At 66.0% G+C, this 225153-nt stretch carries 207 protein-coding genes, 5 tRNA genes and 2 pseudogenes (1 of these 214 only partly in view); 122 read left to right on the top strand and 92 right to left on the bottom strand.

Annotation, left to right across the window (positions count from 1 at the left end):
* The 3 genes in view from EP380_RS13270 to EP380_RS13260 are tightly spaced (at most 9 nt apart) and all read right to left on the bottom strand, a layout consistent with a single transcriptional unit that may run on beyond the window.
* Positions 1-832, bottom strand: the start of a protein-coding gene (locus EP380_RS13270) for a sarcosine oxidase subunit alpha family protein (RefSeq protein ID WP_127598954.1). Its footprint begins 2168 nt before the window's first position; 832 of the gene's 3000 nt are visible here — the first part of the coding sequence; it begins with the start codon at positions 830-832; its stop codon lies off the left edge, out of view.
* On the bottom strand, positions 829-1161 hold the full coding sequence (locus tag EP380_RS13265; protein ID WP_106571644.1) for a sarcosine oxidase subunit delta: 333 nt from the start codon (positions 1159-1161) through the stop codon (positions 829-831). Before EP380_RS13265 ends, EP380_RS13270 begins: the two co-directional genes overlap by 4 nt.
* Positions 1162-1170: 9 nt before the next feature.
* Positions 1171-2430 (bottom strand): sarcosine oxidase subunit beta family protein, encoded by a 1260-nt coding sequence (locus tag EP380_RS13260; protein ID WP_127598953.1) that lies wholly within the window; start codon positions 2428-2430, stop codon positions 1171-1173.
* Positions 2431-2622: 192 nt separating this feature from the next.
* Between EP380_RS13260 and EP380_RS13255 the strand changes: the two genes are divergently transcribed.
* From EP380_RS13255 to EP380_RS13195, 13 genes are all read left to right on the top strand, one after another.
* A complete protein-coding gene (locus tag EP380_RS13255) occupies positions 2623-5166 on the top strand; it encodes a mechanosensitive ion channel family protein (protein WP_238719857.1) in 2544 nt (847 codons plus the stop codon).
* A gap of 159 nt (positions 5167-5325) precedes the next feature.
* Positions 5326-5589, top strand: a complete 264-nt coding sequence (locus EP380_RS13250; protein ID WP_127598951.1) for a hypothetical protein — start codon at positions 5326-5328, stop codon at positions 5587-5589.
* A 212-nt stretch (positions 5590-5801) separates the two neighbouring features.
* Complete coding sequence (locus EP380_RS13245; protein WP_127598950.1) at positions 5802-7235, top strand: UbiA family prenyltransferase; 1434 nt, start codon at positions 5802-5804, stop codon at positions 7233-7235.
* Positions 7232-8581 carry an FAD-binding oxidoreductase gene (locus EP380_RS13240; RefSeq protein ID WP_127598949.1) on the top strand — a complete coding sequence of 450 codons (1350 nt, stop codon included), beginning with the start codon at positions 7232-7234 and terminating at the stop codon, positions 8579-8581. Before EP380_RS13245 ends, EP380_RS13240 begins: the two co-directional genes overlap by 4 nt.
* Before the next feature lie 120 nt (positions 8582-8701).
* Positions 8702-9133, top strand: a complete 432-nt coding sequence (locus EP380_RS13235) for a DMT family transporter (protein WP_106571649.1) — start codon at positions 8702-8704, stop codon at positions 9131-9133.
* Entirely contained in the window at positions 9130-10137 is a 1008-nt protein-coding gene (locus EP380_RS13230) for an NAD-dependent epimerase/dehydratase family protein (protein WP_106571650.1), read from the top strand. The genes EP380_RS13235 and EP380_RS13230 overlap by 4 nt, the downstream gene beginning before the upstream one ends.
* Before the next feature lie 11 nt (positions 10138-10148).
* The gene (locus tag EP380_RS13225) at positions 10149-11621 is read left to right on the top strand and encodes an aspartate aminotransferase family protein (protein WP_106571651.1); all 1473 of its coding nucleotides are present in this window, start codon (positions 10149-10151) and stop codon (positions 11619-11621) included.
* 29 nt (positions 11622-11650) lie between these two features.
* On the top strand, positions 11651-12847 hold the full coding sequence (locus EP380_RS13220) for a hypothetical protein (RefSeq protein WP_106571652.1): 1197 nt from the start codon (positions 11651-11653) through the stop codon (positions 12845-12847).
* A 182-nt stretch (positions 12848-13029) separates the two neighbouring features.
* Positions 13030-13779 carry a F0F1 ATP synthase subunit A gene (locus EP380_RS13215; RefSeq protein WP_127598948.1) on the top strand — a complete coding sequence of 250 codons (750 nt, stop codon included), beginning with the start codon at positions 13030-13032 and terminating at the stop codon, positions 13777-13779.
* A gap of 139 nt (positions 13780-13918) precedes the next feature.
* Positions 13919-14977: a hypothetical protein gene (locus tag EP380_RS13210; protein ID WP_127598947.1), complete on the top strand. Its 1059-nt coding sequence runs from the start codon at positions 13919-13921 to the stop codon at positions 14975-14977.
* Between the two features lie 167 nt (positions 14978-15144).
* Positions 15145-17706, top strand: a complete 2562-nt coding sequence (locus EP380_RS13205) for a GcvT family protein (protein ID WP_127598946.1) — start codon at positions 15145-15147, stop codon at positions 17704-17706.
* 125 nt (positions 17707-17831) lie between these two features.
* A complete protein-coding gene (locus EP380_RS13200) occupies positions 17832-18656 on the top strand; it encodes a DUF1194 domain-containing protein (RefSeq protein WP_127598945.1) in 825 nt (274 codons plus the stop codon).
* Positions 18656-19567 (top strand): DUF1194 domain-containing protein, encoded by a 912-nt coding sequence (locus tag EP380_RS13195; protein ID WP_238719856.1) that lies wholly within the window; start codon positions 18656-18658, stop codon positions 19565-19567. Before EP380_RS13200 ends, EP380_RS13195 begins: the two co-directional genes overlap by 1 nt.
* Positions 19568-19660: 93 nt before the next feature.
* On the opposite strand, the gene EP380_RS13190 is transcribed toward EP380_RS13195, so the two are convergent.
* The 5 genes from EP380_RS13190 to EP380_RS23575 form a co-directional block, all read right to left on the bottom strand.
* Positions 19661-20671, bottom strand: coding sequence for a GlxA family transcriptional regulator (locus tag EP380_RS13190; RefSeq protein ID WP_106571838.1), 1011 nt, complete (start codon positions 20669-20671; stop codon positions 19661-19663).
* Positions 20672-20923: 252 nt separating this feature from the next.
* Positions 20924-21064 carry a hypothetical protein gene (locus EP380_RS23580; RefSeq protein WP_164749847.1) on the bottom strand — a complete coding sequence of 47 codons (141 nt, stop codon included), beginning with the start codon at positions 21062-21064 and terminating at the stop codon, positions 20924-20926.
* Between the two features lie 217 nt (positions 21065-21281).
* Positions 21282-21416, bottom strand: a complete 135-nt coding sequence (locus EP380_RS23880) for a hypothetical protein (RefSeq protein WP_275069004.1) — start codon at positions 21414-21416, stop codon at positions 21282-21284.
* Positions 21417-21496: 80 nt separating this feature from the next.
* Positions 21497-21685, bottom strand: a complete 189-nt coding sequence (locus EP380_RS13185; RefSeq protein ID WP_127598944.1) for a hypothetical protein — start codon at positions 21683-21685, stop codon at positions 21497-21499.
* Between the two features lie 64 nt (positions 21686-21749).
* Positions 21750-21905 (bottom strand): hypothetical protein, encoded by a 156-nt coding sequence (locus tag EP380_RS23575; RefSeq protein WP_158264361.1) that lies wholly within the window; start codon positions 21903-21905, stop codon positions 21750-21752.
* 118 nt (positions 21906-22023) lie between these two features.
* On the opposite strand from EP380_RS23575, the gene EP380_RS13180 reads away from it, so the two are divergent.
* Positions 22024-22923 (top strand): LysR substrate-binding domain-containing protein, encoded by a 900-nt coding sequence (locus tag EP380_RS13180; RefSeq protein ID WP_106571658.1) that lies wholly within the window; start codon positions 22024-22026, stop codon positions 22921-22923.
* On the opposite strand, the gene EP380_RS13175 is transcribed toward EP380_RS13180, so the two are convergent.
* From EP380_RS13175 to EP380_RS13135, 9 genes are all read right to left on the bottom strand, one after another.
* A complete protein-coding gene (locus EP380_RS13175) occupies positions 22901-23845 on the bottom strand; it encodes an alpha/beta hydrolase (RefSeq protein ID WP_127598943.1) in 945 nt (314 codons plus the stop codon). The two genes, EP380_RS13180 and EP380_RS13175, sit on opposite strands and share 23 nt — an antisense overlap.
* Positions 23846-23927: 82 nt before the next feature.
* Positions 23928-25997 carry an ASKHA domain-containing protein gene (locus EP380_RS13170; RefSeq protein WP_164749846.1) on the bottom strand — a complete coding sequence of 690 codons (2070 nt, stop codon included), beginning with the start codon at positions 25995-25997 and terminating at the stop codon, positions 23928-23930.
* Positions 25998-26166: 169 nt separating this feature from the next.
* Positions 26167-27135 carry a methyltetrahydrofolate cobalamin methyltransferase gene (locus tag EP380_RS13165; RefSeq protein ID WP_106571661.1) on the bottom strand — a complete coding sequence of 323 codons (969 nt, stop codon included), beginning with the start codon at positions 27133-27135 and terminating at the stop codon, positions 26167-26169.
* Between the two features lie 61 nt (positions 27136-27196).
* The gene (locus EP380_RS13160) at positions 27197-28300 is read right to left on the bottom strand and encodes a methylenetetrahydrofolate reductase (protein ID WP_106571662.1); all 1104 of its coding nucleotides are present in this window, start codon (positions 28298-28300) and stop codon (positions 27197-27199) included.
* On the bottom strand, positions 28297-28884 hold the full coding sequence (locus EP380_RS13155; RefSeq protein WP_106571663.1) for a methylenetetrahydrofolate reductase C-terminal domain-containing protein: 588 nt from the start codon (positions 28882-28884) through the stop codon (positions 28297-28299). Before EP380_RS13155 ends, EP380_RS13160 begins: the two co-directional genes overlap by 4 nt.
* Complete coding sequence (locus EP380_RS13150) at positions 28877-29179, bottom strand: virulence factor (protein ID WP_106571664.1); 303 nt, start codon at positions 29177-29179, stop codon at positions 28877-28879. The genes EP380_RS13155 and EP380_RS13150 overlap by 8 nt, the downstream gene beginning before the upstream one ends.
* Positions 29180-29344: 165 nt before the next feature.
* Positions 29345-30010, bottom strand: coding sequence for an exopolysaccharide biosynthesis protein (locus tag EP380_RS13145; RefSeq protein ID WP_127598941.1), 666 nt, complete (start codon positions 30008-30010; stop codon positions 29345-29347).
* Between the two features lie 440 nt (positions 30011-30450).
* Positions 30451-31080 (bottom strand): DUF1638 domain-containing protein, encoded by a 630-nt coding sequence (locus tag EP380_RS13140; RefSeq protein WP_106571666.1) that lies wholly within the window; start codon positions 31078-31080, stop codon positions 30451-30453.
* A gap of 191 nt (positions 31081-31271) precedes the next feature.
* Complete coding sequence (locus EP380_RS13135) at positions 31272-31970, bottom strand: corrinoid protein (RefSeq protein WP_106571839.1); 699 nt, start codon at positions 31968-31970, stop codon at positions 31272-31274.
* A gap of 272 nt (positions 31971-32242) precedes the next feature.
* On the opposite strand from EP380_RS13135, the gene EP380_RS13130 reads away from it, so the two are divergent.
* The 3 genes from EP380_RS13130 (at position 32243) to EP380_RS13120 (ending at position 36103) form a co-directional block, all read left to right on the top strand.
* Positions 32243-33817: a trimethylamine methyltransferase family protein gene (locus EP380_RS13130; RefSeq protein ID WP_127598940.1), complete on the top strand. Its 1575-nt coding sequence runs from the start codon at positions 32243-32245 to the stop codon at positions 33815-33817.
* A gap of 151 nt (positions 33818-33968) precedes the next feature.
* The gene (locus tag EP380_RS13125) at positions 33969-34667 is read left to right on the top strand and encodes a 4Fe-4S dicluster domain-containing protein (RefSeq protein ID WP_127598939.1); all 699 of its coding nucleotides are present in this window, start codon (positions 33969-33971) and stop codon (positions 34665-34667) included.
* Between the two features lie 53 nt (positions 34668-34720).
* Positions 34721-36103: an APC family permease gene (locus tag EP380_RS13120; RefSeq protein ID WP_238719854.1), complete on the top strand. Its 1383-nt coding sequence runs from the start codon at positions 34721-34723 to the stop codon at positions 36101-36103.
* Positions 36104-36149: 46 nt separating this feature from the next.
* Here the strand turns inward: EP380_RS13120 and EP380_RS13115 are convergent, their stop codons facing one another.
* Entirely contained in the window at positions 36150-37916 is a 1767-nt protein-coding gene (locus EP380_RS13115) for an adenylate/guanylate cyclase domain-containing protein (protein WP_275069003.1), read from the bottom strand.
* 196 nt (positions 37917-38112) lie between these two features.
* Between EP380_RS13115 and EP380_RS13110 the strand changes: the two genes are divergently transcribed.
* Positions 38113-38661 (top strand): sugar O-acetyltransferase, encoded by a 549-nt coding sequence (locus tag EP380_RS13110; protein ID WP_106571841.1) that lies wholly within the window; start codon positions 38113-38115, stop codon positions 38659-38661.
* A gap of 19 nt (positions 38662-38680) precedes the next feature.
* Here EP380_RS13110 and EP380_RS13105 read toward each other — a convergent pair whose 3' ends face one another.
* Together EP380_RS13105 and EP380_RS13100 are read right to left on the bottom strand one after the other, a co-directional pair.
* On the bottom strand, positions 38681-39214 hold the full coding sequence (locus tag EP380_RS13105) for an anthrone oxygenase family protein (protein WP_164749845.1): 534 nt from the start codon (positions 39212-39214) through the stop codon (positions 38681-38683).
* On the bottom strand, positions 39211-39597 hold the full coding sequence (locus EP380_RS13100) for a hypothetical protein (protein ID WP_127598937.1): 387 nt from the start codon (positions 39595-39597) through the stop codon (positions 39211-39213). Before EP380_RS13100 ends, EP380_RS13105 begins: the two co-directional genes overlap by 4 nt.
* 99 nt (positions 39598-39696) lie before the next feature.
* Here EP380_RS13100 and EP380_RS13095 point away from each other — a divergent pair, with 99 nt between their 5' ends.
* The 6 genes and pseudogenes from EP380_RS13095 (at position 39697) to EP380_RS13075 (ending at position 44238) form a co-directional block, all read left to right on the top strand.
* The gene (locus EP380_RS13095; RefSeq protein ID WP_158264363.1) at positions 39697-40314 is read left to right on the top strand and encodes a TetR/AcrR family transcriptional regulator; all 618 of its coding nucleotides are present in this window, start codon (positions 39697-39699) and stop codon (positions 40312-40314) included.
* A 241-nt stretch (positions 40315-40555) separates the two neighbouring features.
* Entirely contained in the window at positions 40556-40984 is a 429-nt protein-coding gene (locus EP380_RS13090; RefSeq protein WP_127598936.1) for a hypothetical protein, read from the top strand.
* A gap of 190 nt (positions 40985-41174) precedes the next feature.
* Positions 41175-41282, top strand: a pseudogene (locus tag EP380_RS24000) (IS5/IS1182 family transposase); the annotation flags it as partial.
* A gap of 143 nt (positions 41283-41425) precedes the next feature.
* Positions 41426-41545 (top strand): annotated as a pseudogene (locus EP380_RS23745) (IS5/IS1182 family transposase); the annotation flags it as partial.
* A gap of 111 nt (positions 41546-41656) precedes the next feature.
* Complete coding sequence (locus EP380_RS13080; RefSeq protein ID WP_164749857.1) at positions 41657-42220, top strand: RNA polymerase sigma factor; 564 nt, start codon at positions 41657-41659, stop codon at positions 42218-42220.
* Between the two features lie 185 nt (positions 42221-42405).
* Positions 42406-44238, top strand: a complete 1833-nt coding sequence (locus EP380_RS13075) for a vWA domain-containing protein (protein ID WP_420845861.1) — start codon at positions 42406-42408, stop codon at positions 44236-44238.
* Positions 44239-44384: 146 nt separating this feature from the next.
* Here the strand turns inward: EP380_RS13075 and bmt are convergent, their stop codons facing one another.
* A complete protein-coding gene (gene bmt, locus EP380_RS13070) occupies positions 44385-45404 on the bottom strand; it encodes a betaine--homocysteine S-methyltransferase (protein ID WP_127598934.1) in 1020 nt (339 codons plus the stop codon).
* A gap of 60 nt (positions 45405-45464) precedes the next feature.
* Positions 45465-46316: a helix-turn-helix domain-containing protein gene (locus EP380_RS13065; protein WP_127598933.1), complete on the bottom strand. Its 852-nt coding sequence runs from the start codon at positions 46314-46316 to the stop codon at positions 45465-45467.
* Between the two features lie 184 nt (positions 46317-46500).
* Here EP380_RS13065 and EP380_RS13060 point away from each other — a divergent pair, with 184 nt between their 5' ends.
* Together EP380_RS13060 and EP380_RS13055 are read left to right on the top strand one after the other, a co-directional pair.
* Positions 46501-47511 carry a fatty acid desaturase gene (locus tag EP380_RS13060; protein WP_127598932.1) on the top strand — a complete coding sequence of 337 codons (1011 nt, stop codon included), beginning with the start codon at positions 46501-46503 and terminating at the stop codon, positions 47509-47511.
* A gap of 49 nt (positions 47512-47560) precedes the next feature.
* Positions 47561-48394: a phosphate/phosphite/phosphonate ABC transporter substrate-binding protein gene (locus EP380_RS13055; protein ID WP_127598931.1), complete on the top strand. Its 834-nt coding sequence runs from the start codon at positions 47561-47563 to the stop codon at positions 48392-48394.
* Here the strand turns inward: EP380_RS13055 and EP380_RS13050 are convergent.
* The 5 genes from EP380_RS13050 to EP380_RS13030 form a co-directional block, all read right to left on the bottom strand.
* Positions 48364-49743: a M24 family metallopeptidase gene (locus EP380_RS13050; protein ID WP_106571679.1), complete on the bottom strand. Its 1380-nt coding sequence runs from the start codon at positions 49741-49743 to the stop codon at positions 48364-48366. The two genes, EP380_RS13055 and EP380_RS13050, sit on opposite strands and share 31 nt — an antisense overlap.
* 132 nt (positions 49744-49875) lie before the next feature.
* Entirely contained in the window at positions 49876-50634 is a 759-nt protein-coding gene (locus EP380_RS13045; protein ID WP_106571680.1) for an NYN domain-containing protein, read from the bottom strand.
* 63 nt (positions 50635-50697) lie between these two features.
* A complete protein-coding gene (locus EP380_RS13040; RefSeq protein WP_127598930.1) occupies positions 50698-53274 on the bottom strand; it encodes a GcvT family protein in 2577 nt (858 codons plus the stop codon).
* A gap of 63 nt (positions 53275-53337) precedes the next feature.
* Complete coding sequence (locus EP380_RS13035; RefSeq protein WP_127598929.1) at positions 53338-54594, bottom strand: M24 family metallopeptidase; 1257 nt, start codon at positions 54592-54594, stop codon at positions 53338-53340.
* 17 nt (positions 54595-54611) lie between these two features.
* The gene (locus EP380_RS13030) at positions 54612-56192 is read right to left on the bottom strand and encodes a trimethylamine methyltransferase family protein (RefSeq protein WP_106571842.1); all 1581 of its coding nucleotides are present in this window, start codon (positions 56190-56192) and stop codon (positions 54612-54614) included.
* A 386-nt stretch (positions 56193-56578) separates the two neighbouring features.
* Between EP380_RS13030 and EP380_RS13020 the strand changes: the two genes are divergently transcribed.
* Both EP380_RS13020 and EP380_RS13015 read left to right on the top strand, forming a co-directional pair.
* Entirely contained in the window at positions 56579-57958 is a 1380-nt protein-coding gene (locus EP380_RS13020; protein WP_127598928.1) for an aspartate aminotransferase family protein, read from the top strand.
* Positions 57959-58056: 98 nt separating this feature from the next.
* On the top strand, positions 58057-58467 hold the full coding sequence (locus EP380_RS13015) for a carboxymuconolactone decarboxylase family protein (protein WP_106571844.1): 411 nt from the start codon (positions 58057-58059) through the stop codon (positions 58465-58467).
* Between the two features lie 374 nt (positions 58468-58841).
* Here the strand turns inward: EP380_RS13015 and mmsB are convergent, their stop codons facing one another.
* From mmsB to EP380_RS12990, 5 genes are all read right to left on the bottom strand, one after another.
* Positions 58842-59726 carry a 3-hydroxyisobutyrate dehydrogenase gene (mmsB, locus tag EP380_RS13010; protein WP_127598927.1) on the bottom strand — a complete coding sequence of 295 codons (885 nt, stop codon included), beginning with the start codon at positions 59724-59726 and terminating at the stop codon, positions 58842-58844.
* Between the two features lie 113 nt (positions 59727-59839).
* Positions 59840-61015, bottom strand: a complete 1176-nt coding sequence (locus EP380_RS13005; protein ID WP_127598926.1) for an isobutyryl-CoA dehydrogenase — start codon at positions 61013-61015, stop codon at positions 59840-59842.
* 188 nt (positions 61016-61203) lie between these two features.
* Positions 61204-61611, bottom strand: a complete 408-nt coding sequence (locus EP380_RS13000; protein WP_106571686.1) for a cupin domain-containing protein — start codon at positions 61609-61611, stop codon at positions 61204-61206.
* Positions 61612-61615: 4 nt separating this feature from the next.
* On the bottom strand, positions 61616-62044 hold the full coding sequence (locus tag EP380_RS12995) for a VOC family protein (protein ID WP_127598925.1): 429 nt from the start codon (positions 62042-62044) through the stop codon (positions 61616-61618).
* 121 nt (positions 62045-62165) lie between these two features.
* Positions 62166-62597 (bottom strand): L,D-transpeptidase, encoded by a 432-nt coding sequence (locus tag EP380_RS12990; protein ID WP_106571845.1) that lies wholly within the window; start codon positions 62595-62597, stop codon positions 62166-62168.
* A 259-nt stretch (positions 62598-62856) separates the two neighbouring features.
* Between EP380_RS12990 and EP380_RS12985 the strand changes: the two genes are divergently transcribed.
* Complete coding sequence (locus EP380_RS12985) at positions 62857-63288, top strand: L,D-transpeptidase (RefSeq protein WP_127598924.1); 432 nt, start codon at positions 62857-62859, stop codon at positions 63286-63288.
* Here EP380_RS12985 and EP380_RS23875 read toward each other — a convergent pair.
* The gene (locus tag EP380_RS23875; protein WP_275069002.1) at positions 63281-63409 is read right to left on the bottom strand and encodes a hypothetical protein; all 129 of its coding nucleotides are present in this window, start codon (positions 63407-63409) and stop codon (positions 63281-63283) included. The genes EP380_RS12985 and EP380_RS23875 overlap by 8 nt on opposite strands.
* Positions 63410-63457: 48 nt before the next feature.
* Here EP380_RS23875 and EP380_RS12980 point away from each other — a divergent pair, with 48 nt between their 5' ends.
* Genes EP380_RS12980 through EP380_RS12970 form a run of 3 tightly spaced genes read left to right on the top strand, consistent with a single transcriptional unit; the run spans position 63458 to position 67992 of the window.
* Positions 63458-66298 carry a molybdopterin oxidoreductase family protein gene (locus EP380_RS12980; protein WP_127598923.1) on the top strand — a complete coding sequence of 947 codons (2841 nt, stop codon included), beginning with the start codon at positions 63458-63460 and terminating at the stop codon, positions 66296-66298.
* Positions 66295-67065, top strand: a complete 771-nt coding sequence (locus tag EP380_RS12975) for a 4Fe-4S dicluster domain-containing protein (RefSeq protein ID WP_127598922.1) — start codon at positions 66295-66297, stop codon at positions 67063-67065. The genes EP380_RS12980 and EP380_RS12975 overlap by 4 nt, the downstream gene beginning before the upstream one ends.
* On the top strand, positions 67066-67992 hold the full coding sequence (locus EP380_RS12970) for a dimethyl sulfoxide reductase anchor subunit family protein (protein ID WP_106571691.1): 927 nt from the start codon (positions 67066-67068) through the stop codon (positions 67990-67992).
* A 20-nt stretch (positions 67993-68012) separates the two neighbouring features.
* On the opposite strand, the gene EP380_RS12965 is transcribed toward EP380_RS12970, so the two are convergent.
* The 3 genes from EP380_RS12965 to EP380_RS12955 form a co-directional block, all read right to left on the bottom strand.
* Positions 68013-69281: a M23 family metallopeptidase gene (locus EP380_RS12965; RefSeq protein WP_127598921.1), complete on the bottom strand. Its 1269-nt coding sequence runs from the start codon at positions 69279-69281 to the stop codon at positions 68013-68015.
* A gap of 131 nt (positions 69282-69412) precedes the next feature.
* Positions 69413-70249, bottom strand: coding sequence for a ferritin-like domain-containing protein (locus EP380_RS12960; protein WP_127599105.1), 837 nt, complete (start codon positions 70247-70249; stop codon positions 69413-69415).
* Between the two features lie 14 nt (positions 70250-70263).
* Positions 70264-70731, bottom strand: coding sequence for a peroxiredoxin (locus EP380_RS12955; protein ID WP_127598920.1), 468 nt, complete (start codon positions 70729-70731; stop codon positions 70264-70266).
* Between the two features lie 97 nt (positions 70732-70828).
* Here EP380_RS12955 and EP380_RS12950 point away from each other — a divergent pair, with 97 nt between their 5' ends.
* Positions 70829-74221: a YhdP family protein gene (locus EP380_RS12950; protein WP_127598919.1), complete on the top strand. Its 3393-nt coding sequence runs from the start codon at positions 70829-70831 to the stop codon at positions 74219-74221.
* Between the two features lie 27 nt (positions 74222-74248).
* Here the strand turns inward: EP380_RS12950 and tyrS are convergent, their stop codons facing one another.
* Complete coding sequence (tyrS, locus tag EP380_RS12945; RefSeq protein ID WP_127598918.1) at positions 74249-75499, bottom strand: tyrosine--tRNA ligase; 1251 nt, start codon at positions 75497-75499, stop codon at positions 74249-74251.
* Between the two features lie 127 nt (positions 75500-75626).
* Here tyrS and EP380_RS12940 point away from each other — a divergent pair, with 127 nt between their 5' ends.
* Entirely contained in the window at positions 75627-76754 is a 1128-nt protein-coding gene (locus EP380_RS12940) for an anhydro-N-acetylmuramic acid kinase (protein WP_127598917.1), read from the top strand.
* A gap of 212 nt (positions 76755-76966) precedes the next feature.
* On the opposite strand, the gene EP380_RS12935 is transcribed toward EP380_RS12940, so the two are convergent.
* Complete coding sequence (locus EP380_RS12935; protein WP_106571696.1) at positions 76967-77641, bottom strand: alpha/beta hydrolase; 675 nt, start codon at positions 77639-77641, stop codon at positions 76967-76969.
* A gap of 216 nt (positions 77642-77857) precedes the next feature.
* On the opposite strand from EP380_RS12935, the gene EP380_RS12930 reads away from it, so the two are divergent.
* From EP380_RS12930 to sufA, 7 genes are all read left to right on the top strand, one after another.
* Positions 77858-79021, top strand: a complete 1164-nt coding sequence (locus EP380_RS12930; protein ID WP_127598916.1) for a cysteine desulfurase family protein — start codon at positions 77858-77860, stop codon at positions 79019-79021.
* Between the two features lie 171 nt (positions 79022-79192).
* Positions 79193-80707 carry a Fe-S cluster assembly protein SufB gene (sufB, locus tag EP380_RS12925; protein ID WP_127598915.1) on the top strand — a complete coding sequence of 505 codons (1515 nt, stop codon included), beginning with the start codon at positions 79193-79195 and terminating at the stop codon, positions 80705-80707.
* A 72-nt stretch (positions 80708-80779) separates the two neighbouring features.
* Positions 80780-81535: a Fe-S cluster assembly ATPase SufC gene (gene sufC, locus EP380_RS12920; RefSeq protein WP_106571699.1), complete on the top strand. Its 756-nt coding sequence runs from the start codon at positions 80780-80782 to the stop codon at positions 81533-81535.
* Positions 81536-81544: 9 nt separating this feature from the next.
* Positions 81545-82810, top strand: coding sequence for a Fe-S cluster assembly protein SufD (gene sufD, locus EP380_RS12915; protein WP_127598914.1), 1266 nt, complete (start codon positions 81545-81547; stop codon positions 82808-82810).
* 101 nt (positions 82811-82911) lie between these two features.
* Positions 82912-84153: a cysteine desulfurase gene (locus tag EP380_RS12910; RefSeq protein WP_106571701.1), complete on the top strand. Its 1242-nt coding sequence runs from the start codon at positions 82912-82914 to the stop codon at positions 84151-84153.
* Positions 84150-84536: an SUF system Fe-S cluster assembly protein gene (locus EP380_RS12905; RefSeq protein ID WP_127598913.1), complete on the top strand. Its 387-nt coding sequence runs from the start codon at positions 84150-84152 to the stop codon at positions 84534-84536. The genes EP380_RS12910 and EP380_RS12905 overlap by 4 nt, the downstream gene beginning before the upstream one ends.
* A gap of 93 nt (positions 84537-84629) precedes the next feature.
* On the top strand, positions 84630-85010 hold the full coding sequence (sufA, locus tag EP380_RS12900) for a Fe-S cluster assembly scaffold SufA (RefSeq protein ID WP_127598912.1): 381 nt from the start codon (positions 84630-84632) through the stop codon (positions 85008-85010).
* A gap of 222 nt (positions 85011-85232) precedes the next feature.
* On the opposite strand, the gene EP380_RS12895 is transcribed toward sufA, so the two are convergent.
* Complete coding sequence (locus EP380_RS12895; RefSeq protein ID WP_127598911.1) at positions 85233-86753, bottom strand: DEAD/DEAH box helicase; 1521 nt, start codon at positions 86751-86753, stop codon at positions 85233-85235.
* A 225-nt stretch (positions 86754-86978) separates the two neighbouring features.
* Positions 86979-87752, bottom strand: coding sequence for an NAD kinase (locus EP380_RS12890; RefSeq protein ID WP_164749844.1), 774 nt, complete (start codon positions 87750-87752; stop codon positions 86979-86981).
* A gap of 147 nt (positions 87753-87899) precedes the next feature.
* Here EP380_RS12890 and EP380_RS12885 point away from each other — a divergent pair.
* Positions 87900-87975 (top strand) — tRNA-Thr (locus tag EP380_RS12885).
* Positions 87976-88037: 62 nt separating this feature from the next.
* On the opposite strand, the gene EP380_RS12880 is transcribed toward EP380_RS12885, so the two are convergent.
* The 3 genes from EP380_RS12880 to wrbA form a co-directional block, all read right to left on the bottom strand.
* On the bottom strand, positions 88038-89000 hold the full coding sequence (locus EP380_RS12880) for an alpha/beta fold hydrolase (RefSeq protein ID WP_238719852.1): 963 nt from the start codon (positions 88998-89000) through the stop codon (positions 88038-88040).
* Between the two features lie 121 nt (positions 89001-89121).
* The gene (locus EP380_RS12875) at positions 89122-89487 is read right to left on the bottom strand and encodes a TraR/DksA family transcriptional regulator (RefSeq protein WP_127598908.1); all 366 of its coding nucleotides are present in this window, start codon (positions 89485-89487) and stop codon (positions 89122-89124) included.
* A gap of 115 nt (positions 89488-89602) precedes the next feature.
* The gene (gene wrbA, locus EP380_RS12870) at positions 89603-90202 is read right to left on the bottom strand and encodes an NAD(P)H:quinone oxidoreductase (RefSeq protein ID WP_106571707.1); all 600 of its coding nucleotides are present in this window, start codon (positions 90200-90202) and stop codon (positions 89603-89605) included.
* Positions 90203-90390: 188 nt separating this feature from the next.
* Between wrbA and EP380_RS12865 the strand changes: the two genes are divergently transcribed.
* The gene (locus tag EP380_RS12865; protein ID WP_106571708.1) at positions 90391-91140 is read left to right on the top strand and encodes a competence/damage-inducible protein A; all 750 of its coding nucleotides are present in this window, start codon (positions 90391-90393) and stop codon (positions 91138-91140) included.
* A 101-nt stretch (positions 91141-91241) separates the two neighbouring features.
* Positions 91242-92081 carry a universal stress protein gene (locus tag EP380_RS12860; protein WP_106571709.1) on the top strand — a complete coding sequence of 280 codons (840 nt, stop codon included), beginning with the start codon at positions 91242-91244 and terminating at the stop codon, positions 92079-92081.
* 73 nt (positions 92082-92154) lie between these two features.
* On the opposite strand, the gene EP380_RS12855 is transcribed toward EP380_RS12860, so the two are convergent.
* Genes EP380_RS12855 through EP380_RS12835 form a run of 5 tightly spaced genes read right to left on the bottom strand, consistent with a single transcriptional unit; the run spans position 92155 to position 97027 of the window.
* Positions 92155-93123: a lipid A biosynthesis lauroyl acyltransferase gene (locus tag EP380_RS12855; protein ID WP_106571710.1), complete on the bottom strand. Its 969-nt coding sequence runs from the start codon at positions 93121-93123 to the stop codon at positions 92155-92157.
* 38 nt (positions 93124-93161) lie between these two features.
* On the bottom strand, positions 93162-94190 hold the full coding sequence (locus EP380_RS12850; protein WP_127598907.1) for a zinc-binding dehydrogenase: 1029 nt from the start codon (positions 94188-94190) through the stop codon (positions 93162-93164).
* A gap of 31 nt (positions 94191-94221) precedes the next feature.
* On the bottom strand, positions 94222-95490 hold the full coding sequence (locus EP380_RS12845) for a beta-ketoacyl-ACP synthase (RefSeq protein ID WP_127598906.1): 1269 nt from the start codon (positions 95488-95490) through the stop codon (positions 94222-94224).
* A 34-nt stretch (positions 95491-95524) separates the two neighbouring features.
* Entirely contained in the window at positions 95525-96700 is a 1176-nt protein-coding gene (locus EP380_RS12840; protein WP_127598905.1) for a beta-ketoacyl-ACP synthase, read from the bottom strand.
* A gap of 48 nt (positions 96701-96748) precedes the next feature.
* Positions 96749-97027, bottom strand: a complete 279-nt coding sequence (locus tag EP380_RS12835) for an acyl carrier protein (protein ID WP_106571714.1) — start codon at positions 97025-97027, stop codon at positions 96749-96751.
* 265 nt (positions 97028-97292) lie between these two features.
* On the opposite strand from EP380_RS12835, the gene EP380_RS12830 reads away from it, so the two are divergent.
* Both EP380_RS12830 and EP380_RS12825 read left to right on the top strand, forming a co-directional pair.
* Positions 97293-98189 carry a PfkB family carbohydrate kinase gene (locus EP380_RS12830; protein ID WP_127598904.1) on the top strand — a complete coding sequence of 299 codons (897 nt, stop codon included), beginning with the start codon at positions 97293-97295 and terminating at the stop codon, positions 98187-98189.
* Complete coding sequence (locus EP380_RS12825) at positions 98186-99232, top strand: tagatose 1,6-diphosphate aldolase (protein WP_127598903.1); 1047 nt, start codon at positions 98186-98188, stop codon at positions 99230-99232. The genes EP380_RS12830 and EP380_RS12825 overlap by 4 nt, the downstream gene beginning before the upstream one ends.
* Before the next feature lie 14 nt (positions 99233-99246).
* Here EP380_RS12825 and EP380_RS12820 read toward each other — a convergent pair whose 3' ends face one another.
* Positions 99247-99801, bottom strand: a complete 555-nt coding sequence (locus EP380_RS12820; RefSeq protein WP_127598902.1) for a histidine phosphatase family protein — start codon at positions 99799-99801, stop codon at positions 99247-99249.
* Between the two features lie 45 nt (positions 99802-99846).
* On the opposite strand from EP380_RS12820, the gene EP380_RS12815 reads away from it, so the two are divergent.
* The 3 genes from EP380_RS12815 to EP380_RS12805 are packed head-to-tail and all read left to right on the top strand — an operon-like array spanning position 99847 to position 103366.
* Entirely contained in the window at positions 99847-101262 is a 1416-nt protein-coding gene (locus EP380_RS12815) for an L-fucose/L-arabinose isomerase family protein (protein WP_127598901.1), read from the top strand.
* A 1-nt stretch (position 101263) separates the two neighbouring features.
* On the top strand, positions 101264-102355 hold the full coding sequence (locus tag EP380_RS12810; RefSeq protein ID WP_238719851.1) for a Gfo/Idh/MocA family protein: 1092 nt from the start codon (positions 101264-101266) through the stop codon (positions 102353-102355).
* Positions 102356-102415: 60 nt separating this feature from the next.
* The gene (locus tag EP380_RS12805) at positions 102416-103366 is read left to right on the top strand and encodes an AEC family transporter (RefSeq protein ID WP_127598900.1); all 951 of its coding nucleotides are present in this window, start codon (positions 102416-102418) and stop codon (positions 103364-103366) included.
* Between the two features lie 13 nt (positions 103367-103379).
* On the opposite strand, the gene EP380_RS12800 is transcribed toward EP380_RS12805, so the two are convergent.
* On the bottom strand, positions 103380-104114 hold the full coding sequence (locus EP380_RS12800; protein ID WP_106571720.1) for a GntR family transcriptional regulator: 735 nt from the start codon (positions 104112-104114) through the stop codon (positions 103380-103382).
* A 119-nt stretch (positions 104115-104233) separates the two neighbouring features.
* On the opposite strand from EP380_RS12800, the gene EP380_RS12795 reads away from it, so the two are divergent.
* The 6 genes from EP380_RS12795 to EP380_RS12770 all read left to right on the top strand — a co-directional run bounded on the left by EP380_RS12795 (position 104234) and on the right by EP380_RS12770 (position 110514).
* Positions 104234-104521, top strand: coding sequence for a UxaA family hydrolase (locus tag EP380_RS12795; RefSeq protein ID WP_106571721.1), 288 nt, complete (start codon positions 104234-104236; stop codon positions 104519-104521).
* Between the two features lie 57 nt (positions 104522-104578).
* Positions 104579-105760 (top strand): UxaA family hydrolase, encoded by a 1182-nt coding sequence (locus tag EP380_RS12790; protein ID WP_127598899.1) that lies wholly within the window; start codon positions 104579-104581, stop codon positions 105758-105760.
* Positions 105761-106017: 257 nt separating this feature from the next.
* On the top strand, positions 106018-106947 hold the full coding sequence (locus EP380_RS12785; protein ID WP_127598898.1) for an NAD(P)-dependent oxidoreductase: 930 nt from the start codon (positions 106018-106020) through the stop codon (positions 106945-106947).
* Positions 106947-107954 (top strand): Ldh family oxidoreductase, encoded by a 1008-nt coding sequence (locus tag EP380_RS12780; RefSeq protein WP_127598897.1) that lies wholly within the window; start codon positions 106947-106949, stop codon positions 107952-107954. The genes EP380_RS12785 and EP380_RS12780 overlap by 1 nt, the downstream gene beginning before the upstream one ends.
* 19 nt (positions 107955-107973) lie before the next feature.
* Positions 107974-109431: an NAD-dependent succinate-semialdehyde dehydrogenase gene (locus EP380_RS12775; protein ID WP_106571725.1), complete on the top strand. Its 1458-nt coding sequence runs from the start codon at positions 107974-107976 to the stop codon at positions 109429-109431.
* Between the two features lie 60 nt (positions 109432-109491).
* Complete coding sequence (locus EP380_RS12770) at positions 109492-110514, top strand: aldose epimerase family protein (RefSeq protein ID WP_420845869.1); 1023 nt, start codon at positions 109492-109494, stop codon at positions 110512-110514.
* On the opposite strand, the gene EP380_RS12765 is transcribed toward EP380_RS12770, so the two are convergent.
* A complete protein-coding gene (locus tag EP380_RS12765) occupies positions 110507-111436 on the bottom strand; it encodes a sugar kinase (protein WP_127598895.1) in 930 nt (309 codons plus the stop codon). The two genes, EP380_RS12770 and EP380_RS12765, sit on opposite strands and share 8 nt — an antisense overlap.
* Before the next feature lie 158 nt (positions 111437-111594).
* Here EP380_RS12765 and EP380_RS12760 point away from each other — a divergent pair, with 158 nt between their 5' ends.
* Together EP380_RS12760 and EP380_RS12755 are read left to right on the top strand one after the other, a co-directional pair.
* On the top strand, positions 111595-112026 hold the full coding sequence (locus tag EP380_RS12760; RefSeq protein ID WP_127598894.1) for a FixH family protein: 432 nt from the start codon (positions 111595-111597) through the stop codon (positions 112024-112026).
* Positions 112027-112036: 10 nt separating this feature from the next.
* Positions 112037-113242, top strand: coding sequence for a cytochrome-c peroxidase (locus EP380_RS12755; RefSeq protein WP_127598893.1), 1206 nt, complete (start codon positions 112037-112039; stop codon positions 113240-113242).
* Positions 113243-113265: 23 nt separating this feature from the next.
* Here the strand turns inward: EP380_RS12755 and EP380_RS12750 are convergent, their stop codons facing one another.
* The gene (locus tag EP380_RS12750; protein WP_106571730.1) at positions 113266-113715 is read right to left on the bottom strand and encodes an Lrp/AsnC ligand binding domain-containing protein; all 450 of its coding nucleotides are present in this window, start codon (positions 113713-113715) and stop codon (positions 113266-113268) included.
* A 178-nt stretch (positions 113716-113893) separates the two neighbouring features.
* On the opposite strand from EP380_RS12750, the gene putA reads away from it, so the two are divergent.
* Complete coding sequence (gene putA / locus EP380_RS12745) at positions 113894-117505, top strand: bifunctional proline dehydrogenase/L-glutamate gamma-semialdehyde dehydrogenase PutA (RefSeq protein ID WP_127598892.1); 3612 nt, start codon at positions 113894-113896, stop codon at positions 117503-117505.
* Between the two features lie 126 nt (positions 117506-117631).
* Here putA and EP380_RS12740 read toward each other — a convergent pair whose 3' ends face one another.
* Genes EP380_RS12740 through EP380_RS12700 form a run of 9 tightly spaced genes read right to left on the bottom strand, consistent with a single transcriptional unit; the run spans position 117632 to position 123818 of the window.
* Positions 117632-118006: a VOC family protein gene (locus EP380_RS12740; protein ID WP_127598891.1), complete on the bottom strand. Its 375-nt coding sequence runs from the start codon at positions 118004-118006 to the stop codon at positions 117632-117634.
* A gap of 3 nt (positions 118007-118009) precedes the next feature.
* The gene (gene hmuQ / locus EP380_RS12735; RefSeq protein ID WP_127598890.1) at positions 118010-118324 is read right to left on the bottom strand and encodes a heme-degrading protein HmuQ; all 315 of its coding nucleotides are present in this window, start codon (positions 118322-118324) and stop codon (positions 118010-118012) included.
* Between the two features lie 12 nt (positions 118325-118336).
* On the bottom strand, positions 118337-118597 hold the full coding sequence (locus tag EP380_RS12730) for a hypothetical protein (protein WP_127598889.1): 261 nt from the start codon (positions 118595-118597) through the stop codon (positions 118337-118339).
* A 32-nt stretch (positions 118598-118629) separates the two neighbouring features.
* Entirely contained in the window at positions 118630-119712 is a 1083-nt protein-coding gene (locus EP380_RS12725) for an energy transducer TonB (RefSeq protein ID WP_127598888.1), read from the bottom strand.
* On the bottom strand, positions 119709-120113 hold the full coding sequence (locus tag EP380_RS12720; protein ID WP_127598887.1) for an ExbD/TolR family protein: 405 nt from the start codon (positions 120111-120113) through the stop codon (positions 119709-119711). The genes EP380_RS12725 and EP380_RS12720 overlap by 4 nt, the downstream gene beginning before the upstream one ends.
* 5 nt (positions 120114-120118) lie before the next feature.
* Positions 120119-120502 (bottom strand): biopolymer transporter ExbD, encoded by a 384-nt coding sequence (locus EP380_RS12715; protein ID WP_127598886.1) that lies wholly within the window; start codon positions 120500-120502, stop codon positions 120119-120121.
* Complete coding sequence (locus EP380_RS12710) at positions 120492-121205, bottom strand: MotA/TolQ/ExbB proton channel family protein (protein ID WP_127598885.1); 714 nt, start codon at positions 121203-121205, stop codon at positions 120492-120494. The genes EP380_RS12715 and EP380_RS12710 overlap by 11 nt, the downstream gene beginning before the upstream one ends.
* Positions 121206-121209: 4 nt before the next feature.
* Positions 121210-121659 (bottom strand): hypothetical protein, encoded by a 450-nt coding sequence (locus EP380_RS12705; protein WP_127598884.1) that lies wholly within the window; start codon positions 121657-121659, stop codon positions 121210-121212.
* 2 nt (positions 121660-121661) lie between these two features.
* On the bottom strand, positions 121662-123818 hold the full coding sequence (locus EP380_RS12700; RefSeq protein ID WP_127598883.1) for a TonB-dependent receptor domain-containing protein: 2157 nt from the start codon (positions 123816-123818) through the stop codon (positions 121662-121664).
* 230 nt (positions 123819-124048) lie between these two features.
* Here EP380_RS12700 and hemP point away from each other — a divergent pair, with 230 nt between their 5' ends.
* The 5 genes from hemP to EP380_RS12675 are packed head-to-tail and all read left to right on the top strand — an operon-like array spanning position 124049 to position 128194.
* On the top strand, positions 124049-124240 hold the full coding sequence (hemP, locus tag EP380_RS12695) for a hemin uptake protein HemP (protein ID WP_164749856.1): 192 nt from the start codon (positions 124049-124051) through the stop codon (positions 124238-124240).
* Between the two features lie 27 nt (positions 124241-124267).
* A complete protein-coding gene (locus EP380_RS12690) occupies positions 124268-125329 on the top strand; it encodes a hemin-degrading factor (RefSeq protein WP_127599103.1) in 1062 nt (353 codons plus the stop codon).
* Between the two features lie 10 nt (positions 125330-125339).
* Complete coding sequence (locus EP380_RS12685) at positions 125340-126263, top strand: heme/hemin ABC transporter substrate-binding protein (RefSeq protein ID WP_127598882.1); 924 nt, start codon at positions 125340-125342, stop codon at positions 126261-126263.
* 4 nt (positions 126264-126267) lie between these two features.
* Positions 126268-127377 (top strand): FecCD family ABC transporter permease, encoded by a 1110-nt coding sequence (locus EP380_RS12680; RefSeq protein WP_127598881.1) that lies wholly within the window; start codon positions 126268-126270, stop codon positions 127375-127377.
* Positions 127378-127402: 25 nt separating this feature from the next.
* Positions 127403-128194, top strand: coding sequence for a heme ABC transporter ATP-binding protein (locus tag EP380_RS12675; protein WP_127598880.1), 792 nt, complete (start codon positions 127403-127405; stop codon positions 128192-128194).
* A 93-nt stretch (positions 128195-128287) separates the two neighbouring features.
* Here the strand turns inward: EP380_RS12675 and rirA are convergent, their stop codons facing one another.
* From rirA to EP380_RS12655, 4 genes are all read right to left on the bottom strand, one after another.
* Positions 128288-128749, bottom strand: a complete 462-nt coding sequence (gene rirA, locus EP380_RS12670; RefSeq protein ID WP_106571742.1) for an iron-responsive transcriptional regulator RirA — start codon at positions 128747-128749, stop codon at positions 128288-128290.
* Between the two features lie 133 nt (positions 128750-128882).
* Complete coding sequence (locus tag EP380_RS12665; protein ID WP_127598879.1) at positions 128883-129332, bottom strand: SRPBCC family protein; 450 nt, start codon at positions 129330-129332, stop codon at positions 128883-128885.
* Positions 129333-129355: 23 nt separating this feature from the next.
* A complete protein-coding gene (locus EP380_RS12660; RefSeq protein WP_127599102.1) occupies positions 129356-130192 on the bottom strand; it encodes a phosphoenolpyruvate hydrolase family protein in 837 nt (278 codons plus the stop codon).
* The gene (locus tag EP380_RS12655) at positions 130192-131415 is read right to left on the bottom strand and encodes a Tm-1-like ATP-binding domain-containing protein (RefSeq protein ID WP_106571745.1); all 1224 of its coding nucleotides are present in this window, start codon (positions 131413-131415) and stop codon (positions 130192-130194) included. The genes EP380_RS12660 and EP380_RS12655 overlap by 1 nt, the downstream gene beginning before the upstream one ends.
* A 76-nt stretch (positions 131416-131491) precedes the next feature.
* Here EP380_RS12655 and EP380_RS12650 point away from each other — a divergent pair, with 76 nt between their 5' ends.
* From EP380_RS12650 to EP380_RS12620, 7 genes are all read left to right on the top strand, one after another.
* Entirely contained in the window at positions 131492-132151 is a 660-nt protein-coding gene (locus EP380_RS12650; RefSeq protein ID WP_127598878.1) for a TetR family transcriptional regulator, read from the top strand.
* 350 nt (positions 132152-132501) lie between these two features.
* Positions 132502-133812 carry an ABC transporter substrate-binding protein gene (locus EP380_RS12645; protein WP_106571747.1) on the top strand — a complete coding sequence of 437 codons (1311 nt, stop codon included), beginning with the start codon at positions 132502-132504 and terminating at the stop codon, positions 133810-133812.
* Between the two features lie 219 nt (positions 133813-134031).
* Positions 134032-134937: a carbohydrate ABC transporter permease gene (locus tag EP380_RS12640; RefSeq protein WP_106571748.1), complete on the top strand. Its 906-nt coding sequence runs from the start codon at positions 134032-134034 to the stop codon at positions 134935-134937.
* A 1-nt stretch (position 134938) separates the two neighbouring features.
* Positions 134939-135898 (top strand): carbohydrate ABC transporter permease, encoded by a 960-nt coding sequence (locus EP380_RS12635; protein WP_127598877.1) that lies wholly within the window; start codon positions 134939-134941, stop codon positions 135896-135898.
* Complete coding sequence (locus EP380_RS12630) at positions 135895-136140, top strand: hypothetical protein (protein WP_106571750.1); 246 nt, start codon at positions 135895-135897, stop codon at positions 136138-136140. Before EP380_RS12635 ends, EP380_RS12630 begins: the two co-directional genes overlap by 4 nt.
* Positions 136137-137246 (top strand): ABC transporter ATP-binding protein, encoded by a 1110-nt coding sequence (locus tag EP380_RS12625; protein ID WP_127598876.1) that lies wholly within the window; start codon positions 136137-136139, stop codon positions 137244-137246. Before EP380_RS12630 ends, EP380_RS12625 begins: the two co-directional genes overlap by 4 nt.
* A 64-nt stretch (positions 137247-137310) precedes the next feature.
* Complete coding sequence (locus tag EP380_RS12620) at positions 137311-138390, top strand: ABC transporter ATP-binding protein (protein ID WP_127598875.1); 1080 nt, start codon at positions 137311-137313, stop codon at positions 138388-138390.
* Positions 138391-138451: 61 nt separating this feature from the next.
* On the opposite strand, the gene EP380_RS12615 is transcribed toward EP380_RS12620, so the two are convergent.
* The 4 genes from EP380_RS12615 to EP380_RS12600 are packed head-to-tail and all read right to left on the bottom strand — an operon-like array spanning position 138452 to position 142285.
* Positions 138452-139441 carry an NAD(P)-dependent oxidoreductase gene (locus EP380_RS12615; RefSeq protein ID WP_127598874.1) on the bottom strand — a complete coding sequence of 330 codons (990 nt, stop codon included), beginning with the start codon at positions 139439-139441 and terminating at the stop codon, positions 138452-138454.
* Positions 139434-140168 carry a FadR/GntR family transcriptional regulator gene (locus EP380_RS12610; protein WP_106571754.1) on the bottom strand — a complete coding sequence of 245 codons (735 nt, stop codon included), beginning with the start codon at positions 140166-140168 and terminating at the stop codon, positions 139434-139436. Before EP380_RS12610 ends, EP380_RS12615 begins: the two co-directional genes overlap by 8 nt.
* A 5-nt stretch (positions 140169-140173) precedes the next feature.
* Positions 140174-141340: a mandelate racemase/muconate lactonizing enzyme family protein gene (locus tag EP380_RS12605; RefSeq protein WP_106571755.1), complete on the bottom strand. Its 1167-nt coding sequence runs from the start codon at positions 141338-141340 to the stop codon at positions 140174-140176.
* Between the two features lie 57 nt (positions 141341-141397).
* Positions 141398-142285, bottom strand: a complete 888-nt coding sequence (locus EP380_RS12600; protein ID WP_106571756.1) for a sugar phosphate isomerase/epimerase family protein — start codon at positions 142283-142285, stop codon at positions 141398-141400.
* A 458-nt stretch (positions 142286-142743) separates the two neighbouring features.
* Here EP380_RS12600 and EP380_RS12595 point away from each other — a divergent pair, with 458 nt between their 5' ends.
* Positions 142744-143802, top strand: a complete 1059-nt coding sequence (locus EP380_RS12595; protein WP_127598873.1) for a sugar phosphate isomerase/epimerase family protein — start codon at positions 142744-142746, stop codon at positions 143800-143802.
* An 11-nt stretch (positions 143803-143813) separates the two neighbouring features.
* Positions 143814-144986 (top strand): Gfo/Idh/MocA family protein, encoded by a 1173-nt coding sequence (locus EP380_RS12590; RefSeq protein ID WP_127598872.1) that lies wholly within the window; start codon positions 143814-143816, stop codon positions 144984-144986.
* Positions 144987-145110: 124 nt separating this feature from the next.
* Here the strand turns inward: EP380_RS12590 and EP380_RS12585 are convergent, their stop codons facing one another.
* Positions 145111-145665: a TetR/AcrR family transcriptional regulator gene (locus EP380_RS12585; protein ID WP_106571854.1), complete on the bottom strand. Its 555-nt coding sequence runs from the start codon at positions 145663-145665 to the stop codon at positions 145111-145113.
* A 148-nt stretch (positions 145666-145813) separates the two neighbouring features.
* On the opposite strand from EP380_RS12585, the gene EP380_RS12580 reads away from it, so the two are divergent.
* Together EP380_RS12580 and EP380_RS12575 are read left to right on the top strand one after the other, a co-directional pair.
* Positions 145814-146965, top strand: a complete 1152-nt coding sequence (locus tag EP380_RS12580; RefSeq protein WP_106571759.1) for an efflux RND transporter periplasmic adaptor subunit — start codon at positions 145814-145816, stop codon at positions 146963-146965.
* The gene (locus EP380_RS12575; RefSeq protein WP_106571760.1) at positions 146962-150033 is read left to right on the top strand and encodes an efflux RND transporter permease subunit; all 3072 of its coding nucleotides are present in this window, start codon (positions 146962-146964) and stop codon (positions 150031-150033) included. Before EP380_RS12580 ends, EP380_RS12575 begins: the two co-directional genes overlap by 4 nt.
* A 14-nt stretch (positions 150034-150047) precedes the next feature.
* Here EP380_RS12575 and EP380_RS12570 read toward each other — a convergent pair whose 3' ends face one another.
* A complete protein-coding gene (locus EP380_RS12570) occupies positions 150048-150938 on the bottom strand; it encodes an alpha/beta hydrolase family protein (protein ID WP_127598871.1) in 891 nt (296 codons plus the stop codon).
* 127 nt (positions 150939-151065) lie between these two features.
* Between EP380_RS12570 and EP380_RS12565 the strand changes: the two genes are divergently transcribed.
* The 11 genes from EP380_RS12565 to EP380_RS12515 all read left to right on the top strand — a co-directional run bounded on the left by EP380_RS12565 (position 151066) and on the right by EP380_RS12515 (position 165230).
* Positions 151066-152007 carry a bifunctional helix-turn-helix transcriptional regulator/GNAT family N-acetyltransferase gene (locus tag EP380_RS12565; protein ID WP_127598870.1) on the top strand — a complete coding sequence of 314 codons (942 nt, stop codon included), beginning with the start codon at positions 151066-151068 and terminating at the stop codon, positions 152005-152007.
* Positions 152008-152210: 203 nt separating this feature from the next.
* Complete coding sequence (gene pyrC, locus EP380_RS12560; protein WP_127598869.1) at positions 152211-153260, top strand: dihydroorotase; 1050 nt, start codon at positions 152211-152213, stop codon at positions 153258-153260.
* Positions 153261-153305: 45 nt separating this feature from the next.
* Complete coding sequence (locus EP380_RS12555) at positions 153306-154001, top strand: orotate phosphoribosyltransferase (RefSeq protein ID WP_106571763.1); 696 nt, start codon at positions 153306-153308, stop codon at positions 153999-154001.
* Positions 154002-154085: 84 nt separating this feature from the next.
* Complete coding sequence (locus EP380_RS12550) at positions 154086-156080, top strand: helix-turn-helix transcriptional regulator (RefSeq protein WP_127598868.1); 1995 nt, start codon at positions 154086-154088, stop codon at positions 156078-156080.
* Positions 156081-156232: 152 nt separating this feature from the next.
* A complete protein-coding gene (locus tag EP380_RS12545; RefSeq protein WP_106571765.1) occupies positions 156233-157261 on the top strand; it encodes an ABC transporter permease in 1029 nt (342 codons plus the stop codon).
* Positions 157261-158136, top strand: coding sequence for an ABC transporter permease (locus EP380_RS12540; RefSeq protein WP_106571766.1), 876 nt, complete (start codon positions 157261-157263; stop codon positions 158134-158136). Before EP380_RS12545 ends, EP380_RS12540 begins: the two co-directional genes overlap by 1 nt.
* A gap of 2 nt (positions 158137-158138) precedes the next feature.
* Positions 158139-159818 carry a nickel ABC transporter ATP-binding protein NikE gene (gene nikE, locus EP380_RS12535; RefSeq protein ID WP_127598867.1) on the top strand — a complete coding sequence of 560 codons (1680 nt, stop codon included), beginning with the start codon at positions 158139-158141 and terminating at the stop codon, positions 159816-159818.
* 33 nt (positions 159819-159851) lie between these two features.
* Entirely contained in the window at positions 159852-161420 is a 1569-nt protein-coding gene (locus tag EP380_RS12530) for a hydantoinase/oxoprolinase N-terminal domain-containing protein (RefSeq protein WP_127598866.1), read from the top strand.
* Positions 161404-162528 carry a DUF917 domain-containing protein gene (locus EP380_RS12525; RefSeq protein WP_127598865.1) on the top strand — a complete coding sequence of 375 codons (1125 nt, stop codon included), beginning with the start codon at positions 161404-161406 and terminating at the stop codon, positions 162526-162528. Before EP380_RS12530 ends, EP380_RS12525 begins: the two co-directional genes overlap by 17 nt.
* Positions 162525-163619 carry a DUF917 domain-containing protein gene (locus EP380_RS12520; protein ID WP_127598864.1) on the top strand — a complete coding sequence of 365 codons (1095 nt, stop codon included), beginning with the start codon at positions 162525-162527 and terminating at the stop codon, positions 163617-163619. The genes EP380_RS12525 and EP380_RS12520 overlap by 4 nt, the downstream gene beginning before the upstream one ends.
* A gap of 39 nt (positions 163620-163658) precedes the next feature.
* Positions 163659-165230: an ABC transporter substrate-binding protein gene (locus EP380_RS12515; RefSeq protein ID WP_106571771.1), complete on the top strand. Its 1572-nt coding sequence runs from the start codon at positions 163659-163661 to the stop codon at positions 165228-165230.
* A 152-nt stretch (positions 165231-165382) separates the two neighbouring features.
* On the opposite strand, the gene EP380_RS12510 is transcribed toward EP380_RS12515, so the two are convergent.
* Positions 165383-166087 (bottom strand): GntR family transcriptional regulator, encoded by a 705-nt coding sequence (locus EP380_RS12510; protein ID WP_106571772.1) that lies wholly within the window; start codon positions 166085-166087, stop codon positions 165383-165385.
* A gap of 272 nt (positions 166088-166359) precedes the next feature.
* On the opposite strand from EP380_RS12510, the gene trpB reads away from it, so the two are divergent.
* Genes trpB through trpA form a run of 4 tightly spaced genes read left to right on the top strand, consistent with a single transcriptional unit; the run spans position 166360 to position 169021 of the window.
* Positions 166360-167586 carry a tryptophan synthase subunit beta gene (trpB, locus tag EP380_RS12505; RefSeq protein WP_127598863.1) on the top strand — a complete coding sequence of 409 codons (1227 nt, stop codon included), beginning with the start codon at positions 166360-166362 and terminating at the stop codon, positions 167584-167586.
* Positions 167587-167617: 31 nt separating this feature from the next.
* Positions 167618-167857: a hypothetical protein gene (locus EP380_RS12500; RefSeq protein WP_127598862.1), complete on the top strand. Its 240-nt coding sequence runs from the start codon at positions 167618-167620 to the stop codon at positions 167855-167857.
* On the top strand, positions 167847-168194 hold the full coding sequence (gene cutA / locus EP380_RS12495) for a divalent-cation tolerance protein CutA (protein ID WP_127598861.1): 348 nt from the start codon (positions 167847-167849) through the stop codon (positions 168192-168194). The genes EP380_RS12500 and cutA overlap by 11 nt, the downstream gene beginning before the upstream one ends.
* On the top strand, positions 168191-169021 hold the full coding sequence (gene trpA / locus EP380_RS12490; RefSeq protein WP_127598860.1) for a tryptophan synthase subunit alpha: 831 nt from the start codon (positions 168191-168193) through the stop codon (positions 169019-169021). The genes cutA and trpA overlap by 4 nt, the downstream gene beginning before the upstream one ends.
* Before the next feature lie 124 nt (positions 169022-169145).
* On the opposite strand, the gene hemN is transcribed toward trpA, so the two are convergent.
* The gene (hemN, locus tag EP380_RS12485; protein ID WP_127598859.1) at positions 169146-170495 is read right to left on the bottom strand and encodes an oxygen-independent coproporphyrinogen III oxidase; all 1350 of its coding nucleotides are present in this window, start codon (positions 170493-170495) and stop codon (positions 169146-169148) included.
* A 179-nt stretch (positions 170496-170674) separates the two neighbouring features.
* Between hemN and EP380_RS12480 the strand changes: the two genes are divergently transcribed.
* On the top strand, positions 170675-171403 hold the full coding sequence (locus EP380_RS12480) for a Crp/Fnr family transcriptional regulator (protein WP_106571778.1): 729 nt from the start codon (positions 170675-170677) through the stop codon (positions 171401-171403).
* Positions 171404-171443: 40 nt separating this feature from the next.
* On the opposite strand, the gene EP380_RS12475 is transcribed toward EP380_RS12480, so the two are convergent.
* Entirely contained in the window at positions 171444-171872 is a 429-nt protein-coding gene (locus EP380_RS12475) for a hemerythrin domain-containing protein (protein WP_238719848.1), read from the bottom strand.
* A 227-nt stretch (positions 171873-172099) separates the two neighbouring features.
* Here EP380_RS12475 and ccoN point away from each other — a divergent pair, with 227 nt between their 5' ends.
* From ccoN to ccoS, 8 genes are all read left to right on the top strand, one after another.
* Positions 172100-173716: a cytochrome-c oxidase, cbb3-type subunit I gene (gene ccoN / locus EP380_RS12470; RefSeq protein ID WP_106571779.1), complete on the top strand. Its 1617-nt coding sequence runs from the start codon at positions 172100-172102 to the stop codon at positions 173714-173716.
* A gap of 13 nt (positions 173717-173729) precedes the next feature.
* Entirely contained in the window at positions 173730-174461 is a 732-nt protein-coding gene (gene ccoO / locus EP380_RS12465; RefSeq protein ID WP_106571780.1) for a cytochrome-c oxidase, cbb3-type subunit II, read from the top strand.
* The gene (locus tag EP380_RS12460; RefSeq protein ID WP_106571781.1) at positions 174461-174622 is read left to right on the top strand and encodes a cbb3-type cytochrome oxidase subunit 3; all 162 of its coding nucleotides are present in this window, start codon (positions 174461-174463) and stop codon (positions 174620-174622) included. Before ccoO ends, EP380_RS12460 begins: the two co-directional genes overlap by 1 nt.
* Before the next feature lie 3 nt (positions 174623-174625).
* Positions 174626-175486, top strand: coding sequence for a cytochrome-c oxidase, cbb3-type subunit III (gene ccoP / locus EP380_RS12455; protein ID WP_106571782.1), 861 nt, complete (start codon positions 174626-174628; stop codon positions 175484-175486).
* Positions 175487-175708: 222 nt separating this feature from the next.
* Complete coding sequence (gene ccoG, locus EP380_RS12450) at positions 175709-177265, top strand: cytochrome c oxidase accessory protein CcoG (RefSeq protein ID WP_127598858.1); 1557 nt, start codon at positions 175709-175711, stop codon at positions 177263-177265.
* Positions 177265-177762 (top strand): FixH family protein, encoded by a 498-nt coding sequence (locus EP380_RS12445; RefSeq protein WP_127599101.1) that lies wholly within the window; start codon positions 177265-177267, stop codon positions 177760-177762. The genes ccoG and EP380_RS12445 overlap by 1 nt, the downstream gene beginning before the upstream one ends.
* The gene (locus EP380_RS12440) at positions 177759-180047 is read left to right on the top strand and encodes a heavy metal translocating P-type ATPase (RefSeq protein ID WP_127598857.1); all 2289 of its coding nucleotides are present in this window, start codon (positions 177759-177761) and stop codon (positions 180045-180047) included. Before EP380_RS12445 ends, EP380_RS12440 begins: the two co-directional genes overlap by 4 nt.
* Entirely contained in the window at positions 180044-180232 is a 189-nt protein-coding gene (gene ccoS / locus EP380_RS12435) for a cbb3-type cytochrome oxidase assembly protein CcoS (protein ID WP_106571786.1), read from the top strand. The genes EP380_RS12440 and ccoS overlap by 4 nt, the downstream gene beginning before the upstream one ends.
* Positions 180233-180380: 148 nt before the next feature.
* Here the strand turns inward: ccoS and EP380_RS12430 are convergent, their stop codons facing one another.
* The 3 genes from EP380_RS12430 to EP380_RS12420 all read right to left on the bottom strand — a co-directional run bounded on the left by EP380_RS12430 (position 180381) and on the right by EP380_RS12420 (position 182918).
* Positions 180381-181352, bottom strand: a complete 972-nt coding sequence (locus EP380_RS12430; protein ID WP_127598856.1) for an alpha/beta hydrolase — start codon at positions 181350-181352, stop codon at positions 180381-180383.
* An 83-nt stretch (positions 181353-181435) separates the two neighbouring features.
* Positions 181436-182236, bottom strand: coding sequence for an SDR family NAD(P)-dependent oxidoreductase (locus EP380_RS12425; RefSeq protein ID WP_127598855.1), 801 nt, complete (start codon positions 182234-182236; stop codon positions 181436-181438).
* A 40-nt stretch (positions 182237-182276) separates the two neighbouring features.
* The gene (locus EP380_RS12420; protein WP_106571787.1) at positions 182277-182918 is read right to left on the bottom strand and encodes a ChrR family anti-sigma-E factor; all 642 of its coding nucleotides are present in this window, start codon (positions 182916-182918) and stop codon (positions 182277-182279) included.
* Between the two features lie 275 nt (positions 182919-183193).
* On the opposite strand from EP380_RS12420, the gene EP380_RS12415 reads away from it, so the two are divergent.
* From EP380_RS12415 to EP380_RS12395, 5 genes are all read left to right on the top strand, one after another.
* Positions 183194-184228, top strand: a complete 1035-nt coding sequence (locus EP380_RS12415; RefSeq protein WP_127598854.1) for a cysteine synthase A — start codon at positions 183194-183196, stop codon at positions 184226-184228.
* A complete protein-coding gene (locus tag EP380_RS12410) occupies positions 184228-184968 on the top strand; it encodes an alanyl-tRNA editing protein (protein ID WP_127598853.1) in 741 nt (246 codons plus the stop codon). Before EP380_RS12415 ends, EP380_RS12410 begins: the two co-directional genes overlap by 1 nt.
* A 215-nt stretch (positions 184969-185183) precedes the next feature.
* On the top strand, positions 185184-186035 hold the full coding sequence (sseA, locus tag EP380_RS12405; RefSeq protein ID WP_127598852.1) for a 3-mercaptopyruvate sulfurtransferase: 852 nt from the start codon (positions 185184-185186) through the stop codon (positions 186033-186035).
* A gap of 2 nt (positions 186036-186037) precedes the next feature.
* Positions 186038-186568, top strand: coding sequence for a GNAT family N-acetyltransferase (locus tag EP380_RS12400; RefSeq protein ID WP_106571790.1), 531 nt, complete (start codon positions 186038-186040; stop codon positions 186566-186568).
* Positions 186569-186649: 81 nt separating this feature from the next.
* Positions 186650-187120, top strand: a complete 471-nt coding sequence (locus EP380_RS12395; protein WP_127598851.1) for a DUF1203 domain-containing protein — start codon at positions 186650-186652, stop codon at positions 187118-187120.
* Positions 187121-187205: 85 nt separating this feature from the next.
* Here EP380_RS12395 and ald read toward each other — a convergent pair whose 3' ends face one another.
* Positions 187206-188321, bottom strand: a complete 1116-nt coding sequence (ald, locus tag EP380_RS12390) for an alanine dehydrogenase (protein ID WP_106571792.1) — start codon at positions 188319-188321, stop codon at positions 187206-187208.
* A 155-nt stretch (positions 188322-188476) separates the two neighbouring features.
* Between ald and EP380_RS12385 the strand changes: the two genes are divergently transcribed.
* The 4 genes from EP380_RS12385 (at position 188477) to EP380_RS12370 (ending at position 193266) form a co-directional block, all read left to right on the top strand.
* Complete coding sequence (locus tag EP380_RS12385; protein WP_127598850.1) at positions 188477-188950, top strand: Lrp/AsnC family transcriptional regulator; 474 nt, start codon at positions 188477-188479, stop codon at positions 188948-188950.
* A gap of 197 nt (positions 188951-189147) precedes the next feature.
* Positions 189148-189900 carry an SDR family oxidoreductase gene (locus tag EP380_RS12380; RefSeq protein ID WP_127598849.1) on the top strand — a complete coding sequence of 251 codons (753 nt, stop codon included), beginning with the start codon at positions 189148-189150 and terminating at the stop codon, positions 189898-189900.
* A 262-nt stretch (positions 189901-190162) separates the two neighbouring features.
* Positions 190163-191824 carry an amidohydrolase gene (locus EP380_RS12375; RefSeq protein ID WP_238719847.1) on the top strand — a complete coding sequence of 554 codons (1662 nt, stop codon included), beginning with the start codon at positions 190163-190165 and terminating at the stop codon, positions 191822-191824.
* 86 nt (positions 191825-191910) lie between these two features.
* Positions 191911-193266 carry an alginate export family protein gene (locus tag EP380_RS12370; protein ID WP_238719846.1) on the top strand — a complete coding sequence of 452 codons (1356 nt, stop codon included), beginning with the start codon at positions 191911-191913 and terminating at the stop codon, positions 193264-193266.
* Between the two features lie 71 nt (positions 193267-193337).
* On the opposite strand, the gene EP380_RS12365 is transcribed toward EP380_RS12370, so the two are convergent.
* Entirely contained in the window at positions 193338-194666 is a 1329-nt protein-coding gene (locus EP380_RS12365; RefSeq protein ID WP_127598847.1) for a mechanosensitive ion channel family protein, read from the bottom strand.
* A 223-nt stretch (positions 194667-194889) separates the two neighbouring features.
* On the opposite strand from EP380_RS12365, the gene EP380_RS12360 reads away from it, so the two are divergent.
* Together EP380_RS12360 and EP380_RS12355 are read left to right on the top strand one after the other, a co-directional pair.
* Positions 194890-197295, top strand: a complete 2406-nt coding sequence (locus EP380_RS12360) for a putative bifunctional diguanylate cyclase/phosphodiesterase (protein ID WP_164749843.1) — start codon at positions 194890-194892, stop codon at positions 197293-197295.
* A 251-nt stretch (positions 197296-197546) separates the two neighbouring features.
* Positions 197547-199523, top strand: coding sequence for a bifunctional 2',3'-cyclic-nucleotide 2'-phosphodiesterase/3'-nucleotidase (locus tag EP380_RS12355; RefSeq protein WP_127598845.1), 1977 nt, complete (start codon positions 197547-197549; stop codon positions 199521-199523).
* 132 nt (positions 199524-199655) lie between these two features.
* On the opposite strand, the gene EP380_RS12350 is transcribed toward EP380_RS12355, so the two are convergent.
* The 6 genes from EP380_RS12350 to EP380_RS12325 form a co-directional block, all read right to left on the bottom strand.
* The gene (locus EP380_RS12350) at positions 199656-199952 is read right to left on the bottom strand and encodes a hypothetical protein (protein ID WP_127598844.1); all 297 of its coding nucleotides are present in this window, start codon (positions 199950-199952) and stop codon (positions 199656-199658) included.
* A gap of 120 nt (positions 199953-200072) precedes the next feature.
* Positions 200073-201320 (bottom strand): SAM-dependent methyltransferase, encoded by a 1248-nt coding sequence (locus EP380_RS12345; RefSeq protein WP_127598843.1) that lies wholly within the window; start codon positions 201318-201320, stop codon positions 200073-200075.
* Positions 201321-201366: 46 nt separating this feature from the next.
* Entirely contained in the window at positions 201367-202209 is an 843-nt protein-coding gene (locus EP380_RS12340) for a DUF1365 domain-containing protein (protein ID WP_127598842.1), read from the bottom strand.
* Positions 202210-202217: 8 nt separating this feature from the next.
* Positions 202218-203561, bottom strand: coding sequence for an NAD(P)/FAD-dependent oxidoreductase (locus tag EP380_RS12335; RefSeq protein WP_127598841.1), 1344 nt, complete (start codon positions 203559-203561; stop codon positions 202218-202220).
* Positions 203558-205024: a cryptochrome/photolyase family protein gene (locus tag EP380_RS12330; RefSeq protein ID WP_127598840.1), complete on the bottom strand. Its 1467-nt coding sequence runs from the start codon at positions 205022-205024 to the stop codon at positions 203558-203560. Before EP380_RS12330 ends, EP380_RS12335 begins: the two co-directional genes overlap by 4 nt.
* A 392-nt stretch (positions 205025-205416) precedes the next feature.
* A tRNA-Asn gene (locus tag EP380_RS12325) sits at positions 205417-205491 on the bottom strand.
* Positions 205492-205702: 211 nt separating this feature from the next.
* Here EP380_RS12325 and EP380_RS12320 point away from each other — a divergent pair.
* The 8 genes from EP380_RS12320 (at position 205703) to EP380_RS12285 (ending at position 214582) form a co-directional block, all read left to right on the top strand.
* Positions 205703-205984, top strand: coding sequence for a hypothetical protein (locus tag EP380_RS12320; RefSeq protein WP_106571861.1), 282 nt, complete (start codon positions 205703-205705; stop codon positions 205982-205984).
* 91 nt (positions 205985-206075) lie between these two features.
* Positions 206076-206149 (top strand) — tRNA-Cys (locus tag EP380_RS12315).
* An 84-nt stretch (positions 206150-206233) separates the two neighbouring features.
* Entirely contained in the window at positions 206234-206905 is a 672-nt protein-coding gene (locus tag EP380_RS12310; RefSeq protein WP_106571802.1) for a protein-L-isoaspartate O-methyltransferase family protein, read from the top strand.
* Between the two features lie 252 nt (positions 206906-207157).
* Complete coding sequence (locus tag EP380_RS12305) at positions 207158-208468, top strand: TolC family outer membrane protein (RefSeq protein WP_127599099.1); 1311 nt, start codon at positions 207158-207160, stop codon at positions 208466-208468.
* 196 nt (positions 208469-208664) lie between these two features.
* A complete protein-coding gene (locus tag EP380_RS12300; RefSeq protein ID WP_420845867.1) occupies positions 208665-209315 on the top strand; it encodes a PopZ family protein in 651 nt (216 codons plus the stop codon).
* Positions 209316-209532: 217 nt separating this feature from the next.
* Positions 209533-212316 (top strand): valine--tRNA ligase, encoded by a 2784-nt coding sequence (locus EP380_RS12295; protein WP_127598838.1) that lies wholly within the window; start codon positions 209533-209535, stop codon positions 212314-212316.
* 200 nt (positions 212317-212516) lie between these two features.
* Positions 212517-213449 (top strand): TerC family protein, encoded by a 933-nt coding sequence (locus EP380_RS12290; RefSeq protein ID WP_106571806.1) that lies wholly within the window; start codon positions 212517-212519, stop codon positions 213447-213449.
* Between the two features lie 335 nt (positions 213450-213784).
* Positions 213785-214582, top strand: coding sequence for a tetratricopeptide repeat protein (locus EP380_RS12285; protein WP_106571807.1), 798 nt, complete (start codon positions 213785-213787; stop codon positions 214580-214582).
* Positions 214583-214648: 66 nt separating this feature from the next.
* Here the strand turns inward: EP380_RS12285 and EP380_RS12280 are convergent, their stop codons facing one another.
* Together EP380_RS12280 and EP380_RS12275 are read right to left on the bottom strand one after the other, a co-directional pair.
* Positions 214649-214939: a hypothetical protein gene (locus EP380_RS12280; protein WP_127598837.1), complete on the bottom strand. Its 291-nt coding sequence runs from the start codon at positions 214937-214939 to the stop codon at positions 214649-214651.
* A gap of 129 nt (positions 214940-215068) precedes the next feature.
* Entirely contained in the window at positions 215069-217003 is a 1935-nt protein-coding gene (locus EP380_RS12275; protein ID WP_420845860.1) for a sensor histidine kinase, read from the bottom strand.
* Between EP380_RS12275 and EP380_RS23995 the strand changes: the two genes are divergently transcribed.
* Positions 216890-217693, top strand: coding sequence for a LuxR C-terminal-related transcriptional regulator (locus EP380_RS23995; RefSeq protein WP_127598835.1), 804 nt, complete (start codon positions 216890-216892; stop codon positions 217691-217693). The genes EP380_RS12275 and EP380_RS23995 overlap by 114 nt on opposite strands.
* Positions 217694-217914: 221 nt before the next feature.
* On the opposite strand, the gene EP380_RS12265 is transcribed toward EP380_RS23995, so the two are convergent.
* Both EP380_RS12265 and EP380_RS12260 read right to left on the bottom strand, forming a co-directional pair.
* Positions 217915-218331, bottom strand: a complete 417-nt coding sequence (locus tag EP380_RS12265; protein WP_127598834.1) for a hypothetical protein — start codon at positions 218329-218331, stop codon at positions 217915-217917.
* Between the two features lie 264 nt (positions 218332-218595).
* The gene (locus EP380_RS12260) at positions 218596-218784 is read right to left on the bottom strand and encodes a hypothetical protein (protein ID WP_127598833.1); all 189 of its coding nucleotides are present in this window, start codon (positions 218782-218784) and stop codon (positions 218596-218598) included.
* A gap of 212 nt (positions 218785-218996) precedes the next feature.
* On the opposite strand from EP380_RS12260, the gene EP380_RS12255 reads away from it, so the two are divergent.
* Complete coding sequence (locus EP380_RS12255; protein ID WP_127598832.1) at positions 218997-219770, top strand: GGDEF domain-containing protein; 774 nt, start codon at positions 218997-218999, stop codon at positions 219768-219770.
* Between the two features lie 57 nt (positions 219771-219827).
* Here EP380_RS12255 and EP380_RS12250 read toward each other — a convergent pair whose 3' ends face one another.
* From EP380_RS12250 to EP380_RS12240, 3 genes are all read right to left on the bottom strand, one after another.
* Complete coding sequence (locus tag EP380_RS12250) at positions 219828-221873, bottom strand: LamG domain-containing protein (protein ID WP_127598831.1); 2046 nt, start codon at positions 221871-221873, stop codon at positions 219828-219830.
* Between the two features lie 146 nt (positions 221874-222019).
* The gene (locus EP380_RS12245; RefSeq protein WP_127598830.1) at positions 222020-223033 is read right to left on the bottom strand and encodes a hypothetical protein; all 1014 of its coding nucleotides are present in this window, start codon (positions 223031-223033) and stop codon (positions 222020-222022) included.
* Between the two features lie 290 nt (positions 223034-223323).
* Entirely contained in the window at positions 223324-224178 is an 855-nt protein-coding gene (locus EP380_RS12240; RefSeq protein ID WP_127598829.1) for a TrmH family RNA methyltransferase, read from the bottom strand.
* A gap of 238 nt (positions 224179-224416) precedes the next feature.
* Between EP380_RS12240 and EP380_RS12235 the strand changes: the two genes are divergently transcribed.
* The 3 genes from EP380_RS12235 (at position 224417) to EP380_RS12225 (ending at position 224994) form a co-directional block, all read left to right on the top strand.
* Positions 224417-224501, top strand: a tRNA-Tyr gene (locus EP380_RS12235).
* A gap of 24 nt (positions 224502-224525) precedes the next feature.
* A tRNA-Gly gene (locus tag EP380_RS12230) sits at positions 224526-224599 on the top strand.
* A gap of 110 nt (positions 224600-224709) precedes the next feature.
* On the top strand, positions 224710-224994 hold the full coding sequence (locus EP380_RS12225; protein WP_106571816.1) for a hypothetical protein: 285 nt from the start codon (positions 224710-224712) through the stop codon (positions 224992-224994).
* Positions 224995-225153 lie beyond the last annotated feature (159 nt).

Below are 225153 nucleotides of genomic sequence, written 5' to 3'. Positions count from 1 at the left end.
GCGGCTCGCCCTTGTCGGGCGCCGGCTTGTGATCGGCGACGCGTTCCAGCGCGGCCAGCGTGTTGCCGTCGTAATAGCCCCAGACCGTCGTGCGCGGCAAAAGCCGCACCGTGTCCAGGGTGCCGAGCGCCTCGATTGTCCTTTGCGCCCATGCGGCGGCCGGCAGGCCGTCGATCGTGTCGCCGGACCATTTTGCCGACCCGCCCGGCACCGGGTCGAGATCGGCCAGGATGACGCGCTTGCCCGCTTCAGCGGCGGCTTTGGCGGCCATCAGCCCGGCCGGTCCGGCACCGGCGACGAGCACATCGCAAAACGCGTTCATGCGTTCGTAGCGGTCGGGATCGGCGTCGCGGCCGGCCCGGCCGAGGCCGGCGGCGCGGCGGATGAAATGTTCGCACGCCATCCAGACCCGCGTGCCCTTGAGCGGCCCGACGACCGGGCCCATGAAGGTCTTGTAGTAAAAGCCGGCCGACAGCAGCCCGCCGGCGAGCTGGTTGACCGCGCCGGCGTCGACATCGAGCGAGGGAAAGCGGTTTTGGCTTTCCACCGTCAGGCCTTCGTGGATCTCAATCTGCGTGGCGGCGATATTGGGTTCGCGCACCGTGCCCTTGAGCACGGTGACCAGCGCGTTGGGCTCGTCGACGCCGGCGGCCAGCAGGCCACGCGGGCGATGATATTTGAACGAGCGTCCGAAAAGCCTCACGCCGTTGGCCATTAGGGCGGAGGCGAGCGTGTCGCCGGGATGGCCCTGATAGGCCTTGCCGTCGAAACTGAAGCGGATCGTGCGGCCGCGGTCGATCCGGCCGCCCTCGGCGCTGCGGCGCGGGCTCATGGTTTTTTCCCTTTGGCCGGTCCGGTCTTCGTGCGGCCCTTGGCCGCCCGCCGAGGCGCTTGCGGCGTTGCGCCTGGGGCGCCTGCGAAGGCGACGCTTTCAATGGCGTGCGTCAGGGTCGAGCGCACGATCAGCAGATGTTTGCGACAGCCGCCGGCATGTTGCCAATATTCGCGATGCGGGCCTGCCGGATTGGCGCGGTCGTAGACATAGGCGTTCCAGCGCGCCTGATCGGTGTCGTGCTGGTCGGGGCGCGGCCGGTTGGCGTCGCCCTGGTAGGAGAACTCGGCGAGGTCGCGCGGACCGCAATAGGGGCAGGTGATCAGCATCGGGCGATCCTAGTGAAGCTTGGGCGTGGCGCCCTGGCCTTTTTCGTCGATCAGCGCGCCGCGATGGAAGCGCTCGAGCGTGAACGGGGCGTTGATGGCGTGCGGGGCGTCCTTGGCGATCGTCCAGGCAAAGGTCCAGCCCGAGGCCGGGGTCGCCTTGAACCCGCCGTAACACCAGCCCGAATTCAGATACATGCCCGGAAGCGGGCCGGTGGTGATGATCGGCGAGCCGTCCATCGACATGTCCATCACGCCGCCCCACGAGCGCAAGAGCCGTACCCGGGCAAGTCCGGGAAACAGCGCCACCATCTCGCTCATCACCTCTTCCACCACCGGCAGGTTGCCGCGCTGGGCGTAGGAATTGTAGCCGTCGATGTCGCCGCCGAAAACGAGGCTGCCTTTGTCGGACTGCGACATATAAAGATGCCCGCCGCCGAACGTGACCACCGTGTCGACGAAGGGTTTTAGCGATTCGGTGACGAAGGCCTGAAGGACATGGCTTTCGATCGGCAGCGTGTCGATGCCGGCCAGTTTCATGACGCGGCCGGTCGAGCCGGCGACGGCCACGGCGATCTTCTTGGCCCGGATTTCGCCGCGCGTGCTTTTCACGCCGACGACGCGCTCGCCCTCGCGCAGGAACCCGGTGACCTCGCAATTCTCGACGATGTCGACGCCGCGCCGGTCGGCGCCGCGCGCATACCCCCAGGCGACGGCGTCGTGGCGTGCCGTGCCGGCACGCGGCTGCAACAGGCCGCCGACGACGGGAAAGCGGGCGGTCCTGCTCAGGTCGACGCCCGGCACTTTTTTGGCGATCTCGGCCGGGGTGAGCCATTCGGCATCGCCACCGCCATGCAGCATGGCGTTGCCGCGGCGGATATAGTCGTCGGCCTGGGCCGGCGAATGGGCGAGATTGAGGATGCCGCGCTGCGAGAACATCACATTGTAGTTGAGGTCGTGCGCCAGCTCCTCCCACAATTTCACGGAGAAATCATAAAGGCGGATCGATTCGGGCAGCAGATAGTTGGAGCGCACGATGGTGGTGTTGCGGCCGATATTGCCGGAGCCGAGCCAGCCCTTTTCCAGCACCGCGACATTGGTGATGCCGTGCTCCTTGGCCAGATAATAGGCCGTGGCCAGCCCGTGACCGCCGCCGCCGACGATGACGACGTCGTAATCGGACTTCGGCTCGGCCTTGCGCCAAGCCGGTTTCCAGTCGCGATTGCCGTGCCACGCATGCTTGAGAAGAGAGAGGAGGGAATATTCGGCCATGATGCCTGTCCGGTCGCAGTTGGCGCGACACTATAGGCACGCCGGCCGGTCGAAAAGCCAGGAATACGCCGTCGCCTTTCGCTGGACCGACCAGGCCTTCCCCGTCCCGACGGGAGCGGACCGGCTTGCCCCATCGCGGCCGCCTTACTAATGATGGAGCCGAAGCCGATGGCCCGTGGGCGGAAGCAGCGCGTGAATTTATCCTTTTTTCGACTTGTCCGACTTTTTCTCGTTGTGGCGGGGCTGGCGCTTGCGGCTGCCAGCGTGGCGCTCGCCCCCGCGCGCGCCCAGACCGAGACGTCCACCAGGGCAGCCGGCGACAGCCTGCTCGACCGGCAACGTGCCGCGATCGAAGCGCTGATGGAGCGGGGCGAAAACCTGCAGCGGCTGGTCGACCAGAACGCGACCGACGATGCCCGGCTGGTCGAATTGCGGCTCGAGCTGGAGGACCTGGCGGCCGCGTTTCTGGAGGCGGGCGTCGAGTTCCGCCCGCGCCTCAACGAGATCAATCTGCGTCTGGACACGCTGGGGCCGGTGCCGGGTGAGGATCAGCCGCCGGAGCCGGAGATCGTCGCCGAGGAGCGGGCGGCGCTGGTACAGGAAAAGGCCGAGATCAACGCGCTGCTCGGGCGCGCGGAGAGCGAATCGCTCAGGGTCAACCGGCTGATCGACCAGATCAGCGCCATGCGCCGCGACCTGTTCACCGACACGCTGTCGAAACGCTACGACATCGTTTCCGCATTGAGCCCCGGCACGCTCGACGATCTGGTTGCCGAGGCCCACGACCTCTATCGGGCATTCGCGTCCTGGCTGCGTTTCGTCACCACCTTCAAATGGCAGTCGGTGCTGATCGCGACCCTTCTGGCCATGGCGGCGGCAGGGCTGATCCTGTTCGTCGGCAACCGGTTCTTTTCGGGTATGGTGGAGGTCGACGAGGATCATCCCGCGCCAACCTATCTGTCGCGAATTTCCATCGCCTTCTGGTCGACGCTTCTGCCGTCGGCCTCGCTGGCGGTGTTTTTCGGCGCCAGCTACTTCTTCTTCGATTATTTCAACGTGTTGCGCTCGGACATCGCCGCGATGCTGTCGACCTTCGCCCAGGTCGCGGTGATCGTGTTCTTCGTCAACCGGCTGGCGCGCGCGGCGTTGTCGCCGGGCCGACCCGACTGGCGGCTGCTTCCGGTCGATTCGAAATCCGCCTTCCGCCTGTTCTGGCTCGCCTGGATGACGGCGGTGACCAACGGCCTCGACGTGGCGATGAACAAGATCAACCAGGTGATGGGTTCGCCGCTGTCGCTGACGATCGCCAAAAGCCTGATCGCCACGGTGATCGTCGGCGTGCTGGTGACGCTGATCGGGCTCGTGCGCCCGGCGCGCGGCGAGGAGGATACGCAGGGCCGGCCGCGGCTGACGCTGCTCAACTATTTCTTTCTCGCGCTCGGCATCGGCACCACGGTGGCGGCGATACTGGGTTATATCGGTTTTGCGCGTTTCCTGTCGAAGCAGATCGTCATCACCGGCGCGATCGGGGCGACGATGTATATCGGCTTCCTGTCGGCGAGCGCGATTTCGCGCGAGGGCGCCTTCATCGATACCGCCCTCGGGCGTTTCGTGCGCCGGCGTTTCCTGCTCGAGGACGGCTCGCTCGACCAGCTCGGTCTCGTCGCCAGCGTGTGCACGAATATCCTGATCGTGGCCGTCGGCGTGCCGCTGATCCTGCTGCAATGGGGATTCCAGTGGGGCGACATCACCAGCTGGGCCTACAGGCTCGCCAACGAGATCACGATCGGCTCGGTCTCGTTCTCGCTGATCGGCATCCTGACCGGCGTCCTGGTGTTCGCGCTCGGCTATTTCCTGACACGCGGCTTTCAGGGCTGGCTCGACGGCTCGGTGCTGACGCGCGGGCGCGTGGACGCCGGCGTGCGCAACTCCATCCGCACGGCGGTCGGCTATGCCGGCATCGCGATCGCGGCGCTGATCGGCGTTTCTGCGGCCGGCATCAATCTGTCCAATCTCGCACTGGTCGCCGGCGCCTTGTCGCTGGGGATCGGCTTCGGACTGCAGAACATCGTGTCGAATTTCGTCTCCGGCCTGATCCTGCTCGCCGAACGCCCGTTCAAGGCGGGCGACTGGATCGAGGCCGGCGCGGTGACCGGCACCGTCAAGCGCATCAGCGTGCGCGCGACCGAGATCGAGACGTTTCAGCGCCAGACGGTGATCCTGCCCAATTCCGACCTGATCAACGCCGCCGTCGGCAACTGGACCCACCGCAACAAGCTCGGCCGCGTCGAAATCCGCATCGGTGTCGCCTACGGCTCCGACGTCAAGCGCGTCCACGACATCCTGCTGGAGATCGGCCGCGGCCATCCGCTGGTTCTGAAAAATCCGGAACCGTTCGTGTTTTTCGCAGATTTCGGCGCGTCGTCGCTGGATTTCGAACTCCGGCTCTATTTGTCCGACATTTTGAGCGGGCTTTCGGTGCAAAACGAAATCCGGTTCCAGATCGTGGAGGCCTTCGAGCGCGAAGGCATCGAAATTCCGTTTCCGCAGCGCGACATCCACATCAAGAGCGGGCCGGGCGCTTTGGGAAACGCCGCGCCGCCGGCCGAGGCGCCCAGGACCGCGCCGGCGGCAAAAGAGGTGCCGGAGGCGCCGGCCGCCGAGGCCGAACCGGCCGCTAAGGAGACCACGCCGAGGCGCCGCCGCCGCCGGCGCGCCGTCGATCCCGACAGTTGAGGCCGGGCCCGGGTGGCGATTACGCGGGTTCCAGCGGCAATCGGGCCTAATCGCGACGTTCAGTTGCCGTTCAGCATGGAAGCCCTATACACTGGGTCAAAAGCCGAGCTTCGGCTCGTCGAACCCCACAAGAGGCGGTGGAAACACCGGATCCGACAGATGAAACGACCCATCATGATCCTCGCAGCCCTGCTTGTCGCGGGCGGACCGGCCTTCGCCGCCAGCATCGTCAACCGCGATTCGGAACCGCGTACGGTGATCGTCACCGAAGGCGGCACACAGAGCGAGCTCGTTCTGGCGGGCGGCGAAACGGTGCAGTTCTGCCCCAATGGCTGTTTCGTCACCATGCCGAACGGCGACCGCGAGGCGCTGACCGGCACCGAGGCGGTCGAGATAAGCGGCGGGCGCGGGCGTATCCGCTAGCCGCCTGCGCCATCATCGCAGCCAGAGGCCGGGCCTTTGTCCGGCCTTTTATCTTTCCGGCTAACCGCCTGTTAAGCCTGGGTTTCGAAAAGCCGCCCGGCGCGGGCGACTTCGCGGCCCGGATTCAGCTTTTTGTAGGGCAACTGCGGCTAGACCTTCGCCAGACGGCGCACCTGAAGATTGGTGTGCCCTGCTTGTGAAGGTTGCTCGATATGGATGCTCGCGCCGACCGAACCGCCATCCCGCTTGCCGTCGATCTCGACGGCACGCTGATCGCGACGGACCTGTTGTGGGAAGGGCTTTTCCTGCTGCTGCGCCAGCACCCGCTCGCCTTCCTCCTGGTGCCGTTCTGGCTGCTGGGCGGTCCCGCGCGGCTCAAGAACGAGATCGCGGCGCGCGTCGACATCGATCCGGCGAGCCTGCCTTACCGCGCGGCGGTGACGGCGCGGCTGGCGGAGGAAAAGGCGGCCGGGCGCCGCATCATCCTGGCGACCGGCACGCCGCGCAAATTCGCCGCCGCGATCGCCGCGCATCTGGGCCTGTTCGACGACGTTCTGGCGACCGAGGGCGGGGTCAATTTGACCTCGTCGCGCAAGCGGGCGCGGCTTGTCGAGACTTTCGGCGATGGCGGGTTCGACTATGTCGGCAACAGCCGTCATGACCTGCAGGTGTTCGGTGCCGCCCGCGAATCGATCGTGGTCGCGCCCGATCGCGCGGCCGCGCGCTGGCAGGCCGCCCATGGTTGCGAGCTCGTGCCCGGCGAGCGGCCGGACCTGCGCGCCGTCGTCAAGATGCTGCGCGTGCATCAATGGCTGAAGAACACGCTGATCGCGGTGCCGATGGTGCTGTCGCACGAATATCTCAACATCGAGATGGTCGTGGCCTGCCTGATCGCCTTCTTCTCCTTCAGCACCGCCGCCTCGGCGATCTACATCATCAACGATTTCTTCGATCTGGCGCTGGACCGCAAACATCCCACCAAGCGCAACCGGCCGTTCGCGTCCGGGCGACTGTCGATCCCGTTCGGCCTTGCCAGCATCGTCGTCCTGCTGGCGACCAGCGCGGTGCTGGCGGCGCTGCTGGATCCGCAGTTCTGGCTGGTTCTGGCGGGGTATCTGGTCGCCACAACCGCCTATTCGGTGTCGCTCAAGCGCATGCTCCTGATCGACGTGCTGACGCTCGCCGGCCTCTACACCATGCGCATCCTCGGCGGCGCGGCGGCCACGGGAACCGACGTCTCGTTCTGGCTGCTCGCCTTCTCGATCTTCTTCTTCCTGTCGCTGGCGCTGGTCAAACGCTTCGTCGAACTCGACGATGGCGAGCTGGAGCGGGGCGTGCGCCTGGCCGGACGCGGCTATCGGGCCGAGGATATCGACATTATCGGCCAGTCCGGTGTCGCCTCGGGGTTCGCGGCGGTGCTGGTGCTTGCGCTCTACATCGATTCCGGCAGCGTGCGCGAACTCTACGGCGAGCCGTGGATGGTGTGGCCGCTGGCGCCGATCGTGCTTTACATCATCATGCGCATCTGGGTTCTGGCGCGCCGCGGCGAGATGCACGAGGACCCGGTGGTGTTCATCATCCGCGACTGGCGCAGCCAGCTCGTCGCCGGTTTCGGGGCGATGCTGCTGGTGGCGGCCAGCCTATGATGGAAAACGGCCTGCAGAGTTTCGGCCGGCCGAACGCCGCCCGGCAATCGGCGCTGCCGTTCGATGAAGCGGCCGGGCTTCTGGCGTCCGGAAAGGCGGCGGCGGAAAGCCTGCTCGCCTTCGGCAACGGCCGCAGCTACGGCGACACCTGCCTCAACAGTCATGGCCGGCTGGTCGACATGCGCCCGGCCGCGCGCATCCTCGCGTTCGATCCCGAAACCGGCATTCTGGAGGCCGAAGCCGGCGTGCTCCTGGCCGACATCATCGCCCATGCCGCCCCGCACGGTTTTCTGCCGCCGGTTCTGCCGGGCACGCAGTGGGTGACGCTGGGCGGCGCGATCGCCAACGACATTCACGGCAAGAACCACCATCGCCGCGGCACGTTCGGCAGCCATGTCGAGGCGCTTAGCCTGCTGCGCTCCGACGGACGCGCGCTCACATGCCGCGCCGACGCGAATGCCGATCTTTTTCGCGCCACGATTGGCGGAATGGGCATGACCGGGCTGATCACCGGGGCCTCGATCCGACTGATGCGGGTTGGCGCGCTCGACATCGAGCAGAAGGTGCGCCCCTTCGACCGGCTCGACGACTATTTCGCGCTGGCCGAGGCGGCCGACGCGGCCAACGAATACGCGGTTGCCTGGATCGATCAGCTCGCCGCCGGCGCCAAGGCGGGGCGGGGGCTTTTGTTGACCGGCAATCACGCCGACAGCGGGACGCTGCGCTACGAGGTGCGCCGGGCGCGGCTGAAAGTGCCGTTCCAGCCGCCGCTCAATCTGCTCAACCGGCCGGCGCTTAAGCTGTTCAACGCGGCCTACCGGGCCAAGACGGCGCGCGGCAGCGGGCGGGTCGGCGCGCGCGGTTTCTTCTTTCCGCTCGACGGCGTGGCCGACTGGAACCGGCTTTATGGGCCGCGCGGACTGCACCAGCACCAAAGCGCCATTCCCACCGATACGGCGCGCGAGGCGGTTCCGGCCCTGCTGGCGGCGGCGCGCCGGGCCGGCCAGGGCTCGTTCCTGACCGTGCTCAAGCGGTTCGGCGATCAGCCGTCGCCGGGGCTGATGTCGTTCCCGCGCCCCGGCTACACGCTGACGCTCGACTTTCCCGATCTCGGCGCGCGCACCCTGTCCTTGCTCGCAGAGCTCGACCGCATCACCGTTTCGGCCGGTGGCGCGGTCAATCCCTACAAACACGCCTTGATGACGCCGGAGGTCTTTTCGGCCTCGTTTCCGGCCTGGCGGCAGGTCGAGGCGCTGCGCGACCCCGCTTTCATGTCGGATTTCTGGCGGCGCACGGTGACCGACGGCCTGGCTGCCGCCGAACCGGCTCGAACGGCTGCGGAATAGATAAAATTGGAAATAAATATGGTTATCAATAAGTATATTTGTTTTTCATTCAGAAAAATAAATGAGATTCACGATTATTTCTTATTTTGATATTATGTCGAGCGTGAATGTGGTGGTGACATGAAATATATCGGCTTCATACTGTTTACGGTGATGACCAATGCTGCGGCCCAGCTCATGCTGAAACACGGCATGATGACGCTGGGGCCGCTCTCCTTCGCCGGCGTCAATCCGATCCTGAAGATCCTGCAGATCGTGTTCAGCCCGTGGGTGTTTTTCGGGCTGCTGACCTTCGTGATCTCGATGGCGTCGCATCTGTTCGTGCTGTCGAAGGTGGAGCTGTCCTTCGCCTATCCCTTCCTGAGCCTGGCTTACGTCGCGGTGGCGGTGTTTGCCTATTTCGTCTTCCGCGAGGATTTGAACGCGCTCAGGATCGCCGGCATCGCCTTCATCTGCGTCGGCACCGTGCTGATCGCCCAGAGCGGGCGCACGCACGACGCGCCGGCCGCCGCTTCTTCCCCGACCGTTCAGACCAGCGAGTTGACCCGATGAGACATGTGATTTTCGGCGGCGACGGATTCGTCGGCCGCCATCTTGCCCCGAAACTTCTGGCCGAGGGCCAGGAGGTGATCGTCGCCGATATCGTGCGCAGCGAGCTGCCCCATTACGGCCAGGCGCAGTTCGTGCATTGCGACGTCACCGACAAGGCCTCGGTCGCCGCGGTCGGGCTGAAGGCCGACGACATGGTCTACAACCTGTCGGCCAAGATGCTGTCGCCGATCCAGGTGCGGGCCAAGCGGCACGATTTCTTCTGGCCGGTCAATTACCACGGCACGGAAAACATCATCCAGGAAATGGATGTGAAGGGGTGCGGGCGGCTGGTGCATTTCACCACCGACATGATCTACGGCCATACATTCGTGTGGCCGCAGACCGAGGACCATCCGGCCAACCCGCTCGGCGAATACGGGCTGTCGAAGCTCAAGACCGAGGAACTCGCCGCCGAATGGCGCGCGCGCGGCATGAGGATATCGCTGTTCAGGCCGCGGCTGATCATCGGGCCGGGCCGGCTCGGTATTCTGGAAAAACTGTTCAAGCTGGTCGACCTCAACCTGCCGGTGCCGATGATCGGCTCGGGCAGGAACCCGTACCAGTTCATCTCGGTGTTCGATTGCGCCGAGGCGGCCAGGCTCGGCTGGAAGGCGGGCGTGCCCAACGAGGCCTATAATCTCGGCTCGCTCAACCCGCCGCCGGTGCGCAAGCTGCTCGGCGACCTGGTTCGCCACGCCGGATCGAAATCCTTTCTGCTGCCGACGCCCGGCTGGGCGGTCAAGCGCACGCTCGACTTTCTCGACCTGATCAATCTGCCGCTGATGGATCCCGAGCAATATCTGATCGCCGACGAGATGTGCGTGCTCGACGTGTCGAAGGGCGAGCGCGAGCTGGGCTGGGTGCCCGCATACAACGATGGCGACATGCTGATCGCCGCCTATGACGAATATCGCGCCAAGCGCGAGGGACGCGCCGTGCCCGCAACCCTGCAGCCGGCGGAATGAGGGATAGACAGATGACCGTGATGGCAAAGCCCGAAATTAAGACCGCGCGCGCCGTGGTGGACGCGCCCGAACTCGCCCCGGCAAAACTGCCCAAGCCGGACCTTTTGTCGGTCGAGGACGCCAAGGCGCTCGACGTGCCGCGCATGACGGAATTGTTCAAGGCGCACCTCAATCCCGGCCAGCTTCATTTCATGAAGCTGCTCGGATTCCACAAGGTGAAGATCGAGCGCGCCGAGGGCATGTATTATGTCGACCAGAACGGTCGTAAGATCCTCGACTTCTTCGGCGGGTTCGGATCGCTCGCCTTCGGCCACAACCATCCGCGCCTGCTCGAGGCGCGCAAGAAATTCCAGGACGAGAAGCGCCACGAGATCGCGATCGCCTTCATGTCGCAATACGCTGCCGCGTTCGCGCACAATCTCGCGCAGTGCTCGCCCGGCGATCTCGACATGGTGTTTTTGGGCTCGTCCGGATCGGAGGCGATGGAAGCCGCTGTCAAGCTCGCCGAGCGCGCGGCCGGTCCCAAGCGACCGAAGATGGTCTATGCGGAAAATTCCTTCCACGGCAAGACCAAGGGCGTTCTGGCGATCACCGACGGCCAGCTCTACCGCGCCGACTTCCGCCTGCCGGGCGATAATGTGCGCGTCCCGTTCGGCGATATCGACGCGATCGAGCGCGCCTTCCGGTCCGATCCGGAGATCGGCACCATCGTGCTCGAGACGGTCCAGGGCGGCGGCGGCATCGTTCAGGCGCCGGCCGAATTCTGGGTCAAGCTCAGGGCGCTGTGCGATCAGTACGGGGTGATCTGGGTCGCCGACGAGGTGCAGTGCGGCTTCGGGCGCACCGGCCGCTTCTACGCCTTCGAGCATTACGGCGTCGTGCCCGACATCACCGCGCTTGCCAAGTCGCTCGGCGGCGGCAAGACGGCGATGGCGGCGATGATCGCCCGCCGCGAAATCTACATGAAGGCCTACGGCACGCCGAAGACGGCGATGATCCACGCCGCGGCCACCTTCGGCGGCATCGGCGAGGCGTCGATCACCGCGATCGAGGCGATGAACATCCTTTACGACGAGGGCCTGATCGACAATGCCGCCGACACCGGCGCCTATCTGCTCGAAAGGCTGAACGCGCTGAAGGACAAATATCCCAAGATCATCAAGGATGTGCGGGGCAGGGGCTTCATGGTCGGCCTGGAATTCCAGGATTTTTCGCAGACCCTGCCGATGGTGCTGCGGCCGCTGGTCGGCGTGCTCGACGACAAGCTCAAGGGCTCTCTGTCGGGCTTCGTCGGCGCGCTGCTTTTGCGCGACCACGACGTTCTGGTCGCCTTCACCGAATATAACCGCAACGTCATCCGGCTCGAGCCGCCGCTGATTTGCGGCCGCGAGCATGTCGATGCCTTCGTCGACGCGCTCGACAGCCTGCTCGGGCGCGGCATCGTCGCGATCGTGAAGGATTTCGTGAAAAGCCAGATGTCCTGAGGACGCTGAAAGGGGCGGGGAGTTTCGAGATGAACACAGCGCAACGGGCCGAGCGCAGCAGCCTGATCGGCTGGGCGCTCACCACGCCGGTCGTAGGGGCGCTGCTCGGCCGGATCGCGACCAAGACGATCTTCGACAGGCTGGCGGCCGTCTTCATGGTGGCCGTCATCCTGGGGACGGCGCTTTATGCCTGGGTGCGGCCCGACTACAATTGGGACATGGTCGCCTATGTCGCCTCCGCGCTCGAAAACCGGCATACGGAGGCGGCGGAGCTGCATCGCGAAACCTGGGCGGTGATCGAGCCCGGCGCGCGCGAATCGCAGCTCTACCACCTGAAATTCAGCAATCCGTACAATTTGAACCAGTGGGAAAATCCCGAGGACTTCCAGTCGCAACTGTCGATGTACCGGGTCAAGGTCGCCTATGTGGCGCTGCTGCGCTGGCTCGAACCGCTCACCGGGCTGGCGACGGGCTCGATCCTGTTGTCGATCCTGCCGTCGATCGGGGTCGGATTGTTGTGCCTGTGGTGGCTGGGGCGCAACGACGCCTGGCAGGCGGCGCTGTTTGCGATGCCGTTTTTGCTGGTGGCCGACTACACCCATATGACCACCGCTGTCACGCCCGACATGCTTCTGGCGCTGGTCTCGCTGGCGGCGATCCTGCTTCTGGCCTCGGGGCGCGATCTGCCCGCCTACGGGCTGCTGTTCGCGTCGGTGCTGATCCGGCCGGACAATATCGTTCTGGTGTTCGCGCTGTTGATCGCGGCGGTGCTGTTTCGCTGGCGCGCCCTGCCGATGCTGGCCACCTTCGCGGTCTCGCTTTTGACCGTCATCCTGGTCCAAAAACAGGGCGGCCATCCGGGCTGGTGGGCGCATTTCTATTTTTCCTGCGTCCAGATCCAGAATTCGATGGCCGGCTTCGCGCCCGACTTCTCGATCGTCGATTTCGTTCGCGGTTATGTGCGCGGCGTGCTCGTGGCGCTGATGCACAATGACTGGCCGGGCCTGTTGCTGGTGCTTGTGGCGGCCTGGGCGCTGCTGGCGCGCGCCGGGCGTATGACGCCGCGCACCAACATGCTCATGTTCGCGCTGGCGATCGGCACGCTGGGCAAGTTCGCCAGTTTCCCGCTGCCCGACGACCGGTTCTATTTCGTCTTCACCGGCGGCATGGTCGTGCTTCTGGCGGCGTGCTGGCGGCCGCGCTTCGACCTGTCGCCGGACCGGTAGTTTCGCCGGCCGGCCGACGGACCCCGCAAACCGATCGAAGGCCGCGCCCGTTGCGGCCTTTTTTCCTTGCGGCGAAAGACGGTTGACAGGCGCGGCCTGCCGGTTATGAAGCGAACCGCGCGGGACGACCCGCGCCTTCGACGATCAATACGGGACGGCCCGCAGCTCTCAAGGAGGGTCCCGTGGCTGGTCCCATCGAGCAATTCGACATCGGCCCGATCGTCAGCTTCGGCGCGATCGGCGGTTATGAGATAGCCTTCACCAATTCCGCCGCCTACATGATCCTGGCGGCCGTCCTGGCCGGCGGCTTCGTGCTGCTTGGCACGCGCAAGCGGGGCATGGTGCCCGATCGCTGGCAATCCTCCGTCGAGCTGGTCCACGACTTCGTTTCCAAGACGCTCCGCGACAATGCGGGCGAAGAGGGCATGCGGTTCTTTCCGCTGGTGTTTTGCCTGTTCCTGTTCATTCTGACGGCCAATCTCGTCGGCATGGTTCCTTACGCCTTTACCGTGACCAGCCATATCGTGGTGACGTTTGCGCTGGCGATGCTGGTGTTTGCAACCGTGACCGTCTACGGCCTGTGGCGCCACGGGTTCGGCTTTTTCCGCCTGTTCCTGCCTTCCGGCGTTCCCTTGGCCCTGGCGCCGATCGTGGTGCCGATCGAAATCATCTCCTATGTTTCGCGTCCCGTCAGCCACGCGGTGCGGCTGTTCGCGGTGATGCTGGCCGGCCATATCACATTGAAGGTGTTTGCCGGCTTCGTGGTCGGTCTTGCCGGGTTGGGCACGGTCGGCGCGGTGGCGGCGCTGTTGCCGCTGCTGATGACGGTGGCGTTGACCGCCCTGGAACTGCTGATGTCGGTGATCCAGGCTTATGTCTTCACGATGCTGACCTGCATGTATCTCAACGACGCGCTGCACCCCGGTCACTAGCGAGGTGGTGCCGGTTCCTGAGACAGCGCCGGCCTGTACCAGCACATCTGTTAAAGCGGGCCCTTTCCTTGCGCGCCGGCGCGGTTAATCTGCGCCGTGGCAGATAACGATGCGCAGATGGGGAGTGGGGAAATTGACTTTGAATGCGGGTGTTGTGCGGCTTTGCGTGGCGATCTTGATGGCGATGTCGCTTTCGGTCGGGCATGCCGCCTCGAAGACGGACAAGCTCGTCGCGCAGTTCAAGCAATATATGCGCGACAAGGATTACGAGTCGGCCGAGCTTCTCGTAAAAGCCGGCGTGATGGCCGATCCGCAGGTGATCGAGACCTTCAAGGCGAGCTGTTTTTTCGCCGAGCTTCTGGTGCGCAACAGCGAGCTGGCCGTCGATGTGGAGGAAGCGCGCAGGATCGCCGGAATTCTCGGCCGGATCGAACCTCTGTCGATGGTGAGAACGCACGATTCGGGCTGTACCGGCGCGGCCGAGGTTATTTTGAGCGGACTGTTCCAATCCTCGCGCGCGACCGTGGACGGCGACAACGGGTTCGTGCGCTTCCTGACCGAGGCGGGCTTCGATTTCGACCCGCCGCCGGTCCTGGCGAGCGCGCTGCTTTACGAACTGGTACGCCTGGCGCCGAATGATCTGGGAAGCGATATCGAACGGATTTTGCTCGACATCGCCGAGGAACGCGGGATCAAGGTGACGCCCGGCAATGCCGGCAGCCTCGGCAATCTGGTGATCGCCGCTCTCAACAGGATGGTGGAAAACCGCCAGGCGACGGTCGATTATTTCTTCGGCGAGACACCGCTCGGACGCTATGCCGAAAGCGGCATCAAAAACGAACGCGGGGAAATCCTGTTCGATTCCTTTGCCAATTTCGTCGGCGGATTGGGAGCCGCCGAGCATGCTTATCAAAGTGCGCGGGTTCAGGATGCGCGGGTGTTCACGATCCCGGCAGGCTATTATTGCGCCAACGCGGGCAAATATTACCCGAACCGGTTGGAGGACGGGAGCTGGGATCCGCTGGTTTTTGTGCTTGGCCTCTACAATCCGGCCAATGCCGAGCTGGCGGTGGAAAGCTGCCAGGCGTTGCTGGGGCAGCTTGTTGCGGACCATCCCAACCTCGAAGACGCCGTCAAGAGCCTGGCGGCCGAGGGTAAGCTGGAAGAAATGCAATGGGTGCTCCAGCAGGCGCGCTGAGCAAGCTTCGGCCGGCGAGGCGGTGCCGGGCGCGCGCATGACGCAGGCGTTCCCGCGCCGGCGGAATGCGGCGTCGCGGGCCGTTTGGCTTGTGTCGCAAACAGGCTGCAATCGCGCCCGTACGGCGACTTATAGTCCGCCTCCGAAGCTTCCGGAGGCGTGGGCAGATGACAGAATTTCCGCAACGGGCCAAGGTCGTGATCGTCGGACTGGGCGGCATTGTCGGTGCCTCGGTCGCCCATCATCTGATCGAGCGCGGATGGGACGACATCGTCGGCATCGACATGTCCGGCATCCCCACCGACATCGGCTCGACGGCGCATGCGTCGGATTTCTGCTATGCGACCAGCCACGATTTCCTGTCGTGCTGGACCACGCTCTACTCGATCGATTTCTACGATCGGATGGGCCATTACGCCCGCGTCGGCGGGCTTGAGGTCGCGCGCACCGGCGACGACGCGCGCATGGACGAGATCCGGCGTAAGGTCGCCTCGGCCAAGGCTTTCGGCACACGCGCCCATCTGGTCGACCCCGCGGAGATCAAGCGGAAATTCCCGTTGATCGAGGAGGAGATGGTACAGGGCGGCCTTTGGGATCCCGACGCCGGTCTCGTCATCCCGCGCTCGCAGACGGTGGCCGGCAAGCTGGTCGACCAGGGGGTGGCGGCCGGCAAGCTCAAGGCGTTCGCCAACACGCCGGCAACCGGGCTCGTGGTCGAGGACGGCCGCATCCGGGGCGTGGAAACCGCGCGCGGCACCATCCTGGCCGACCATGTGGTGGTGTGCGCGGGGTTGTGGGGGCGGCTGGTGGCGGAGATGGTGGGCGAGGACCTGCCGGTGATGCCGATCGACCATCCGCTGACCTTCTTCGGCCCGTATCGGGAGTTCGCCGGTACCGGCAAGGAGATCGGCTGGCCGCTGATGCGCGACCAGGGCAATTCGGCCTATATGCGCGATACCGGCGACCCGACGAGCTCGGAAGGCGGCATGATCGAGTGGGGCTATTACGAAGAAAAGACGCCGCGCCTGTGCCATCCGCGCGAGCTTCAGTCGAAGGAACAGGCGCGGCTGTCGCCCTCGCAGCGCGATCTCGATATCGAGCAGATCATGGAGCCGCTCGAGCGCGCGATCGAACTGACGCCGATCCTGGGCGAACTCGGTTACGAGGAAAAGCGCTCCTTCAACGGCCTGTTGCAGGTCACCAGCGACGGCGGCCCCTCGATCGGCGAGAGCCAGAAGGCGAGGGGGCTGTGGTACGCCGTCGCCATCTGGGTGAAGGACGGGCCGGGCATGGGCAAGCTGATTGCCGACTGGATGACGGACGGGCGCACCCATATCGACTATCACGCCATCGATTACGCGCGGTTTTATCCGCACCAGATGGAAGAAGGCTTTATTGTCGAGCGCTGCACCGAGACAGCGATGAAGGTCTATAATCCGGCCGTGCATCCGCGCGAGCCGTTTTCCAAGGCGCGCAATCTACGCCGGTCGCCGTTCCACGTGCGCGAGGTCGAACTCGGCGGCCATTTCATGGAGCTGGGCGGCTGGGAACGCGCGCACGGTTACGCCGCCAACGCACATCTTGTGGAAAAATACGCCGACCGCGTGCCGGTGCGCGAAAACGAATGGGACAATCGCCATTTCTGGCGCGTCTCCAACGCCGAACATCTGGAAATGAGCGAGAATTGCGGCATCGTGAACCTGTCGCATTTCGCCATTTACGATGTCGAGGGGCCGGACCATGTCGCGCTGATGGAGTGGCTGTGCGCGGCCAGGATCGGCGGCGACGCCAATGTCGGCAAGGGCATCTACACCCATTTCCTCGACGAGGAAGGCATGGTGCGCGCCGATTTGACGGTGATCCGCATGGCCGACCGGTGCCGGGTGGTGGACGGGGCCGATGCCGGGCCGCGCGACTTCCACTATATGCGGCGGACGGCGCAGGAGCGCGGGCTCGACGTCACCATCACCGACGTGACGGAACGCTACGTCACGATCGGCATCTGGGGACCGAACGCGCGCGTTACGCTGCAAAAGGCGGTCGAGGATCCCGACGCGCTCAGCCCGCAGAATTTTCCCTTCGCCGCCATTCGGTCGGTGCGGATCGCCGGCAAGGACGTCACCGCGTTCCGGCTCTCTTATGTCGGCGAGCAGGGCTGGGAACTGCATATGGCCTACGAGGACGGGCTCGCGGTCTGGGACGCGCTCAGGGTGACCGGGGTGATGGCGTTCGGCGTGGAAACCTATGCCAATTCGCGGCGCATGGAAAAAAGCCTGCGGCTGCAGAATGCCGATCTCCTGACCGAGTACAATCTCTACGAGGCCGACCTTGCCCGCCCGAAGGTCAAGGAGGCCGATTTCTGCGGCAAGGCGAAACATCTCGACTATCGCGCCCGCGACCATCAGCCGGCGATGCTGTGCACGCTGGTTATGACCGACAATGTCGATCCGACCGGCGTCGCGCGCTATCCGGTCGGCATCATGCCGGTGATCGATCCCGAGACCGGCGAGACGCTGGTCGACGCGCTCGGACGGCGCTCCTTCACGACCTCGGTCGCCTACGGCCCGACGATCGGCAAGAACATCGCGCTTGCCTATCTGCCGTGGGCCTATTGCCAGGAGGGACGACGGCTGGCGGTGGAGTATTTTGGCGAAACCTACCCGGTCGAGGTCGCCGCCGTCGGCTACAAGCCGCTCTACGACCCGGAAAACCTCAAGCCGCGCAGTTAGGGCATCCGTTTCGGTCAAGGCAGGGCAGGCGCCCGGCCGGCGCGGTCGCGCAAAAGTGAAAGCCCGGCCCCGCTATCGCCGGGCCGCTCGCTTTCCTGTCGCCGCGATTGCCCTATCATGGCGACATGTCGGTTGTCTGGACCCCGTTGGCCGGACTGGTGTTGGCGGCGCTGGTGCTTGGCGCGCCGGGGAAGGGCGCGTTCGCCGGCCAAGACGTTGCGGTCGTCGATGTCGAGCTGGTGCTGGCCGTCGACGTGTCGAGCTCGATGACGGCCGACGAACTCGCGCTGCAACGGCAAGGCTATATCGCCGCGCTACGCTCGCCGGAGGTGGTGCGGGCGATCGAAAACGGTCGGTACGGTCGCGTGGCGCTGACCTATGTGGAGTGGGGCGCATCGAATTCGCGCCGTGTCGTGGTGCCGTGGACCCTGGTCGACGGTGCCGCCCGGGCCGAGCATGTCGCGACGCTGCTGGAGCAGGCGCCGGTGCGCAATCTGTTCCAAACCTCGATATCCGGCGCGATCCGCCATTCCATGCGCGCCTTCGCCACGAGCGGCTTTCGCGGCCTGCGCCGCATCATCGACATTTCCGGCGACGGCCCCAACAATCAGGGCGGCATGGTCGCGGCATGGCGCGACATCGCGGTCGAAAACGGCATCACCATCAACGGCTTGCCGATCATTCTCGAAGGCCGCGCCTTCGGCGACGAGACGATCGCGCTTTTGGAAGACTATTATTCGCACTGCGTCATCGGCGGGCCACGCGCGTTTTTGTTGCCGGTGCGCAGTTGGGACCATTTCGCCGAAGCGGTGCGCTGGAAGCTGGTGCTTGAATTGTCGCATTTCGCCGTTGCGGTTCAAACGGTCGCCGGCCGGACCGGCATGGCCGACGCGGCCGGCGTGGATTGCCTGATCGGCGAGAAGATCTGGAGCGGGATGGAGCAGGATTGATGGTCTGGACGAGGCGCAGATCGCAGCGGGCCGCCATGCCGGCGCTGGGCGTGGTGCTGGCATTGATCGGGGCGGCCGCCTTCGCCCTGGCCGGTCCGGTGGGCGCCTGGGCGGGCAGCGGCGGCGAGGGCGACGAGGTGGTCGATGTCGAACTGGTGCTGGCCGTCGACGTGTCGCTGTCGATGTCGCCGAGCGAACTCGATATCCAGCGCGAGGGCTATGTGGCCGCGCTCGTGCACGAGCAGGTCTTGGCCGCGATCCGCAGCGGCCTGCACGGCAAGATCGCGGTGACCTATTTCGAATGGGCCGGCGAGACCAGCCAGCGTCTCGTCGTGCCGTGGACACGCATCGCCTCGCGGGCGGACGCGGAAGCCTTCGTGGCGCTGTTGACGGCGACGCCGGCCAGGAGCGCGCGCCGCACCTCGATCTCCAGCGGGTTGCTCTTTGCCGAAAGCCTGTTTGAAAACAATGGTTTCAGGGGAATGAAACGAGTTATCGACGTGTCGGGCGACGGTCCCAACAATCAGGGGCCGCCGGTCGATGAAGCCCGCGACGGGCTGGTGGCGCGCGGCATCGTCGTCAACGGATTGCCGCTGATGACCAATAGCGGCATGACCACCCGCTTCGACCTGCCCGATCTCGATCGCTATTACGCGCATTGTGTGATCGGCGGGCCGGGGTCGTTCGTCATCCCGGTGACCGAATGGTCGCATTTTCCCGAAACGATCCGACGCAAGCTGGTGCTGGAACTGGCCGGCCGGCCGCCGAACCGGACGCGGCCGTCTTCCGATCGCGACGCGCGGGTGGTCACGGTCGCCGTGCGCCCGGCGCAGGCGCCGGCCGGCGGCTATGATTGCCTGATCGGCGAAAAAATGTGGCAGGATCGGCAAAGGTTCTGGAACGAGAACTGACGCCGCCGGGCGTCATGGCGCCCGTGCCAATTGCCGCCCGGGGAGCGACCTGCCGCAGTCAAATCGCGTCCGGCCTTGCCGCCGCGTGCGGGGTCAGGCGGCAAGCAGGCTCTTGCGGTCGTTGCGCTCCTGCTGCGGCGAGCGGGCGTAAAGTTCGCGATAGCATTTGGAGAAATGCGAGGCCGACACGAAACCGCAGGCCACCGCCACCTCGACCACCGGCATGGAGGACTGGATCAGCAGGTGACGGGCCCGGTCGAGGCGGATTTCGAGATAATAGCGCGCCGGCGAACGGCCCATCTCCTGGCGGAACAGCCGCTCGATCTGGCGTCGCGACAGGTCGACGCCGTCGGCGATCTCGACCAGCGACAGCGGCTCGGACAGATTGGCTTCCATCAGTTCGATGATCGACAGAACCTTGGCGTTCTGCACGCCGAGTCGCGCGCGCAGCGGCAGGCGCTGGCGGTCGGTGGGGCTGCGCACCCGGTCGGTCAGCACCTGCTCGCAGATGCGGTTGACGAGCCCGTCATCGAAATCGTCGCCGACCAGCTTGAGCATCATGTCGAGCGCGGCCGTGCCGCCGGCGCAGGTATGCAGGTTCTGGTCGATTTCGAACAGGTCGGCGATCACGTTAGCCTTGGGGAAACGCTCGGAGAAACCGGGCAGATTTTCCCAGTGAATGGCGCAGCGGCGGTTGGACAGCAGTCCCGCGGCCGCCAGGATATAGGCGCCGGTGCACAGGCCGCCGATCGCCACGCCGCGATTGGCTTCCTCGCGCAACCAGGCGAAGGTCGACTTGTTGGTGTAGTTCTCGACATTGACGCCGCTGCACACGACGACCATGGACGGCCGCTCCGGGCCCGACATCTTGCGCCGCTCGTCGTCGAGCGAGGTGTCGACGGCGCATTCGATCTGACACGAGGCCTTGACCGGCCTGCCGTCCACGCTGGCCAGGCGCCAGCGATAGGCCTCGTAGCCGAGCATGCGGTTGGCCGCGCGCAACGGCTCGACCGCCGTCGCGAAGGCGAGCATCGTGAAATCGGGGACCAGGAAGAAGACGATGGACCTTTTGACGGTGCCCCTGATGCTCACATCGGCCCCCATGACAATCCTGTGTTCCATCGGCGCGGCTGCGTCGCCGTCATCAAACTGTCGTCTCGAAATGTAGGGCCTGTCAACGGCTTCGAACGGCTCGACCATGAATATTTTGGTGGCCTCGATTCCATCCCGACCCAAAGCGGCCGATGCGCCGCCGCCGCCTGTCCGTGTTTTACGAAAAACGCCCGTCCGGAAATTGCCGGAGCGGGCGTGTTTTCGATCATGGTACGGGCGGCTGCGCCCGCAGGAATTTCGGCGTCAGTTGACGATGTAACCGAGGCGCGACGCAGCCAGGGCGCCGGTCTGGCCGGGCATGGTCTTGCTCAGACGCTGGCGTTCGAAAACGGTGGTGAGGTTGCCGTTGCGGTGACCGGCGAACATGCGGGCGAAAAGCTTCATGACAGTTCTCCATACATTAGAGGTCGTACGGGTTTGCCTTCGCGCATTGGAGTGGGGCACCTCGCTATGGCCGACATATAGGTATGGCCAGTCCGGCCCGCTACTGAAAATGCGAAGCGGACCATGCGAAATGCGACATCGGTCCATGGAAAAGCTGTTTTCGAAAATATAATGAAAACAATCTGTTAAAAGTATAGGCCGCCGCCATGCGCGTTTATCATGCGTGCCATGTCGTTTTTGCGCGGCTTGTGCCCTTCGCCGGGCGCCGGCGCGGGTCGCGCCCGGTGCGGGCGTGGTCCCAGATGGCGTCGAATTCGGCGAGGAAATCGCGCAGAACGGTCAGGGCACGCATCGTCTTGTCCTTGAAGAAACCGGGCGGAGGGGGCGGCCGGTGCCCGGTCGGCGAAGCCGGCCGCCATTTTGGCGCCAATCTCACGAGCGCGGCAATTGCAAGAACCGCGGATCCTGGCGATTTTGGGCGGGATGCCCTCCGAGGTCGGGCCAGCCGATATCCTTCTGGATCTCGGGCGGCAGGGCGGCAACGATGCGCTCGTTGCGGTTCAACCTGCGCATTTGCATATAGGCGTGGACCATACGGCCGACGGTGCCGAACATGGACATGTCGATCTCCTTTTTTGAAACGGGTCGGGTCGATCGGGCGATCGCTCGCGCCGGGGTCGGGGCGTCAAGAACGCCGCCGCGCCAGGCGATGCGTAAACCGGTGATGCCAGCGAATCGGCTGCGGCGACGCCGCGCCGGGGCGCCGATCGGTCGTGTCGGTGTAGGCGCGGGCGATGGACAGACCTTCGACCAAATGCACGAATGCGGTTTGCGGCAACATTGTTCGTCTCCTTCGTTCCGGCGGCTCCTGCCGGTTTCGAACTTGACTATGGGAACGTTTTTCGCTTCACTCAAACGAAATGAAGTGAGGCATTGGTTCAATAAAACTGAAAGATGTCATGACCGCTCCCCTCAATCATCCCCTTCCGCTGCTCGAGCTGGACGTGCTGCGCACCTTCGTGGCGATCGCCGAGACGGGCAGCTTCACGATGGCGGCAAGCGCGGTATTCCGCACGCCATCGGCCGTGTCCATGCAGATCAAGAAGCTCGAGGAGACGCTCGGCCGCGCGGTCTTCACGCGGGATGCGCGCTCGGTGACCCTGACCAATGATGGCGAGTTGCTGCTCGGCTATGCGCGCCGGCTTCTGGCGATCAATCGCGAGGCGGTTTCCAAATTCATCGTCCCCGACATTACCGGCGTGGTACGTCTCGGCTCGCCGGACGACTATGGCGAGCGGGTGCTGCCTGCGGTGCTGCGGCGGTTTGCCGAAACCCATCCGGCGATCGCCGTCGACGTCACGATCGACCAGAGCGTGAATCTGAAACGGCGCATGGCCGAGCGCCAGCTCGACATCATCATCATCACCTGTTGCGCGAAGACGGCGCCGGAAGAGGCGGAAATTCTTCTGACCGAGCCGGTGGTATGGGGCGGTGCGCGCGGCGGTTCGGCGCATCTGCGCGAGCCGCTGCCGGTGTCGCTGTGGGAGGAAGGTTGCATCTGGCGGGCCAATGCGCTCGACGCGCTCAGCACGCAGGGCCGCAATTACCGCGTTGCCTATATGAGCGCGCATACGGCCGGCCAACGCGCCGCGATCCTGGCCGACCTTGCCGTGGCGCCTCTGCCCCGGTCCTTCATCGGGGGCGACCTGGTGGCGCTCGGCCCCAAGGACGGCATGCCCGAGCTCAACGCCTACAATCTCGCCATGATGATCGCGCCGGAGGCGAGCGCGCCGGTGCGCGCGGCCGCCGACCATATTCGCGCGACCTTCGAGGCGTTCAAGACGACGGGGCGGTTTTGACCAGCGCCGGTTCCGCCTGGTGCGCCGCAAGCTGGTTGGACAGGAAGGCGACCATGCGATCGCGGGCCCGGCGCGCTTCCGGCATGTCGATCAGCGGCCAGACATGGAACATCTTTTCGCCGGTGACGAGGTCGATGTCGACGCCGGCGCGACGGGCCTTGTCGACGAAAACCCGCGTGTCGGGATAAAGCAGGTCGCGCGTGCCGGAAAAGACGAGACTTGGCGGCAGGACCGACAGATCGCCGTAAAGCGGGCTGATGCGCCAGTCGGCAAAGTCGAGGCCGGCCGCATAAAGGCGTACCGCCTCCAGCCCGCCTGCGATGTCGAGCCAGGGATCGTGCCGGGCGGCCGCCTCGACCTGCGGATTGGTCATGGTCATGTCGAGGCCGGGCGAAATCAGAAGATGCGCGGCGGGCAGGGGCAGGCCCTCCCGCGCGGCCATCATGGTCAGCACCAGCGCCATGTTGCCGCCGGCCGAATCGCCGGCAAACAGGATCGTGCGCGCCGGAACTTGCTGCAGCATTTGCCGATAGAGGCTCATTGCCATGCCGAACATGGCGTGAATGTCGTGCTCGGGGGCGAGCGGATAGATCGGCACGGTGATCCGGATCGCGAGCCGCTCGGCCAGTTCGGCGATCAGGTTCCAGTGAAACGGCGTGATCTCGAAACAATAGGCGCCGCCGTGGAAATAGACCAGCCGGCCTTCGCCGCGCGGTGCTGGCGGGGCGACCTCGTAGACGGGAAAGCCGTCGACCTGTCGCGTCTCGATCGCAAGCCTCTGGCGGATCGCCTGGGGCGGGCGGTGATCCTCCGTTTCGCGTGCGGCGGCGATGCGCTTGTGCAGCGCCGCGGCCGAGCGGAACGATTTCTTGCGGGTATGTTTGAGAACCAGCGCGACGAGGCGGCTTTTCAGGCTGGGCATATTGTTCTCCGCTCATATGTGCGGAAGTGAATGACGCCTGGGCGTCGCCGTCAAGCGCGGCGGCGATCGCTATAGAGGGCGCTCAGCCGCGCACACGGCGCGCGGCGCGCTCCTCGCGCGAACGCCGGCGCGGCGTAACCTGGCCGGGCTCGGCGTCGGAGGCGGGCTCCGCTTTCGGCGGCAGCGCGACCTGCGCGGCGAGTTTGGGGAAGGGGTCGACCTTGTTGGGCAGGGCCATGGCATGGATGAAGTGGTTCTGGAACCGCGGCTCGAGTGCGGTTTCGATCTTTTCGATGCGCCGCACCACCTCCTCGATCTCGCGGCGATAGTCGCGGTTGAGCAGCGCCATCAGCGCGCCGGTGCCGGCGGCGTTGCCGACCGCCTTGACCTCGGAAAGCTCGCAATCGGGGATCAGGCCAAGCACCATCGCGTATTTGGGGTCGATGAAGGAGCCGAAGGCGCCGGCGAAGCGGATCGTGTCGACATGGTCGATGCCGAGCTTTTCCATCAACAGGCGGATGCCGGCGTAGAGAGCGGCCTTGGCGAGCTGGACGGCGCGCACGTCGGTCTGGGTGATGAGAATGCGCTGCTTGCCCTCGTGCAGCACGTAGGACCAGGTTCGCCCGTCAGCGACGATGCGCGGGCTCTTTGCCGCCAGAGCGCCGTTGATGACGCCGTCCTCGGACATGATGCCGGCAAGATACATTTCGGCCACCACCTCGATGATGGCGGAGCCGCAGATCCCGGTGATGCCGAGCCGGGCTGCGTCGGCCTCGAAACCCGCGTCGTCGGACCACAGATCCGAGCCGATAATGGTGAAACGCGGCTCCAGCGTATCCTTGTCGATGCGCACGCGCTCGATGGCGCCGGGGGCGGCGCGCTGCCCGGAGGTGATTTCGGCCCCTTCGAAGGCGGGACCGGTCGGGGAGGAGGCGGCGACCACCCTCTGGCTGTTGCCGAGAACGATCTCGGCATTGGTTCCGACATCCACCATCAGCATCATGCGGTCCTGATGGTGCGGCTGTTCGGACAAGACGGCGCCGGCCGCGTCCGCCCCGACATGGCCTGCGATACACGGCAGCACGTAGACGCGCGCGCCGAAATTGATCGCCAGGCCGAGCTCGCTGCCCCAGCTGTGGACGGCGCCCGACACGGCGAGCGCGAACGGGGCCTGGCCCAGTTCGGTCGGGTCGATGCCCAAGAACAGATGGTGCATGATCGGATTGCCGACGAACACCGCATCGAGAATGTCGTCCTGGTCGACGCCGCCCTCCCGGCAGACCTTCTCGATCAACGCGTTGACGGCGCCGCGCACCGCCTTGGTCATGGCCACGCGCCCGTCCGGGTTCATCATCACGTAGGAGACCCGGCTCATCAGGTCCTCGCCGAAGCGGATCTGCGGGTTCGACGTGCCCGAGGAGGCGGCGATGCGGCCCGACAGGAGCGACACCAGATGCATGGCGATGGTGGTCGAGCCGATGTCGCAGGCGATGCCGTAGGCCTCGTTGTGAAGACCGGGCCACAGCGCGATGATGGTGGGACGCGAGGACTCCAGGTCCTGGTGGATGGCGGCCGTCACGCCCCAATTGCCCTTGCGCAGGGTCGCCTGCACGGTCGGAATGATATGCTGGGAGACCAAGAGGTCCTCCCAGCCCCAGTCGCGCTCCAGCACCGCCTTCAAGCGGTCGAGATCGCCGAGCGGCTTGTGCATGTCCGGTTCGTCGACCTCGACGTAGCAAAGCTGCACCGCCGGGTTTCGCTCGATGGTGCGCTCGATCGGCGACTTGCGCACCACCTGGGCGTTGATGACCGTATCCTGGGGCACGTCGACGACCAGGTCGCCCTCGATGGTGGCCGAGCATGACAGGCGGCGGCCGTCGGCCAGGCCGCGTTTTTCCGCGTAGCGGCGCTCCTTGCCGCCCATGGCGGATATGTTGTCGAGCGAGGAGACGATCTTGTGCTTGGCGAACTGACCTTCCTGCACCTCGATCTGGCAGCGGCCGCAGGTGGCGCGACCGCCGCACACGCTCTCGACATAGACGCCGAGCTCGCGTGCGGCGTCGAGGATCGGCGTGCCCTTGGGGAACCGCCCGCGCTTGCCGGACGGCATGAACAGCACCAGCGGATCCGTGAGGTTTGGCGGCGGGTTCATGAGCATCGATCCGTGTTCAAGGCGCGACTCGGGATCACCGGTTCACACCGTATGCCATGCCCGCCGCCGCGCTCCGACAGCGCGATCATTTCCGTCGGGCCGAAGGCGAAGCCTGCGTGACGTTGCGCATGCGATATTGCGGGGTGTGCGGTCATGCGACTGCGCCTTCCTATCCCCGCGCACCCATGCGCGCCTCGCGCCCGCCGCGGCGCCGGCCGCCCGAAGCGGCGCCTTCGCCGCCGCCGGCCGGTGCGGCGGCCGCGTTGCCGCCCTCGGCGGGTTTGTAGTCCTTGTAGGTCCTGATCCAGGTGGCGCAGTCCCTGTCGGTGCCGGCCAGCACGTTGGCGCCGCGCACGGCCTCCATCTCCTGCGGCCGGCAGGGGTTCATGATCGCCGAGGTCATGCCGGCGCCGATCACCATGGGGATGAAGGCGGCGTTGATGCCGTGACGATGCGGCAGGCCGAAGGAGATGTTGGACAGGCCGCAGGTGGTGTTGACCTTCAGTTCCTCGCGCAGCCGGCGCAGCAAGGCGAAAACCTGCCGGCCGGCGTCGCCGAGCGCCCCGATCGGCATGACCAGCGGGTCGACGACGACGTCCTCGGCCTTGATGCCGTGATCCATGGCGCGCTCGACGATTTTCTTGGCGACGGCGAAACGCACGTCGGGATCCATGGAAATGCCGGTTTCGTCATTGGAGATCGCCACCACCGGCACGTCGTATTTCTTGACCAGCGGCAGGATCGCCTCGAGCTTTTCCTCCTCGCCGGTAACGGAATTGACCAGCGGCCGGCCCTTGGCGACCTGGAGCGCGGCCTCGATCGCGGCGGTCACGGAACTGTCGATCGACAGCGGCACGTCGACGAGATCCTGGACGATCTCAAGGGTCTGGACCAGCAGCGCCGGCTCGGTGGCGTTGGGGTCGACGGCGGTGACGCCGGCATTGACGTCGAGCATGGTCGCGCCGGCGGCGACCTGGGCGCGGGCGTCGCTGCGCACCGTGTCGAAATTGCCCTCGACCATCTCGGCCGCCAGTTTCTTGCGTCCGGTCGGATTGATGCGCTCGCCGATAACGCAGAACGGCTGGTCGAAGCCGATGACGATTTCCTTGCGTGCCGAAGCGACGATGGTGCGGGTCATGCTTGTCTCCGGGGGTACGGCCGGGGCCGTGCCGATTGGGTTGCTGGTTGAGTCGGCGCCATCAGTTGGCAGCCTCTTTCACGATTTGTTGCGGGGTTTCGCCGCCTTCGTCATGCAGGAGATGCTCAAGCCGCTCGGCCACAATCACATCGTCGGCGCGGGCTTCGCGCTTCCACGGCTTGCGGCTCTTGAGAACGCCCGATTCGTGCACGATTTCGGCCACGAACTCTTCCTGCCGGTACGCCATGACGTGGATCCCGGACACGCCCTTGATCTCCTTGACCTCGTTGATGATGTCGATGCACAGCCGCTTGCCTTCCGCCTTCTGGTCGGCGGCGCCTTCCAGACGCGCGATGATGTGATCGGGAATGTGCACGCCCGGTACGTTGGCGCGCATCCAGCGCGCAGTGCGCGCGGACGCCAGCGGGCCGACGCCGCACAGCACGAACACCTCGTCGAGAAGGCCGAGATCGCCGACCTTTTGCATGTAGTCGCGAAACATCGGGACGTCGTAGCAATATTGGCTCTGCACGAACTGGGCGCCGGCGGCGACCTTCTTGGCGAGCCGGTGCGCGCGAAAATCGTGCGGTGGGGCGAAGGGGTTGATTGCCGCGCCCAAAAACATGGCCGGCGGCGCGGTCAGCTTGCGACCGGAGAGGAATTTCGCCTTGTCGCGCATGATGCGCACGGTCTCCAAGAGCGACATGCAGTCGAGGTCGAAGACCGGCTTGGCGCCCGGCTGGTCGCCGGCCTGCACCCCGTCGCCGGTCAGGCACAGAACGTTGCACACCCCCATTGCGGCCGCACCCAGCACATCGCCCTGGATGGCGATGCGGTTCCGGTCCCGGCACGAAATCTGCAAGATGGTCGTGTAACCCATACGGGTCAAAAGCGCGCAGATGCCGACCGAGGACATATGGCAGTTGGCGCCGGACGCATCGACGGCATTGATGCCGTCGACCCAGCCGTCGAAAATCGCCGCGCGCTCGTAGACCTCGTACGGGTTGGCGCTGTCGGGCGGGTTGAGCTCGGCGGTAACGGCGAATTCGCCGCGCCTGAGGACGCGTTCGAGCCGGCCGAGCGAGGAATGGCCGGGCAGCGGGTCGAGCGGCAGGTCGATGCCGGCCGGATTCTCGTCGGGTTGGACGGGGCGGTGCGTGCTCATGCCGCTTCTCCCGCGCGGTCCCGCGCGCGCTCGGCAGCGGTTTCGGCGGTGACCCGCAGCCAGGCCGAGGTTTCGCGCAGGGACTGGTCGACGGGTTTCTGGACGGTCAGGATGGCATCGCCGCCGGCCATGGCGCGCGAGCCTTCCCACGCCTTGACCCACACGCAGGGCATGTCGGGCTCGACCTCGCAATGGCCGTTGGCGCGCACGCCGCCGCAGGGGCCGTTGCGCAATTGCTTGGGGCAGTTCATCGGGCACGACATGCCGGTCGACGACAGCACGCACTGGCCGCACATGCGGCAGTCGAACAACAGGCCCTTGACCCGCTTCTCGACGAACTTCACCGGCGCTTCCGCGCGGGCGTAGCCGACCGCTTTCCAGAACGGGTGCAGCAGCAGGAAGGCGCCGGCGAAAACATCGTAGAGCCGCTCGAGAAAGCGGGCATGGCGCACCGACCACAGCCGCATGGAATAGCGCCGCTGCACCCGGCGCTGCGGCGACACATCGGCGGGACGATAGTCCTTGCGGGCGGCGGCCTTGCGGATGCGGGTGGCGAGCGTGACCTTTGCCGTGTGTTCAGCCATCGGCGCGCCCTCCCTGCTTGGCGAGCGCGACGAGGCGCGGCTTGTCGTAATCGGCCTCGAGGGCGGCGGCTGCCTTGTCGGCCTCGGCCTCCAGATCGTCGCCGACGCTGACGGGGTCGGCCTTGCGCCATTCGGCGAGATAGGCGTCGGTGTCGGCCGCGCCCGAGCGCATGGCGGCCATGTCGATGGCTTCGGTGAAGCGGGTCGGCAATTCTCGCTTGGCATTGGCCCGGCCCTTCCGGACAATCACCTGAGCCGGAATATCCCGCCAGTAAACGACGATCAGGTCAGCCATCGGCCCGACTCCGCAATGGTACTGGCGGAGCATTGCCGCAACGCTTCGGGCGCCGCTTGTTATGAGACGACGCCTGGCCATTCAAATGCGACGTCGCTGCAGGGCGGGGGCGTGGTCGGGGCGGTGCGGGCCCGGCGCTCCGTGCCAGGCGCCGGGGCGGCTAACTCACCACCAGCCCGCCGACCCGGCCTGGGCGAAGACCAGGTGCAAAACGGCGCCGGCCGAGGCGATGACCAGCGCGATCACGATCAAAGAGGCGATGCCGACAATGACGGCGATCGCGAACAGAATGCCGTCGCGCTCCGACATGGCCAGCCCGACGAGCGCGGTGGCGAAGGCGGGCAGCCAGTTGCCGAGCGGCACCGGCAACACGACGGCGATCGCCAGGATCAGCGCGATCACGCCGATCACGCGGTCGCCCCGACGGCGCCAGAACGGCCAGTAACGCGGCCGGATCAGGGTCTCGAGTCGCACCATGCGCGGTATCAGTCGCTCCGACAGGGCCCGAAACTGCGCCTGGCTCAGCGATTTGCGCATCAAAAAACGCGGCAGCCAGGCGGTGCTGCTGCCGGCCACCATCTGCGCCGACACGATGATCAGCGGCGCGCCCAGGAACACCGAGGCGCCAGGCGGCAGCGGCAGCAGGTTGAAGGCGGCGAAGAAAACCAGCAGGGCGGCAAAGGAACGGTCGCCGAGCGCGTCGCGTATCTGGCCGATGGTGACGGGGCCGTCGGCTTCCGCCGCGAGCCGGGCAAAGACCTCCGACAGCCGGCGCGGGCGTCTGCGGCGCACGGGCCGCGGTTCCACCGCCATGTCGCTAAAGGTGTCCATGTTCCGTTTTTGTCCGTGTCGCCTTCACCGTCGTCCCAGTCCAGGCCTCGCCGGCCAGTATAGGCCGCGAGCGGTTAACCCATTGTGACGCTGCCGCAAATCGCGGCCGTGCAAACCAGTCAACAGCCTGTCCTTAACGGCTCGATCCGAAAAAGTCGCGTCGCGCGCCGTGGCGCGGGAAAATCCCCCGCAGCTCGCCGCCGTGCCGCAAACCGCGACCGACGCCGGCGCGCCTGCCCCAACACCCGTTGCGGGCGGGTGGACGGCCACCGACACAAACGCAAGACGCCGGCTGCGACCGATCGGATAGATGTGGAATCCGGCGCTTTCGAGACCAGCGCGATCGTGTCGCGCCGCTTGAGCGGGTGGTCCGTTGGTCGGGGGTATGATCTCGCGCGCCAGGCCGGCGCGGTTTCGGCCGGGCGTTTTCCGGTCCGGCGCTAACCTGCCGGGCTGTAGGCGGTGGCGAGCGCCTGGGGCAGTTCGCCATAGCCGGTCGCGCGGCGTTCATAGGCCAGACCGAGCATCTGCGCGGCCCGTTCGGCGACCCGGTCGAGAGCGGGATCGTCGGTCTGGGCGAGATAGACCACCTTTTCGTAATTGCCGAAAAAGTCCTTGATCAGCTCGGGGTGACGGTCGAGGCCGAGCGGCTTGAGGAAGAAGGTCTCGAAATGGCGGCACAGAAAGTCCGTCATGTAAAAGGCCATCATGTCGTCTTCGGCAACCGTGTCGAACGCGGCGAGTCCCTGATAAAGGGCGAAGCAGTGCGGCCCGGCCAGCCGCTCGACGCCGTGCTTTGCGCAAATCTTGTCCAAAAGCCCGCCGGTGCCGCAATCGGCATACCCGACGAAAATGTCCTGATAGCCGTCGGCCCTGGCTTTTTCGATCGCCTTGTCCATCGCGGCGGGAATGCGGTCGGGATAATAATGGAGTTCGGCCGGCAGGCAGGTGAGGTCGAGATGGTCGAGGCCGAGCTGTTGTTTGACCGCGAGGATTTCGCGGGCGATCATGCCGCACCCGATCACCAGCATCCTGTGCGCGTGCGGGGAAGGGGGATGCGGGTATGTCATGTTACGATCCCGTTGCGGTTCGTTCCACCTTCTCGAAAGGCAGTGCCATGGCCAAATTGATCGCCTCGCTTACCGTTGTGCTGACGCTTGCCGGTGGCCTGACGGTTTCCGGCTGCGCTTCGCCCGACCAGTATGCCGACGGCGGCGGCGACTGAGCCCGGCCGGGCGCCAGGTGGGCGCAGGGCGGGCGATCAGGCCGACGCGCGGATATTGTGCTTGCGCTTGATCATGTCCTTGGCCGTTTCGACCGTCACCGCGGCGTCGCGGCAATAGGCGTCGGCGCCGACCGCCTTGCCGAAATCCTCGTTCAAAGGCGCGCCGCCCACCAACACGATGAAATCGTCGCGGATGCCCTTTTCCTTCATCGCGTCGATAACGACCTTCATATAGGGCATGGTCGTGGTCAAAAGCGCCGACATGCCGAGAATGTCGGGCTTTTCGGTTTCCAGCGCCTCGAGATATTTTTCCACCGGATTGTTGATGCCGAGATCGACCACGTCGAAGCCGGCGCCCTCCATCATCATGCCGACGAGGTTCTTGCCGATGTCGTGGATGTCGCCCTTGACGGTGCCGATCACCATCTTGCCCTGTTTGGGGGCGCCGGTGGCGGCCAGTAGCGGGCGCAGGATCGCCATGCCCGCCTTCATCGCGTTGGCCGAAAGCAGGACCTCCGGCACGAACAGGATCCCGTCGCGGAAATCCTCGCCGACGATGCGCATACCCTCCACGAGCGCCTCGGTGAGCACCTTGTAGGGCAGCCAGCCGCGATCGAGGAGGATGCGGGTTCCTTCCTCGATTTCCTCCTTCAACCCGTCATAAAGATCGTCGTGCATCTGCTGCACGAGTTCTTCGTCGTCGAGTTCGGAGAGGATGATTTCATCATCGGACATCGGCGCCTCCCAAGCATGCGAACCGGTCATCACAGATACCGGCACGCTCACCATGTGTATTCGTCATGGCGGGTTGACGCATAGCCGAATTGCGACGTTCGCCAATACGAAAGCGACTGAATTTTTTCGCGCTTTTCTGTCGATTTTGCGACAGCACTTGGCGTTTGCGGGACGGTTTGGCCAAGGGCGATGAATACGATCCGCTCAAAGGGCCGGCGCGGTCGCGCAGAGCCGCGGCGACCGGCCCGCAACCACTTTCGGGAAGTCAGTCGATGGTCGAGAATCTGGCAGTCGAGCAGGAGGCCGGCGCATCACGGCGCGCGCGCGGCGATCGTGGCGGCGCGGCGGCGCGGCGGGCGGCGCGGTCGGGAGGCGGGCCCGGTGCCCAACAGGCCTTCATCCACCGCAAGATCCGGCCCTATGAGGTGCTGGACGAGGAAGGCTTGGCGCTGATCGAGGCCAATGCCGACCGGGTGCTGGAGGAGATCGGCATCGAGTTCCGCGACGACGCCGAGGCCTTGCAGCTTTGGCGCGACGCTGGCGCCGAGGTGAAAGGCGAGCGGGTGCATTTCCCCAAGGGCCTGTGCCGGGCGCTGTTGAAGAGCGCGCCCTCCGTCTTCACCCAGCACGCCCGCAATCCGGCGCGTTCGGTCGAGATCGGCGGCGACGCGACGGTTTTCGCGCCGGTTTACGGGCCGCCCTTCGTGCGCGACCTCGACGGCAAGCGCCGTTACGCCACCATCGAGGATTTTCGCAATTTCGTGAAACTCGCCTATCTCGCGCCCTCGATCCACCATTCCGGCGGCACGGTGTGCGAGCCGGTCGATGTGCCGGTCAACAAGCGCCATCTCGACATGGTGCTGGCGCACATGACCTTGTCCGACAAGCCGTTCATGGGCTCGGTGACCGCGCCCGAGCGGGCGCAGGACACGGTCGAGATGTGCAAGATCCTGTTCGGGGCGGAATTCGTCGAGCACAACACGGTCGTCATCAACCTGATCAACGCCAATTCGCCGATGGTGTTCGACGAGACCATGCTGGGCGCGGCCAAGGTCTATGCCCGCAACAATCAGGCCACGATCGTCACGCCCTTTATCCTGGCCGGAGCGATGAGCCCGGTGACGGTCGCCGGAACCCTGACCCAGGTGCTGGCGGAAGTGATGGCGGGGGCGGCGTTTACCCAGCTCGTGCGGCCGGGCGCGCCAGTCCTGTTCGGCACCTTCGCCTCCTCGATTTCCATGCAGTCGGGCGCGCCGACCTTCGGCACGCCGGAGCCGGCGCTGGTCTCCTACGGCGCGGCGCAGCTTGCCCGGCGCCTCGGCCTGCCGTTCCGAACCGGCGGCTCGTTGTGCGCTTCCAAGGTGCCGGACGCGCAGGCGGCCTATGAAAGCGCCAACACGCTCAACGCGACCCTGCTTGCCGGCACCAATTTCGTGCTGCATTCGGCCGGTTGGCTGGAGGGGGGGCTGGCCTCCTGCTACGAAAAATTCGTGATGGACGTCGACCAGCTCGGCATGGCGCAAAAGCTCGCGGCCGGCGTCGACCTGTCGGAGAACGGCCAGGCCATGGACGCCATCCGCGAGGTCGGGCCGGGCAGCCACTATCTCGGCTGCGCGCACACCCAGGCCAATTTCCAGACCGCTTTCTATCGCTCCTCGATCGCCGACAACAATTCCTTCGAGCAATGGCAGGCCGAGGGCGAGAAGACCGCGCCGCAGCGTGCCAACGGGCTTGCACGGCGCTGGCTCGAAGGCTACGAGGCACCGGCTCTCGACCAGGGCATCGCCGAGGCGCTGAACGCGTTCGTGGCCCAGAAGAAGGAGTCGATGCCCGACGCCTTCACGTGAAAGAAGCCCGAGGACGGCCGGGCTAAAGTGGCCGACATCATCCACAAGGAGGTCTGGCGCTCCGCCATCAAGGGGCCGGACGGAGGGTAGGCATGCGCGCGAGGCGGCCGGTGCGGAAGCTGTTGCCGGGCATTATTGAGCGTGTGCGGTGATGGTTGCCGGGTCGGCGGGCGAAAGCCTGGCGGGGGCGCTCGCCGCGCATGGGCTGATGGCGCGCGGCGGCTTCGTGTTCGACGATGACGAGGCGGCGCCGGCCGGTCCTTCGGGGGCGGAGGCCACAGCGGTGGTGCTGGTCGGCCATGCCGGGTCGGCCATCTGGCAGCATATTTCGCGCTGGCGCGCCGCACAGCCGGCGGCTCTGGCCGACCCGCTCGATTGCTGGTCGCGCGCAACGATCGGCACGATCGCCAAAAGATTTTCGGCACGGGCGGTGTTTCCGTTCGAAAAACCGTTTTTGCCGTTCCAGCGCTGGGCGATGCGCGCGGAGGGGCTGAAGCCGTCGCCGCTCGGCATCCTGATCCATCCCGAATACGGCCTGTGGCACGCCTATCGCGGGGCGCTGCTGTTCGAGACACGAGTGGCGGAGGCCCGTCCTCAGGCGATGATTCACGCCTGTGACGCATGTGTCGAAAAACCTTGTCTTTTTGCTTGCCCGGCCGATGCGGTCTCGGCGAGCCGTCACGACCCCGACGCCTGTCTTGCCCATCTGCGCTCCGGCCGTGGCGGTGCCTGTCTCGGCCGTGGCTGCCTGGCGCGGCTTGCCTGCCCGGTCGGCGCCGGCTGGCGTTACGACGACGCCCAGCAGGCTTTCCACATGCGCGCATTTGCCGGCGCTCCAGTCGATCGATAAACCGGCCGGGCGCGCATCGAGCGCCCTGCGCGCCGGACATGGAGAGATCGAGCATGGAGACGCATTCGGCCCCCTTGACCGGTGACGGCGCCGAGGGACCGGGCCTTCGCCGCGTGATGGGGCCCTGGCTCTTGCTGCTGTTCATCGTCGGCGACATTCTCGGCACCGGCATTTACGCCTTGACCGGCAAGGTGGCGAACCAGGTCGGCGGCGCCGTGTGGCTGCCCTTTCTGGTGGCGTTCGCGGTCGCGCTGGTAACGGCGTTCTCCTATCTGGAACTCGTCACCAAATATCCGAGGGCCGCCGGGGCCGCGCTCTATACGCACAAGGCGTTCGGCATCCACTTCCTGACCTTCATCGTCGCTTTCGCGGTGATGAGTTCGGGCATCACGTCGGCGTCGACCGCCTCGCGCGCCTTCGCGGCCAATCTGTCGGAAGCGTTCGACCTCGGGCTGCGGGACGGTGCCGGCCTGACGCTGGCCGGGCTCGTCTTCATGGCGATTATCGCGCTGGTCAATTTTCGCGGGGTCAGCGAAAGCGTGAAACTGAACGTCGTGCTGACCATGGTCGAGCTCAGCGGCTTGCTGATCATCGTCGTGATCGGGTTCTGGGCGATCGGCGCCGGGCAAGGCGATCTCGGCCGGGTGCTGGAGTTCAAGACCGTGCCCGGACAGGGCGTCGTCTGGTCGGTGGTCGGGGCAACCACGCTCGCCTTCTTCGCCATGGTCGGCTTCGAGGACTCCGTCAACATGGCCGAGGAGTGCCGGGACCCGAGCCGTATTTTTCCCAAGGTGCTTTTGGCCGGCCTGCTGATCACCGGGCTGGTCTACATGCTGGTCTCGATCTCGGCTGTCGTGCTGGTGCCGCCGGACGAACTGGGCGAGGGCGAGGCGCCGTTGCTGAAGGTGGTGCAGGCGGGCGCGCCGTCCTTTCCAGTCGGCCTGTTCGGCTTCATCACCATGTTCGCCGTGGCCAATTCGGCGTTGATCAACATGTTGATGGCAAGCCGGCTGCTTTATGGCATGAGCCGCGAGCGGGTGCTGCCGGCGCTGCTCGGGCGGGTGCATGCCGGCCGGCGCACGCCGCATGTGGCAATCGGGTTCACCACGCTGTTGGCATTCGGTCTGCTCGGGTTCGGCGGCGGCGTGCCGGCGCTCGGGGGAACCACGGCGCTGCTGCTTCTGGGCGTGTTCACGGTGGTCAATGTCGCGGTGCTGGTGCTGCGGCGCGATCCCGTGGCGCACAGCCATTTCAAGGCGCCGACGGCGCTGCCGGTCCTTGGCGCGGCCTCGTGTGCCTTTCTCGCCGGGCCGTGGACGGGGCGCGACCCGGTCCAGTATAAAATCGCGGCGGTGCTGATCTCGATCGGGATCGGGCTGTGGCTGATGACGGTGCTTGTCGAGCGCGGAACGGGCCGGGCGCGGGAGCGCGGCTGAGGCGGGGCTGCCGCTGGGCGGTGGCGGCGCCTGAACGGCGCCGGCGTCAGCGCGGCAGCCCGGCTTTTTTTAAGCCGTCGACGAAGCGGTTCCAGTCCGACGGATCCTTGTAGGGCAGGACCCGCTCCTTCTGTTCCAGCGAATAGTGCGGATTGACCTCGAACACCTCGTTCCACAGTCGGCGCGCCTCGTCGACGCGGCCGAGATGGCCGTAGGCGGAGGCGAGCATGGTACGGGAGAGGTCGGTGTCGGGCTGCCTGAGAATGCGCTCGCGCAGATAGCGCGCCGCCGTTTCGTAATCGCCCTTCATGAAATAGGCGTGGCCCAGGAAATGCAGCCACATGTCGGGATAGAGCGGGTCGAGGCGGATCGCCTTTTCCAGGCTTTCCACCGCCGCGTCGGGCTCATGCATATAGACCAGCATGTTGCCGCGCGTGGCCAGGAGCTCGGAGTCGTTGGGCGCCAGCGCCGTTGCCCGGCCCAATTCCCCGCAGGCCTCGTCGAGACGGCGCTTCCACAACAGCGCGACCGCATAGGCGCGGCTGGCCAGGGGGTCGTTGGCGTCGAGGTCGATCGCCTTGTGCGCCAGGTCGAGGGCGTGGTCGAGCGAGGCGTCCGGGTCGGGCGGCCAGGCGTTGGTGTAGCTCATGAGGTGAGCGAAGGCGAGGCCGACATAGGGGGCGACGAAATCGGGATCGAGCGCGCGCGCCCGTTCGAACATGGCGATCGCCTCGTCCTTGCTGGCCGGGCTGACGCTGGCCATGAGCTTCTCGCGGCCGTGCAGGGCCATGTCGTAGGCCTCGACATTGGCCGAGGGCTTGGTGCCGAGCCGATCCTTCTCGCCGAGGTCGAGCCTGACCTTCAATTCGTCGACGATCGCCAGGGTGATCTCGTCCTGGATGGCGAAAATATCCTCCAGCACACGGTCGTAGCGCTCGGCCCAGACATGGCCGCCGGTCGCGCCGTCGATCAGCTGCGCCGTCACCCGGACGCGGTTGCCGGCCTTGCGCACCGAGCCTTCCAGGACGTGGCGCACGCCGAGTTCGCGCGCCACCTGCTTCACGTCGACGGCGCGGCCTTTGTAGGTGAAGGAAGAGTTGCGGGCGATCACCATCAGCCGCGAGACCTTCGACAGATCGGTGATGATGTCCTCGGTGATGCCGTCGGAGAAATAATCCTGTTCGGCATCGCCGCTCATATTGTCGAACGGCAGCACCGCGATCGACGGTGCGTCGGCGATCACCAGGCGCTCGTCGTCGGCGGCGGCGCCGGCGTTGCGGGCGAGGCTTTTCGGATTGACCGCGTAGGTGCGCACCGGTTCGGCGATGTTCTTGACCTCGCGCAGGCCGCGATCCTCGAAATCGAGATCGAGCTTGTGGCGGACCTGGTCGTAGACCGAGGCGGAGATGCAGATGCCGCCCGGCCGGGCGATGCTTTCGATCCTGGCCGCGACATTGACGCCGTCGCCCAGCAGGTCGTCGCCCTCGACCACCACGTCGCCGAGATTGATGCCGATGCGCAGGCGCATCGGGTCGCCGTCCGAACCCGGATCCGCCGCCGCGATCGCGTCCTGGACGTCGACGGCATACTGGACCGCGTCCACGGCGCTGGGGAACTCGGCGAGCAGTCCGTCTCCGGTCGACTTGACCAGTCGGCCGCCATATTCGGTGATCCTGGGGTCGAGCAAATCGCCGCGCAACCGCTTCAGCCGCGACAGCGTCGCCGCCTCGTCGGCGCGCATCATGCGGCTGTAGCCGACGATGTCGGCAACCAGAATGGCGGCTAGCCGACGCTGCACGCGGTGCTGGCTCACGGGGCGGGCCTTTCCATGGCTGTCGAGTCTGTCCAAAATTATCGGGCGCTCCGGGCAAAGTCCATTGGCCGAACGGGCGGGCGGGGCGATGATGCCAGTCCGGTCGCGGGGCCGCGCTGGCGCTGGGAATCGGCCGCGGCGATGTCGCCTATGTGGTCGCGGCGGAGGGATTTCACAAGGGCAGGGGAGCGAGCTGGTGACATCACGTGAACGCGAGCGCATGCAAGCCGGCGATTGGTATCGCTGCATCGATGACGAATTGGACGGCCTGCGCGCGGCGGCCCGGGCGGCCGTGCATGCGCACAACAGCGCCCATCCCGCCGTGCGCGGGGCGCTGGCGCCGGCACTCGGCGCGCTTTTCGGGCGACTGGGCGACGATGTGTTCATCGAAGCGCCGTTTCACTGCGCCTACGGGTTCAATCTGTTCGTCGGCGACCGGGTCTATTTCAACACCGGCTGCGTTATCCTCGACACGGCGCCGGTTACGATCGGCGCCGGCACCATGTTCGGCCCATCGGTCCATATTTATTGCGCCGACCACCACCGCGATCCGGTTCTGCGCGGGCAGGGCCTTGAACGGGCGCTGCCGGTCGCGATCGGCAGCGACGTGTGGGTCGGCGGCGGGGCGATCATCCTGCCCGGCCTGACCATTGGCGACGGCGCGATCGTCGGCGCGGGCGCGGTGGTCACGCGCGACGTCGCGGCGGGGGCAACCGTCGCCGGCAATCCGGCGCGGCCGTGCTGAGCTCGGCCGGCGCGCGCCGTCACGGACGGGTTTTATGCGCGCTCGTCTCGCGCGTGTGCGCGGCAGGGGTGGCAAGGGCGAACAGTGCGAAGGCCATGGCGATGATAGAAAAGCCGCCGCGGGCCGTGTTCCAGCCGGTCCAGGCGGGGGAATAGGCGCGCCACATGTCGGCCGCCGGCAGGCCGTTGCCACCGTCGCCATAGGCGGCGAGCGCCTGGTTGAGCGGCACGTTGACGACAATGGTCGGCGCCATCGCGCCGGCCAGATAGGTTAGCGTCGCGAGGCCGGCGGCATAGGCTGCCCGCCTTCTGCCGGCCTGCCAGCACAGGAGGGCGGCGCCGGCGGCCACGGCGGGCGTTACAAAGAAGCTGGTAAAAAACACCGGATTGCGGACGGCGCGGTTGATCTCCTGCATCGCCTCGATCGCGGCGGCGGGACGCGCGGCGTCGAGCCCCGGCATCACGCAGACGGAAAAGGCATAGAAAAAACCGGCCATCGTGCCCAGCATCAAGGCGGCGAGGAGGAGGGCGATGCTTGCGCCTTTGTCGGTCATCGCCGTTCGCTCCGCGTGCCGCTGAGGGCCTTGCCCAGCCGGACAGCGATGACGACGACGGCGATCTCGGCGGCGATGACGGCGGGCCAGATCTTGGCGATCGCCGGATCGAACCATTTTTGCGGGCCGAAGGAAACCAGCGCCAGCAGGGCCGCCAGGAGAGCGAAAGCCGAGCCGGGCCGGCTTTGTTCGTCGTCAAGCAGCAGCGCGGTCAGCGCCGCCGAAATCGCCACGGCGAGAAACGGCGCCATGCCGAACGGAACGATTTCGGCCGGTGGGTGCGGCGGCGTGCGGGTGAACAAGGCCCACAGCATCACCGCCTGCAGGACGATCAGTACCGCGAGCGCGGCGCGCGTCGGCGTGGCGGAGGCGGCAATCGGCATGGGAGGCTCCTTATATCCGTAAAGATGTGTACGATTTGACAAATACGTATTCGCATGTACGGGTGTTGTCAAGCAGCGTATCGACATGGGGAGTGGCGCGTGCGGGCAGAACGACAGCGGGCGCGGCAGCGCGAGATCGAGGCGGCCGCCTACGCGGTGCTGGCCGAGAAGGGCTACAAGGCGACCTCGATGCTCGCGGTGGCCAAACGGGCGTCGGCCTCGAACGAGACTCTGTACCGCTGGTACGGCAGCAAGCAGGCGCTGTTTGCCGCTCTCGTGAAGGCGAATGCGCGCGCCGTGCGCGAGCAACTCGACCGCAGCCTCGAGCACGACGGCGACGCGCTTGGCGCGCTCGGGCAGATCGGGCCGCTGCTTGTCCAACTGGTCGCCGGCGACAGGGCGGTGGCGCTCAACCGCGCCGCTGTCGGCGATGTCGACGAGACCGCCACGCTCGGGGCCACGATTGCTGAAAGCGGCCGCGCGGCGGTGGTGCCGCTGCTCCAAAAACTGATGCAAAAGGCGATCGATGCGCGCCAACTTGTGGAGACGGACGCGGCCGAGGCGGCCGAGACCTATATCCGCCTGCTGATCGGCGACCTTCAGATCCGCCGCGCGATCGGCGTGCTGCCGGCGCCGTCGGCCAAGGAGGCGCAGGAGCGCGCCGAAGCTGCCCTGCGCTTGTTTGTGAGGCTTTTTGGCCGACCGCAATCGCCCTGAAGCAGGCTGGGGCGTTTACTTTTGAATGGGCGAAAGCCGTGTTCGGCTTCAGCAGACCCCTGACACCAATCAATCGACGGCGTGGGTCAGCAATGCGGATAGTCCGGACAAAAGGTGTAGGCAGCAGGCTGCATTTCGTAATGGTATACCTGTGCTCCGGAGTGGCTATGACATGGTATTCTGGAAGCCAAATGACCGGTTTTGATCGTGATGATGAAACGCCAGCCTTGGAGATATAGCCGTGTCTGCACTCGACCGCGTACTTCCCAAACTTCTTCTCGTACTCTCGGCGTTCCTTCTGCTTTGGGGAGTTCTGGGGTTATTGGAATATTTTCTCCCCGTCTTGAGCCTCGGTTTGCAAAATAGAAAATTTCCAGATGGTTTACAGTTCGCCCATTTCTTTGCGATTATGCTCACGGGGATAGTTTTTGTTTTTGGCTATCTTAGGAAATGGCCGCATACGCCCTACGTGACGATCACCATGTATGCCGTATTGGCGACGCTCTGTTTTGTTGAAGTAATGGATTTTGGGGCATTTGGAGGTGGAACAACCGGTGTTCTGACAATGCTCTTGGAATATGCCACATATGTCGGACTTTCGATTTATTTGCTTCGGTCCACGGCGATGCGCGATCATTTTGGGCATGCTATGCATACGAGCAAAAAATAGGCTGTTGTGGACGTCTTGGACGGGCTCTGAGCGGCCGGGCAACCCTGCGGGCCAGATCGCCATCTCGGGAGGCAAGGCAGGCAGTGAAGTTTGACATGCCGGTGTGATTCAAGCTCCTAAAAGGAGTTGTGAACATGAGGCACGCGCGCTCCGTCGCCGAATGGCGGCCGATTTGCCCATCCGTCCTTGCAGGCCGCGAGCAGTTTCGTGTGGGGATGACGGGCGCGTCCTCAACGGTGTTTTCTGGGTCTTGCGGTCGGGAGCGCCACGGCGTGACCTGCCCGAGCGTTATGGTCCCTCAACCGGTTCGTTCGACGGCGTCATGCTGGGGGCTGGAATCGAAACCTTTCCGCAATCTCGCATCGGGACGAGGCTGCGCAAACACCCCGCCCGCCGGCAGTATCGTGATGCGGTCTGCTTTAGCCGGTACCTTTATGCCACCGAAACCACGTCGAGCGGTTCTTTGACCGGATCAAGCACTGTCGTCGCATCGCGACGCGTTATGAGAAACACGCCGCCAACGTCCCGGCCCTCGTCAATCGTGCGGCCATTCGGCTCTGGCGGCGCGTTTATCAATCCACGACCTCGTTTCGCTTTTGTCGGGAAATTTGCCCGGATTTTTCGCAACACCACCCAAGGAATGGCTGGATTGCATCGTCTAACGGACAAATGATGGCACTGATGCTTGCCGGCAACGATAGTGAGGACGACACACTGGTCGCGCAGGCGTGCGCTGGCGACCGGGCGGCGTTCGCGCGGCTCGTCGAGCGCCATTACGACTTCATCTACCGGGTCGCCTACCGCCGCATCGGGCGGTCGGCCGATGCCGAGGACATCGCCCAGGACGTGTGCGTGCGGCTCGGCAAGGCGATTGCCGGCTTTCGCGGCGAGGGCCGGCTTACCACCTGGCTTTACACGCTTACCCTGAATGCAGCACGCGACCATGCCCGCAAGGCCGCGCGCGAACAGGTCAAGGCGTCCGCCTATGCCGTTCACGCCCTGAGCGAGGCGGCTGCCGCCGAGAGCGCCGACGACGGGGCCGAAGCGTTGTGGGAGGCGGTGCGGCGCCTGCCGGCCAAGCAGTGCGAGGCGGTGCTTCTGGTCTACGGCGAGGGCCTGTCGCACGAGCGGGCCTCCGATGTGATGGGCTGTGCGGAGGCGACCGTCTCCTGGCACATCCACGAAGCGAAAAAGCGGCTCAAGGTCCTGATGGCGGACCGGGCCGGGGAAGGCTGATCATGGCCAAGGACGAACTGGACATCTTGCGCACGGCGCCCGTTCCCGAACCCGACGCGACGGCGCGCGACAGGGCGCTTTCGGCGGCGTTGACGTCGTTCGACGAAAATTTTGCCACTACACCCCAAGGATCGGCCGATACGCGGCGTCAAAGCTTCGGAACACAAAAAATTTGGAGCCGCCTCATGGACCGCAAATTCCTTTCCACGCCCGTCATCGCCAGCCTGTTGGCGCTGCCGGCCGCCGGCTACGCCACCTATTATCTAATGAATGACGGTCCGTTCGCGTTGCGCCAGGACAGGGCGGTGCAGGAAACGGGCGGCGGCCTGCTCGATCTCAACGGCGGCAAGGCCGGCGAGGACGATCGTTCGCTCGCCTTCGAGCCGGCGCCGGCCAGCCCGCGCGAGGAGGCCGAAATCGCGCTCGATTCGACCATGTCCGCGCCGCCGGTCGGCACGTTGCAGACGCTCGGCGGCGGAACGCGCGACCTGCGCGGCGGTGCGAACGCGCTGGCCAAGAAGCGTTATGCCGCGCCGCCGTCGCCCTCGGTGGCACCGCCCGACGCCATGCTGCTTCCCGTGGAAGACCGCGACCGGCTCGAAGCCTTCGACACCAACCCGGTCAGGTCGGCTTTGGAAAATCCGGTCTCGACGTTTTCGATCGACGTCGACACCGCGTCCTACGCCTTCACCCGCGCGACCTTGAAAAACGGCGCGCTGCCGCAGGCCGACACGGTGCGGGTCGAGGAGATGATCAACTATTTCAACTATGACTGGCCAGGGCCGCAGAATGCGGAAACGCCGTTCAATTCGACCGTCACGGTGATGCCGACACCCTGGAACGACCACACCAAGCTGATGCATGTGGCGATCAAGGGCTACGACGTGGCGCCGGCGGCGGAGCCGAAATCGAACCTGGTGTTTCTGATCGACACGTCGGGCTCGATGAACGCGCCCGACAAGCTGCCGCTTTTGAAATCGGCCTTCCGGCTTCTGGTCGAGCGCATGGATGGCGACGACACGATCTCGATCGTGACCTATGCCGGCAGTGCGGGAACCGTGCTCGAACCGACCAAGGGATCGGAGAAGGCCAAGATCCTGGGCGCGCTCGACCGGCTGGGCGCCGGCGGCTCGACCGCCGGGGAGGCGGGGCTGCGCGAGGCCTATCGCCTGGCCCAGGAGAGTTTCGTCGAGGGTGGCGTCAACCGGGTGATGCTGGCGACCGACGGCGATTTCAATGTCGGCCAGAGCTCGGACGAGGATCTCAAGCGGCTGATCGAAGACAAGCGCCGGTCGGGCGTGTTCCTGTCGGTGTTCGGCTTCGGCCGCGGCAATTACAACGACCAGATGATGCAGACCATCGCCCAGAACGGCAACGGCACCGCCGCCTATATCGATACGCTGGCCGAGGCGGAAAAGACGCTGGTGCAGGAGGCGACCTCGACGCTGTTTTCGATCGCCAAGGACGTCAAGATCCAGGTCGAGTTCAACCCCGAGGCGGTCGCCGAATACCGGCTGATCGGCTACGAGACCCGGGCGCTGAAGCGCGAGGATTTCAACAATGACCGGGTCGACGCCGGCGATATCGGCTCCGGCCATGCCGTGACCGCGATCTACGAGATCACCCCGAAGGGCAGCCCGGCGCAGATGATCGACGATCTGCGTTACGGCGAGGCCAAGGCCGACAACGATGCCGGCATCGCCCATGCGGACGAATATGCCTTCGTCAAGATCCGCTACAAGCTGCCGGACGAGGACGTCTCCAAATTGATCGAAACGCCGGTGACGGCTGCCAACGAGGTTGCCCGGTTCGGCGCGGCCAGCGACGACCAGCGGTTTTCGGTCGCCGTCGCCGCCTTCGGCCAGAAACTGCGCGATGCGGACCAGACCGCCGATTTCGGCTACGACCGCATTCTCGAAATCGCCACCGCCGCGCGCGGCGCCGACCCGTTCGGCTACCGCGCGGAGTTCCTCCAGCTCGTGCGCCTGGCCTCGGCGCTCGATGCCTCCAAGCGGTGAGGGCGATCGGGACGTCGCTTGCATGCTGCAATGGCTTGGGGCAGCAATCCGGCGTTCCTTTGGGCGGGTGAGGCAGGCCGGCGGGATTTTGGTCCCGCCGGCCTTTTTGCCAGCAAGAGGTCGTCTTTGGCCTGCAGACCGGTTTATCAGCCGCGCACGCGGCGGCGTTCCCGGCGGCTTTCGCCGCCTGCCGCCTGACCGCTCTGGTCGGCCGTCTTGTTGCGCAGCGGGCCGATGCGCGCCACCACCGCATCCACGCTCGGGCGCTCACCACGCTGATGCGCGTCGAGCGCGGTGCGCATGGCGGCCAGATGCTCGAACGAGGTGCCGCAGCAGCCGCCGATGATCTTCGCGCCGCCGTCGACGGCGAGCCGCACATAGTCGGCCATCAGCTCCGGCGTCCCGGAATAATGAATCTCGGAACCGCGGAATTCGGGGATGCCGCAATTGCCCTTGACGATCACGGTGGCGGCCGGATCGGCTTCGGTGATGTCGAACAGCGACGCCAGGATGTCGGAGGCGCCGACGCCGCAATTGGCGCCGACCCCGAGCGGGGCCTCCGCGAGATCCGCCACCACGCCGTGAATGTCGCAGGGCGCAAGCCCCATCATGGTGCGGCCGGCCGTGTCGAAGGAAGCGGTGAAGCTGTACGGCAGGCCGACGCGGATCGCGGCCTCGGCGGCGGCGCGGATTTCTTCGGGCGAGGACATGGTCTCGATCCAGGCGACCTCGGCGCCGCCCGCCTTCAGCCCCTCGATCTGCTCGGCGAAGGCCTCGACGGCTTCGGCATAGGTCATCGCGCCGAGCGGCTGCAATAGCTCGCCGGTCGGCCCGACCGAGCCGGCGACGATCACCCGCCGGCCGGCCGCGTCGGCGACGGCGCGGGCCAGTTCGGCCGCGCGCCGGTTCAGTTCGAAGACGCGGTCCTCGGCCTGGTGCAGTTTCAGCCGGTGGCGGGTGCCGCCGAAGGAATTGGTCAGGATGATGTCGGAACCGGCCTCGACGAAACCGCGATGCAGGGCGGCGATCTTGTCGGGCTCGGTTTCGTTCCAGAGCTCCGGTGCCTCGCCCGATAAAAGCCCCATCGCGAACAGGTTGGTGCCGGTGGCGCCGTCGGCGAGGAGCACGCCCTTTTCGGCCAGAAGGGCCTCGATCGGATTGGGCATCGGTCGTCTCTCAAAGCGATGGGAATTTACATAACGATATAAAGAAATCCTTATATCGCGTCAATCGCGCCGTGGAGGCAGGCTGGCGAGCGAGGCGGCATAGGCGGCGGCCTCGTGCGGGTTGATAATGGCGGCGCGGATCAGATTGTCGAAATGGCGCGTCAGCGTCTGGATGGCCGAGGTCGCGTTCAAGACCAGATACATGTCGCCGGCGAAGATCGCGGCGCGGTAGGGGCCGAAGATCGTGTAGGGGATCGAATAACGCGCCAGCCCGTCATACAGGAATAGCCGGAAGGCGGGGTAGAGCTCGTCGAGCAGGCGCGCCATATGCTCGAGCTGGGCGCGGCGCAGGCGTTCGGGAAATTCGTTCCACACCCCCATGCCGGCGGCGAAGATGTCGAGCATGTGGCGCGGCATGCACACTTCCATGTCGGTCTCCGGGCGGCGCGTATAGTCGATCCGGTACTGGGTTTCGTCGTACTGGCTTTCGCGGCTGCGGCTGGTGATGTTGGCCTCGTACTCGATCAGCGCGTCGGTGCGCAGAAGGTCGGGCAGGCCGGCCGGCACGTAGCGGATCTTGGTGCCCGCCGCCTCGGCGTGCCATTTCGCCAAAAGCGTGCGGTCGAAGGCGCCGCCGCCTTCCTCGATCTCGAAGGTTTCGCGGATTTCGCCGGTCAAGCCCTCGTCTTGGCTCAGCCCCAAAAGCCAGTCGAGCGACACGCGGTGGCGCTCGGCGATGTTCATCAGGGTCTCGGCGCGCGGCAGCCGGGTCGTGGCGCCGGACAGGAGCTGCGACAAGGCCGAGCGGTCGATGCCGACACCGGCGGCGAAAGCGGACTGATTGGCGCCGGAGCGCTGAACCAGCGCCTTCAGCCGCTCGCGGAATTGTCCGGAAAGATCGCGCTTGTCCATGGTCGTTTGCCTCCCCCGGCTGCCCCACGTCTTGGAACCGGTATTGTTTACAACAGTAAACATTAGATGGGCAATATGCGCAAAATAAACAATTCGTGCGCGTTCTCGCGTTGTCGGAAACAATATCTGCTGACATCTTCCTGTCAGGAATCGGTCGATTCCACAGCAAAGGCAATTGACAGGAATGAACCGAACATATTCTCGCGGCGGTCTTGGCGCCGTCGAATGGCCGACCGTGGCCTTGATCGTGGTCTGCTACGGCGCCTGGATCGGCATCGGCCTTTTCGTCTGGCCGCACTGGCCGTTGGCCGCGATCGTCTTGCTCGGCATCGTGCTGGCGCTGCAGGCGTCTTTGATGCACGAGGTCTGCCACGGCCACCCCACACGCAACGCGCGGATCAACGAGGCGCTGGTCTTTGTGCCACTCGGGCTGGTGTGGCCCTATCGGCGCTTTCGCTCGATCCATCTGCGCCATCACGCCGACGAGCGGCTGACCGACCCGTTCGACGATCCCGAAAGCTACTACCAGGCCCTGTGGCGCTACGAGGCGATGCCGGCGGCGATGAAGTTTTTGCTGCGCGTCAACAACACCATGGCCGGGCGCATGCTGCTCAACCCCTGGCTCGGCAGTCTCGGTTTTTTTATCACCGATGCCGGGCTGATGCTGCGCGGGGCCGGCGCGGTGCGCCGGGCCTGGCTGTTGCACGCGGCGGGGCTGGTGATCGTGGCGCCGGTGATCGTGTTCGTCTTCCACATGCCGCTCTGGCTTTACATCGTCGGCCCGGTGTGGATCGGACAGGCTTTGATCTCGGTTAGAACCTATGCCGAGCACCAATGGTCGGAACGGCCCGACGGGCGCACCATCATCGTCGAGCGCTCGCCGCTGGCGCTGCTTTTTCTCAACAACAATCTGCATCTCGTCCACCACACGCTGCCGCAGGCGCCGTGGTACCGGCTGCCGAGACTGTTTGCCGAACGGCGCCGGGAATGGATCGCCCGCAACGAGGGCTATGTGTTCGCCAATTATTTCGCACTCTTCCGCAGCTTCGCCTTTCGGGCGAAGGAACCGGTCGTCCACCCGGCGCTGCGTCGGGCGCCCGAGCCGGGCCGCGCTTTTCGCCCGCGTCAGCGCAGCCGCAGCGTCGACGGTGTCGCCGGAACGTCGCTGGTGCCCGCCAGGCCGCCGAAGGAGTGAGTCTTTTCCAAGTCTTGCGCGCCGGCCTTCGCCTTGCGCATAAGGGACGATGAGCGCCTTTATCGCCGCCTTGCCGATGTATGACTGGCCCGAATGCCGGGCCGAGACAGACGCCCAGTGGGCGGCGATGGCCGGGCGGCTGCGCGCGGCCGGCGTGGATGCGCCGGCGCAACTCGTGCGGCGCAACGCCGACATGCCGGCCGTGCCGGGCGGCATCCGCGACGCGGCCGGGGCGCTGATCGCGCCCGATCCGGCAACCCTGCCGCCGGACGGGCTCGATTTCGCCACGCTGTGGCGCCATCCGCGCCTGCTTGTCGCCCAGACCTGCTGGGGCCCGATGGAGGTGACCGGGCTCGCCGCCCATGTCGGCGTCGTCGGCCAGCCGGACTATTCCGCCTTCGAGGGCGGGGCCGGGCCGTTTTATTCGAGTGCGATCCTGATGCGCCGGGGCCAGGCCGATCCCGTCGCCGCGCCGGCCGAGGGCGGTGCCGTGCTGCCGCTCGAGCGGCTGCGGGGCGGGCGGCTTGCCTTCAACGAAACCGCGTCGATGTCCGGCCTGATCGCGCTTTCCCGCGACCTCGCCGCCGCCGGCGAAGGCTTCGATATCTTTGGCGACCGCATCGAAACCGGCGGCCACCGCGCCTCGATCGAGGCCGTCGCGGCGGGCCGGGCGGATATTTGCGCCGTCGACTGCCGGAGCTGGCGTTTGGGGAAACGGTTCGAGCCGGCCGCCGCCGACCTCGTGCCGGTTGGCTGGACCGCCCGGCGTCCGGGCCTGCCCTATATTTCGGCCGCCGCCCTGGCGCCCCTGCACGCGCGCATAGCCGGCGCGCTCGCCGCCGGCGGGCCGGATCAGCCGCTCAGCCGCGCGTCGAGCGGGTAGGCGGAGAGTTTTTCGAACCCGGTCTCGGTGATCAGCACCTGCTCCTCCAGTTTCACGCCCTCATGGCCGCCGAGCCGGCCGGTATAGCTTTCAACGCACAACACCATGCCCGGCACCAATATCTCGTCGGCCGGAATGTCGGGCTCGACGTCGTCGCGATAGGGAATGGTCGGGTATTCGTCGCACAGTCCGACCCCGTGATAGAGGCAGCCATAGCGGTTGGGCAGGCAGTCGGCCGGCAGGGATTTCGCCGTCTCCCACAAGTCGCGAAACGACAGGCCGGGCCGCAACAAGTCCATATTGTGGGCGACCTGGTCGGCGGCGATGCGGTAGAGCGCGCGCTGCTCGTCGCTGGGGCTGCCGTCGCCAGCGAGCCAGGTGCGCGACAGGTCGGCGCAGAACCCGTAGGGACCGATCAGATCGGTGTCGAAGGCGACGAGATCGCCGGCTTCGATGATACGCGCGGAGGATTCTTGGAACCAGGGATTGGTGCGCGGGCCCGAGGCCAGCAGCCGGGTCTCGATCCATTCGCCGCCGCGCACGATATTGCCGTGGTGAAGCAGCGCCCATAGGTCGTTTTCGCTCATGCCCGGGCGCAGGCCGGCCTCCATCTCGGCCATGGCGCGCTCGCAGGCCACGACCGCGCGGCGCATGCACACGATCTCGTCGGCGGACTTGACCGCGCGGGCGCGCTCGATCACCTGCTGGCCGTCATGCACCTTGATGCCGCGCGCGATCAGCGCCGCATGGGCGCCGGGCTGCAGGCAGTCGACGGCGATACGGCGATTGCCGCCGCAGGTCTCGGCGACGAGGGCGGCGACCTCGTCGGCCCAGCGGCCGATCCGCTCCTCGATCAGGTCGCCGCCATACATGAAGATCGTCGACAGGCAGGGCCGGACCTCGTCGACCACGCCGGCATGGTCCGACAAATGTTCGCTGTGGTGATAATCATAGAGGATCACCGGGCCGTCGGTCGCCACGAAGCAGAAGCGGGTGGCGTTGTGCGTCACCCAAAGCTGCATATTGGTGGAATCGGTGGCGTAGCGGATGTTGACGGGATCGTAGACGATCAGTCCCGCATAGTCGCGGCGCGCGAGTTCGGCACGCAGGCGCTCGAGCCGGTAGGTCCGCATGGCCGCCAGATCGGGTGCCGGAATGCCGGCGGCCGCCCATTCGGCCTCGGCGAGCGCGCCGTAGCCGAGCACATGTTGGTTAAGCGCGGCGGCCTTGTCGCGGGCGGCGCGCAACAATGCCGCATCGGGCTGGCCGGCGATCGCCGCATCGTCCGGCGAAAACGGCATAATCTTGCGATGCCGGCCGAAAAGGCCTTTGGGATCAGAAGTTTCCATGTCTCCTCCTCACAAGGAGACTGGCGCCGATCGTGGCCGTCGACAAGGCGCAAAGCCGACATGAACTGCCCGGATTCGGACCTTTGAGCGCGCCGGCGTGCGATCGCGCGGGCGCTGCCGGGTGCCGCCGCTTCAGGCCCTTTTTGCCCGCCCGCCGCCGGCCTTGCCTTCCGGCTTGAGGCGGATGCGCAGCGCGCCGCCCTCGGGATGGTCGATCTCGAAGGCGTTGGTCTTGCGCACCAGGTCGGACAGTTTGCGAAACCCGTAGGTGCGGGGATCGAAATCGGACGCCAGATTGGCCAGATGCGTGCCCACCGCCCCCAGCGGCACCCAGCCGTCGTCGCTGTCCATCTGCTCGATCACCTTGGTGATGATCGGGGTCGCGGCGCTCGGCGGCTGCAGCGGCTTGGCCTTTTCGGCGTCGGGCTCCTGATTGGCGGCCGCGCCCGGCAAGAGGTTTTCGGTGTAGATGAAGCGGCGGCAGGCCTGGCGGAAGCTTTCCGGCGTCTTGCGCTCGCCGAAGCCGTAGACGTCCACGCCCTGTTCGCGGATGCGGGCTGCGAGCCGGGTGAAGTCGCTGTCGGACGAGACCAGGCAGAACCCGTCGAACCGGCCGCTGTGCAACAAATCCATGGCGTCGATCACCAGCGTGATGTCGGAGGCGTTCTTGCCGGTCGTGTAGGCGAATTGCTGGTGCGGAATGATGGCGTGACGGGCCAGGATGTCGGCCCATCCCTTGGAGCGTGTGCCGGAAAAATCGCCATAGATGCGCCGCACGCTGGCCTCGCCGATCTTGGCGATTTCGTCGAAAAGGCCGTCGGCGATGCGCGCCGAGGCGTTGTCGGCGTCGATCAGTACGGCGAGGCGGGGCGAGCGGGTGTCGTTGGTCATGCTGGTATCCGTCGAGTCGGGGCCGGTTTGAAGGCGCAACAGACACCAGATGCGTCCGCCTCGCTACCCCCTCATCTTGTCGCCGCCGGGATCGAACGGCGCCTCGACCGTGATGCGCGCCGGCCGCCTCTCGCCCAAAATCTCGATCTCGAACAGGTTTTCGCTCTCCTGGTCGGCGAGTGCCGCCGGTACGTAGGCCTGCGCCATCGACAGCCCGACATGATGGGCGTAGCCGCCCGACGTCACCCAGCCGACCACGCTCCAGTCGCCGTCGCGGAGGCCACGCACCGACGAGGCGCCGTGATCGGCTTTGGAGAGCCGGGTCTCGGTCCCGCTGGCGTCGAAACGCGGCGCCCCGTAGCCGTGCGGCGGCTCGACCGTGCCGAAATCCTTTCCTTGAACGCGCGCCCAGACCGGCTCGTCGCCCATCACGTCGGCGTCGAGCGCATCGATGATCATCGAGACCCGCCGCAGCCCGGGGCCGTCCTTCGCCTCCTTCGCGGCCGCGTCGCGGCCGATGAAGTCGTTCTTTTCCAGCTTGACGAAGCGCTCCATCGCGCCCTCGAATGGTCCGTAGATCGGCCGGAGCTCGCGGAACCAGGTCGGAAAGTTCTTTTCAAGCCGCATCGACAGCAGCGCGCGCATGCCGAAATCGGTGATGCCGTGCTGTGCGCCGGCGTCCTTGATCGCCTGATAGACCAGGCGCTCATAAGCCGGCGGCATCCAGATCTCGTAGCCGAGGTCGCCGGTATAGGTGACGCGGTTGACCATGCAGGGCGCGCCGGCGACCGCCATCTCGCGGAAATCCATGAAGCGGAAGGCGGCGTTGGAGACATCCTCGTCGACCAGTTCCTGCAGCACGTCGCGGGCACGCGGCCCGGCGATCGATAGGCCGACCAGGGTCTGGTCGAAGCGGTGGATGCGCACCGACCCGTCCTTGGGCAGATGCTTTTCGAACCAGCGCATGTGATAGATGGCGGCGGCCGATGAGCCCCAGATCATGAAACGCTCGTCGCCGGCCTTGGCGATGGTGAAATCGCCGATCAGCTTGCCGAATTCGTTGAGCATCGGGGTCAGCACCAGGCGTCCCGGCTTCGGCATGCGATTGGTCATCAGCCGGTTGAGAAAGTCTTCCGCGCCGGGACCGGTGACCTGGTATTTGGCGAAATTGGCGATCTCGGTCACGCCGACGCGCTCGCGCACGGCACGCACCTCGCGACCGACATGCTCGAAATCGTTGGAGCGGTGGAAGGAGACGATATCTTTCGCTTCCGTGCCCTCGGGCGCGAACCAGAGCGGCGTTTCCAGTCCCCAGGAATCGCCCATGACGGCGTTGTTGTCGCGCACCATCACGTCGTAGAGCGGCGTCGTCTGGGCGGGCCGGGCGGCCGGCAGTTCCTCGTTGGGAAAGCGGATCGAAAAGCGCCTGGAATAGTTTTCGCGCACCTTGGCGTTGGTGTAGCGCAGGCTCGCCCACTCGCCGAAGCGGGCGACGTCCATGCCCCATACGTCGAAGCCCGGATCGCCGTTTACCATCCAGTTCGACAGCGCCAGACCGACGCCGCCGCCCTGCGAAAACCCGGCCATGACCGCGCACGCCACCCAGAAATTGGTCAGCCCCTGAACCGGGCCGACCAGTGGGTTGCCGTCGGGGGCGAAGGTGAAGGGGCCGTTGATGACCTGCTTGATGCCGGCCTTTTCGATGCCGGGGAAATGCTTGAAGCCGATTTCCAGCGACGGTGCGATGCGGTCGAGGTCGGGCTGCAGGAGCTCGTGGCCGAACTCCCACGGCGTGGTTTGCGGCGACCAGGGCTTGCAGGCCTTTTCGTAGGTGCCGAGCAGGATGCCGTTGCGTTCCTGGCGGGTATAGATCTCGCCCTTGAAGTCGAGCACGCCGACCATTTCGCGCCCGGTGGCTCGGTTGAACGCCTCCACCTCCGGCATGGGCTCGGTCAGCAGATACATGTGTTCCATGGCCAGCAGCGGCAGTTCGAGCCCGACCATGCGGCCGACCTCGCGCGCCCACAGCCCGCCGCAATTGACCACGTGCTCGGCCTTCACCGTGCCCTGTTCGGTGACCACGTTCCAGGTGCCGTCCGCTTCCTGGGTCAGCTCGGTGACGCGGTTCCTGAGCACGATCTCGGCGCCGAGTTTTTTGGCCGCCTTGGCGTAGGCGTGGGTGGTGCCGGAAGGATCGAGATGGCCCTCGACCGGATCCCACATCGCGCCGACGAAATTCGTCTCGTCCATCAGCGGAAACATCGCCTTGGCTTCCGACGGCGTGATCAGCTCGGTGTCCATGCCGAGATAACGGCCCTTGGCGTGGGCGAGCCGCAGGAAATCCATCCGTTCGGGACTGTCGGCCATCATCACGCCGCCGGTCAGATGCAGCGAGCAGGACTGGCCGGATAACTCTTCCAGCTCCTTGTAGAGCTGGACCGTATAGGCCTGGAGACGGGCTACGTTGGGGTCGCCGTTGAGCGTGTGGAAGCCGCCTGCGGCATGCCAGGACGAGCCGGAAGTCAGTTCGGAACGCTCGATCAGCATCACGTCGGTCCAGCCGGCCCGTGCCAGATGGTAGAGCACCGAGCAGCCGACGACCCCGCCGCCGATCACAACCGCTTTGACGTGTGATTTCATGCCTTTGTGTCCGCTTTCTTCAAACAATGAATCATGGTCTTCACATCGCGATTCAGGTGCTGGTCACGCCATCAGCGCATCCTCGAAGGGAAATTCCGACAACAGCTCCGTGCCGGTTTCGGTCACCAGGATCTGCTGTTCGAGCTTGACGCCCTCGTGTCCGCCGTCCTCGCCGATATAGCTTTCCACGCACAGCGTCATGCCGGGTTCGATCACGCCGTCATAACCGGCGTCGGCGAAGTCGGCGCGGTGGTAGAGATAGGGGTATTCGCCGGTCATGCCGCAGCCATGCGCCGACAGGTAGTAGCGATTGGCGTGGTAGCGTTCGGGAATGTCCCAGGCGCGTTCGGCGTAGTCGCGGAAGCTGAGTCCGGGCCGGATGATCGCCATGTTGTGCTCGACCTGCTCGCGGGCGGTCTTGTAGAGCGTGCGCTGCGCCGGGCTCGGTTTTGCGGGGCCGGAATGAAAGCTGCGCGAGAAATCGGAATAATAGCCGTGGCAGCCGACGACGTCTGTGTCGAGCGCGATCAACTCGTTCGCGCCGATGATCCGCGGCCCGCTCTCCTGAAACCAGGGATTGGTGCGCGCGCCCGACGACAGCAGCCGGGTCTCGCAATAGTCGCCGTCTTGGGCGATCACGGCCTGGTGCAGCACCGACCAGAGCTGGTTTTCGGAGATGCCGGGGCGGAGCGCGGCGCGCATGAGCGCAACCGCGGTTTCGGTGGCGCGCAGCGAGGCGCGCACGCATTTCATCTCCTCCGCCGACTTGATCGCGCGCGCCATCTCCACCGGCGCCTGCGCATCGACCAGCCTGACCCCGTGCGCGCCGAGCGCCAGGGCCGCGCCGGCGTTCATGCGCTCCAATCCGACCGTGGCGCGCGCGCCCACCAGCTCTTTCAGTGTCAGCGCCATCTCCTTGGCCCAGGCGCGTTCGCGCGCGGCGATGCGCGGCCCAGCGGCGACGAAGCTGGCGGTGAGCGCCGGCCGCACCTCGTCGACCGTCTCGAAACCGGCCGCCAGATGCATGCAGCCGGTGAACTCGTAGAGGATGGTGCGATCGCCGGTAACGAGCAGGTAGCGCGAGGGCGCGTTGCGGGCCGAAAAGACCTGCATGTTGCGCGTGCCGGTCGCATAGCGGATGTTGACCGGGTCAGACAGGATCAGGGCGGCGATGTCGCGTCGCGCCATTTCGGCGCGCAGGCGCGCCAGCCGGTAGCCGCGTACCGCGACCAGGTCGATCTCTTCGGTCTGCGGCGCGCGGTCGAGCGTGGCGATCTCGGCAAGGTCGCTGCGGCCCGCATGCCAGTCGAGCATGGTCATGGCGTCGCGGTTCCGCTTCAAAAATCCGTCGGGGCGCCGCCCTCGGCGATGCGGCGGTCGACGAAATCGTTGAGTTCCTCCTCGATCGCCGGGTCTATCGGCGGTTTTTCGTAGGCCGCCAGCCGTTCCTTCCACAGCGTGTTGGCGCGTTCGATGGCGGTCGGGCTGCCGGCGAGCTGCCAGTTCTCGTAATTGCGCCAGTCGGAGATGATCGGCGCGTAGAAGGCGGTCTTGTAGCGCGACTGGGTGTGGGGGGTGCCGAAAAAATGCCCGCCGGGACCGACCTGGCGCATGGCCTCGATGCCGAGCGCGTCCTGCGACAGGTCGAGCGGGCTCATGAATTCGGCCACCATCTGCAGAAGCTCGATGTCGAGCATGAGCTTTTCGTAGGAACATTGCAGCCCGCCCTCGAGCCAGCCGGCGCCGTGCATGAGAAGATTGCCGCCGCCCTGGATCGCGCCCCATAGCGAAAACACGCTTTCATAGGCGGCCTGGGCGTCGACTGTGTTGGCCGCGCAGACATTGGAGGTGCGGTAGGGAACCTTGTAGCGGCGGGCGAGCTGGCCGCCGACGAGCTGGGCCTTCATATATTCGGGCGTGCCGAAGGCGGGCGCGCCCGACTTCATGTCGACATTGGAGGTGAAGCCGCCATACCCGACCGGCGTTCCCCTTCTGACCATCTGCGCGAAGGCGAGGCCGGCCAGCGCCTCGGCGTTCTGTTCCACCAGCGCGCCGGCGACCGTGACCGGCGCCATCGCGCCGGCCAGCGTGAACGGGGTGACGATGACGGCCTGTCCGGCGCCGGCCATCTGGATGATGCCTTCCATCATCGGGATGTCGAGCTTGAGCGGCGAGTTGGTGTTGATGATGGTGAAGGTCGAAGGCTCGTTTGCAAGCTGTTCGCGGGAGATGCCGCGCGCGATGCGGGCGATCTCGATGCCGTCGAGATTGCGCTCCTTGCCGAGCGAATAGATGTGGAAGGCCTTGTCGGTCAAAAGCGCCAGGTCGCGGATGCATTCCAGGTGCCGTATCGAGGGATGGACGTCGATCGGCTCGACCGGATAGCCGCCCGTGCACTGGATGATGTTGTGCTGCTGACCGAGCTTGAGCAGGTTGCGGTAGTCGAGCTGGTTGCCGGGCCGGCGGCCGGAATCGGTGTCGCAGCAATTGGGCGCCGAGGCCATCAGCGAAAAAATGACATTGTTGCCGCCGAAGCGGACATTGTGTGCGGGGTTGCGGGCGTGCAGCGTGAATTCAGGCGGACAATGCGCCATCTGCTCCATGATCATATCGGCATCGAAACGCACCCGCACCGACCCGGGGGCGACGTCGGCGCCGGCCTTTTTCATCAGCGCGCGCGCCTCGTCGTGCAGCACGTCGATGCCGATCTCCTTGAGCACGCGCAGCGAGGCGAGATGGATGGATTCCAGTTCGTCGTCCGACATTAGCGCCGTCGGCTGGAACGGCAGGGCGTGCTGGCGGAAGGGGGGCTGGTCTATGCCGGCCGCCGCATGTCCCGCGCGCTTGCCCGCGCGTCCGCCGCGCCGTCCGCGCTCGCCGGTCGCTGCGGGAGGGGGCGGCGGGGTTTCAAGGCTCATGCGAGGCTCCGGCGTTGTTTCGAGGCGGGGGGGCATTGTCGCCGATCCCGGTCGTGCCGATAGGGGAGGCGGCGACCATAAGGGCAAGCAATGCGACATGGCGGCCGGTTGCCGCCAAGACAAATGCGACATCGCCGCTCCGGCCGGGCCAAGGGGCGCCGCGGCGCGTGCTTGAAGGCGCGCGCGATCTCGGGCATCCTGGCGCGATCATGCAGGCTTCGCCTTTCAAATCGCACACTGCGGGCGCGGCGATCACACCGTCGCCCAGAACGCGCCATGCCGAGCTTCTGCGGCTGTGCGCGCGTATCGGCTATTCTCCGCCCGGCCATGCCTGAATTCGCCACCGGCCTTGGCGCCGGATCGATTCACGCAAGGACGACACCATCATGACCTATCAGAACTATTCGCTTGCGCAGCTTCGCCAGGCCGACGCCGCGCATCATCTGCATCCGTTCACCGATCACAAGGACCTGCGCGCCGCCGGCAGCCGCATCATTGCCCGCGCCGACGGGCCGTTCGTCTATGACATGGACGGCAACGAGATCCTGGACGGCATGGCCGGGCTTTGGTGTGTGAATGTCGGTTACGGCCGGGACGAACTCGCCGAGGTGGCTTATGAGCAGATGAAGGAGCTGCCTTACTACAACGCCTTCTTCCGCTGTTCCACGCCGACGCCGGTTCTGCTGGCCAAGAAGCTGGCCGAACTCGCTCCCGACGGCATCAACCAGGTGTTTTACGGCTCGTCGGGCTCGGAAGCCAACGACACCGCGCTGCGGCTGGTGCGCCATTACTGGGCGCTGGAAGGCAAGCCGGAGAAGAACCGGGTGATCTCGCGCGACTGGGCCTATCACGGCTCGACGATCGCCGGCGCGTCGCTGGGCGGGATGGCGGCCATGCACGACCAGTTGCACGGCGCGGTGCCCAACATCGTCCATGTCATGCCGCCTTATGCCTACGAACTGGCCGAGGCGGGCGAAAGCGACGAAGATTTCGGCCTGCGCGCGGCGCGCGCGCTCGAAGACGCGATCCTGGAGGCTGGGCCGGACACAGTCGCCGCCTTCATCGGCGAGCCGGTGATGGGGGCGGGCGGGGTCAAGATCCCGCCGGCGAGCTACTGGCCCGAGATCCAGCGTATCTGCCGCAAATACGATGTCTTGCTGATGCTCGACGAGGTGATCACCGGTTACGGCCGCACCGGCGCCTGGTTTGCGGCACAGTCGATGGGCATCGAGCCCGACACGATCACCACCGCCAAGGCGCTCACCTCGGGCTACCAGCCGCTGTCGGCGCTCCTGGTCGGCGACCGCATCGCCACCACCCTGGTCGAGAAGGGCGGCGAGTTCTTTCACGGCTACACCTATTCCGGCCATCCGGTCGCCTGCGCGGTGGCGCTGAAGAACCTCGAGATCATCGAACGCGAGGGGCTGGTCGCGCGGGTGGCCGAGGATACCGGACCGTATCTGGGCGAGGCCTTGAGGCAAAAGCTCGGCGATCACGCGCTCGTCGGCGAAATCCGCAGTTTCGGCCTGCTGGCGGCGATCGAGATCGTCAAGGACAAAGAGACCAAGACGCGGTTCGATCCGGTCGGGCGCGCCGCCTCCCTGGTGCGCGACCACGCGATCGCCAACGGGCTGATGATGCGGGCCGTCAACGACACCATGATCCTGTCGCCGCCGCTGATCTGGACCAGGGAGACGATCGACATGGCCTGCAAGCGGATCGCAAGGGCGCTCGACCTGGCCGCGCGCGACCTGCGCGGCAGATAGGAAGAGGTCCCCGTGCGCCCCGCCTTTTTCTCCCGGCACCCAAGGGGCGGGCGCGGGGCGCACGGAAAAACGAGCCTTGCATGGAAGGGAGCGTGTTCATGGCCAACCCGCCGATCGTGAAACCCATCGACTACGCGGACGCCTCGCCCGAGGTCCGCGCCGTCTATGACGACATCATGGCGACCCGCAAAACCGACTGGATCAACAATTTCTGGAAGGTGCTGGCGCACGATCCGGCTCAGTTGAAGCGCGTGTGGGAAAGCCTGAAGGCTGTGATGGCGCCCGGCGCGCTCGACCCGCTGACCAAGGAACTGATCTATGTTGCGGTGTCGGCGACCAATGGCTGCGAATATTGCAGCTACTCGCACACGGCCGCCGCCCGCGCCAAGGGCATGAGCGAGGCGATGCTGATGGAACTGCTGGCGGTGGTCGGCATGGCCAACGAGACCAACCGGCTCGCCAACGGGCTGCGCCCGCAGGTCGACGCGGCCTTCTTGCCGAAGGGCTGACAAGGGCCGGCCGGCAAAGCGTGGAGCGCGCATGCGAAAACCGCGTTCTTCCGGGCGGGAGGAACGCGGTTTTGCAAGATACGCAGGCGTTTCGCGACAACTGATACGCTTGCGAAACGTACGACTCCGGTACGCGAGACCTGATCCGGAGCGGCGGGCGGCCTTGCGCAACCGCCTCGTGAACCGTTCTAGCCCGACATCGTTACCGCGCGGTTAGCAAGCGCTTAAGCAAGTCTAAATTCGGCGTTTTTTCCGGTTAAGGCGCCTGGAAAATTTCCGTCGCCGGGTCGCGGCGGCCATCGCGCAGGCGTGGGCGGGCGATCGCGCCGGTCGGCGCGCGTCGCCTTTGCCCCGATCGTAGCCCTTGGCGCTTCTCAGTCGGTATCGCCGCGCAAGAAATTGATGATGCCGGAAAAATCGTCGCCGCCATGGCCCCGGGCATTGAACAGGGCGTAAAGCTGGGCGGCTTCCGCGCCCATCGGCGTGACGGCGCCGGCGGATGCGGCGGCCTCCTGGGCAAGGCGTAGATCCTTCAGCATCAGCGCCGCGGCGAAGCCGGGCTTGTAGTCCTTGTTGGCCGGCGAGGCCGGCACCGGGCCGGGCACGGGGCAATAGGAGGTGATCGACCAGCATTGTCCCGACGAGGTCGAGGCGACGTCGAACAGGGCCTGGTGCGACAGGCCGAGCTTTTCGGCGAGCACGAAGGCCTCCGACACGCCGATCATCGAAATGCCGAGGATCATGTTGTTGCAAATCTTGGCCGCCTGGCCGGCGCCCGGCCCGCCGCAATGCACGACGCGACCGGCCATCGGCTCCAGGATCGGTTCGGCGCCGGCGAAGGCGGCGTCGGCACCGCCGGCCATGAAGGTCAGGGAGCCGGCGGCCGCGCCCGCCGTGCCGCCCGACACCGGCGCGTCGACCGACAGCATGCCGTGTTCCTCGGCGATCGCGTGCGCCTTGCGGGCGGACTCCACGTCGATGGTGGAGGAATCGATGAACAGCGTGCCGGCGCGCGCGCCGGGCACCACGTCCTGGTAGACCGCGATCACATGTTTGCCGGCCGGCAGCATGGTGACGACCACGTCGGCGTCCTTCACCGCGGCCGCCGCGTTGGCCATGATCGTGACGCCGTTTTCCTTGGCCACCACCAGATTGTCGGTCACGAGGTCGTAGCCGCGGACCTGATGACCGGCCTTGACGAGGTTGGCGGCCATCGGGTTGCCCATATTGCCGAGGCCGATGAAGGCGATGGTGGTCATGTCGGGGTCTCCTTCGGAAATGCGACGTGCGGATAGTCGGTCGATGATGAAACGCGCACAAGGGCGCGCCCGGCAAGCAGGCTATGGGCCTACCCGGTGCGGCTGCCCGGCGGCTATCGGCCGACCAGGTGCCGGGCGATGATGACGCGCATGATCTCGTTGGTGCCTTCGAGGATCTGGTGAACCCGCAGGTCGCGCACCAGCTTCTCGACGCCGTATTCGTGCAGATAGCCGTAGCCGCCATGGATCTGCAGCGCGTCGTTGGCGATCTCGAAGCCGGCATCGGTGACGAAACGCTTGGCCATGGCCGACCATTTCGAGGCGTCGTGGGTCTTGCGGTCGAGCCGCGAGGCGGCGGCGTAAAGCATGAGCCGGGCCGCGCTCAGCTCGGTCTCCATGTCGGCGAGCTTGAACTGCAGCGCCTGGAACTGGTCGAGCGTCTTGCCGAACGCCTTGCGCTCGCCGGCATAGGCAAGCGCCTTATCGTGCGCGGCCTGCGCGCCGCCCAGCGAGCAGGCGGCGATGTTGAGGCGGCCGCCGTCGAGCCCGGCCATGGCGATCTTGAAGCCGGCGCCTTCGTCGGAGAGCAGGTTTTCGGCAGGCACCTTGCAGTCCTCGAACACGACCTGGCGCGTCTCCTGCATATGCCAGCCCATCTTGCGCTCGTCATTGCCGAAGGAAAGGCCCGGCGTGTCCTTTTCGACCACGAAGGTCGACACGCCTTTCGGCCCGTCCTCGCCGGTGCGTGCCATCACCACGTAAAGATCGTTGCCGCCGGCGCCGGAGATGAACTGCTTGGTGCCGTTCAGCACATAGTCGCTGCCATTGCCGCCGGCGCGCGCGGCCCGGGTCTTGAGCGCGGCCGCGTCGGAGCCCGAGCCCGGCTCGGTCAGGCAATAGCTCGCCAGCAATTCCATCGAGCACAGGCGCGGCAGGAATTTTTGCCGCTGCGCGTCGTTGCCGAACATGTCGATCATCCACGCGGCCATGTTGTGGATGGAGATGAAGGAAGAAAAGCCGGGACAGGCGTACGCCAGCGCCTCGAAAATCAGCACCGCGTCGAGGCGGCCGAGCGCGGAGCCGCCGACATCGTCGCTGACATAGATGCCGCCGAAGCCGAGCGGGCCGGTCTCGCGGATCACGTCGGCGGGAAAATGCGCGTCGCGGTCCCAGTCGAGCGCGTGCGGGGCGACCTTGTCGGCGGCGAAGCTTTGCGCCATCTCCTGGATCGCGCGCTGATCCTCGTTGAGTTCGAACTGGCCTGCGGCGGCCTCCACGATGGCGTCCATCTTGTCCTCCCGGAAACGGTGTTCACCCGTCCTGAGAGGCCAATCTAGACCAATGAGGAGCCCGCGCAACTCGACGGTCGACAATCCGATGTGCGAATTCGCGCATCCGGGGTGCGGATTCTGGCCAAGCCGGCAACAGCGCGGTCAACGCAGCGACCGGCGGCCGGATGTCGACCGGGCTATGGGCTTTAGGCGCGGGCGTACCAGGCGAGAATGGCCGGCATGTTGTGCTCGAAACCGCCCGGCAGGAACAGGTTGAACAGCCCCGCGCGTCGATCGCCGCGGTTTTCGAAATCATGCGTGATGCCGGCCGGGACAAGGACGAAAGCGCCCTTGTCGGCCTCGATCCAGTTGTCGCCGACCCGGATCGAGGCGGTTCCTTCGACGACGTAGAAAATTTCGTCATTGTCGGCATGGCTGTGCGGGCCGGGTCCCGCGCTTCGCGGGGCGAGCCACCATTCCGAAGCGCAGAAGCGGCCGCCGCTCTCCACGCCGTCGGCCTTGAAGACGGCGTGCATTGTCGGCATGTCGTAGCTGCGGCCCTCGCCAGGGCCAAGTACGATCGCGCCGGCCGGCAGGGCAGTGGTGTCCTCCATCGCCTCACTCCGCCGGTTGGTGCGCTTTCGGCCAGTAGGTGCCGAAAGACCAGATATTGCCTTCCGGATCGCGGCAGATGACTTCACGGCTGCCATAATCGCGCTCGACCGGCCCCTCGACGATCTCGGCGCCGGCCTTGGCCGCACGCGCCGACAAGGCGTCGACGTCGTCGACGGCGATATAGAGCGATCTGCCGCCGGCGCCGTCCGGCGCGCCGACCAGATCGCCATAAGCATTGTCGCGCATGTCGCCGCACATGATCATCGCCGAGCCGAAGGAAAGCTGGGCGTGGGCGACCGTGTCGCCGTCCATATATTTGGCGTGTAGGGTGAAGCCGAACGCCTCGCACAGCCAATCGATCATTCTGGCGGCGTTGCGAAAGCGCATGGCGGGAAAGATGCGCGGGGCCTCGATGGCGGTAGGGGTTTGCATGGCCGTCTCCTGGCGTTGCGATGGACGCATTGATCGCAAATGCCGGCCGGCCGGTCTTGAACAAATGTTACCGCCGGCTCCTTATGGAACCGGCGGCGCACTCAAACGAGTGGGACCGCGATCAGCGGCGCACCACCACGCGCATGTTCTTCAACCCCTCGCGCTGGGTCAGCCGGAACAGGATCGCGGCGTTGGAGGGATGCAGCCGGATGCAGCCCGCCGAGGCCGGACGGCCAAGGCGTTTCACCGCATTGGTGCCGTGAATGGCGTAGTTGCCGTTGTAAAAGATCGAATAGGGCATCGGCGCATTGTTGTAACGGCTCGAACGATGGTGCCGCGACAGCCATTTTGCGCGCCACGTGCCGACCGGCGTCACCTTGCCGCGCCGCGCGGTCGAGACCTTCCAGCGATATTTCACCACGCCGCGATGCACGACGGTCATCGTCTGGGACGACAGGTCCACCCGCGCCTCCAGCCGAACCGCATGTGCGTCCGCCGGTGTGGCAAGCACGAGGAAACCGAGAAAACCCAAGGAAAGAAGATAGCGCAACATGAACTTCACCCCGCCCATACTGGAACAATTTCAACAGCCTATAACGAGCTGGCGTTTCCTTCCCGTTATCGGCGCTTCAATTTTTTGTTAGACCTCGCCGCCGGCCTGTCCACAGCTTGTCCACAGGGTTGCCGTAACGTCAAGGTGCCGAGCCTATCCTGGGGTCTCAGGCCGGCGGCCTCTGTAAAACTGTTCACTTACCGTTCACGAAGGTCGCCTTACGCTGGGTGATAGGGCAAAGTGGCTTGGGGTTGAGCGCATGAAGAAGCTGGTAGTCACTGTCTTTTCGGCCGTGGCGGTCGTGCTGGCGGCGAGCGGAAGCGGCTGGGCCGCCAGCCTGGTGGCGACGGTCGACGTCTCGGCGCAGACCATGACGATCAAGAAGCATGGCCGTGTGATCCATCGCTGGAAGGTGTCGACGGCGCGCAGCGGCTATATCACGCCGCGCGGCCAGTATCGGCCGATCCGCATGCACAGAATGTGGTATTCGCGCAAATACGACATGTCGCCGATGCCCTATTCGATCTTCTTTCACGGCGGGTATGCCATTCACGGCACCAACGCCGTGAAACGTCTCGGCCAGCCGGCCTCGCATGGCTGCGTGCGCCTGCGTACCGACAATGCGGCCGAGCTTTATGCGCTGGTCAAGCAGGTCGGGCCCGGCAATACGCGTATCCACGTGGTCAACTGACGATCCATCCTCCCGGATCGCGTGCCGCATCGCCTTCGGGCGATGCGGCGCTTTTGCCTGGAATTGCGCCGGCGCGCGGCGGATCGTCGGATTTGTCGTGAAAAGTGGCGGTGTCGTCCATTCCCTTGCGGTTGAGTCTTGTATAAGACTTTCGCGAAAGGGAGTGCTCATGAGTCCGCAACCACGCCTTGCGCTGTCCAATCCCGTCGGCGACGAAACGCGCAAGACCACTTGCTATATGTGCGCCTGCCGATGCGGCATTGACGTCCATCTCAAGGATGGCAGGATCCGCTATATCGAAGGCAATCGCGCCCATCCGGTCAATCGCGGCGTGCTGTGCGCCAAGGGATCGGCCGGCATCATGCAGCATTACGCGCCGGCGCGGCTGGAGGGGCCGCTCTTGAGGAGCGGGCCGCGCGGCTCGGGCCGGTTCCGGCGCATCTCCTGGGAGGAGGCGCTCGGGCTCGCCACCGAGTGGATGGGGTCGGTGCGCCGCACGGATCCGAAAAAACTCGCCTTCTTCACCGGCCGTGACCAGAGCCAGGCCCTGACCAGTTTCTGGGCGCAGCAGTTCGGCACGCCCAACTATGCCGCCCATGGCGGGTTCTGCTCGGTCAACATGGCCGCGGCAGGCATCATGACCATCGGCGGCGCGTTCTGGGAATTCGGTGCGCCCGACTGGGACCGTACCAAGCTTTTCGTGCTGTTCGGGGTGGCGGAGGACCACGATTCCAACCCGCTCAAGCTCGGCATTTCCAAGCTGAAGAGCCGCGGCGCGCGGTTCGTGTCGGTCAACCCGGTGCGCACCGGCTATTCGGCCGTCGCCGACAACTGGATCGGCATCCGCCCCGGCACGGACGGGCTGTTGATCCTGGCCCTGGTCCACGAATTGTTGCGCACGCGCCGGATCGATGTCGACTATCTGGTGCGCTACACCAATGCGCCCTGGCTGGTGATCGATGCGCCGGGCACCGCCGAGCACGGGCTTTTCGCGCGCGATCGCGAGGGCCGGGCGCTGATCTGGGAGACCGTCACCGAGCAGGCCGTCCATCACGATCTCAAGGGTGCGCGCCCGGCGCTTTCGGGGCGCTATCAGCTTGGCGACGGCCGGTTCGCGCGGCCGTCCTTCGAGCTTCTGGCCGAAAAATATCTCGACGCGCGTTATGCACCCGAGGCGGTGGCGGCCGAGACCGGGATTGCGGCCGAGACGATATGCGGGCTTGCCGCCGAGATCGCGCGGGTCGCCTTCGAGGAGGAGATTTTCGTCGACCAGCCGTGGACGGACATGCATGGCGCGCGCCATGACGGTTTCGTCGGCCGGCCGGTTTCCTTTCATGCCATGCGCGGAATTTCTGCCCATTCGAACGGGTTTCAGACCGCGCGCGCGCTGCATCTCTTGCAGGTGCTGATCGGGGCGATCGACTGTCCGGGCGGGTTCCGATACGAGCCGCCATATCCCAAACCGGTCGAGGCGCATCCGCGCCCGCACGGGCGGGCCGAGCATTTCGGCTCGGAACAGCCCCTTGCCGGGCCGCATCTCGGCTTTCCGCGCGGGCCCGAGGACCTTCTGATCGACGAAGACGGGCGCCCGGCGCGCATCGACAAGGCATTTTCCTGGGATGCGCCGATCTCGGCGCACGGTCTGATGCATATGGTGATCGCCAATGCCCATGCCGGCGATCCCTATCCGATCGACACGCTGTTTCTCTACATGGCCAACATGGCCTGGAACTCGTCGATGAACACCGCCGGCGTGATAAAAATGCTGGAGGACAAGGACGGCGAGACGGGCGAATACCGCATTCCGCGCATCATCGTCGCCGATGCCTATGCCTCCGAGATGACGGCCTATGCCGATCTGGTCCTGCCCGACACGACCTATCTGGAGCGGCACGACTGCATTTCGATGCTCGACCGGCCGATCTCGGAACCGGACGCGGTTCAGGACGCCATCCGCTGGCCGGTGGTCGAACCCGACCGGGACGTGCGCGGCTTCCAGTCGGTGCTGCTCGATCTGGGCGCGCGGCTGAAACTGCCGGGTTTCGTCGACGCGCGCGGCACGCCGCTTTACCGCGACTATGCCGACTATATCGTGCGCCACGAGCGCCGGCCGGGCATCGGCCCGCTGGCCGGGTTTCGCGGCATGCAGGGCGACCGGGCAGGGCGCGGCGCGATCAATCCGGAACAGCTCGAGCGTTATATCGAAAACGGCTCGTTCTTCACTCATCCGATCCCGGCCGAAGCGCTTTATTTCAAGCACGCCAACCGCGCCTATCAGGATTTTGCCGTCAAAATGGGGTTTTTCGACCAGCCGCAGCCGGTAATCTTTCAACTTTACCAGGAAAACCTGCAAAAATTCCGGCTTTCGGCGCAGGGCGTGCGCGAACCGGTCGCGCCTGAAAGCCACCGTGCCCGCATCCTGGACAGTTTCGACCCGCTGCCGGACTGGTACCGGCCGCTGGAGGAGGCGGCGATCGACCGCGAGCGCTACCCGCTGCACGCCATCACCCAGCGCCCGGCGGCGATGTATCATTCCTGGGGCTCGATGAATGCCTGGCTGCGGCAGATCCATACCGCGAACCCGCTCTACGTGCCGGGCTCCGTGTGCGACGCGGCCGGACTGGCCGATGGCGACTGGGCCTGGGTGATCTCGCCGCACGGGCGCATCAAGGTCGAGGTGGCGCGCATGGAGGCCGTCAACGGCGCGACGGTGTGGACCTGGAACGCGATCGGCAAACGCAAGGGCGCCTGGGGGCTGGACGAGAACGCGCCCGAAGCGACCAAGGGGTTCTTGCTCAACCATCTGATCCACGAATTGCTGCCGCCGAAAGGCGACGGGCTGCGATGGTCGAATTCCGATCCGGTCACCGGCCAGGCCGCCTGGTACGATCTGCGCGTCAGGATCGAGAAGGCGGAGCCGGGCGCGCATTCCGAGCCGCAGTTCCGTCCCGTCGAACGGCTGGGCGAGGCACCGGACGAATTGCGATACGGTCAGGAGTGGAGCTCATGACGGCGCTGCCTTCACAGCCTTCCGCCACCAAACTCGGTCTGGTGATCGACCTCGACATCTGCGTCGGCTGTCATGCCTGCGTGGTCAATTGCAAGGAGTGGAACACCGGCGGCCACGGCGCGGCTCTGTCTGACCAGGACCCTTACGGCGAACATGTCTCGGGCGCCTGGCTCAACCGCATCCACACCTTCGAGATCGTGCCGGACGGCGGCGAGCTGGTCGGCGAGGCGGGCGAGGCGCGCATCGTGCATTTCCCGAAATCCTGCCTGCATTGCGAGGAGGCGCCATGCGTGACGGTCTGTCCGACGGGCGCGTCCTACAAGCGGGCCGAGGACGGTATCGTGCTGGTCGAGGAGGACAAGTGCATCGGCTGCGGGCTGTGCGCCTGGGCCTGCCCCTATGGGGCGCGCGAAATGGACCTGGCCGCCGGGGTGATGAAGAAATGCACGCTGTGCATCGACCGCATCTACAATCAGAGCTTTGAAGAGGAGGACCGCGTGCCGGCCTGCGTGCGCACATGCCCGGCCAATGCGCGCCATTTCGGCGATCTCGGCGATCCCGGTTCGCAGGTCTCCAAAATGGTCGCCGCGCGCGGCGGCATCGATCTGATGCCGGAGCAGGGCACCGCACCGGTCAACAAATATCTGCCGCCGCGACCGCGCACCACGCTCGCCGCCCATGCGCCGGCCGGACCGGCTGCCGGCGAGGACACCGGCGGGGCGACCGGCTTTCTTGCCTGGATCGACACCATGCTGGAGAAGATCTGAATGCATCCCGCCCTGTCGATCATCGTCTTCACCACCAGTTCGGGGCTGGGCTACGGGCTCGCCTTTTTTCTCGGCTTCGGTGTGCTCGATCCCGCCGCGCCGGCGACCAAGGCCGCCTATGTCGTGGCCCTCGGCCTGATCTCGGCGGGGCTATTGGCCTCGACGCTGCATCTGGGCAACCCGCAGCGGGCCTGGCGCGCCCTGTCGCAATGGCGCTCGAGCTGGCTGTCGCGCGAGGGCGTGCTGGCGATCGCGACCTTCGTTCCGTTATGCCTGTCGGCCTGGGCCACGCTCTTCGAGAGCCGCCATTCCTGGCCCGCCGGTCTGGCCGGTTCGCTCGGCTGCGCGGCGACGGTCTATTGCACGGCGATGATCTATGCCTCCTTGCGGACCGTCGAAGCCTGGCACTCGCCGCTCACGCCGGCCGCCTTCCTGGCCTTTGCCGCTGCCGGCGGCGCGGTGCTGGCGACGTTTTTCGCCGCGCTCGGCGCTGGCGATACCGGGCCGCTCGCCGCACTCGCGCTGGGTCTGCTCGTCGTCGCCTGGGCTACGAAACTCGTCTGGCGCCGGCGCCTGGGCGCGCTGACATCGGCCTCGACGCCGGAGACCGCGACCGGGCTCGGCGCGCTCGGTCGGGTGCGTCTGCTCGAGCGGCCGCACGGCACGGAAAACTATCTGACCCGCGAGATGGGGTTTCGCATCGCCCGCAAACATGCCCGCAAACTGGTCGCCATCGCCTTCGGTCTCGGCGGCGGGGTGCCGATCGTGCTGCTCGCGGCCTCGGCCCTTTTCGCGGCCGAGGGCGGCCTCGGCTGGCCGGTTTTCACCTTTCTGGCGCTTTTGGCCTATGCCGGCGGGCTGCTGGTGGAGCGCTGGCTGTTTTTCGCCGAGGCGCGGCACAGCGTGATGAACTATTACGGCGGCTGAGCGCGCCCGGGCACGATCTTCTAAAGAAACTGGCGGATCTTCTTGCCGGCCTTGATCATGCGCAGCGGATTGATGGCGCTGCCCTTGCGCCTGACCTCGTAGTGCAGGTGGGGGCCGGTCGAGCGGCCGGAACTGCCGACCTTGCCAACGACGGCGCCGCTTTCGATCTTTTCGCCCTTGCGCACAAGCAGCTTGCTCATATGCGCGTAGCGTGTGGTCAGGCCGTCGCCGTGATCGATCTCCACCATGCGCCCATATCCGCCGTTCCAGCCCGCCTTCACGACCACGCCGGCGCCGGCGGCGCGCACCGGATGGCCGGTGCGGGCGCGGAAATCCATGCCGCTGTGATGGGCCGGCCTGCCCAGGAGCGGATCCTTGCGCACGCCGAAGCCGCTGGTGACGGGCTGGCCCGGAACCGGGTTGGCGATCGGGAACCGCTTGGCCGCGGCCTTGATGGCGTCGAGCGTGTTGAGCGCCTCGTCGAGCTCGATCACTTCGGCCTCGAACGCGGCCGGGGCCTCGAGCGCGACCAACGGACCGCCGACATCCTTTTCGCCGTAGCTGGCGTCGAGCGAAAGCCCTGCGGATTTGAGCGCCTCGGAAATCGATTCGGCCGTCTGGTAGGCGTTTTCGGTCAGGTCGCGCAGGCGGGTGATCTGCTGGGTTTCGATCCGGCGCAGCGACTGGTTGATCTGAACGAAAATTCGGTCCGCTTCGTCGGCCACCGAGCCGGTCGTCACCGGATCGGGTGCGGCGGCGGCGAAGCCGTCGAGCACGGCGGCGGCCGCGGTTTTGGGAGGCGTTGCGGCATAGCCCGTCATCGTCGACAGATCGGCGCGCAGATCGGGTTTTTGCGACGGCAACGGCGCGTTCTTGGGAAGGCGCCCGCCGTTGGCCCGTTCGAGCAGGGGACGCAGCCTTCCGTCGCGGGCTGTAAGCTCGGCCTGGCGCCCGAGAAGCTCGGCAACCTTGTTTTCCATCAATTGCTGATCGAGCAATTGCCGGCTCGTGATCCGGTCGACCTGCGCGCGCAGGGCCGAAATCCGATCTTCATAAGCCTGTTGCAGGCGGGCCTGACGCGCGACCGTGGCGCCGATCAGGTCGTCGCGCAGGACCAGGTAAGAGGTGGCGAGCAGATAGCCGATGGCGAAGGCGGCGACGACCGAGCCGGCGAGCGCGGCCACCCACGGCCGGACGGTAAAATGGCGTATCTGGTCGCCACGGGCGATGATGACGGTATGCGGTTCGGTGCGTTTGCCGAAAACCGGGGGCGTGCGTGCTTCTGCCACTGATACAAAATCCAGACTGCGCTCAAACTCCGCGAACAAGTACACATTATTAGGGTTAACAAACGTTTGCCCGGCCGCCCGCAGGCGGTCGAAATCCGACGATCGGCCTCCGCGCCGCGCCCGAAGTCCGTTCAGGCGTTCGAGGTCGCCGTCAGCGAGCGGTAAAACAGCGGCGTGAGGCCGGCTTCGGCGCGGGCACGGTCGTTGAAGGGGGGCTTGAGGTCGCCGCGAAAATTGGCCCGCACGAGTTCGCGGAAACGCCGGGCGGGGTCGGTGCGCTCGCGCGCGCAGTAGAACCGGAACCATTTGGCGCCGATCGCGACGTGTTTCTTCTCGTCGGTATAGATGATGTCGAGGATGGCGGCCGTCTCGTCGTCGCCGGTCTCCGTCATCTTGTCGATCAGCGACGGGGTGACGTCGAGCCCGCGCGCCTCCAGAATCAGCGGCACCACCGCCAGCCTCGCATAGAGATCGTTGCGGGTCTGGTGGGCGGCTTCCCAAAGACCCCCATGCGCCGGCAGGTCGCCATAGTCCGCGCCCAGGGCGCGCAGCCGCGCGCGCAACAGCGAGAAATGCTTGGCTTCCTCGAAGGCGACCTGCATCCAGCCGTCGAAAAAGCTCGCCGGCGGGCGCTCGGGCGCGAAACGGGCGACGATGTCGAGCGCCAGATCGATGGCGTTGAGCTCGATATGGGCGAGCGCGTGGAGCAGGGCGATGCGCCCGCGCAGGCTGTGCAGCGAACGCCTGGCGACCTTGCGGGGATCGACCAGCGCGGGTCTGTCCGGCCGACCCGGGCGATCGGGAACCGGCGGGTCGCCCGGACGCATGAGGGAGATGGTGCGATCCTTCCAGCGCGCGTACACGACACGCACGATCGCCACCTTGCGGTCGAGATCGGCCGCGGCCACGGCCTCCACGCAGCCGGCGCGCAGACTGTCGGGCCGGTGTTCGGCCGAAGCCGTCGCCATCGCGGCCGGCGCGCTCACAGCGCTTGCGTGGCCTCGAGCACCTCGGCGGCGTGATTGGCGACCTTGACCTTGTTCCAGACCCGCGCGACCCGCCCGTCCTTGTCGATCAGGATCGTCGTGCGTTCCACGCCCATGAACTTGCGCCCATACATGCTCTTTTCGACCCACACGCCATAATCCTGGATCGCGCTCTTGCCCTCGTCGGCGACGAGAACGACCGAAAGTCCGTGCTTTGCCTTGAATTTGTCATGACTTTTTGCGCTATCCGGCGATATCCCGATGACGGTGGCGCCGGCTTTCTCGAATTCGGGCAGAAGCGCGGAAAAGTCCTTTCCTTCCGTTGTGCAGCCGCTCGTGTCGTCCTTCGGGTAGAAATAGACAATGACAGGCTTTCCACGCAGGTCCGAAAGCTTGAGCGAGCCGCCGCCGTCGCGCGGCAAATCGAAGTCGGGTGCCTGCTGACCGATTTCTGGCTGAGCCATGGGCTTGTCCTTTCTTTCTCGGTGACCGGGTTCGCGAAGGCCATATAATGCAATTCATGGATTCGTCCATGCCAACAGGGCGAGCACGGTCGTCGAGGTGAGCAAGGGCACCGAAAAACACCATTGGGTCCGGTTTCGGCGCGAGGATATCCGCGCGCTCGATTCGCTGCCGTCGGCGGCTTCGCACGAAGCGGCGCCGCGCCGGGCACGCCATGTCGTGCCGCGCTGGGTCGTGGCGGGACTGGCCGCGATCTGCCTGCTCGTGGCGGCGGCGCTGGGCGGGTTTTATCTCGCCGGCACGATGGGGCTGGGCTCGGAGCGGTTGCGCAACGAGGCGCAAGCCGCGCTCTCGTCGGCGTTGGGCGTTCCGGTCGCGCTGACATCAGGGCCGGCGCGGTTTTCGCTGAGCGGCGGCCGCTTCATCGCGCTGGAGGTTCCCGAGGTTCGCGTGTCGGCTGCGGCGCAGCAGGCCAGTTTCGCCGATATCGGCGCTTTGCGTCTGGGGCTCGATCTGGGCGCATTGGTCAACGGGCGTCTGGCCATCGACCGGATCGAGCTCGACCGTGCCAGGATTGCGCCGGGTGCCATGCCCGGCGGCGGCGAGGGCGATCTGGTCGGCCAGGTGAGGAATGCGCACGGGCTGATCGATCCCGACCGGGTGCTGGCGCTGGTCTTTTCCTCGGTCGAGCAGGCGCTGGATGTGCTGGGAGCGCGTTCGACGCGCCTGATATCGCTGCGCGATGTGGAGATCGCGCTGGATGACGGCCACGCCGTCGTCGTTCGCAGCGCCGAACTGACCGGGGAGAAGCCGGAAACGGTCGAGATCGAGGGCGAACTGGTCGTGGCGGGCCGGCCGCTCGCGGTTTCGGCGGCGGCCTCGCGGACCGCCGGAGACCGGCCCGGGCTCGATTTCCGGCTGCGGGCCGAGATCGCACCGTTGCCGCGTGCGGAACACACCACGCAGGAGCCGCCGCCGCTGGTGGCGGGAAGCGGCGTCGTGACGTTCAAGGGCACGCGCTCGGCGCTCGGCGGCCCCGATCGTCTGGGGATCGGTCTGCAGAGCGACGATCTGGTGGTCTCGGTTCCCGACAGCGCCCCGGTTGCCGGCACGGTCGACCTCGCGGCGGCCCTGGTCGCGGGAACGGGCAAGGTCGAGTTCGGCCGGATCGACGTGCGTACCGGACGGTCGCGGTTTTTGTTCAACGGCGCGGCCGGGCCGGTGCCGGACCCGAAACCCGGCAGCGAGCCGGCTTATCGTTACGAATTCGTCAGCGACCAGTCGCGCGCGGCCGTGGCCGACGTCTCGGAGCCGAGCCTGACATTCCTTGCCCGGCTCGCCGGGCGCTACCGTCCCAAGACCGGCCTGCTGACGGCGTCCGAGATCGGGGTGCGTACCGGGCGTGGAGAGCTGTTCGCGCGCGCCTCGATGCGGCTTTTCGCCGACAAGGCGCCGTCGATCGTGTTTGCCATGGACGTGCCGTCGATGCCGGTCGCCCATGCCAAGCAATTGTGGCCGACCGAAACGGCGCCGGGCGCGCGGGCCTGGGTGATCGCCAACGTGTTCGGTGGGACGATCGTCGACAGCCACGTGCGGCTGAAGGTCGAGGCGGACCGGCTGGGCAACGGCGTCGCGCTGTCGGGCGAGGAGGTGAACGGACATTTCCGCATCGAGGATACGCGCTTCGACATCACCGGCGAACTGCCGCCGGTGCGCGATGCGTTCGGCACGGTCGAGTTTCGCGGCAACGCGGTCGATATCGTGCTCGATTCGGGCACCGTGTTCATGCCGACCGGACGTACCGTTGCGGCCAGCAACGGGACGTTTGCGATCGAAGACGCCGGCGTTCACCCTTTGATCGGCACGATGCAGATCGACGTTGCCGGCAATGCCCCGTCGATCGTTGAGTTCGCCTCCTACAAGCCGATCGACGCCATGCGCCATTTGCGCTTCGAGCCGACGGATTTTTCCGGTGATGTCAGCGGACAGGTCTGGGCGGAAATCCCGCTGCAGGAGGACGTCCCGATCGAAAGTCTCGATTGGAAAGTGTCGCTCGACTATCAGGACTTGGCCCTGGCCGAGCCGCTTGACGGTCAGGTGGTGACCGACGCGCAGGGGTCGATCGTGGTCGATCCGCAAAAGGCCGTCATCGATGCCCAGGCGCGCCTCAACGGGCTGGCCGCGACAATCAGCATGACCGAGCCGCTCGACAGCACCGCGCCGGGGCGCGCCCGCGACATCACGCTCGTCCTCGACGATGCCGGCCGCGACAAGATCGCGCCGGAACTCAACGAGATGCTTTCGGGCCCGGTCAGCCTCGACGTGTCGGTGGAAGAGGGCGGGGCGCAGCGGATCGTTGCCGACCTGACCAAGGCGCGGCTGCGCTTTCCCTGGGTGGGCTGGAGCAAGGGGGCCGGCGTGCCGGCCGAGGCGAGTTTCGTGCTCGAGGCCGACGGCGCCTCGACGCGGCTGTCGGATTTCCACCTTACCGGCAAGAGTTTTGCCGTAGACGGGGAGGTTGTGCTCGAAAACGGCAGCCTGGCGCGGGCCGAGTTCGGCAAGGTCGCGCTCAATCGCGGCGACCAGGTCGCGCTGACCATCGCGCGCAGGGCCGGCCGCTACGACATCGCCATCAACGGCAAGGCCTTCGACGCGCGCTCCGTCATCAAGCTCTACTTGTCCGACACCGAGCAGGCCGAGGAGAGCGTGGAATCGATTCCCGTCTCGCTGAAGGCATCGGTGGAGCGGGTGACGGGGTTTGGCGAGGAGGTGCTGTCGGCGGTGTCGATCAGCCTGGCCGGCACCGGCACCGATGTCGGCATGTTAAGGATGGAGGCGCGTTCGTCGAAAGGCGGCAAGATCGCGATCGTCAACGGCACCGATGCCGGTGGCCGCACCGTCACCATGGAATCGGGCGATGCCGGCGCCGTGCTGCGGTTCCTGAATATCTACGAGTACATGCAGGGCGGGACGATCGACCTGGCGCTGGCCGCGCAGGGCAAGGGGCCGCTCAAGGGCCAGGTCGACGCGCGCGAGTTCTGGATCGTCAACGAACCCAAGCTGCGCTCGCTGGTGGCGACCGCGCCGCCGGAGGGCGACGGCCGCAGCCTCAACGAGGCCGTGCGCCGCGACATCGACGTGTCGAAGGCGCGTTTCGACCGCGGCTACGCGACGGTGGAAAAGGGCGACGGCTACCTGTCGATCGCCCGCGGCATCCTGCGCGGGCCGGTGATCGGCGCCACCTTCCGCGGCGCGCTCTACGACAGCAAGGGCAATATCGGCATCGCCGGCACCTTCATGCCCGCCTACGGCTTCAACCGGCTGTTCGCCGAGATCCCGCTTCTGGGCCAGATCCTCGGCAATGGCCGCGACCGCGGCCTGATCGGCATCACCTTCAAACTGTCGGGCAACGCCAAGTCGCCCCAGCTTCAGGTCAATCCGATCTCGGTGATCGCGCCCGGGATTTTCCGCTCGATCTTCGAATTCCGGTAAGACGGCCCGCCGCGCGGGCGCGTCCGCTTAAAGCGGACGCACGAGCACGTGTTTCTTGCGGCCGAGCGACAATTTGACGACGCCGTCGCGCAGATCGGCCTCGCCGACGACGCGGCGCTCGTCTGAGACGGGCTCGTCGTTGACCTTGACCGCGCCGCCCTTGACGTGACGCCTTGCCTCGCCGTTCGAGCCCGCCAGCCCCGCCTTGACCAGCAGGCTGAGAAGCCCGCTGCCGTCGCCGAGCGCGGCGGCGTCGATCTCGATCGTCGGCAGGGTTGCGGCCAGCGCGCCTTCCTCGAAGGTCTTGCGCGCGGTCTCGGCCGCCGTCTCGGCGGCGTCGCGACCATGCAGCATCGCGGTGACCTCGGTCGCCAGGATCTTCTTGGCCTCGTTGATCTCCGCGCCGCCAAGCGCTTCCAGCCGCGCGACCTCGTCGAGCGGCAGCGTCGTGTAGAGTTTTAGGAAACGGCCGACATCGGCGTCCTCGGTGTTGCGCCAGTACTGCCAGAACTCGTAGGCACCCAGCATGTCGGGATTGAGCCACACCGCGCCGTCGGCGCTCTTGCCCATCTTGGCGCCGGACGCGGTGGTCAAAAGCGGCGAGGTTAGCGCGTAGAGCTGCGGCGTGCCCATGCGGTGGCCGAGATCGATGCCGTTGATGATGTTGCCCCACTGGTCGGAGCCGCCCATCTGCAGGCGGCAGCCGAAGCGCCGGTTCAGTTCCACGTAGTCATAGGCCTGGAGGATCATGTAGTTGAATTCCAGGAACGACAGTGACTGCTCGCGGTCGAGGCGGGTCTTGACCGAATCGAACGCCAGCATGCGGTTGACGGAGAAATGCCGGCCGACATCGCGCAGGAATTCGACATAGTTGATGTCGAGCAGCCAGTCGGCATTGTCGACCATCATGGCGTCGCGCGGGCCCTCGCCGAAGGTCAGGTAGTTGGCGAACACCTTCTTGATGCCGGCGATGTTGTCGGCGATCGTCTCCGGCGTCATCAGCTTGCGCGCCTCGTCCTTGAACGAGGGGTCGCCGATCATGCCGGTGCCGCCGCCCATCAGGGCGATCGGACGGTGGCCGGTCTTCTGCATCCAGTGCAGCATCATGATCTGGATCAGGCCGCCGGCATGCAGGCTGGGCGCCGTCGGATCGAAGCCGATATAGGCCGTCACGGTTTCCGTCGCGAACAGGTCGTCGAGGCCGGTTTCATCGGAGATCTGGTGGATGAAACCGCGCTCGGACAGCGTGCGCAGGAAATCGGATCGGAAGGCGGACATTTTTCTGACTTTCGGTGACGTGGAAAATGCCCGGCGCGCGGCCGTGGCAATCGGGACGATGCGGCTTTAGCATCGCTTGCGGCAGAATCACAAGAAAGTTGGGATCGCACGGGAAAGGCGGCGCGCCATGAAGAAGATTTGCGTGCTCGGCCTGATGAGCGGCACGTCGATGGACGGGATCGACCTGGCGCTGGTCGAGACCGACGGGGCGGCGACGGTGCGCCGGGGCGCCGCGCATTTCGTTGCCTATGAGGCCGGGTTCCGGCGCCGGCTCGAGGCGACGCTGGAAACGGCCCGCTCGATCGAGGCTCGGGACGAGCGGCCGGGCGATCTCGCCGCGCTCGAGCGCGAGATCACGATGCGCCATGCCGTCGCCGTCAGGGCGTTCGTCGACGCCCTGACGAAATCGGGGCCGAAACCGACGCTGATCGGCTTTCACGGCCAGACGGTGCTGCACCGGCCCGAACGGGCGCTGACGGTGCAACTGGGCGACGGCGCCCTGCTGGCGCGCGAAACCGGCCTGCCTGTGGTGTTCGACATGCGCGCCAACGACATGGCGCAGGGCGGCCAGGGCGCGCCGCTGGTGCCGGCCTACCATGCCGCGCTCGCCCGGGCGCTTCCGGCCGAGTTCACCGGCCGGCTGCCGGTGGCGTTCGTCAATATTGGCGGCATCGCCAATATCAGCGTCGTGCCGGAACGCGGCGACCCCATCGCCTTCGACACCGGCCCGGGCAACGCCCTGATCGACCAGTGGGTGGCGGGCGAGGGCGGGGTGCCGTTCGACGCCGACGGCATGATCGCCTCGGAGGGCCGGGTGCGGGCGTCGGTGGTGACGGCCTATCTCGCCAATCCGTGGTTCGCGCGCACGGGCGCGAAGTCGCTCGACCGGGCCGATTTCACGCTCGAACCGGTGCACGGGCTGGAACTCGCCGACGGCGCGCGCACGCTGGCGGCGGTGTCGGCGGCGGCGATCATGAAGGCGGTCGATGTCCTGCCCGAGGCGCCGCGTTTGTGGATCTTGTGCGGCGGCGGCCGCAAAAACCCGCATATCGTGGCCGATCTGCGCGAGGAGGCGCAACGGCGCGGCGCGGGGCGCGTGATCCTGGCCGAGGATGCGGGGCTCGACGGCGACGCGATGGAGGCGGAGGCCTGGGCCTATCTCGCCGCGCGCTCGCGCGCCGGTCTGCCGCTCACCTGGCCGACGACCACGGGTTGCCGCGAACCGGCGACCGGCGGAGTTTTTGCTCGCCCCTGAACGGCTCTATAGCGTTCCAGGCGAAGTGGAAGCCGGTTCGCCGTTCGGAAACGCGTCAAAACAATAAGGTGGAGCCGGTCTGCGAATCCGTGAAAAGCAGAACGGCTTTAGCGCGCGCGTCAGCCCGCGCGGGTATAGGCATGGATCGACCCGTGCAGGACGTCAGGCCGGTTTTCGCGAAAATGCGCCGGCCCACGCATCCCGCACGCGGCCTATCTCAGCCGCTTCGGGCGCGGTTCGGCCAATTCGCCGGCGAGGCGCCGGTCGAGATAGTCCGAGCAGTCGGCGATCAGTTCGTCGGCGTGGCTGGTGAAGAAATGGTTGGCGCCTTCCAGCGTCTTTTGGGTGATGGTGATGCCCTTTTGGGTGTGCAGCTTGTCGACCAGCGTCTGCACGTCCTTGGGCGGCGCCACCTTGTCGGCATCGCCGTGGATGATGAGACCCGACGACGGGCACGGCGCCAGGAAGGAGAAATCATAGATGTTGGGCTGCGGCGCGATCGAGATGAAACCCTCGATCTCGGGACGGCGCATCAGCAATTGCATGCCGATCCAGGCGCCGAAGGAATAGCCGGCCACCCAGCAATTCTTCGAATCGGGATGCAGCGACTGCACCCAGTCGAGCGCGGCCGCCGCGTCCGACAACTCCCCCGTGCCGTGGTCGAACTGGCCCTGGCTGCGGCCGATTCCGCGGAAATTGAAACGCAAGGTGGTGAAGTCGCGCTTCTGGAACATGTAAAACAGATCGTAGACGATCTTGTTGTTCATCGTGCCGCCGAATTGCGGGTGCGGATGCAGCACCAGGGCGATCGGGGCGTTTTTTTCCTTTGACGGCTGGTAGCGGCCTTCCAGGCGGCCATCCGGTCCGGCAAAAATCACTTCGGGCATGAATACTCCACAAACCGTCCGCTCTGGACGTCATTCGGCGCCGGTGCGACCTTGACGCGGGGCCGACGCCTCCATAGAAGCTAGTTTAGAACCGTTCCAAACTTGGCGAAATACCGTCAATCTGGCAAGGCGGGTAGATAGGACGGGTCGTGACGCAATTTCAAGGAAATTGCGCGCGGCACCACGAAATCGGAAAGCGGGATCGAACCGGCAGGCATGCACGCTCAGCGCGCCTATCTCGACTACAACGCCAGCGCGCCGCTTCTGGAGACGGCGCGCGCGGCGATGCTTGCGGCGCTGGACGCCGGCGGCAACGCCTCTTCGGTGCACGCCGAGGGCCGCGCCGCGCGCCGCCTGATCGAGGAGGCCCGCGGCGCGGTCGCCGCGCTGGTCGGCGGGGTTGCCGAGCACGTCGTTTTCACCTCCGGAGCGAGCGAGGCGGCCTCGATGCTGACGTCGCCCGACTGGCGCATGGGACGCGCGCCACTGCGTCTGGAGCGGCTGTTCGTGGCGGCGAGCGACCATCCATGCCTGCTCGACGGCGGGCGTTTCGCGCCCGAAAACGTCCATCGTCTGCCGGTAGGTCGCGACGGCCTGCTCGATCCGGAGACGGTGCGGGCCGTGCTCGCGAAAAACGCGATTGCCGGCAAAAGCCTGGTGGCGATCCACGCTGCCAACAACGAGACCGGCGTGATCCAGCCGATTGCGGAGATTGCCAGCGTCGCCAAGCAGGCGGGAGCCTTGTTCGCGCTCGACGCTGTCCAGGCCGCGGGGCGCATTCCGCTCGACATCGCCGATCTCGGGGCCGATTTCCTGATCCTGTCGGCCCACAAGATCGGTGGCCCCAAGGGCGCCGGCGCCCTGGTGGCGGCGTCCGGGCTGGTGATGCCCGAGCCGCTGGTGCGCGGCGGCGGCCAGGAAAAGGGCCATCGCGGCGGAACCGAGAACGTCGCCGCGATCGCCGGCTTCGGCGCCGCCGCGCGCGAAGCCGCGCGGGCCGTGGACCTGATGGACGGCGTGCGCGCCTTGCGCGACGAGGCCGAACGGGCGATCCGCGAGATCGCGCCGCACGCGACGATTTTCGGCGCCGCGGCACCGCGCCTGGCCAATACGAGTTTTTTTGCCGTGCCGGGACTGAAGGCCGAAACCGCGCAGATCGGCTTCGATCTCGCCGGGATCGCGCTGTCGGCGGGATCGGCCTGTTCGTCGGGAAAGGTCGGTCCGAGCCATGTGCTGGCGGCGATGGGCCATGGCGAGGAGGCGTCGGCCCTCAGGCTGTCGCTCGGTCTGGCGACCGAGGTCGGCGACATCGAACGGTTTGCCACCGCCTTGCGCGGCATCGTCGCGCGCGGGGCGGGGCAGGACATTAGAGCTGCCTGACATGCGGACAAACTTGCCCGAAAATGTCAGGAAAAAGTGTCGCTATGGCCGGAAACCGGCTTTTGCCGGGTGATTTTCTCGGCAATAGGCACTACATGAGGCATACGCCGCGTGCGGTGCCATAGTTTGAAGACTGCCGGGCCTTGAACCCGGCGAGGATGGAGAACGCCGATGCCTGCCGTGCAGGAAACGATCGAGCAGGTCCGCAATATCGATGTGGACCAGTACAAATATGGTTTCGAGACGCTCATCGAGACCGACAAGGCGCCGAAGGGCCTCAACGAGGACATTATCCGGCTGATCTCGGCCAAGAAGGACGAGCCGGAATGGATGCTGGAGTGGCGCCTGGAAGCGTTTCGACGCTGGAAGACGATGAGCGAGCCCACCTGGGCGCGGGTTTCCTATCCCGAGATCGATTTTCAGGACATTCACTATTACGCCGCGCCAAAGAGCACGGCCGGTCCGACCTCGCTCGACGAGGTCGACCCGGAATTGCTGCGCACCTATGAAAAGCTCGGCATTCCCCTCAAGGAGCAGGAAATCCTGGCCGGCGTGCGCAAGCAGGGCGAGCCGTCCGAACTCGACGCGATAGACGGCAATGGCGGACGAAAAGTCGCCGTCGACGCGGTGTTCGATTCGGTTTCGGTGGTCACGACCTTCAAGAAGGAGCTGGCGGCGGCCGGCGTGATCTTCTGCTCGATTTCCGAAGCGATCCGCGAGCATCCCGACCTGGTGCGCAAATATCTCGGCACGGTGGTGCCGACCAGCGACAATTATTACGCTACCCTCAATACGGCCGTCTTCACCGACGGGTCGTTCGTCTACGTCCCCAAGGGCGTGCGCTGCCCGATGGAGCTGTCGACCTATTTCCGCATCAACGAAAAGAACACCGGCCAGTTCGAACGCACGCTGATCATCGCCGAGGAGGGCGCTTATGTGTCCTACCTGGAAGGCTGCACGGCGCCGCAGCGCGACGAGAACCAGCTCCACGCGGCCGTGGTCGAACTGATCGCGCTCGACGACGCGGAGATCAAATATTCGACGGTGCAGAACTGGTACCCGGGCGACAAGGACGGCAAGGGCGGCATCTACAATTTCGTCACCAAGCGGGGCGACTGCCGCGGCAGGAATTCCAAGATTTCGTGGACCCAGGTCGAAACCGGCTCGGCGATCACCTGGAAATATCCCTCCTGCATCCTGCGCGGCGACAATTCGCAGGGCGAGTTCTATTCGATCGCGGTCTCCAACGGCCACCAGCAGATCGATTCGGGCACCAAGATGCTGCATCTGGGCAAGAACACGGTGTCGCGCATCATCTCCAAGGGCATCTCGGCGGGCAAGTCCAACAACACCTATCGCGGCCAGGTGTCGGTACACCGCAAGGCGACCAACGCGCGCAATTTCACCAATTGCGACTCGCTGCTGATCGGCAACGATTGCGGCGCGCACACGGTGCCCTACATCGAGGCCAAGAACGCCACCGCCAAGCTCGAGCACGAGGCGACGACGTCGAAAATCTCGGAAGACCAGCTGTTTTACGTCATGCAGCGCGGCATCCCGGAGGAGGAGGCGATCGCGCTGATCGTCAACGGCTTCGTCAAGGAGGTCATCCAGGAACTGCCGATGGAATTCGCCGTCGAGGCCCAGAAGCTGATCGGCATCTCGCTGGAAGGCAGCGTTGGGTGATCGCGGCCGGTGGTCCGCAAGGGATGAGCGCGCGCCCGGGGCGCGGTTGAAACAATTCGAAACGAGACGAAAATGCTTGAGATCAAGAACCTTCACGCCCGCGTCGCCGAAACCGGCACCGAGATCATTCGCGGGCTCGACCTGACCGTGAAGGCGGGCGAGGTCGCCGCGATCATGGGCCCGAACGGGTCGGGCAAGTCGACGCTGTCCTACATTCTGGCCGGCCGGCCCGACTACGAGGTCACCGAGGGCGATATCCTTTATGACGGCCAGTCGATCCTGGAGATGGACCCGGCCGAACGCGCGGCCGCCGGCGTCTTCCTCGCGTTCCAGTATCCGATGGAGATACCGGGTGTCGCGACGATGGAGTTCCTAAAGGTCGCGATCAACTCGCAGCGCCGGGCCCGCGGCGATGCGGAGCTGAAGATTCCCGACCTTTTGAAGAAGGTCAAGGAAGCGGCCGGCACGCTCGAAATGGACATGGCCATGCTCAAGCGGCCGCTCAATGTCGGGTTTTCCGGCGGCGAGAAGAAGCGCGCCGAGATCCTGCAGATGATGCTTCTCGAGCCGAAACTGTGCGTGCTGGACGAGACCGATTCGGGCCTCGACATCGACGCGCTGAAGATCGTCGCCGACGGCGTCAACGCGCTGCGTTCGCCCGAGCGCGCGATGGTCGTCATCACCCACTATCAGCGTCTTCTGGACTATATCGTGCCGGACACGGTGCACGTGCTGTCGCGCGGTCGGGTGGTGAAGTCCGGCGACAAGGGATTGGCGCTGGAACTCGAGAAGAACGGGTACGCCGGTATTGTCGGCGAGGCGGCGTAGGTGTCTGTGATGAACCTTCATGCCACCCCGCAAATGACCGCGGCCGAACAGGCCCTGGTCGATACTTACGGCCAGCTTTTTTCCGACCTGCCCGGCGACACCGCCGTCGTCGTCAGGCGCGATGAGGCGGTGGAGGCGCTGAAGTCGGGCCTGCCGACGCGCCGTGTCGAGGCCTGGCACTACACCGATCTGCGCCGGCTCCTGAGCGCGGTGCCGGCCTTCGATCCCGCCCTGCAGGCCAAGGAGCAGCCGGCGCTGGTGAGCGGGGCGACCGTGCTGCCGGTTCTGTCCGGCAGGGCCACGTCGGTGCCCCGCGTCGACGGCGTCGCCATCCAGCGCGTTTTCGACCGGCTGAGCGACGGCAGCATCGCCCCGCAGCTTTTCGACGGCGACGCGGTCGACGCGATCGGGGCGATCAACACCGCCTTTGTCGGCGACGGCTACGCGCTCGATATCGCCGAGGGCGCGGAGATCGCCAAGCCGATCGAAGTGCAGAACCTGCACGAGGGCGGCCAGGCGCATGTGCGCTTTGCCGCGCGCGCCGGCCGCAACTCCCGCGCCACGATCGTGGAACGCCAGACCGGCGCCGGCGAGGCGCTGGTTTCGGCGGTCAGCCACATCACCGTCGAGGACGGCGCCGACCTGACCTGGATCATCCTCCAGGAACAGCCGGACGAGGCGACTTTTCTCGGCCAGACCAATATCGAAATCGGCGCGGACGCCAAGCTCACGCTTTTCTTCATGAATGCCGGCGGCAGGCTGGTACGCCAGGAAGTCAAGGTCGCGGTCGCGGGTGAGGGGTCCGAATTCGTCCTGCGCGGGGTGAACCTTTTGGCGGGCGAGACCCATTGCGACGTGACCATGGTACTCGACCATGAAGCGGCCAACACGGTGTCGACCGAAGTGATACGCAACGTCGTCACGGACAAGGCCAAGGGCGTGTTCCAGGGCCAGATCCGCGTCGCGCGCGACGCGCAGAAGACCGACGCCAAGATGGCCTGCAACACCCTGCTTCTGACGGATGAAGGCGAGTTTTCGGCCAAGCCGGAACTGGAGATTTTCGCCGACGACGTGGCCTGCGGGCACGGCGCGACGGTGACGGAGATCGACCAGGGCCATCTGTTTTACCTGATGGCGCGCGGCATCGACGAAAAGACCGCGCGCGGATTGCTGGTGCGGGCCTTTCTGGCCGAGGTGATCGAGGACCTGGACAACGAGGCGCTGGTCGAGGCGCTGGAGGAAAAGCTGACGGCGTGGTTCGCCACGCATGGCTAGCGCCGGGCGAAGCGGGGCGGCCTCGGCGGTTTACGCCGGCCTTGCCGGCATGAGCGGTCCGCAGCCGGCCTGTGGGCCAAGCAATCGGGAGTAGCAGGACCATGGACCAGAAAGTCGATTCCGCTCCCTACGACGTCGAGGCGATCCGCCGCGACTTTCCCATCCTCGCGCGCGAGGTCTACGGCAAGCCGCTGGTCTATCTCGACAATGGCGCCTCGGCGCAAAAGCCGCAGGCCGTGCTCGACGCGATCGCCCACACCTATGGCGCCGAATACGCCAATGTGCATCGCGGCCTGCATTTTCTGTCCAATGCGGCGACCGACGCCTATGAGAAGGCGCGCGAGACGGTGCGCGGCTTCGTCAACGCGGCGAGCGTCGACGAGATCGTCTTCACCAAGAACGCGACCGAGGCGATCAACACCATCGCCTATGGCTGGGGCATGCCGCATATCGGCGAGGGCGACGAGATCGTCCTGTCGATCATGGAACACCACTCCAATATCGTGCCGTGGCATTTCATCCGCGAACGCCAGGGCGCGAAACTGGTATGGGCTCCCGTCGACGAGGAGGGGGTGTTTCATCTCGACGCGTTCGAGAAATGCCTGACCGAGCGCACCAAGCTGGTCGCGATCACCCACATGTCGAACGTGCTCGGCACGGTGGTGCCGATCCGCGAGATCTGCCGCATCGCGCATGAGCGCGGCATCAAGGTGCTGGTCGACGGCAGCCAGGCGGCCGTGCACATGCCGGTCGACGTCCAGGAGCTGGGCTGCGACTTCTATGTGTTTACCGGCCACAAGCTCTACGGTCCCTCCGGCATCGGCGTGCTCTACGGCCGCATGGAGGCGCTGGAGGCGACGATCCCGTTCCAGGGCGGCGGCGAGATGATCGAGGACGTGGCGATGGAGGGCGTGACCTACAACCACCCGCCGCATCGCTTCGAGGCCGGAACGCCGCCGATCGCCCAGGCGATCGGGCTTGGCGCGGCGATCGACTATGTAGAATCGATCGGCCGGGCGCGCATCGCCGCCTACGAGGCCGAGCTGCGCGACTATGCCCAGGAGCGTCTGCGCGGGGTGAACGCACTGCGCATTCTGGGCAATGCGCCGGACAAGGGGGCGATTATCTCCTTCGAGCTGGCAGGTATTCACGCCCATGACGTGTCGATGGTGATCGACCGCGCCGGGGTGGCGGTCAGGGCCGGCACTCATTGCGCCCAGCCGCTGTTGAAGCGGTTCGGCGTGACCTCCACATGCAGGGCTTCCTTCGGCCTCTACAACACCCGGGCCGAGGTCGACGCCCTGGTCGAGGCGCTGGAGAAGGCGCGGACATTTTTCGGATGAACGAGATGAGCGACGACACCACCACACAGCAGGCCGAACCGGTGCCGGCACAGGCCTCGGCCCTTCCGCAGGACGAGCTTGCGCGGCTGACCGACGACATCATCGCCGCGATCAAGACCGTCTACGATCCCGAGATTCCGGCCGACATCTACGAACTCGGCCTGATCTACAAGATCGATATCGAGGACGACCGCTCGGTCAGGATCGAGATGACGCTGACGGCGCCTGGCTGTCCGGTCGCCGGCGAGATGCCGGGCTGGGTGGAAAACGCGGTCGGCACCGTGGAGGGCGTGTCCGGCGTCGAGGTCAGCATGGTGTTCGACCCGCCCTGGACCCCCGACCGGATGTCGGAAGAAGCCCAGATCGCGGTCGGCTGGTATTGACCGGCGGGTTGCGCACGAGGCGAATCTTCCCCATCTTAAGGTCGGAATCATCATTGGGCGGACCTTGAATCCGCGCGCAATGGAGACAGGATCATGGGCCGGTTTCAGGTCATTTCGATAACGGAGGCGGCGGCCGCGCGGGTGCGCGAGATCGTCGATAGCCGCGACGGCGCGCAGGGCGTGCGCGTCGGCATCAAGAAGGGCGGCTGTGCCGGCATGGAATATACGGTCGACCTGGTGACCGAGGCCGACCCCAAGGACGACCATGTCGAACACGGCGGCGCGCATGTCTATGTCGCACCGGAAGCGAGCCTGTTCCTGCTCGGAACGGAAATGGGCTACGAGGTGACGACGCTGCGCTCCGGCTTCACCTTTTCCAATCCCAACCAGTCCTCGGCCTGCGGCTGCGGCGAGTCGGTGGAGCTGAAACCGGCCGACCTCAAGGCGCTGGCCGAGGCGCGCGGAGCCGTCTGAGCGTCGCGTTCACGGTTTTGACCGGGGCTCGCCGCCGGTGGAGCGGGCAGGCGCCGCGATCATGCGGGCATGGCCCCATCTTTGAGGGATAACTGCGTGCCGCCGGCTTTGTTGCGGACCCGGCGATGGCGTCGACGATGCCGCGAGGCGATCGCGAGCCGCCGGCGGGGACCGTCGTTCGCGGCAGGCGTTGCGAACGGGGCGTGAACCGGCTTGCGCGGTTCAGACCTTGACTTCGACCTTCATGAAATCGGGCATATCGTCGCCAAAGCCGACCGGCGCGTCGCCGAGATCGTCCTTGCGCGCGCGGCTCCGCTTGTTGTCGCGGGCGCCGCCGTCGCCACTGCGGGGCGTGTCGCGGCGATTGGCGTTGTCGGCCTTGATCGCGCGTTTGCGGGCCGTCTTGACGGGCGCGTCCTCGGCCGCTGCCGTTTCGTCGGCGGCGGGTGCGGCCGGCGCCTGAACCTCGGCCGCCTCGGCCTTGCTGCTGCGCGAGCGGCCGCGCGGCTTTTCGCTCTTGGCGGCGCGGCTGCCGCGGCCGCGGCGCGGTGCCTCGTCCTCCTCGTCCGTCGACAGGCTCGACAGGTCGCCGTCATGCCATTCGATCGACTGGCCGATCAGTTTTTCGATCGCGTCGACATATTTCTTGTCCGCGCGGGTGGCGATCGTAAACGCCTTGCCGGTGCGTCCGGCCCGGCCGGTGCGTCCGATGCGGTGGACATAGTCCTCGGCGTGGATCGGCACGTCGAAATTGAACACATGGCTGACGGCGGGAATGTCGAGCCCGCGCGCGGCCACGTCGGAGGCGACCAGCAGCTTGAGCTTGCCGTCGCGAAAATTGGCCAGCATCGCCATGCGGGCGCGCTGATCCATGTCGCCATGCAGCGCGCCGGCGTCGAATTCGTGCCGGGTCAGCGAGCGAAACAGTTCCGACACGTCCACCTTGCGGTTGCAGAATATGATCGCGTTGGTCAGTTCGTCGCCCTGCTCGCGGATCAGCCGGCGCAGCGTGTCGCGCTTGTCCCAGGCCTTGCCCGGCGACTTCACCAGGCGTTGGCTGACCGTGGTGGCCGTGCTGGCGGCGCGCGCCACCTCGACGCGCACCGGCGCCTGCAGGAACTGCTCGGTCAGCTTGGTGATCTCCGGCGGCATGGTGGCCGAGAAGAACAGCGTCTGGCGCGTGAACGGGATCAGCTTGCAGATGCGTTCGATGTCGGGGATGAAACCCATGTCGAGCATGCGGTCGGCCTCGTCGATGACGAGGATGTCGACCCCGGTCAACAGCAGCTTGCCGCGCTCGAAATGGTCGAGCATCCGACCCGGCGTGGCGATCAGCACATCGGCGCCGCGCTCGAGTTTCTTTTCCTGCTCGTCGAACGACACGCCGCCGATCAGAAGCGCGATGTTGAGCCGGTGGTTCTTGCCGTATTTGACGAAATTCTCCTCGACCTGCGCGGCGAGTTCGCGCGTCGGTTCGAGGATCAGCGTGCGCGGCATGCGCGCCCGGGCGCGGCCCTTCTCGAGCCGGGTGATCATCGGCAGCACGAAGGCCGCGGTCTTGCCGGTTCCCGTCTGGGCAATGCCGAGAATGTCCTTGCCTTCCAGCGCATAGGGAATGGCGCCGGCCTGGATCGGCGTCGGCGTGGTGTAGCCTGCGTCGGTGACTGCGGAGAGGACCTTGGGCGAAAGGCCCAGATCCGCAAAAGTTTTCGCCTGTTCGGCAGTCTGCTCGTTTGATGGCACGATGCTGAAATGTCTTTTTGGCTTGTGTTGCCGGGCACGTCGCACGCGGCAAGCAGGGCACTCAAGCCCGCTTTCTGAAGCTGGCGTTACGTTGCATGGGCCGGAAAGTCAACCGTTTCCCTCCAATATCGCCGCTCCCGCCGCCGCCTGGGCCTCGATTCGGGCGGTTTTTTTTCGGTTTGGCGCGTTTCCGCCGGGCATGGCCGGCCAGACCGCCGGGGGCGGTCAGTAGCGGAACTGCTCGGACAGGATACGCTCGTCCCAGCTATGGCTGGCGTCGAACAGGAGGGTGGCGGTCGCGTCGTGCGCCTCGCGCACGGTCACCGAAGCGACCGACTTGATCTCGGTATGGTCGGCGACCGCGTTGACGGGGCGTTTTTGCGGCTCCAGCACGTCGAAGCGGACGGTCGAGCGGTTGGGAATCAATGCGCCGCGCCAGCGCCGCGGCCGGAAGGCGCTGACCGGGGTCAGGGCCAGAAGCGGCGCTTCCAGCGGCAGGATCGGACCTTGCGCCGACAGGTTGTAGGCTGTCGAGCCGGCCGGCGTCGCGACCATGACGCCGTCGCAGATCAGCTCGTCGAGGCGCACCTTGCCGTCGATCGTGATGCGGATCTTGGCCGCCTGGTAGGATTGGCGCAGCAGCGATACCTCGTTGATGGCGAGCGCGTCGGTCGTGTTGCCGTCCGTGTCGACGGTGTGCATGTGCAGCGGCCGGATGGTTTCGGCGACCGCGTCCTCGATCCGTTCGCGCAGGTCGGTTTCGTGATATTCGTTCATCAAGAAACCGATCGTGCCGCGGTTCATCCCGTAGATGCTGCGGCCCGAGCTCATCATCTTGTGCAGGGTCTGGAGCATGAAACCGTCGCCGCCGAGCGCGACGATGACGTCGGCATCCTCGAGCCGTTCCTGCCCGTAGAGCGAGGACAGGCGGCTGGCGGCTTCGCGCGCATCCGGCGTGTCGGCCGAAATAAAGGCCAGGCTCGGCGGGTTTCCACTCACCTCGATCTCCCTCCATGGGCGCGACACGGCAATGGCGCGCAGGGAGCCGGTTAGCACGCGCCGGGCATCAGGCAAAGCCGGGGGACGGGCGACAAACGCCGCGCGAACCCCTTTACTGGCCGGGGAAATATGGTAACGGACGGGCGTGCCCTTGTAGCTCAGCTGGTAGAGCAGCGGTTTTGTAAACCGAAGGTCGCGGGTTCGATCCCTGCCGGGGGCACCATTTTTCCTGTAGGTCCGTGGCTCGGGCACTGTGGCGTGCGCGGCCGGCGCGGATGGGAACGTTCAGGCGGCGAAAGTCTTTTGCGCCATGCGGCGGATGAAACCGGCGGTGCGCGCCGGCTCGACGAATTGCGGCATGTGGCCGATACCGTCCAGGATCTCCAGATCGAGCCCTTCGACCGCATCGCGCATCGCGAGCCCGTGCACGGCGTGGTCGAGCACCCGGTCGGCGTCGCCGAACAGAATGCCGACCGGCATGGCGAGCGCGCCGTAGCGGGTCTGCTGGCCCGGCATGGCGGTCTGCGCGGCGACGAAATCGGCCGCCGTGGCGGCAAAATGGCTCGGCCTGAGGCCGAGATAACCGCCGCCGCCGATCGCGTAATCATCCGGAACCGTCTGCGGGCCGAAGACGAAATCGAGCGTGGCCTCGGCCTGCCTGAGCGCGATCGGGATCGCAACCGTATGGGCAAGCAAAGCGCGCATGGCGGGCGAGGGAATGTCGAGCCCCTTGAAGCCGCTCGGTTTTTCGTCCTGGTGGTGGGTGAGCGGGGCGAGCAGCGCCAGACCGGCGACCTTGTCGGGAAAATCGAGCGCGACGCGCAGGGCGATCGCGCCGCCGAGCGAATGCCCGACCAGCAGCGGCTTTTGCAGCCCGAGCCGGTCGATGAAGGCGGCGATCACCCGGGCCTGGTCGCCGATGTCGGCCGCGCTGCCGCGCCTCGTCGAATAGCCCGAGCCGGGCCGGTCGATCGCGATCAGGCGAAAGTCGTCGGCCAGGAGCGGGAAAAGCGGCTGGCGGAAATGATGCAGTTGGCCGCCGAGCCCGTGGATGAACAGGATCGGCGGGCCCCGGCCTTGCTCGACATAGTGGATCGTGTCGCCGTCGATCTCGAGCGTCTTGCCGGTTTGCGGCACGGCCCGTTCGGCATCGGCGGCGAGTTTCCCGGTCCTCCAGGCAAAATAGGCCGCGACGGCGGCGACGAGGACGACCGCCACCAGGACGAACCACAACAAGAAGGTCAGCAAGGGCAAGGCTCCGGTAACACGGTTGCGAGCCTATAACAGGGCAAGCTGGGTTGGGAACCGGCCGGCACACGAAACCGGGTTTTTGACGCGTGCCCTGGCTGTGGGGCCGTTCGAGTGCTTTTCAACGGCCCGACCTGCCGGCGCAGGCCACGCACAGCGGCACGGTCGGGTCGACGTCGAGGCGCTTCCAGCCGATGAAGGCGCCGCAGTCGAGGCAAGAGCCGAAATCGCCCGTCTCCATGCGCTTGAGCGCCGCGCCCAGCCGGGTCTGGCGTGCCTGGCGGCGCTGTTCGACCGCCTGGGCCATGGCCTGGTGCTGCATGGCATCCATGCGCGACAGCCGGCCGACGCTTTGCTGGTCGAGTTCGACCGGGGCGCGGTCGGCGGCCGTGTCGTGCGACTGCGCCTCAAGCTGCGCCAGCTCCGCCTCGATCGCGTCCCTGTAGCGGGCGGCGAGTGCGGCATCGTCGGGCTCGTTCGTCGTCATGCTGCGCGCGACAATGGCGCGAATGCGCCGGTTCGGCAAAGGAAATCGGCGCGCGATTGGTTCGCGTGCCCGCGGGCGACCCGAAAGCCGCCCGCGGGCGTCATGGCCGGCGCTGTCAGCCGTGCAGGCGCGCGGTGAGTTCGGCCACGCGCTTGCCCTGGAAGCGCGCGCCCTCCAGTTCCTGTTTCGACGGCATGCGCGAGCCGTCCGTGTTGCTGGTCGTGGTCATGCCGTAGGGCGCGCCGCCGCGCACGACGTCGTTGCCGCTTTGCCCGTCATAGGCGTAGGACAGGGGCACGATGATCATGCCGTGGTGCTGCAGCGACACCTGGGTGCTGATCAGGGCGAATTCGGCACCGCCATGCTGGGTCGCGGTCGACGACATCACCGAGGCGACCTTGTCGATCAGCGCGCCCTTGGCCCACAGCGAGCCGGTCTGGTCGAGAAAATTCTTCATCTGGGCGGCCATGGCGCCGTAGCGTGTCGAGATGCCGAAAATGATGCCGTCATAGTCGGCGAGTTCGGACGGCTCGGCGATCGGCGCGTCCTGGTCGAGCTTGTAGTGCGCGGCCTTGGCCACGTCTTCGGGCACCAGTTCGGGCACCCGTTTCACCGTGACATCGACCCCGGCCTCGCGCGCGCCCTCGGCGGCGGCCTTGGCCATCGCTTCCATGTGGCCCCAGCTCGAATAATAAAGCACCAGTAGTTTGGTCATCAAATCGTCTCCTGACTGTCGGTGTCTCACGGTCCGACAACTGTCGTGCCGGGCCATGGTTCCTATGTGCGGAGCGCTATCGTTCGATAAAAGTGGGGGATCGGTGACGGTTCGTTCACCGAGTGACCGCGATTGCCCCTGCCGGCGGACGGCGCTATGGGGCGATGGCAGGGCATGAAAGGAAGCAGATGAGCGACATCGTAACAGCGGCCATGCTCGTCATCGGCGACGAGATCCTGTCGGGGCGGACCAAGGACCGCAATATCGGCCATTTGGCCGACATCATGACGGCGATCGGCATCGACCTGAAGGAGGTGCGCATCGTGGCCGACGACGAGGACGCCATCGTCGAGGCGCTGAACGCGATCAGGGCGCGCTACACCTATGTGTTCACCACCGGCGGCATCGGGCCGACTCACGACGACATCACCGCCGACGCGGTCGCCAAGGCGTTCGGACTGCCGTGCGAGCATGACGAACGCGCCTATGCCATGCTGGCGCAAAACTACGCCGAGCGCGGGATGGAGTTCACCGAGGCGCGCCAGCGCATGGCGCGGATGCCGCGCGGTGCCGTTCATATCGACAATCCGGTGTCGGTCGCGCCCGGGTTCAGGATCGGCAACGTTCACGTCATGGCCGGCGTGCCGTCGATCTTCCAAGCCATGCTCGACACTGTCGTGCCGGGCCTGAAGACCGGGACCCGGTTGATTTCGGCCTCGATCCACTGTCCGGCCGGGGAGGGCACGATCGGCGGGCCGCTGGGCGAGATCCAGAAACAATATCCCGATACGATCATCGGCTCCTATCCGAAATATCTCGACGGCACGTTCTGGACCGAGCTGGTGGTGCGCGCCCGCACGCCCGAGGCGCTGGCGCCGGCCGAGGAGGCGGTGCGCCGGATGGTGGCCGGGCTGACGGGGCCGGCGGCCAAAGGCTGATTTTTTCCCTGCGTGCTGATTTTGATCAAAAGCGGAACGCAACGATGTAGATTAGGGTTTTGCCGAGGACAGCCGGCGCGCCGGCGTGAACGGAGGTTGCCATGGTCTACAAAACGATTGTCACCGTGCTGCAGGACGAGGACGATGCCCGGCGAGCGCTCGACGTCGCCGTCGCGTTCGCCCAGAAATCGGACGCGCATTTGATCGGCGTCCACGCCGAGGCGCTGCCGGTGCCGGTGGCCTCGCCGATGGGTTTTCCCGACGCCACCTTGATGGGCGCGGAGGAGGAGATGAGCCGCGAACGCGCGGCCAGGCTGGAAAAGCTGTTTTCGCAGCGCATGAAGCGCGAGCGCGTGTCGTGGGAGTGGCGCTCCATGTACAGTTTTTCCGGCGACAGCGCCTTGTCGGCGCTCGAGAGCGCGCGCTGCGGCGATCTCGTGGTCGCCGGCCAGGTCGAACCTGAAAAGGGCGCCTCGGGGTCGCCCGACATCGAAACGCTGATCCAGGGGGCCGGGCGCCCGGTGCTGGTCGTGCCGTGGCGCGGCCCGGCGGCGACGGACGCCAAGCGGATCGTGCTGGCCTGGAACGGTTCGCGCCAGGCGGCGCGCGCAGCGTTCGACGCGCTGGCGCTGATCGTGCAGGCGGAGGAGACCACGATCCTGAGCGTGGATCCGGTCGCCAGCCCGGGCGAGCAGGGCGCGCTTCCGGGCACCGAGATCGCCGCCGCGCTGGCACGGCACGGCGCGCGGGTGACGGTCGAAAACCGCAGTTCCGGCGACCGGTCCGTTGCCGAGATCATCGCACAGACCGTGACCGACAAGGGCGCCGACCTGCTGGTGCTCGGCGCCTTCAGCCACTCGCGGCTGAAGGAGATGTTTTTCGGCGGCACGACGCGTTCGACGATCGAAAACCCGCCCTGCCTGACCCTTTTGGCGCGCTGACGCGGGCCGTTCGGACACGCGTTTGGACGATGAGATCAAGCCGTTCTGCTATTCGGTGAAAAGCAGAACGGCGCTAGCGTCCGCGCTTCTTGCCGTGCGTCTTGATCTGCCAGCGGCGGTGAAACCACATCCATTGGCCGGGGTCCTCGCGCACCCAGGCTTCCACGACATCGTTGACGGCCTGGGTGGCGGCCTGGACGTCGACGCGGCCTTTTTCGGTGCGCGGAAGCGCGATTTTCTCGCCGATCTCGATGCGGAAGCGGTTGCCGGGCAGGCGCGTGCAGCGGGTGGGATGGACCTCGCAGTCGAACTGCCTGGCCAGCCGGGCCAGCACCGGGCTCGACTGGCAGGGCCGGCCGAAGAAGGTGGTCGGCACGCCGTCGATGAATTTCTGGTCGACGAGCATGCCGACATGGCCGCCATCCTCCAGCACCCGCGCCAGCGCGAACACCGAGCCGGGGCGCGAGGCGATCAGGTCGCCCATCGTGGCCTCGCGCTTTTCCATCAGCGCCGCCGCCAGATAGGGGTTGTTGGGGGCGCGATAGAGCGCGCTGACCGGCAGGCCGTATTTGGCCGCGATGATCGGCAGCAGCTCGAAATTGCCGAGATGGGCGGTGAACAGGATGCGCGGCGCCGGATTGTCGCGCAAGGCGAGGAAGATGTCGGCGCCGACCACCTCGACCCGCGCGGGCAGGCCGTTTTCATCCTCGTCCTCGAGCAGCTTTTCCAGAAAGACATATTCGCCGGCGAGCCGGGCCATGTTGCCCCACATGTCCAAGGCGATCGCCTGCAATTCGTCCTCGGTCTTGTCGGGATAGGCGGCGCGCAGATTGGCGAGCGCGGTGCGGTGGCGCCCGGCGAGCGGGCCGACGCGGCGCGCGGCGCGATCGAGGAAGCCGAGGGCCGCTTCGCCCGGCAGCCGGCGCAACACGGCGAGCAAGCCGAGCGTGACTTTGGCGATCAGCCAGTAATTGACCTTCTGCAGCGCGCGCGTGGCGCGGATCGCCGCCCGGCGGGTCAGGTCTGGTGCCGTTGAAGCCATCGTGCCGTCCCGGAGGGCTCGCTGCCAGGCATGGCGCTCTACGCCACGCGCAGGATGATCTTGCCGAAGACGTCGCGGCCTTCCATGCGCGCCAGCGCGGTGGCGATGCCGTCGAAGCCGACCTCGGTGTCGATCACCGGCGCGACATGGCCGGCGGCCATTTTCTGCATGGCGTCGGCCATGTTCTCCATCCGGCAGCCGAACGAGCCGAATATCTTCAATTGCTGCTGGAAGAGCTGCATCAAATTCATGCTGGTCGACACGCCCGAGGTCGAGCCGCAGGTGACGAGCCGGCCGCCGCGCTTCAGACACAGCATCGAGCCGGCCCAGGTGTCGGCGCCGACATGCTCGAAGACGACGTCGACGCCCTTCTTGCGCGTCAGCTTGCGCACCACGCCCTCGAAACGGTCCTCGCGGTAGTTGATGACGTGATCGGCGCCGAGCGCCCGGGCCTTTTCGGCCTTGTCGTCGGATCCGACCGTGGTGATGACGGTGCAGCCCATCTTCCTGGCGAGCTGGATCGCGGCCGAGCCGATGCCCGAGCCGCCGGCCTGGACCAGGATCGTTTCGCCGGGCTCGAGCCGGGCATTGTCGAACAGCATGTGCTCGACCGTGCCGAAGGTGACCGGGGCGACCGCCGCGCCAACATCGTCGACGCCGGGCGGTGCCGGCACGAGTAGCCGCGCCGGCAGGTTGATGCGCTCCTGGGCGAAGCCGTCGAGGTGGAAGCCGTGCACGCCCGAAACGTGCTCGCACAGATTGTCGCGGCCTTCGCGGCAGGGGCGGCAGAGCCCGCAGGTGCGCGCGCCGTAGATCGAGACGAGCTGGCCGGGCGCCAGATGGCCGACGCCGGCGCCGGGCGTTTCGACCACGCCGGAGGCTTCGGCACCGATCACCAGTGGCATCTTGCGCTTGGCGAAGGCCATGCCGCGCCAGCCCCACACGTCGATATGGTTGAGCGCGACGACGCGGATCGCCACCGTCACCTCGCCCGGGCCGGGCGGGGGCGGCGGCGGCAGGTCCACCTGTTCGAGCCTGCGGTCCTCGACGAGTTGCAATGCGCGCATGGGCGGCGGATCCTCGGTAAAGGGCGTCCGCTTAGACCGGTTCGCGGCCCATGACAAGGCAGGCGTTCTGGCCGCCGAAGCCGAACGAGTTCGACAAGGTGCTCGCCACGTCGGCATGACGCTTGGTGTTGGGCACGACATCGAGCTCGATGGCGGGGTCGGGCGTGTCGTAGTTGATCGTCGGCGGGATCACGCCCTCGCGCATGGTCAGCAGCGAAAAGGCGGCCTCGATCGCGCCGGCGGCCGACAGCGTGTGGCCGATCATCGATTTGTTGGACGAGATCGGGATTTCGCGCATGCGCTCGCCGAAAACCGTCGACAGCGACAGGTGTTCCATCTTGTCGTTTTCGGGCGTGGAGGTGCCGTGGGCGTTGATGTAAGCGACCTCATCGGCCGCCATGCCGGCATCGGCCAGGGCCGCGCGCACGGCCGCGATCGCCGGCGAGCCGTCCGGCTTGGAGCGGGTACGGTGAAAATCGTCGGCCTTTTCGCCGCAGCCGCGGATCACGCCCAGAACCTCGGCGCCGCGGGCCTGCGCGCTTTCGAGCGATTCCAGCACCAGGGCCGCCGACCCCTCGGAGATCACGAACCCGTCGCGGTCCTTGGAAAACGGCTTGGAGGCCTTTTCGGGCGGCTCGTTCTGGGTCGATAGCGCCGACAGGAGCGAAAAGCGGATCAGCGCCTCGGCGGTCGCCGAGCCGTCGGCGCCGATCGCCAGCGCCCGGTCGCATTGGCCGCGCCGGATCGCCTCCACGCCAAGCTGGATCGCCGTGGCGCCGGAGGCGCAGGCCGTCGACAGCGTGACAGGCAGGCCGCGCGCGCCGAACAGCTCGACGAGCCGCTCGGCGATCATGCCGAACTGGGTCTGGCCGTAGGCGTCGGGGCGGAGCCCGTCGCGGGCGACGGCCAGCAAGCGCCGATAGCCCTCTTCCTGTTCGGGGCCCTGGCGGTAAAGCGCGAACCGTTCGTGCCAGTCGAGTTCGACCGGCGGCGCGGCGAGAAACAGGGGGCCGCCCAGATCGGTGTCGAGACCGGCTTCGCCGAGGGCTTCGCGGCCGGCGGTCTCGGCCAGTTCGTCGGTCAGCGCCGTCGCGCCCCTGGAGCTGGACGGCAGGAAGTCGACCATGCCGGAAATGCGCGTGGAAAGCTGGTCGACGGGAAAGCGCGTGATGGCGTGGATGCCGGAGCGACCGGCGGTCAGCGCCTGCCAGTTCTCGCGCTTGCCCACCCCCAGCGCCGTCACGACGCCGATCCCGGTCACCGCGACGGTGCGCCTGCCAAAACGATCGCTCTTGCTCATCTCGTGCTCCACACCGTGCCGCCGGCCGCGGCAGTCAGGCCGGTTCGATCAAGGCCGCGCCTTCGCCCCGGCGATAGCCGATCGTCGTCGCGATCACGGCGCCGCCGGCCGCGGCCGCCGTTTCGCTTTCGGGATCGAAGGGGGCAAAGGCGTGGGCCTTTTCCACCGCCAGGGCGGCGAGCGCGACGGCGAAGGGAAACTGGGCTTCCTTCAGATGGCCGGTCAGGGAGGAAAAGCCGCGCGCGGCCAGTCCGCGACCGGCAAGCGCGGCCTTTTCGGCTGCGGTCGCCATTGCGAGGCCGGACGCGCCAGAGACTGCGAAAGCCGGGGTGATGCCGTTCGACGCGGTCTCCACAAGAGCGTCGATCCTGTCGCAGAAGCTTTCCGGCGTGCGGCGGCTTCCTTCCGAGACGATCTGGCCGATCCTGGCATAGGCCTTGCGGCCGCGTTGTTGAGCGTGCGCGCGCGTTTCCAGCACCAGGAAGGCCGCACCCGACCCGGTGATGATGCCGCCCTGGTCGCCGCGCGCCCATACCGGCGTCCAGCCGTGCCGGTGCAAAAGACCGTCCAGCTCGTAGCTCAACAGATAGTCGGGATGCTCGCTCTGGAAGGCAGCGCCGACCAGGAGATGGCTCGACTGGCCGGAGCGGATGCGGGCGACGGCCGTCTCCAGCGCCGAAATGCCGGCGCCTTCCTCGCCCATGAAGGTGCGCGAGGAGCCGGTGACCTTGTGCACGATCGAGATGTTGCCGGCCAGGAGATTGGAAAGCTGGGCCAGAAACAGTGTCGGACGGAGCTCCGTCGTCAGCTTCTCGTTCAACAGAACGTCTTGATCGTCGCGCGTCAGAGACGCGTCCAGGATCGCGGTGTCGACGGCCAGGTCGCGCTCGCCGCCGCCGGCGGCCACGATCATGTCCATCGTCGCGCACAGGGCCTCGTCGCCCTTGAGGGCGGCGTCGTCGAGTGCGAGGCCGGCCGCGTAGGTGCCCAGCCGCTGCCACGTCTCCATCTGGCGCTGGTCGCCGCGCCGCGGAATCTGCGCGCTCCAGTCGATTTCGGGCAACGGATGGACGCTGTAGGGGCTGAAACGCTCGGCATCGACGACCGGCGCCGGGCTGTCGGCGGTCAGCGCATCCCAGTGCGCCTGCCTGCCCACGCCCAGGCAGGAGACGATGCCGATGCCGGTGATGACGACGTCCTGGTCGCTCATGCCGCTGTCGCGTCTCTTGTCACGTGTTTGCGCGCGCGTGACGGCCGGTCAGGCCTTGGCCGCGACCAGCGCGTCGATCTTGGCGCACAGGTTCTTCATGACAAAATATTCCTCGGTGGGAACCTTGCCGTCATTGACCTCCTGCGTCCACTTCTCGAGCGGGATCTTGATGCCGAATTCCTTGTCGATCGCGAACACGATGTCGAGGAAGTCGAGGCTGTCGATGCCGAGATCGTCGATCGTGTGGCTCTCGGCGGTGATGGTGTCGCGGTCGATCTCGCTGGTCTCCGCGATAATGTCGGCAACTCTGTCGAACGTGGAGGGCACGGTTTTTTCCTTGGGAATTCTCGAAATGGTCGGTCGCGGTGTCTAGTCCGTTTTTGCCCTCAGGGAAAGGGCGAATTGCCCGTCGCGAGGCGTGACGGGGGCTGCGGGCGCGCTTATGGCCTCGGGTGGCGTCAAAGGGTCGCCGGCGCGGCCCAGACGGGACGCCGGCCGCGCGGCTTTTTTTGCAAGCTTATTCTTGTATCTTATATAAGACTTGATAGGTTGGCCAGAATATCAGCCGCGTGACTCCTGAGAGCCGGTCGCCATGACGAAAATACTGCTTGCCGGCGTCGCCGTGGTCGACATCGTGATGTCGATCGACGAGATGCCGCGAAGGGCCGAAAAATACCGCGCCCGCGATGCGGCGATCGTCGGCGGCGGCTGCGCGGCCAACGCGGCGGTGGCCGTCGCGCGGCTGGGCGGCGAGGCGCTGCTGTGCGCCCGTGTCGGGCGGGATCCGATCGGCGCCATGATCGTCGAGGACCTCGAGGCGGAGGGGGTCGATTGCGCCCGGGTGCGCCGGCTGGAAAAGGGCCGTTCGTCGTTTTCCTCGGTGTTCGTCGATGCGGCCGGCGAGCGCCAGATCGTCAATTTTCGCGATATGGCGCTCAGCTTCGATGCCGGCTGGCTGGACGCGGAGATTCCGCACGATGTCGATGCGATCCTGGCCGACACACGCTGGCCGCAGGGGGCTGCCAGCGCCATGAAGGCGGCGCGCCGCCTCGGCGTGCCCGGCATTCTGGACGCGGAGGCGCCGGTGCGAGACGCCGAGCAGGCGCTGGAGCAGGCATCCCACATCGCCTTTTCGGCGCAGGGATTGCGCGATTTCGCCGGCGTGGACGATCTCGACCGGGCCCTGGCGGCGGCGCGCGCGGAAACCGGCGCCTGGGTCTGCTACACCAACGGCGCCAAGGGCGTGGTTTTTCTCGACGACGCGTCGGGCGGACGGGTGCCCGCCTTCGCGGTCGATATCGTCGACACGCTCGGCGCCGGCGACGTCTGGCACGGCGCCTTTGCGCTGGCGCTCGGCGAAGGCCAGGCCGAAGCAGACGCGATCCGCTTCGCCAACGCGGTGGCGGCGATCAAGTGCACCGGTTTCGGCGGCCGCAAGGCAACGCCGGACCGCACCGAGACGGACAGGTTTTTGAGGGCAGCGGCATGATCGAGCTTTCGCCGGGAAAATTGTGGGGCATGCGCCGGCTGGCCGATGCCGGCGGCCGTTTCAAGATGACGGCGGTCGATCAGCGGCCGCCGATCAAGGCGCCGATCGCGGCGCATTACGGCCTCGACGAGGCGCCCTACGACGACGTCGCCGGCTTCAAGGCGCTGCTGATCGAAACCCTGCAGGCCGAATCCTCGGCGATGCTGCTCGACCCGCATTATGCCGTTCCGCGCGGCCTTCGCTTGCTGTCGCCGCAAAAGGGGCTGGTGGTCACGCTCGAGGATTCCGTTTTCCGCGAGACCGGGCAGGGGCGGGTGTCGCAGGAGATCGACAACTGGTCAGTGGGCAAGATCAAGCGCATGGGCGCGGATGCGGTCAAGGTTTTGGCCTGGTACCGGCCGGACGCCGGCACTGCCGTGTGCGCGCAGCAGCGCGACTTCACAAAACGAATCGGGGAAGCCTGCCAGCGCTTTGATATCCCGTTCGTTTTCGAGCTTCTGGTCTACCCGCTGGCGGCCGACGCGCATCAGACGCGCGACTATGTCGAGCTCAAGGGCAAGAAGGCCGACGATGTGCTGAAATCGGTCGAAACCTTCGCCGGAGCCGACTATGGGGTCGACCTGTTCAAGCTCGAAAGCCCGGTCAATGCCGACGACGTGCCGGGTGTCGACGGCGAAGGCGCTGCCGCCGTGCAAACCCTGTTCGACGAGATGGGCCGGCTTGCGGGGCGGCCGTGGGTGATGCTGTCGGCGGGGGCGGGCAAGGAGGCGTTTCGCAATATCCTGACCCACGCCTTTCGTGCCGGCGCGTCGGGATATCTCGCTGGCCGGGCGATCTGGCTGGAGGCGTTTTCGCATTTCCCCGACTGGGGGCGCATGCGCGGCGCGCTGGAAACCGACGCGGCGGCCTATATGCGCAGTTTGAACGCGTTGACCGATGCGGAGGCGAAACCCTGGACCCTTCATCCGGCCTATGGCGCGGCCGGGGCGCGGTTCTGCCCCGCCGATTCCAGTTTCCGGAACGGTTACGGAGAGATGGTGTGACGATCCGGTTTCCGTCAGTTGAAGACGATGCGGCCGAGCACCACCAGGCCGTTCTCGGCGGGCGCGACGATCAGCGCCTCGCCCTCGCGCGTCTTGCGCCCGGTCAGCGCCTTGATGGCGGGAAGGTCGGCGACCATGACCATGTTGCCGGAACCGGAATATCCATGCACCGCCTCGATCGTCGCGGCCAGGGCTTCGGCGTTGGCGGTCTCGTCCTCGCCGGGCGGGTCGAGCGGGGCGAAGGCTTCCACCGCGCCGGCGCCGAAGGCGAGGCGCGCCGTTTCCAGGGCGCGGCAAAGCCGGCTCGACAGGACGCGCTCCACTGGCGCGCCGCGCGCGGCGATCAGCGAACCGATGCGCCGGGCCTGGTGGCGGCCGCGTTCGGACAGGTTGCGCTGGGTGCCGCATTTCTCGATGTCGAAATTGGGCGGCTCGACCGTGCCCAGCGCATAGGCATGGCGCATCAGCACGACATGGCCGCCGCCGCGCAGCAGCGCCCAGCCGGCTTCCGTCGCCTGGGCCGGCAAGGTGAGGGAAATCAGTGCGAGGGTGATGAGTATCCGGATCATGCGCCTTCCTGTCGGACCGCCGAACACTGGATATAGGGATAAGGGATGGGAAGCAAAGCCAAAGCGCCCGGCAAAGGCAAGATCGCGATCCTGCCCTTCGCGCGGCCGACCTTCGACGTGCCGTTCGCCGAAGAAAGACTGGCGGCGATGCTGGCCGCGCTCGAGCGCACCGGCGCCGAGCTGACGGGCCCCCGGTCGCTGCTGCTCGACGCCGGTGCGGCGCGCGCCGCGATCGCGGAACTGCGGACGAGCAAGCCCGACCAGGTGCTCGTGCTGCAGGTCACCTTCACCGATGCCGGCATGGTGGCGGAGGCGGCGCAAGCTTTTTCCGGCCCGTTTTCGATCTGGGCGGTGCCGGAGCCGCGTCTCGGCGGACGGCTGAGGCTGAACGCGTTTTGCGGGCTCAACCTGGCCGCCCACGCGCTCGGCCTGGCGCAGCGTCCCTTCGGTTATCTCTATGCCGATCCGCAGGCGACAGAGATCGACCGCGATCTGGTCGCGCTGCTTGCGGGCGAGCGCATCGCGCGGCCGGTGCCGGTGCGGCCGGCGACAGGCGGCGATCCGCGCGGGCGGCAGGCCGCCCTCAGCCTGCGCGGGACGCGCATCGGCCGGATCGGCAAGCATCCCGACGGGTTCGATACCTGCGCCTATGACGAGGCGAAGATCGCCGCCCTGGCGGGCGTGCATGTCGAGGCGCTGGAGCTTGAGCGGCTTTTTGCCGGTGCCGTGGCGGCCGACAGGAATGCCGTCGAGAGCGTCGCGGCCCAGGCCGAAACGGTGCTTGAGGGGCTGGAGGCGGTCGATCAGGACCAGCTCGACCGCTCCTATCGGCTCAAGGTCGCGCTCGACGGGTTGCGCGCCGAAAACGGCTATGACGCGTTTGCGATCCGCTGCTGGCCGGAAACCTTCACCGAGTATGGCGGGGCGGTGTGCGGGCCGGTGGCGATGCTGGGCGAGGCGCGCGTTCCGTGCGCCTGCGAGGCCGACGTCTATGGCGCTTTGTCGAGCCTGCTCTTGCAACGGGTCGCCGGCGCGCCTGCCTTCTTGACCGATTTGGTCGATCTCGACGCCGCCGACAATAGCGGCGTTGTGTGGCATTGCGGCCAGGCGCCGCTGTCGATGGCCGATCCGGACTTCGTGCCGCAGGCGACCATCCACACCAACCGCAGGATGCCGCTTCTCTACCAGTTTCCGCTCAAGCCGGGCCGGATCACCTTTTTGCGAATCAGCCAGGCGCGGGGGCGAACGGTGGCGGTGATCGGCGGCGGCGAGATGCTCAAGCGGCCGATGGCGTTTACCGGCACGTCGGGCGTGGTGCGCTTCGACACGCCGGCGGCAGAACTGCTCGATCGCGTCATGGGCGCGGCGCTCGAGCATCACCTCGCGCTCGCCTATGGAGACCATCGCGATGCTCTTGGAGCCGCCGCCGAAACCCTCGGCATCCCCGTCCTCGACCTCTGACATGCGCGCCGGCACACTGCGCTACGCCGTCATCGGCACGGGCATGATGGGCCGCGAGCATATGCGCAACATCGCTTTGCTCGAGGGCGCGGAGATCGCCGCGCTCGCCGATCCGAATGTCGACAGCCTGGCCCAAGCGGCGGCGGGCGGCCGCGCCGGGCTGGCGCAGTACCGGGATCATCGCGACCTGCTGTCGGCCGGCGGCTTCGACTGCGTGGTGATCGCCAGCCCCAACGACACCCATGCCGCGGTGCTCGCCGACGTGCTGGCGGCGGGCAAGCCGGTGCTGGTGGAAAAGCCGCTTTGCGCCACGCTCGACGATTGCCGGGCGATATTGCGGCTTGCCGAAAAGGCGGCCGCGCCGGCCTGGGTGGCGATGGAATATCGCTACATGCCGCCGGTCGAGCGGCTGATCGACAAGGTGCGGGCCGGCGAGGCGGGGCGGCTCAAAATGATCGCGATTCGCGAGCATCGCTTTCCGTTTCTGCAGAAAATCGACGATTGGAACCGGTTTTCCGTGCGTACCGGCGGCACTTTGGTCGAAAAATGCTGTCATTTCTTCGATCTTATGCGGTTTATGGCGGGTGCGGAGGCCAGGCGCGTCTACGCCTCGGGCGCCATGGACGTCAATTTTGTCGGAGAAACCTATGGCGGCCGGCCGGCCGATATTCTCGACAACGCCTTCGTCGTCGTCGATTTCGACAACGGCGTGCGCGCCATGCTCGATCTGTGCATGTTCGCAGAGGGTGCCTATTGGCAAGAGCAGATCGCCGCGACCGGGGACCTGGCCTCGATCGAGGCGTTCGTGCCCGGGCCGGCCCGGTTTTCGCCGGACGGGCGCGAGCGGCTGTCGGAACTGGTCGTTTCGCCGCGCGCCACCAAACAGCCCGTGCGCGAGGAAATCCATGTCGATCCCGCCATCCTGGCGGCGGGCGACCATCACGGCTCGACCTTCTTCCAGCACCGCAAATTTCTCGACATGGTGCGCCACGGCGGAACGCCCGAGGTGACGCTCGACGACGGCATGCGCGCGGTGATGATCGGCCAGGCGGCGGAGGAAAGCGCCAGGACGGGCTCGGCGATCGCGCTTTGAGGCCGGGTCGGCGGGCGACCTGCCTTGCCGGCGGCCGCCGACTTGCCTATCAGGCGGGGCATGTCTGCCGAAGTCGAAGCCGTGTTGTTCATTTTCGGTCTGATCGCGCTCGGCTATCTCGCCGGCGTGAGCGGCTATCTGAAGGCGGAGGCCGGCGACGCGCTGGCCGAATTCGCAGTCTCGGTCGCGGTGCCGCTTTTGTTGTTCAAGACCATGCAAAGCGCCGATTTTCACGGCGCGGCGTCCTGGTCCTTGTGGATCACCTATTTCACCTCGGTGGCGATCGCCTGGGCGCTCGGCCAGTTCGTCACCACGCGCGTGTTCGGGCGCGACGCGCGCGCCGGCGTGGTCGGCGGCGTGTCGGCCTCATTCTCCAACACAGTTCTGCTCGGCATCCCGCTGGTGCTCGGCGTGTTCGGCCAGGCCGGTTTCGAGATCCTGGCGCTGATCGTGTCGGTGCATCTGGTGGTGATGATGGCGGCCTCGATCGTCGTCTTCGCGATTCTCGACGGCAGCCGCGACGGCGCGCCGCGCCCGGTGGCGCTGGTCTCGGATTTTTTCGGCAAGCTTTTGCGCAATCCGCTGATCATCGGCATTCTGGCCGGGCTCGCCTTCCGCTTCACTGGCCTGCAACTGCCCGGCCTCGGCCTGCGCTTCGTGGACGCGCTGGCCGGCATTGCCGGGCCGCTGGCGCTGTTTTCGATCGGCCTCGGCCTGCGCCGCTACGGCATTGCCGGCAATCTGCGCGCCGGCGTCGCCCTTGCCGGGCTCAAGCTCATCGTGATGCCGGCGGCGACCCTGGCCTTGGCGCTGGCGCTCGGCCTGCCGCCGCTGGCCGCCCAGGTCGCCGTCATCACCGCGTCGCTGCCGACCGGCGTCAACGCCTATCTGATCGCCGTCCAGTTCGGCACCGGCCAGGCGATCTCGACGAATGCGATGATGATCGCCACGAGCTGCGCGGCGGTCACGACCTCGCTGTGGCTGCTGGTGCTGCAAGCCGTGTTCGGTTGAGGCGGGCCGAGGCTCAGCGCAGTTCGGCGGCGTAATGGGCCGTTTCGGTCAGGCAGCGCGAGACCCGCAGCTCGACCGGCTTGTTTTCCAGGTCGAAGGCTATTCGCGTGATCTCAAGCAGCGGTGTGCCGGCCAGGCAGCCGAGCCGGCCGGCATCGGGCTCGCGCGCCGCGACCGCTTTCAGTCTCTCGCTGGCATGGGCGATCGTGACGCCCCAGCGCTGCGAATAGAGCCCGTAAACATTGTTGGGCAGTCCGGCGATCTCGTCGAAACCGGCAAACCGGGCGGCGGGCAGGCGGATCGTTTCCACCAAAAGCGGTCTGTCGCGGATCGAACGCAGCCGCTCGATCAGCCACACGGTTTCGCCGGCCTGCAGGCCGAGCGCCTGGGCGTCTTGCCGGCTGGCGCGGGCCCGGTCGCGCCTGAGAATGCGCGATTGCGGAAACGAGGTCTCGCCGTCGTCCGGCACCAGCCGGAAGAACTGGAACAGGATGCGGCTTTCCTCCGGGCTGGCGACGAAGGTGCCGCGACCCTGGCGCCGGATCAGCAGGTTCTCGGCCGTCATCGCGTCGAGCGCCTTGCGGATCGTGCCCTGGCTGACGCCGACCTGGCGCGCCAGTTCCATCTCGGAAGGGATCAATTGACCCGGCTGCCACTCGCCGTCGATCAGGCGCCGGACGAGTTGATCCTTCACCTGCATATAGAGCGGCTTGTAGGCGAATGTCGTGGCTGGCGCGTTCTCGTTCATGACCGAATCCCCGCATCGGGCCCCGATTTTCTAGCCGGTCGGAATTGACATTGCCAGAATTTTATATCTTATGTCTTATATAAGACTTGAGCATTCCAAATGGGAGCTGACGGGATTTCATGACCATTCCACACCTGCTCGTGCATGACCGGAAGGACAATGTCGGCGTCGTCGTGGTCGAGGGGCTGACGGCGGGCACCCGCATGCTGGCCGTCGTCACCGAGGACGATTCCAGCTTCGAGATCGAGGCCAGAAACGACGTTCCGATCGGCCACAAGGTGGCGCTTCGCGACATCGCCGACGGCGATACCGCGATCAAATATGGCGAGGATATCGGACGCTTCGTCGCCGACGTGGCGCGCGGCGGACATGTGCACGTCCACAATCTGAAGACCAAGCGCTGGTAGGCGCCGACGCGGGAACGGGTTTTCCGCATCGCACGAAATGGCACGGGAAAAGCGAAGATGGCCTCGAAATACTCCAACCTGACCTTCAAGGGCTACCGGCGCGACAATGGCCGCGTCGGAGTCAGGAACCATGTCGTTATCCTGCCGGTGGACGATATTTCCAACGCCGCCTGCGAGGCGGTGGCCAACAACATCAAGGGTACGCTGGCGCTGCCGCACGCCTATGGCAGGCTGCAGTTCGGCGCCGACCTGGACCTGCATTTCCGCACCATGATCGGCACCGGCGCCAATCCCAACGTGGCGGCCTGCATCGTGATCGGCATCGAGCCGGGCTGGACACAGAAGATCGTCGACGGAATCGCGGAAACCGGCAAGCCGGTGGCCGGGTTCTCGATCGAGCAGAACGGCGATTTGAGGACGATCATGGACGCCTCGCGCAAGGCGAAGGAATTCGTCCACTACGCCACCGAGCTGCAGCGCGAGGACTGCGCGGTTGGCGAGCTTTGGGTGTCCACCAAATGCGGCGAGAGCGACACCACCACCGGGCTCGGCTCGTGCCCGACGGTCGGCAACATGTACGACAAGCTGCTGCCGGAGGGCATTTACGGCTGTTTCGGCGAGACCTCCGAGATCACCGGCGCCGAGCATATCTGCAAGCAGCGCGCCGTCAGCCCCGAGGTCGGCGAACGCTGGTACGCGATGTGGAAGGCCTATCAGGACGACGTTATCTTCGCCCACCAGACCGACGATCTGTCGGAGAGCCAGCCGACGAAGGGCAATATTGAGGGCGGGCTGACGACGATCGAGGAAAAGGCGCTCGGCAATCTGGAAAAGATCGGCCGCACGTCGAAATTCATCGACATCCTGGAGCCGGCCGAAGCGCCCAACGTCGGCAAGGGGCTCTATTTCATGGACAGTTCGTCGGCGGCGGCCGAATGCGTGACGCTGATGGCGGCCGGCGGCTACGTGGTGCATACCTTTCCCACCGGCCAGGGCAATGTGATCGGCAATCCGATCGTGCCGGTGATCAAGATCACCGCCAATCCGCGCACCGTGCGCACCATGGGCGAGCATGTCGACCTCGACGTTTCCGGCATCTTGCGCCGGGAAATGACGATCGACGATGCGGGCGACGCGCTGATCGACATGATCATGCGTACCGCCAGCGGGCGCAGCACCGCCGCCGAGGCGCTCGGCCATCGCGAATTCGTCATGACCAAGCTCTACAGGAGCGCCTGAGCGCTCGAGTGGCGAGATCGGGTCTGCGATCCACTCGCCGGCTTTGGCGGCGCATTGTCGTTTCGAGCGCGCGCGCAGACCGGGCCCCATTGTCTGCAATGCGGATCGGGCTCGATTGTCCGCAATGTCGCGACGATCCCGTCGCGGGTCATGCTTTCGCCGCCGCTCGTGCCGATTATGGGCCGGCGGCGGCGACTTGATATTATCGGCCGCCCGCGTGATGCCGGGCGGCGTTCAAACGGGAAGCCGCATTGCCCATGCCTGAAATCGTGATCGCCGAATTCATGGACGAGACCGCCGTCGAGCGCCTGGGTCAGCGCCACGACACGCTCTACGATGCCTCGCTCGTCGACCGGCCCGACGCCCTGGCCGCCGCCCTTGCCGAAGCGCGGGTGCTCGTGGTGCGCAACCGCACCCAGGTGCGCGGCGCGCTGCTGGCGGCGGCGGCGCGTCTGGAGATGGTCGGCAGGCTCGGCGTCGGCCTCGACAATATCGACCTGGCCGCCTGCGAGGCGCGCGCTATCGCCGTGGTTCCGGCGACCGGCGCCAACGATCTGTCGGTGGCCGAATATGTGATCACCACGGCGATGGCGCTGTTGCGCGGCGCCTATGCGGCAACCGGCGCAGTGGCCGCCGGCGCCTGGCCGCGCCAGACGCTGATCGGACGCGAATTGTCGGGCAGGACGATCGGCCTGATCGGCTACGGCGCGATCGCGCGCGAGGTCGCCGCCCGGGCGCGCGCGCTCGGGATGGCCGTTGCCGCGCACGACCCGCTGCTCGACGCGGCCGATCCGGCTTGGGAAACGACGCGGCCGATGGCGCTCGACGCGCTGCTCGCGGCGGCCGATGTCGTCAGTCTGCACGTACCGTTGACGGCGGCGACCCGGCATATGATCGGCGCGGCCGAGCTCGCGCGCATGAAGCGCGATGCGATCCTCGTCAATGCCGCGCGCGGCGGGGTCGTCGACGAAGACGCCCTTGCCGCCGCCTTGCGTGCGGGGAGGATCGGCGGGGCCGCGCTCGACGTGTTCGAGGCCGAGCCGCTGACGGCGGAAGCCGGAAGGAAATTCGTCGACCTGCCCAATCTGATCCTGACGCCGCACCTTGCCGGGGTGACGGTGGAATCGAACGGCCGCGTCTCGGCGGTGATCGCCGACGCGGTGCTGGCGCATTTGGGGGCACGGTGATGAGCGAACGTCTTTTGTCGGCCGAGGACGCGCATCGCCTGTGCGTGGCGGCGCTGACGGCCTCGCGCACGGCGGCCAATAATGCCGAGGCGGTGGCGCGCGCCCTGGTCGGCGCCGAACTGGCCGGGCAGGGCGGTCATGGCTTGCGCCGGGTGCCGGCCTATGCCGCCCAGGCGCGGGCCGGCAAGGTCGACGGCTTCGCCGCCGCGACTGCGACCCTGACACGGCCGGGCGCCGTCCAGATCGACGCCGCGCACGGCTTTGCCTATCCCGCGCTCGAACTCGCCGTCGGCCGGCTCGCCGAGATCGCGCCGGCCCAGGGGGTGGCACTTGCCGGCGTAAAGCGCTCGCACCATGCCGGGGTGGCCGGACTGACGGTGGAGGCGTTGGCCGAACGGGGGTTGGTGGCGCTGTTTTTTGCCAACGCGCCGGCGGCGATGGCGCCCTGGGGCGGACGGCGCGCGCTCTACGGCACCGATCCGATCGCCTTTGCCTGTCCGGTGGAGGGCGGCGCGCCGGTGGTGGTCGACGTGTCGCTGTCCAAGGTCGCCCGCGGCAAGATCATGGCCGCCCGGCAGAAGGGCGAGCCGATTGCCGAGGGCTGGGCGCTCGACAGCGCCGGCAACCCGACCACCGACGCCGAGGCCGCGCTTGCCGGCACGATGGTGCCGCTCGGCGATGCCAAGGGCACCGCGCTGGCTTTGATGGTCGAGCTGCTGGCGGCGGGGCTGACCGGCGCCAATTTCGCCTACGAGCAAACCTCGTTCTTCGATGCCGAAGGCGCCCCGCCCGGGACCGGCCAGCTTCTGATTGCGATTGATCCAGCAGCCCTCGGTACCGTCGACGCGGTTGCCCGCTTTGCCGAAATGTCGCAAATTGTCGGCGAAACGGATGGAGCGAGAGTGCCGGGGCAAAGACGGCACGAAATCCGACACCGTTTGCGGCGCGACGGCATTCCGCTCGATTCGGCGCTTATTCAGGATATTGAAACCATTGCCGCCAGGTAGCGCGGCACGGAGGCGATTTATGTTGCAGAAGACCAGCCACTACATGCGTCAGGCCAACCTGATCGATGGCGAGTGGGTTCAGGCCGATTCGGGCGCGACGCTGGACGTGACCAACCCGGCCAACGGGCTGACGATCGGCACGGTGCCGAAATCGGGCACGGCCGAAACCCGGCGCGCCATCGAGGCGGCCGAAAAGGCCTTCCAGCCGTGGAAGAAGACCTCGGCCAACGAACGGTCCAAATTGCTGCGCCGGCTGCACGACCTCATCCTGGAAAACCAGGATGCTCTGGCCGAGCTCCTGACGATGGAGCAGGGCAAGTCGCTTGCCGAGGCCAAGGGCGAGGTGGCGATCTCGGCCGCCTATATTCTGTGGTTCGCGGAGGAGGGGCGGCGCACCTATGGCGACGTGGTGCCGAGCCCGTGGGCGGACCGTCGTCTGCTGGTCACCAAGGAGCCGGTCGGGGTGGTCGCGGCGATCACGCCGTGGAATTTTCCCTCCTCGATGCTGGCCCGCAAGATCGGCCCGGCGCTTGCCGCCGGCTGCACGGCGGTGGTCAAGCCTGCCTCGCAGACGCCCTATTCGGGACTTGCCTGGGGCGCGCTGTGCGAGGAGGCGGGGTTCCCGAAGGGAGTCGTCAACATCGTCACCGGTTCGGCGAGCGAGATCGGCGACGAATTGTGCTCCAATCCGCTGGTGCGCAAGATCACCTTCACCGGCTCGACCGAGATCGGCAAGATGCTGATCGAGAAATCGGCCTCGACGGTGAAGAAGGTGTCGATGGAACTCGGCGGCAACGCGCCGTTCCTGGTTTTCGACGATGCCGATATCGACCGCGCCGTCGAAGGCGCGATGGTGGCCAAATACCGCAATTCCGGCCAGACCTGCGTGTGCACCAACCGGTTTTTCGTCCAGGCCGGCGTCTATGATGCCTTCGTCGAAAAGCTCGCCGCCGCCTCGCAGAAGCTGAAGGTCGGCGCCGGGCTCGACGACGGTACCCAGCAGGGACCGCTGATCGACGTGAAGGCGGTCGAGAAGGTCGAGGAGCTGATCGCTGACGCGACCGCGAAGGGCGGCACGGTCGTCACCGGCGGCAAGCGCCACGATCTCGGCGGCTCGTTCTTCGAGCCGACGGTGATCTCCGGCGCCACCGCGGCCATGCGGGTGATGAAGGAGGAGATTTTCGGTCCGGTCGCGCCGGTGTTTCGCTTCGAGACCGAGGACGAGGCGGTCGCCATGGCCAACGACACCGAATTCGGCCTGGCCTGCTATTTCTATTCCGGCGATCTCGGCCGCGCCTTCCGGGTCACCGAGGCGCTGAAATACGGCATGGTCGGCGTCAATGAGGGCCTGATCACCACGGTCGAGGTGCCGTTCGGCGGGGTGAAGGAGTCCGGCCTCGGGCGCGAGGGCGGCCATCAGGGCATCGATGACTATCTCGACACCAAATATGTCTGCATCGGCGGCCTCGGCCTTTGATGCTACGCAGCCGCCGGCCCCGCGGGGCCGGCGATCCACCGAAGACGGCCATCGACGGAGCTGGACATGGCAGGCCCGGAAATGTTCGGCACGACCGAGGCGGGCGAGGCGGTGCACCGTCTCGCCATTTCCGGCGGCGGCCTGCGGGCCAACATCCTGACATGGGGCGCCGTCGTCCAGGATCTGCGTTTGTCGGGCCATGACGCGCCGCTGGTGCTGGGCTTCGAAAATTTTGCCGATTATCCGGCGCACTCGCCCTATTTCGGCGCGATCGCCGGACGCTACGCCAACCGCATCCGCGACGGACATTTCACCATCGAAGGCCAGCGCTTCGAGACCGACCGCAATTTTCTGGGCAAGCACACGCTGCACGGCGGGTCGGCGGGGATCGGCAAGCGGGTCTGGCAACTCGCCGCCCACGGCGCGGATTTCGTCGCGCTGTCGCTCAAGGACACCGACGGCACGATGGGGTTTCCGGGCGACCTCGAATTGTCGTGCACCTACCGGCTGAAGCTTCCAGGCACGCTGTCGGTGGAACTGAGCGCGACCGCCGACGCGCCGACGCTGTGCAATCTCGCCCATCACTCCTATTTCAACCTCGACGATGGCGGCAGCGGCGATATTCTGGATCATCGGGCGATGATCGCGGCCTCGGCCTATCTGCCGGTCGACGCGGAGATGATCCCGACCGGGGTGGTGGCGCCGGTGGAAGGCACGGCGTTCGACTTTTTGCTGCCGCGGCCGATCCGCCATGCCGACGAACACAACGCTCAACTCGCCTACGACCACAATTTCTGCCTGGCGGCCGCGCGCGGACCCCTGCGCCAGGCGGCCTGGGTGCAGAGCGCGCATTCGGGCGTGGAGATGGAGGTGTGGACCACCGAGCCCGGCATCCAGTTTTACGCCGGCCACAAGCTCGCGCCGCAGGCCGCAGGGCTCGGCGGGCGCCGCTACCGTGCGCATGCCGGTTTCTGCCTCGAACCGCAGGTCTGGCCGGACTCGCCGAACCGGCCCTATTTTCCGCAGGCCGTGCTGTGGCCCGGCGACCGCTACCGCCAGGTGACGGAATACCGTTTCAGATAGGCTCGAACGCCGCCCGCAGGATCGAAAACGGCGCCAGCGCGCCGCGCACCTGGACCACGGCCGCCGCGACCTGGTGGGCGCGCCGCGCCGCCGCGTGCGGCGGATGGCCGGAAAGCCGCGCGGCCAGATAGCCGCCATTGAAGGAATCGCCGGCGCCGGTGGTGTCGACCGGGTTTTCCACCGCGACGGCGGCAATCGGTTCGGCGCGGCCATTGCAGACAACCAGCGCGGGATCGGCGCCGTCCTTGACGACGATCTCGGCGATGCCGGCCTTGGCCAGCCGGTCGGCGGTCGCCTGCGGCTTTGGGTCGGCGAACAGCGCGTTTTCGTCGGGAAAGGTCGGCAGGGCGATGTCGGTGAGCGCCAGCGCCTCGCCGATCGCGGCCTTGGCGGCGGCGGCCGACGGCCACAGGCGCGGCCGGTAATTGGGATCGAAGGCAACCGTCGCGCCGGCGGCGCGCGCTGTGGCGAGCGCGTCGAACAGTCGCCGGCGGGCGGGCGCCTCGAGAATTGCCAAAGTGATTCCGGAAAAATAGATAAGCATCCGGTTTTGAAGGCTTTTCGTCAACGGGCCTGCGTCGTCCGCGAGCCGGCGGGCGGCGGCGTCGGAGCGCCAGTAGGTAAAGGAACGTTCCGCGCCATCGAGCGTGATGGCGTAAAGGCCGGGGCGGGCACCGGCGATTTTCGGGCTCGCGGCGACGCCGATGCCGTTTTCGCGCATGAAGGCGATCTGGGCGGCCGAGAACGGATCGTCGCCGAAGGCCGACACGTAGTCACATGCCTGCGCGGTGTCGGTCAGCGCGCGGAGCGCCCACAGCGTGTTGAACGTGTCGCCGGCATGGCCCATGCGCCACAATCCGTCCTCGGCGCCGGCGAGTTCCAGCATGCATTCCCCAACCGCCGCGATATGTCCTGCCCGCATTCCGTCTTTCTCCGATCCTGGACCTTGCTCCTACACGGGTCGACGCTCTGCTGTCGATTGTCGGATTGGGTCGTTGCGAGAGTGCGGTGGTGCGTACTGCCGCCGCCCGGACGCCGCGCAGCGGTTGTGTTCGGGGCGATTTGGTTCGAAAAGGAGACATGAGCAGATTCCTTGTCGCCCTCGTTGCCGCGGCCGTGCTGGCCCTCGGCGTGATCTATTTCTACGATCCCGGCGGGACGGGCTCGGAGACGCTCGATCTGGCGCGTTCGAAACCGACCGTGAACGGCCTTTACGTCGTCGCGATCGCGCCCGAGGCCGAACCCGTCGAGACCGGCGAGCTGCATGGCTGGGTGTTGACGCTGACCGTGCCGGACGGAACGCCTGTCGAGGACGCGCAGATCGAGGTCGGCGGCGGCATGCCCGATCACGGCCACGGCCTGCCGACCAGCCCTGAGATGACCGCCTATCTCGGCGATGGGCGCTACCGGATCCACGGGGTGCGGTTCAACATGGGCGGCTGGTGGGTGCTGGATTTCACCGTCCGGGCCGAACCCGGCGAGGATACGGTCCGCTTCAACATAAGACTGTGACCGCGAGACCATGGTCAGCCTGAACACACTTGCCCGCGTCCTTGTCGCCGCCGCGCCGGTGCTGCTCGGCGGCTGCGGCGAGGGCGGGCTGACCCTGGCCGAGCGCGAGGCCGTCGCCTCGCTGTCGCTGGCCGCCCTCGGCGCGGTGCCGCCATCCGTTTCCAACAAGGTGGCCGACGATCCGGGCTCGGCCGCCCTCGGCGAGGCGCTGTTTTTCGACACGCGGCTGAGCGCCAACGGCGCCGTCGCCTGCGCCACCTGCCACGATCCGCAGCGTCAGTTCCAGGACGACCTGCCGCGCGCCCAGGCGCTCGGCACCGGCCCGCGCCGCACCATGCCGCTCGCCGGCTTGGCGTGGAACCTGTTCTTCTTCTGGGACGGGCGCAAGGATTCGCTGTGGAGCCAGGCGCTCGAGCCGCTGGAAAACCCGCTCGAGCACGGGCTGACGCGCACCGGCGTCGTCCGGTTGGTCGCGCGCCATCATCGCGCCGGCTACGAGGCGGCGTTCGGGCCGCTGCCGGCGCTTGCGGTTCTGCCGGCCGCGGCCGGCCCGTTCGGCACCGCGGCAGAGCGGGCGGCCTGGGCCGGGCTGGACGAGACGGCGCGACGGGCCGTCAACGGCGCTTTCGCCAATGTCGGCAAGGCGATCGCGGCCTTCGAACGCACGATCCCGCCGGTCAAGACGCGCTTCGACCGCTATGCGGCCGCGCTCGCGCGCGGCGAGCCGCCCGAAGGCGATGCCGCCTTCAGCGATCTCGAACGGGAAGGGCTCCGACTGTTCGTCGGCAGCGCCAACTGTCTGGAATGCCACAACGGACCGCGCTTCACCGACGACCATTTCCACAATACCGGCGTTGCCGACGATCCGCAGGCGCCGGCAGGCCGCGAGCGCGCGGGTGCGATTGCGCGGCTTCTGGCCGACCCGTTCAACTGCCAGGGCGATTTCAGCGACGCAGCCGAAGGCGACTGTGCGGAGCTGCGTTTCATGCTGCGCGACGGTCCCGAGCTGGAACGGGCGTTCAAGACGCCGTCGCTGCGGGGCGTGGCGCTGCGCGCGCCCTACATGCATGCCGGGCAGATCGCAACACTGGAGGCGGTGGTCGAGCACTATGCGAACGCGCCGACATCGCCGGCCGGCACAAGCGAGCTGCGGCCGGTGCGGCTGACCGAGCGCGGCAAGGCGGCGCTGGTGGCGTTTCTGAAGACGCTGAACTAGGCCTTCGGTTTTGAACGTCTCCGTCAGCGGTCCTTGACGGTTTCCATCGCCACATAGGTCGAGGTCTGTGCCACATGGGGCAGGGCGGAGATCTTTTCGCCGAGCACGCGGCGATAGGCGGCGATGTCCCTGGTACGCACCTTCAGCAGATAGTCGAAGCTCGCCGCGATCATGTGGCACTGCTCGATCTCGGGCACGCCGAGTACGGCGCGGTTGAAGGCGTCGAGCGCGGCCGAACGGGTGTCGGAGAGCTTGACCTGGACGAAGGCGATGTGGCCTTCGCCCATGCGTTCGCGATCGACGATCGCCGCGTAGCCGCGAATGTAACCGTCGGCCTCCAGCCGCCGGACCCGCGCCTGCACCGGCGTCTTGGACAGGCCGACCTTGGCGGCGAGTTCGGCCATGGACAGCCGGCCCTGGCGCGCCAGCGCCGCGACGATGTTGCGGTCGATGCGGTCCAAACGATCTGTCATGGTCTACTCTTGCCGTCTTATCGAATTATATTGATATGAAGAAATAGCTCGTTCGATCTGAAATGACCAGAAATTCAGGCGTTGCCAGGCCCGGTTCAATGGTATGACCGTCACCGATGGCCCGGCTTGACCGCTCCGCTGCAGGCAAGCCTATTGTGACGAGAGGAGGTCCATGACGATGTCCGCACTTTCAAAGCATCGGGCGCTGATCCGCGCCAATTATCTGTCCGACGAGGATGCCGCGCTCGCGCGCCTAGTCGCGCTGGCCGGATTGCAGGCCGACGAGCGTGAGGCGATCTCGGCGCGGGCGGCAGATCTGGTACGGGCCGTACGCGGTTCGTCCGATCCGCAGATGATGGAAGTGTTCTTGTCCGAATACGGGCTTTCGACCAAGGAGGGCGTGGCGCTGATGTGCCTGGCGGAGGCGCTGCTCAGGGTGCCCGACGCCGAGACCGTCGACGATCTGATCCGCGACAAGATCGCGCCGCACGACTGGTCGGCGCATTCGGGCGAATCGAGCTCGATCTTCGTCAACGCCTCGACCTGGGCGCTGATGCTGACCGGACGGGTTCTGGAGGAAGGCGAGGGCGGCATCGAACGCACCCTGCGCGGGATGGTGCGCCGGCTCGGCGAACCGGTGATCCGCACCGCGGTGTCGGCGGCGATGCGCGAGATGGGCGAGCAGTTCGTGCTTGGCCGCACCATCGCCGAAGCGGTCAAGCGCGGCCGCGCCTACACGCAGAAAGCCTATCTCTATTCCTACGACATGCTCGGCGAGGCGGCGCGTACGGAAACCGACGCCAAGCGGTATCATCGCGCCTATGCCGATGCGATCGCGGCTCTGGCCGCGCATGCTTCGGGCGACGATATTCGCCGCAATCCCGGCATTTCGGTCAAGCTCTCGGCACTGCATCCGCGTTACGAATTCGCCCAGCGCGAACGCATGCTGCCGGTGATGGTCGAGCGTCTCAGCGCGCTCGCTCATGCCGCGCGCGATGCCCGCATGGGGCTCAATATCGACGCGGAGGAGGCCGACCGGCTCGACCTGTCGCTCGACGTGATCGAACAGGTGCTGGCCGATCCGGAGCTCGCCGGCTGGGATGGGTTCGGCGTGGTCGTGCAGGCCTACGGGCCGCGCGCGGCCTTCGTCATCGACTGGCTGCACGCGCTCGCCGAAAAGCTCGACCGCAGGATCATGGTGCGGCTCGTCAAGGGCGCCTATTGGGATACCGAGATCAAGCGCGCCCAGGTGCTTGGGCTTGCCGGCTATCCGGTGTTCACCCGCAAGGTCAACACCGACGTGTCCTACATCGCCTGCGCGCGCAAGCTGCTCGCCATGACCGACCGCATCTATCCGCAATTCGCCACCCACAACGCCCACACCGTGGCCGCGATCCTGGCGATCGCCGACGACAGAAGCAGCTTCGAGTTCCAGCGCCTGCACGGCATGGGCGAGGCGCTGCACGAGGCGGTGCGCAAGCGCGAAGGCACGCGCTGCCGCATCTATGCGCCGGTCGGCGCGCATTCCGACCTTCTGGCCTATCTCGTGCGCCGGTTGCTCGAAAACGGGGCCAATTCCTCGTTCGTGCACCAGATCGTCGACGAGGAGGTGAGCGCGGAGGAGATTGCGCGCGATCCGTTCGCCGTGATCGCCGGCCAGGGCCGCGCCCACAATCCGGCAATCCCGATGCCGGCCGAGATTTATGGCGGCGGACGGCGCAATGCCAGGGGATGGGACCTGACAGACCCGGTCGCATTCGCCGAGATCGAGGCGGCCCGTAAGCCGTTCGATGCCGGTTTTGTGTGGACGGCAAAACCGATCACGCCGGCCGCCGGCGCGGGCGCGAAACGGGCGATCGTCAATCCGGCCCGGCCCGACGACACGGTCGGCACGGTGGAGGAGGCGACGGCGGACATCGTCAAGGACGCGGTCCGGGTCGCGGCCACCGCGCAGCCGGATTGGACCAGGCTGCCGGTCGCGACGCGCGCGGCGATGCTTGCCAAAGCCGCCGATCTTTACGAGGACAATGCCGCGGAGTTTTTCGCGCTGTGCAACCGCGAGGCCGGCAAGACGCTGGCCGACGGCGTGGCGGAACTGCGCGAGGCGGTCGATTTCCTGCGCTATTATGCGGCCGAGGCGGCGAAGGCGGAGCCCAACAGCCAGGCGCGCGGGGTGATCGCCTGCATCTCGCCGTGGAATTTTCCGCTCGCCATCTTCACCGGCCAGATCGCGGCAGCGCTCGTCACCGGCAATGCGGTGATCGCCAAGCCGGCGGAGCAGACGCCGCTGATCGCCGCCAGGGCGGTGGCGCTCCTGCACGAGGCCGGCATTCCCGCCGCAATCCTGCAGCTTTTGCCGGGTGACGGCCCGTCGGTGGGCGCGCCGCTGGTGGCCCGGCCCGAGATCGCGGGGGTCTGTTTTACCGGCTCGACCGAGGTCGCACGGCTGATCGAGCGCCAGCTCGCCGAGACGGCGCCGCCGGACGCGATGCTGATCGCCGAAACCGGCGGGCTCAACGCCATGGTGGTGGACTCGACCGCTCTGCCCGAACAGGCTGTGCGCGACATTCTCGCCTCGTCGTTCCAGAGCGCCGGCCAGCGCTGCTCGGCGCTGCGCGTGCTTTACGTGCAAAAGGACGTCGAAAAGAAGATGATGGAGATGCTGCGCGGGGCGGCCGAGGCGCTGGTGGTCGGCGATCCGCGCGACATCGCCTGCGATGTCGGTCCGGTGATCGACGACGAGGCGCAGACGACGATCAGCGCCTATTGCGCCGAGATGGAGGCCAAGGGCAAGGTCGCGCTCAAGCTGCCGGTGCCAGCCGAGGGCCGGTTCGTGGCCCCGCACATCGTGCGCGTGTCGGGGATCGGCGAATTGGAGCGCGAGATTTTCGGACCCGTGCTGCACGTGGCGACTTTTGGGGCCGACGAGATCGACCGGGTGATCGCGGCGGTCAACCTGAAGGGCTACGGGCTGACCTTCGGCCTGCATACGCGCATCGAGGAGCGCGTGCAGCGTTTCGTCGACGGCGTGCATGCCGGCAATCTCTATGTCAACCGCAACCAGATCGGCGCCGTCGTCGGCGCGCAGCCGTTCGGTGGCGAGGGATTGTCGGGCACCGGGCCGAAGGCGGGCGGGCCGCATTATCTGGGCCGTTTCCGCAAGACCGGCGCAGACCGTCCGGCGCCGGCGGTGGGCGAGCCGGTCAACGCCACCATGATCGCGGAACATTTCGTCGATCCGGTGAAGCATGGCTGGGCCGGACGCGGCGACCGCATCGCCATCCTGAGAAAGCATCTGCGCGGCAAGGGCGCCGAAGCGGTGGCGGCCGCCGCCAGCCTCGATCTCGGACCCTACGACCTGCCCGGGCCGACCGGCGAGGCGAACACCTTGATGCTGCCGCCGCGCGGGCGGGTGCTGTGCCTGGGGCCGGAGCCCGACATGCTCCTGGCCCAGACCGTGCAGGCGCTGGCCGCCGGCAACGCGGTCGTGGCGGTCGCGCCGGGGGCCACGCAGGCCTTGCAGCCGCTTCTGTCCAAGGGGCTGCCGGTCAACGCGCTCGACGGCGTGGTGGCACCGGCGGTGCTGTCGGAGATCGCCGTCGACGTGGTCGCCTTCGCGGCTGCGGACGAGGCGCTGCGGGCAGTCAGGACAGAGCTTGCGCAGCGCACCGGGCCGATCGTGCCGGTGCTGATGGAGGTGATCGATCCGGCGGCCTATGCGCATGAGCGGGCGGTGTGCGTCGACACGACAGCGGCCGGCGGCAATGCGAGCCTGCTCGCCGCCGTGTGAGCGCGGAGCGAACCGGGTCCGCGTTTGAGCCGATCTGCTTTTCACGGAATCGCAGATCGGCTCCAAATTATTGTTTTTGAAGCGTTTCCCGACGGCGAACCGGTATCCACTTCGCCTGGAAACGCTTCAGTCGGCCGCAGCCTGGGGAACGCGGCCGAAACGCAGCAGATTGCCGTGCGGATCGTGGATGTAAAACTCTTCCATGTTCCACGCCCGCACGGCGAGGTCCGACAGGTTTTTGACACCGCGGCGGCGATAGTCGGCATGCCAGCGCCCGATGGCGCCGCCGCGAATATAGACCGAGCTTCGCTCACACAGGCTGCGGTCGTCGGTCAGCCAGAAATGCAGCTCGACCTCGTCGCGGCGCAGGATGAGATAGTCGTGTTCCCGGTAAACGGTCGCGGTGAAGCCGAGTTCGCCGCCATAGAAACGCTGCGTCTCGTCGAGGTCGAGCGAAGGCAGGACCGGAAGCGCCTCGAGCCGGTCGGGATGATCCGGCATTCTTTATGCGCCCTCGACCACCGAGAACCCCTCGAACTGGGGATGGCCGAGATAAAGCGGCTTGTTGGACCCGGCGTTCTTGTGGGCGTCGCGGAATTGCTGCGATCTGGTCCAGGCGAGGAAGTCGTCCTGGCTGGCCCAGACCGTGTGGGAGGCAAACAGCGTATAGCCTTCGTCCTCATTGTGCGGCCCGCGCAGAAGGTGGAAGGATTTGAAGCCTTCCATCTCCGACAGGCTGGACTCGCGCCCTTTCCAGACTTGTTCGAAATCGGCTTCGGACCCGGCTTTGACCTTGAAACGGTTCATGGCGATATACATGGCGCTGTCCTTTCAGGCTTTGAAGATGGGGGTTGGCGTGCGCGCGCAGCGGCCGGTGTCCGGTTCGGGAAAGGATACCACGCCCGGCGGCAGCCGGGCCGGCCGGTTGCGGGACGGGTTCGGACCGGCCTGGCAAAGATCGGCAGAGCGCGTTTTGTTGAGATCGACGATGCCGGCTCGCCGGCGTTCGAACTGGTCCTCAAGCAAGGCGCGCAGGCGCGGGTCCAGCCCGTCGCCATTGCGCTGGGCCGCGAGGCGGTCGAAGGCGAGCATGCCGGTCATGACGGTCCTTTCGCGGTTGGGCGTCAGCGTGCCAGGCCGAGCGGCACGGAAAATTTCCAGCTCGAGCGGCCGGCGGCGGCCGGTATTGGCGGGAACGGGGCCGCGCGCCGCACCGAGGCGAGGGCGGCCTTGTCCAATGTGGCCGAGCCGGAGCTCTGGGTGATGCGCACCGAGCCGAGAGCGCCGTTGCGGGTGACGACGAAATGGACATGGACGTCGCGCCGCGCGTCGCGCCGGGCGGCGCGCGACACGCCGCGCAGGGCCCGGCGCAGCTTGCGCGCCACCTTGCCGGGATAGTTGGAGACGGCGGCGTTGCCGGCCGCGCCCTGCTTGCGGCTGCCGGTGCCCTGCGCGGCCGCGCGGCCGCGCTCGTTGCCGGTGGCCTCGCCGCGCCGCGTGCTCTGCTCGGCCCGGCCGCCCTGGCCGGCGGCCTGGGTTTTCTTGCGCTGTTTGGGCGGGGTTTCGGCCTTTTTGCGCGGGGCCTCCCTGGCGCGCGGCTTTTCCGGCCGCACCATGGCCTGCCGGATTTTTGGCGGTTGCGGGCGCGCGGTCGGCAGGGGCACGTCGTCTGGAATGACGATCTCCTCGACCGGCGCCAGCGCCTCGGCCGTCTTAACCGGGGTAATCTGGGCGCGCGCGGTCTCGACCGGCTCGGTCTCCGCCGCCGGCTCGGGCGCGGTCGCGGTCGCTTCGACGGGCTCTGCCTCGGCGGGCCGCTCGACCGGTGCGACCGCGTCGGCCGGCACCAGCACCTGCGCGGGCTGCGGCGTTTGCGGCGCGAGGGGTTCGGTGACTTCGGCCGGCGGGAGCTCCGTTTGGACCGGTTCGACCGCTTCGGCGGGAGTTTCGCGAATTTCCGTCTCGGGCGCCGGGCGGGGCTGGACGGCTTCGTCCGGCGTGTCGACGGGCTCGACAATCGCGCTGTCGGGCACCGGCTCGCCGGCTGCGAAGACGTCCTCGAACGAACCCAAAAGCGCGATCTCCGTCGCCGCCGAACCGGCGATTTCCACTTGCTCTGGCCGCTCGGCGAGCAGATAGGCGGCCGCCCCGGCATGCACCAGGCCGGAGGCAAGGACGGCGATCGACCATTTTAGGGCGGGTCTCATGGCGTCTCCCGCTCGGTCACGAGGACGATGCGGCCCGCGCCGGCGTCGCGCAGCGCCGCGACGATGTCGATCAGCTCCCGTGCCGGCAGGGCGCGGTCGGCCGCGACCTTGACGAGCGGCATGGCTTCGTCCGCGTCGGAGGCGGCACGCAGCCGCTCGACATAGGAGGCTGCGGTGACCGGCATGCCGGCGGCCAGCAGCGCGCCGTCGCTGGTCACGAACAGCGCGCGCGGCGGTTCGGCGCGGTCCGACTGCGACGTGGTGATCAGCGCGACGTCCCGCTCCATCGGCGGGGTCAGCGTGCCGGCGATCAGGAAGAAGATCAGCATCAAAAAGACGATGTTGATCAGGGTGATCGTCGATTCGTGCCGGGGACGAGGGCGTGGGCGCGGCAGCTTCATGGCGGTTAGCGGGCCACGGAAAGCGACAGGCCGGTGTCGCGGCGGATCGCCTCGATGGCGCCGACCATGGCCTGCGACGTGATCGCGCCGCGTACCAGAAGCACGGCGGTTTTGGCGCCGGCCTGTTCCAGGCGACCGATTTCCACAAGCGCGCCGGCTTCGGTGAGAGGCTGTCCGTTCACGCGCCAGTCCGTGTCCGACAGAAGCACGATGATGTCAGGGGGGGCGCCGGCGGCGGTTGCCCCGGCGCGGCCGCCGGTGATCTCGACCTCGGAGAATTTGGCGAAGGTGGAGGTCAGCATGAAAAACAGCAGCAGCAGGAAGATGACGTCAATCAGCGACGTCACGGAGACCGGACGCCGGGGACGGCGGGCGATCTCAATGCGCATGGCTTTGTCCCATTGCGGCCGGCTGGGCGGCTTCGGGCGTATCCTGGTCCAGTCGCGCGCCGGTCGCGCCGAGCGCCTGCTGCGACAGGAAGGCGGTGGTGACGGTCTCGATCGCCACGCGCTCGTTTTCGATCCGGGTCTCGAACCAGGTCAGCACCAGCGAAACCGGCATCGCCACGGCAAGCCCGGCGGCGGTGGTCAAGAGCGCGACCCAGATGCCGCCGGCCAGGAGAGAGGGGTCGACGGCGCTGCCGGCGCCCTGCAACTGCCGGAAGGCCTCGATCATGCCCAGCACCGTGCCGAACAGGCCGAGCAGCGGCGCGATCTGGGCGATGGCGTCGAGCGCGCGCAATCCGCGCTGCAACGCGTGCAGCCGTGTCACCGCCACGCGGCCGATCTCGTCCTCGATCACCGCCTTGGAGGCGGCGCGGTTGGCCGAAAGCCGCATCGCGGTCGCCAGGGCGCCGCCAACCGGCGAAGGATCCGCCTCGGCCATCTGGCGGGCGTCGCCGACGCTGCCGTGAACCCACAGATAAAGGGCGCGATTGGCCTTTGCGCCGGACCCGACCCGCTCGCGCCAGAACTGGGCAAGCTTGATCAGGATCAGCGCCAGCGCGAACACCGACAGGACGAGCAGAATGGCGACAACCGGGCCGCCGAGCTCGAGAAAGGCGCGCACGTCATTGAAAATGTCGGGTCTCATCGCATCACACTCCGAATTCGACCTCGGTCCTGGTCGCCGGTTCGAGGGTCCGAAGGCAGGCGGTCGCGTCGAGCCCGGCGCCGTCACACTGGGTGGCATCGTTGACGAGGACGCGGCCGATGCCTTCGCAGTCGACGCCGGGCAGGTCGAACTGCCTGACCTTGGTCTTGCCTTGCGGCAGGGCCTTGAAGTCGAGTGTCACCAGCCGGTCGACCAGCCCGTCCTTGTCGAACAGCACGATCTCGAACGCCGCCTTGTCGAGGGCGGCGCCGAGCCGGTTGGCGATCACGAAGGTGAAACGGCAGCCGCCGTCGCCAGGCTCGATCGCGTTGAGCTCGAGTGCGAGCGAGGGGCCCGGCGCGCTCGTTTGAGCGAGGGCCGGGCCGCCCGCGACGGGCGACAGCGCAAGGATCGCGGTCAGAATACGGCTTGCGGTCGTCACCCATCTTCTCATCGTCACCATCCGAACTGCTTGCTGAGGGAAAGTTTGAATGTGCGGCCCTTGGCTGCGTCGTTGTGCAGAAACTCCTTAAACTCGGTGTCGAAAAGATTGTCGACACCGAACTGGGCTTCCCAGCCGGCGAATTGGCCGTCCTGGGGCGTCCAGCTCACGAAAACGTCGTGCACGTCGAAGCTGTCGGCAAAGCGTGTCGAGGTGCCGGTCCAGGTCGCCTGCGAGGCGCGCAGGGCGGGGTCCTGCGGCGCGGCGACCACGCGCGCCTTCCAGCCGAACCTGAGATCGTGCTGCGGCAGCTTGCCGCCGAGCGTGAAGGCCAGCTCGTGCGGGGCGACCGTTGTCAGATAGGCGCCGGTCGTGCGGTCCTTGCCGACGACGTGCGAATAGCCGGCGTTGGCGAACACGAAGTCCGATTCGTAGGCGAGCTCGACCTCGAAACCGTAGATGCGCGCCTTGTCGATATTGACGTAGCCGGGCAGGGCGTTCGGCCCCGGCCGCAGCGCCGGGTTGAGGCTGATCAGATCGGAGATGTCGTTGTAGAAGCCGGTCGTCTTCAACTGCACGCCATCGCCCGGCTGGAAGATGTCGTACCCCGACAGGGCAAAGCCGATCTCGTAATTGTTGGAGGCTTCCTTGTTCAGGTCGAGGCTTGGCAGGAAGGAATTGCGCGAGCCGCCGGTGGAAAACACCTCGTCGAGCGTGGCGAAACGTTCGGTATGGGCGATCGAGCCGAATACGGCGACATGGTCGTTGAAGCGGTAATGGGCGGCGATCTTGGGCGAGACCGCGGTGTCGGTGTCGGAGGCGGTCAGCCCGGTGCTCGTGCCCGGCGACAGACGGTGCCAGTCCAGACGCAGGCCGGGAATGATCGTCAGCCGCTCGTCCCAGACGAATTCGTTCTGCACGAACACGCCCGTCTTCAGGTCGGTGCCCTCGGGATGGAAGTTGATGCCGCCCGGCGTGCCGGCCAGCGTGATCGGCTCGGCGGTGCGGACCTGGTAGGCGGTCTGCCAGCCATAGGTCAAAAAGTTTTCCCAGTTCTCGCCGCGCCACTCGCTGGTGTTTTGCACATTGAACTGCCAGGTCCGGTAGCCGTATTCGGTGTCGCAGAACAAAAGGCTGGTTGCGCAGGTCAGCCCGAATCTCGGGTTGCCGGTCGCGTCGGTCTGGTCGACCCTGGTGTCGGAATAGGAGGCCGAAACCTTCACATCGAGCCAGTCATTGTCGCTGAACGGGTTTTCGTAGGAGACGACACCGGTGCGGTCGACGACATGGCGATCGACCGTGCCGAACAGCGATTCGGTGCCGACCTGGGCATAATCCTGATCGTCGGCATCCGAATCCCATTGCTGGTAGGAGAGCCTAAGCCGGCCTTCCTCGCCGACATTGAACGTGCCCTTGGCAAGACCCGACCAGGCGGAAAAGTCGGAGCTGCGGATTTCGGTGCCGTTGCCGGTTATATAGGGATCGGCGCGGCGGAAATTGCCCGACAGCAGAAATTCAGCATCGGGGCTCATGCGCTGGGCAAACACCACCGAGCCGAGCCAGCCATTGCGGTTGGAATTGAAACCGCCCTTCAGGCGCAGCGCGCCGGTATCGCCGTCGGCGATGAAGTCGGAGGCGTCCTTGGTGACGAAATTGATCACGCCGCCAAGCGCGCCCGAGCCGTAGAGCGTCGAGGAGGCCGGTCCGCGCAGCACCTCGACCTTCTTGTAGAGCTCGGGATCCGAGAAGAACCCGCCCATGCGGTACTGTTCGTAGAATTTGGTCGCGCCATCGACGGTGACGATGATGCGGCCCTCCTCGCCGGCCGATTCGGGCGCGCCGATCCCGCGAATGTTGAAGGTCTGGCCGAACGCGCGATCGGAGCCGGACGTGTTGACGCCGGGGATGCGCTTCAGGACATCGCCGACGGTCGCCGCCTGCTCCTGGTCGATGTCTTCCTGTTCGACGACACTGACGGATTGCGGCGTGTCGATGGCGACTTTTTCGACGCCGGCGCCGAGCACGAGACGCTGCAGCAGCGTCACACGGCCTTTCTTGTCGGCGTCGTTGGTTTGCGCGCCATCCTGCGCATGCGTGGCGCCGGCCGTCGCGATCGCGACGATGGCGGCACTCCCCAAAAGACAAACTACGTTACGAGACACGAGCCCCATCGCCCAACTCCTGATTCCATAGGCTGAGATGCTGGCTGGCCGGGGCTTGCTCGCATGTGATTGTTCTTGCCGGGTTTTAAACCTGAATTTCAAACTCCGGTATTGCGCTTCGTAATTAACCTGACTAAAGGTGTCAAGAAATCAATCGACCGTTTCACGACGCCCAGCCAGCTCTTCGGCAAGCCCGGCGCGCATGGAGGCTTTGTGACGTGAACACCGATCGCGCAGATATCGATCCACCCGGGCACGGGCCCCGCGCCGCCCTTCGATCGGGGCCCGACACCGGCAGGCAAAAACCGCACCCGCGCATCGTCACCAGCGAGGCTCTGTTCGGCGGCGCGCAGGAAATCGCCATCGAACACGGCGACGCCCTCTACCGGTTGAAGATCACCCGCCAGGGCAAACTCATTCTCAACAAATAGGGGCGGGCCATGAACTCCAGCACGACGATGAACGACGGCACGAAAACGGCCCCGGCCGATATCCGGCGGATGCGGATCGACAACCCCAAGCTGCGCGAGCGCGATCTGGCCGAGCAGTTGGCGATCACCGAAGCCGAACTGATCGCGGCCCATTGCGGCCACGGCGCACGCCGTATCGATGCCGATCTCGACAGGCTTCTGGCCGGTCTCGGCGCGCTCGGCGAGGTTATGGCGCTGACGCGCAACCAAAGCGCGGTGCACGAAAAGATCGGTCCCTACGACAAGCCGGTGCCCGGCAAGCATGCGGCTATGCTCTTGGGCAAGGAGATCGATCTGCGGCTGTTTCCGCGCCATTTCGTCCACGGTTTCGCAGTCGAAAAGCGCGACGGATCCGAGGTGCGGCGCAGCCTGCAATTCTTCGACGCTCACGGCGACGCCGTGCACAAGATCCATCTGCGTGCGGCCTCCGACGTCAACGCCTACGAGGCGTTGGTTGCGACCCTTTCGTCCGCCGATCAGAGCGACACGGTCGCGGTCGAGCCGCAGCCCGCCGCCGGTGCAGCCGAGCCGGCTTCCGATCCGGTCGATACGGATGCGCTGCGCACGCGCTGGGCGGACATGCGCGACGTGCATCAATTCGTCGGCATTCTGCGCGACATGAAGCTGACCCGCCGGCGCGCCGTCGAACTGGTCGGTCGGGACTTCGCCTGTCGGCTCGGCAATGAGGCCGTGGCGGCGATGATGCACGAGGCGGCGCGCACCGCGCTGCCGATCATGTGTTTCGTCGGCAGTCGCGGCTGCATCCAGATCCATTCCGGGCCGATCCGGACGCTGAAGCCGATGGGACCGTGGCTCAACGTCATGGACCCGGGCTTTCATCTGCATTTGCGCACCGACCGCATCTGCGATGTTTGGGCGGTGAAAAAGCCGACCAAGGACGGTCACGTCACCTCGATCGAGGCCTATGACGCCGCGGGAAGCCTGATCATCCAGTTTTTCGGCCAGCGCGAGGAAGGGACCGAGGAGCGCGGCGAATGGCGCTCGCTGGTCGCCGGGCTTCCCGTCCATGCCCAGTCCACCGCCGCGTGAGGAGAAGCCCATGACAATCCGGATTTCGCGCCGCAGCCTGTTGCGTGCCGGCGCCTGCCTGCTGACCGCCGCGCTGACCCTGGCCCCGCTGGTCGCGCCGCCGCCCGGCGGGCGGGCGCAGGCTTCCGAAACCGCCGCGCTGGCCGGGGCCGAGCGGCTGGTGTCGATCGGCGGTTCGGTCACGGAAATCATTTACGAGCTCGGCGAGCAGGGCCGGCTGGTGGCGCGCGATTCGACCGGGCAATATCCGCCGGCGGCCACCAGCCTTCCCGATGTCGGTTATATGCGGCGCCTGTCGCCCGAAGGGGTGCTGTCGGTCGATCCCGACGCGATCCTGGCCCTTGAGGGCAGCGGCCCCCCCGAGGCGATCGAGGTGCTCGAAAAAGCGCGTGTGCCGATGGTGATGGTGCCCGAGCGTTTCGACGGCGAGGGGATTTTGGCCAAAATCCGCAGCATCGGCGCGGCGCTCGGCGTCGAGGACAAGGCCGCGGCCTTGGCCGACAAAGTGGGCGGCGAACTGGAATCCGCACGGCAATTGACCGCCGACATCGCGCCGCGCAGGCGGGTGCTGTTCGTGCTCAGCCTGCAGGGCGGCAAGATCCTCGCCGCCGGCGCCGATACGGCCGCAAGCGGCATCGTCGCGCTCGCCGGTGCCGAAAACGCGGTCTCGGGCTTCGAGGGCTACAAGCAATTGACCGACGAGGCTGTGATCGAGGCGCAGCCCGATGTCGTCTTGATGATGGCGCGCGGCGACGATCTCGAGATTTCGGAGCAGGAGCTGTTCGCGCATCCGGCGATCGCCCAGACGCCGGCGGGGAGCAACCGGCAGATTGTGCGCATGGACGGGCTTTATCTGCTCGGCTTCGGACCGCGCACCGCCGCGGCCGCGCGCGATCTGGCCCAGCGCCTTTACGGCGACCGTGTCTCCGACTGACGGGATGGCGATGTCTCAGCCGACCGCTGCCATGCCTGCGGGCGTGCAGGAAGAACACGGCGCGGGCGACCGTTCGTCGCGCGCGCGGCTTGCGCTTGGCGTGCTGAGCGTTCTCCTGGCCGCGACCGTGGTCGCCAGCCTGGGTTATGGCGCCTCGGATGCCTCGATCTGGGGCGTGGCCGCCGATCTTGTCGCGCGCGCCGGCGGCGGCGAGGCCACAATGTCGCTGCGCGACCAGGTGATCGTTTACGACATTCGCCTACCGCGCACGATCCTGGGGCTTTTGATCGGGGCCGCGCTCGCCGTCTCGGGCGCGGTGATGCAGGGCCTGTTCCGCAACCCGCTGGCCGATCCGGGCCTGGTCGGCGTGTCCGCCGGGGCGAGCCTGGGCGCGGTGTCGGTGATCGTTCTGGGGGGCTCGGCGCTGGCGCCGCTGGTGGCGGTGTTCGGCCTCTACGCGCTGCCGGCGGCCGCGTTTGCCGGCGGGCTGGTGGTGACGTTGTCGCTCTACCGCATCTCGACGCGCAGCGGCCGGACCTCGGTCGCGACCATGCTGTTGGCGGGCATCGCGCTCGGCGCCCTGGCGATGGCGTTTACCGGCGTGCTGATCTTCATGGCCGACGACCGGCAATTGCGCGATCTCACCTTCTGGACCCTGGGATCGCTCGCCGGGGCGACCTGGGCCAAGATCGCCGCAGCCGGCCCGGTGATCGTGCTGGCGCTGGCCGCCACGCCCTTCGTCGCGCGCGGGCTCAACGCATTGGCGCTCGGCGAAGCGACGGCCCATCATCTGGGCGTGCCCGTGCAGCGGCTGAAAAACGTCTCGATCGTCGGCGTGGCCGCCGCGGTGGGCGCGTCTGTCGCCGTTTCCGGCGGGATCGGTTTCGTCGGCATCGTGGTGCCGCATCTGCTCAGGCTTCTGATCGGGCCGGACAATCGCTACCTGCTGCCGGCCTCCGCACTGTTGGGCGCGAGCCTGCTGCTTGTGGCCGACGCCGTCAGCCGCACCATCGTCGCGCCGGCCGAACTGCCGATCGGGATCGTGACGGCGGCCGTCGGCGCGCCGTTCTTTTTGTGGATCCTGTTGCGCCGGCGCGGGCTCCTCGACCTGTAAAACGCAAATCCATGGACGGTGGGCGATGATCAAGGCACGCAAAGTTTCGGTTTCGATCGGCCGCAAGCGAATCGTTTCCGGCGCCGATCTCGAGGCCCCGGCGGGCACGCTGGTGGCGATCGTCGGTCCGAACGGATCGGGCAAGACCACCTTGTTGCGGGCGCTGTCGGCCGATCTTGCCTATGAGGGCGAGATCGCCATCAACGGGGTCGACCTGGCCGGGCTGAAACCCCACCAGCTCGCCGGCATGCGGGCCGTGCTGCCGCAGGCGACGGCGCTGTCGTTTCCCTTCACCGTGCGCGAGGTGGTGGGGCTGGGACTGTCGGGCGGCCGATCCGGCGCGCTCGCCGGCGAGGCGCAGCGCCTGCCGGAACGGGCGCTGGCCAGGGTCGACCTCGACGGGTTCGCCGGCCGTTTTTACCAGGAGCTTTCGGGCGGCGAGCAGCAGCGCGTCCAGCTCGCGCGTGTGTTGTGCCAGGTCTGGGCGCCGGTGCTGGAGGGGCGGCCGCGCTTTCTGTTTCTCGACGAGCCGGTGTCCAGCCTCGACATCAAGCACCAGCTCGTCATCATGCGCATCGCGCGCGATTTTGCGACACGCGGCGGCGGGGTGATCGCCATCCTGCACGACCTCAACCTGGCCGCGATGTTCGCCGACCGGATCGTCGTCATGCATCGCGGGCGCGTCGCGGCAACGGGCACGCCGCAGGAGGTGCTGAGCGACGGCTTGATGTCGCGCGTGTTCGAATGCGCCTTGCGGGTCGGCGTGCCGCCGCAGGCCGGGCAGCCTTACATCCTGCCGCACGCCGCCTCGCTGTGACTGCTTTTCGGCTTGGTGCCGGTGCGGCCGGTCGCGCCTTACCGGCCGGCCGGGCGCGTCGACCCGTTTTCGGTCAGCGCAGGCGAAGGTCGGTCAGTTGACGGCGGCGCGGGGCTCGGGCAGGGCGATGCCGAGCCGCACCTGCATGGCGGGGCTGTCATTGACCAGGTCGGCGATGCTGTGACGGCCCAGAACCTCGAAAAACGCGCCGAGCGCCTCGCGCAGGGCGCTGTTGAGGGCGCAGGACTCGATCAGCGGACAGTCGGCCGTGTCGTTTTCGAAACACTCGGCCATGGCGAAGCTTTCCTCGGTGACGCGCACGACGTCGAACAAGGTGATCTCCTCGGCCGGCCTGGCGAGCTTGACGCCGCCCTTGCGGCCCCGCACCGTGGTGACGAGCTTGTGTTCGACCAGCGGCTGCAGGATCTTGAACAGAAACAGTTCCGACACCGAATAGGCGGCGGCGATCTCGGGGATGCGGCTGAGCTGGCCGTCATTGGCCGCGCAATACATCAGGATGCGCACGGCGTAGTTGGTCTGACGGGTTAGCCTCATGGTCGTCCTCTTCGGCAAAGCCGCTGACACACGGCTTGTACCGTCTTGTTTAGAAGGATTCCAAATCGGACGCTAGGCCAAAGCCGAAAATACCTGAATTTTTATGTCCAGTATTGTGCCGGCGCAGCCGGTGTCAGCCCTGCCGCGCCTTCACCGCCCGTTCGAGCGCCTTGAGGCCGCCGAGAAACACGTCGTCGCGCACGAAGGGACCCCATTTGTCCGTCTGGCCGTCGCCCGCGCGGAACTCGGCCGTCCACACGGCAAAGGTGCGATCGCCGTCGGTCACCGGTTCGAAGCGGAGCACGGAGACATAGTCGACAAAGGGCAGGGGGCCGCCCACCATGTCGTAGGTGATCGTGTGGTCGACCGAGGAGGCGGCGAGCAGCGTTTCGCGCACGCGTCCGGAGCCGTCCTTGAGGGCGAAATTGCGCACGCAGCCGATTTCGTTGTTGGCCTTGCCCTCTTCGATATGGCTCTCGGCGGCGGCCGGGTGCCAGGCGGGCAGGCCGTTGAAATCGGACGCCAGCGCCCAGACGGCGTCGATCGGCGCGTCGATGACGGTTGAGGTGCGGACCTTGATCATCGTCTTCCTCCCGGCGTGCCGCCTCAGCGGTCGAACGCGATTGCCTTGAACCGGCGCGTCTGCTCGGCCAGCGCGGTTTCCACCGGCAGCCGCTCCATCGAACTGGCACCGTAGAACCCGTGACAGAACTGGGTTTTGCCGAGCACGTACTGGGCGTCGTCCGGCATGGCGATCGGGCCGCCGTGGCACAGCACGATGACGTCGTCGCGCACGGCGCGCGCGGCCGCGGCGATGGCGTCGATCTCGGCCACGCAGGCGTCGAGCGACTTGGCCGAGGTCGCGCCGATCGAGCCGCCGGTGGTCACGCCCATATGAGCAACGATGATGTCGGCGCCGGCTCTGGTCATGGCGTCGGCCTCGTCGGGATTGAACACGTAGGGCGTGGTCAGGAGGTCGAGCGCGGCCGCCTGGGCGATCATGTCGACCTCAAGCCCGTACCCCATGCCGGTTTCCTCGAAACTCTGCCGCATGACGCCGTCGAACAGGCCGACAGTGGGGAAATTCTGCACTCCGGAAAAGCCCATCGCGCGCAGTTCGGCCAGAAACTGCGGCATCAGCACGAAAGGATCGGTGCCGTTGACGCCGGCCAGAACCGGGGTCTTCTTGACCACCGGCAGCACCTCGACCGCCATCTCCTTGACGATCTCGTTGGCGTTGCCGTAGGCGAGCAGCCCGGCCGCCGAGCCGCGCCCGGCCATGCGGTAGCGGCCGGAATTATAGATGATGATCAGGTCGATGCCGCCGTCCTCCTCGCCCTTGGCCGACAGGCCGGTGCCGGCGCCGCCGCCGACGATGGGAATGCGGCGGTCGACCATGTCGTGCAGGCGTTGAAGAATCTGGCGGCGGGGAATGGCTGGCATCATTTGCCCTTCTTGGCGGTGATTTCGCGATAGGCCTCGGCGAGCGCGGCGGCGAAGGCGGGGTCGTTGATATGCAGCGGCAGGCGCTGCAGCCGGCGGTCCTGCGTCCATTCGACGGTGTCTTCGAGCGTGTCGAACAAAACCGCGTCGGCGTTCGGATCGAAGAACGGGCCGCCCTCGATGTCGAGCGCGGAGACGCCCTTTTCCGGGATCAGGATGCGGACAGGGCCCCGACAGGCATTGAGCTTGTCGCCGATCCAGGCGCCGATGCGCCGGCATTCGTCCTTTGTGGTGCGCATCAGCGTGACGTTGGGGTTGTGTTCGTAGAAGGTGCGGCCTTCGAACGCGGCCGGCACGGTGTCGGGCGCCCAGAAATTGACCATGTCGAGCGCGCCGAGCGAGCCGACATAAGGCAGTCCGGTTTTCGCCACCACGTCGAGCCGGTCGTCGCGGGCCGGCAGCACCCCGCCGACCAACAGGTCGCAGATCTCCGTGGTGGTGACGTCGAGCATGCCTTCCAGCATGCCGGAGGCGGCAAGCGTTTCCATCGTGCGCCCGCCGGTGCCGGTGGCATGGAAGACCAGGCAATCGTGTGTCGATTTCAGCGCCTCGACGACGGCGGTCACACAGGCGGTGGTAACGCCGAACATGGTCAGCCCGACGGCGGGCCGGTCGTCCGCGGGTGCTGCCGGCTGCGTGGCCATCGCGGCAATCGCCCTGGCGGCGTTGTCGAGGATGACGCGGCTGATGCGGTTGAGGCCGGCCATGTCGGTGATCGACGGCATCATGATGATGTCGGACACGTCGACATAGGGCGCCACGTCGCCCGAGGCCAGCGTGGAGACCATGAGCTTGGGCAGGCCGATCGGCAGCGCGCGCATGCCCGCCGTCACCATCACCGTGCCGCCGCCGCCGCCGATGCCGATCATGCCGGCCATGTCGGTGCGGGTGGTCACGAAGGCGCAAAACGCGTCCGTCATGGCGGCAACGGCACTGCCGCGGTCCGCCGCGGCCAGCGCCTGCCGCGTCGCGCCGCCGCCATGGGCGGCCACCTCGGAGGCAGGCACGAAATCGGCGCCTGCGAAGGCCGATCCATCGGCCGCGGCGCCGGTTCCGATATCCACCACGGTCACGGCCGCACCGCAGTCCGCGATCCGCGCGGCGAGATAGGCCAGTTCGGCACCCTTGGTGTCGGCCGTGCCGACGACGTAAACCCGCTTCATGACTGTTTGGCCGTGATCGTTGCGCACGGATGACGTGCCGGTTGCCTAAATTCTGAGACACGAGTATCGTAGTGACATGAATATCTCAAATCAAGCCGCGAATCCTGCCGCCGAACCGGAAAAAGGTCCGCGGGCGAGGACGCGGCGGCTGATGATCGAAACCGCGGTGCGGATGATGCAGGCCGGCATCGTGCCCTCCGTCGCCGAGGTGGCGGAGGAGGCGGAAGTTTCGCGCGCCACCGCCTATCGGTATTTTCCCAGCCAGGCCGCCCTGGTCGGCACGGTGGTCGACCGGGCGCTCGGTCCGATCCTCGACTGGCGTTGCGAGGCGAGCGATCCCGTCGAGCGCGTCCGCGACCTGTTTGCGTCGTCATGGCCGCGCATGGACGAGTTCGAGGCCACGTTCCGGGCCGCGCTGAAACTCGCGCTCGACCAGCGCGAGCCGTCGCAGGCCGGCCAGCCGGACGACGAGACCCGTTTTCGCCGCGGCCACAGGGTTGCCTTGCTGCGCGACGCGCTGAGCCCGCTGGCGGGCGCACTGCCCGAAGCCGAGTTCGACCGCCTCGCCAAGGCGCTGTCGCTGGTTTTCGGCGTCGAGGCCTTCGTGGTGCTCAAGGATATCTGGGGCTGCGACGCCGACGAGACGGCCCGTATCGTGGCCTGGACGGCCGAGGCGCTGCTGCGCGCGGCGACAGCGGGCGACATAAAGGCGGCGGAGTCGACTGACTTGGCATAACTGGTCTTACCAAAGACGGGTGTTTTCGGCGTTTCGGTCCGCGTTGCAGCGGGAAGCAGCGGCAACACTGTGATGAATGGCCAGTATAGAGGCGTTATAAGGCGCTGATTTTCAAAACGGTTTAGAGCCGTGCCGAAAAGGGGAAAAAGAAGCTTGACCGCCCCCGTCAATTGGTACTACCAGTTTTAAGGAGCAACGCCCGCCGCAGCGCTTTGGCTGCTGGCGGATCGTTGGCGACTATGCCGGCATGTGGAGGTTGCCGGCAAAGGGCGACGCCGCAGCCGGGCATGACGCAATGGGTCTGCGACGGCAGCGACGCTTGAGACGGCGCAACAGGGAGGAGCAAGATCATGCGAAGAAAAATCGCCGGCATTGTCGCCGGTATAGGCCTGACGCTTGCCAGCGGCACGTCGGCACTGGCGCAGGAACTGACCATATTCTGGGCGGAGTGGGATCCGGCCAACTATCTGCAGGAACTGGTCAACGAATACGAGGCCGAGACCGGCGTTCGGGTCACGGTCGAGACGACGCCATGGTCTGACTTCCAGACCAAGGCCTTCACCGAGTTCAATGCGCGCGGCGATGCCTACGATCTGGTCGTGGGCGATTCACAATGGCTCGGCGCGGGCTCGACCGGCGGCCACTATGTCGACCTGACCGACTTCTTCAAAGAGCACAATCTCGGCGAGGTGATGGCCCCGGCGACGGTGAAGTATTATGCCGAATATCCCGGCAACAGCGGCAAATACTGGGCGATCCCGCTCGAAGGCGACGCTGTCGGCTGGTCCTATCGTACGGACTGGTTCGAGGATCCCAAGGAGATGGAGGCGTTCAAGGCCAAATACGGCTACGATCTCGCGCCGCCGAAGGACTGGAAGCAGCTTCGCGACATCGCCGAGTTCTTCCATCGCCCCGACGAAAAGCGCTACGGCGTGGCGATCTATACCGACAATTCCTACGACGCACTGGTGATGGGCGTGGAAAACGCCATCTTCAGCTTCGGCGGGGAACTCGGCAATTACGAGACCTACGAGGTTGAAGGCTACATCAATTCCGACAAGGCCGTCGCCGCGCTGGAAGCCTACAAGGAGCTCTACCAGTTCACGCCTCCGGGCTGGGCGAAGACCTTCTTCGTGGAAAACAACCAGGCCATCACCGAGGGTCTGGCGGCGATGAGCATGAACTATTTCGCCTTCTTCCCGGCGCTGCTGAACGAGGCTACCAATCCGCACGCCAAGAATACCGGCTTCTTCGCCAATCCGGCCGGGCCGGACGGCGACCAGTTCGCCGCGCTTGGCGGGCAGGGGATCTCCATCGTGTCCTATTCCCAGAACAAGGAAGAGGCGATGAAGTTCCTGGAGTGGTTCATCCGTGACGACGTGCAGAAGCGCTGGGCGGAACTGGGTGGCTATACCTGCCACGCCAAGACGCTGGAATCGGAGGAGTTCCGCAACGCCACGCCCTATAACGAGGCCTTCTACCAGACGATGTTCAAGGTGAAGGACTTCTGGGCGGTGCCGGAATTCGCCGAGCTGCTGCAGCAGATCAACCAGCGCATCTACCCCTATATCGTTGGCGGCGAAGGCACCGCCAAGGAAGCGCTCGACGCGCTGGCGGTGGACTGGACCGAGACCTTCAAGAAATACGACCGGCTCCAATAGCCGACAAGGCGGAAGGGGCCTTGGCCCCTTCCGCCGCCCATCAAGGTCCGCTTTCGAGGATCGCGGGGTCCGGTGCGACCGGGCGTGCCTCGCAAACGGACGCCATGAAGGCAATCGTTTCACGGTCAATGGGGCCAGACCGTAGATCGCGGCGAAACGTCCTGTTTCGCCGGCGACCGCGCCGGCCCGCTGTGATCAAGCTCTCAGGGGAGGAGCGTCTTGACGACCGACGTCATAACCAGGCTGGACCCGCAATCGCATGCGGCCAAGCGCGGGCTGAGCGATCTTTCGATCCGCAATCTGTTCATCATTCCGACGATCCTGTTCCTGATCGTCTTCAACATCTTTCCGCTGCTGTATTCGCTCTATTATTCCTTCACCGATTTCCGCGCCTCGACCAATGCGCCGGCCAATTTCATCGGCCTGCAGAATTATCGCGAGCTGTTGAACGACCCGTTCATCTGGAACAATTTCGTCATCACCGCCAAATACGTCATCGTCTCGGTCGCCGGCCAGGTGGTCGTCGGCTTCGGCGTGGCGCTGCTGCTCAACCGCGACATCCCCTATAAGGGCCTGATCACCACGCTGCTGCTTTTGCCGATGATGCTGTCGATGGCGGTGGTCGGCCTGTTCTGGAAGCTGCTTTACGACCCGTCCTTCGGCATCATCAACTACGCGCTCGGGCTCGGCACGTTCGAGTGGCTCGCCAATCCCGACATGGCGCTCTATGCCGTGGCGATTACCGATATCTGGATGTGGTCGCCCTTCGTCATGCTGTTGTCGCTGGCCGGGCTGTCGGCGGTGCCGAAGCATCTTTACGAGGCGGCGGCGATCGACCGGGCCGGGTCGCTCTACACCTTCTTTCGCATCACCCTGCCGCTGGTGGCGCCGATCCTGATGATCGCGATCATCTTTCGCACCATGGAAGCGTTCAAGACCTTCGACCTCGCCTACATCCTGACCAGCCAGCCGACGACGGAGGTGCTGTCGATCCGGCTCTACAAGATGGCGTTCCAGGAATGGCAGACGGGGCGCTCCTGCGCGCTCGCCTACATCATGCTGATCGTGGTGGTGGCGATCACCAATATCTACGTCAAATATCTGAACAAGGTGAAGGAGCGCTAGAATGGCTGCAGTCCGCACCCCGGCCGAACGCACGCTCAATCGCCTGGCGATCGTCAGCGTCCTTCTGGTGACGCTGATCTTCCTGGCCCCGATCTACTGGATCACGGCGACGGCGTTCAAGCCGCGCAACCTGGCCACCACCGTGCCGCCCACGGTGATGTTCGAGCCGGAAGTGTCGCCGTTCGTGAAACTCTTCCTGCGGCGCTCGCAACTGCGCGAGGCGCCGAGCGAGGAGCAATACGCCGCGGCCCCCTGGTGGGAGCAACTGGTGTTCGACGGCGGCGAAAAGGTGGTGCGCTCGGGAACCGGCGAGGTGCGCTGGTCGGCCTATCCGGACCGCTTCATGAATTCGCTGATTATCGCCGTGTCCTCCACCGTGCTTGCGGTCGGCATGGGCACGCTGACGGCATACGGGTTTTCCCGCTTCAAGGTGGCGGGCGAACAGGACTGGCTGTTCTTCATCCTGTCGACGCGCATGCTGCCGCCGGTGGTCGTCGCGATTCCGATGTTCCTGATGTACCGGGTGTTCGGGCTGACCGACACCCATGTCGGGCTGATCATCCTCTATACCGCCTTCAATATGTCGTTTTCGGTCTGGCTGATGAAAGGGTTCATCGACGAGATCCCACGCGAATACGAGGAGGCGGCGCTGGTCGACGGCTATACGCGGCTGCAGGCCTTCTTCAAGGTGGTGCTGCCGGAGGCGGCCACCGGCATCGCGGCCACGGCGGTGTTCTGTTTCATCATCGCCTGGAACGAATACGCCTTCGCGCTGATCATGACCAATCGCCGGGCGCAGACCGCACCCCCCTTCATCCCCAGCCAGATCGGCTCGGGCCTGCCGGACTGGACCGTGATCGCGGCCGGCACGGTGCTGTTCCTGCTGCCGGTCGCCATCTTTACCTTCCTGCTTCGCAATCACCTGCTGCGCGGCATGTCCTTCGGAGCGATCCGCAAATGAGATTTCGCGAGATCAACCAGAAATTTTTGCAGCCGGCCTCGCAGACGGTGATGATCCTGGGCATGGTGGCCTTGTGCCAGCCCTGGAGCCTGTTTCTACACCGCTACGGGCTGACCATCATCATCGTCGGGCTGATCGGCTTCATCATCACGACCCATATCGGCCCCGGCGAGGCGGACGCCGAGGAGGCGGATGCCGAGCGGGTATTCGATGTTTCCGACCATCGCGAGGGCAAGGCATGACCCAGATCGAACTTCGCGGGGTGCAGAAATTCTTTGGCGAGGTGCAGGTCATCAAGGACTTGAACCTCGACATCGAGAGCGGCGAATTCATCGTGCTTCTGGGCCAGTCGGGTTGCGGCAAGACGACGACGCTGCGCGCCATCGCCGGGCTGGAAACGATCGACGAGGGCGATATCCTGATCGACGGCAAGGTCGTGCAGGACATCAAGGCGGCGCATCGCGACATCGCCTTCGTGTTCCAGTCGTTCTCGCTCTATCCGCATATGACGGTGTTCGAAAACATCGCCTTTCCGCTGCGGGCGATGGGCCATGACCGCGCCGGGATCGAGCGCGAGGTCCAAAGCGTGGCCAAGGTGCTGCGCATCACCGAACTGCTGTCGAAACGGCCCTCGGCGCTGTCGGGCGGCGACATGCAGCGCGTGGCGATCGGGCGCGCGCTGGTGCGCCGGCCGAAGGCGATCCTGATGGACGAACCGATCGGCGCGCTCGACGCCAAGCTGCGCGAGGAGATGCGCGCCGAGATCAAGCGGCTGCACCTGGAGCAGGGCTCGACCACCATCTACGTCACCCACGACCAGATCGAGGCGATGGCGCTCGCCGACCGGATCGTGATCATGCACGAGGGCATTCTGCAGCAGGTCGGCAGCCCGCAGGAGGTCTATTCCCGGCCGGCCAACCTGTTCGTCGCGCAATTCGTCGGCAGCCCGGTGATGAACGTCACCGACATCCGGGTTGCGGACGCCGATGGCGGTGCGGAAGTGGTGCCGCCGGGGTCGCAAAAGGGTTTCGCCTTTCCCGGCACGCTGTTGTCGCATCTTCAATCGGCGCGGGCCGGCGCGGACGGCCTCAAGCTGGGCATCCGGCCGGAGGGGATCGACGTTTCGCTCGAGCCGCGCGACGGCTACCTGCCGCTGGAGGCGCATCTGATCGAGCCGTTGGGATCGCACGACATCGTCGATCTCCAAGTCGGCGACGACTATTTGCGCGCCCGCACCCGCAGCGGCTTCGTCGGCGGCCCGGGCCGGCAGGTCTTTGCCCGTATCGACCCGGCCCAGGCGCATTTCTTCGACGCCGCCTCGGGCAACTCGCTGGGCGTGCAGCTGTGAGGGCGCGCCGCCGCCTTTCCGCCGCGCCCGCCAGCGCCGCCGCACGCCAGGACGGATAACACGCATGGCCCATATCCAGCTCAAGAACATCAGCAAGAAATTCGGTAGCCACACGGCGCTGAAGAATCTCGACGTGGAGATCGCCGACGGCGAATTTTTCGTGCTGCTCGGCGAAACCGGTGCCGGCAAGACGACCACGCTGCGCGTGATCGCCGGCCTGGAGGCGCCGACGACGGGTGAGGTGCTCATCGACGGCGAACGGGTGAACGATTGGGGCCCGGCCGAGCGCGATGTCGCGCTGGTTTTGCAGCAATATTCGCTTTATCCGCGCTATACCGTGCGCGAAAATCTCGAATTTCCGCTGAAATCGAAGATTCGCGCCACGCCGCGCGCCGAAATCGACGAAAAAGTGGCCCGAGTCGCCAAGGTTTTGCGGATCGAACACCTGCTCGAGCGCAAGACGGACCGCCTGTCCGGCGGCGAGATGCAGCGCGTGTCGATCGGGCGCGCCATCGTGCGCGAGCCGCGCGTTTTCTTGATGGACGAACCGCTGTCGGCGCTCGACGCCAAGCTGCGCGAGGCGCTGCGCACGCAGTTGAAGAACCTGCAGATGAATCTCGGCGCGACCTTCCTGTTCGTCACCCATGACCAGGTCGAGGCGATGTCGATGGGCGACAAGATCGGCGTGCTCAACGAGGGACGCCTGGTCCAGATCGGCACGCCGCAGGAAATCTATTCCCGCCCGCGCAACACGTTCGTCGCCCGCGCGGTCGGCTCGCCGCCGATGAACCTGCTCGACGGCAAGGTGGAGGATGGCGGCGCGGCGCTGTCGCGGGCCGGCCAGACGCTGCCGCTCGCCGGCACGCTCAACGGCTCGGTCGCCGGCCGCGACCTGACCTTCGGCATTCGCCCCGAGGATGTGCGGCTCGACGCCGATGCGCCGGGCCAAGCCACGATCCACGACATCGAGGATCATGGCGTGGAAAAGATCCTGACCCTGCATGCCGGCGCGTCGGTGCTCAGGGCGACGGTCTCGGCCCAGACCAAGGTCGCCTATGACGAGCAGGTGCGGTTTGCCTGGGACCCCGAGAAAGTCCACTTCTTCGACCGGGTCTCCGGTCTCAGCCTGCGCCACGCCTCGTAGGACTTCGCGCGCCGCGGCGGGCTGCGGAGCTCGTTGCCAGCGGCCGGCGAAAAGGTGCGTCTCACGCGCGCGGAAAGCGGGCCCGGTAGCGCGGCTCGGCGTCCGGGTTGCAGAAATTGACCGGCAGCTCGCCGGCCAGGATGCGCAGGCTCTCCTCCACCGCGCCAAGGCCCATGCGGGCCATGCTTTCCTCGGTGATGCCGGCCATGTGCGGCGTCAGCACCACGTTGTCGAGCGCCAGGAGCGGATGGTCGGCGGGCAGGGGCTGGGTGTCGAAGACGTCGAGCGCCGCACCGCCGATCCGGTCGTTTCGCAGCGCCTCCACCAGCGCGGCCTCGTCGATCACCGGTCCGCGCGCGACGTTGACGAGGATGGTCTCGCGCTTCATGCGCGCAAGGCGCCGGGCGTCGATCAGCCCGCGCGTTTCGTCCGTCAGCGGACAGCACAGCACCACAATATCGCTTTCGGCCACCAGCGCGTCGATTTCGCGATAGGGAATGGTGTCGGGAACGGAGCGCGGATTGCGGCTGTTGGCGATCACGTCGAGGCCGAAGCCCCGGGTGGCGATCTCGCCGACGGTGCGGCCGATATTGCCCATGCCGACAATGCCGATCGTGCGGCCGGAAAGCTCGTTGGTGACAACGGCATGGGCGCGACCGGCGAGCCAGCCCTTGGTGCGCAGGTCGCGGTCGACCAGGCGGAAGCGGCGCAACAGCGCCATGGCGGCAAACAGCACATGTTCGGCCACGGTGCGGGCGTTGACGCCCGGCACGTTGGCGACCAGTACGCCGGCGGCCGTCGCCGCCTCGACCGGGATCATGTCGAGCCCGGCACCGTGGCGCACCGCCGCGCGCAGCCTGGTTGCCCGTTCGAACAGGTGCGCCGGCAGCGGCGTGCGCACGATGACGATTTCGGCCGCCTCGGCCTCGCGGACGAGCGTCTCGGCGTCGAGCGCGGAGGCGACCGCCAGCCGGGCCTGCCCCTCCAGCTTGGCCTCGGCCTGCGGGTGAAGCGGGTGGGTGGACAGGACGAGCGGGGTTTTGTCAGACATTCTCAAGCTGCGGATCGGGGTTGGCCGGTCCCGAACCGTCCACCGTCGTGCCGCGCTCGATCAAGCCCTTCCAGTAGCTTTCCGCGCCCTGAAGATGCGCGCTCATCAGCGCCTGGGCCAGATTGCCGTCGCGGCGCACCAGCGCATCGAAGATCTGCAGATGCTCGGCATGGGATTTCCGGCCCCGCTCGGGATCGCTGAAATAGACCGGCAGCCTGGCTTCGCCCATCACGTAATAGACGCTGCACACACGGTAAAACACGCTGTTCTTGGTCGCGCGGACGATCTCGAGATGGAAGTCGCGATCTTCCTTGTTGAGCGATTCGCCCGCCGCCAGCCGCTTTTCGGAGCGGTCGAGCACGGCGCGCAGCGCCTGATAGTTTTCTTCCGTGGCACGCTCGCAGGCGAGTTCGGAGGCCTTGATCTCGTGGATCTTGCGCAGTTCCACCGCCTCGTAGATCTGCACCGGGTCGAGCGGCAGCCCGGCGCGCGCAAACAGCGCCAGCGCTTCCACGCTCGCCCGGCTCTGGGTCAGGTAGATGCCGGATTTGGCGCGCCGCTCCACGATCTGCATGGCTTCGAGAATGGCGAGCGCCTCGCGGATCTGGCCGCGGCTGACGCAAAAGTGCTCGGCGAGCTCACGCTCGGAGGGCGTGCGCGCGCTCTGCTTGTCGGTATGGGCAAACAGGTAGGCGGCCAGGTCGGCGAGCAGGCTTTTTTCAGTCATTCCATTCAGTCCACCGCGTATTTTCTCACATAGTCCTCCGAGATGGTAAAACCGAGACCGGGTCGGTCCGGAACATCGATCATGCCGTCTTGCACGGAAATCGTCTCCTCGACGAGGTCGTGTATCATCGGATTGGCGCCAAGCGAATATTCGATGATGAAGCTTGCCGGGGATGCGGCACATAGATGCAGGCCGGCGAAGAAGCACGGTGCGCCGGCCCACAGATGCGGGGCGAGACGCAAATTGAAGCTGGAGGCGATCGCGGCGATCTTCCATCCCTCGCTGATGCCGCCGCAAAAGCCGAGATCGGGCTGGAAGATGTCCGCGGCGCGCAGGACCGCGAGATCGCGAAAGGCGAACCGCGTCGCCTCGCTCTCGCCGGCGGCGATCGGGATCGAGCAGGCCGCGCGTATCTCGGCCATGCCGGGCTTGTCGTCGGCGATCACCGGTTCCTCGAACCAGGCGACGTCCTGATCCGCGACCAGGGCGGCGAAACGCTTGGCGTCGCCGACATTGAAGGTGCCGTGCGCGTCGACCATGATGTCGACGCCGGGGCCAAGCGCTTCACGTGCGGCGCGCACGCGCGCGGCCGAGACGTGCGGCGGGCCGTCGATCGCGCCGACGCGCATCTTTACCGCGCGGAATCCGCCTTTTTCGATATAGGACGAAAGCTGCTCGCCGATCGTGTCGACGCCGGCCCAGCCGCCCGATGCATAGGCGGGCAGCCTGTCGGCCTTGCGTCCGCCCAGAAGCCGCCAAACCGGCGCGCCCAGATGCTTGCCCAAAATGTCCCACAGCGCGATGTCGATGGCGCTGATGGCGGCCAGCGTGTGGCCGCGCCGGGCCAGTTGCGGCATGGCGTGGCCGGCGCGCGCGGCGGTCTGGTGACGCACGCCGTTATACAGCGTTTCCCAGATCACGCCCGGCTCGCGCGGGTCGCGGCCGATCAGCGCCGGCGCGACCTCGCGGTTGATCAAATGGACCAGGGCGGCATATTCGCCGGCGCTGCCGGCGGCGTTCTTGCCTTCGCCCCAGCCGACGATCCCGCACTCGGTTTCCACCCGAACGATGGCGGCATCGAATGTCGCGATCTGTCCGAAATCGCTTCGATGCTGGTTTTTCCTTTCGATGGGAACGCGCACCCACCAAGCTTCAATACGCGCTATACGCATCTTGTTCCCCGTGCCGTTCCCGCAGTCGCGGCGGGAACGGCCGAATCCGTCCCGATCCTAGCGGATCAGGGGCAGGATGGTTTCCGCCGTGATGCGCATCTGGTCGGCATAAAATGCCTCCGTCAGCACGCTCGATCCGTGATCCTGGATGAATTTGAGCTGTTCGGGCGGGATGTCGCTCGGATTGCGGTCGACCATGTCGGGATAGATCGCCGCCGGCGTCCGGTCGACGGGCGCAACGAACTCGTTGGTCAGTGCGCCGTCATAGCCGATCTCCTTCAGCGTGGCGACGATCTTGGCCCAGTCGAGATGGCCGAGCCCGGCCGCGAAACGGTTGTTGTCGGCGACGTGGAAGTCGAACAGCCGGTCGCCGGCAAGCCTGATCGCGTCATAGATGTCGGCTTCCTCGATGTTGAGATGGAAGGCGTCGAGGCAGACCCCGCATTCGGGGCTGACCGCGTCGGCGAGCGCCAAGGCCTGGGCGCAGCGGTTGAACAGATAGGTCTCGAACCGGTTCAGCGGCTCGACGGCGACGCGAACCCCCTTCTTCTGCGCATGTTCGAAACACTCCTTGGTCGATTCGACCACCCATTGCCACTCCTCTTCCTCCGTGGCGTCGGGGACCACCTTGCCGACGGTGCAGGGCACCAGGGTGATCATTTCGCCCTCAAGCTCGTTGACCATGGTGATCACGCTCTTGACGTAGTCGACCGAGGCGGCGCGCTGGGCGGGGTCCTTGGCGGCGAGATTGCGTTCGCCGAGCGTCAGCGTCACCGCGCCCCAGCAGCGGATGCCATGCTCCTTGAGCAGGGCGCGCGTCTCCTTGGTGTCGTACTGGGTGGGTTCACCGGAAATCTCGATCGATTCGTAGCCGAACTTCTTGATCCGGGCGAGCGTGCGCTCGAGCGGCTCGGCGCGCATCCAGTTGTGCGTCGAAAGGTGCATGGTCCGTCCTTCTCCAAAATCGCTTGCGAGCGCCGCCGCCACGGGCGCACGCTCTCCTCCCTCGAAACGGCCTGACTGGCAAACTGGTTGGACCAGTCTGGCGTTGGTGTTTTTCTAGCGGATTTCCAAACCGGTCGCAAGCATGTGCGGCAGTGAGTCTGATTTTTGGTCTAAATCTATGAAAAACATGGATTAAAAAAAAGATTATGCGCCTTGTGGCGCAAAATCGCCTTGTGGCGCATGGCTTGACCCTGACGGAAAATTTGGTAATACCAAAAATGCGAGCGGGGTAATGTCCAGTCGCGATCGCGGGTCTCCCGGACACGGCGCGACTGGACACTTGCTCCCCCCGGGAGGAGGGCGCGCCAAACGGTGCGGGGAGCATGGCGATGCTGCCCGCTTCGGGTGCGGTCCCGGTACGACCACGCCGACCAGGCAAGCCCAAGAGGGAGGAGACCATGCCGACGACAATGAAGGGCCCGGCGATTTTTCTCGCGCAGTTCGCCGGCGACGACGCGCCGTTCAATTCGCTGCCGGCGATCGCCAAATGGGCCGCCGGCCTTGGCTACAAAGGCGTTCAGATCCCGACCTGGGACGGACGTCTGTTCGATCTCAAGAAGGCGGCAAGCTCGAAGGATTATTGCGACGAGGTCAAGGGCGTCTGCGCGGAAGCCGGCGTCGAGGTGACGGAGCTTTCGACGCATTTGCAGGGCCAGCTCGTCGCCGTGCATCCAGCCTATGACAGCGCGTTCGACGCGTTCGCGCCGGCCGACGTGCACAACAACCCTAAAGCGCGCCAGAAATGGGCCGCCGACCAGGTGACGATGGCGGCCAAGGCCTCGCGCAATCTCGGTCTAGACGTGTCGGTGTCGTTTACCGGCGCGCTCGCCTTTCCCTATCTCTATCCCTGGCCGCAACGCCCGGCCGGGCTGATCGAAGAGGCGTTCGCGGAACTCGGCCGGCGCTGGAAACCGATCCTCGACGCCTACGAAGAAAACGGCGTTTATCTCGGCTACGAGATCCATCCGGGCGAGGACGTGTTCGACGGCGCGACCTTCGAGATGTTTTTGGACGCGGTCGGCGGCCACAAGCGCTGCGCCATCAACTACGATCCGTCGCATTTCCTGCTGCAGCAGCTCGACTATCTCGCCTTCATCGACATCTATCACGAGCATATCAGGGCCTTCCACGTGAAGGATGCCGAGTTCAATCCGACCGGGCGCCAGGGTGTCTATTCGGGTTATCAGGGCTGGGTCGAGCGGGCCGGGCGGTTCCGTTCGCTGGGCGACGGCCAGGTCGATTTCGCCGGCATCTTCTCCAAGCTTGCGCAATATGATTACGCCTCCTGGGCGGTGCTGGAATGGGAGTGCTGCCTGAAGCATCCCGAGGACGGGGCGGCCGAGGGGGCGCCGTTCATCGAGCAGCACATCATCCGGGTGACCGAGCGGGCCTTCGACGATTTCGCCGGCGGCGAGGTCGACGAGGCGGCGCTGAAGAAGATGATGGGGATCGAATAGGGAGGGCCGTCATGGTCGGCGCATCAAAGGCACAGGCGGGCGACGGACCGATCCGCTACGGCATGGTCGGCGGCGGGCAGGGCGCCTTCATCGGCGCGGTGCACCGCATCGCAGGCCGGCTCGACGGCGAGTTCGCGCTGGTGGCGGGCGCGCTCTCCTCCGATCCCGAGCGCGCGCGCGCCTCGGCGGCCGAGCTCGGGATCGATCCCGAACGCGGCTACGGCTCTTTCGAGGAGATGGCGAAGGCGGAGGCGGCGCGGGCCGACGGCATCGAGGCGGTGGCGATCGTCACCCCCAACCACATGCACTATCCGGCCGCCAAGGTGTTTCTGGAGGCGGGCATTCACGTCATCTGCGACAAGCCGATGACCGCCAATCTCGAGGACGCGAAAAAACTTGCCGCGCTGGTGAAGCAAACCGGCAAAGTGTTCGTGCTGACGCATAATTATACCGGTTACCCGATGGTGCGGCAGGCGCGCGCGATGGTGGCCGGGGGCGAACTTGGCGACCTGCGCGTGGTCCAGGTCGAATATCCGCAGGACTGGCTGACCGAGAAGCTGGAGGGCACCGGCCAGAAACAGGCCTCGTGGCGCACCGACCCCGCGCGCTCGGGCGTCGGCGGCGCGACCGGCGATATCGGGACGCATGCCTTCAATCTTGCCCGCTTCGTGACCGGGCTCGACCTCGACAGCCTGGCCGCCGATCTGACGGCGTTCGTCGACGGCCGGCCGCTCGACGACAACGCGCATGTGATGCTGCGCTTCAAGGGCGGGGCGAAAGGCATGCTGTGGGTGAGCCAGGTCGCGCCCGGCAACGAGAACGCGCTGAAGCTGCGGGTCTACGGCACCAAAGGCGGGCTGGAGTGGGAGCAGGAGCACCCGAACCATTTGTGGTTCACGCCGTTCGGCGCGCCGAAGCGGCTGATCACGCGCAACGGCGCGGGCGCGGGCGAGGCGGCGGGACGGCTTTCGCGCGTGCCGCCGGGGCATCCAGAAGGCTATCTCGAAGGGTTTGCCAATATCTATGCCGAGGCGGCCCGGGCGATCCGCGCCGCGCGGGGTGCGGGCGGCTCGGTCGATGGCGCCGTCCTCTATCCGAGCGTGGAGGACGGGGTGGAAGGCGTCGCCTTCGTGGAGGCCTGTGTGAAATCTTCGCAGCGGGACGGCGCCTGGACGACGCTTTGAGGCGGCTTTCCCGGCGCGTCCGGGGCATGGTCGGCTCTCTGCCGGGATCGCCCCGGGGCGGGCGGCGGCCGACCCTGGCGGCCGCGCCGAACCCATCGAAAAACCGCAAAGCCTGGCGCGGATGTCAGGCCGGCGTGGTGGCAGCCAGCAGCGATTCGAGCTTGGCGTAGGCGCTGGCGCGCTCCGAGGCGTCGAGCACGTCGAGGCCGAGCAGGCGCGTCAGCCGCAGCCCTTCGACGGCCAGGAAGGCGACCAGCACCATATGCGGATCGCTTGCCGTGGCGGTCATGCGCGTGAGCGTGTGACGGTGGAAGCGCAGCACCGGCTCGAGGAAACCCGGATCTTCCGCCAGGGCGGCCAGTAGGCCGGACGGCGGTTGATCCTGCGGGCGATCCTGATCGCGGGCGAGGGCCAGAAACGCGGTCGCGAGCGCATTGGGGCTGCCGGCGCGGCGCGCGGCGTGGTCGCTCAATTCGGCCTCGACCTCGATCAAATGCTCCTCGACCAGCGCTTCCAGCAATTTCGACTTGGAGGGGAAATTGTAGAGCAAGCCGCCCTTCGACAGGCCGGCGCGCGCGGCGACCGCGTCGAGCGAGAAATGGCCGATGCCGGCCTCGCGGGCGACATCGGCGGCCGCCTTCAGTATTTTCGCACGCGAGGAAGGGCGTCTTGGCGCCATCGAAACCGTACCCATCGCTGTTGACTTTACCGACCAGACGGTACAGTTAAGCGCTCCGACGCGCAAGCGCCCGAAACGGCTTTGCCCTCGCCGGATGTCTCGTCAGCGAGTAGCATACCCAGACCCTAACTGCCGGAGCCCGCCCCGCATGGTCAAACGCTTCCTTATCGCCCTGGTTCTCGTCGCGCTGGTTGCGGGCGGTCTCGTCGGTTTCAACATGTTCAGGGACCAGGCGATCAGCCAGTTCTTCGCCAATCGGCCGCGGCCGGCGGTGACGGTGTCGACGGCAAAGGTCGAATCGCTGACCTGGACGCCGCGGATCCAGGCGATCGGCACGGTCGGGGCAGCGCGCGGCGTCGATCTGACGGTCGAGACGACGGGCATCGTCCAGGATGTCCGGTTCGAGGCCAACGATCGCGTCGAAGAGGGACAGACCCTGGTCGTGCTCGACAACAATGTGCAGCGCGCCGACCTGGAAGCCGCGCGCGCCAAGGCGCAGCTCGACAAACAGGTTTTGACGCGCGCGCAGGAATTGTTGAAGCGCGGCGTGGGGTCGGAGACGGCGGTGGAAAGCGCGCAGGCGGCGGCGACGGCCTCGGCCTCGCAGGTCGCCAAGCTCGAGGCCGTGCTTGCCCAGAAGGAGCTCATGGCGCCGTTTTCGGGCACGATCGGCATTCCGCGGGTGGAAAAGGGCCAATATATCGCGCCCGGCAACACGGTGGCGACGCTGCAGGACCTGGACACGTTGCGCGCCGATTTCAGCGTGCCGGAGCAGAATCTGCCGCTTTTGGAGATCGGCCTGCCCGTCCGCTACGGCCTGTCCGAGGACAGTCTCGACTTTTCCGGAAAAGTCACCGGCATCGAGCCGCGCGTCGACCCGCAGACGCGGCTGGTCGCGCTGCGCGCCGAAATCACCGACGCCGGCGGGCGGCTGAGCCCCGGCCAGTTCGTCCAGGTGCGGGTGGAACTGCCGGCCGAGGGCGACGTTCTGGTGGTGCCGCAGACGGCGCTCATCACCAGCCTTTACGGCGACTATCTGTTCGTGGTCGCGCCGGCCGAGGATGCGGCCGAGGCTTCCGACGGCGATGGCGCCGATGACGGGCCGGCCCTGATCGCGCGGCAGGTCTTCGTCAAGACCGGGCGCCGGGCCGGCGGCGTGATCGAGATCGTCTCGGGCGTATCGGCGGGCGACGAGGTCGTCACCGCCGGACAGAACCGGCTGACCAATAACGGCCCGGTCGCGGTCGACAACAGCGTCGAGCCGGCGGCGGCCCGCTCCGGGGAGGCGGCCGCGCAATGAATTTTTCCGACATCTTCATTCGCCGCCCCGTCCTGTCGACGGTGGTCGGCTTCCTGATCCTGCTGCTCGGCTTCCAGGGCATGATGAACCTCACCGTGCGGCAATATCCGCAGGTCGAGGAGACGGTGATCACCGTTACCACCATCTATCCCGGCGCCAGCGCCGAACTGATCCAGGGCTTCATCACCGCGCCGATCGCCGCGGCCGTGTCGACGACGGAGAATGTCGACTACGTCACCTCGCAAAGCCGGCCGTCGGCGAGCGTGGTGACGGTGCAGATGGAATTGGGCGCGGACCCCGACGTCGCGCTGACGGAGGTGATGTCGAAGGTGCAGGAGGTGCGCGGCAACCTGCCGACGGATGCGCGCGATCCGACCATCGTCAAGGGCACGGGCCAGCAATTCGCGATCATGTATCTGGCGATGCAGAACCCCAACATGTCCGCCGAACAGCTGACCGAATATCTCGACCGGGTCATCCGGCCGCGCCTGTCGACGGTCGAGGGCGTGGCCGAGGCGCAGATCCTGGGGGCGGCGGAGTATTCGATGCGGGTCTGGGTCGATCCGGTGCGGCTCGCCGCGCGCGGTATCACCGCGGCCGAAATGCTCAACGCCATCAACGCCTCGAACTTCCTGTCGGCGCCCGGCAAGGTCGAGAACGAGTATGTCGCCCATTCGATCACGCTGAAATCGACACTGCAGACGCCGGAGGCGTTCGCCGCATTGCCCCTGAGGGCGTCGGGCGACGACGTCGTTCGGCTGGGCGAGGTGGCGCACGTGGAACTGGCGGCCGAAAGCACCGACACGGTGGTGAGCTTCAACGGCAAGCCGGGCACCTTCGTCGGTATCTTCCCGACCCCGTCGGCCAATCCGCTCGACACGTCGGCGGCCGTGCTCAAGGAACTGCCCGCAATCCAGGCGAGCCTGCCCGAGGGCATGACGGCGACCATGGTCTATGACGCCACCGAGACGATCAGCGCCTCGATCGAGGAGGTTTTCAAGACGATCGCCGAAGCGGTGGTGATCGTCATCCTGGTGATCCTGCTCTTCCTCGGCTCGTTCCGCTCGGTGCTGATGCCGATCGTGACCATCCCGCTGTCGCTGATCGGCGTGTGTTTTCTGCTCTTGGTGCTGGGCTATTCGATCAACCTCCTGTCGCTGCTTGCGATGGTGCTGGCGATCGGCCTGGTGGTCGACGACGCGATCGTGGTGGTGGAAAACATCCACCGCCACATCGAGGAGGGCATGAGCCCGATTCAGGCGGCCTATCGCGGCATGCGCGAGATCACCGGCCCGGTCGTGGCAATGACGATCACGCTTGCCGCCGTGTTCGCTCCGCTCGGCTTTACCGGCGGCCTGACCGGCTCGCTGTTTCGCGAATTCGCGTTCACGCTCGCCGGTGCTGTCATCATTTCGGGCATCGTCGCGCTGACGATCACGCCGATGATGTCGGCGCGCCTGCTCAAGGCCGGCAATCACAGCCGTTTCCAGCGCATCGTCGACGGCACGTTCGAGCGAGTGGCCAATGTCTACGAGCGGCTCGTGGCCGGTTCGCTGAACTACCGGGCCGTCACCTTCATGATCGTGGCGGTGCTGCTCGGCCTGACCGGCTATCTGTTTACCAAGACGTCCAGCGAGCTGGCGCCGGAAGAGGATTCGGGCGCGCTGTTCGCGCTCGTCAACGCGCCGCGCTACGCGACCACCAACTATACCAAGCTTTACACCGAGCAGATGCGGGAACTGACCAAGGACCTGCCGGAGCTGGACGCCAATTTCTCCATCGTCGGCCTGGGCGGGCAGACCAACAGCGCCATCGCGGTCTGGTCGTTCAAGGACTGGGCCGAGCGCGAGCGGTCGCAAGCGGAAATCCAGGCCGACATCACCGCGAGACTGTCGGAAATCGCCGGCGTGCAAGCCCTGGTGTTCGCACCGCCCTCGCTGCCGGGTTCGGGCGGCGGTCTGCCGATCTCCGTCGTCATCCGGGCGACCGGCGAATCGAGCCAGGTGTTCGAGGTCGCCGAGCAGATCAAGCGCGAGGCCGAGGCGAGCGGACGCTTCATCGTGGTGCAGAACTCACTCGCCTTCGACGCGCCGCAGGTCACCGTAACCATCGACCGCGACAGGGCAGCCGCGCTCAACCTGCCGATCCGCGATATCGGCACCACGCTCAGCCTGCTGGTCGGTGGCGGGGCCGTGGCCCAGTTCGACCGTGAATCCAACAGCTACGACATCATCACCCAGGTGCCGCAGGACTATCGCGACAATCCGCATCGCATCGGCGAATTCTTCGTGCGCAGCGCCACCGGCGAGATGGTGCCCCTGTCGGCGGTCGTGTCGATCGACACCAATGCCGCTCCCTCGGCGATCGAGCAGTTCAACCAGTTGAACTCGGCCACGATCTCGGCCCTGCCTTTGCCGGGCGTCACCACGGGCGACGGGCTGTCGACGATCGTCGAGATCGCGGAGGGCCTGATGCCGAACGGGTTCTTCATCGACTATTCGGGCCAGTCGCGGCTCGAGGCCGAGCAGGGCAACACGATCCTGCTTGCCTTCGGTCTCGCCCTGATCGTCATCTATCTGGTGCTTGCGGCGCAGTTCGAGAGTTTCCGCGATCCGTTCATCATCATGATGTCGGTGCCCCTGTCGATCTTCGGCGCAATCGTGCCGCTCAATCTCGGCCTGGGTACGCTCAACATCTACACCCAGGTCGGGCTGATCACGCTGATCGGCCTGATCACCAAGCACGGAATCCTGCTGGTCGAGTTCGCCAATCAGCAGCGCCACGAGCACGGGCTCGATCGGTTCGCGGCGATCATCGCCTCGGCAAAGGTGCGCCTCAGGCCGATCCTGATGACCACGGCGGCGATGGCGCTGGGCGTCGTGCCGCTGATCACGGCGCAGGGTGCGGGTGCTGCGGCGCGCTATTCCATGGGGCTGGTGATCTTTTCCGGCATCCTGGTCGGCACGCTGTTCACGCTGTTCGTCGTGCCGATGTTCTACACCCTGATCACCCGGCGCGAACTGGCGCCGGAGCCCGAGCAGCCGCAGATCGCCGCGCCGGCCGAGTAGGGCGGGCGCGCCCCTCAGCGCATGGCGGAGAGGAAATCGAGCACTGCGCGGCGCATTTGCGGGGTTTCCTCATGTCCGGTCTCGGGCTGCGACAGGCGCACGAGCGCGCCGGCCGCGCCGGCGGCGCGATAGGCGGCGCGTGTCTGCCGGTAGGCGGTGTCGACGGCGTCGGGCGGGGTGAGCGGATCATGGTCGCCGGTGCAGATCAGTTGCGGGCGCGGGGCGACCATGCCGGCGATGCGCCCGGTCGAGGTGGCGGCAAGCAGGCCGGGTACCGTCATGTAGTGACCGTGCAGGTCGTGGGCGCCGGTCTCGACCAGGCTTTCGAGGTCGGCATAGGCGCATAGGTGCGCCGCGCGTGCCACGCGCGGCTCGATGGCGGCCAGAAAATAGGCGTGGGTCGCGCCCATAGACAGGCCGAACGTGGCGATGCGGGTCGCGTCGACGTCGGGGCGCGCGGCCAGGTGATCGAAGCCGGCGAGCAGGTCGGCAAGCATCAACCCTATCAGCGTGGCGCCGCGCCACAGCAAGGCCTTGGCGAGGGCGTTTTCGGTCTCGTCGGCCCGCTCGCCGAAGGTCGGCATGTCGAGCGACAGGGCCACGAAGCCCGCTTTGGCCATAAGCGGCCCATAGGGACCGATGAGACTCGGCCGGCCGACGAGAAGTTCCGAGGCGCCGATCGCGTATTTGTTGCCGTGAGCATGGCAGTAAAGCACTGCCGGGTGCGGCCCGCCGGCGCCTGCCGGGCGCGTCAGCAGCCCGCGCACCGGCCGGCCGTCACCAAAGTCGAATGCCAGGCGCTCGACGATATGGTCGCTCGCCTCGGACCGCTCGACCACCGAGACGTCGGGTGCGCGCCGCGCGCGCGGCAGGCCAATCAGGCGCTTGAGCTCATCCGGGGTCATGATGTCCTTCCGTGGCCGGTTCCGCCGTCCGGCGGATGCAGCCGCACGGTAGAGGCGCCGTGTCAAAAATCAAATAATTGACTTTGGCAATTACTTTATTGATTTTAGCATCAAATAAGGGGCAGCCATGATCGAGCAAGAGCAAGAGGATGTCGCATCCGCGCAGATCGCGGCCGTGCGTGCCTTCAACCGCTTTTATACGCGCCAAATCGGAGCGCTTAGCGAGGGGCTGCTGGACTCGACCTTTTCGCTGACCGAGGCGCGCATTCTCTACGAGCTGGCGCATCGCGACGGTCTGACGGCGAGCCTTCTGGCGCGCGCCCTGGAAATCGATGCCGGCTATTTGAGCCGCTGCCTCAGAAAGCTCGAGGATCGCGGCTTGCTGGTCCGGCAAAAATCCGACACCGACCAGCGACAGTCCGTGCTGGCGCTGACGGGCCGGGGGCGGGAAGAGTTCGCGCCGCTCGAAAGCGGCGCCGATGCCGAAGTGTCGAAGCTGCTCAGCCGGTTTGTCGAAAGCGAACGGCGGCGGCTGGTCGAAGCGATGCGCACGGTGCGCGCCGTGCTCGGACCGGACGAGGACGCCGCCGCGCCCTATCTGCTTCGGGCGCCCGAACCGGGCGACCTCGGCTTTATCATCCATCGCCAGGCCCGCCTCTATCACGACGATTACGGCCTGGACCAACGGTTCGAGGGGCTGATCGCCGGCATTGTCTCGGCTTTCGTGGACACGTTCGACCCGGCCCGGGAGCGCGCCTGGGTTGCCGAGCGGCACGGCGCGGTGGTCGGTTCGATCTTTTGCATGAAAGCGTCGGACACGACCGCCAGGCTGCGGCTGCTTTACGTCGAGCCCTCGGCGCGCGGGCTGGGCATCGGCCGACGGCTGGTCGAGGAGGTGATCCGTTTCGCGCGCGCCAAGAACTATCAGGCGCTGACCTTGTGGACCAACGACGTGCTCGACAGCGCTAGGCGCATCTACGAGGCGGCGGGTTTCGTGCTGGTCGAGGAGGAAAACCACCATTCCTTCGGCCAGGATCTGGTCGGCCAGAACTGGACCCTCGCGCTTTGAGCGGTGCGTGGCCGGAACCGTCCGGGCGCCGGAGCGCGCGGTGTCGGCGGGCCTGACGGGCACAAAGTTGCGGATTTCGGGTATTTGCCGGTTTTTTCGGGGGCGGCTTCGTGGCATTGGGCTGCTATCGCTTCGAACCGGCCGGCTGCGTGGTCGCGCGGCCCGCCGGGAAAGCGGAGCACCGCAAGGATCGGACACACGGCTTGGACAGTCTCACCATCACCAGACCCGACGATTGGCACCTGCATCTGCGCGACGGCGCGATGCTGGCCGGTGTGCTGCCCTATACGGCGGCGCATTTTTCGCGCGCGATCATCATGCCGAACCTGGTGCCGCCCGTGGTGACCACGGCCGACGCCGCGGCCTATCGCAATCGCATCGAGATGGCGCTGTCGCCGGGATCGACGTTCCAGCCGCTGATGACGCTTTATCTGACCGAGGCGACCGACGCCGACGATGTCGCGCGCGGCTTCGCCGACGGCGTGGTGCGCGCGGTCAAGCTTTATCCCGCCGGGGCGACGACCAATTCGCAAAGCGGCGTGCGCGATATCGACAAGGTCGTGCCGGTGCTGGAACGGATGGCGGAGATCGGCATGCCGCTTTGCATTCACGGCGAGGTGACCGACGCCGATGTCGACATTTTCGACCGAGAGGCGGTGTTCATCGACCGCGTGCTGGAGCCGCTGCGCCGGCGCGTGCCGGGCCTGCGGGTGGTGATGGAGCATGTGACGACCAAGAACGGCGTCGACTACGTGCTGGCCAATCCGGACGGGCTTGCGGCCACGATCACCACCCATCACCTGATCATCAACCGCAACGCGATCCTGGCCGGCGGCATCCGCCCGCATTATTACTGCCTTCCGGTCGCCAAGCGCGAAACCCACCGGCTGGCGCTGCGCGCGGCGGCGACCTCGGGCGACGGGCGGTTTTTCCTGGGAACCGATTCCGCCCCCCACACCGATGCGTCGAAGCAAACGGCCTGCGGCTGCGCCGGCATCTTTTCGGCCATCAACACCATGGCGTGCCTGGCGCATGTGTTCGAGGAGGACGAGGCGCTCGACCGGCTCGAGGCCTTCGCCTCGCTCAACGGCCCGGCGTTTTACGGCTTGCCGGCGAACGAGGAGCGCATGGTTTTGAAACGCGCCGCCGACCCGATCGCCTTGCCGCCGCGCATCGAGACGGGCGCGGGCCCGGTGACGGTGTTCGACCCGATGTTTCCGATTCACTGGTTCGTGGCCGACGAGGCCGTCTAGGCCCCGACCGGTCGCACGAACCGCCACCAGCCCAAGGACGCCTCCATGTTTTCCAACACGTTTCCCGACCGCGCGGTGATCTCGACCACGGTGGCGCGGATGTTGCTCGAGATCGAGGCCGTTCATTTCCGCGCCGACGAGCCCTATACGTTCACGTCGGGGCTGGCGAGCCCGGTCTATATCGACTGCCGCAAGCTGATCTCCTATCCGCGCATTCGCGCCGCGCTGACGGATTTCGCGGCGTCGGTGATCCTGCGCGATGTCGGCTTCGAGCAGTTCGACGGCGTGGTCGGCGGCGAGACGGCCGGCATTCCGTTCGCGGCCTGGCTGTCGGACTCGCTCGGCCTGCCGATGCACTACGTGCGCAAGAAACCCAAGGGGTTCGGCCGCGACGCGCAGATCGAGGGGGCGCCGGTCGAGGGCAGGCGTATCCTTCTGGTCGAGGACCTGACGACGGATGGCGGCAGCAAGATCAAGTTCGCCGAGGCGCTGAATGCGGCGGGCGCGCGCGTCACCGATACGTTCGCGGTGTTTTATTACGATATTTTTCCCGACGCGCCGGAGCGGCTGAAGGCGGCCGGGATGCGGCTGCATTATCTGGCGACGTGGTGGGATGTCTTGAAAGTGTGCAAGGACGAGGGCCGGTTCCCGCCAGATGTGCTCGGCGAAGTCGAGAGCTTTCTGAAGGCGCCGCTTGCCTGGTCGGCGGCCCATGGCGGCATCGCCGAGATCGCGCGCTGAGCGTGTAGGCCGCACGCCGGCATTTGACCGGCGCCGAAAATACGGCATTGTCCCGGGCGAGACGCTTTCGGGGCAAATAAGCGCATGGACGCGCAGGATGAGACGCATCAACCAGCCGTGACGCCGCCGGGTGCCGATGCTGTCGGCCCCGGACCGGCCGACGAGGCCGGCGCGGTGCTCGCGGCCGAACTGCTCGGATTGCTGCCCGATCCGTTGCGGATGGTGCTCGAGGCGCTGGCCCGCGCGCCGGAGGGTCTGGTCGCCGATGGGATCGATGCGGGTAGGCTGGTGGAGTTGTGCGACCGCTTTCCCGCCCTGGTGGCGGTCGAGCCGGGCAGCGGCCGGCTGGCCTTTCGCAGTGTCGCGCTCGCCGCGGCGTTCCGCGCCGCGCTGGCCCCGGAGCAGGCGGACAGGGACCGGCAGGCAGACAGGCCGCTGGCGCGCGCCGACGGCACCGTGGCCGCGATCCTGACCGCGCAGAAAAAGGGTGATTTCGACGAGGCGCTGCGACTGTTCCATGCCGGCGGCCGGGAATTCTTCATGCATTTCCACGGGCTGGACGCATGTCTTGAGGTCTTGGACGGATTTCCTCAAGCCTGGCGCGAGAACGAGAACGTGCTTGTGTTCGCCTACACCATGCATGCGCTCAAATCGGGCAATGTCAGCCGCGCGCGGCATTTGATCAATCGCCGCTTCGGCCCCGAGGCGCAAAATCTCAACGTGGTTCTGGACGGCCGCGACCGTTTTCCGCTCGATTTCAGGCTGTTTCGCTTCCTGATGGCCATGTACGAGGACGTCGCCATCACCGACACGACGCGGGCGCGGGTGTTCGACGCGCTCGGCGAGGTGGCGCTCGACGATCATCTGCAGCGCGGCAGCTTCTACAACGCCATGCTGGAAGTCGCGGTGCGCCGGCGCGAATATGAGACGGCCGACGAGATCGCCCGGCGCGCGCGCCACCACTATCGGCAGGCGCAGGCCCATCTGCTCGGCTTTTATGTCGATCTCTACCAGGCGATCCTGTGCCTGCTGCGCGGCGCGCTCACCGCCGCCGACGGCCATGCCCGCCATGCCGAGCAGACGCTGGCGCGGGTGCCGTTCGACACGCCGTCAGATGCGCGCCTGCTCGGGCTGGTCAGGGCGGTCATCCGCTACGAGCAGGGCGACGTGCGCACCCTGGTGCGCTTTCTCAACGACGAGTTCGACCGCTTCGCCTATGGCGAGATCTGGCCGACCGTTGCCGAACTGGCGATCAATTACGGCGGCCAGGCGCTGAGCCGGCACGTGTCGAGCGCGGCGGCGCGCGCGTTCCTCGACAAATGGCGCGTGCAGGAATGGCGCTCGAACCGGTTCCGGCTCGTCATCACCCTGCGCGAGGTCGCCATCCTGCAAAACGGCAATCGCTGGCAGGAGGCCGCCGACCTTCTGACCGCCGTGCAGTCGCGGGCAAACCGTACCTGGGTCGAGGGGGCGGTCGAAAATCTCATCCGGCTCGTCGATCCGCAGGAAATCGCGCTGGTGATGGCGTGGTTGCGCCACCTGATCTGGGAGGTGCCGACCCGACCGGTGCTGCGCGACCAGATCGGCGCCCTGTTGACCAACGACCACCTTACCGACCGCCAGCGCGTGACGCTGCGCGTGTGGTCGGCGCATCTGGCGCGGCGTCACCGCGACATCAGCACGGCCCGGTCGGACATGCTGAAGGCGCTGGAAGCGTGCGCGCGGCTCGGTACGATCATGCCGCTGGCCGAAGAGCCGCATCTGGTTCCGACGCTTCTCGACGACAAGCGCATCGGCTCCTTCGTACTGGTGTCCAACGATGTCCGCCAGGCCGTGCGCCGGCTCAAGGCGCTCGACATGCCGGCCTCGGACGGGCCGCAGCGGGCGGGGCTGACGCGCAAGGAAATGAAGGTGCTTCTGCTGGTGGTGGAGGGCGGCACCAACAAGTTCGTCGCCCGCCAGCTCGGCCTGTCGGAAGTGACGGTGAAATTCCACCTGTCCAACATCTATCGCAAGATCGGTTGCCGGCGCCGGGCCGAGGCGATCGCGACCGCCAAGGCGCTCGGCTGGGTCGCGTGACCGGTTAAAATCGACCAAACTTCCTAAAAACCTATACCTATTCTGTCAAAACCTATCCGGTCTTGCTCTTGATCGACGCGTGGTGATCGCGACAGACTTCCGGCAATGACAGCGCGGCAGCCAATGCCGCCACGAGGCGGAACCGGAGGCCCATGCACACCAATTTGCTCGATGTCATGCTGCGGCGGCTGCTTGGTTTCGCCGGCGTCATGCTGGTCCTGTCGCTGATGATCTTCGTGCTGGCGCGGGTCGTGCCGGGCGATCCGGCCCGCATCGCGCTCGGCCCCAGCGCCACCCAGGAGCAGGTCGACGCGATGCGCCTGGAAATGGGGCTCGACGATCCGGTCCTGATCCAGTTCGTGAATTATGTCGGCGGTGCCCTGCGCGGCGATTTCGGCCGCTCGCTGATCTCCGGCAAGCCGGTGGCGACCGAAATCCTCGAACTCCTGCCGGCGACGCTGGAACTCGTGCTGGTGACGGTGTTCCTGATGATCGTGATATCGGTGCCGCTGGGCGTCGTCACCGCGCGCTACCGCAACAGCTGGATCGACAATACCGGCCGTTTCTTCTCGATCATCGGCGTGACGATGCCGAGCTTCCTGTTCGCCATCCTTCTGCAGCTCGCGGCGGCGAACTTCTTTCCCGGCTGGCCGATCCTGGGGCGCATCGACTACACGCTGACCGTGCCGCAGGGGCCGACCGGACTGCTGTTGATCGATTCCATTGCGCATGGCCGCTTCGACGTCTTCGTCAGCGCGCTGCAGCATCTGGCTTTTCCGGCGCTGGCACTGGCGATGGCCGGTATCGGGCAGGTCACCCGCATCACCCGCTCGGCGATGATCGAGCACCAGCGCCGCGACCATGTGCTGACGCTGAAATCCTTCGGCGTGCCCGACCGGGTGATCATCTTCCGCTATTTGCTGAAACTGTCCTCGATCGCGCCGCTGACCATCATGGGGCTGGAATTCGCCTCGCTGATCGGCAACGCCTTCGTCGTGGAACTGGTGTTCTCCTGGGGCGGGTTCGCCTCCTACGGGCTGGAGGCGATCCTGCAAAAGGACCTCAACGCGGTCATGGCCGTGGTGCTGGTGTCCGGGTTCTTTTTCATCGTCGCCAACCTGATCATCGACGTGGTGTTGCTGATGATCGACCCGCGCCTGCGTTTCAAGGAGGCGCGCTGATGACGGTTCCCGCGATGCCGCAGCCCGAGGCGCTGTCGACCCGCTATATGGCCTGGTACCGCTTCACCCGCAATCCGGCGGCGGTGATCGGCGCGGTCATGGTGGCGACCGTCATCCTGGCCGCGATCTTCGCGCCGCTGATCGCGCCCTATCCGGACCATGTCGGTGCGGTGGTCGATTTCCGCAATCGTCATTCCGCACCGGACCTGGCCCATCTGCTGGGCACCGACAAGGTCGGACGCGACATCTTGAGCCGGGTCGTGTTCGGCTTCCGGGTGTCGCTGCTGCTGGTCGTCGGCGTGCTCGGCGTGGCGGTGCCGGTCGGGGCGGCGCTGGGGCTGGCCGCCGGCTATTTCAGCGGCCTGACCGAACGCATCATCACCGGCTTCACCAATGTCATGCTGGCGATCCCACCGCTGGTCATGGCGCTGGCGATCGGCAACGTTTTGGAGCCCAACCTGGTCAACGCCATGCTGGCGATCACGCTGTTGTGGTGGACCTGGCACGCGCGGCTCGTCTACCGGGTGTCGAAATCGATCGCGGCGGAGGATTTCATCGAGGCGGCCCGGCTCGCCGGCGCCAGCCACTGGCACATCTTGACGCGCGAGATCCTGCCCAACTGCATCTCGGTGATCTCGGTCAAGACGACGCTGGACGCCGCCTTCGTCATCCTGTTCGGCGCGACCTTGTCCTTCCTCGGGCTCGGCGTGAAGCCGCCGACGCCCGATCTCGGCTCGATGGTCGCCGACGGGCGGCAGTTCCTGCCGGAAATGTGGTGGGAGGTGCTGGCGCCGGGTTTCGCCATTTTCTACGCCACGCTCGGCTTCAATCTGCTCGGCGACGGGCTGCGCGACATGTTCGACGTGGAGGCGTGAGGATGGACACTCTTCTCGACATCCGCGATCTCGACGTCGCCTTCCGCACCTACGGTTACCGCGCCCACGTTCTCAAGAACGTCTCGCTGTCGATCCCCGAGGGCGGGCGGGTCGCGCTGATCGGCGAGACCGGGTCCGGCAAGTCGGTGACGGCCAAGTCGATCCTCGGCACGCTGCCGGGCAACGCGCATGTGGAAGGCGGTTCGATCCTGTTCGAGGGCCGCGACGTGCTGCAGCTTGCCGAAGCCGAGCGCGACCGCATGAAAGGCACGGCCTTTTCGGTGATCATGCAGGACCCGCTCTCCTCCTTCAATCCGGTCTTCCGCATCGGACGCCATCTCGACGACGTGATGCGCTTCGCCGATATGCGCCTGGGCGAACGATCCAGCCCGGCGGAGCGCCAGAAACGCATCTACGAGGTGTTGCGCAAGGTTCAGCTTTCCGATCCCGAGCGCGTGTTCTCGGCCTATCCGGCACAATTGTCGGGCGGCATGCGCCAGCGCGTGCTGATCGCGCTGGCGCTGTTGCACCAGCCCAAGCTGCTGATCGCCGACGAGCCGGGCACCGCGCTCGACGTCACCACCCAGGACGAGATCATGAAGCTGATCAACCGGCTGGTCGCCGAAAACGGCCTGTCGTTGTTGATGATCACCCATAATCTCGGCGTCGTGCGGCAGATGGCGGACGACATCTATGTCATGCGCCATGGCGAAATCGTCGAGCACGGGCCTCTGCGCCAACTCTTCACCAGCCCGCGCGAGGCCTATACGCGCGAGCTCGTCGACGCGATCCCGCCGCTCTACGGGCCCAAAGTGGTCGACCAGCCTGCCGTCGAGGGCGAGACGATCATCGCGCTCGAGGGCGTGTCGAAGACGTTCTCCGAGCGGCGCCTGATCGGCCGCGGCAGCGAGCACGTCGCCGTCAAGGACGTCGATCTGGCGATCCGCAAGGGCGAAATTTTCGGGCTGGCCGGCGAATCCGGCTCCGGCAAGACCACGGTCGCGCGCATGATCATGGGCCTGATCGCGCCCAGCGCCGGCGCCATCACCGTCGACGGCGCGACGATGGCCGGGACGGGGCGCAGCGACGCCTTCCGCCACCTGACCCAGATCGTCTACCAGAACCCCGGCACGTCGCTGAATCCGAAGCGCACCGTCGGGCAGACGCTGTCGGTGCCGCTCACCTTCGCCGGCCTCGAGCGGGCGCGTTTCGACGCGCGGATCGCCGAATTGCTGCGCCATGTCGACCTGCCGGCGCACTATGTGTCGAAATATCCGCACGAATTGTCCGGCGGCCAGAAACAGCGCGTGGCGATCGCGCGGGCGCTCGCGGCCAATCCCAAGATCATCGTGCTCGACGAGCCGACCTCGGCGCTCGACGTGTCGGTGCAGAAAAACGTCATCGCGCTTCTGCAACGCCTGCGCGACGAGCTGGGCCTGACCTATCTGTTCATCTCGCACGACCTGTCTTTGATGCGCAATTTCTGCAGCCGCATCGCGGTTATGCTGCGCGGCGAATTGGTTGAGGAGGGCGAGCCGAAGGCGGTCTTCGCCGAGCCGGCCCATGCCTATACGCGCGCGCTGATCGCGGCCGTCCCGGTCATGGGCGACGAGGAAGAACAAATGAAACCCTCCGTCTCGGCGGAGGAGAGAAAGCGGTTTCTTGTCGATGCGGTCGCCTGAGCGCCGCCGGCAAACCAGGAAAGGAGAAATGCGGTGTATCGTCTGGGGATCGATGTAGGCGGAACCAATACCGACGCCGTGGTCATGCATGACCGCGAGGTGCTTGCCGGCGTGAAGGCGGCGACCACGGAGGACGTGACCTCCGGCGTGCTCGAAGCGCTGGAAAACGTGCTGTCGAAGGCCGGCGTCGATCGCGCCAAGATCGCCAATGTGATGATCGGCACCACTCACTTCACCAATGCCGTCATCGAACGCAAGCATATCAGCCCGGTCGCCGCGATCCGGCTCGGCCTGCCGGCGACCGCCTGCCTGCCGCCGATGGTCGACTGGCCGCAGGATCTGCGCGAGGCGGCGGGCGACCTCGGCTATCTGGTGCGCGGCGGCTACGAGTTCGACGGGCGCGAGATCGCACCGCTCGACGGCGAGGAGATCGACCGCATCGCCGACGACATTCTGGCCAAGAAGATCAGCACGGCCTCGATCAGCTCGGTCTTCAGCCCGATCAACCGGCAGATGGAACTCGACGCCAGGGATCGGCTTTTGAAGAAATGCCCCGACCTGCAGGTGGTTCTGTCGTCGGATATCGGTCGCATCGGGCTCCTGGAGCGCGAAAGCGCGGCGATCATGAACGCCAGCCTGCTCGCGCTCAGCGCGCGGACGGTCGACGCCTTCGCCGGGGCGCTGAAGTCGACCGGTCTGCACTGTCCGTTCTTCATCACCCAGAATGACGGCACGCTGATGGATGCGGCGATGGTCAAGCGCTTCCCGGTGCTGACCTTCGCGTCCGGACCGACCAATTCGATGCGCGGCGCGGCGTTTTTGACCGGCATCAAGAACGGCATTGTCGTCGATATCGGCGGCACGACCACCGATGTCGGTGCGCTGCAGCTCGGCTTTCCCCGCCAGGCGGCGACCGTGGTCGACATTGGCGGCGTGCGCACCAATTTCCGCATGCCGGACGTGTTTTCGATCGGCCTGGGCGGCGGGTCGCTGGTGCGGCGCGGCCCCGACGGAGCGGTGACGGTGGGGCCGCAATCGGTCGGCTACCGCCTGACCCGCGAGGCGCTGGTGTTCGGCGGCGACACGCTGACGGCGACCGACATCGCGGTAGCCCTCGGCGAGGCCGATATCGGCGACAAGTCCAGGATCGCTTCGGTCGATGCCGACCTCGCACAAGGCGCCCGCGTCGCCATGACGGCGATGCTGGAGGCGGCGGTGGAGCGCAGCCGGATCTCGCCCGAACCGCTGCCGGTGATCGCGGTCGGCGGCGGCTCGATCCTGATGCCGAACCGGCTCGGCGATCTCGAAGTTCTGCGGCCTGACCATTTCGCCGTCGCCAACGCCGTCGGCGCCGCGATCGCGCAGATCAGCGGCGAGGTCGACCGCATCTATTCGCTGGAAAACGGGCTGACGCGGGAAAGCTGCCTGAAACAGGCGGAGGAGGAGGCCACCGAAAAGGCGATCGGGGCCGGCGCCGACGCCGCCACGATCGAGGTCATCGAGCGCGAGGACGTGCCCTTGGCCTATCTGCCGGGCAACGCGACGCGCATCCACGTCAAGGTGGTTGGCGAGATGGGAGGCGGCGATGCTCTCCCGGCCTGACAAACTCTGGACGTTGACGGAAGCCGACATCGAGGCGCTGGAGATCGGCTCGGCGATCCTGGGCACCGGCGGCGGCGGCAATCCCTATATCGGCAAACTCAGGGCGCGCCAGGCATTGCGCGCCGGCCACACGCTCAGCGTGATCAAGATGGAGGATCTGCCCGACGACGCCAAGGTGGTGTCGCTGGGCGGCATCGGCGCGCCGCTGATTTCGTTCGAGCGCATCAAGGAAGGTCGCGAGGGGCTGCGCTGCGTGCGTGCGCTGGAGGAGCGCCTCGGTTTCAAGGCCGACGCGATCGCCTGCGAGGAAATCGGCGGCCAGAACGCGATGGAGCCGCTGATCACCGCCTCGCTGGCCGGGCTGCCGGTGGTCGACGGCGACGGCATGGGGCGCGCCTTTCCCGAAATGCAGATGACGACCTATTCGATTTACGGCCACCGTTCCACGCCGTCGGTGATGTGCGACCCGCACGGCAACGTCGTCATCTTCGACCATGCGATTTCGGAGAAATGGCACGAGCGCATGGCGCGCGCCTGCGTGATTTCGCAGGGCGGGGCTTCGACGCTGGCCAGCGCGCCGATGAGCGGCGCCTTCGTCAAGCAGTTCTCCATCCCCGATTCCTATACCAAGGCGGTGGCGCTCGGCCGCGCGGTGATCGAGGCGCGTCAGCGCCACGCCGACCCGATCGCGGCGATCTGCGAGATGGAGAGCGGACGGGTCTGCTTCACCGGCAAGATCAAGGATCTCAAGCGGCACTTGAAGGGCGGCTTCGTCACCGGCGAGGCGATCATCGAAGGCTTCGACGGCTGTAACGACCAGACGGCCGCGGTGCTGATCCAGAACGAGAATTTGGTGTTCAAGCGCGACGGCGTGGTCGAGATCGCCGTGCCCGACCTGATCATCATTCTCGATATCGACACCGGCAACGCCATCACCACCGAGATGCTGCGCTACGGCCAGCGGGTCGCGGTGGTGGCCTTGCCCTGCCACCCGCTGCTGCGCACGCCCGAGGCGCTGGAGGTCGTCGGCCCGAAGGGCTTCGGCTTCGACGATATCGCCTACCGGCCGATGCAAGCGGACGAGCCGACACAAGGGAGCGCCACATGACGACATTCACGGTTTCGGCCGACGATATGGAGCCGATCGCGCTGGGTGGCGCGTTTTTGGGAACCGGCGGCGGCGGCGACCCGCATATCGGCAAGCTGATGGCGCGCGCGGCGATCGAACAATACGGTCCGGTGCGTGTGATCGATGCCGAGGAGGTTGCCGACGACGCCTTGTGCGTGCCGGTGGCGATGATGGGCGCGCCGACGGTGATGGTGGAAAAACTGCCGCGCGGCGACGAGGCGCGTGAGGCGCTGGCCCAGCTCGAGACCTTTCTCGGGCGCAAGGCCGACGCGCTGATCTGCATCGAGGCGGGCGGGCTAAACTCGACCATTCCGTTCGCGGTCGCCGCCGCGACCGGGCTGCCGCTGATCGACGGCGACGGCATGGGACGCGCCTTTCCCGAACTGCAGATGGTGAGCTTCACCATGCACGGGGTCGCGGCCACGCCGATGGTGATCGCCGACGAAAAGGGCAATTCCTCCGTCATCAACACGATCTCGAACCAGTGGACGGAAAAGCTAGCGCGGGCCCAGACGGTGGAGATGGGCGGCGCGGCGCTTGTGGCGATCTATCCCATGCAGGGCGCGCGCATGAAGAAGGGGATCTTGCGCAACACGCTCTCGCTGATCAAGGAAGTCGGCGAGACGATCGCCGGCGAGCGGGCGCAAAACCGCAATCCGGCCGAAGCGCTGATCACAAGGCTGGACGGGCGGCGCCTTTTTACCGCCCGCGTGGTCGATATCGAGCGGCGCACGACCGGCGGGTTCGCGCGCGGCAAGGCGATCCTGAAGGGGGTCGACGCCGATCAGGGCCGCAATTTCTCGGTCGAGTTCCAGAACGAGTTCCTGATTGCCCGCGACGGCGACGGGACCGCGCTCGCCACCACGCCGGATTTGATCTGCGCCCTCGACGCCGATGGCGGCCTGCCGATCACCACCGAGCAGCTTCGCTACGGGCTTGCCCTGTCGTTCATCGGCATGCCGAGCGATCCGCAATGGCGCACCAAGGCCGGGCTCGAGCTCGTTGGTCCGCGTTACTTCGGCTACGACCAGGACTTCATCCCCCTGGAAAAGCTGACGAAAGCCGCCTGACGTTCAAGAACCGCAACCATAAATCCAGAGGAGAAAGCCATGAAACATATGCTTCCAGTCGCACTTGCAGCCCTCTTGGGCACCAGCGCGCTGGCGCCGGCGGCCCTTGCCCAGGACAAGATATCGCTGGTCGTCAACGCGGTGCAGATCTTCGGCACGGTCGATCCCGCCAAGGTCAACGACTACACCGAATATATGGCGATCGTGAATCTCTACGACGCGCTGACCACCGTCGACGCGACGGGCGCGGTGGTGCCGCAGCTCGCCGAAAGCTGGGAGATTTCGGACGACAGCAAGACCTACACCTTCAAGCTGAAGGCCGACGCGACCTTCCAGGACGGCAGCCCGGTCGAGGCCAAGGACGTGGTCTATTCCATGCAGCGCCTGCTGGCGATCAACGAGGGCCCGGCCTATCTGTTTACCGGCCTCGTGGAGCCGGACGCCGTCAAGGCGCTCGACGACCGCACGGTCGAAATCACGCTCAACCGCGTCTACGCGCCGTTCATCTCCAACACGCCTTTGATCCTGGTGGTCAATTCCGACCTGGTGAAGGAGAAGGGCGACGGGGAATGGGGCGAGACCTATCTGGCCGACGCGTCGGCCGGCGCGGGACCCTACAGCCTGGCGAACTGGACCCGGGGCGCGCAGATGGTGATGGAGCGCTATGGCGACTACCACATGGGCTGGCCGAAACAGAAGCCGATCGACGAGTTGCGGTTCGTGATCACCCGCGACGAGGCGACGGTCAAGGCGCTCGCCACCAAGGGCGAACTCGGCATGTCGTCGCAGTACCAGTCGAACGAAACCTATGACGCGATCGACAAGCTCGACAATTACAAGATTATCGCCGCCGACACGGCGACCGGCTTCTACATCAAGCTCAACAACCAGGTGGCGCCGACCGACGACGTTCATATTCGCCGTGCGATCGCCTATGCGACCGACTACGCCACGATCCGCGAGGTGATCTATCCGGGCGGCGAGTTGAAGGGGCCGCTGGCGCCGGTGTTCGCCGACGCCCATCTCGACAGCCTGCCGGCGCCGGAATTCAACCTCGAAAAGGCCAAGGAAGAGGTCGCCAAGTCGAAATATGCCGGCGACACGCCGATCAAGCTCGCCCACGCCTATGTCGCCAAGACCGCGTTCGAGGAAGAGATCGGGCTGTTGTTGAAGTCGACGCTGGAGACCATCGGCTTCGAGGTCGAGCTGCAGCCGGAGCCGTGGAACCGGATCACCGAACTGGCCTCGGCGGTCGACACGACCCCGGCTTCGACCCAGGTCTTCTACGGGCCGACCTATCCGTCCCCGGATTCCGTCTTCTACGTTCAGTACCATTCCAAGGCGAAGGGCACGTGGTCGTCGATGGAGTGGGTGATGGACCCCGAAATCGACGCGCTGATCGACAAGTCGCGCGGCGAGACCGATGTCGAGGCCCGCAACGCGATCTACAAGGAGATCCAGCAGAAACTGCATGACAGGCAGTCCGACATCTATCTGCTGACCCAGAAGAAGCGGTTTGCCGCCAATAGCTGCCTGCAGGGTTATGCCTGGGTGCCGATGCAGAGCTGGGACACGGATTTCTCGCGCTTCTGGTGGGATTGCGAAGGCTAGCCGGAACCACCGGTTGGAGCGAACGGCCGGCGCCTCGTGCGCCGGTCGTTTTTGTTTGAGTAGCGATTCAAGGGCTTGCCGACGTGAGTCGGCTTTTTGGTATAATTATCTGAGTTAACTTGATTTTTATCGGGTTGAGCGGCCGGCGCATGTCAATCGTCGAAACGGAAATAGCCGTCGCGCACCAGCGAGTCGGAATATTCGACCGGTCGCCCCCTGTCGTCGACGACCAGCCGGCACAGCCGCAACAGGCTGGCGCCGGGCTCCAGGCCGAGATCGGAGGCCGGGCCGGGCGCGGCGGCGACGGCCGAATAATGCTGGGTGCCTATCCTGAGCGTCGAGCCGGTGGCGCGGCGGATCAGGTCGTAGAGCGAATCCCGCATCAGCCGGTCGACGGGCAGCGTGTCGGCCACCCATTGCGGCAGCACGCTGGACTGGCGGACGACAGCGCGCCCGTCGAGCAGCCGCAACCGTTCGATCTCGGTCACCGTCGTGCCGACGGGCAAGGCGAGCGCGCGGCTTTCGGCAAGGCCGGACCTGCGCCCAGTAACGCCCAGGACACGGGTTGCCGGCGTCATGCCGACCTGGCGGGCGGCGGTGGGGAAATCGTCGAGATTGCGGCCTTGGCTTTCGATGACGCGCGCGCAATAGCGGGCGTTGCGGCCCTGTCCCTTGTCGATCAACCCGTCACTTTGCATCAGCGCCAGCGCGTGGCGCACGGTGCGCCGGCTGACGCCATACCCGCGGGCGAGTTCGTTTTCCGGCGGAAGGGCGTCGCCGCGGCGCCACAAGCCGGTTCTCAGCTCGGCAGCGAGACGTTGGGCCAGGCGTCGATAGACCGGCGGTGTGCGGGTCATCGTACTCCGCGCCCCGGCCGGCGCGCGCGGTCCGTGGCCGGATATGTGCCGGCACGGTTCGGGGAGGGGGGAGCCGACAGCTTTCGGTCACGGCACGATAGGGACAAGTTGTCTGTCTCCTTCTGGCAATGGAATCCCCGAAACGCGCCATTTTCGGGGCTGGAATGGCGAGACGACCGCGTTGCGGGTGTTTGACTTGTCACCTTATGCCATGCGCAGATAAAGGGATACAGACCGCTTAGGCCCCTTCGCCGCGTCAAGGACACCGACCAATGACCACCAGCGCCGCCCCCACCTTGAATTCGTTCCGCGCGGGACCAGACGAAGCCGGCATGTTCGGCATTTTCGGCGGCCGGTTCGTCGCCGAGACGCTGATGCCGCTGATCCTCGACCTGCAGGATCATTGGCAGCGTGCGCGCGCCGATGCCGAGTTCCAGGCCGAACTGGACGATTTGAACCGGCATTATACCGGCCGGCCGAGCCCGCTCTATTTCGCCGAACGGCTGACGGAGCATCTCGGCGGGGCGAAGATCTATTTCAAGCGCGACGAGCTCAATCACACCGGCTCGCACAAGATCAACAACTGCCTCGGCCAGATCCTGCTTGCCAAACGCATGGGCAAGACCCGCATCATCGCCGAGACCGGCGCAGGCCAGCATGGCGTGGCGACGGCGACGGTGGCGGCCCGGTTCGGGCTCGACTGCGTGGTCTATATGGGCGCGACCGATGTCGAACGGCAGGCGCCGAACGTGTTCCGGATGAAGCTGCTCGGGGCGGAAGTGCGGCCGGTGACGTCCGGGCACGGCACGCTCAAGGACGCGATGAACGAGGCGCTGCGCGACTGGGTGACGAATGTCGAGGACACCTACTACCTGATCGGCACGGCCGCCGGACCGCATCCCTATCCCGAGCTGGTGCGCGAGTTCCAGTCGGTGATCGGCCGCGAGACGCGCGAGCAGATCATGGCCGCCGAGGGACGTCTGCCCGACCTGCTGGTTGCCGCCGTCGGCGGGGGATCGAACGCGATCGGCCTGTTTCATCCCTTCCTCGACGATCCCGATGTCGGCATGGTCGGCGTGGAGGCTGGCGGCAGGGGGCTGTCGGGGGAGGAGCATTGCGCCTCGCTGACGGCGGGCCGGCCGGGTGTCCTGCACGGCAACCGGACCTATTTGCTGCAGGACGACGACGGCCAGATCAAAGACGGCCATTCGATCTCGGCCGGGCTCGACTATCCCGGCATCGGCCCCGAGCATTCCTGGCTGAAGGAAGCCGGGCGCGTGGACTACGTGCCGATCCTGGACGACGAGGCGCTGGAGGCTTTCCAGCTCCTGACCCGGCTCGAAGGCATCATTCCGGCACTGGAGCCGGCGCACGCGCTTGCCGAAGTGGTCAAGCGGGCGCCGACGATGGATCGCGAGGCGATCATCGTGATGAATCTGTGCGGGCGCGGCGACAAGGATATTTTCACCGTCGCCAAGATGCTCGGCCTGGATATGTGAAGGCAAGCCAGCGCACGGGAGGCGGATCGGCATGTTCGAGCTCTATCGCTCCAGGCAGAACCGGCACCATTATGTCGCGATACGCGCCGACGATACGGGCGAGAACGCGCGGGGCATCCGCGAAAGCGGCAATCTGGCGTTCATGACCACGATCGCCGACGACGACCGCCCGCGCATCGCCTTCGATGCCGAGGAGGCGAAAAGCCGGATCGAACGCGACGGCTTTTATGCCTTCGCCGTGACCATCGAGGTGCGCGAACATGTCGAATGAACCGGCCGCGCCAGGCCGTGTCGTGGTCGAGTATCACGTCACGTTCGGCAATGGCGATGATGCGCGCACGATGGCGCGCGCCGTGCTGGAGGCACGACTGGCCGCCTGCGCCAACATTTTCGAGGGTGTGCGTTCGCTCTATTGGTGGCAGGGCGAAATCGCCGAGGAGAACGAGGTGTCCGTCCTGTTCAAGACGAGCAGGGCGCGTGCCGAGGCCCTGGCAGCCTTCATCGCCGAGCGCCACCCCTATGACACACCGGCCATCATCCGCCACGACGGCGGCAGCGCCGACGCTGCGTTCGCGCGCTGGATCGAAGAGGAAACCGCACCATCATGACATCGACGCGTATCGACCGCCGCATGGCGACGTTGAAGGAGCAAGGTCGCCCGGCCCTGGTCACCTACATGATGGGAGGCGACCCCGACTATGACAGCGCACTTTCGGTGATGCGGGCGCTGCCACAGGCTGGCGCCGACATCATCGAGCTCGGCATGCCGTTTTCCGACCCGATGGCGGACGGACCGGCGATCCAGGCCGCAGGGCTGCGCGCGCTCAAGGGCGGGCAGACGCTGAAAAAGACGCTCGCCATGGCCATGGATTTCCGCGCCGCCGACGACGACACGCCGATCGTTCTGATGGGTTATTACAACCCGATCTACAGCTATGGCGTCGCGGCTTTCCTGAAGGACGCGAAGGCGGCCGGCATTGACGGGCTGATCGTGGTCGACCTGCCGCCGGAAATGGATGACGAGTTGTGCGTGCCGGCGCTGGAGGCGGGGCTCAACTTCATCCGGCTTGCAACCCCGACCACCGACGACAAGCGCCTGCCGACCGTGCTGCAGAACACGTCCGGCTTCGTCTACTACGTCTCCATGACCGGCATTACCGGTTCGGCTCTGCCCGATACGAGCCGGGTCGGCCAGGCGGTCGGGCGCATCAAGGCACACACGCCGCTGCCGGTCTGCGTCGGTTTTGGGGTCAAGTCGCCCGAACAGGCCGCCGCGATCGCGGCGGCGGCCGACGGGGTGGTGGTCGGCACGGCGATCGTCAACGCCGTCGCCGCCACGCTTGAGGCGGACGGCCGGCGCGGCGCGGACCCGGCCGCCGCCGTTTCGACGCTCGTGGCAAGCCTCAAGACGGCGATGATCGAGGCGCGGGCCTGACCCGCGCGGCCCACGCGTTTCGACGCACCTGGCCGGGACGGCGTATCGGATGGATGGGAGCTTTCAGACGCGTGTCCGCTCTGCCCGGAGCGGCCCAGCCGGACAATCCGTTGAAGCACCGGATCTAGATGGCTGCCGAATGGCGTTTGGCGCCGATATCGAGATAGCGGTCGAAGCGGGCTGCGAGGGTGCGCACCAGCGGCCGCGCCTCCGGCCGGACGACGAAATCGCCGTCGCGGCGCTCCAGCATCGCGTCGGCGCCTTCGCCGGCGATGCGCCCGGCCTCCACGACGATCGCATGGCCGTGCGCGCCGAACAATTCCTCGGCCTGGCGCGCGGAAAAGCCGAAATCGCACATCAGCCTTTCGATCACCCAGGAGCGGGCGCGGTCGTCCGGCGAAAAGGCGATCCCGCGACAGGTGGCGAGCTCTCCGGCGGCGGCCAGCCGTTCATACTGGGCCGTTGCCGGCGTATTTTGCAGATAACCCTGCGGCACCCGGCTGATCGAGGACGGGCCGAGCCCGATCAGCGTTGCGCAATCGTCTTCCGTGTAGCCCTGGAAATTGCGGTGCAGTCGGCCCTCACGCGCGGCCACGGCCAGGGGATCGCCCGGCAGGGCGAAATGGTCGAAGCCGATCGCCTGATAGCCGGCCGCCTCGATCAGGGCGCGGGCCTTTTGGAACTGCGCCAGACGTCCGGCGCCGTCGGGAAGTGCCGCCTCGTCGATCATGGTCTGGTGCTTCTTGAACCACGGCACGTGGGCGTAGCCGAACAGCGCGACGCGATCGGGCCCAAGCGACAGCGCCTGGCCGATCGTCGCCGTCAGGCTTTCGAGCGTCTGGTGCGGCAGGCCGTAAAGCAGATCGAGATTGACCGAGCGCGCGCCGTGGCGGCGCGCCTTGTCGACCACCGACTTGGTCAGTGCGAAGCTCTGTTCGCGATTGATCGCCTTTTGCACCTTGGGGTCGAAGTCCTGGACGCCGATGCTGGCGCGGCTCATGCCGATCCTCGCCAGGGCTTCGAAGCGGGCGTCGTCCATGTCGTTGGGGTCGATCTCGACGCTGATCTCGGCATCGGGCTCGAAATGAAAGGCCGCGCGCAGCCGCCCTGCCAGCGCTACGAGATCGTCAGGCCTGAGCATGGTCGGCGATCCGCCGCCCAAATGCAGTGCCTTGACCGCAACGTCCGGTCGCAGCAGATGCCCGACCGTGGCGATTTCCTGGTGGAGCGCGCGCAGATAGGTTTGCACGGGCCCGTAGCGCAAGGTCTGTTTGGTGTTGCAGGCACAAAACCAGCACAGCCGGTCGCAATAGGGAATGTGGACATAGAGCGAGACCGGCTCGTCCGCCGGCAGGGCGGCGACCCATTGCGCCGCGGTCGTCGCGTCGATGCCGGCGTGAAAATGCGGCGCGGTCGGATAGCTGGTATAACGGGGCACCTGCTCGCCGGCGCGCGCGATGATGTCCTTTGTCATGGGGCCGTCTCCGATCGTGCGTAGGACCTGGGCTCGGCACCAGCCATGCCGAGCCGGTTGCGTCGGCGCTTTGATGTTGATCAAATTCGCGAGCAAAGCCGGAGAAAACGACAAACTGACGCGGGATTTGCGGTCGGGCCGGTGTTATATAAGATGCTGTTCACATTCGAGGCGGCGCCATGACGACGCGAAAAGACATCCATAATTCCGATATTCCAGTCCTGTGCCAGTCGTGCGAGGCGCGTCATGGCGGGGTGTGCGCGGCGCTCGACCAGCACCAGTTGCAGGCCCTTTCGAAGGCGTCGTGGAAACGCAAGGTGGAGCCGGGAACCGAGCTGGTCGGCGACGCGGAGGCGGTCGATTCCTATTCCAACGTGCTTTCGGGCGTGGTCAAGCTCACCAAGGGGCTTTCCGACGGGCGCCAGCAGATCGTCGGGCTGCAGTTCGCGCCCGACTTCCTCGGCCGCCCCTTCAAGGTGGAAAGCAGGCTGGGCGCGGAAGCGACCACCGACGTGACCTTGTGCAGCTTTCCCAAGGCCGCGGTCGAGCGGATGATGAAGGAATCGCCCGGGCTCGAACACCGGCTCCTGCAGCAGACGCTGAGCGAACTCGACGACGCGCGCGACTGGATGGTCACGCTCGGGCGCAAGACGGCCGGCGAGAAGGTGGCGAGCTTTCTGCTCTTGATCGCCCGCAACATCGACCCGGCGGCGTCGCCGGAGGGGGGAAAGACCACGTTCGACCTGCCGCTGACGCGCGCCGACATCGCCGATTTTCTGGGGTTGACGATCGAAACCGTCAGCCGGCAGTTGACCAAGCTGCGCGCGGACGGCGTGATCACGATCGAAAACAACCGCCACGTGATCGTGGAAAGCCTGGAACGGCTCGAACTACGCAGCGGCGACTGAAGCGGTCCGCGACCGCGGACCTGTGGCGCATTGCCATGGCCTAGCGGTCGAGCACCGGCAGGATGTGCGCGCGCTCGAAGGCGACGTGGCGGCGCATGGTTTCGAAAAAGCCGCGCAGCATGAAACCGACCGCCTCGGCATTGTCGATCGCCCGGCCATGTCCGATGCCGAGCAGGGTTTCGGTGACCTCGTCGGCGAAACACTGATCCTCGACATGTTCGGCCTTGAGGCGCCGCAGCGTCTCCATGTCGGCGTCGGCCGATACCGCCAGCGCCGCCGCATAGGCGGTGAAGATGTCGTTTTCCTCGCAGACGTGAATCTGCCGGATGGACGGCGCCAATATGTTGGCGATCCGCAGGCATTCCACGCGGTCGATATTGTCGGGCAGATTGTCGGCGATTCGTTCCAGCGCGTGGCACATGTCGAGCTTGAAGCCGTGCGCGCGCCGCAGCAACACAGCCGGCGGCAAGCCACTATCGAGAGGGAGGGGCGAGGAAAAGCTCCGGTCCATCCTGCCTGACGCCACGATCCGCATCGTTGTCCATTCTGTTTATTCTGTTGGGCACAGTGGTCGCGGCCGGTGCAATCGACCTTGACTCAGATCAAGGCATCGGGACGCTTGCTGCGTGAAGACGCATGGAGCGGATCGCCCGGAGGGGGGATTCGCCGCTTGAGACCATTGTCAGGGGATACGCAATGAGACACGGCACAGCGATCGCAGGGATCGGCATTATGACCTTTCTTGCCCTGGTCGCAGCGGCTTTCGCGCGCGATGCGCAGTTCGCCGCCCATATGTGGGTTCTGTTTTTCGTCCTGCTCGGGTCGGCCGTGGTGCTTTTGCGCAATACGAGCTTCTCGCCGGCGGGGCCGGCGGTCGATGAGCGGTCGGGCTACATGGACGGACCGATCCGCTATGGCGCGATCGCGACGCTGTTTTGGGGGATCGCGGGTTTTCTGGTCGGTGTCGTGGTCGCCCTCCAGCTCGCCTTTCCCGACCTGAACATCGAGCCCTGGCTGAGTTTCGGACGGCTGCGTCCCCTGCATACTTCGGCGGTGGTCTTCGCCTTCGGCGGCAACGCCCTGATCGCCAGTTCGTTCTACGTGGTCCAGCGCACATGCCGGGCCCGGCTTTTCGGCGGCGATCTCGCCTGGTTCGTGTTCTGGGGCTATCAGCTCTTCATCGTCATGGCCGCCACCGGCTATCTGCTCGGCATCACGCAAAGCCGCGAATATGCCGAGCCGGAATGGTATGTCGACCTGTGGCTGACCATCGTGTGGGTCGCCTATCTGGTCGTGTTCCTCGGCACCATCTTCAAGCGCAAGGAACCGCATATCTACGTCGCCAACTGGTTCTACCTGTCCTTCATCGTGACGATCGCGATGCTGCACGTGGTCAACAATCTGGCGATCCCGGTCTCGTTTTTCGGCAGCAAGAGCTATTCGGCCTTCGCGGGCGTGCAGGACGCGCTGACGCAATGGTGGTACGGCCACAACGCCGTCGGCTTCTTCCTGACGGCGGGCTTTTTGGGGATGATGTATTATTTCGTGCCCAAGCAGGTGAACCGGCCGGTCTATTCCTACCGGCTGTCGATCATCCATTTCTGGGCGCTGATCTTCCTCTATATCTGGGCGGGGCCGCACCATCTCCATTACACCGCGCTACCCGACTGGGCGCAAACGCTGGGCATGGTGTTCTCGATCATGCTGTGGATGCCCTCCTGGGGCGGCATGATCAACGGCCTGATGACGCTGTCCGGCGCCTGGGACAAGCTGAGGACCGATCCGGTGCTGCGGCTGATGGTGCTGGCGATCGCCTTTTACGGCATGTCGACCTTCGAAGGCCCGATGATGTCGATCAAGGCCGTCAATTCGCTGTCGCATTATACCGACTGGACGATCGGCCACGTGCATTCCGGCGCGCTCGGCTGGGTCGGCATGATCTCGTTCGCGGCGGTCTACTACATGGTGCCGAAGCTGTGGTACCGCGAGCGGCTCTATTCGCTCAGGCTGGTGACGTGGCACTTCTGGCTGGCCACGCTCGGCATCGTCGTCTACGCGGCGGTGATGTGGGTGTCGGGCATCCAGCAGGGCCTGATGTGGCGCGAATACGACGATCAGGGTTTCCTGGTCTATTCGTTCGCCGAATCGGTCGCCGCGATGTTCCCGTATTACGTGGTCCGCGCCATGGGCGGCGCCCTCTACCTCGCCGGCGCGCTGGTGATGGTTTGGAACATCACCATGACGATCCTCGGCCATCAGCGCGAGGAAGCACCGATCGGCGGGGCCGCACCCGCCCTCCAGCCGGCCGAATAGGGGAGCCCGCACGATGGGTTTGATGGACAAACACGAAATTATCGAAAAGAACGCCACGCTGCTTCTGGTGGGGTCGTTCCTGGTGGTCACGGTCGGCGGGATCGTCGAGATCGCACCGCTGTTCTACCTGGAAAACACCATCGAGAAGGTGGAGGGCATGCGGCCCTATTCGCCGCTCGAACTGGCCGGGCGCAACATCTATGTCCGCGAGGGCTGCTACACCTGCCACTCGCAGATGATCCGGCCGTTCCGCGACGAGGTCGAGCGCTACGGCCATTACAGCCTGGCGGCGGAATCGATGTACGATCACCCGTTCCAATGGGGTTCGAAGCGCACGGGACCGGACCTGGCCCGCGTCGGCGACCGCTATTCCAACGAGTGGCATGTCCAGCATCTGATCGAGCCGCGCTCGGTGGTGCCGGAATCGGTGATGCCGAGCTACGCGTTCCTGAAGGAAACGCCGCTGCCGGTCGACGAGATCGCCTATCACCTGGAGGCCAATCGCGGGGTCGGCGTTCCCTATAGCGACGAGATGATCGCCGAGGCCAAGGCCGACCTTCTCGCCCAGGCCGACCCGAATGCCGACACGTCGGGCGTCGAGGCGCGCTATCCGAAGGCCAAGCTCGGCGATTTCGACGGCAATCCGGCCGCGCTGACGGAGATGGACGCGCTCGTCGCCTATCTGCAGATGCTCGGCACGCTTGTCGACTTTTCCACCTATGACGAAGCTGCGGGATACCGGTGATGGAACGCTTCTTCAACTACGACACCATGCGCGCCTTCGCCGACAGCTGGGGGCTTTTGTTCCTGATGATCTTTTTCATCGGCGTCGTGCTGTTCGTCTTCCGTCCCGGAGGACGCAAGGCGGCCGAGCGTGCGGCGCAGATTCCGTTGAAGGATGACTGAGGCATGAGCAAGGACCATATCGACGAGGTGAGCGGGGTCGAAACCACCGGTCACGAGTGGGACGGCATCCGCGAGCTCAACAATCCCCTGCCGCGCTGGTGGGTGTGGACCTTCTACGCCACCATCGTGTGGTCGATCGGCTACACGATCGCCTATCCGGCCTGGCCTTTGATCTCGACGGCGACGACGGGCGTGCTGGGCTATTCGAGCCGCCAGGACGTGCGCACCGAGCTCAACGCGGCCGAGGCCGCCAAGGGCGACTATGTTGCGGCGGTGGCCAGCAAGGACGTTGCGGAGGTTCTCGCCGACGAGCAGCTGCGCCAGTTCGCCGTGGCGGCCGGTTCGGCCGCGTTCAAGGTCAACTGCGTGCAGTGCCACGGCTCGGGCGCACAGGGCTCGGCCGGTTATCCCAACCTCAACGACGACGAATGGCTGTGGGGCGGCTCGATCGAGCAGATCTACCAGACGATCGCCCACGGCATCCGCTTCGCCGGCGATGACGAGACGCGGTTTTCCGAGATGCCGGCCTTCGACTACCTGGAGGGCGAGCAGATCACGGATGCGGCCAATTACGTCGTGTCGCTGTCGGGCGGCTCGGCCGATGCGGCGGCCGCCGAGCGTGGCCAAACGGTCTATGCCGAAAACTGCGCGGCATGCCATGGCGACGACGGCAAGGGCATGGCCGATCTCGGCGCGCCGGACCTGACGGACGCGATCTGGCTCTACGGATCGACGGTCGCAGACATCGCCAGCCAGATGCGCGCACCCAAGCACGGCGTGATGCCGGGCTGGGGCGAGCGGCTTGGCGATGTGACGGTCAAGGAACTGGCCGTCTACGTGCATTCGCTTGGCGGCGGCGAATAGGGCATGGCGGGAACCTCCCTATTCGTCCTGGGGCCGTCCGGGCGAGGGGGGTCCGGCTTCGCGCCGGGCCCCTTTTTTATCTTTAGTCGGCCTTGTTGACCTGAATCAAGGCTGGGGCGATATGGATCGGGCATCTCGAGCTTGCCGCGGCCGGGCACGGGCCGAGCAGTCCCGCCCTGTTCCGTGCCGAGTGGTCGCGGTACGTCTGCCCAGGAGACGAGAATGCTGAATACGAGCGAAGTCGAACGCCACGAGGCGGAGGCTGTCAATTCGGCCAAGGTGCGCCAGCCGCTCTACGCCGCGCGCAAGAAGATCTTTCCCAAACGCGCCAGCGGACAGTTCCGGCGCTTCAAATGGCTGGTGATGCTGGTCACCCTCGGCATCTACTATCTGACGCCGTGGCTGCGCTGGGACCGCGGACCGCACGCGCCGGACCAGGCGGTCCTGATCGATCTCGCCAATCGGCGCTTCTACTTCTTCTTCATCGAGATCTGGCCGCAGGAATTCATCTTCGTGGCCGGTCTGCTGGTGATGGCCGGTGTCGGCCTGTTCCTGATCACCTCCACGGTCGGCCGGGCCTGGTGCGGATATACCTGTCCGCAAACGGTCTGGGTCGACCTGTTTCTGGTCGTGGAACGCTGGGTGGAGGGCGACCGCAATGCGCGCATGAAGCTCGACAAGGCCGACTGGAGCGCCGGCAAGATCGCCAAGCGGGTCGCAAAACACGCGATCTGGCTGGTGATCGCGGTGGCGACCGGCGGGGCATGGATTTTCTATTTCGCCGACGCGCCCGGCCTTCTGGTCGATTTCGCGCGCGGCGAGGCGGCGCCGGTGGCCTACATCACCGTCGCCATCCTGACCGCCACCACCTATGTGTTCGGCGGGCTGATGCGCGAACAGGTGTGCACCTATATGTGCCCTTGGCCGCGTATCCAGGCGGCCATGCTCGACGAAAACTCGCTCACGGTCACCTATAATGACTGGCGCGGCGAGCCGCGCACGCGCGGCGCCAAGAAGGCCGCGGCGGCTGGCCAGACGGTCGGCGACTGCGTGGACTGCAACGCCTGCGTGGCCGTGTGCCCGATGGGCATCGACATCCGCGACGGCCAGCAGCTGGAATGCATCACCTGTGCGCTGTGCATCGATGCCTGCGACGCCGTCATGGACAAGATCGGCAAGGAGCGTGGCCTGATCTCCTATGCCACGCTGGACGAATACAACGCCAACATGGCGCTCGCGACCGTCGGCGGCACCGCGCCGATCGACCCGCGCCGGGTGCGCGACGACAGCGGCGGCCTGTCGGACAAGGTGCGCCATTTCCGTCTGCGCCAGCTCTTTCGTCCGCGCACCTTCGTCTATTTCGGCATGTGGGCGCTGATCGGCGTCGTGCTGCTTTATGCCCTGTTCTCGCGCGACCGGCTCGAGGTCAACGTGCTGCACGACCGCAATCCGCAATTCGTCACGCTCGCCGACGGTTCGATCCGCAACGGTTACACGGTCAAGCTGTTGAACATGATTCCCGAGCCGCGCGTGGTGTTCCTGTCGCTCGATGGCCTGCCGGGCGCGACGATGACGGCCAACGGCATCGACCAGCCGGAAGGGCGGTCGATGGTGATTCCGGTTGAACCCGACCGGCTGCGGACGCTAAAAATCTTCGTGCGCCAGCCGCAGGACCTGATCGACGGCACGACGCAGCGTTTCCGCTTCATCGCCGAGGACAAGGCGAGTTTCGAAAGCGACGCCTACACCGCGACGTTCAATGCGCCGGAGGCGAGATGATGAAGACCCCCACGCGCCCCAAGGGCGAATTCACCGGCCGGCATATGCTCATCATCATGCTCGCCTTTTTCGGGACCATCATTGCCGTAAACCTCACCATGGCGACGCTTGCGAACCGGAGCTGGACGGGCCTGGTGGTCAAGAACTCCTATGTGGCCAGCCAGCAGTTCAACGAAAAGGCGGCACTCGCCCGCGCGCAGCAGGCGCTGGGCTGGCGCGGCGAGTTGACGATCGCGGACGGCACGGTGAGCTACCGGCTGACCGACCGATCCGGCGACCCGGTATCGGCCGAGGCCGTACGCATGATCTTCCGCCGGCCGGTCTCCGAACAGGGCGACCTCACGCTGCGGCTCGCCCGCGCCGGCACGGGCGCCTTTGCCCAAACGATCGAAATCGCCGATGGCGGCTGGATCGTCGAGATTTTGGCCGATATCGGCCAGCCCGATCCCTATCGCCAGGTCGAGCGGGTTCGCGTCACCGGGGGCAGGATCAGATGAGCTGCTGCGCGCCGGGCGTCGAGGGGGCAGCGCGCGACGACGTGCCGGCCGGCCCCGGCCCGGAGGAGTTGCGTCTGGCCAGCCGCGATCTCGGCGACGGCGTGCGCCAGAGCGACCTGTCCGTGCCGGCGATCCATTGCGGCGGCTGCATCCACACGATCGAAACCGCGCTTGGCCGGCTCAACGGCGTGGAGGAGGCGCGCGTCAACCTGTCGACCAAACGGGTGCGGGTGCGCTGGCGCGACGACGCACAGCCGGCAATCGTCGACACGCTCAACCGCCTCGGCTACGCCGCGCATCTGAGCGACGACGGCACCGCCGGCAAGGACAAGACCCTGTCGGAACTGGTGCGGGCCCTGGCCGTCGCCGGGTTCGCGGCCGGCAACATCATGCTGTTGTCGGTTTCGGTCTGGTCGGGTGCGGACGGTGCGACGCGCGATCTGTTCCACTGGCTGTCGGCGTTGATCGCGATGCCGGCACTGTTTTTCGCCGGCGGCATATTTTATCGATCGGCCTGGGGCGCGCTCAAGCACGGGCGCATGAATATGGACGTGCCGATCGCGCTCGGCGTGTCGATGGCCTATGGGCTTAGCCTCTACGAGACGATCAACCACGGCCAGCACGCCTATTTCGACGCCTCGGTGTCGCTGCTGTTTTTCCTTTTGATCGGCCGCACGCTCGACCACGTCATGCGCGAACGCGCGCGCGTGGCCGTCAGCGGGCTGGCGCGGATGGCGCCGGGCGGGGCGACGGTGATCGGCGCCGACGGACAGGCGCGCTTCCTGCCGCTCGACGAGATCGAGCCCGGCATGCGGCTGCGGATCGCGGCCGGCGACCGGGTGCCGGTGGACGGGCATATCCTGGAGGGGCGGTCCGACATCGACGTGTCGCTGGTGACCGGCGAGGGCGCGCCGCAGCCGATGACGGCCGGCGACGCGGTGCGGGCGGGCATGGTCAATCTGACCGGCTCGCTGCTGGTCGAGGCGACGGCGGCGGCGCGCGAGTCCTTCCTAGCGGAAATGGTGCGGCTGATGGAGGCGGCCGAGGGCGGGCGCGCGCGCTACCGGCGTATCGCCGACCGCGCCTCCGCGCTTTATTCGCCGCTGGTCCATCTCGCCGCGTTCGCGACCTTTGTCGGCTGGATGGCGGCGACGGGCGACTGGCACCGCGCGATCACGATCGCCATCGCCGTCTTGATCATTACCTGTCCCTGCGCGCTCGGCCTGGCCGTGCCGATCGTTCAGGTCGTCGCCGCGCGGCGGCTGTTCGAACGGGGCGTGATGGTCAAGGACGGCTCGGGCATGGAGCGGCTCGCCGAAATCGACACGGTCGTGTTCGACAAGACCGGCACGCTGACCGTCGGCCGGCCGGCGATCGCCGAGGCCGACCGCATCGACGCGGCGACTGCCGCGCATGTCGCCGCGCTGGCCGCCCATTCGCGCCATCCCGTCTCGCGCGCACTGGCCCGGGCCTTCGACAGCCCGCGCAGCAACGCGCTGGTTTTCACCGATATCGAGGAAGTGCCGGGCTGCGGCATCGAGGGCCGGTCGGACGGCAGCCGCTACCGGCTGGGCCGTGCGGACTGGGCGTGCGCGGGCGCCGAGGCGGGAGCGGCCGGGGACGCCGGCGATCCGGTGCTGACGCGGGACGGCGTGATCCTGGCGCGGTTTGGTATGCGCGACCGGCTGCGCGCCGATGCCGGTGCCGCGCTCGCAGCATTGCGGGACCAAGGGTTCGACGTCGAACTGCTAAGCGGCGACACGGCCGCCAACGCCAACACCGTGGCCGCGGAGCTTGGAATTGCGACCGTGCGCGCCGGGGTCCTGCCCGCAGACAAGGCCGAACGGCTGGCGCGCCTGGCGCAGGACGGCCACAAGGCGCTGATGGTCGGCGACGGCCTCAACGACGCGCCGGCGCTGGCGGCTGCCCATGTGTCGATGGCGCCGGCGACGGCGGCCGATATCGGACGCAATGCCGCCGATTTCGTCTTTCTGCACGACAGCCTCCAGGCGGTGCCGTTCGCGATCGCGATCGCGCGCCGGGCCGACCGGCTGGTGCGGCAGAATTTCGGGCTCGCCATCGCCTATAACGTGATCGCGGTGCCGATCGCCGTCGCCGGCTTCGTCACCCCGCTGATCGCGGCGGCGGCGATGTCGTTGTCCTCGCTGCTGGTGATCGCCAATGCGCTGCGGTTGCGGGGCGGCAAGGCCGCCGCGAAAGCCGACGCGTTTGTTTCGGAGCGGGCCCCGGTTGCTGCCGCGCCGGCCGGCGGCAAGACGGCATGATCAACCTTGCCATTCTGATCCCGGTCGCGCTTTTTCTGGGCATGATCGGCCTCGCCGCCTTCCTGTGGTCGCTCAGGAGCGGGCAATATGACGATCTCGACGGCGCGGCCGAACGTATCCTGCACGACGACGGGGAAGACCCGGTCGAGGACGAACGCGGCAGGGATGGGGGGCGGCAGTCCTGACCAGGCTCGCCTGGCCGCGTCCGGGAGGCCCGGCTGAGAAATGAGCGGAGGTTTGTGGGCCGACGGCGGCTCCAGGGCCGTTCTCTGACTTGTTGTTTTAACGTGTTTTTTGAATGGCGAACCGGCTTCCGCTGCGCCCGGAGAGGTTCTACTCGGCGTGCGCGCGCACCCACTCGACGATCCAGTCAACGACCCGGTCGTTGTTGCCGGGCGACAGCGCGTCGCCGGCGATCACGTGATGGGACGGGTCGTCGCTTTGTTCAACGGTGCGCAGCTCGTGCGCAGCCCCCCAGCGTCCGGCGATCTGCCGGGTGATGTCGGGGCGCACGACCTTGTCGCGGTCGGACAATATGAACAGCGCCGGGGCGGTTGCGGTCTCGACGGGGGCCGTCGCGGCGATTTCGACCATCGCCGCCATCGGCAGCAGCGCCTCGGTGGGATAGCGCGTGGTCCAGAAGCGGCCATGCGCGTCGTTGTGCGGCTCGAACCCGCGTTCGTCCCCGGCGACGAGCTTGGCGATCTGCAGGCCCCAGGGCCCGGCCAGGAAGCCGGCGCCGCCGGCCTGCACGCCGAAATTGGGCGAGATCAGCACGTAGCCGGCAACGCCCTCGGCCAGGTCCGGCCGGGTCGCCGCCCAGGCGGCGATCGAGGCGCCGGTCGAGACCGCGACGACCACCACGCGCTCGCCCAGCCGCCGGCCGACCGCCAGCGCCTCGGCATAGTCGTCGACCCAGGCTTTGACGCTGGCCTCGGCCATCGCCGGGCCATCGCGGCCGTGACCGGTCAGGCGGGTGAAGAACAAATTTGCGCCCAGCGTCGCGGCGACGCGGTCGGGCACCGGCCTGATCTCGTCCTTGGAGGCGGAAAACCCGTGCACGTAGACGATGGCGAGCGGCGTGCGGGCGCGTGAGGCGGGAAAAGCCCACACGACCTGCTTTTCCGCGCCGGGGCGCAGGTTGGGCACGCGGGCTTCCTTGTCGGCGAGCCAGGCTTCGACATCCTGGCCGATCGCGGCGGGGTCGAAACTGACGGTGGTGTCGCGCGCCACGCGCGGTCCCAGAAACCAGGCTGCCGCTCCGGCGGCGATCACAACCACGACGATACCGATCATCCGCCGCATGTGCTCCTCCGTTTCCTTGCCGTCCGATCCATAGGCCGGCTTGGCGGGCCGCGCAATCGCTCGCGGTCGCACGGCGCGCGGTTCTAGGTTTTGCGGGGTCGCCGGTGCCAGCCGGTGGCGCGCCGGACGAGCGCGAAATAGGCGGGATAGGGCAGCAGCGCGAGCAGTTTCAGCACCCATGTGAAGCGGCGCGGGAAGGAGACCTCGAAACCGCCCGTGCGCAGCCCGTCGCGGATGCGCCCGACGGCGGTCTCGACGCTGATCAGAGCCGGCATCGCAAAACGGTTCTGTTCGGTGAGCGGGGTCGCGACGAAGCCCGGATTGAAGACCTGGATGCGGATGTTGAGCGGGTCGAAGTCGAACTTCAGCCCGGCTGCCATGGTGTTGAGAGCGGCCTTGGTCGCGCCGTAGGCTGCGGCGCGCGGCAATCCGCCGTAGCTGGAGGCGGAGCCGATGATGGCGACATGGCCGCGGCCCCTGGTCTTCATGCGCTCGACGACCGGCACGAGGCCGAACACGGTGCCCAACACGTTGACGCCGAACGTGTCGACGAATTCGCGCGTGCCCAGAGCCTCGCCGCGGGTGGGGAAATAGTCGCCGGCGTTGAAGACGGCGAGTGCGATCGGCCCGCAGTCGCGTTCGATCGCCGCCACGGTAGCCGCCATGCCGTCCTCGTCGGTGACGTCGCAGGCGCAAGGCCGGATGCTGCCGGCGAGCGGCTCGGCCTCGACCGCGAGCGCCTCAAGCCGCTCCGCGCGCCGGGCGGTCACGGCGACAATGTAGCCGTCGCGGGCGAGTTCGAGCGCCAGGGCGCGGCCGATGCCGCTGCTGGCGCCCGTCACCCAGGCGACGCCATCCGTTGGTCCGGCGCGATAAAGAGACATCGAAACCTCGTCGGTGCGGGCAGGAATTCCGGCTGCGTCGTTAGCCGCCGACTATGTCGATCAGCCTGCGGCCGAGCGGACCGCTCAGACGCAGCGGCGCGTCGGTGACGGCCAGGCCGATGCAAGGACGGTCCTTCTCGGCGACCGGCCGGTGCTCGACCGTCTCGTCGGCGATCGATATGTCGCCGCGTGCGTAGCGGCCGTTGACGTCGTTGAAGGCGCCGTCCAGCACCAGCGTCAGTTCCAGCCCGCCATGGGTATGGGCGGGGATGGCGCGGCCGGGTCGGATCCAGAACAGGCTGACATGGCAGCCGTCGATCTCACCGACATCGTGCTCGCGAAAACCGGGCATTTTTGTGCGCCAGGGCACATCGGCGACGTCGAAGCCGACAAAGTCGCGCAGCACGGGCGGAAACAGGCCGTCTCGAGCCTCTTGCGGGTGCGATGGGGCGGCCGGTGCGGGGCCGTCGAGGACAGAGGCGAGCCGGCGGTCGCGATCCGACAGCGCGACGGGTCGGGCCTGCGACAGGCCAAGGCCGCCGAGGCGTTCCAACTCGCCGGCGAAGGCGCGGTTGTCGTTGTTGAGTTGCAGGTGCGCGGCCACGAGCACGTGCGCGGGCAGCGGCAAGGTGCCGGCAACATGGCTCGCGATCAGCGAATCGGCGGTTTGTACGGCGGACATGGTGTGACCTCGGAAGGCTGGCCGTGGGCGAAAACCGGACTTCGATCCGATTTTCGGCGACGTTCTTGTGCCACATACGGACGCCGGCTCCAACCGGATCAACCGGAAAGCCGGTTCGGGTGTCGTGTCGGCAAGGCGCAAAAATAATCGCTGTTTGGCCTGTTTTGGCAAAAAAACGCGACTTGAAAGCCACCCGTCGCCTGCTTAGACCTGAAATAGAAGGGTGCCGCCGGCCGATCCGGCGCGCGGCCATTGGGCAGACGAAGGAAAATATCATGGACCGATCGGTGATCGACGCCATCGGAAACACGCCGCTGATCAGGCTGAAGCGTGCTTCGGAGGAGACCGGCTGCGAGATTCTCGGCAAGGCGGAATTCATGAACCCGGGCCAGTCGGTCAAGGACCGGGCCGGCCTTTTCATCGTGCGCGATGCCGAAAAGCGCGGGCTCCTGAGGCCGGGCGGGCTGATCGTGGAAGGGACGGCCGGCAATACCGGCATCGGGCTGACGCTGGTGGCCCGCGCGCTTGGCTATCGCACCGCGATCGTCATTCCCGAAACCCAGAGCCAGGAGAAGAAGGATGCCATCCGCATCCTCGGCGCGGAATTGATCGAGGTGCCGGCGGTTCCCTACCGGAACCCGAACAACTATGTGAAACTGTCTGCCCGGCTGGCCGAGCAACTGGCCAAAACCGAGCCCAACGGCGCGATCTGGGCCAACCAGTTCGACAATGTCGCCAATCGCCAGGGCCATGTCGAAACCACGGCGGTCGAGATCTGGCAGCAGACGGTCGGCAAGGTCGACGGTTTCGTGGCTTCCGTCGGCAGCGGCGGCACGCTAGCCGGCATCGCCGAAGGGCTGCGTGCGCACAACAAGGACGTCAAGATCGCGCTTGCCGACCCGATGGGGGCTGCGCTTTATTCCTATTACACCGCAGGGGAGCTGAAATCGGAAGGCTCCTCGATCACCGAGGGCATCGGCCAGGGGCGCATCACCGCCAATCTGGAAGGGTTCACGCCCGACTTTTCGTATCGGATCGCCGACGACGAGGCGCTCGGGATCATTTTTGATCTCGTGCGCGAAGAAGGCCTGTGCATGGGCGGCTCGACCGGCATCAATATTGCCGGTGCGGTGCGCCTGGCCCGCGAGCTCGGCCCCGGCCACACCATCGTGACGGTGCTGTGCGATTACGGTACGCGCTACCAATCGAAACTGTTCAATCCGGCGTTTCTGCGCAGCAAGGCGCTGCCAGTGCCCGAGTGGATCGAAAAGACCAGCGACATAAGCGTGCCGTTCGAGGAGGTGGCGTAATGGATGCCGCGACCCAGGCGCTGTTTCGCGAGGATGCCTATCTGTCGACCGCCGAGGGCACGGTGACGGGCATCAACGAGCGCGGCGGAATGGTTCTCGACCGGACGAATTTCTATGCGACGTCCGGCGGACAGCCCGGCGATACCGGCTTTTTCGAGCGCGCCGACGGATCGCGGATCGCCATCGGGGGCACGATCACCGGCCAGACCAAGGACGAGATCGTCCATCTGCCGGCCCCGGATGCCGCCCGGCCGGAGATCGGCGAGACGCTGGTGCTGCATATCGACTGGGCGCGGCGCTACAAGCTGATGCGCATGCATACCGCCTGCCATCTCTTGAGCGTGGTGTGTCCCTATCCGATTACCGGTGCGGCGGTCGGCGAGGACGAATCGCGGGTCGATTTCGACCTGCCCGACGCCGGCGTGACCAAGGAGGACGTGACGGCGGAGATGATGGCGCTGGTTACGGCCAATCATCCGATCTTCACCCAATGGATCGGCGAGGACGAACTGGCCGCCAATCCGGGCCTGGTGAAATCCAAGAACGTGCGCCCGCCGGCGGGTTCGGGCCGTATCCGGCTGGTGTGCATCGGCGCCGAGGCGTCGGTCGACAGCCAGCCCTGCGGTGGCACGCATGTGTCGGAAACCCAGGAAGTGGGCGAAGTCCATATCGGCAAGATCGAGAAGAAGGGACGCGAAAACCGCCGTTTCCGCATCCGGTTCGGCGCGTTGCCGACCTGACTGTTGATCCAATAGTCAGGCCGGACTGCCGGTCCACAACGTTCCACGACCGTCCGGCCGGAACCGTCGCGGGCCGCGCGAGTTGTTCTTCCCGGCGGCTTCGCGAATATGCGACCGTCCAACTGGCTCGCGGCTTTTCGCGCGTTGGCAAAAATGCGACAGGAATGCAGTGTTGTGTTTCGCCGCCGATGGCGGTTCGGGAGCGGGTGATCGCGATGACAGACAAGGACGCCTTCTTCGTCACGACCGATTGGCTGGCCGAGCATCTAAATGATCCGGGCCTGTCGGTGGTCGACGCTTCCTGGTACCTGCCCGCGCAGGGCCGCGACGCGCGCGCCGAATATGAGGCAGGCCACATTCCCCGGGCTGTGTTTTTCGATCATGACCTGGTTGTCGATCCCGATTCGAACCTGCCGCACGCACTGCCGTCGCCGCGGACCTTTGCCACCTTCGCCGCCTCGATGGGCATTTCGGCCAGCGACACGATCGTGGTCTATGACGGACCGGGTCTGTTTTCCTCGGCCCGCGCCTGGTGGATGTTCCGCGTCATGGGCGCCAAGACGGTCCGCATTCTGGAAGGCGGGATCGACCGCTGGAAAGCGGAGGGACGGTTCGTGACCGCGAAGCCGACCAAGGTCGCCTCCTGCCTGTTCGAGACCGATTTCGACGAAGGCCGGGTGGCCACGCTGGACGAGATGCGCCGGATCGTGGAGCAGGGCACGAGCCAGATCGCGGATGCGCGATCGCCGGGGCGTTTTGCCGGCAGCGAGCCGGAGCCGCGCCAGGGCGTGCGTTCGGGTCACATGCCGGGCGCGCGCAACGTGCCGATCGCGTCCGTGGCCGAAAACGGGGCGCTGTTGCCGCCGGCCGCCTTGCGGCAGACCTTCGAGGCGGCCGGCATCGACCTGTCGCAGCCGGTGGTCACTTCCTGCGGATCGGGCGTGACGGCCGCCGTGCTGGTGCTGGCGCTGGAGAGCCTCGGCCATGCCGACGCCCGGCTTTACGACGGCTCCTGGACGGAGTGGGGCGGTCGCGACGACACGCCGGTCGAGACCGGCGCGCCGTGACCATGGCTGGGACGACGAACACGCTTGTGGCGCGCGTCACCCATCTGGAAATGACCGCGCCTCCTGGCAAGCCGGTGCCGATGCCGCTCGGGGCGCGGCTGGCCATGATGCGCGTCGGTTCCATCCCGCTGCATTTCTACCGCTATCTCTACGAGCAGGTCGGCCGGCCGCATCACTGGTCGCTGCGCCGAAACTGTTCGGATGCCGCGCTCGCACAGGCCGTGCACGGAGCGACAACCGAGATCGAGGTGCTTTATGTCGACGGCGCCCCGGCCGGGTTTTTCGAGCTCGACCTGTCGCGTCTCGCCGGCGAGGTCGAAATCCTCTATTTCGGGCTGATGCCGGATTTTCAGGGCAGGGGGCTGGCCCGCTTCTTCCTGTCGGGCGCGATCGATGCCGCCTGGGCGCACGATCCCGACAAGGTCACCATCCACACCAACACGCTCGACAGTCCGCGCGCGCTGCAACTCTATCAGAAGATGGGTTTTGTTCCGGTCTCCTGGTCGCAGGAGACGGTCGAGCCGTGGACGTGAAGGGCTTTTGTGCGGCGTGAAACGGGTGGCGGGACATTTCCGGCAGCTCTATGGATGGCCTCCGCTCCGAGGAGGTCGTCAATGCGCATTCGTTTCGTTGCCTTACCTACCGATGCGGTCCGCGCCTTGCAGGCAGGGGGCACCGACGCTTACGGAAACGTTCCCGAACGGCATATTTCCGACGCTTCCAAAGTGCCGTGCCGCCATTGTCTCAGAAATGTCGACGAGGGCGAACCCTATCTGATCCTTGCGTACCGGCCGTTTGCGGACTTGCAGCCCTATGCCGAGACGGGCCCGATCTTTCTGCATGCCGAACACTGCCAGCGGGCGACGGAAAGCGACGTCATGCCGGTGATGTTCCAGGCGACGCCCGCCTATATCCTGCGCGGTTACGGATTCGATGATCGCATCGTCTACGGGTCGGGTTCGGTCGTGCCGACACATGACATATGCACACGGGCGCATGCGTTGTTGCAGCGTCGCGAGATCGCCTATCTGCACATGCGCTCGGCCAGCAACACATGTTATCAGTTGCGCGTCGAACGCGGCTGAGCCGCAGGCTTGTCGCCGACCGATCAAAAAGAAGACCCGCGGGATCGAAACCCGCGGGCCAGTGGGGAGGATTTTTTGAGTCGGCTCAGGCGGCGAGCACGGTTTTGGGTTCGGCCATTTCGTAGCCGAGGGCCTCGGCCACCGCGCGATTGGTGATCTTGCCGCGGTGCACGTTGAGGCCGTTTCTGAGATGGGTGTCGTCGGCCAGCGCGCGCAACCCCTTGTCGGCAAGCTGAAGACCGTGGTGCAAGGTGGCGTTGTTGAGCGCATGGGCGGAGGTGACGGGAACCGCGCCCGGCATGTTGGCCACGCAGTAATGGATGATGCCGTCGACCTCGTAGGTCGGCTCGGCATGGGTGGTCGCATGCGAGGTCTCGAAGCAGCCGCCCTGATCGATCGCGACATCGACCAGGACCGCGCCCTTCTTCATGCCCGACAGCATCTCGCGGGTGACCAGCTTCGGCGCCGCGGCGCCCGGGATCAGCACCGCGCCGACGACGATGTCGGCCGAAAAACACTCCTCCTCGAGCGCCTCGACGGTCGAATAGCGGGTGTGGATGCGGCCGTTGAAAATGTCGTCGAGCTGGCGCAGGCGCGGGATCGAGCGGTCGATGATGGTGACGTCGGCGCCGAGGCCGACCGCCATCTTGGCCGCCTGCAGGCCGACGACGCCGCCGCCGATAATGGCGACCTTGCCCGGCAGCACGCCGGGCACGCCGCCCAGAAGCACGCCGCGGCCGCCATTGGCCTTCTGCAGCGCGGTGGCCCCGGCCTGGATCGCCAGCCGCCCTGCGACTTCCGACATTGGCGCCAGCAAAGGCAGCCCGCCGCGGTCGTCGGTCACGGTCTCGTAGGCAATCGCCGTCACGCCCGACTTCACCAGACCCTCGGTCTGGTCCGGATCGGGGGCGAGATGCAGATAGGTGTAGAGGATCTGGCCTTCGCGCAGCTGAACCCATTCGCCGGGCTGCGGCTCCTTGACCTTCACCACCATGTCGGCCTTGGCGAAAATCTCTTCCGCGGTCTTGGCGATGCGCGCGCCGGCCGCCTTGTAGGCGTTGTCGTCGGCGCCGATGCCCGCGCCCGCCCCGCTCTGAACCAGCACGTCATGGCCGTGGGCGATGTATTCGCGTACCGAACCCGGGGTCAGGCCGACGCGATATTCATGGTTCTTGATCTCCGTCGGGCAGCCCACAAGCATAACAGCTCTCCTCCACCGGTCGCGGGTTGTATTCGGGATGGATGTTGATTAGAGCACATTGCGCTGCGCATGTGTTTGCGAAGTCGACGAGGGTGCTCGGAAATTTTCGCCGATCTTTGCGTATTTTAGAGAAAAACTCGAAGATAATCCCGATTATGAGCCTAGACCGGATCGATTACGCCATTCTCGACACGCTGCAGCGGGATGGGCGGATTTCCAATGCCGCGCTTGCCGAAAAGGTGGGACTGTCGCAGTCCGCCTGCTCGCGCCGTCTCGACAATCTCGAAAAATCGGGCGTCATTCACGGCTACCACGCCAAGCTGTCCAATGCCGCGCTCGGCTACAGGATGACGGCGATCGTGCATATTTCGCTGTCGGGCCAGTTCGAAAAGTCGCTGGCCGAGTTCGAGGCGGCGATCAAACGTTGCCCGAACGTGCTGTCGTGTCATTTGATGTCGGGCGAATACGACTACGTCATCAGGATCGCGGCGCGCGATCTCGAAGATTACGAACGCGTGCACAAGGAATGGCTGACGGCGATGCCGCATGTCATCAAGATCAACTCCTCCTTCGCCCTGCGCGAGGTGATCGACCGCACCGGTGTCGGCGTCGGGCCCGATCTTGCCTGAGACGGTGTCGGTCTCGCGGCGACGGGACGGCATGACGCATTTGGGGGCCTATGCCCGCTGCCGGGTGCCGAGGCCGCGGCAAGCCGACACGCGACCGGATGCTCGGGCCGACGGCGCCGAACGCCAAAGCGCCACGCGGTGGCAATCCTTGCCGGTTTGTTTCATAAGACGTCGCTAAGGTTTGTAAGGAGTCAAGCATGAACGAGCTTGCCGGAAAAGTGGTGGTCGTCACCGGCGCCGGGCGCGGATTGGGGGCTGCCTTCGCCCTGACGCTTGCGGATGCCGGCTGCGAGCTGGTTCTTTGCGGGCGGCGGGTCGCCGATCTCGACGCCGTCGCCGGACTGGTGATCGAACGCGGCGGCGCGGCGCCGCAGACCGTGGCACTGGACCTTGCCGACGCGGCCTCGGTGCGACAGGCTGTCTCCCGGATCGGCGCGCTGAAGCAGCGGGTCGACATCCTGATCAACAACGGCGCGATGTGGCTTGAAGCCAGCGCAGAGCCTTATGACGAGGCCGACGTTCTGGCGGTGGTCAATGCCGCGGTCACGGGAACGTTCTTGCTCGTTCAGGGCCTGCGCACGGCGATGGACAATTCCGACGCGCCGGACGTGGTGACCATTGGCTCGATCAGCGGGCTGCCCAATGCCGCACTGCAGTCGGTCTCGGTTCCCTTCTATGCCGCCAAGCGCGGACAGGTGGCCCTGGCGGACGGGTTCAGGCAGGCGTTTTCGGGAACGAAATTCCGCTCGATCCTGGTGAACCCGCCCTATCTCGACGACGCGCAGCCGGGGCGGGACGACTGGGAGGAGGCCGGCATCAGGCGCAAGGGACGCCAGGCCACCAGCCGCGACGTGGTCGAGGCGGCGATCTTCGCCCTGACGCGGCCCCGTCACGTCTCGCTCGCCATCGAAATCGGCGCCGACGAGGGCGGGCTGTTTGAGACGGCTTGAACAGGGTTGGCCGTCGGTCCCGCGTCAGTCTCGCGGCGGCGGGGCGGGCTTCCCGCTACCGGATGCCGGCCTGGAATGACCGGCGACAAAATCGTTCGCAGGAGAGAGCGTTTACCTGTACTCTGATCGTGGCGGGACGGATCAGGAGCTTGAAATGCGAGCAGATCACCGCAGCCAATCCGCCCTTGCTTCCACAAATCGGCGCGACTTCGTCAGGCTTTTCGGCGCCTCATCATTTGCGTTGGCGGTTGCCGACAATTGGGTGACGCAGGCCCTTGCGCAGGACGCCCCGGCGGACGCGCTATATGTCAACGGCACCATCTTGACCATGAACGACGCTCTGCCGGAGGCCGAGGCAGTCGCGGTTCGGGACGGCTTGGTGGTCGCGGTCGGCCAGATCGGCGAGGTGGAGAAGATGGCCGGCCCGCAAACGGTCCGGCACGACCTTGACGGCAGGACGATGCTGCCGGGGTTTTTCGACCCTCATGGCCATGCCAACATGGTCGGTATCCAGGCGATCTCGGCGAACCTGCTGCCGCCTCCCGACGGCGGCGGAACAAGCATTGCCACCCTGCAGCGCATCTTGACGGAGTGGACGGAGGCCGAGCGTGCCTTCGTCGAGCGTTATGGGATCATCATGGGCTTCGGCTATGACGACGCACAGCTTGGCGAGCAGCGTCATCCGACACGGCAGGAACTGGACGCTGTGTCTTCTGATCTGCCGGTTCTGGTCATGCATCAGTCGATGCATCTCGGCGCCGTCAACAGCCGTGCCCTGGAACTGGCAGGCGTTTCTTCGGAAACGGCGGACCCGGCGGGCGGCGTCTATCGAAGGGAAACCGGCACGAACGAGCCTAACGGCGTCGTCGAAGAAAACGCCTTCTTCGCCATGCTTGGCCTGTTTTTGGGGCGCCTGGACGAGACAGCCAATCTCCAGATGGCGAAAGCAGGTACCCAGCTCTATGCCCGTTTCGGCTACACTACGTGCCAGGATTCCTCGTCTTCGGCCGCCGCATTGTCGCTGTTTCAGGCCCTTGGCCAACGGGGCGAGCTCGCGATCGACGTGCTCGCTTTTCCTCTCATCCTCACATCGACGGACACTCTGACGCCGCCGCTCTACGGCCCCGACTATGTCGACCGGGTGCGGATCGGCGGCGTGAAACTGACCATCGACGGATCGCCCCAAGGAAAGACTGCTTGGTTGTCGCAGCCCTATTTTGTCCCGCCGGAAGGCCAGGGACCCGAATATGTCGGGTATCCCGCCATCAGCACGGAGTTGGCGATGGACAAGATCGAGCAGGCTTTCCGGCAAGGCTGGCAGATGCAGATCCATGCCAATGGAGACGCGGCGATCGATCTCGCGATCGCCGGGGTCAAGAACGCTCTCCAACGCCATCCCCGCCACGATCACAGGACGGTGTTGATCCACGGCCAGACCGCGCGCGAGGATCAGGTCGACGCCATGAAGCGACTGGGCATGGTGCCGTCCTTTTTTCCCATGCACACCTATTATTGGGGCGACTGGCACCGCGATTCGGTTCTGGGTCCAGCCCGTGCCGACAATATCTCGCCGACCGGCTGGGCGTATCGGCGCGGTATGCGCTTTACGACCCATCATGACGCGCCGGTCGCCAATCCGGATTCGATACGGGTGTTGTCGGCGACGGTCACCAGGCGCACCCGGTCAAACGACATCCTGGGTCCGCAACAGCGCGTTCCGGCGGAGATCGCATTGAAGGCGATGACGCTGTGGGCCGCCTGGCAGCACTTCGAGGACGACAGAAAGGGATCGATCGAAGTCGGCAAGCTTGCGGATTTCGTAGTGCTGTCGGACAATCCACTGACAGTCGCCCCGGAAACGCTCGAGACCCTCGAAGTGGTGGAGACCATAAAGGAGGGGACGACCGTCTATCGGCAGTCATGAGCCTGCGATCTGTCTGCGGGGTGGGCCTGCCGGTTCTGGCCCTTGTCTTTTCCGTGTCGGCGCGCGCGCAGCAGAACGACGATCCGATGCTGCTCTACGACGAGAACGGGCTGCGGGTCCGCGCGCACCTCCAGCTTGGCGCAAACGCCGTCATGGAACAGAACGTTTTCTGGAACTTCTCCGACATATTCGCGCCAACCGCTGGCTATGACGCCACGCCGCAATGGCTGGAAGGTTACCTGAAGGGCGGGATCAGCTTCACCCACGATCTGGCGGACAGTGTCGAACTCTACGGGAAAGCCACGGGCGTGGCGTCGGGAACGCTGGGCATCGACGCGTTCGGCAAGGGCAATACCGGCCGCATCACGCTGGAGGAGGCTTATGTGGGCTTGCGCGCCAGGATGGGCGATGACGCTGCCGTGGACGTCTCGCTGGGACCGCGGGAGCTCGTTCTGGGCACGGGAATGCTGATTGCGAACGGCGGTGCGAACGGCTTCGAGCGCGGTTCCCTCAAGCTCGGGCCGCGAAAGGCGTGGGAAAGGGCGGCGATCGGCCGGGTCGAGGTCGGGCGTTTCACCACGACCGGTTTTTTTGTGGATGCGAACGAGTTGTCCGCCAGCGACAGCGGAACCGAAATCGCCGGCCTGGACATGCGTTTCGACTGGGATGGCGGTACCTATCTGGGGGGAACCTACGGTTACGTGCCCGACTCGACCTCGCCATATCCGCGCGCGGCAACCGGCGGTTTCTCCCCGCCGGTCATACTCGACGGTGCTCGCAAAGGCCTGAATTTCATCAATCTCTACGGCAGGACGAATCTCTTCTCCGGGCGCTGGCCCGGTTTCTTCCTTGCCGGCGACTTCGCCTATGAATGGAACGAGCGTATCGACCTGCGCGCATGGGCCGGTCGCGTCCAGGTGGGATACACGTTCGAGGACACCAGATGGCGACCGATGATCGCCTATACCTATCAGACCTTTTCGGGCGATGACCCCGCCACCACCAGGCTGGAACGCTTCGATCCGCTCTATTATCAAGGCAGCCCGAGCGCGTGGTCGACAGGCTCTAAATCGTCGATGGCGTTTCTGAATTCCAATGTCAGCGCGCACCAGGTCATGCTCAGGATCACACCGACGCGCCGCGATACGGTGACATTGCGTTACGCCCATATCCTGGCGAACGAACTGTTTAGCCCGCTCCAGTTTGGTCAGGGAACGCGGCTCGTGTTCGACAATTCCGGCAATCCGCATCTCGTGTCCGGCGTGGCGCGCAGTCATCTGGCAGACGACGTCTACCTTGAATACAATCGCGCCTTGTCGAAAAACACTTACCTCACAGCAGGCGCCGGCATCTCGTTTCCCGGAAAAGGCCTGCGCTCGGCATCGTCCGGCAATGCCGACTACTGGAGCGGAGCATTCGTCAACCTGGTCTCCAATTTCTGAAGCAAGCGTGCCGAATCGGCGCGGTCGGAAGGTTCCGCTCAAGGATGAGCGCCTCCAGGCACAGTCCCGCGTCAGTCTCGCGGCGGCGGGGCGGCCGGTTCGCCGCTTTCGACCCGGACCGGCGTCTTCATGACGATCTCGCGGTGCGGGTAGGGGATCTGGACGCCGTTTTCCCTAAAAGCGTCCCACAGAGCCAGGAGCACGCGGCCACGGACATTGGTCAGGCCCTGCTGGGGATCGCGAATCCAGAAGCGCAGCACGAAATCCAGCGATGAGTCGCCGAAGCCGGTCAGCCAGCATACCGGCCGACGGTCGGCGTCGACGCGCCCGACATTCGCCGCCGCCTCGATCGCCAGCGCGCTGACGGTGTGCGGGTCGGCCTCGTAGGAGACGCCGAAGGCGACGTCGAGACGCACCAGCTCGTCGCTGAACGACCAGTTGATGACCCGCTGGGTAATGAAATCCTCGTTCGGGATCAGATATTCGCGCCCGTCACGGGTGACGACCGACACGAAGCGGGCGCGCAATTCGCGGATCCAGCCGAACGTGTCGCCGAGCGAGATGGTGTCGCCCGGCTTGATCGACTTGTCGAGCAGGATGATGATGCCGGAGATGAAATTCGAAACCACCTTTTGCAGGCCGAAGCCCAGGCCCACGCCGACGGCGCCGGAAAACACCGTCAGCGCGGTCAGGTCGACGCCGACGGCCGACAGCGCCACGACGCCGGCCAGCAGCACCAGTCCGATCTTGGCGATCTTGCCGATCAGAACCCGGATCGACGGCGTCAGTTCCTGCGAGCCCTGGACACGGCGTTCGACGAAATTGCCGATCGCGCTGGCCAGCCACAGCGCGGCGCTGAGCAGGATGGCGGCCTTGAGCACCATCAACGCAGATATGCGCAGCTCGCCGACCGGCAGGGCCAGCCGGTCGAGCAGCGCCGCGGCGGTGGTGTCGAGCCGCAGGATGACCAGAGCGGCGTAGAGCCAAAGCAGCCAGGCGACCGTGCGTGCAACGATGCGGTTGCGGATCACCCGCGAGGCCACGGACACCAGAAGCCACACCAGCGCCAGCGAGAACGCCGTCGCGACCAGCCAACTCCGGCTCGGCCAGGTGAGTTCCCTGAGCGCCGTCAGCGCTACGAACAGGAGCACGACGAAGACGATCCAGTCGCTGCGCCGGATCGTTGCCACGGCGATCCGCAACAGGCCGGGCTGGCCCTTGATGTGCCGCGCCAGGCCCTCAAGCCGGGTCTCCAGCACCGTGCCGATCGGTTTCGCCAGCACGAACAGCAGCACGACGAGCCCGATCTGGTAGAAGAACCACGCGTCGGAGGCATAGCGGACCGCGGTTTCCACAAAAACCGCGAGGCGGTCCGCCAGAAATTGCACGTAATCGTTCATCGCGTCTGGACTGTCCTCCGGCCAAAGCGGCGGCGCGCGCCGCCCGACGGCGAAGCCGAATGCGCATGGTAGAACCTTTCGCGGCGAGTTTGAACCGCTGCCGGGCACGCCGCGTATGGCAGATGCATAACCAACCGTTAAAATACGAGCGGATCGGTAAGGCTTTTCGTTCCTCGGCACACCTATGGTCGACCTGCCGCACGGGAATCAGGTCGGGACAGATATGGGTGAGCGCGCCGGGATGGCCTTCCTGCGTGGATGGCCGGGCAAGGGTTTTGCAGCAAGGATCATGCGTGGCCGGTCGATGACGGCCGAGCAGCGTCTTCTGGTGCGCATCGACCAGGTGGAGGCGATCAACCGGTTGCGGCCGGTGGCGATCCTGGCCCATTTGCTGGGCGCCTTGATCGCGCTCGACGCGCTTGTCGCGCGTCCCGGCGGCGCTGCGATCGCCGCGGCCTGGTTCGCTGTCATGCTGGCGGCGCTGATTTTCGATATTCTCAGCGGACCGCCCCTGGCCGGGCACCGGCCGGCGCGTGACGAGGTCGCCGCCCAATATTGGCGCAACATCGCCACTTGTTTCCTGTTCGGCGCGGTGTGGGGCAGTCTGCCGCTGATCTTCTACGCCAGCGCGGACGAGAGCGTGCGGCACGTCCTGACGGTGTTGATGACGGCCTATCTGGCCTCTTCTGCCTTCATCCTCGCCGCCCTGCCGCTGGCGGTCTTCGCCTTTTCGCTGCCGATCGCGATCATGATGGTCGTGACCTTCATGCGGGCCGGCGTCGCCGATCACGCTTTCGAACTCCAGTTGATCGGCGTTTACGCGCTCGCCTTCCCGATCGCGCTGCGTCAGCATGCCGGCGCGTTCGCGGAACGGGTGGTGGCCATGGCGCAGGTGCGCGAGCAGACCCAGCTCATCGCGCTGCTTCTGCATGATTTCGAAGCCAATTCAAGCGACTGGCACTGGCAGTGCGATTCCCAGTTGAGGCTGGTTCGCGTTTCCGACTCTCTTGTCAGGCAGTCCGGCCTGTCGCCGGCCGCACTCGACCGGCTGCGGCTCGACCGCGTCCTGACGACGGGCGCCTCGCCGGAGGAGAGGGCCGGCGACAGGCGCGAAGAGGTCTTGCGGCACCTCCTGCGCGGCGAGGCGTTCCGGGACTGTTCGGTGCTTTTGGTGATCGACGGGCACGAGCGCTGGTGGTCGATCACGGGCACGCCGACCTATGACCGCGACGGGGTGTTCGCGGGGTTCCGCGGCATCGGGCGCGATATCGGGGCGCAGAAGACCAAGGAGAGGGAGCTCGAATATCTCGCCCATCATGACAGCCTGACAGGGGTCGGCAACCGGGCCCGCTTCAACCAGGAATTGTTGCGCGCGCGCGGACTTGCCGAAGCGGCCTCGCGCCGTTTCGCGCTGGTGCTGTTCGACCTCGACGATTTCAAGGCGATCAACGATACCGCCGGCCATTCCGTCGGCGACACCGTACTTCAGACCACCACGCGGCGGATCGCGGGCTTTCTGCCGCGCGATTCCGTCCTGGCGCGGATCGGCGGCGACGAATTCGCCGCCATCGTCGCGATCAAGGACGACATGGATACGGTGCGCCTACGCGAGATCGTCGAAAAGGTCGTGCATGAGGTCGCGCAGCCGGTCGAAACCCCGGCCGGCACCTTCAAGGTCGGCGTCAGTGCAGGGGTCGCCGTCCTGCCCGACGACGGCCGCGATCCCGAACAGCTGATGCAGCTTGCCGACATTGCGCTCTACGACGCAAAGTCGCGCGGCAAGGAGCAGGTGCGCCTGGCCAGCAGCGAGGCGGGCGCGGCCTTCGCGCGCAGAAAACAGCTCGAACTCGATCTTTGGAAGGCGGTTTCGCGCGGCGAGATCTTTATCGAGTTCCAACCGGTGGTTTCGGCGCGCAGCGGCCGGCCGATCCTGTTCGAGGCGCTGGCGCGCTGGCGCCATCCCGTCTACGGGCTGGTCGAACCCGGCGATTTCGTCGCGCTCGCTGAGCAGACCGGCAGCATCGACGAGATCGGCGCCTGGGTGCTCGCCGAGGCCTGCGGTCGTGCTACCGCCTGGCCGCAGGCCGTGCGCGTGGCCGTCAATATTTCCCCGCGCCAGCTCGAATATGGCGATCTGCCGCAACACGTGCGCGGCGTGCTGGAGGCGACCGGGCTGGCGCCGGAGCGGCTGGAGATCGAAGTCACCGAAAGCGCCTATCGCGGCGGTGTCGACCTGGTGGCGCGGGTGGTCGCGCAACTGCACGCGCTCGGCGTTACGGTCGCCATGGACGATTTCGGGACCGGCTATTCCTCGCTGTCGTCGCTGCGCGAGGTGCCCTTCGACAAGATCAAGATCGACCAGTCCCTGGTCGGCCAGGGCGCCGCCGACAAGCGCACCGTCAGCGTGTTGCGGTCGATCGTCACCATCGGCCGCACGCTCGGCATGCAGGTCACGGCCGAGGGGGTGGAAACGGCCGAGCACGAGGCGTTTTTGCGTGGCATCGGCGTCGACAGTCTGCAGGGCTTCTATTTCGGCCGTCCGATGCCGGGCGACGCGGTTGCCGCGTTCCTGGCCGCGCAGGCGCGGCCGAACGATGCGTCGGCTTCCTCGCGCACCAGCGCCGCTTGAGCCCGGCGCGGGCCTTCCGGCTCATGCCCGGTGAGCCTGGCGATCGCGGCGATGGTCCCGTTTCGGCCTTGCCTCGCGCGCTTTTCGGACCGACACTCGATTTCCCGGTGATGGCGACAGGGTTCGCGCCCGCGACCGTTTCAGGCGCAGTCATGCGGCCGTCATCGAAATCTGGTGGATGAAGCGCGCAACGCCGCGACCCGATACGGGGTCTCGCCGGCGCGTCCGTCCAGAATTTCAGGGAGATGAAAATGTCCGAAATGCTTCATCCGATATCCCGCCGCTCCTTCCTGTCCGGCGCGGCGGCGCTGGGCGGTGTCGTCATGCTTCACCCCTTCGCCGCACGGGCGAACGCCAATCAGGCCCATCTGCGGCTGATGGAAACGACCGACCTGCACGTGCATGTATTTCCCTACGACTATTATGCGGACCGGCCGAACGACACGATGGGACTGGCGCGCACCGCCGCGATCATCGACCGGATCCGCGCCGAGGCCGGCAATTCGATGCTGATCGACAATGGCGATTTCCTGCAGGGCAACCCGATGGGCGACTATATCGCCTATGAGCGCGGGATGAAGGATGGCGACATGCATCCGATCATCTCCGCCATGAACACGCTCGGCTATGAATGCTCCACGCTCGGCAATCACGAGTTCAATTACGGGCTCGACTTCATGTTCAAGGTTCTGGCGGGCGCGAACTTCCCGTTCGTGTGCGCCAATCTGACCAAGGGGTCGCTGGCGGCCAGCGCGCGCGACGACGACTTGTTCATCAAGCCCTACGTGATCCTCGACAAGACGATCACCGACGGCGCCGGCCAGGACCATCCGATCCGGGTCGGGCTGATCGGCTTCGTGCCGCCGCAGATCATGAACTGGGATGCTCGCCACCTGACCGGCAAGGCGATGACGCGCGATATCGTCAAGGCGGCCGAGGCCTGGGTGCCGCAGATGCGCGAGGAGGGGGCCGATATCGTGATTGCCCTGTCGCATTCCGGCGTCGGTCCGGCCCAGTACGAAGAAAACCTCGAAAACGCCTCGCTGCACCTGGCCGGCGTCGACGGTATCGATGCGATCGTCACCGGGCACAGCCACCTCGACTTCCCCGGCCCGAAATTCGAGGGCATGGAGGGTGTCGACAATGCAAAGGGCACGATCGGCGGCAAGCCGGCGGTGATGGGCGGATTCTGGGGCTCGCATCTCGGCCTGATCGACCTGATGCTGGAGCGCGACGGAAACAGCTGGCGGGTGAGCGCCTCGACCAGCGAGGCGCGGCCGATCTTCGAGCGCGTCGACCGCAAGGCCAAGCCGTTGGTCGAAAGCAAGGCCGAGGTCGAAGACGCGGCGCGCGCCATGCACGAGGCGACGCTGAAATATGTTCGCACCGCGGTCGGCAAGACCTCGGCGCCGCTGCATTCCTATTTCGCGCTGGTGGCCGACGATCCCTCGGTACAGATCGTATCCCAGGCGCAAACCTGGTATATCGCCGACATGCTGAGCGAGACCGAGCACAAGGACCTGCCGGTTCTGTCGGCAGCAGCGCCCTTCAAGGCCGGCGGTCGCGGCGGGCCGGATTATTACACCGACGTGCCGGCAGGCGACATCGCGATCAAGAACGTCGCCGACCTCTATCTTTATCCCAACACGGTCCAGGCGGTGCTGGTGACCGGCGCCCAGGTCAAGGACTGGCTGGAAATGTCGGCCGGCATCTTCAACCAGGTCGAGCCCGGCAAGGCCGATCAGACGCTGATCAACACGGCGTTCCCGTCCTACAATTTCGATGTCATCGACGGCGTGACCTACAAGATCGACCTGGCCCAGCCGCCGAAATACGATCCCAAGGGCAATCTCATCAATGCGGATGCCAACCGGATCGTGGATCTGGAATTCGAAGGCAAGCCGATCGATCCAGGGCAGAAATTCGTCGTCGCGACCAACAATTACCGCGCCGGCGGCGGCGGCAATTTTCCCGAGATCGGCCCGGACAAGGTGATTTTCCAGGCGCCCGACACCAATCGCGACGTGATCGTGCGCTTCATCGTCGAGCAGGGCACCATCAACCCGGCCGCCGACGCCAACTGGTCGTTTGCGCCGGTGGACGGCGCGACCGTGCTGTTTGAGACCGGTCCGAAGGCGAAGGATTTCATCGCCGACGTCAAGGGCGTGGCGATCGAGGCCGCCGGCGAGGGCGCCGAGGGGTTCGCTCAGTACCGCATCATGCTTTAGGCGACGACGGTTCTGGGGTGAATCAAGATCGTGCTCCAAGGCTTTGACGGAGCACGATCTTTCCACTTTTTGTGCGCGGTTCCGGGGCAGGATACGCTGTCGGATCCGGATTGCGCCTTCGGTTGTCGCGGATCAGAGCGGGTCCTGCGGATTGGCCGGGCTCGACGGGAAGTTGCTGCCGATATCCTTGCCCAGATCGCCGCTGCCGCATTTCTTGCGACTGTATTCCATCCGCGCGTCGGTCCACATGTCCTGCAGAAACTTGAACAGGATCCTGAGCGACTTCATCACCACGCCGCGAATGTCCTGGTTGGGATGGCCGGACCAGGATCGCATCTGCGCGACCACGGCGTCGGCGGAGCCGGTGATCAGCTTGCCGACCTCGATCAGGCCGTCGCAGTCATATTCGCTGAAACGATTGCTCGCCATGAAACCCTCCTTTCAGGGGACGGTCTCAGTGTGCGGGCGGCAGAACGAGCCGACAGCGAAGCAATTAACACAAGCGGAAAACAGCCGGCGTGCGCGTCGCCGCCCGGTCTCCGCGGCGCATCAGGCCTTGTAGACGACCTGCCTGACGTCGATGAATTCGGCCCGGAAGCCGGCCTCGCAATAATGCAGGTAGAATTCCCACAATTTCTTGAAACGTTCGTCGAAGCCGAGCGGCAGGATCTTTTCCCATGAAGCCCAGAAGCGCGCGCGCCATTCGGCCAGCGTGCGGGCATAATCCTGCGCAAAAACCCGCTCGCGCAGGAAGGAAAGTCCCTGTTCGGCGCCAAGGCTGCGCAGGATCTCCGGCGTCGGCAGCATGCCGCCTGGAAAAATGTAGCGCTGAATGAAGTCCGGCCGGCTGCGATAGAGGCGGAAGGCGTCTTCGTTGATGGTGATAATCTGCAAGGCGGCGGTTCCGTCCGGCTTCAGGCACTCCTTGACCTTGCCGAAAAACACCGGCCAGTATTTTTCGCCGACCGCCTCGAACATCTCGATCGAGGCGATGTTGTCGTAGCGGCCCTGTTCGTCGCGGTAGTCCTGAAGCTTGATCTCGACCTTGTCGGCCAGGCCGGCCTTGTGGATGCGCTCGCGCGCGAAATCATATTGTTCGCGGCTGATCGTCAGGCCGGTCACCTTGCAGCCGATCTCGCGTGCGGCGAATTCGGCGAACCCGCCCCAGCCACAGCCGATTTCCAGCACGTGGCTCGACGGCCGCACGCCGCCATCGCGGGCGAGCGCGCGGTATTTGGCCGCCTGGGCGGATTCCAGATCGTTGGCGCCGGTCGAAAACAGCGCCGAGGAATAGGTCATGCTCGGATCGAGCCAACTCCGGTAGAAACTGTTGCCGAGATCGTAATGGGCCGAAATATTGCGCTTGGCGCCGGTACGGGTGTTTTCGTTGAGCCAGTGGCGCAGGCGCTGGAAAGCCATCAAAAGCCGGCTCGCACCGCCGGCGACCTCTTCCCCGGTCTCCTGGTTGACCACGAAAAGCTCCAGGAAAGTGGTCACGTCGGGACTGTCCCAGTCTCCATCGATATAGGATTCGGCGACGCCGATCGTGCCGAGCGAAAAAGCGCGGCCGGGCAGCCTCCAGTTGTTGAGGATCAAATGCGCCTCGGGGCCGGCGGCATTGCCGCCGACGCCGAACCGCTGCCCGTCCGGCGAATCGATCGTCAGCCTTCCTCTGGGAAGCCGCATCGCGGCCGACAGCACCATGCGCGCGCGGCGTGGCAGGCCGCGCGTGCGCGCGGCGAAATTGCCTGCGTTCAACCAGATCGTTTCCGGTGCCTCAGCCCCGATCCCAGCCATCGCGTTCTCCCGTCCCCACCGGCAGCGCGCCGCCGCCGCGGCGACCTCACGCATCCGCCTCCCGTGCCTCGACGTCGCCAAAGCTGGCTGGCCGAGGCGGAGGCGGGCTCCTGAAGAATGGCGCCCCCTTCAGCCACAGGCGCAAGGCCTCGAAGTGGATGCCGGCGATGATCTTCCATGTCAGAAGCGGAAATCGCAAGAGGCACCGGCAAAGCTCGGCATTGGTGACCGGCGCGCCATCTCCCGAAAACGTCGCCGCAAGCACCGGCTTGCCGGCCTCGCTCTCGTGGATGCGGAGCTTGACTGCGCGCCCGGGCGGCAGAATGCGGAAATTGTAGCGCGCATCCATCGAGATGAAGGGCGAAACGTGGAACAGCTTGTCGCGGCTCTGGCGCAGGCCCGCCTCGGACAGTTCGCCGGGCGCGACCGGGGCGACATAGGCATGACGCTCGCCGAACGTGTTGCGCACGGCATAGATCGCCGCGATCAGGCGGTCGTCGCGATCATAGGCGAAATAGACCGCCAGCGGATTGAAGACGTAACCGAACACCCTTGGATAGGCGAGCAAAAGAACGCGCTCGGCGCGCACGCCAAGACCGGCCTGCGCCAGCAGGCGGTCGGCATGGGCGCGCAGGGTGAGGCCGTCCTCGGCATGGTCGTCCTCGCGCAGGGACAGCACGTTGGGCCGGTTGACCGACAGGAACGGCGACAGGCGGTCGACCTCGTCGAGACGGTCGACGTCGATCAGCAGCGAATAGACCGCGTAGGCGAAGCGGTGGCCGAACGGGGAGAGCCGCTGATGCATGACCTGGCCGCGATAAAGCCAGGCCGCATCGCGCGGCGGCGGGCCGTTTTCGGCAAGGGTCGTCACACGTCGGTCCCTGGTCATCACGTCACCTATTCCGCCGCAATCGCCGGTTCGGCAGCGCGGTCCAACGGGGCACGCCACGGTATGGAGGCGCCGAGCCGTTCGGCGACGTCGAGGCCCGAGCGCAGGCCGTCCTCGTGGAAGCCATGACCCGTCCAGGCGCCGGCATACCAGCAATGGCCATGGCCCTGGATGTCGTCCAGCCGCGCCTGCGCCGACAAGGCCGCGGCGTCGAATTGCGGATGGTCGAAGGTCCATTGACCGAACACCATGTCGGCGCGCGGCTCGGTGACTGGATTGAGCGAGACGAATAGCGGGCAGGCCGGATCGATCCCCTGCAATTCGTTCATCCAGTAGGTCACGCAGACCTCGCATTCGGTATCCATGGCGCTGGTGCGCATATAATTCCACGCCGCCCAGGCGGCGCGGCGCTTGGGCATCAGCCGCGGGTCGCGGTGCAGAATCGCCCGGTTCGGCCGATAGGGGATCGCCGACAGCACGGTGCGTTCGAGCGGGCTCGGTTCGGCCAGGAGGGCGAGCGCCTGGTCGGTGTGGCAGGCAAGCACCACCTCGTCGAAGCGTTCGGGCGCTGCGCCATGCGCGAACACGGTGGCGCCGGCCTCGTCGCGCCGCACCGCCTCGACCGGCTGGGCCAGCCGCAGCCTGTCGCCCAGCGGCGCCAGGAGCCTGTCGAGATAGGTTTGCGCGCCGCCCGTCACCGTGCGCCAGGCCGGGCGCTCATTGTGGATCAACCGGTGGTTTTCGAAAAAGGACACGAAGGTGGCGGCCGGATAGTCGAGCATTTTTGCCCGTGGGGTCGACCAGATCGCGGCCGCCATCGGAATGAGGTAATTGTCGCGCAGGGCGGTGGAGAACCGCCGCTGGGCGAGATAGTCGCCGATCGTCACGCCACCCAACAGACCAGCCTCGCGGTCGGCCAGGCATTGGCGGTTGAAACGCAGGATCTCGCGCAGCATCCACAGGAAGGACGGCGAAAACACGTTGCGTTTCTGGGCGAAGATCGTCCGGTAGGTCTGGCCGCTCCATTCCAGCCGGCCATCGTCGAGCGACAGCGAAAACCCCATCCGGCTTTCCTGGGTTGCCACGCCCAGATGGGCGAACAGGGCGGTGAGTTCGGGATAGTTGAGCTCGTTATAGACGATGAAGCCGGTGTCGACGGCGATCTCGCGTCCCTGATAATCGATCCTGGCCGTCGCGGTGTGGCCGCCCGGCCGGGAGGCGGCCTCGAACAGGGTGACGTCGTGGCGCGGATGCAGGGCCCAGGCGGCGGCGGCACCGGAAATGCCGGACCCCACGACCGCGATCTTCCTGCGGTCCGGATCGGCCTTGCGGCGAATGGGGACAACCGTCATCGTGTTCCTTTCATCGCGTCGTAAGCTGCCAGCGCGGCGGTGCGGGCCTTGCGGTGCTCGACGATAGTTACGGGATAGGTGGTGCCGAGTTTCACACCGGCATGGGAAAGCACGTCGGCGGGCGCCTCCCAGGGCTTGTGGATATAGCGGTCGGGAAGCCGTGCCAGTTCGGGCACGAACTTGCGCACATAGACGCCGTCCGGATCGAATTTTTCGCCCTGCAGGACGGGGTTGAAGATGCGGAAATAGGGCGCCGCGTCGGCGCCGGAACCGGCCACCCATTGCCAGCTCGCCGGATTGCTGGCCGGGTCGGCGTCGACCAGCGTGTCCCAGAACCAGGCTTCGCCTTCGCGCCAATGCTGCAACAAATGCTTGGTCAGGAAGGAGGCGGCGACCATGCGCACGCGGTTGTGCATCCAGCCGGTGCGCCACAATTGGCGCATGCCGGCATCGACGATCGGGTAGCCGGTGCGCCCCTGTTGCCAGGCCGCAACCAGGCCGGCATCCGGCCGCCAGGCAAAATCGTCGAAATCGCGGTTGACGTTTTTCGAGGCGAGGTCGCGATTGTGGAACAACAGATGATAGGAAAATTCGCGCCAGGCGATCTCCTTGCGGAATTTTTCCAGGTCGCGCGCGCCCGCTTCGATGTCGGGGCGGGCGAGCGCGTGCCAGATCTGGAACGGCGTGATCTCGCCATGGGCCAGATGCGGCGAAAGCCGCGAAGTGACGGCTTCGGCGGGCCGGTCGCGACTTTCTGCATAGCGCTCGAGCCGTGCGTCGAGAAAATCCGCCAGGCGCTGCCGTGCGCCGGCTTCGCCCGGGGTCCACGTGTCGCGCAGGCCGCCGGCCCAGTCGGGTGCCGTCGGCAGCAGCGACCAGGCCTCGAGCGTATCGGAGGCGACCGCCTCGTGCAGCGGGCGAATCGCCTTCGGAGCGGCGACGGGCGCGCGCGGCTCGCCGCTCGAGACGAGCGCGCGCCAGAACGGCGAGTAGACCTTGTAGGGCCCGCCGGTCGTGGTCGTCAGCCGCGACGGCTCGTGCAGCAGCTGGCCGTCGAAGCTGGTCGCCTCGACGGCGCGGTCGCGCAGCGCCGTTTTCAGAGCCGAATCGGCGGAGATGCCGGCGGGGTCGTAGCGCCGGTTCCAAAACACCGCATTCGCCTTCGTGTCGTCGAGCAGCGACAGCACCGTGGCCAGGGTCGGCCCGCGCCGCAGGATCAGGCCTGCGCCGCGCTCGGAAAGTGAAGCGCATAACCGTTCGAGCGCGTGATGCAGCCACCAGCGGCGCGCGCCGCCGGGCGGGCGGCCGCCATCCGCGCCATCGTCGAAAACGAAAACCGGCAGCACCGGCCGGCCGGTTTTTACCGCCGCGTTCAGCGCCGCATTGTCGGCAAGCCGCAGATCGTTGCGAAACAGCACCAGCACCGGCGGTTCGGGCGGGGCGTCGGGGCGGCTGGCAGGCAAGGCGGTCTCCGGATAAAAATCTTCTGCGCGATCAGGGCAGGCGAAGTCCGATACGCGCGCGGCGTCGATCTGGATTGCATTCAAGGCCGGGAAAGCGCGCCGATTTTTCCGGACCGCCGGGTGCAAGTGCCGTTGCCGCCGGCGTCGGGGCGAGAGCGTGTTTTGTCACGTCACGGGCGGGCGCAGGAGATTGTCGGGCGCCAAAAACGAAAAAGGCCGGGTTTGCCCCGACCTTTCCCAGCATCTCAACACGCACCGCCAGTCCATCCGTGGTCGGCGCGCGGAGACGATCTCACTGTGACGAAAGCGCTAGCTGCCGTGTGTGTCGGCACGATGACAGGGCGCGGCAATGTGCCCGATCTGCGGCATGGCTGGCGGATTTTTTTGAAAAATGGCTCCCCGGGCCGGATTCGAACCAGCGACCAACCGGTTAACAGCCGGTTGCTCTACCGCTGAGCTACCGGGGAACACGGGCTCGCGAAGTGGGCTGCCTATAGCAAAACCGTTTCGGCTTTGCCAAGCGCGATTTTGGCGATTTCGGCCGAAACGCGTCTCGGGCGGGAAAAATCCGGTGGCTTCGGCACTGCGACGTCTCGCATTTGCCGCCGCAAGCGATCATATGAGGCGATCGCGATCCAGTGCCGGCGGGGTGCCGGCGCTATCGCGCAGGAGCGAGCGATGCGCGACCCCGGCACAGACGAGACGACGCCCACACCGACCTTCCGATTTTACGGGCGCACCGTGCCGATGCCGCGCTCGCGCCTGGTGCGTATCCTCGTCGGCGGGCTTTTGGTGTTTCTGGGCCTGTTTTTCGGGTTCCTGCCGATTCTGGGCTACTGGATGGCGCCGCTCGGGCTGCTCGTCCTGTCTTACGACATCGCGGTGATTCGCCGGCTGCGCCGTCGCCTGGCGGTGTGGTGGGAGCGTCGGCGCAAATCGTCCAGGACGCGGGCGAAGTGAACCGGCGTGCAGGGTTGCGGAAAATCGATTCAGGCGCTTGTCGGTCTGGTGACCCTCTGTTAACAGATCGCTTCGTAAAGCCTGGGGGCGAGGCCTCGTGGCGGAGTGGTTACGCAGAGGACTGCAAATCCTTGCACCCCGGTTCGATTCCGGGCGAGGCCTCCAATTCCCGGCTTCCATCATGTCAGGGCGGCACGCGCCGCCCGTTTCGGTCGTGTGGCCGCTTTGCGGTGAAGATGGGCAGGCGGGATGAGCGCTGATTTCGAGCAGTTGCGGATCAAGATGGTCGACGGTCAGTTGCGCACGACCGACGTGACGAATCTGCCGATCCTGGAGGCATTTTTGTCGGTGCCGCGCGAAGCCTTCGTGCCGGCGCGCCTCAAGGAGCTCGCCTATATCGACGAGGATGTCGACATCACGCCGCCGGACGGCGAAGCGCGACGCTTTCTCATGGAGCCGTCGCCGCTCGCCAAACTGATCCAACTCGCCGACATCGAGACCGGCGACGTCGTCCTCGATGTCGGCACCGGCACCGGGTATGCGGCGGCGATCCTGTCGCAACTCGCCGGTTCGGTGATCGCGCTGGAAAGCGATGCCGCGCTGGCCGCCCAGGCGAGCGAGCGTCTGTCCGAACTCGGCTGCGACAATGTCGCTGTCGTGGAAGGCGCGCTGGAGGCCGGTTATCCGTCCGAGGCGCCCTACGACGTCATTCTCGTCGCCGGCGCGGTCGACCGGGTGCCCGACACGCTCTTCGAGCAGATGAAGGATGGCGGCCGGCTTGTCACCGTCGAGGGCCATGGCAATGCCGGCGTGGCGCGGCTCTATCTCAAGCAGGGCGACCATGTGTCGGGACGCTGGGCCTTCAACGCCGCGGTCAAGCCGTTGCCCGGTTTCCAGGCCGAACCCGCGTTCGAGTTCTAGGGCCGGGCGCGCGCAGCGCCCGTCGACGCCGCGGGGGCGGCCGAACAGTTGCATGGCGGTCGCGGAGCCGGCATGGTGCAACGTCGCGTTTTTGGGGTGGGCTTTTGATGCCCGCGGGCGGGGACGAGCAGCGCTCGAAACGGCGCTAGAGAGCAGTCGAAAGCACCCGCGGTCGCGTTGGGTCGTGTTGAGAGGTTGGTTGTGGCGTCGTTGAACGGTAAGTTTCTCGCAGCGTTTCTGCTTTCCGTGGTGATGGTTGCGCCGGCTGGCGCGGAAACCATCACGGGAGCGCTGTCCAAGGCCTATCAGAACAATTCGAGCCTGAATTCGGCCCGCGCCGGGGTGCGGGTGACGGATGAGGGCGTGCCGCTCGCCAAGTCGGGCTACCGCCCCACCATCGCGGCGGTCGGCTCGGTCAATTATGCCAGCCAGGCCGGCACGCGGATCACCACCGGCTCGTTCGGCGTCGAGATCAGGCAGACGCTGTTCGACGGTTTCCAGACCAAGAACAACGTGCGGGCCGCCGAGGCGCGGGTGCGCGCGGCCAACGAGGCGCTGCGCAATACGGAGCAGAACACGCTGTTCAACGCGGCCTCCGCCTATATGGACGTCATCCGCGACCGGCAGATCGCGGCGCTGCGCGAGCGCAATCTGGCTTTTCTGAAGGAGCAGGTGCGTGCCGCGCGCTCGCGCTTCGAGGTCGGCGAGGGCACCCGCACCGACGTCGCCCAGGCCGAAGCCGGGCGTTCGGGCGCCGTTGCCCAGCTTTCGGCGGCGCGCGCGGCGGTGTTGTCGAGTTCGGCAGTCTATCGCCAGGTGATCGGCGACGATCCGGGCAAGCTGCGCCCGGCCGGCCCGCTGACCAAATTGCTGCCGGCCAAGCTCGGCCAGGCGATCTCGATCGCTGCGGCCGAGCACCCGGCGATCAAGTCGACGCAAAATCTGGTCGACGCCTCTTCCTACGCGGTGAAGTCGGCCGAGGGCGCGTTGCTGCCCGGCGTGACGGCGAGCGCGGGCGTGTCGCGCGGTTTCCGTCATAATTCTCCCGACCTGACCGGTACCAGCGGCACCTTCAATTCCGGCAATATCGGCGCCACGCTAACCATTCCGATCTATCAGGGCGGGGCGGCCTCGACCAATGTGCGCCGCTCCAAGGAAGAGCTCGGCCAGGCCCGAATCGAGGTCGATGTCGCCCATGACGGCGTGCGGGCGGCGGTCACGTCGGCCTGGACGCAATATACGGCGAGCGCGGAGGTGGTTGCCGCCAGCCGCGAAGCGGTCTCGGCCGCCCAGCTGGCGCTCGACGGGGTGATCGAGGAGCGCAATGTCGGCCAGCGCACGACGCTCGACGTGCTCGACGCGCAGGACGACGTCATCACCGCCCAGATCAATCTGGTGACGGCCGAGCGCGATCTGGTGGTGGCCAGCTACGCCATCCTGTCGTCGATCGGCCGGCTTTCGATGCGCAATCTGGGGCTCAAGGTCGCCGAATACCGGCCCGAGGAGCATTACGAGGCGGTGAAGGACAAGTGGTACGGTCTTCGTACCCCCGACGGTCGCTGAGCTGGCGGGCCAATCCCGCAATCTTGTGCGAAACCCCAAACCGGTCGCCTACGGGGATTCTCTCATAAAGTCCGCTCGTTTAGGCTGGACCTGATTCGGGGAGCCTTCCCCGTCAGTCAGGGAGTAACGGCCAATGGGCAGCGAAGCGGCGGAATCCATCGTGCCACAGACGCAAAATCCGCAAAAGGAACCGTCGATGGAGGAGATTCTGGCCTCCATCCGGCGCATTATCGAAGACAGCGACCAGGCGGGCCCGGCGGATGCGAAGGCCGACGCGCCGGCCGCATCTCTGGTCGAGCCGGTCACCACCGACGACGACGCGCCGGACGAGGCCGCTCCGATCGGGCAGGACGAGGCGCGTACGGTCGAGCCGGCCCGGGCGATCGGGCAACCCGAAGGCGACGAAGCTGCCGCATCCGAACTCGAGGCCGGGCCTTCGACCGGGGACGAGCAGGGCATGAAGGCCTGGTCCACGGCGCCGGAGATCGCGGCCGAAGACGACGCCGCCACGGCGCAGGACGTCGCCGACTGGTCCGTGGCCATGGAAACCGAAATCGACCCGGGCCCGCCGCCGTTGCCGCCGCGCGAGGACAACGCCCCGCAGCATCTCTCGGCGGTCGCCTCCGGGCGCGCAGCCTCCATCCTGTCGGAGCAGACCAGCCGTCAGGTCGCCGCCGCGTTCGGGGAGCTTTCGGACGCGTTCGCCGAAAACCGGCGCCAGCGTTTCGACGAGATGGCCGCCGAGATGATGCGGCCGATGCTGCAGGAATGGCTGGACAACAACCTGCCCACGCTGGTGGAAAGACTGGTGCGCGAGGAGATCGAGCGCGTCGCGCGGGGCGGCTGACGCGTCTGTGCCTTCCCCATCGCCAGGCCTTGTGGCCAAGAACGGCAAGGCGTCCGCTCGGCGGGCGGCTTGACCAGGCGCGGCGGCCGGAGGTCCCGGCTGCGGCCGGTCCGCCATTGAAGGCTTGGGCTGGCGACCGCGCCGGCGCAGTTGACTCGGTTTGATCTGTCGGCTTTACACCGGGCTCTGACAGAGCCCTGCTGGCGCGGACATTCCAATGCTTGAAAAAAACTATGACGCGGCGAGCGTCGAACCCCTGATCGGCAAACGCTGGGAGGACGGCCACGCTTTCCGCGCCGGCGCGGGCGCCGCGCGCGGGGCGGAGCCCTATACGATCGTCATTCCGCCGCCCAACGTCACCGGTTCGCTGCATATGGGCCACGCGCTCAACAACACGCTGCAGGACATTCTGGTCCGCTTCGAGCGCATGCGCGGCAAGGACGTGCTGTGGCAGCCTGGCATGGACCATGCCGGCATCGCCACGCAGATGGTGGTCGAGCGCCAGTTGATGGAAAAAAAGATCCATCGCCGCGACCTGTCGCGCGAGGAGTTCGTCGAGCGGGTCTGGCAGTGGAAAGCCGAATCGGGCGGTACGATCGTCAACCAGCTGAAGCGGCTGGGCGCCTCCTGCGACTGGTCGCGCGAGCGTTTCACCATGGACGAGGGCCTGTCGAAGGCCGTCATCGAGGTGTTCGTCGCACTCTACAAGCAGGGGCTGATCTACAAGGACAAGCGGCTGGTCAACTGGGACCCGAAGCTGTTGACGGCGATCTCCGACCTGGAGGTCGAGCAGGTCGAGCTGGACGGTCATTTGTGGCATTTCCGCTATCCGATCGCCGGTGCGAGCTTCGATCCGGCCGATCCGTCGAGCTTCATCACGGTTGCCACGACCCGGCCCGAAACGATGCTCGGCGACACCGCGGTCGCCGTCCATCCCGAGGACGAGCGCTATAGCGGCCTGATCGGCATGGAGATCGAGCTGCCGATCGTCGGCCGCAGGATCCCGATCGTCGCCGACGACTATTCCGATCCGGAAAAGGGCTCGGGCGCGGTCAAGATCACGCCGGCGCACGATTTCAACGATTTCGAGGTCGGCAAGCGGCACAAGCTGCGCGCCGTCAACATCCTGACCGTCGATGCCAAGGTCAAGATCGCCGACAACGAGGATTTTCTCGACGGCCTGGAGCCCTCGAAGGCACAGCGCGCGGCATGGGACGAACTCGACGGGCTCGACCGGTTCGAGGCACGCAAGACAATCGTCGCCATGATGGAAGAGGGCGGCTTCCTGGAAAAGACCGAGCCGCACCGGCACATGGTGCCGCATGGCGATCGCGGCGGCGTGCCGATCGAGCCGTTCCTGACCGACCAGTGGTATGTCGACGCCGAGACCCTGGCGCGGCCGGCGATCGAGAGCGTGCGCGAGGGGCGCACGAACTTCGTGCCCAAAAACTGGGAGAAGACCTATTTCGAATGGATGGAGAACATCCAGCCTTGGTGTATTTCGCGCCAGCTCTGGTGGGGACACCAGATTCCGGCCTGGTACGGGCCGGACGGTCACGTTTTTGTCGAAAAAACCGAAAAGCAGGCGCTCGACGCCGCGGTCGAATATTATCTTGCCGTCGATACGCCGTGGAAGGCGTGGGTGGAGGAGAAACTGGAGAATTTCGCGCCCGGCGAGATTCTGACCCGCGACGAAGACGTGCTCGATACCTGGTTTTCCTCGGCGCTGTGGCCGTTCTCCACGCTCGGCTGGCCCGACGAGACGCCGGAACTGCAGCGCTATTATCCAACCTCGGTGCTGGTCACCGGGTTCGACATCATCTTCTTCTGGGTCGCGCGGATGATGATGATGGGCCTCCATTTCATGGAGGAGGAGCCGTTTCACACCGTCTACGTGCACGCGCTGGTGCGCGACAAGAACGGCGCCAAGATGTCGAAGTCTAAAGGCAACGTCATCGACCCGCTGGAGCTGATCGACGAGTACGGCGCCGATGCGCTGCGTTTCACGCTGACGATCATGGCCGCGCAGGGCCGCGACGTGAAGCTCGATCCGGCGCGCGTGGCCGGCTACCGCAATTTCGGCACCAAGCTGTGGAACGCGACCCGCTTCGCCCAGTTGAACGGGGTGGCCGCCGATCCGGACTTCGATCCGCAGGCGGTCGCCCTGACCATTAATCGCTGGATCCTGACGGAGCTGACCCGCGCGGAGCGGGCGATCACCACCGCGATCGGCTCCTACCGCTTCAACGAGGCGGCGGGGGCGGCCTACGGGTTTGTGTGGAACCTGTTTTGCGACTGGTATCTGGAACTTCTCAAACCCGTCTTCGCCGGTTCCGACGAGGCCGCGGCGGCCGAAAGCCGCGCCTGCGCGGCCTATGCGCTCGAGCAGATCTACAAATTGCTGCATCCGATGATGCCGTTCATGACCGAGGAGCTTTGGGCGCGCACGGCCCCTGAGGAGGCGCCGCGCGAGGACATGCTGGCGGTGACGGACTGGCCGGAACTCGCCTTCGAGGACGAGACGGCGGCGGCCGAAATCAACTGGTTGGTGGAACTCGTTTCCGGCATTCGCTCGGTGCGCTCGGAAATGAATGTGCCGCCATCGGCGACCGCGCCGCTGGTCATGGTCGAGGCGGCACCGCTGACCCGGGAAAGGCTGGACCGCCATGGCGAGGCGATCCGGCGCTTGGCGCGAGTGTCCGACATTGCCGAGAAGAACGAGGCGCCGAAGGGCTCCGCCCAGATCGTGGTCGGCGAGGCGACGGCCTGCCTGCCGCTCGGCGACCTGATCGATCTGAAGGCGGAGGCCGCCCGGCTCGAAAAGGAGATCGCCAAGCTCGACGGCGAGATTTCGCGGATTCAAAAGAAGCTGGCAAACGAAAAATTCGTCGCGCGCGCGCCGGAGGAGATCGTCGCCAGCGAACGGGAAAAGATGGCCGAGTTCCAGGCCTCGCGCGACCGGCTCAAGACCGCGCATGCCCGCGTCGCAGAGGCCGGCTAGGACTGCGCAGCCGGCGCGGGGGCAACGCGGCTCGGCACCGGCTGCGTCGATTAAACTTTGCCGGCGTGCTTGAAAAAACAGCTGGTTGAGCGCACATAAGGGCAGTCACACGGGCCGGGCCCCTCTGGCAGGCAAGGCGTTGCCTGTGATGTCGGACCGACGACAAACGCGCTCACGCGGCGCAACGCGCAGCCTTTCCGATGCTTCACCACGAGTGGCTCTGGCCCGGATTTCTGGCCTTCGTCGCGTTGATTCTGTTCTTCGATCTTTTTGTCCTGCACCGCCGCGATCATGTGATCTCGGCGCGCGAGGCCGGGTTTACCGTTGCCGGCTACGTGTCGCTGGCGATGATCTTCGCCGCCGGCCTGTTCTATTTCGCCGGCGCCCAGCGCGGGTCGGAGTTCCTGACCGGATACCTGGTCGAACAGGCCTTGTCGCTCGACAATATCTTTGTGATCGCATTGATTTTTTCCTATTTCCGGGTGCCGCCAGAGGCGCAATACCGGGTTCTGTTCTACGGCATTGTCGGGGCCATCGTGATGCGGCTGTCGCTGATCGTTCCGGGCGTGAAGCTGGTCGATCAGTTCTTCGTCGTCGGCATGGCGCTGGGGGCGCTGCTGGTCTTTTCCGGCTACAAGATGATGATGTGCGGCGACGACATGATCGACCCGGGCGAAAGCCGGGTGGTGAAACTGCTCAAGCGGACCGGGCGCGTGACCGACGAATATCAGGGCGCGCGGTTTTTCGTGCGGCGCGGCGGCCTCATGTTCATGACGCCGCTTTTCGTGGTGCTGGCCACCGTCGAGGTGACCGACCTGGTCTTCGCCGTCGATTCGATCCCGGCCGTGCTGGCCGTGTCCAACGATCCCTTCATCGTCTTTTCCTCAAACGTGTTCGCCATCATGGGATTGCGGGCGCTGTTCTTCGTGCTGGCCGGGATGATGCGCGAATTCCATCACCTCAAGACCGGATTGTCGCTGGTGCTGATCTTCATCGGCGCAAAAATGCTGGTGGCGCATTTTTATGAAATCCCGGCCACGGCGGCGCTGATCGTGACAGCCATGCTGATCGTCGGATCGGTGGTGGCCTCGGTGCTCACGCGCGAGAACAAGGGCGGCGAAGCGCGCGGCTGAGCGGCGCGGAACCGGGCCGAAGCGCGGAGTGTTTGACCTCCACCCTTCGGCGGTCCGCTTTGTGGCGTTTCGGCAACACTCTCTCAACAAGCTTTGATGTATACCGGCGTTGGCGGACGGCTTGCCCCGATCCCGCCATAAACGGATCGCAACTCCTATGGTGTCGAAACGCCCGCCCTAACCAGAGGCGGCAAGCGCTGCCAAGAGGTGGCGAGGACGCAGATGGACGCCAAGAAGACCGTCGAGGACAGTTTTTGCTTTGCCGCCGGGCGCGGTCCGGTGTCGGCCGCGGCGCGGACCGGGTCGCTTGCAAGAAACAAAAGAACCTTTTTGTCATGCTGATTACCAATCGGGCCGTTCCGGTCCTTGTCAGTGCGTTTGTGGTGGTATGCGGAAGCGTCGGAGGCGCCCTCGCGCTCGATCCGAACACGATGCGGGAAAAGGACACCAGCCCCTGGGCCGTGTTCCGGCTGGGCTTTTCCGCCTACAAGCAGGGCCACAAGGAAGAGGCGATCGAGGCCTATCGCTACGCGGCCGAAAAGGGCCAACTCGGGGCGCGCTGGAAGTTGGCGCGCATGTATGCCGAGGGCGACGGGGTCGCGCGCAACGATTACGAGGCCTTCAAGGCATTCAGCGAAATCGTGCGCCAGGACGTGGCGCCGGGCAGTCCGGAGGAAAGCTACATTTCGGATGCGCTGGTGGCGGTCGGCGGGTATCTGCGCCGTGGTATACCCGGCACGCCGATCAAGCCGAACCCGGCCGCCGCGCAGGAATATTATATGCGCGCGGCCGCCAATTACCGCAATCCCAACGCCCAGTACGAGATCGGCAAGATGTTTCTAGCCGGGGAAGGCGTACGCTCCAGCGTCCGCCAGGCCGGGCGCTGGCTGCAGCTTGCGGCCGAGAAGGGACATGCCGGCGCGCAGGCCACGCTCGGCAATCTGCTTTTTCAAAGCGGTAAGGTCGTGAAGGGGCTGGCGATGATGACGGCCGCGCTCGAGCGCGCGGCTCCGGGCGACCAGAGCTGGATTCGCGGCATGCAGGAAGAGGCGTTCTCGCTGGCCGGCGAATCCGATCGGCGCACCGCGATCGCGCTTTCCCAGGACATCATCCGCAAGGGGCTCGGCCGGTAGGCGCCCGCTTCACCGTCAAACGACGCTCCGGCACGGGAGTGCGGCGGCCTTCAGCGCCGGGTGCTTTCACTCGCCCTCGGACGATTGCGATGCCGTATCCCGCAAGGCGGGCGGCGGGCCGGCCTTTTCGGGTGTAAGCAGGGTGGTCGGACAGCCGTCCTGGACCTTTTGCCACGACGTGTTGTTCAACACCTTGCCGCAGCGGGCCAGCCAGGATCCGCTCGGCAGTCGAATGCAGACCACCGACCCTTCTGCGTAACGAGTGCCGTTGGCAAGACACGTGCATTCCGGCTCGGCGAATGCCGGCCCCGCGGCCAGCAGCGCCGCAGCGGCGAGCCAGGTGCGCAGCAGCTTCATGACGGCGCAGGCTAGCACGAAAGGCGGGTTTCACAAATTCGCGGCCGGTGGCCGGACCATAACCGGAGAATAGCGCCGAAAGCTGCCGACCGGCTTGGGGCGACCTTCGGCGGGGCAGGGCGTGCGCCGTCACCCGGCCTGGATGTGCGGAAACGGGATCGTCACACCCAGGGCCGTGCCGGAGGCGCCGGTGCTCAGCAGTTCGAATTTGTAGCCGTAGCGCTCGGCCAGTTCGACCACGATCGCCAGACCGTGGCCTTTGCCGTCGCTGACGGCGAAGGCGCTGTCCAGCCGCGTTCCGCGCTGGCAGGCTTTCTGGAACCTTTCGGCCGTCAGTCCGGGGCCGGTGTCGTGCAGTTCGATGCGGCATGCATTCTGCAGTCGTCGCACACCCAGAAGCAACTTGCCTGAGGGGGTGTATTTGATCGCGTTGGACACCAGGTTGGAGACGATCCGCATCACGGCCAGGGGGGCAATGGGGCTGACGAGGCTCGTTTCGACGAAGCGGAAGCGAAGCCCCTTGGTTTCGGCGTCGGGCACGAACATCTCGTGGACGCTGCGCAGGATTTCGCCGAGATCGATCTCGTCGCCGGTTTCGTCGGGACGTCGGCCAGCCGGTCCCTTGAGGTGATCGGCGACGAGCGCTTCGAGATAGTCGAAACTGTCGTAGATGTCGGCGTAATTCCGCGGCGGTCCGGCCTTGTCGTCGCTCATCACACCCTGCACGGCCAGGCGGAGCGCGTGCAGCGGCTGACGGATGTCGTGAACCGTGTTTTCGATGTGCTCCTTGTGTCTGGCCGTGGTTTCCAGCGCCAACTCGTAGCGCGCCTCCAGATTGCGCAAACGCGTGTTCATGTCGAGATTGCGCCGGGCCTGCTCCAGGCTCGCCCGCAGGGCTTTTTGGCGTTCTTCGCGCAACTGATGATAGCGATCGACGATCGCCAGGCCCATCATGACGGCATCGAAGATCATCACCATGCGCATACTGTCGTGCTGAAACTCCTGCGAGATATCGATCCCGAACCAGTGGCGCGTCATCATCAGTGTGGCCGAAGCCGTCGCCCCCAGCCAGGCAAAGACATAAAAGCGCACCTGCTTGAAGCGCTTGCGGGCGGCCAGGAGCGCGGCAACGGTGAACAGCGTGACGGCGAACAGCACGACGAGGATCATGTATTTCTTGATCAGCCGCGGCTCGACGAAGAGGCCTGCCACAATCATCGTGGCCGTGACGGTGATGACGGCCAGCAAGGCCTTGTCGACGACGCGGTGGTATTTGGCCGTGTTGAGAAATATCCGGGCGTAGATCGCGCCGAAAATGGCATATGAGCCGCCCGCCACGACCGAGGCGTAGCTGTTGAAGGCCGGCAAACTCGGCCACAAATACTGAAATGCGACACCGTCGACATGCATGATGTAGACCAAGGTGGCGGTGGAATAAGCGATATAGGCGGGGAAGATCGGGTGGCGCAGCACGATGCCGGCCAAAAGTGCCGCTACGATCAGGATCACCATCATGCCGTAATAGATGAACTGCTTGGCGGTCTGGCGTGTCGAGACCTCGGTGAAGCTCTCGGCGGTTTCGATGGCGAGCGGCAGATAGGTCGCCCCTTCGGTCCAGAAACGGACATAGACTGTCGCCGCCTCGCCTTGTTTCAGGGAGAGCGGGATCACCACTTCGGGGTGTGCGACGGGACGGGTGGAAAAGGCCGAATCGCGATCCTGAGCCAGCGGGTGGGTCGTCCGGCCGCTGTCATCGACGATATAGACGTGGAAAATCTGCTTGAAATTCTCCTTGAAGTGCAGGCGCCAGTCGGCGTTTCCGGCGTCGACGTTTTCCACCCTCAGGCGCAGCCATATCATGGCGTCGGAATAGCCCATGTCGGGCACCCGCGTGGTTATCGGTGAAAACAGGTCGCGTTTTTCGCCCTTGACCTCGGCGATCGTCAGCGAATGATCCGCGTCGAGCAGAAGATCGATATAGTTGCCGACCGTATCGGGGTCCACGGGCCCGTCGACCACCAGCGTGCGGTCCTGTGCTTGGGCGACAGGCAATTGGCACAGCATGGCGAAACATGCCAAAAACAGCAGGCTGAACCTTTTACAAACGGGCTCAGAAGGGTTTGGGGGAGGAGCGGCATTCCTATCAGCGTCATCATTGCCGATGATCATGCGCTGACAGTCGGCGGCACACGCTCCGCGATCGGCGCGTTGTCCGAATTCGAGGTTGTCGGTACGGCCGGCAACGGCATCGAGGCGATTTCGCAGATCAAACGCCTGTCGCCCGACTGCGCCGTGCTCGATCTCGTCATGCCGGGCGCTTCCGGGCTGGAAGTGTTGCTCGAGGCGCGGCGCTGGAGCCCGAAGACGAAAATCGCCGTCGTGACCGGTAGCCCGTCCGCCAAAACCCTGCGGCGGCTGATCGGAGCCGGTGCGGATGGGCTTTTCCTGAAATCCGGCAGTGTGGAGGAACTGTGCCAGGGCTTGCGCGACATCGTTGCCGGCCGCACCGTCGTGGGGGCCGGCGTCAGGCGCTATATCGAGGAAGGCGCGGCCAATGACAGTCTTACGCACCGCGAGACGGAGGTGCTGCAATGCATCGCGCGCGGACTGTCCAACAATGGTATCGCCGAACATCTGGGCATAAGCGCCAAGACGGTGGACAACCATCGCACGAACCTGATGCGCAAACTCGAGGTGCATTCGACCGCCACCTTGTTGGTTCGCGCCATGCGCGATGGACTCATCGAACCGTAGCCTGCAACATGAAGGTGATCGCATCAAATCAGGGGCAAAGTCTTTTTGCCGACAGGCTGCCGCGGGCGCCGATCGGCCTGACGCGCAAATCCTAGAGTTTCCAGGCCGTTTCGCTCTTCGAGCGGCGTCCGCTCACCGTCGCTTCCCTTTCCGAACCGTCGGCAAAAGACTGTCGGGCCCGCCGGGATGTGTTTTCCGGCGGGCTCGGGCACGATGGCGGGTCAGTCGTTCATCGTCACCCTGCCGAACGGTCCGTTCCACACAAAACTCTTGCGCGATGTGACCCTGACCGTATAGCGGCCGGCCCCATACGTGTTGCCGCTGCGATAACGGTAGGTCTGCGAAAAGTTCCGGCCGGTCTTGGAATCGACGCGGATGATTTCGCCGCTGCGCGACACGAACGCCCTGATCTTCTTGCCGCTGCTGTCGCGGCCATTATAGAAGGAATTCGCCTGCAGCAGGATTGTCGGGCCCGAGGGTTGGGGCTGAGGTTGCGGCTGGGGTTGCGGTTGGGGCTGTGGCTGTGGCTGTGGCGCGGGGCCGATGCCATTGCCGGGCGGGGTCACGGTGCAGCCCGCCAACGCGATGCCACCCAACATGGCCAGGAAAGCTCGGCGTCCCAAACGTTCAATCGTCATGGTTTAGCTCCTCATTAAACAGGAGCCGACCATGACGTTGCGGCATCCTGCCCGCCATAGGGCGAATCCCCTAATTGAGCAGTCTCCAATGAACGGCGACGGGCACTATGGGTTGTACGCGGCGGCCCGGACGCGGTTTTCGGGCAGGGGAGCGGGCGACGACGGAGGCCGACCGCGAGCCGGGCGGGAAGAGCGGTCGGTCTGGTCGTTTGCGGGCGAGCGACAATTTCCGGCAGGCCTGTCGAGGGCCGCGACGCGGGCTCGTCAGGAGGCGCGTTGGCCGCGGGTAAGGCGCTCCAGCCACGCCATCCTCTCGCGGAGCGACACGACCGAACGCTTGGATTGCGGCCGATCCCGCCCCGCCGCGCCGCTCCGGGTGGCGACGGGGATTTCGCCCCACGGCGTCCAGCGCGCGGGCTGAGACTGGGTCTTCATCCGGGTGATGTCGTTCACGGTCCTTGCCTCTTTGCGTCCTGGTTAACCATATAGGAACCAATCGGTTCGTTTTTGCGGCGCCCGGATGACGGATTGCGGACGTTCACCGCATCGTGAGACCGCGTGCGGTCGCCCGGGCGCCGGAATGCTCGATTTTGAGCCTTTCCGAACAATTTCGCTTAAAGATTTGTCGCTACAGTCGTCGGCCGTGAACGAACGACTGGCAGGCCATGATCGATCTATCGCCAACCGGTAAGGGCAGGGTCTATGTGCTGACCGTACTCGGCACGCTGATGTGCATGCTGCTTGCCTTCGTCCTCGACGGCTATTCGCTCGAACGCGGGCGGTGGGCGCTGGGCGAGCGCTGGGTCAACAATCTGATCATTCCGGCCTTGGTGGCACCGCCGTTCTTCTTCTTTCTGCTGAGCAAGCTGCGCGAACTGTCGCTGGCGCATCGCGAACTGCTCACCGTCGCGTCGACGGATTCGCTCACCGATTGTCTCAATCGCAGGGCGTTTTCATCTCTCGTCGACGGCTATCTCAGCCGGTTCGACGAAGTCCGCGAGCCGGGCAACGGAGCGCTGCTCATTCTCGACGTCGACCGCTTCAAGACCGTGAACGACCGGTTCGGCCACGAAAGCGGCGACGATGCGCTCAGGCTGATCGCCCAGGTGATCCGCTCCAGCGTGCGCGACCTCGATCTCGTGGCCCGTATCGGCGGCGAGGAGTTCGGTGTCTTCTTGCCCGGCCTCGACCTGCACCAGTCGATGGCGATAGCCGAGCGCATTCGAACCGCCGTGCAGGCGGCGGAGTTCAGGCCGGCCGGCGAACGGCATGAATTGTCGTTGAGCATTGGCGGGGTGACCTTCATGCCGCCGGCGACGTTTTCGCAGCTTTATCGAAGCGCCGACCGGAGGCTTTACGCGGCCAAGCATGCCGGCCGCAACCGCGTGGAAATCGGCGCGCTCGGCGCCCTGGCCGAACAGGACGTGCGGCTCGTCTGAGCGCAGGCGGCGCGTGGCCGGCCCGCCATGCGGCGGGCCGGTCGAAATGCTGCCGGGTCAGCAGCCGGCCGGGCGATCGTTCCAGACATTGACCACCGAAGCGACCGAGTAGACCACCTTGGCCAGGAAGTAAGCGACCTGAAGGGCGGCCGCGCCCGGCACCAGCAACGAGGCCACGCGCAGTCCGATGACGGCCACGTCCCACCAGCTCAGCTGGGCCAGCATCAGCTTGCCCACGGTGGTGATCCAGCCGAACTCGTAGAGCAGCCGCATCATCTGCAGAAAACTGTTGGGCGTGACGCCGGCATTGAAGATGGCGCTTACCTGTGGCCAGAAGCCGACCGTGTTGATGCGCTCGCCGAGCCAGTTGGTGACCGGGCCGGCGCGGATGATCGGGCCGAACACGGTGTAGACGCCGATCAGCACCGTCACGATCAGCCGGACCTTCCATACCGTGCAGTCGTCGAGCTCGTCGCGCGCGGCGCGGAAGATTTCCTCGTGGCCGTGCTCATTGACGAGCACGAGCACGTGATCGTCGCCGTCGATTTCGTGCAGGACCTGGAAGGCCGGTTCGGGATTGGCTATCGCATCGTCGACCGCCGTCTGGAAGTCGCGTCGCAGCCGTTCGTGCTCGCCGTGCGGCAGGTTGTTCGGCAATTGCCTGACGAAGTGCTCGACCCAGGCGCGGGTGTTGTCGGCATTCGGCATCTCGGCCGGACGGTAGGGTTCCGTTGGTTCGGGCATGCCGACCATGCGGGCATTGGAAAAGCGTTTCTGCGGGCGCGGCGGCGACAGCCGGTGCAGCACGTCCTGATGGGTGGCGCCGTCGGCTACGGGAATGGTGCGCAGCACCACGAGATCAGCGCCGCGCACCAGCGCCATCGGATTGCCGTCGACGAGATCCTGCGCCAGCGGCGGGGTGGAGAAATTGTAGTTGGCCAGACAGGACGTTTCCGTGGTCGGGTCGTGATACATCCATTGCTGGATGTCGGCCTGTGCCAGGGCGGTGTTCCACACGCTCAGGAACTGCATGTAGCCGTTCATGTTCATGAGCTGATTGGCGGTCGCGCTGTCGTCGGCCGCGCCGAGGATGATGTCGCCCTGAGCCAGCGCGGTGATGGCGCCCGCGGTGCCGTTGCCGGCCGCAACGCCGTTGACATAGAGGGTCTGCGTGCCGTTGCCGCTACCGCTATCGTAGGCATAGGTATAGCCGATCGAGTACCATAAATTCGGCTGCAGCTTGGTCGAACCGGAGGTGACGCTGGCGCCCGACGTGCTGCCACGACGGCCCACCACCGTACCGTCAGTGTCGACATAAAGCACGATCCCGCTTTCCTGATTCAGGTCGCCATTGCACAAGATGGCCTGCTGGGTGCCGAGATCCTGCAGCCGGATCCAGGCCAAAATGGTGTAGTCGTCGGTGCCGCCGCCGCCGGGGTTGACGTCGGTGTCCTGGAGCGGCTGGCAATAGGCGGTGCCGGCATAAAGCAGGCACGGCGCGGTCGCTTCGGAGCGTGCGCCGTTCATCAACGTCAGCGAACGGTTGTTGGGCGAGACGTCCCTGGCGGGATAGTCGTAAAAGGCGTAGGCCGCCTGCAGGCCGGTGCCGCTGGTCAGGTAGGTCCACTCATTGGCATAGATCTCGTCCTGCTGGCGGGCGACCGACCACAGCCGCACATAGTGGCAATAGGCCTGGAGGTCGCGACCGATCACGGCCGGGTTCTGGTTCGCCGGCGGCGGGGTGAAGGAGAACGAGGACTGCACGCGCAACAGGCCGTTGACGTAGAGCGACAAGGTCTGGCCGTCAAAGGTGACGGCGACGTGGAAATCGGTCTCTGTGTCGAGGATGTCGTCGGTCTCCAGCGGCATCGGTTGGCCGACGAAGCTGGCGGAAACCTTTTGTCCGCGGGTCTTGAAGGCGAACTGGCCGGGCTTTTCGAACAAAGTCGAATCGGGACACAGCCCGTTGAACTTGAACCAGCCCTCGATAGTGAAGGCTGAGCGGTTGGTGAAGTCGATGCCGATGTCGGTGCCGAGATTGACATAGGCTTCCGCGTTGAGGGAAAGCGTGACGGATTGTTCCGCGGGGGGCGTATAGGTCATGGCTGCTGCCTCCTGGGGCGCGGGTCCCCGTGTAATGCGCCTGCGCCGACCGCAGGGATCCCGCGCGCATAACCGGTTGATGCGAAAGACGGGCGCTTAGCGCGCGCCCGTCGGTTCATCGGCGCGCCGTGGCCGGCGCGCGGCAGTCACGAATCGACGACGATGTTGTAGGTGCCCAGCCGCACCATCGTGCCGCTGACCCTTTCATGCAGCTCTTCCGGCAGTCCCATCTCGGCGGGGGTCTTGGCGTGGCGGATCAGGATCTCCTGGTCGCGGGAGCCGACGATGCGGTTATAGGTGATGTCGATGGTCGCGTCGGGCGGCCAGGACTGACCGCTGGGCAGGCGCACCGTCGTCACCAGGCCGGACGAGAAATGCGCCGGCAGGCTGTTTTCGGTATAAAGATACCAGGGATTTTGCTGGGTGACGGTACCGGAGGAGTTGATCGGCGGGGTGGGGCCGGTCTCGGAACAGACCAGGCTGACCGTCGTGCCCTGCGGCAGATTGCGCGCCTCGACGGTGAACGCGTAAAGCTCCTCGGTGTCGTCCAGGTTCTGGAAAGCGGTGGTGACTTGGTAGCTCGGCGGCGAGGCGTTCGACAGCACCGAAACGTTGCGCCAGGCGATGCCGGGATTGTCGACGACCCAGCCGACGAAACCGCCGGTCGAGTTGAAATCGTCGGGAATTGGATTGGGATTGGCGGCGGTCACCACCTGGGAGACCAGGCAGTAGTGATAGCCCGACGGCGGGGCGGGCACCGACCACTGAAAGGCCGATTCCCCGACCACGATCTGATTGGCCTGGCTGGCGCTGACATTGGAGTAGTTCTGGCCGGGCGTGGCCGTCGGGACCTTGTTGTTGCGCCATTCGCTCGGCTGCGACAAAAGGCTCGATTTCACCCAATAGAGATAAATTTGGCCGTTGGCGGCGCCGCCGGCGAGGTTTTTTCCGCGCGTGTAGATGTAGTTGATCTCGTTGGCGATCAGGTTCTTGCCGGGGTTCTGGTCATAATTGTTGACGAAGTATGTCTGCGGGTCGCTCACCGTCTCGTTGCCCCATGGGATGATGTCCGGCGAGTGATAGGCGGTGCGGACGCCCGACGGGATCTGTCCGGTGTCGTCGAGCGCGTCGCGCATGAAAATGTCGTCATATTGCGTCATGAAAGCCTCCCGGTTCGCGCGTTTGTACGGTCTGTTCACCGCCTTCGGCCGGGACACGACGTCTCGCGCCGTCGCTCGTTGCCGGGGCGACGGATGGTATGGACCGCAAGGCGGAGCCGGGCCATTCTCTCTCATAGGTTGCGCGTTCGAGAGCGTGCACGAAAAGCCGTCTCCCCGCAACCAAAAAACGAATCTTGGTGCGGGACTGCAATTTTTGCGTGTTGCGAGGTCAAGGCGGCGGGCGAGGGCGGGCGTGGGCGCCGCCGCGCCGGCGGTCGTTGCGGCCGATGCTAGTTTTTGCCGAGGTGGCGTCGGGCGGCGTAAAGCGATATCGCCGCCGCGTTGGAGACATTGAGGGAGTGGATCGGCCCGGGCATGGTCAGCCGGGCAAGCCGGTTCACGGTTGCCCGCGTCTTTTGCCGCAGGCCCTTGCCCTCGGCGCCGAGCACCAGGGCGATGCGCGCGCCCTCGAGGCTGACTTCCAGCTCGTCGGGGCCTTCGGAATCCAGACCGACGGTGAAAAAGCCGGCCTGGTGTAGCGCTTCCAGCCCTGAAGCGAGATTGCGCACCGCAATCAGGTCGATGTGCTCGAGCGCGCCGGAGGCGGATTTGGCCAGCACGCCGGATTCGGACGGGCTGTGGCGCGCGGTGGTGATCACCGCGCCGGCGCCGAAGGCGACCGCAGTGCGCAGGATCGCGCCGACATTGTGCGGATCGGTGACCTGATCGAGCGCCACGACCAGCGGCGTGTCGCCGAGCGCCGAGAGCGGCTTGGGAATGAGCGGTTCAGTGTCCAAAAGCACGCCCTGATGGACCGCGTCGCCGCCGGCGATCTTGTCGATCGCGCGCGGTTCGACCAGCTCGACGTCGAAGGGCAGGGCGTCGGGGTCGGCGATCTCCAGCCGGGCGAGCGCGTTGCGCGTTGCCAGTAATTTGTGGAGGGTCCGGCCGGGATTGTCGATCGCGGCGCGCACGGTATGCAGGCCATAGAGATAGACATGGCCTTCCGGCGCCGCCGTTGCGGGCATGTCGGCGCCGGGGCGGGCACGCGGCGGGGCGCCGCCGGCCTTGCGGTCGCGGTGGGCGCGGCGCAGCCGGGCGAAATGGGTGTCTTTGGCGGAGCCGGTTTTCTCATCGTCGGTCATGCGGCCTCTATACCGTCCCCGCGGTCGCGCGGCTATGGCTGCATGCGGTCAAATCGCCCCGTTCGGGGCGCAAGTGCCGGTTCTTGTCGCAGGGGTCGGGTGTGGGGTGATTTTCGGGCGACGTTTCGGTTGACACCGCCAGGCCATCCCGCCATAAGGCGCTTCGCGGAATTCGGGGACGGCAATGACGTTCCCGGAGGCGCGGTAAAACCCGCGTTCCAGGCTCCGGCACAGCGACGGAGGGGTGTCCGAGTGGTTAAAGGAGACGGACTGTAAATCCGTTGGCTATGCCTACGCTGGTTCGAATCCAGCCCCCTCCACCACCGCCCACCGGAAGCCTGACGACCGCGGGTATAGCTCAATGGTAGAGCAGCAGCCTTCCAAGCTGAATATGCGGGTTCGATTCCCGCTACCCGCTCCAAACCGCGACGATCGACCCTTCAGAAATTGCCGGTCTTGGAAAAGCCGCAATCGCGGCGCGGCAATCCGGGTCGCCCGCATTGGGCGGTTTTTCTTCGAGGTTGCCGAGAGATGACGAACGAGAATGATGCGCCGGCCGCGAGCGGGGCCGATTTGCGCAAATGTCGGGTGATCACCGCGTCGAGCCTGGCCGGTTTTTTGGCGGTCACCATCCTGATCTGCAGCCAGATGGCGACGGTCGAGGTCGTGACCGTGTATTCGCTGGCCTCCCTGCTGCATTTGCCTGCGACCGTGCTCACCGTGTTGTCGGTGCTGGTCGCGGTGCCGACGCTGTGGCTTTTCTTCCAGGTGGCCCGTTTGGCCTTCGAGGCCGAAACCGCGCCCGAAAACAATTGAGCAACGGCCCGGGCGCAAGGCGGCCCGGGCCCATTTCGCCCTTGTCTTTTGCGGCCTTTGTCGCTAATCGCCCCCAATCCGAACCGAATTCCAGTTCTGATCGCCAGGGAAAGAGACGATGGCAAAAGGTAAATTCGAGCGTAATAAGCCTCATGTGAA

The organism is Nitratireductor alexandrii, from assembly GCF_004000215.1.
In the GTDB taxonomy this organism is placed as follows: Bacteria; Pseudomonadota; Alphaproteobacteria; order Rhizobiales; family Rhizobiaceae; genus Mangrovimarina; species Mangrovimarina alexandrii.
This window is presented reverse-complemented; position numbering and strand designations above follow the sequence as displayed.

What these genes read in the sequence shown, in the direction of transcription:
- EP380_RS13265 (WP_106571644.1), bottom strand. Translation starts at nt 1,161, where the DNA reads ATGCTGATCACCTGCCCCTATTGCGGTCCGCGCGACCTCGCCGAGTTC.
- EP380_RS13260 (WP_127598953.1), bottom strand. Translation starts at nt 2,430, where the DNA reads ATGGCCGAATATTCCCTCCTCTCTCTTCTCAAGCATGCGTGGCACGGC.
- EP380_RS13250 (WP_127598951.1), top strand. Translation starts at nt 5,326, where the DNA reads ATGAAACGACCCATCATGATCCTCGCAGCCCTGCTTGTCGCGGGCGGA.
- EP380_RS13245 (WP_127598950.1), top strand. Translation starts at nt 5,802, where the DNA reads ATGGATGCTCGCGCCGACCGAACCGCCATCCCGCTTGCCGTCGATCTC.
- EP380_RS13240 (WP_127598949.1), top strand. Translation starts at nt 7,232, where the DNA reads ATGATGGAAAACGGCCTGCAGAGTTTCGGCCGGCCGAACGCCGCCCGG.
- EP380_RS13235 (WP_106571649.1), top strand. Translation starts at nt 8,702, where the DNA reads ATGAAATATATCGGCTTCATACTGTTTACGGTGATGACCAATGCTGCG.
- EP380_RS13230 (WP_106571650.1), top strand. Translation starts at nt 9,130, where the DNA reads ATGAGACATGTGATTTTCGGCGGCGACGGATTCGTCGGCCGCCATCTT.
- EP380_RS13225 (WP_106571651.1), top strand. Translation starts at nt 10,149, where the DNA reads ATGACCGTGATGGCAAAGCCCGAAATTAAGACCGCGCGCGCCGTGGTG.
- EP380_RS13220 (WP_106571652.1), top strand. Translation starts at nt 11,651, where the DNA reads ATGAACACAGCGCAACGGGCCGAGCGCAGCAGCCTGATCGGCTGGGCG.
- EP380_RS13205 (WP_127598946.1), top strand. Translation starts at nt 15,145, where the DNA reads ATGACAGAATTTCCGCAACGGGCCAAGGTCGTGATCGTCGGACTGGGC.
- EP380_RS13200 (WP_127598945.1), top strand. Translation starts at nt 17,832, where the DNA reads ATGTCGGTTGTCTGGACCCCGTTGGCCGGACTGGTGTTGGCGGCGCTG.
- EP380_RS13195 (WP_238719856.1), top strand. Translation starts at nt 18,656, where the DNA reads ATGGTCTGGACGAGGCGCAGATCGCAGCGGGCCGCCATGCCGGCGCTG.
- EP380_RS13190 (WP_106571838.1), bottom strand. Translation starts at nt 20,671, where the DNA reads ATGGGGGCCGATGTGAGCATCAGGGGCACCGTCAAAAGGTCCATCGTC.
- EP380_RS23580 (WP_164749847.1), bottom strand. Translation starts at nt 21,064, where the DNA reads ATGAAGCTTTTCGCCCGCATGTTCGCCGGTCACCGCAACGGCAACCTC.
- EP380_RS23880 (WP_275069004.1), bottom strand. Translation starts at nt 21,416, where the DNA reads ATGCGTGCCCTGACCGTTCTGCGCGATTTCCTCGCCGAATTCGACGCC.
- EP380_RS13185 (WP_127598944.1), bottom strand. Translation starts at nt 21,685, where the DNA reads ATGTCCATGTTCGGCACCGTCGGCCGTATGGTCCACGCCTATATGCAA.
- EP380_RS23575 (WP_158264361.1), bottom strand. Translation starts at nt 21,905, where the DNA reads ATGTTGCCGCAAACCGCATTCGTGCATTTGGTCGAAGGTCTGTCCATC.
- EP380_RS13180 (WP_106571658.1), top strand. Translation starts at nt 22,024, where the DNA reads ATGACCGCTCCCCTCAATCATCCCCTTCCGCTGCTCGAGCTGGACGTG.
- EP380_RS13175 (WP_127598943.1), bottom strand. Translation starts at nt 23,845, where the DNA reads ATGCCCAGCCTGAAAAGCCGCCTCGTCGCGCTGGTTCTCAAACATACC.
- EP380_RS13170 (WP_164749846.1), bottom strand. Translation starts at nt 25,997, where the DNA reads ATGAACCCGCCGCCAAACCTCACGGATCCGCTGGTGCTGTTCATGCCG.
- EP380_RS13165 (WP_106571661.1), bottom strand. Translation starts at nt 27,135, where the DNA reads ATGACCCGCACCATCGTCGCTTCGGCACGCAAGGAAATCGTCATCGGC.
- EP380_RS13160 (WP_106571662.1), bottom strand. Translation starts at nt 28,300, where the DNA reads ATGAGCACGCACCGCCCCGTCCAACCCGACGAGAATCCGGCCGGCATC.
- EP380_RS13155 (WP_106571663.1), bottom strand. Translation starts at nt 28,884, where the DNA reads ATGGCTGAACACACGGCAAAGGTCACGCTCGCCACCCGCATCCGCAAG.
- EP380_RS13150 (WP_106571664.1), bottom strand. Translation starts at nt 29,179, where the DNA reads ATGGCTGACCTGATCGTCGTTTACTGGCGGGATATTCCGGCTCAGGTG.
- EP380_RS13145 (WP_127598941.1), bottom strand. Translation starts at nt 30,010, where the DNA reads ATGGACACCTTTAGCGACATGGCGGTGGAACCGCGGCCCGTGCGCCGC.
- EP380_RS13140 (WP_106571666.1), bottom strand. Translation starts at nt 31,080, where the DNA reads ATGACATACCCGCATCCCCCTTCCCCGCACGCGCACAGGATGCTGGTG.
- EP380_RS13135 (WP_106571839.1), bottom strand. Translation starts at nt 31,970, where the DNA reads ATGTCCGATGATGAAATCATCCTCTCCGAACTCGACGACGAAGAACTC.
- EP380_RS13130 (WP_127598940.1), top strand. Translation starts at nt 32,243, where the DNA reads ATGGTCGAGAATCTGGCAGTCGAGCAGGAGGCCGGCGCATCACGGCGC.
- EP380_RS13125 (WP_127598939.1), top strand. Translation starts at nt 33,969, where the DNA reads ATGGTTGCCGGGTCGGCGGGCGAAAGCCTGGCGGGGGCGCTCGCCGCG.
- EP380_RS13120 (WP_238719854.1), top strand. Translation starts at nt 34,721, where the DNA reads ATGGAGACGCATTCGGCCCCCTTGACCGGTGACGGCGCCGAGGGACCG.
- EP380_RS13105 (WP_164749845.1), bottom strand. Translation starts at nt 39,214, where the DNA reads ATGACCGACAAAGGCGCAAGCATCGCCCTCCTCCTCGCCGCCTTGATG.
- EP380_RS13100 (WP_127598937.1), bottom strand. Translation starts at nt 39,597, where the DNA reads ATGCCGATTGCCGCCTCCGCCACGCCGACGCGCGCCGCGCTCGCGGTA.
- EP380_RS13080 (WP_164749857.1), top strand. Translation starts at nt 41,657, where the DNA reads ATGGCACTGATGCTTGCCGGCAACGATAGTGAGGACGACACACTGGTC.
- EP380_RS13075 (WP_420845861.1), top strand. Translation starts at nt 42,406, where the DNA reads ATGGACCGCAAATTCCTTTCCACGCCCGTCATCGCCAGCCTGTTGGCG.
- bmt (WP_127598934.1), bottom strand. Translation starts at nt 45,404, where the DNA reads ATGCCCAATCCGATCGAGGCCCTTCTGGCCGAAAAGGGCGTGCTCCTC.
- EP380_RS13065 (WP_127598933.1), bottom strand. Translation starts at nt 46,316, where the DNA reads ATGGACAAGCGCGATCTTTCCGGACAATTCCGCGAGCGGCTGAAGGCG.
- EP380_RS13060 (WP_127598932.1), top strand. Translation starts at nt 46,501, where the DNA reads ATGAACCGAACATATTCTCGCGGCGGTCTTGGCGCCGTCGAATGGCCG.
- EP380_RS13055 (WP_127598931.1), top strand. Translation starts at nt 47,561, where the DNA reads ATGAGCGCCTTTATCGCCGCCTTGCCGATGTATGACTGGCCCGAATGC.
- EP380_RS13050 (WP_106571679.1), bottom strand. Translation starts at nt 49,743, where the DNA reads ATGGAAACTTCTGATCCCAAAGGCCTTTTCGGCCGGCATCGCAAGATT.
- EP380_RS13045 (WP_106571680.1), bottom strand. Translation starts at nt 50,634, where the DNA reads ATGACCAACGACACCCGCTCGCCCCGCCTCGCCGTACTGATCGACGCC.
- EP380_RS13040 (WP_127598930.1), bottom strand. Translation starts at nt 53,274, where the DNA reads ATGAAATCACACGTCAAAGCGGTTGTGATCGGCGGCGGGGTCGTCGGC.
- EP380_RS13035 (WP_127598929.1), bottom strand. Translation starts at nt 54,594, where the DNA reads ATGACCATGCTCGACTGGCATGCGGGCCGCAGCGACCTTGCCGAGATC.
- EP380_RS13030 (WP_106571842.1), bottom strand. Translation starts at nt 56,192, where the DNA reads ATGAGCCTTGAAACCCCGCCGCCCCCTCCCGCAGCGACCGGCGAGCGC.
- EP380_RS13020 (WP_127598928.1), top strand. Translation starts at nt 56,579, where the DNA reads ATGACCTATCAGAACTATTCGCTTGCGCAGCTTCGCCAGGCCGACGCC.
- EP380_RS13015 (WP_106571844.1), top strand. Translation starts at nt 58,057, where the DNA reads ATGGCCAACCCGCCGATCGTGAAACCCATCGACTACGCGGACGCCTCG.
- mmsB (WP_127598927.1), bottom strand. Translation starts at nt 59,726, where the DNA reads ATGACCACCATCGCCTTCATCGGCCTCGGCAATATGGGCAACCCGATG.
- EP380_RS13005 (WP_127598926.1), bottom strand. Translation starts at nt 61,015, where the DNA reads ATGGACGCCATCGTGGAGGCCGCCGCAGGCCAGTTCGAACTCAACGAG.
- EP380_RS13000 (WP_106571686.1), bottom strand. Translation starts at nt 61,611, where the DNA reads ATGGAGGACACCACTGCCCTGCCGGCCGGCGCGATCGTACTTGGCCCT.
- EP380_RS12995 (WP_127598925.1), bottom strand. Translation starts at nt 62,044, where the DNA reads ATGCAAACCCCTACCGCCATCGAGGCCCCGCGCATCTTTCCCGCCATG.
- EP380_RS12990 (WP_106571845.1), bottom strand. Translation starts at nt 62,597, where the DNA reads ATGTTGCGCTATCTTCTTTCCTTGGGTTTTCTCGGTTTCCTCGTGCTT.
- EP380_RS12985 (WP_127598924.1), top strand. Translation starts at nt 62,857, where the DNA reads ATGAAGAAGCTGGTAGTCACTGTCTTTTCGGCCGTGGCGGTCGTGCTG.
- EP380_RS23875 (WP_275069002.1), bottom strand. Translation starts at nt 63,409, where the DNA reads ATGGACGACACCGCCACTTTTCACGACAAATCCGACGATCCGCCGCGC.
- EP380_RS12980 (WP_127598923.1), top strand. Translation starts at nt 63,458, where the DNA reads ATGAGTCCGCAACCACGCCTTGCGCTGTCCAATCCCGTCGGCGACGAA.
- EP380_RS12975 (WP_127598922.1), top strand. Translation starts at nt 66,295, where the DNA reads ATGACGGCGCTGCCTTCACAGCCTTCCGCCACCAAACTCGGTCTGGTG.
- EP380_RS12970 (WP_106571691.1), top strand. Translation starts at nt 67,066, where the DNA reads ATGCATCCCGCCCTGTCGATCATCGTCTTCACCACCAGTTCGGGGCTG.
- EP380_RS12960 (WP_127599105.1), bottom strand. Translation starts at nt 70,249, where the DNA reads ATGGCGACGGCTTCGGCCGAACACCGGCCCGACAGTCTGCGCGCCGGC.
- EP380_RS12955 (WP_127598920.1), bottom strand. Translation starts at nt 70,731, where the DNA reads ATGGCTCAGCCAGAAATCGGTCAGCAGGCACCCGACTTCGATTTGCCG.
- tyrS (WP_127598918.1), bottom strand. Translation starts at nt 75,499, where the DNA reads ATGTCCGCCTTCCGATCCGATTTCCTGCGCACGCTGTCCGAGCGCGGT.
- EP380_RS12940 (WP_127598917.1), top strand. Translation starts at nt 75,627, where the DNA reads ATGAAGAAGATTTGCGTGCTCGGCCTGATGAGCGGCACGTCGATGGAC.
- EP380_RS12935 (WP_106571696.1), bottom strand. Translation starts at nt 77,641, where the DNA reads ATGCCCGAAGTGATTTTTGCCGGACCGGATGGCCGCCTGGAAGGCCGC.
- EP380_RS12930 (WP_127598916.1), top strand. Translation starts at nt 77,858, where the DNA reads ATGCACGCTCAGCGCGCCTATCTCGACTACAACGCCAGCGCGCCGCTT.
- sufB (WP_127598915.1), top strand. Translation starts at nt 79,193, where the DNA reads ATGCCTGCCGTGCAGGAAACGATCGAGCAGGTCCGCAATATCGATGTG.
- sufC (WP_106571699.1), top strand. Translation starts at nt 80,780, where the DNA reads ATGCTTGAGATCAAGAACCTTCACGCCCGCGTCGCCGAAACCGGCACC.
- sufD (WP_127598914.1), top strand. Translation starts at nt 81,545, where the DNA reads ATGAACCTTCATGCCACCCCGCAAATGACCGCGGCCGAACAGGCCCTG.
- EP380_RS12910 (WP_106571701.1), top strand. Translation starts at nt 82,912, where the DNA reads ATGGACCAGAAAGTCGATTCCGCTCCCTACGACGTCGAGGCGATCCGC.
- EP380_RS12905 (WP_127598913.1), top strand. Translation starts at nt 84,150, where the DNA reads ATGAACGAGATGAGCGACGACACCACCACACAGCAGGCCGAACCGGTG.
- sufA (WP_127598912.1), top strand. Translation starts at nt 84,630, where the DNA reads ATGGGCCGGTTTCAGGTCATTTCGATAACGGAGGCGGCGGCCGCGCGG.
- EP380_RS12875 (WP_127598908.1), bottom strand. Translation starts at nt 89,487, where the DNA reads ATGACGACGAACGAGCCCGACGATGCCGCACTCGCCGCCCGCTACAGG.
- wrbA (WP_106571707.1), bottom strand. Translation starts at nt 90,202, where the DNA reads ATGACCAAACTACTGGTGCTTTATTATTCGAGCTGGGGCCACATGGAA.
- EP380_RS12865 (WP_106571708.1), top strand. Translation starts at nt 90,391, where the DNA reads ATGAGCGACATCGTAACAGCGGCCATGCTCGTCATCGGCGACGAGATC.
- EP380_RS12860 (WP_106571709.1), top strand. Translation starts at nt 91,242, where the DNA reads ATGGTCTACAAAACGATTGTCACCGTGCTGCAGGACGAGGACGATGCC.
- EP380_RS12855 (WP_106571710.1), bottom strand. Translation starts at nt 93,123, where the DNA reads ATGGCTTCAACGGCACCAGACCTGACCCGCCGGGCGGCGATCCGCGCC.
- EP380_RS12850 (WP_127598907.1), bottom strand. Translation starts at nt 94,190, where the DNA reads ATGCGCGCATTGCAACTCGTCGAGGACCGCAGGCTCGAACAGGTGGAC.
- EP380_RS12845 (WP_127598906.1), bottom strand. Translation starts at nt 95,490, where the DNA reads ATGAGCAAGAGCGATCGTTTTGGCAGGCGCACCGTCGCGGTGACCGGG.
- EP380_RS12840 (WP_127598905.1), bottom strand. Translation starts at nt 96,700, where the DNA reads ATGAGCGACCAGGACGTCGTCATCACCGGCATCGGCATCGTCTCCTGC.
- EP380_RS12830 (WP_127598904.1), top strand. Translation starts at nt 97,293, where the DNA reads ATGACGAAAATACTGCTTGCCGGCGTCGCCGTGGTCGACATCGTGATG.
- EP380_RS12825 (WP_127598903.1), top strand. Translation starts at nt 98,186, where the DNA reads ATGATCGAGCTTTCGCCGGGAAAATTGTGGGGCATGCGCCGGCTGGCC.
- EP380_RS12820 (WP_127598902.1), bottom strand. Translation starts at nt 99,801, where the DNA reads ATGATCCGGATACTCATCACCCTCGCACTGATTTCCCTCACCTTGCCG.
- EP380_RS12815 (WP_127598901.1), top strand. Translation starts at nt 99,847, where the DNA reads ATGGGAAGCAAAGCCAAAGCGCCCGGCAAAGGCAAGATCGCGATCCTG.
- EP380_RS12810 (WP_238719851.1), top strand. Translation starts at nt 101,264, where the DNA reads ATGCGCGCCGGCACACTGCGCTACGCCGTCATCGGCACGGGCATGATG.
- EP380_RS12805 (WP_127598900.1), top strand. Translation starts at nt 102,416, where the DNA reads ATGTCTGCCGAAGTCGAAGCCGTGTTGTTCATTTTCGGTCTGATCGCG.
- EP380_RS12800 (WP_106571720.1), bottom strand. Translation starts at nt 104,114, where the DNA reads ATGAACGAGAACGCGCCAGCCACGACATTCGCCTACAAGCCGCTCTAT.
- EP380_RS12795 (WP_106571721.1), top strand. Translation starts at nt 104,234, where the DNA reads ATGACCATTCCACACCTGCTCGTGCATGACCGGAAGGACAATGTCGGC.
- EP380_RS12790 (WP_127598899.1), top strand. Translation starts at nt 104,579, where the DNA reads ATGGCCTCGAAATACTCCAACCTGACCTTCAAGGGCTACCGGCGCGAC.
- EP380_RS12785 (WP_127598898.1), top strand. Translation starts at nt 106,018, where the DNA reads ATGCCTGAAATCGTGATCGCCGAATTCATGGACGAGACCGCCGTCGAG.
- EP380_RS12780 (WP_127598897.1), top strand. Translation starts at nt 106,947, where the DNA reads ATGAGCGAACGTCTTTTGTCGGCCGAGGACGCGCATCGCCTGTGCGTG.
- EP380_RS12775 (WP_106571725.1), top strand. Translation starts at nt 107,974, where the DNA reads ATGTTGCAGAAGACCAGCCACTACATGCGTCAGGCCAACCTGATCGAT.
- EP380_RS12765 (WP_127598895.1), bottom strand. Translation starts at nt 111,436, where the DNA reads ATGCGGGCAGGACATATCGCGGCGGTTGGGGAATGCATGCTGGAACTC.
- EP380_RS12760 (WP_127598894.1), top strand. Translation starts at nt 111,595, where the DNA reads ATGAGCAGATTCCTTGTCGCCCTCGTTGCCGCGGCCGTGCTGGCCCTC.
- EP380_RS12755 (WP_127598893.1), top strand. Translation starts at nt 112,037, where the DNA reads ATGGTCAGCCTGAACACACTTGCCCGCGTCCTTGTCGCCGCCGCGCCG.
- EP380_RS12750 (WP_106571730.1), bottom strand. Translation starts at nt 113,715, where the DNA reads ATGACAGATCGTTTGGACCGCATCGACCGCAACATCGTCGCGGCGCTG.
- putA (WP_127598892.1), top strand. Translation starts at nt 113,894, where the DNA reads ATGTCCGCACTTTCAAAGCATCGGGCGCTGATCCGCGCCAATTATCTG.
- EP380_RS12740 (WP_127598891.1), bottom strand. Translation starts at nt 118,006, where the DNA reads ATGCCGGATCATCCCGACCGGCTCGAGGCGCTTCCGGTCCTGCCTTCG.
- hmuQ (WP_127598890.1), bottom strand. Translation starts at nt 118,324, where the DNA reads ATGTATATCGCCATGAACCGTTTCAAGGTCAAAGCCGGGTCCGAAGCC.
- EP380_RS12730 (WP_127598889.1), bottom strand. Translation starts at nt 118,597, where the DNA reads ATGCTCGCCTTCGACCGCCTCGCGGCCCAGCGCAATGGCGACGGGCTG.
- EP380_RS12725 (WP_127598888.1), bottom strand. Translation starts at nt 119,712, where the DNA reads ATGAGACCCGCCCTAAAATGGTCGATCGCCGTCCTTGCCTCCGGCCTG.
- EP380_RS12720 (WP_127598887.1), bottom strand. Translation starts at nt 120,113, where the DNA reads ATGAAGCTGCCGCGCCCACGCCCTCGTCCCCGGCACGAATCGACGATC.
- EP380_RS12715 (WP_127598886.1), bottom strand. Translation starts at nt 120,502, where the DNA reads ATGCGCATTGAGATCGCCCGCCGTCCCCGGCGTCCGGTCTCCGTGACG.
- EP380_RS12710 (WP_127598885.1), bottom strand. Translation starts at nt 121,205, where the DNA reads ATGAGACCCGACATTTTCAATGACGTGCGCGCCTTTCTCGAGCTCGGC.
- EP380_RS12705 (WP_127598884.1), bottom strand. Translation starts at nt 121,659, where the DNA reads ATGAGAAGATGGGTGACGACCGCAAGCCGTATTCTGACCGCGATCCTT.
- EP380_RS12700 (WP_127598883.1), bottom strand. Translation starts at nt 123,818, where the DNA reads ATGGGGCTCGTGTCTCGTAACGTAGTTTGTCTTTTGGGGAGTGCCGCC.
- EP380_RS12690 (WP_127599103.1), top strand. Translation starts at nt 124,268, where the DNA reads ATGAACGACGGCACGAAAACGGCCCCGGCCGATATCCGGCGGATGCGG.
- EP380_RS12685 (WP_127598882.1), top strand. Translation starts at nt 125,340, where the DNA reads ATGACAATCCGGATTTCGCGCCGCAGCCTGTTGCGTGCCGGCGCCTGC.
- EP380_RS12680 (WP_127598881.1), top strand. Translation starts at nt 126,268, where the DNA reads ATGGCGATGTCTCAGCCGACCGCTGCCATGCCTGCGGGCGTGCAGGAA.
- EP380_RS12675 (WP_127598880.1), top strand. Translation starts at nt 127,403, where the DNA reads ATGATCAAGGCACGCAAAGTTTCGGTTTCGATCGGCCGCAAGCGAATC.
- rirA (WP_106571742.1), bottom strand. Translation starts at nt 128,749, where the DNA reads ATGAGGCTAACCCGTCAGACCAACTACGCCGTGCGCATCCTGATGTAT.
- EP380_RS12665 (WP_127598879.1), bottom strand. Translation starts at nt 129,332, where the DNA reads ATGATCAAGGTCCGCACCTCAACCGTCATCGACGCGCCGATCGACGCC.
- EP380_RS12660 (WP_127599102.1), bottom strand. Translation starts at nt 130,192, where the DNA reads ATGCCAGCCATTCCCCGCCGCCAGATTCTTCAACGCCTGCACGACATG.
- EP380_RS12655 (WP_106571745.1), bottom strand. Translation starts at nt 131,415, where the DNA reads ATGAAGCGGGTTTACGTCGTCGGCACGGCCGACACCAAGGGTGCCGAA.
- EP380_RS12650 (WP_127598878.1), top strand. Translation starts at nt 131,492, where the DNA reads ATGAATATCTCAAATCAAGCCGCGAATCCTGCCGCCGAACCGGAAAAA.
- EP380_RS12645 (WP_106571747.1), top strand. Translation starts at nt 132,502, where the DNA reads ATGCGAAGAAAAATCGCCGGCATTGTCGCCGGTATAGGCCTGACGCTT.
- EP380_RS12635 (WP_127598877.1), top strand. Translation starts at nt 134,939, where the DNA reads ATGGCTGCAGTCCGCACCCCGGCCGAACGCACGCTCAATCGCCTGGCG.
- EP380_RS12630 (WP_106571750.1), top strand. Translation starts at nt 135,895, where the DNA reads ATGAGATTTCGCGAGATCAACCAGAAATTTTTGCAGCCGGCCTCGCAG.
- EP380_RS12625 (WP_127598876.1), top strand. Translation starts at nt 136,137, where the DNA reads ATGACCCAGATCGAACTTCGCGGGGTGCAGAAATTCTTTGGCGAGGTG.
- EP380_RS12620 (WP_127598875.1), top strand. Translation starts at nt 137,311, where the DNA reads ATGGCCCATATCCAGCTCAAGAACATCAGCAAGAAATTCGGTAGCCAC.
- EP380_RS12615 (WP_127598874.1), bottom strand. Translation starts at nt 139,441, where the DNA reads ATGTCTGACAAAACCCCGCTCGTCCTGTCCACCCACCCGCTTCACCCG.
- EP380_RS12610 (WP_106571754.1), bottom strand. Translation starts at nt 140,168, where the DNA reads ATGACTGAAAAAAGCCTGCTCGCCGACCTGGCCGCCTACCTGTTTGCC.
- EP380_RS12605 (WP_106571755.1), bottom strand. Translation starts at nt 141,340, where the DNA reads ATGCGTATAGCGCGTATTGAAGCTTGGTGGGTGCGCGTTCCCATCGAA.
- EP380_RS12600 (WP_106571756.1), bottom strand. Translation starts at nt 142,285, where the DNA reads ATGCACCTTTCGACGCACAACTGGATGCGCGCCGAGCCGCTCGAGCGC.
- EP380_RS12595 (WP_127598873.1), top strand. Translation starts at nt 142,744, where the DNA reads ATGCCGACGACAATGAAGGGCCCGGCGATTTTTCTCGCGCAGTTCGCC.
- EP380_RS12590 (WP_127598872.1), top strand. Translation starts at nt 143,814, where the DNA reads ATGGTCGGCGCATCAAAGGCACAGGCGGGCGACGGACCGATCCGCTAC.
- EP380_RS12585 (WP_106571854.1), bottom strand. Translation starts at nt 145,665, where the DNA reads ATGGCGCCAAGACGCCCTTCCTCGCGTGCGAAAATACTGAAGGCGGCC.
- EP380_RS12580 (WP_106571759.1), top strand. Translation starts at nt 145,814, where the DNA reads ATGGTCAAACGCTTCCTTATCGCCCTGGTTCTCGTCGCGCTGGTTGCG.
- EP380_RS12575 (WP_106571760.1), top strand. Translation starts at nt 146,962, where the DNA reads ATGAATTTTTCCGACATCTTCATTCGCCGCCCCGTCCTGTCGACGGTG.
- EP380_RS12570 (WP_127598871.1), bottom strand. Translation starts at nt 150,938, where the DNA reads ATGACCCCGGATGAGCTCAAGCGCCTGATTGGCCTGCCGCGCGCGCGG.
- EP380_RS12565 (WP_127598870.1), top strand. Translation starts at nt 151,066, where the DNA reads ATGATCGAGCAAGAGCAAGAGGATGTCGCATCCGCGCAGATCGCGGCC.
- EP380_RS12555 (WP_106571763.1), top strand. Translation starts at nt 153,306, where the DNA reads ATGTTTTCCAACACGTTTCCCGACCGCGCGGTGATCTCGACCACGGTG.
- EP380_RS12550 (WP_127598868.1), top strand. Translation starts at nt 154,086, where the DNA reads ATGGACGCGCAGGATGAGACGCATCAACCAGCCGTGACGCCGCCGGGT.
- EP380_RS12545 (WP_106571765.1), top strand. Translation starts at nt 156,233, where the DNA reads ATGCACACCAATTTGCTCGATGTCATGCTGCGGCGGCTGCTTGGTTTC.
- EP380_RS12540 (WP_106571766.1), top strand. Translation starts at nt 157,261, where the DNA reads ATGACGGTTCCCGCGATGCCGCAGCCCGAGGCGCTGTCGACCCGCTAT.
- nikE (WP_127598867.1), top strand. Translation starts at nt 158,139, where the DNA reads ATGGACACTCTTCTCGACATCCGCGATCTCGACGTCGCCTTCCGCACC.
- EP380_RS12525 (WP_127598865.1), top strand. Translation starts at nt 161,404, where the DNA reads ATGCTCTCCCGGCCTGACAAACTCTGGACGTTGACGGAAGCCGACATC.
- EP380_RS12520 (WP_127598864.1), top strand. Translation starts at nt 162,525, where the DNA reads ATGACGACATTCACGGTTTCGGCCGACGATATGGAGCCGATCGCGCTG.
- EP380_RS12515 (WP_106571771.1), top strand. Translation starts at nt 163,659, where the DNA reads ATGAAACATATGCTTCCAGTCGCACTTGCAGCCCTCTTGGGCACCAGC.
- EP380_RS12510 (WP_106571772.1), bottom strand. Translation starts at nt 166,087, where the DNA reads ATGACCCGCACACCGCCGGTCTATCGACGCCTGGCCCAACGTCTCGCT.
- trpB (WP_127598863.1), top strand. Translation starts at nt 166,360, where the DNA reads ATGACCACCAGCGCCGCCCCCACCTTGAATTCGTTCCGCGCGGGACCA.
- EP380_RS12500 (WP_127598862.1), top strand. Translation starts at nt 167,618, where the DNA reads ATGTTCGAGCTCTATCGCTCCAGGCAGAACCGGCACCATTATGTCGCG.
- cutA (WP_127598861.1), top strand. Translation starts at nt 167,847, where the DNA reads ATGTCGAATGAACCGGCCGCGCCAGGCCGTGTCGTGGTCGAGTATCAC.
- trpA (WP_127598860.1), top strand. Translation starts at nt 168,191, where the DNA reads ATGACATCGACGCGTATCGACCGCCGCATGGCGACGTTGAAGGAGCAA.
- hemN (WP_127598859.1), bottom strand. Translation starts at nt 170,495, where the DNA reads ATGACAAAGGACATCATCGCGCGCGCCGGCGAGCAGGTGCCCCGTTAT.
- EP380_RS12480 (WP_106571778.1), top strand. Translation starts at nt 170,675, where the DNA reads ATGACGACGCGAAAAGACATCCATAATTCCGATATTCCAGTCCTGTGC.
- ccoN (WP_106571779.1), top strand. Translation starts at nt 172,100, where the DNA reads ATGAGACACGGCACAGCGATCGCAGGGATCGGCATTATGACCTTTCTT.
- ccoO (WP_106571780.1), top strand. Translation starts at nt 173,730, where the DNA reads ATGGGTTTGATGGACAAACACGAAATTATCGAAAAGAACGCCACGCTG.
- EP380_RS12460 (WP_106571781.1), top strand. Translation starts at nt 174,461, where the DNA reads ATGGAACGCTTCTTCAACTACGACACCATGCGCGCCTTCGCCGACAGC.
- ccoP (WP_106571782.1), top strand. Translation starts at nt 174,626, where the DNA reads ATGAGCAAGGACCATATCGACGAGGTGAGCGGGGTCGAAACCACCGGT.
- ccoG (WP_127598858.1), top strand. Translation starts at nt 175,709, where the DNA reads ATGCTGAATACGAGCGAAGTCGAACGCCACGAGGCGGAGGCTGTCAAT.
- EP380_RS12445 (WP_127599101.1), top strand. Translation starts at nt 177,265, where the DNA reads ATGAAGACCCCCACGCGCCCCAAGGGCGAATTCACCGGCCGGCATATG.
- EP380_RS12440 (WP_127598857.1), top strand. Translation starts at nt 177,759, where the DNA reads ATGAGCTGCTGCGCGCCGGGCGTCGAGGGGGCAGCGCGCGACGACGTG.
- ccoS (WP_106571786.1), top strand. Translation starts at nt 180,044, where the DNA reads ATGATCAACCTTGCCATTCTGATCCCGGTCGCGCTTTTTCTGGGCATG.
- EP380_RS12430 (WP_127598856.1), bottom strand. Translation starts at nt 181,352, where the DNA reads ATGCGGCGGATGATCGGTATCGTCGTGGTTGTGATCGCCGCCGGAGCG.
- EP380_RS12425 (WP_127598855.1), bottom strand. Translation starts at nt 182,236, where the DNA reads ATGTCTCTTTATCGCGCCGGACCAACGGATGGCGTCGCCTGGGTGACG.
- EP380_RS12420 (WP_106571787.1), bottom strand. Translation starts at nt 182,918, where the DNA reads ATGTCCGCCGTACAAACCGCCGATTCGCTGATCGCGAGCCATGTTGCC.
- EP380_RS12415 (WP_127598854.1), top strand. Translation starts at nt 183,194, where the DNA reads ATGGACCGATCGGTGATCGACGCCATCGGAAACACGCCGCTGATCAGG.
- EP380_RS12410 (WP_127598853.1), top strand. Translation starts at nt 184,228, where the DNA reads ATGGATGCCGCGACCCAGGCGCTGTTTCGCGAGGATGCCTATCTGTCG.
- sseA (WP_127598852.1), top strand. Translation starts at nt 185,184, where the DNA reads ATGACAGACAAGGACGCCTTCTTCGTCACGACCGATTGGCTGGCCGAG.
- EP380_RS12400 (WP_106571790.1), top strand. Translation starts at nt 186,038, where the DNA reads ATGGCTGGGACGACGAACACGCTTGTGGCGCGCGTCACCCATCTGGAA.
- EP380_RS12395 (WP_127598851.1), top strand. Translation starts at nt 186,650, where the DNA reads ATGCGCATTCGTTTCGTTGCCTTACCTACCGATGCGGTCCGCGCCTTG.
- ald (WP_106571792.1), bottom strand. Translation starts at nt 188,321, where the DNA reads ATGCTTGTGGGCTGCCCGACGGAGATCAAGAACCATGAATATCGCGTC.
- EP380_RS12385 (WP_127598850.1), top strand. Translation starts at nt 188,477, where the DNA reads ATGAGCCTAGACCGGATCGATTACGCCATTCTCGACACGCTGCAGCGG.
- EP380_RS12380 (WP_127598849.1), top strand. Translation starts at nt 189,148, where the DNA reads ATGAACGAGCTTGCCGGAAAAGTGGTGGTCGTCACCGGCGCCGGGCGC.
- EP380_RS12370 (WP_238719846.1), top strand. Translation starts at nt 191,911, where the DNA reads ATGCTGCTCTACGACGAGAACGGGCTGCGGGTCCGCGCGCACCTCCAG.
- EP380_RS12365 (WP_127598847.1), bottom strand. Translation starts at nt 194,666, where the DNA reads ATGAACGATTACGTGCAATTTCTGGCGGACCGCCTCGCGGTTTTTGTG.
- EP380_RS12360 (WP_164749843.1), top strand. Translation starts at nt 194,890, where the DNA reads ATGGGTGAGCGCGCCGGGATGGCCTTCCTGCGTGGATGGCCGGGCAAG.
- EP380_RS12355 (WP_127598845.1), top strand. Translation starts at nt 197,547, where the DNA reads ATGTCCGAAATGCTTCATCCGATATCCCGCCGCTCCTTCCTGTCCGGC.
- EP380_RS12350 (WP_127598844.1), bottom strand. Translation starts at nt 199,952, where the DNA reads ATGGCGAGCAATCGTTTCAGCGAATATGACTGCGACGGCCTGATCGAG.
- EP380_RS12345 (WP_127598843.1), bottom strand. Translation starts at nt 201,320, where the DNA reads ATGGCTGGGATCGGGGCTGAGGCACCGGAAACGATCTGGTTGAACGCA.
- EP380_RS12340 (WP_127598842.1), bottom strand. Translation starts at nt 202,209, where the DNA reads ATGACCAGGGACCGACGTGTGACGACCCTTGCCGAAAACGGCCCGCCG.
- EP380_RS12335 (WP_127598841.1), bottom strand. Translation starts at nt 203,561, where the DNA reads ATGACGGTTGTCCCCATTCGCCGCAAGGCCGATCCGGACCGCAGGAAG.
- EP380_RS12320 (WP_106571861.1), top strand. Translation starts at nt 205,703, where the DNA reads ATGCGCGACCCCGGCACAGACGAGACGACGCCCACACCGACCTTCCGA.
- EP380_RS12310 (WP_106571802.1), top strand. Translation starts at nt 206,234, where the DNA reads ATGAGCGCTGATTTCGAGCAGTTGCGGATCAAGATGGTCGACGGTCAG.
- EP380_RS12305 (WP_127599099.1), top strand. Translation starts at nt 207,158, where the DNA reads ATGGTTGCGCCGGCTGGCGCGGAAACCATCACGGGAGCGCTGTCCAAG.
- EP380_RS12300 (WP_420845867.1), top strand. Translation starts at nt 208,665, where the DNA reads ATGGAGGAGATTCTGGCCTCCATCCGGCGCATTATCGAAGACAGCGAC.
- EP380_RS12295 (WP_127598838.1), top strand. Translation starts at nt 209,533, where the DNA reads ATGCTTGAAAAAAACTATGACGCGGCGAGCGTCGAACCCCTGATCGGC.
- EP380_RS12290 (WP_106571806.1), top strand. Translation starts at nt 212,517, where the DNA reads ATGCTTCACCACGAGTGGCTCTGGCCCGGATTTCTGGCCTTCGTCGCG.
- EP380_RS12285 (WP_106571807.1), top strand. Translation starts at nt 213,785, where the DNA reads ATGCTGATTACCAATCGGGCCGTTCCGGTCCTTGTCAGTGCGTTTGTG.
- EP380_RS12280 (WP_127598837.1), bottom strand. Translation starts at nt 214,939, where the DNA reads ATGAAGCTGCTGCGCACCTGGCTCGCCGCTGCGGCGCTGCTGGCCGCG.
- EP380_RS23995 (WP_127598835.1), top strand. Translation starts at nt 216,890, where the DNA reads ATGATCCGCGTCGAGCAGAAGATCGATATAGTTGCCGACCGTATCGGG.
- EP380_RS12275 (WP_420845860.1), bottom strand. Translation starts at nt 217,003, where the DNA reads ATGCTGTGCCAATTGCCTGTCGCCCAAGCACAGGACCGCACGCTGGTG.
- EP380_RS12265 (WP_127598834.1), bottom strand. Translation starts at nt 218,331, where the DNA reads ATGACGATTGAACGTTTGGGACGCCGAGCTTTCCTGGCCATGTTGGGT.
- EP380_RS12255 (WP_127598832.1), top strand. Translation starts at nt 218,997, where the DNA reads ATGATCGATCTATCGCCAACCGGTAAGGGCAGGGTCTATGTGCTGACC.
- EP380_RS12250 (WP_127598831.1), bottom strand. Translation starts at nt 221,873, where the DNA reads ATGACCTATACGCCCCCCGCGGAACAATCCGTCACGCTTTCCCTCAAC.
- EP380_RS12245 (WP_127598830.1), bottom strand. Translation starts at nt 223,033, where the DNA reads ATGACGCAATATGACGACATTTTCATGCGCGACGCGCTCGACGACACC.
- EP380_RS12240 (WP_127598829.1), bottom strand. Translation starts at nt 224,178, where the DNA reads ATGACCGACGATGAGAAAACCGGCTCCGCCAAAGACACCCATTTCGCC.
- EP380_RS12225 (WP_106571816.1), top strand. Translation starts at nt 224,710, where the DNA reads ATGACGAACGAGAATGATGCGCCGGCCGCGAGCGGGGCCGATTTGCGC.